The sequence below is a fragment of the Trujillonella endophytica genome (assembly GCF_900110555.1).
Taxonomy (GTDB): Bacteria; Actinomycetota; Actinomycetes; order Mycobacteriales; family Geodermatophilaceae; genus Trujillonella; species Trujillonella endophytica.
Genome location: NZ_FOEE01000002.1, coordinates 112429 through 343114, shown reverse-complemented (window position 1 = coordinate 343114; position 230686 = coordinate 112429). Strand labels below are relative to the sequence as shown.

The 230686-nt window shown below is 72.3% G+C and carries 209 protein-coding genes, 4 tRNA genes and 1 pseudogene (2 of these 214 running past the window's edge); 147 read left to right on the top strand and 67 right to left on the bottom strand.

The window, feature by feature from the left end:
- The 3 genes from BMY88_RS04540 to BMY88_RS04525 form a co-directional block, all read right to left on the bottom strand.
- Positions 1–1090: the 5' portion of a site-specific integrase gene (locus BMY88_RS04540; protein WP_170860964.1), read on the bottom strand. 29 nt of this gene lie to the left of the window's left edge; only the first 1090 of its 1119 coding nucleotides appear in the window; its start codon is at positions 1088–1090; its stop codon lies beyond the left edge, outside the window.
- Positions 1091–1129: 39 nt separating this feature from the next.
- Complete coding sequence (locus BMY88_RS04535; protein ID WP_244524439.1) at positions 1130–1393, bottom strand: excisionase family DNA-binding protein; 264 nt, start codon at positions 1391–1393, stop codon at positions 1130–1132.
- Between the two features lie 1150 nt (positions 1394–2543).
- Positions 2544–3779, bottom strand: a complete 1236-nt coding sequence (locus BMY88_RS04525) for an IS110 family RNA-guided transposase (protein WP_091940597.1) — start codon at positions 3777–3779, stop codon at positions 2544–2546.
- Between the two features lie 473 nt (positions 3780–4252).
- Between BMY88_RS04525 and BMY88_RS04520 the strand changes: the two genes are divergently transcribed.
- The 4 genes from BMY88_RS04520 to BMY88_RS23255 all read left to right on the top strand — a co-directional run bounded on the left by BMY88_RS04520 (position 4253) and on the right by BMY88_RS23255 (position 9989).
- Entirely contained in the window at positions 4253–5293 is a 1041-nt protein-coding gene (locus tag BMY88_RS04520; RefSeq protein WP_091940595.1) for an IS110 family RNA-guided transposase, read from the top strand.
- 917 nt (positions 5294–6210) lie between these two features.
- Positions 6211–7104, top strand: coding sequence for a phosphoribosyltransferase-like protein (locus tag BMY88_RS04515; RefSeq protein ID WP_139220400.1), 894 nt, complete (start codon positions 6211–6213; stop codon positions 7102–7104).
- A gap of 1 nt (position 7105) precedes the next feature.
- Positions 7106–9001 carry an ORC-CDC6 family AAA ATPase gene (locus BMY88_RS04510; protein WP_091940591.1) on the top strand — a complete coding sequence of 632 codons (1896 nt, stop codon included), beginning with the start codon at positions 7106–7108 and terminating at the stop codon, positions 8999–9001.
- Positions 8985–9989 (top strand): hypothetical protein, encoded by a 1005-nt coding sequence (locus tag BMY88_RS23255; protein ID WP_139220399.1) that lies wholly within the window; start codon positions 8985–8987, stop codon positions 9987–9989. Before BMY88_RS04510 ends, BMY88_RS23255 begins: the two co-directional genes overlap by 17 nt.
- Positions 9990–11980: 1991 nt before the next feature.
- Here BMY88_RS23255 and BMY88_RS04505 read toward each other — a convergent pair.
- From BMY88_RS04505 to BMY88_RS04495, 3 genes are all read right to left on the bottom strand, one after another.
- A tRNA-Gly gene (locus BMY88_RS04505) sits at positions 11981–12054 on the bottom strand.
- A 34-nt stretch (positions 12055–12088) separates the two neighbouring features.
- On the bottom strand, positions 12089–12733 hold the full coding sequence (locus BMY88_RS04500) for a class I SAM-dependent methyltransferase (protein ID WP_091940589.1): 645 nt from the start codon (positions 12731–12733) through the stop codon (positions 12089–12091).
- Positions 12730–16047 carry an ATP-binding protein gene (locus BMY88_RS04495; protein WP_091940587.1) on the bottom strand — a complete coding sequence of 1106 codons (3318 nt, stop codon included), beginning with the start codon at positions 16045–16047 and terminating at the stop codon, positions 12730–12732. Before BMY88_RS04495 ends, BMY88_RS04500 begins: the two co-directional genes overlap by 4 nt.
- Before the next feature lie 162 nt (positions 16048–16209).
- Here BMY88_RS04495 and BMY88_RS04490 point away from each other — a divergent pair, with 162 nt between their 5' ends.
- The 6 genes from BMY88_RS04490 to clpX all read left to right on the top strand — a co-directional run bounded on the left by BMY88_RS04490 (position 16210) and on the right by clpX (position 22441).
- Positions 16210–17493 (top strand): glycosyltransferase, encoded by a 1284-nt coding sequence (locus tag BMY88_RS04490; protein WP_091940585.1) that lies wholly within the window; start codon positions 16210–16212, stop codon positions 17491–17493.
- A 95-nt stretch (positions 17494–17588) separates the two neighbouring features.
- Positions 17589–17662: transfer RNA gene (locus tag BMY88_RS04485), tRNA-Pro, on the top strand.
- Positions 17663–17770: 108 nt separating this feature from the next.
- Entirely contained in the window at positions 17771–19240 is a 1470-nt protein-coding gene (gene tig, locus BMY88_RS04480) for a trigger factor (protein WP_091940583.1), read from the top strand.
- A gap of 327 nt (positions 19241–19567) precedes the next feature.
- Entirely contained in the window at positions 19568–20203 is a 636-nt protein-coding gene (locus BMY88_RS04475) for an ATP-dependent Clp protease proteolytic subunit (protein WP_428978305.1), read from the top strand.
- Between the two features lie 18 nt (positions 20204–20221).
- Complete coding sequence (locus BMY88_RS04470; RefSeq protein WP_091940581.1) at positions 20222–20857, top strand: ATP-dependent Clp protease proteolytic subunit; 636 nt, start codon at positions 20222–20224, stop codon at positions 20855–20857.
- A gap of 315 nt (positions 20858–21172) precedes the next feature.
- Entirely contained in the window at positions 21173–22441 is a 1269-nt protein-coding gene (gene clpX, locus BMY88_RS04465; RefSeq protein ID WP_091940579.1) for an ATP-dependent Clp protease ATP-binding subunit ClpX, read from the top strand.
- Positions 22442–22508: 67 nt separating this feature from the next.
- On the opposite strand, the gene BMY88_RS24105 is transcribed toward clpX, so the two are convergent.
- Entirely contained in the window at positions 22509–23432 is a 924-nt protein-coding gene (locus tag BMY88_RS24105) for a DUF559 domain-containing protein (protein ID WP_211435491.1), read from the bottom strand.
- Positions 23433–23646: 214 nt separating this feature from the next.
- Between BMY88_RS24105 and BMY88_RS24100 the strand changes: the two genes are divergently transcribed.
- Positions 23647–24576, top strand: coding sequence for an oxygenase MpaB family protein (locus BMY88_RS24100; protein WP_211435490.1), 930 nt, complete (start codon positions 23647–23649; stop codon positions 24574–24576).
- 103 nt (positions 24577–24679) lie between these two features.
- On the opposite strand, the gene valS is transcribed toward BMY88_RS24100, so the two are convergent.
- Positions 24680–27265: a valine--tRNA ligase gene (valS, locus tag BMY88_RS04450; RefSeq protein ID WP_091940575.1), complete on the bottom strand. Its 2586-nt coding sequence runs from the start codon at positions 27263–27265 to the stop codon at positions 24680–24682.
- Between the two features lie 42 nt (positions 27266–27307).
- On the opposite strand from valS, the gene BMY88_RS04445 reads away from it, so the two are divergent.
- Both BMY88_RS04445 and BMY88_RS04440 read left to right on the top strand, forming a co-directional pair.
- Entirely contained in the window at positions 27308–28684 is a 1377-nt protein-coding gene (locus tag BMY88_RS04445) for a bifunctional folylpolyglutamate synthase/dihydrofolate synthase (protein ID WP_091940573.1), read from the top strand.
- Entirely contained in the window at positions 28681–29085 is a 405-nt protein-coding gene (locus tag BMY88_RS04440; protein ID WP_091940571.1) for a DUF4233 domain-containing protein, read from the top strand. The genes BMY88_RS04445 and BMY88_RS04440 overlap by 4 nt, the downstream gene beginning before the upstream one ends.
- Before the next feature lie 15 nt (positions 29086–29100).
- Here the strand turns inward: BMY88_RS04440 and BMY88_RS04435 are convergent, their stop codons facing one another.
- A complete protein-coding gene (locus tag BMY88_RS04435) occupies positions 29101–29862 on the bottom strand; it encodes a sugar phosphate isomerase/epimerase family protein (protein ID WP_091940569.1) in 762 nt (253 codons plus the stop codon).
- On the bottom strand, positions 29859–31094 hold the full coding sequence (locus BMY88_RS04430; protein ID WP_211435489.1) for a CaiB/BaiF CoA transferase family protein: 1236 nt from the start codon (positions 31092–31094) through the stop codon (positions 29859–29861). The genes BMY88_RS04435 and BMY88_RS04430 overlap by 4 nt, the downstream gene beginning before the upstream one ends.
- Before the next feature lie 167 nt (positions 31095–31261).
- On the opposite strand from BMY88_RS04430, the gene BMY88_RS04425 reads away from it, so the two are divergent.
- Complete coding sequence (locus tag BMY88_RS04425; RefSeq protein ID WP_091940565.1) at positions 31262–32449, top strand: cytochrome P450; 1188 nt, start codon at positions 31262–31264, stop codon at positions 32447–32449.
- On the opposite strand, the gene BMY88_RS04420 is transcribed toward BMY88_RS04425, so the two are convergent.
- Together BMY88_RS04420 and BMY88_RS04415 are read right to left on the bottom strand one after the other, a co-directional pair.
- Positions 32450–33100, bottom strand: coding sequence for a TetR/AcrR family transcriptional regulator (locus BMY88_RS04420; protein WP_091940563.1), 651 nt, complete (start codon positions 33098–33100; stop codon positions 32450–32452).
- A gap of 46 nt (positions 33101–33146) precedes the next feature.
- Complete coding sequence (locus BMY88_RS04415) at positions 33147–33929, bottom strand: dienelactone hydrolase family protein (RefSeq protein WP_091940561.1); 783 nt, start codon at positions 33927–33929, stop codon at positions 33147–33149.
- Between the two features lie 93 nt (positions 33930–34022).
- Between BMY88_RS04415 and ndk the strand changes: the two genes are divergently transcribed.
- The 14 genes from ndk to BMY88_RS04345 all read left to right on the top strand — a co-directional run bounded on the left by ndk (position 34023) and on the right by BMY88_RS04345 (position 49921).
- The gene (ndk, locus tag BMY88_RS04410) at positions 34023–34433 is read left to right on the top strand and encodes a nucleoside-diphosphate kinase (RefSeq protein WP_091940559.1); all 411 of its coding nucleotides are present in this window, start codon (positions 34023–34025) and stop codon (positions 34431–34433) included.
- Positions 34434–34554: 121 nt separating this feature from the next.
- A complete protein-coding gene (locus BMY88_RS04405; RefSeq protein ID WP_091940557.1) occupies positions 34555–35592 on the top strand; it encodes an acyl-CoA dehydrogenase family protein in 1038 nt (345 codons plus the stop codon).
- A gap of 14 nt (positions 35593–35606) precedes the next feature.
- Positions 35607–36800: an acyl-CoA dehydrogenase family protein gene (locus BMY88_RS04400; RefSeq protein ID WP_091940555.1), complete on the top strand. Its 1194-nt coding sequence runs from the start codon at positions 35607–35609 to the stop codon at positions 36798–36800.
- Between the two features lies 1 nt (position 36801).
- Positions 36802–37995 (top strand): acyl-CoA dehydrogenase family protein, encoded by a 1194-nt coding sequence (locus BMY88_RS04395; protein WP_091940553.1) that lies wholly within the window; start codon positions 36802–36804, stop codon positions 37993–37995.
- Positions 37995–38849, top strand: a complete 855-nt coding sequence (locus BMY88_RS04390; protein WP_091940551.1) for a MaoC/PaaZ C-terminal domain-containing protein — start codon at positions 37995–37997, stop codon at positions 38847–38849. The genes BMY88_RS04395 and BMY88_RS04390 overlap by 1 nt, the downstream gene beginning before the upstream one ends.
- A 47-nt stretch (positions 38850–38896) precedes the next feature.
- The gene (locus BMY88_RS04385) at positions 38897–40831 is read left to right on the top strand and encodes a TIGR03960 family B12-binding radical SAM protein (protein WP_091940549.1); all 1935 of its coding nucleotides are present in this window, start codon (positions 38897–38899) and stop codon (positions 40829–40831) included.
- Between the two features lies 1 nt (position 40832).
- Positions 40833–41600, top strand: coding sequence for a TIGR03936 family radical SAM-associated protein (locus BMY88_RS04380; RefSeq protein ID WP_091940547.1), 768 nt, complete (start codon positions 40833–40835; stop codon positions 41598–41600).
- A 284-nt stretch (positions 41601–41884) separates the two neighbouring features.
- Positions 41885–45052: an Rne/Rng family ribonuclease gene (locus tag BMY88_RS04375; protein WP_211435488.1), complete on the top strand. Its 3168-nt coding sequence runs from the start codon at positions 41885–41887 to the stop codon at positions 45050–45052.
- A gap of 235 nt (positions 45053–45287) precedes the next feature.
- Positions 45288–45599, top strand: coding sequence for a 50S ribosomal protein L21 (gene rplU / locus BMY88_RS04370; protein WP_091940545.1), 312 nt, complete (start codon positions 45288–45290; stop codon positions 45597–45599).
- Between the two features lie 7 nt (positions 45600–45606).
- A complete protein-coding gene (gene rpmA / locus BMY88_RS04365; protein WP_091940543.1) occupies positions 45607–45864 on the top strand; it encodes a 50S ribosomal protein L27 in 258 nt (85 codons plus the stop codon).
- Positions 45865–46005: 141 nt separating this feature from the next.
- Positions 46006–47490, top strand: coding sequence for a GTPase ObgE (gene obgE, locus BMY88_RS04360; RefSeq protein ID WP_091940542.1), 1485 nt, complete (start codon positions 46006–46008; stop codon positions 47488–47490).
- On the top strand, positions 47487–48623 hold the full coding sequence (proB, locus tag BMY88_RS04355; RefSeq protein WP_091940541.1) for a glutamate 5-kinase: 1137 nt from the start codon (positions 47487–47489) through the stop codon (positions 48621–48623). Before obgE ends, proB begins: the two co-directional genes overlap by 4 nt.
- A 13-nt stretch (positions 48624–48636) precedes the next feature.
- The gene (gene def / locus BMY88_RS04350; protein WP_091940540.1) at positions 48637–49119 is read left to right on the top strand and encodes a peptide deformylase; all 483 of its coding nucleotides are present in this window, start codon (positions 48637–48639) and stop codon (positions 49117–49119) included.
- Between the two features lie 19 nt (positions 49120–49138).
- Positions 49139–49921 (top strand): isocitrate lyase/PEP mutase family protein, encoded by a 783-nt coding sequence (locus tag BMY88_RS04345; protein ID WP_091940539.1) that lies wholly within the window; start codon positions 49139–49141, stop codon positions 49919–49921.
- A 6-nt stretch (positions 49922–49927) separates the two neighbouring features.
- Here BMY88_RS04345 and BMY88_RS04340 read toward each other — a convergent pair whose 3' ends face one another.
- Together BMY88_RS04340 and BMY88_RS04335 are read right to left on the bottom strand one after the other, a co-directional pair.
- On the bottom strand, positions 49928–50233 hold the full coding sequence (locus BMY88_RS04340) for a hypothetical protein (RefSeq protein WP_139220396.1): 306 nt from the start codon (positions 50231–50233) through the stop codon (positions 49928–49930).
- Positions 50230–50889 carry a maleylpyruvate isomerase family mycothiol-dependent enzyme gene (locus BMY88_RS04335; protein WP_091940863.1) on the bottom strand — a complete coding sequence of 220 codons (660 nt, stop codon included), beginning with the start codon at positions 50887–50889 and terminating at the stop codon, positions 50230–50232. Before BMY88_RS04335 ends, BMY88_RS04340 begins: the two co-directional genes overlap by 4 nt.
- A gap of 74 nt (positions 50890–50963) precedes the next feature.
- Between BMY88_RS04335 and BMY88_RS04330 the strand changes: the two genes are divergently transcribed.
- From BMY88_RS04330 to holA, 11 genes are all read left to right on the top strand, one after another.
- Positions 50964–51398: a MarR family winged helix-turn-helix transcriptional regulator gene (locus BMY88_RS04330; protein ID WP_244524438.1), complete on the top strand. Its 435-nt coding sequence runs from the start codon at positions 50964–50966 to the stop codon at positions 51396–51398.
- Between the two features lie 39 nt (positions 51399–51437).
- Positions 51438–52691 carry a glutamate-5-semialdehyde dehydrogenase gene (locus BMY88_RS04325; protein WP_091940536.1) on the top strand — a complete coding sequence of 418 codons (1254 nt, stop codon included), beginning with the start codon at positions 51438–51440 and terminating at the stop codon, positions 52689–52691.
- A 26-nt stretch (positions 52692–52717) separates the two neighbouring features.
- Positions 52718–53605 (top strand): AAA family ATPase, encoded by an 888-nt coding sequence (locus BMY88_RS04320; RefSeq protein ID WP_091940535.1) that lies wholly within the window; start codon positions 52718–52720, stop codon positions 53603–53605.
- Positions 53605–55041 (top strand): vWA domain-containing protein, encoded by a 1437-nt coding sequence (locus tag BMY88_RS04315; RefSeq protein WP_091940534.1) that lies wholly within the window; start codon positions 53605–53607, stop codon positions 55039–55041. The genes BMY88_RS04320 and BMY88_RS04315 overlap by 1 nt, the downstream gene beginning before the upstream one ends.
- A gap of 544 nt (positions 55042–55585) precedes the next feature.
- Positions 55586–56296: a nicotinate-nucleotide adenylyltransferase gene (nadD, locus tag BMY88_RS04310; protein WP_091940533.1), complete on the top strand. Its 711-nt coding sequence runs from the start codon at positions 55586–55588 to the stop codon at positions 56294–56296.
- Positions 56293–56802 (top strand): ribosome silencing factor, encoded by a 510-nt coding sequence (gene rsfS / locus BMY88_RS04305; protein WP_091940531.1) that lies wholly within the window; start codon positions 56293–56295, stop codon positions 56800–56802. The genes nadD and rsfS overlap by 4 nt, the downstream gene beginning before the upstream one ends.
- Positions 56799–57542: a histidine phosphatase family protein gene (locus BMY88_RS04300; RefSeq protein WP_091940529.1), complete on the top strand. Its 744-nt coding sequence runs from the start codon at positions 56799–56801 to the stop codon at positions 57540–57542. The genes rsfS and BMY88_RS04300 overlap by 4 nt, the downstream gene beginning before the upstream one ends.
- Positions 57543–57622: 80 nt before the next feature.
- On the top strand, positions 57623–58588 hold the full coding sequence (locus BMY88_RS04295; protein ID WP_091940527.1) for a DegV family protein: 966 nt from the start codon (positions 57623–57625) through the stop codon (positions 58586–58588).
- A 135-nt stretch (positions 58589–58723) separates the two neighbouring features.
- Positions 58724–59608 carry a ComEA family DNA-binding protein gene (locus BMY88_RS04290; protein WP_091940525.1) on the top strand — a complete coding sequence of 295 codons (885 nt, stop codon included), beginning with the start codon at positions 58724–58726 and terminating at the stop codon, positions 59606–59608.
- On the top strand, positions 59605–62052 hold the full coding sequence (locus BMY88_RS04285; RefSeq protein ID WP_139220395.1) for a ComEC/Rec2 family competence protein: 2448 nt from the start codon (positions 59605–59607) through the stop codon (positions 62050–62052). Before BMY88_RS04290 ends, BMY88_RS04285 begins: the two co-directional genes overlap by 4 nt.
- A 12-nt stretch (positions 62053–62064) precedes the next feature.
- Entirely contained in the window at positions 62065–63048 is a 984-nt protein-coding gene (gene holA / locus BMY88_RS04280; RefSeq protein ID WP_091940521.1) for a DNA polymerase III subunit delta, read from the top strand.
- Positions 63049–63252: 204 nt separating this feature from the next.
- Here the strand turns inward: holA and rpsT are convergent, their stop codons facing one another.
- Positions 63253–63519, bottom strand: coding sequence for a 30S ribosomal protein S20 (gene rpsT / locus BMY88_RS04275; RefSeq protein WP_091940519.1), 267 nt, complete (start codon positions 63517–63519; stop codon positions 63253–63255).
- Positions 63520–63727: 208 nt separating this feature from the next.
- Between rpsT and lepA the strand changes: the two genes are divergently transcribed.
- Both lepA and BMY88_RS04265 read left to right on the top strand, forming a co-directional pair.
- Positions 63728–65557 (top strand): translation elongation factor 4, encoded by a 1830-nt coding sequence (gene lepA / locus BMY88_RS04270; RefSeq protein ID WP_091940517.1) that lies wholly within the window; start codon positions 63728–63730, stop codon positions 65555–65557.
- Positions 65554–66210 (top strand): MOSC domain-containing protein, encoded by a 657-nt coding sequence (locus BMY88_RS04265; RefSeq protein ID WP_091940515.1) that lies wholly within the window; start codon positions 65554–65556, stop codon positions 66208–66210. The genes lepA and BMY88_RS04265 overlap by 4 nt, the downstream gene beginning before the upstream one ends.
- A 19-nt stretch (positions 66211–66229) precedes the next feature.
- On the opposite strand, the gene BMY88_RS04260 is transcribed toward BMY88_RS04265, so the two are convergent.
- The 7 genes from BMY88_RS04260 to BMY88_RS04230 all read right to left on the bottom strand — a co-directional run bounded on the left by BMY88_RS04260 (position 66230) and on the right by BMY88_RS04230 (position 72839).
- Positions 66230–68695, bottom strand: a complete 2466-nt coding sequence (locus BMY88_RS04260) for a protein kinase domain-containing protein (RefSeq protein WP_091940513.1) — start codon at positions 68693–68695, stop codon at positions 66230–66232.
- A gap of 50 nt (positions 68696–68745) precedes the next feature.
- On the bottom strand, positions 68746–69276 hold the full coding sequence (locus tag BMY88_RS04255) for a Clp protease N-terminal domain-containing protein (RefSeq protein WP_091940511.1): 531 nt from the start codon (positions 69274–69276) through the stop codon (positions 68746–68748).
- Between the two features lie 2 nt (positions 69277–69278).
- Positions 69279–69512, bottom strand: coding sequence for a helix-turn-helix domain-containing protein (locus tag BMY88_RS04250; RefSeq protein WP_091940509.1), 234 nt, complete (start codon positions 69510–69512; stop codon positions 69279–69281).
- Between the two features lie 95 nt (positions 69513–69607).
- On the bottom strand, positions 69608–69916 hold the full coding sequence (locus BMY88_RS04245) for a hypothetical protein (RefSeq protein ID WP_170860963.1): 309 nt from the start codon (positions 69914–69916) through the stop codon (positions 69608–69610).
- A gap of 14 nt (positions 69917–69930) precedes the next feature.
- A complete protein-coding gene (locus tag BMY88_RS04240; protein ID WP_091940508.1) occupies positions 69931–70899 on the bottom strand; it encodes a zinc-binding dehydrogenase in 969 nt (322 codons plus the stop codon).
- A 214-nt stretch (positions 70900–71113) separates the two neighbouring features.
- Positions 71114–72121, bottom strand: coding sequence for a selenide, water dikinase SelD (selD, locus tag BMY88_RS04235; RefSeq protein ID WP_170860962.1), 1008 nt, complete (start codon positions 72119–72121; stop codon positions 71114–71116).
- A 100-nt stretch (positions 72122–72221) separates the two neighbouring features.
- Positions 72222–72839: a helix-turn-helix transcriptional regulator gene (locus tag BMY88_RS04230; RefSeq protein WP_170860961.1), complete on the bottom strand. Its 618-nt coding sequence runs from the start codon at positions 72837–72839 to the stop codon at positions 72222–72224.
- 120 nt (positions 72840–72959) lie between these two features.
- On the opposite strand from BMY88_RS04230, the gene BMY88_RS23705 reads away from it, so the two are divergent.
- The 3 genes from BMY88_RS23705 (at position 72960) to selB (ending at position 76173) form a co-directional block, all read left to right on the top strand.
- A tRNA-OTHER gene (locus BMY88_RS23705) sits at positions 72960–73055 on the top strand.
- A 51-nt stretch (positions 73056–73106) separates the two neighbouring features.
- Entirely contained in the window at positions 73107–74417 is a 1311-nt protein-coding gene (gene selA, locus BMY88_RS04225) for an L-seryl-tRNA(Sec) selenium transferase (protein WP_091940504.1), read from the top strand.
- Between the two features lie 10 nt (positions 74418–74427).
- Positions 74428–76173 (top strand): selenocysteine-specific translation elongation factor, encoded by a 1746-nt coding sequence (gene selB, locus BMY88_RS04220; protein WP_091940503.1) that lies wholly within the window; start codon positions 74428–74430, stop codon positions 76171–76173.
- Between the two features lie 3 nt (positions 76174–76176).
- Here the strand turns inward: selB and BMY88_RS23700 are convergent, their stop codons facing one another.
- A complete protein-coding gene (locus tag BMY88_RS23700) occupies positions 76177–76329 on the bottom strand; it encodes a hypothetical protein (protein ID WP_170860960.1) in 153 nt (50 codons plus the stop codon).
- A 47-nt stretch (positions 76330–76376) separates the two neighbouring features.
- Complete coding sequence (locus BMY88_RS04215) at positions 76377–76679, bottom strand: hypothetical protein (RefSeq protein ID WP_091940501.1); 303 nt, start codon at positions 76677–76679, stop codon at positions 76377–76379.
- Between the two features lie 59 nt (positions 76680–76738).
- Here BMY88_RS04215 and BMY88_RS04210 point away from each other — a divergent pair, with 59 nt between their 5' ends.
- Both BMY88_RS04210 and BMY88_RS04205 read left to right on the top strand, forming a co-directional pair.
- The gene (locus BMY88_RS04210) at positions 76739–77395 is read left to right on the top strand and encodes a TetR family transcriptional regulator (protein WP_091940857.1); all 657 of its coding nucleotides are present in this window, start codon (positions 76739–76741) and stop codon (positions 77393–77395) included.
- 95 nt (positions 77396–77490) lie between these two features.
- Positions 77491–78438: a polyphosphate kinase 2 family protein gene (locus tag BMY88_RS04205; protein WP_091940499.1), complete on the top strand. Its 948-nt coding sequence runs from the start codon at positions 77491–77493 to the stop codon at positions 78436–78438.
- Between the two features lie 7 nt (positions 78439–78445).
- Here BMY88_RS04205 and BMY88_RS04200 read toward each other — a convergent pair whose 3' ends face one another.
- A complete protein-coding gene (locus tag BMY88_RS04200) occupies positions 78446–79207 on the bottom strand; it encodes an enoyl-CoA hydratase-related protein (RefSeq protein ID WP_091940497.1) in 762 nt (253 codons plus the stop codon).
- A 49-nt stretch (positions 79208–79256) separates the two neighbouring features.
- On the opposite strand from BMY88_RS04200, the gene hemW reads away from it, so the two are divergent.
- From hemW to BMY88_RS04185, 3 genes are all read left to right on the top strand, one after another.
- Positions 79257–80480 (top strand): radical SAM family heme chaperone HemW, encoded by a 1224-nt coding sequence (gene hemW / locus BMY88_RS04195; RefSeq protein WP_091940495.1) that lies wholly within the window; start codon positions 79257–79259, stop codon positions 80478–80480.
- A gap of 117 nt (positions 80481–80597) precedes the next feature.
- Positions 80598–81434: a mycofactocin-coupled SDR family oxidoreductase gene (locus tag BMY88_RS04190; protein WP_091940493.1), complete on the top strand. Its 837-nt coding sequence runs from the start codon at positions 80598–80600 to the stop codon at positions 81432–81434.
- Between the two features lie 64 nt (positions 81435–81498).
- Positions 81499–83229, top strand: coding sequence for a SulP family inorganic anion transporter (locus BMY88_RS04185; protein ID WP_211435486.1), 1731 nt, complete (start codon positions 81499–81501; stop codon positions 83227–83229).
- 13 nt (positions 83230–83242) lie between these two features.
- Here BMY88_RS04185 and BMY88_RS04180 read toward each other — a convergent pair whose 3' ends face one another.
- Positions 83243–83653: a type II toxin-antitoxin system VapB family antitoxin gene (locus BMY88_RS04180; protein WP_428978304.1), complete on the bottom strand. Its 411-nt coding sequence runs from the start codon at positions 83651–83653 to the stop codon at positions 83243–83245.
- 227 nt (positions 83654–83880) lie between these two features.
- Between BMY88_RS04180 and hrcA the strand changes: the two genes are divergently transcribed.
- From hrcA to BMY88_RS04120, 12 genes are all read left to right on the top strand, one after another.
- On the top strand, positions 83881–84903 hold the full coding sequence (hrcA, locus tag BMY88_RS04175; RefSeq protein ID WP_091940491.1) for a heat-inducible transcriptional repressor HrcA: 1023 nt from the start codon (positions 83881–83883) through the stop codon (positions 84901–84903).
- Positions 84904–84919: 16 nt separating this feature from the next.
- Entirely contained in the window at positions 84920–86053 is a 1134-nt protein-coding gene (gene dnaJ / locus BMY88_RS04170) for a molecular chaperone DnaJ (RefSeq protein WP_091940489.1), read from the top strand.
- A 26-nt stretch (positions 86054–86079) separates the two neighbouring features.
- Entirely contained in the window at positions 86080–86838 is a 759-nt protein-coding gene (locus BMY88_RS04165; RefSeq protein WP_091940487.1) for a 16S rRNA (uracil(1498)-N(3))-methyltransferase, read from the top strand.
- A 96-nt stretch (positions 86839–86934) separates the two neighbouring features.
- The gene (locus BMY88_RS04160; RefSeq protein WP_211435485.1) at positions 86935–87294 is read left to right on the top strand and encodes a histidine triad nucleotide-binding protein; all 360 of its coding nucleotides are present in this window, start codon (positions 86935–86937) and stop codon (positions 87292–87294) included.
- A 92-nt stretch (positions 87295–87386) separates the two neighbouring features.
- A complete protein-coding gene (locus BMY88_RS04155) occupies positions 87387–88202 on the top strand; it encodes an enoyl-CoA hydratase/isomerase family protein (RefSeq protein WP_091940485.1) in 816 nt (271 codons plus the stop codon).
- A gap of 91 nt (positions 88203–88293) precedes the next feature.
- The gene (locus tag BMY88_RS24830) at positions 88294–90513 is read left to right on the top strand and encodes a PhoH family protein (protein ID WP_211435484.1); all 2220 of its coding nucleotides are present in this window, start codon (positions 88294–88296) and stop codon (positions 90511–90513) included.
- Between the two features lie 5 nt (positions 90514–90518).
- Complete coding sequence (ybeY, locus tag BMY88_RS04145) at positions 90519–91022, top strand: rRNA maturation RNase YbeY (protein WP_091940847.1); 504 nt, start codon at positions 90519–90521, stop codon at positions 91020–91022.
- A 10-nt stretch (positions 91023–91032) separates the two neighbouring features.
- Complete coding sequence (locus BMY88_RS04140; RefSeq protein ID WP_091940482.1) at positions 91033–92388, top strand: hemolysin family protein; 1356 nt, start codon at positions 91033–91035, stop codon at positions 92386–92388.
- A 71-nt stretch (positions 92389–92459) separates the two neighbouring features.
- Positions 92460–92813: a cytidine deaminase gene (locus tag BMY88_RS04135; RefSeq protein ID WP_091940480.1), complete on the top strand. Its 354-nt coding sequence runs from the start codon at positions 92460–92462 to the stop codon at positions 92811–92813.
- A gap of 196 nt (positions 92814–93009) precedes the next feature.
- Positions 93010–93924 (top strand): GTPase Era, encoded by a 915-nt coding sequence (gene era, locus BMY88_RS04130; RefSeq protein WP_091940478.1) that lies wholly within the window; start codon positions 93010–93012, stop codon positions 93922–93924.
- Positions 93921–94667 carry a DNA repair protein RecO gene (gene recO / locus BMY88_RS04125; protein ID WP_091940476.1) on the top strand — a complete coding sequence of 249 codons (747 nt, stop codon included), beginning with the start codon at positions 93921–93923 and terminating at the stop codon, positions 94665–94667. The genes era and recO overlap by 4 nt, the downstream gene beginning before the upstream one ends.
- A 70-nt stretch (positions 94668–94737) precedes the next feature.
- Positions 94738–95517 (top strand): isoprenyl transferase, encoded by a 780-nt coding sequence (locus tag BMY88_RS04120; RefSeq protein ID WP_244524436.1) that lies wholly within the window; start codon positions 94738–94740, stop codon positions 95515–95517.
- A gap of 27 nt (positions 95518–95544) precedes the next feature.
- Here the strand turns inward: BMY88_RS04120 and BMY88_RS04115 are convergent, their stop codons facing one another.
- Complete coding sequence (locus BMY88_RS04115; RefSeq protein ID WP_211435483.1) at positions 95545–97299, bottom strand: serine/threonine-protein kinase; 1755 nt, start codon at positions 97297–97299, stop codon at positions 95545–95547.
- A gap of 232 nt (positions 97300–97531) precedes the next feature.
- Between BMY88_RS04115 and BMY88_RS04110 the strand changes: the two genes are divergently transcribed.
- Genes BMY88_RS04110 through BMY88_RS04100 form a run of 3 tightly spaced genes read left to right on the top strand, consistent with a single transcriptional unit; the run spans position 97532 to position 101107 of the window.
- Entirely contained in the window at positions 97532–99073 is a 1542-nt protein-coding gene (locus BMY88_RS04110) for a hypothetical protein (protein WP_091940472.1), read from the top strand.
- A gap of 49 nt (positions 99074–99122) precedes the next feature.
- The gene (locus BMY88_RS04105) at positions 99123–99557 is read left to right on the top strand and encodes a hypothetical protein (protein ID WP_091940470.1); all 435 of its coding nucleotides are present in this window, start codon (positions 99123–99125) and stop codon (positions 99555–99557) included.
- On the top strand, positions 99557–101107 hold the full coding sequence (locus tag BMY88_RS04100; RefSeq protein WP_091940468.1) for an FHA domain-containing protein: 1551 nt from the start codon (positions 99557–99559) through the stop codon (positions 101105–101107). Before BMY88_RS04105 ends, BMY88_RS04100 begins: the two co-directional genes overlap by 1 nt.
- 208 nt (positions 101108–101315) lie before the next feature.
- Here BMY88_RS04100 and BMY88_RS04095 read toward each other — a convergent pair whose 3' ends face one another.
- Positions 101316–103403, bottom strand: a complete 2088-nt coding sequence (locus BMY88_RS04095) for a cation:proton antiporter (protein ID WP_211435482.1) — start codon at positions 103401–103403, stop codon at positions 101316–101318.
- Between the two features lie 279 nt (positions 103404–103682).
- Here BMY88_RS04095 and BMY88_RS04090 point away from each other — a divergent pair, with 279 nt between their 5' ends.
- Positions 103683–104528, top strand: coding sequence for a protein kinase domain-containing protein (locus tag BMY88_RS04090; protein ID WP_091940466.1), 846 nt, complete (start codon positions 103683–103685; stop codon positions 104526–104528).
- A 64-nt stretch (positions 104529–104592) separates the two neighbouring features.
- On the opposite strand, the gene BMY88_RS04085 is transcribed toward BMY88_RS04090, so the two are convergent.
- The gene (locus tag BMY88_RS04085; RefSeq protein WP_091940464.1) at positions 104593–105945 is read right to left on the bottom strand and encodes a serine/threonine-protein kinase; all 1353 of its coding nucleotides are present in this window, start codon (positions 105943–105945) and stop codon (positions 104593–104595) included.
- Between the two features lie 110 nt (positions 105946–106055).
- The gene (locus BMY88_RS24595; RefSeq protein WP_211435481.1) at positions 106056–108053 is read right to left on the bottom strand and encodes a serine/threonine-protein kinase; all 1998 of its coding nucleotides are present in this window, start codon (positions 108051–108053) and stop codon (positions 106056–106058) included.
- Between the two features lie 289 nt (positions 108054–108342).
- Here BMY88_RS24595 and BMY88_RS23245 point away from each other — a divergent pair, with 289 nt between their 5' ends.
- The 4 genes from BMY88_RS23245 (at position 108343) to BMY88_RS04055 (ending at position 111406) form a co-directional block, all read left to right on the top strand.
- Positions 108343–109143 (top strand): hypothetical protein, encoded by an 801-nt coding sequence (locus tag BMY88_RS23245; RefSeq protein ID WP_139220394.1) that lies wholly within the window; start codon positions 108343–108345, stop codon positions 109141–109143.
- Between the two features lie 127 nt (positions 109144–109270).
- On the top strand, positions 109271–109543 hold the full coding sequence (locus BMY88_RS04065; RefSeq protein ID WP_091940461.1) for an antibiotic biosynthesis monooxygenase: 273 nt from the start codon (positions 109271–109273) through the stop codon (positions 109541–109543).
- A gap of 25 nt (positions 109544–109568) precedes the next feature.
- A complete protein-coding gene (locus BMY88_RS04060; protein ID WP_244524435.1) occupies positions 109569–109931 on the top strand; it encodes an HNH endonuclease in 363 nt (120 codons plus the stop codon).
- Positions 109932–110005: 74 nt separating this feature from the next.
- Complete coding sequence (locus BMY88_RS04055) at positions 110006–111406, top strand: glycine--tRNA ligase (protein WP_091940459.1); 1401 nt, start codon at positions 110006–110008, stop codon at positions 111404–111406.
- A 56-nt stretch (positions 111407–111462) separates the two neighbouring features.
- On the opposite strand, the gene BMY88_RS04050 is transcribed toward BMY88_RS04055, so the two are convergent.
- Positions 111463–112290 carry an acyl-CoA thioesterase gene (locus BMY88_RS04050; RefSeq protein WP_139220393.1) on the bottom strand — a complete coding sequence of 276 codons (828 nt, stop codon included), beginning with the start codon at positions 112288–112290 and terminating at the stop codon, positions 111463–111465.
- 492 nt (positions 112291–112782) lie between these two features.
- On the opposite strand from BMY88_RS04050, the gene dusB reads away from it, so the two are divergent.
- From dusB to BMY88_RS04010, 8 genes are all read left to right on the top strand, one after another.
- Complete coding sequence (gene dusB / locus BMY88_RS04045) at positions 112783–113943, top strand: tRNA dihydrouridine synthase DusB (protein ID WP_091940455.1); 1161 nt, start codon at positions 112783–112785, stop codon at positions 113941–113943.
- A 46-nt stretch (positions 113944–113989) separates the two neighbouring features.
- Positions 113990–114445, top strand: a complete 456-nt coding sequence (locus tag BMY88_RS04040) for a hypothetical protein (protein ID WP_091940453.1) — start codon at positions 113990–113992, stop codon at positions 114443–114445.
- 227 nt (positions 114446–114672) lie between these two features.
- Positions 114673–115212 (top strand): Rv0361 family membrane protein, encoded by a 540-nt coding sequence (locus BMY88_RS04035; RefSeq protein WP_170860958.1) that lies wholly within the window; start codon positions 114673–114675, stop codon positions 115210–115212.
- 147 nt (positions 115213–115359) lie between these two features.
- A complete protein-coding gene (gene ppdK, locus BMY88_RS04030) occupies positions 115360–118071 on the top strand; it encodes a pyruvate, phosphate dikinase (RefSeq protein WP_091940449.1) in 2712 nt (903 codons plus the stop codon).
- A 55-nt stretch (positions 118072–118126) separates the two neighbouring features.
- Complete coding sequence (locus tag BMY88_RS04025; protein WP_091940447.1) at positions 118127–118759, top strand: YdcF family protein; 633 nt, start codon at positions 118127–118129, stop codon at positions 118757–118759.
- Between the two features lie 23 nt (positions 118760–118782).
- Positions 118783–119301 (top strand): hypothetical protein, encoded by a 519-nt coding sequence (locus tag BMY88_RS04020; RefSeq protein WP_091940841.1) that lies wholly within the window; start codon positions 118783–118785, stop codon positions 119299–119301.
- The gene (dnaG, locus tag BMY88_RS04015) at positions 119301–122129 is read left to right on the top strand and encodes a DNA primase (protein WP_091940445.1); all 2829 of its coding nucleotides are present in this window, start codon (positions 119301–119303) and stop codon (positions 122127–122129) included. Before BMY88_RS04020 ends, dnaG begins: the two co-directional genes overlap by 1 nt.
- Positions 122126–122707, top strand: coding sequence for a hypothetical protein (locus BMY88_RS04010; RefSeq protein ID WP_091940443.1), 582 nt, complete (start codon positions 122126–122128; stop codon positions 122705–122707). Before dnaG ends, BMY88_RS04010 begins: the two co-directional genes overlap by 4 nt.
- Positions 122708–122728: 21 nt before the next feature.
- On the opposite strand, the gene BMY88_RS04005 is transcribed toward BMY88_RS04010, so the two are convergent.
- Positions 122729–122938 carry a hypothetical protein gene (locus tag BMY88_RS04005; protein ID WP_091940441.1) on the bottom strand — a complete coding sequence of 70 codons (210 nt, stop codon included), beginning with the start codon at positions 122936–122938 and terminating at the stop codon, positions 122729–122731.
- Positions 122939–123069: 131 nt separating this feature from the next.
- Here BMY88_RS04005 and BMY88_RS04000 point away from each other — a divergent pair.
- A tRNA-Asn gene (locus tag BMY88_RS04000) sits at positions 123070–123142 on the top strand.
- 209 nt (positions 123143–123351) lie between these two features.
- Here BMY88_RS04000 and BMY88_RS03995 read toward each other — a convergent pair.
- Positions 123352–123573 carry an excisionase family DNA-binding protein gene (locus tag BMY88_RS03995; RefSeq protein WP_244524434.1) on the bottom strand — a complete coding sequence of 74 codons (222 nt, stop codon included), beginning with the start codon at positions 123571–123573 and terminating at the stop codon, positions 123352–123354.
- 1065 nt (positions 123574–124638) lie between these two features.
- Positions 124639–125019, bottom strand: coding sequence for a MerR family transcriptional regulator (locus tag BMY88_RS03990; protein WP_280138694.1), 381 nt, complete (start codon positions 125017–125019; stop codon positions 124639–124641).
- 77 nt (positions 125020–125096) lie between these two features.
- Here BMY88_RS03990 and BMY88_RS24085 point away from each other — a divergent pair, with 77 nt between their 5' ends.
- Together BMY88_RS24085 and BMY88_RS03980 are read left to right on the top strand one after the other, a co-directional pair.
- Positions 125097–125369, top strand: a complete 273-nt coding sequence (locus BMY88_RS24085; RefSeq protein ID WP_091940439.1) for a flavin reductase — start codon at positions 125097–125099, stop codon at positions 125367–125369.
- A gap of 215 nt (positions 125370–125584) precedes the next feature.
- Entirely contained in the window at positions 125585–126910 is a 1326-nt protein-coding gene (locus tag BMY88_RS03980; RefSeq protein ID WP_091940437.1) for an NtaA/DmoA family FMN-dependent monooxygenase, read from the top strand.
- A 27-nt stretch (positions 126911–126937) separates the two neighbouring features.
- Here the strand turns inward: BMY88_RS03980 and BMY88_RS24590 are convergent, their stop codons facing one another.
- The 3 genes from BMY88_RS24590 to BMY88_RS03965 are packed head-to-tail and all read right to left on the bottom strand — an operon-like array spanning position 126938 to position 129049.
- Complete coding sequence (locus BMY88_RS24590; protein WP_280138693.1) at positions 126938–127351, bottom strand: ArsR/SmtB family transcription factor; 414 nt, start codon at positions 127349–127351, stop codon at positions 126938–126940.
- The gene (locus BMY88_RS03970; protein WP_091940433.1) at positions 127344–128612 is read right to left on the bottom strand and encodes a bifunctional 3,4-dihydroxy-2-butanone-4-phosphate synthase/GTP cyclohydrolase II; all 1269 of its coding nucleotides are present in this window, start codon (positions 128610–128612) and stop codon (positions 127344–127346) included. The genes BMY88_RS24590 and BMY88_RS03970 overlap by 8 nt, the downstream gene beginning before the upstream one ends.
- Positions 128609–129049: a riboflavin kinase gene (locus BMY88_RS03965; protein WP_091940431.1), complete on the bottom strand. Its 441-nt coding sequence runs from the start codon at positions 129047–129049 to the stop codon at positions 128609–128611. Before BMY88_RS03965 ends, BMY88_RS03970 begins: the two co-directional genes overlap by 4 nt.
- A gap of 390 nt (positions 129050–129439) precedes the next feature.
- Between BMY88_RS03965 and BMY88_RS03960 the strand changes: the two genes are divergently transcribed.
- The 4 genes from BMY88_RS03960 (at position 129440) to BMY88_RS03945 (ending at position 132796) form a co-directional block, all read left to right on the top strand.
- The gene (locus BMY88_RS03960; RefSeq protein ID WP_091940429.1) at positions 129440–130336 is read left to right on the top strand and encodes an NAD(P)-dependent oxidoreductase; all 897 of its coding nucleotides are present in this window, start codon (positions 129440–129442) and stop codon (positions 130334–130336) included.
- 40 nt (positions 130337–130376) lie between these two features.
- Positions 130377–130790, top strand: a complete 414-nt coding sequence (locus BMY88_RS03955; protein WP_211435479.1) for a carboxymuconolactone decarboxylase family protein — start codon at positions 130377–130379, stop codon at positions 130788–130790.
- A gap of 132 nt (positions 130791–130922) precedes the next feature.
- Complete coding sequence (locus BMY88_RS03950; RefSeq protein ID WP_170860957.1) at positions 130923–131327, top strand: nuclear transport factor 2 family protein; 405 nt, start codon at positions 130923–130925, stop codon at positions 131325–131327.
- A 632-nt stretch (positions 131328–131959) separates the two neighbouring features.
- Complete coding sequence (locus BMY88_RS03945; RefSeq protein ID WP_091940425.1) at positions 131960–132796, top strand: mycofactocin-coupled SDR family oxidoreductase; 837 nt, start codon at positions 131960–131962, stop codon at positions 132794–132796.
- A gap of 360 nt (positions 132797–133156) precedes the next feature.
- Here the strand turns inward: BMY88_RS03945 and BMY88_RS03940 are convergent, their stop codons facing one another.
- Positions 133157–133549, bottom strand: coding sequence for a CBS domain-containing protein (locus tag BMY88_RS03940; protein ID WP_170860956.1), 393 nt, complete (start codon positions 133547–133549; stop codon positions 133157–133159).
- 352 nt (positions 133550–133901) lie between these two features.
- Positions 133902–135914, bottom strand: coding sequence for a molybdopterin-containing oxidoreductase family protein (locus BMY88_RS03935; protein ID WP_091940421.1), 2013 nt, complete (start codon positions 135912–135914; stop codon positions 133902–133904).
- Between the two features lie 425 nt (positions 135915–136339).
- Between BMY88_RS03935 and BMY88_RS03930 the strand changes: the two genes are divergently transcribed.
- The 10 genes from BMY88_RS03930 (at position 136340) to BMY88_RS03885 (ending at position 148961) form a co-directional block, all read left to right on the top strand.
- Positions 136340–137611, top strand: a complete 1272-nt coding sequence (locus BMY88_RS03930; RefSeq protein ID WP_170860955.1) for a cytochrome P450 — start codon at positions 136340–136342, stop codon at positions 137609–137611.
- Between the two features lie 230 nt (positions 137612–137841).
- Entirely contained in the window at positions 137842–139089 is a 1248-nt protein-coding gene (locus BMY88_RS03925) for a cytochrome P450 (protein ID WP_091940417.1), read from the top strand.
- An 86-nt stretch (positions 139090–139175) separates the two neighbouring features.
- A complete protein-coding gene (locus BMY88_RS03920; protein WP_091940415.1) occupies positions 139176–139502 on the top strand; it encodes a 2Fe-2S iron-sulfur cluster-binding protein in 327 nt (108 codons plus the stop codon).
- 4 nt (positions 139503–139506) lie between these two features.
- On the top strand, positions 139507–140805 hold the full coding sequence (locus BMY88_RS03915; protein WP_091940413.1) for an NAD(P)/FAD-dependent oxidoreductase: 1299 nt from the start codon (positions 139507–139509) through the stop codon (positions 140803–140805).
- A 95-nt stretch (positions 140806–140900) separates the two neighbouring features.
- Positions 140901–141788 carry an alpha/beta hydrolase gene (locus tag BMY88_RS03910; RefSeq protein ID WP_244524433.1) on the top strand — a complete coding sequence of 296 codons (888 nt, stop codon included), beginning with the start codon at positions 140901–140903 and terminating at the stop codon, positions 141786–141788.
- Between the two features lie 282 nt (positions 141789–142070).
- A complete protein-coding gene (locus BMY88_RS03905) occupies positions 142071–142919 on the top strand; it encodes an alpha/beta hydrolase (protein ID WP_170860954.1) in 849 nt (282 codons plus the stop codon).
- A 771-nt stretch (positions 142920–143690) separates the two neighbouring features.
- Positions 143691–144746: a sugar ABC transporter substrate-binding protein gene (locus BMY88_RS03900; protein WP_170860953.1), complete on the top strand. Its 1056-nt coding sequence runs from the start codon at positions 143691–143693 to the stop codon at positions 144744–144746.
- A 517-nt stretch (positions 144747–145263) separates the two neighbouring features.
- Complete coding sequence (locus BMY88_RS03895; RefSeq protein ID WP_091940405.1) at positions 145264–146799, top strand: sugar ABC transporter ATP-binding protein; 1536 nt, start codon at positions 145264–145266, stop codon at positions 146797–146799.
- A 76-nt stretch (positions 146800–146875) separates the two neighbouring features.
- Complete coding sequence (locus BMY88_RS03890) at positions 146876–147901, top strand: ABC transporter permease (RefSeq protein ID WP_170860952.1); 1026 nt, start codon at positions 146876–146878, stop codon at positions 147899–147901.
- A gap of 205 nt (positions 147902–148106) precedes the next feature.
- On the top strand, positions 148107–148961 hold the full coding sequence (locus BMY88_RS03885) for a mycofactocin-coupled SDR family oxidoreductase (protein ID WP_091940401.1): 855 nt from the start codon (positions 148107–148109) through the stop codon (positions 148959–148961).
- Positions 148962–149046: 85 nt separating this feature from the next.
- Here the strand turns inward: BMY88_RS03885 and BMY88_RS03880 are convergent, their stop codons facing one another.
- On the bottom strand, positions 149047–149862 hold the full coding sequence (locus BMY88_RS03880) for an enoyl-CoA hydratase-related protein (RefSeq protein WP_244524432.1): 816 nt from the start codon (positions 149860–149862) through the stop codon (positions 149047–149049).
- A 244-nt stretch (positions 149863–150106) separates the two neighbouring features.
- Between BMY88_RS03880 and BMY88_RS03875 the strand changes: the two genes are divergently transcribed.
- The 11 genes from BMY88_RS03875 to BMY88_RS03830 all read left to right on the top strand — a co-directional run bounded on the left by BMY88_RS03875 (position 150107) and on the right by BMY88_RS03830 (position 160751).
- Positions 150107–151264, top strand: a complete 1158-nt coding sequence (locus BMY88_RS03875; RefSeq protein WP_091940397.1) for a thiolase family protein — start codon at positions 150107–150109, stop codon at positions 151262–151264.
- 4 nt (positions 151265–151268) lie between these two features.
- On the top strand, positions 151269–151658 hold the full coding sequence (locus tag BMY88_RS03870) for a Zn-ribbon domain-containing OB-fold protein (RefSeq protein WP_091940395.1): 390 nt from the start codon (positions 151269–151271) through the stop codon (positions 151656–151658).
- 92 nt (positions 151659–151750) lie between these two features.
- Positions 151751–152188: a VOC family protein gene (locus tag BMY88_RS23235; RefSeq protein ID WP_139220391.1), complete on the top strand. Its 438-nt coding sequence runs from the start codon at positions 151751–151753 to the stop codon at positions 152186–152188.
- Between the two features lie 80 nt (positions 152189–152268).
- Positions 152269–152793, top strand: coding sequence for a nuclear transport factor 2 family protein (locus tag BMY88_RS23230; protein WP_139220390.1), 525 nt, complete (start codon positions 152269–152271; stop codon positions 152791–152793).
- Between the two features lie 61 nt (positions 152794–152854).
- Positions 152855–153868 (top strand): LLM class flavin-dependent oxidoreductase, encoded by a 1014-nt coding sequence (locus BMY88_RS03860; protein ID WP_091940393.1) that lies wholly within the window; start codon positions 152855–152857, stop codon positions 153866–153868.
- 86 nt (positions 153869–153954) lie between these two features.
- Positions 153955–154707, top strand: coding sequence for an SDR family NAD(P)-dependent oxidoreductase (locus tag BMY88_RS03855; RefSeq protein WP_091940391.1), 753 nt, complete (start codon positions 153955–153957; stop codon positions 154705–154707).
- A gap of 110 nt (positions 154708–154817) precedes the next feature.
- On the top strand, positions 154818–155660 hold the full coding sequence (locus BMY88_RS03850; protein ID WP_091940389.1) for a mycofactocin-coupled SDR family oxidoreductase: 843 nt from the start codon (positions 154818–154820) through the stop codon (positions 155658–155660).
- 185 nt (positions 155661–155845) lie between these two features.
- Positions 155846–156376, top strand: a complete 531-nt coding sequence (locus BMY88_RS03845; protein ID WP_091940387.1) for a nuclear transport factor 2 family protein — start codon at positions 155846–155848, stop codon at positions 156374–156376.
- A 186-nt stretch (positions 156377–156562) separates the two neighbouring features.
- Entirely contained in the window at positions 156563–158041 is a 1479-nt protein-coding gene (locus BMY88_RS03840; protein WP_091940384.1) for an aldehyde dehydrogenase, read from the top strand.
- A gap of 143 nt (positions 158042–158184) precedes the next feature.
- Complete coding sequence (locus BMY88_RS03835; protein ID WP_091940382.1) at positions 158185–158988, top strand: acetoacetate decarboxylase family protein; 804 nt, start codon at positions 158185–158187, stop codon at positions 158986–158988.
- Between the two features lie 95 nt (positions 158989–159083).
- Positions 159084–160751: a long-chain-fatty-acid--CoA ligase gene (locus tag BMY88_RS03830; protein ID WP_211435478.1), complete on the top strand. Its 1668-nt coding sequence runs from the start codon at positions 159084–159086 to the stop codon at positions 160749–160751.
- Between the two features lie 73 nt (positions 160752–160824).
- On the opposite strand, the gene BMY88_RS03825 is transcribed toward BMY88_RS03830, so the two are convergent.
- Positions 160825–161451 carry a TetR/AcrR family transcriptional regulator gene (locus tag BMY88_RS03825; RefSeq protein ID WP_091940380.1) on the bottom strand — a complete coding sequence of 209 codons (627 nt, stop codon included), beginning with the start codon at positions 161449–161451 and terminating at the stop codon, positions 160825–160827.
- Positions 161452–161824: 373 nt separating this feature from the next.
- Between BMY88_RS03825 and BMY88_RS03820 the strand changes: the two genes are divergently transcribed.
- Positions 161825–162583, top strand: a complete 759-nt coding sequence (locus BMY88_RS03820) for an enoyl-CoA hydratase/isomerase family protein (RefSeq protein WP_091940378.1) — start codon at positions 161825–161827, stop codon at positions 162581–162583.
- Here BMY88_RS03820 and BMY88_RS03815 read toward each other — a convergent pair.
- From BMY88_RS03815 to BMY88_RS03800, 4 genes are all read right to left on the bottom strand, one after another.
- Positions 162573–163490 carry an HpcH/HpaI aldolase/citrate lyase family protein gene (locus BMY88_RS03815; protein WP_211435477.1) on the bottom strand — a complete coding sequence of 306 codons (918 nt, stop codon included), beginning with the start codon at positions 163488–163490 and terminating at the stop codon, positions 162573–162575. The genes BMY88_RS03820 and BMY88_RS03815 overlap by 11 nt on opposite strands.
- Entirely contained in the window at positions 163487–164632 is a 1146-nt protein-coding gene (locus tag BMY88_RS03810; protein ID WP_091940376.1) for a CaiB/BaiF CoA transferase family protein, read from the bottom strand. Before BMY88_RS03810 ends, BMY88_RS03815 begins: the two co-directional genes overlap by 4 nt.
- 63 nt (positions 164633–164695) lie before the next feature.
- Entirely contained in the window at positions 164696–165847 is a 1152-nt protein-coding gene (locus tag BMY88_RS03805) for an acyl-CoA dehydrogenase family protein (RefSeq protein ID WP_091940374.1), read from the bottom strand.
- The gene (locus tag BMY88_RS03800; protein WP_211435476.1) at positions 165847–166707 is read right to left on the bottom strand and encodes an HTD2 family dehydratase; all 861 of its coding nucleotides are present in this window, start codon (positions 166705–166707) and stop codon (positions 165847–165849) included. Before BMY88_RS03800 ends, BMY88_RS03805 begins: the two co-directional genes overlap by 1 nt.
- A 112-nt stretch (positions 166708–166819) precedes the next feature.
- On the opposite strand from BMY88_RS03800, the gene BMY88_RS03795 reads away from it, so the two are divergent.
- From BMY88_RS03795 to BMY88_RS03775, 5 genes are all read left to right on the top strand, one after another.
- On the top strand, positions 166820–167806 hold the full coding sequence (locus BMY88_RS03795; RefSeq protein WP_091940371.1) for a LysR family transcriptional regulator: 987 nt from the start codon (positions 166820–166822) through the stop codon (positions 167804–167806).
- Positions 167807–168055: 249 nt separating this feature from the next.
- The gene (locus BMY88_RS03790) at positions 168056–168991 is read left to right on the top strand and encodes an LLM class F420-dependent oxidoreductase (RefSeq protein WP_091940368.1); all 936 of its coding nucleotides are present in this window, start codon (positions 168056–168058) and stop codon (positions 168989–168991) included.
- A 78-nt stretch (positions 168992–169069) separates the two neighbouring features.
- The gene (locus BMY88_RS03785; protein ID WP_211435475.1) at positions 169070–169837 is read left to right on the top strand and encodes an NADPH-dependent F420 reductase; all 768 of its coding nucleotides are present in this window, start codon (positions 169070–169072) and stop codon (positions 169835–169837) included.
- Between the two features lie 88 nt (positions 169838–169925).
- A complete protein-coding gene (locus tag BMY88_RS03780; protein ID WP_091940366.1) occupies positions 169926–170684 on the top strand; it encodes a 3-hydroxyacyl-CoA dehydrogenase in 759 nt (252 codons plus the stop codon).
- A gap of 44 nt (positions 170685–170728) precedes the next feature.
- Positions 170729–171553: a crotonase/enoyl-CoA hydratase family protein gene (locus BMY88_RS03775; RefSeq protein ID WP_091940364.1), complete on the top strand. Its 825-nt coding sequence runs from the start codon at positions 170729–170731 to the stop codon at positions 171551–171553.
- Positions 171554–171571: 18 nt separating this feature from the next.
- Here BMY88_RS03775 and BMY88_RS03770 read toward each other — a convergent pair whose 3' ends face one another.
- From BMY88_RS03770 to BMY88_RS03760, 3 genes are read right to left on the bottom strand one after another with little or no spacing between them, the layout of a single operon-like run.
- Positions 171572–172444, bottom strand: coding sequence for an LLM class F420-dependent oxidoreductase (locus tag BMY88_RS03770; protein WP_091940363.1), 873 nt, complete (start codon positions 172442–172444; stop codon positions 171572–171574).
- A gap of 35 nt (positions 172445–172479) precedes the next feature.
- On the bottom strand, positions 172480–173736 hold the full coding sequence (locus BMY88_RS03765) for an acyl-CoA dehydrogenase family protein (RefSeq protein WP_091940361.1): 1257 nt from the start codon (positions 173734–173736) through the stop codon (positions 172480–172482).
- Positions 173737–173767: 31 nt separating this feature from the next.
- A complete protein-coding gene (locus BMY88_RS03760) occupies positions 173768–174886 on the bottom strand; it encodes an acyl-CoA dehydrogenase family protein (protein WP_091940359.1) in 1119 nt (372 codons plus the stop codon).
- 232 nt (positions 174887–175118) lie between these two features.
- On the opposite strand from BMY88_RS03760, the gene BMY88_RS03755 reads away from it, so the two are divergent.
- From BMY88_RS03755 to BMY88_RS03740, 4 genes are all read left to right on the top strand, one after another.
- Positions 175119–177563 (top strand): CaiB/BaiF CoA-transferase family protein, encoded by a 2445-nt coding sequence (locus BMY88_RS03755; protein WP_091940356.1) that lies wholly within the window; start codon positions 175119–175121, stop codon positions 177561–177563.
- A 187-nt stretch (positions 177564–177750) separates the two neighbouring features.
- Positions 177751–178527, top strand: a complete 777-nt coding sequence (locus tag BMY88_RS03750) for an enoyl-CoA hydratase/isomerase family protein (RefSeq protein WP_091940828.1) — start codon at positions 177751–177753, stop codon at positions 178525–178527.
- Positions 178528–178590: 63 nt separating this feature from the next.
- On the top strand, positions 178591–179811 hold the full coding sequence (locus BMY88_RS03745; protein ID WP_091940354.1) for an acyl-CoA dehydrogenase family protein: 1221 nt from the start codon (positions 178591–178593) through the stop codon (positions 179809–179811).
- 141 nt (positions 179812–179952) lie between these two features.
- Positions 179953–181149 (top strand): flavin reductase, encoded by a 1197-nt coding sequence (locus BMY88_RS03740; RefSeq protein ID WP_091940352.1) that lies wholly within the window; start codon positions 179953–179955, stop codon positions 181147–181149.
- A gap of 259 nt (positions 181150–181408) precedes the next feature.
- Here the strand turns inward: BMY88_RS03740 and BMY88_RS24280 are convergent.
- The 4 genes and pseudogenes from BMY88_RS24280 to BMY88_RS03720 form a co-directional block, all read right to left on the bottom strand.
- Positions 181409–181722 (bottom strand): annotated as a pseudogene (locus BMY88_RS24280) (helix-turn-helix domain-containing protein); the annotation flags it as partial.
- 106 nt (positions 181723–181828) lie between these two features.
- The gene (locus BMY88_RS03730; RefSeq protein WP_244524431.1) at positions 181829–182686 is read right to left on the bottom strand and encodes an aldo/keto reductase; all 858 of its coding nucleotides are present in this window, start codon (positions 182684–182686) and stop codon (positions 181829–181831) included.
- A gap of 66 nt (positions 182687–182752) precedes the next feature.
- On the bottom strand, positions 182753–183751 hold the full coding sequence (locus tag BMY88_RS03725) for an aldo/keto reductase (RefSeq protein ID WP_091940348.1): 999 nt from the start codon (positions 183749–183751) through the stop codon (positions 182753–182755).
- Between the two features lie 74 nt (positions 183752–183825).
- Positions 183826–184590, bottom strand: a complete 765-nt coding sequence (locus BMY88_RS03720) for an SDR family NAD(P)-dependent oxidoreductase (protein WP_091940346.1) — start codon at positions 184588–184590, stop codon at positions 183826–183828.
- 137 nt (positions 184591–184727) lie between these two features.
- Between BMY88_RS03720 and BMY88_RS03715 the strand changes: the two genes are divergently transcribed.
- Positions 184728–185906 carry a thiolase family protein gene (locus BMY88_RS03715; RefSeq protein ID WP_091940344.1) on the top strand — a complete coding sequence of 393 codons (1179 nt, stop codon included), beginning with the start codon at positions 184728–184730 and terminating at the stop codon, positions 185904–185906.
- A gap of 119 nt (positions 185907–186025) precedes the next feature.
- On the opposite strand, the gene BMY88_RS03710 is transcribed toward BMY88_RS03715, so the two are convergent.
- Positions 186026–186583 carry a nuclear transport factor 2 family protein gene (locus tag BMY88_RS03710; protein ID WP_091940342.1) on the bottom strand — a complete coding sequence of 186 codons (558 nt, stop codon included), beginning with the start codon at positions 186581–186583 and terminating at the stop codon, positions 186026–186028.
- 148 nt (positions 186584–186731) lie between these two features.
- Here BMY88_RS03710 and BMY88_RS03705 point away from each other — a divergent pair, with 148 nt between their 5' ends.
- Entirely contained in the window at positions 186732–187964 is a 1233-nt protein-coding gene (locus BMY88_RS03705) for an acyl-CoA dehydrogenase family protein (RefSeq protein WP_091940340.1), read from the top strand.
- Positions 187964–189049, top strand: coding sequence for a phosphotransferase family protein (locus tag BMY88_RS03700; protein ID WP_170860951.1), 1086 nt, complete (start codon positions 187964–187966; stop codon positions 189047–189049). The genes BMY88_RS03705 and BMY88_RS03700 overlap by 1 nt, the downstream gene beginning before the upstream one ends.
- A gap of 88 nt (positions 189050–189137) precedes the next feature.
- On the opposite strand, the gene BMY88_RS03695 is transcribed toward BMY88_RS03700, so the two are convergent.
- The 3 genes from BMY88_RS03695 to BMY88_RS03685 all read right to left on the bottom strand — a co-directional run bounded on the left by BMY88_RS03695 (position 189138) and on the right by BMY88_RS03685 (position 193451).
- Complete coding sequence (locus BMY88_RS03695; protein ID WP_091940337.1) at positions 189138–190112, bottom strand: NADPH:quinone oxidoreductase family protein; 975 nt, start codon at positions 190110–190112, stop codon at positions 189138–189140.
- A 73-nt stretch (positions 190113–190185) separates the two neighbouring features.
- A complete protein-coding gene (gene cofC / locus BMY88_RS03690) occupies positions 190186–190854 on the bottom strand; it encodes a 2-phospho-L-lactate guanylyltransferase (protein WP_091940335.1) in 669 nt (222 codons plus the stop codon).
- Complete coding sequence (locus tag BMY88_RS03685; protein WP_091940332.1) at positions 190851–193451, bottom strand: bifunctional FO biosynthesis protein CofGH; 2601 nt, start codon at positions 193449–193451, stop codon at positions 190851–190853. The genes cofC and BMY88_RS03685 overlap by 4 nt, the downstream gene beginning before the upstream one ends.
- A gap of 107 nt (positions 193452–193558) precedes the next feature.
- On the opposite strand from BMY88_RS03685, the gene BMY88_RS03680 reads away from it, so the two are divergent.
- The 4 genes from BMY88_RS03680 to greA all read left to right on the top strand — a co-directional run bounded on the left by BMY88_RS03680 (position 193559) and on the right by greA (position 198490).
- Entirely contained in the window at positions 193559–196942 is a 3384-nt protein-coding gene (locus tag BMY88_RS03680; protein ID WP_091940330.1) for a pyruvate carboxylase, read from the top strand.
- Between the two features lie 104 nt (positions 196943–197046).
- Positions 197047–197256, top strand: a complete 210-nt coding sequence (locus BMY88_RS03675; RefSeq protein ID WP_091940328.1) for a dodecin — start codon at positions 197047–197049, stop codon at positions 197254–197256.
- A 117-nt stretch (positions 197257–197373) separates the two neighbouring features.
- Positions 197374–197700: a ferredoxin gene (fdxA, locus tag BMY88_RS03670; protein ID WP_091114765.1), complete on the top strand. Its 327-nt coding sequence runs from the start codon at positions 197374–197376 to the stop codon at positions 197698–197700.
- A gap of 277 nt (positions 197701–197977) precedes the next feature.
- A complete protein-coding gene (gene greA, locus BMY88_RS03665; protein WP_091940326.1) occupies positions 197978–198490 on the top strand; it encodes a transcription elongation factor GreA in 513 nt (170 codons plus the stop codon).
- Positions 198491–198782: 292 nt separating this feature from the next.
- Here the strand turns inward: greA and BMY88_RS03660 are convergent, their stop codons facing one another.
- Positions 198783–199127 (bottom strand): carboxymuconolactone decarboxylase family protein, encoded by a 345-nt coding sequence (locus BMY88_RS03660; RefSeq protein ID WP_091940324.1) that lies wholly within the window; start codon positions 199125–199127, stop codon positions 198783–198785.
- 213 nt (positions 199128–199340) lie between these two features.
- On the opposite strand from BMY88_RS03660, the gene moaA reads away from it, so the two are divergent.
- Positions 199341–200393 carry a GTP 3',8-cyclase MoaA gene (gene moaA, locus BMY88_RS03655; RefSeq protein WP_244524430.1) on the top strand — a complete coding sequence of 351 codons (1053 nt, stop codon included), beginning with the start codon at positions 199341–199343 and terminating at the stop codon, positions 200391–200393.
- A 5-nt stretch (positions 200394–200398) separates the two neighbouring features.
- Complete coding sequence (locus tag BMY88_RS03650; RefSeq protein ID WP_091940320.1) at positions 200399–200647, top strand: MoaD/ThiS family protein; 249 nt, start codon at positions 200399–200401, stop codon at positions 200645–200647.
- A gap of 248 nt (positions 200648–200895) precedes the next feature.
- On the opposite strand, the gene BMY88_RS03645 is transcribed toward BMY88_RS03650, so the two are convergent.
- Positions 200896–201306 (bottom strand): molybdenum cofactor biosynthesis protein MoaE, encoded by a 411-nt coding sequence (locus BMY88_RS03645; protein WP_091940318.1) that lies wholly within the window; start codon positions 201304–201306, stop codon positions 200896–200898.
- A 286-nt stretch (positions 201307–201592) separates the two neighbouring features.
- Between BMY88_RS03645 and BMY88_RS03640 the strand changes: the two genes are divergently transcribed.
- From BMY88_RS03640 to BMY88_RS24825, 10 genes are all read left to right on the top strand, one after another.
- Positions 201593–201922 carry a hypothetical protein gene (locus BMY88_RS03640; RefSeq protein WP_091940316.1) on the top strand — a complete coding sequence of 110 codons (330 nt, stop codon included), beginning with the start codon at positions 201593–201595 and terminating at the stop codon, positions 201920–201922.
- A 124-nt stretch (positions 201923–202046) separates the two neighbouring features.
- On the top strand, positions 202047–202997 hold the full coding sequence (locus BMY88_RS03635) for an alpha/beta fold hydrolase (RefSeq protein WP_211435474.1): 951 nt from the start codon (positions 202047–202049) through the stop codon (positions 202995–202997).
- 14 nt (positions 202998–203011) lie between these two features.
- Positions 203012–203569, top strand: coding sequence for a GNAT family N-acetyltransferase (locus BMY88_RS03630; protein ID WP_091940313.1), 558 nt, complete (start codon positions 203012–203014; stop codon positions 203567–203569).
- Positions 203566–205125: an AMP-binding protein gene (locus BMY88_RS03625; RefSeq protein ID WP_211435473.1), complete on the top strand. Its 1560-nt coding sequence runs from the start codon at positions 203566–203568 to the stop codon at positions 205123–205125. The genes BMY88_RS03630 and BMY88_RS03625 overlap by 4 nt, the downstream gene beginning before the upstream one ends.
- Positions 205122–206144, top strand: coding sequence for an alpha/beta fold hydrolase (locus tag BMY88_RS03620; protein ID WP_091940311.1), 1023 nt, complete (start codon positions 205122–205124; stop codon positions 206142–206144). Before BMY88_RS03625 ends, BMY88_RS03620 begins: the two co-directional genes overlap by 4 nt.
- Before the next feature lie 377 nt (positions 206145–206521).
- Positions 206522–208408, top strand: a complete 1887-nt coding sequence (locus BMY88_RS03615; protein ID WP_091940309.1) for a 2-oxoacid:acceptor oxidoreductase subunit alpha — start codon at positions 206522–206524, stop codon at positions 208406–208408.
- Positions 208405–209505, top strand: a complete 1101-nt coding sequence (locus BMY88_RS03610; RefSeq protein ID WP_091940307.1) for a 2-oxoacid:ferredoxin oxidoreductase subunit beta — start codon at positions 208405–208407, stop codon at positions 209503–209505. The genes BMY88_RS03615 and BMY88_RS03610 overlap by 4 nt, the downstream gene beginning before the upstream one ends.
- Entirely contained in the window at positions 209502–210221 is a 720-nt protein-coding gene (gene npdG, locus BMY88_RS03605) for an NADPH-dependent F420 reductase (RefSeq protein ID WP_091940305.1), read from the top strand. The genes BMY88_RS03610 and npdG overlap by 4 nt, the downstream gene beginning before the upstream one ends.
- A gap of 1144 nt (positions 210222–211365) precedes the next feature.
- Positions 211366–212166, top strand: a complete 801-nt coding sequence (locus tag BMY88_RS03600) for an endonuclease VII domain-containing protein (protein WP_170860949.1) — start codon at positions 211366–211368, stop codon at positions 212164–212166.
- A 103-nt stretch (positions 212167–212269) separates the two neighbouring features.
- Positions 212270–212455, top strand: a complete 186-nt coding sequence (locus tag BMY88_RS24825; RefSeq protein ID WP_428978303.1) for an Lsr2 family DNA-binding protein — start codon at positions 212270–212272, stop codon at positions 212453–212455.
- Between the two features lie 637 nt (positions 212456–213092).
- Here the strand turns inward: BMY88_RS24825 and BMY88_RS03590 are convergent.
- The gene (locus BMY88_RS03590; protein WP_091940299.1) at positions 213093–214235 is read right to left on the bottom strand and encodes a site-specific integrase; all 1143 of its coding nucleotides are present in this window, start codon (positions 214233–214235) and stop codon (positions 213093–213095) included.
- A gap of 359 nt (positions 214236–214594) precedes the next feature.
- Between BMY88_RS03590 and BMY88_RS24080 the strand changes: the two genes are divergently transcribed.
- The 7 genes from BMY88_RS24080 (at position 214595) to BMY88_RS03555 (ending at position 220503) form a co-directional block, all read left to right on the top strand.
- A complete protein-coding gene (locus BMY88_RS24080) occupies positions 214595–215188 on the top strand; it encodes a TetR family transcriptional regulator (RefSeq protein WP_211435472.1) in 594 nt (197 codons plus the stop codon).
- Between the two features lie 125 nt (positions 215189–215313).
- Entirely contained in the window at positions 215314–215787 is a 474-nt protein-coding gene (locus BMY88_RS03580; protein ID WP_091940297.1) for a VOC family protein, read from the top strand.
- Positions 215784–216662, top strand: a complete 879-nt coding sequence (locus BMY88_RS03575; protein WP_091940295.1) for an NAD(P)-dependent oxidoreductase — start codon at positions 215784–215786, stop codon at positions 216660–216662. Before BMY88_RS03580 ends, BMY88_RS03575 begins: the two co-directional genes overlap by 4 nt.
- A 34-nt stretch (positions 216663–216696) precedes the next feature.
- Positions 216697–217188: a nuclear transport factor 2 family protein gene (locus BMY88_RS03570; RefSeq protein ID WP_091940293.1), complete on the top strand. Its 492-nt coding sequence runs from the start codon at positions 216697–216699 to the stop codon at positions 217186–217188.
- Positions 217185–218057: an NAD(P)-dependent oxidoreductase gene (locus BMY88_RS03565; protein ID WP_091940291.1), complete on the top strand. Its 873-nt coding sequence runs from the start codon at positions 217185–217187 to the stop codon at positions 218055–218057. Before BMY88_RS03570 ends, BMY88_RS03565 begins: the two co-directional genes overlap by 4 nt.
- Before the next feature lie 102 nt (positions 218058–218159).
- Positions 218160–219404, top strand: coding sequence for an ABC transporter substrate-binding protein (locus BMY88_RS03560; RefSeq protein ID WP_091940289.1), 1245 nt, complete (start codon positions 218160–218162; stop codon positions 219402–219404).
- 91 nt (positions 219405–219495) lie between these two features.
- On the top strand, positions 219496–220503 hold the full coding sequence (locus BMY88_RS03555; RefSeq protein WP_091940287.1) for an aldo/keto reductase: 1008 nt from the start codon (positions 219496–219498) through the stop codon (positions 220501–220503).
- A gap of 88 nt (positions 220504–220591) precedes the next feature.
- Here BMY88_RS03555 and BMY88_RS23690 read toward each other — a convergent pair whose 3' ends face one another.
- A complete protein-coding gene (locus tag BMY88_RS23690) occupies positions 220592–220750 on the bottom strand; it encodes a hypothetical protein (RefSeq protein WP_170860948.1) in 159 nt (52 codons plus the stop codon).
- A 202-nt stretch (positions 220751–220952) separates the two neighbouring features.
- Here BMY88_RS23690 and BMY88_RS03550 point away from each other — a divergent pair, with 202 nt between their 5' ends.
- Positions 220953–221339: an SHOCT domain-containing protein gene (locus tag BMY88_RS03550; protein WP_091940285.1), complete on the top strand. Its 387-nt coding sequence runs from the start codon at positions 220953–220955 to the stop codon at positions 221337–221339.
- A gap of 45 nt (positions 221340–221384) precedes the next feature.
- Positions 221385–222743, top strand: a complete 1359-nt coding sequence (locus BMY88_RS03545; protein WP_091940284.1) for a hypothetical protein — start codon at positions 221385–221387, stop codon at positions 222741–222743.
- Here BMY88_RS03545 and BMY88_RS03540 read toward each other — a convergent pair.
- Together BMY88_RS03540 and BMY88_RS03535 are read right to left on the bottom strand one after the other, a co-directional pair.
- A complete protein-coding gene (locus BMY88_RS03540; protein ID WP_139220388.1) occupies positions 222740–223231 on the bottom strand; it encodes a hypothetical protein in 492 nt (163 codons plus the stop codon). The genes BMY88_RS03545 and BMY88_RS03540 overlap by 4 nt on opposite strands.
- A 68-nt stretch (positions 223232–223299) precedes the next feature.
- Positions 223300–223563, bottom strand: coding sequence for a lipopolysaccharide assembly protein LapA domain-containing protein (locus BMY88_RS03535; protein WP_170860947.1), 264 nt, complete (start codon positions 223561–223563; stop codon positions 223300–223302).
- 220 nt (positions 223564–223783) lie between these two features.
- Between BMY88_RS03535 and BMY88_RS03530 the strand changes: the two genes are divergently transcribed.
- Positions 223784–224347, top strand: coding sequence for an HdeD family acid-resistance protein (locus BMY88_RS03530; RefSeq protein WP_170860946.1), 564 nt, complete (start codon positions 223784–223786; stop codon positions 224345–224347).
- Positions 224348–224407: 60 nt separating this feature from the next.
- Here BMY88_RS03530 and BMY88_RS03525 read toward each other — a convergent pair whose 3' ends face one another.
- Together BMY88_RS03525 and BMY88_RS03520 are read right to left on the bottom strand one after the other, a co-directional pair.
- Entirely contained in the window at positions 224408–224830 is a 423-nt protein-coding gene (locus tag BMY88_RS03525) for a DUF7144 family membrane protein (RefSeq protein ID WP_244524429.1), read from the bottom strand.
- Between the two features lie 135 nt (positions 224831–224965).
- Positions 224966–225532 (bottom strand): potassium channel family protein, encoded by a 567-nt coding sequence (locus BMY88_RS03520; RefSeq protein ID WP_211435471.1) that lies wholly within the window; start codon positions 225530–225532, stop codon positions 224966–224968.
- Between the two features lie 176 nt (positions 225533–225708).
- Between BMY88_RS03520 and BMY88_RS03515 the strand changes: the two genes are divergently transcribed.
- Positions 225709–227538 carry a glycoside hydrolase family 15 protein gene (locus BMY88_RS03515; RefSeq protein ID WP_091940272.1) on the top strand — a complete coding sequence of 610 codons (1830 nt, stop codon included), beginning with the start codon at positions 225709–225711 and terminating at the stop codon, positions 227536–227538.
- A gap of 21 nt (positions 227539–227559) precedes the next feature.
- Positions 227560–227943 (top strand): DUF1622 domain-containing protein, encoded by a 384-nt coding sequence (locus tag BMY88_RS03510; RefSeq protein ID WP_091940270.1) that lies wholly within the window; start codon positions 227560–227562, stop codon positions 227941–227943.
- 13 nt (positions 227944–227956) lie between these two features.
- On the opposite strand, the gene BMY88_RS03505 is transcribed toward BMY88_RS03510, so the two are convergent.
- Together BMY88_RS03505 and BMY88_RS03500 are read right to left on the bottom strand one after the other, a co-directional pair.
- On the bottom strand, positions 227957–229429 hold the full coding sequence (locus BMY88_RS03505; protein WP_091940268.1) for an MFS transporter: 1473 nt from the start codon (positions 229427–229429) through the stop codon (positions 227957–227959).
- 7 nt (positions 229430–229436) lie between these two features.
- Positions 229437–229907, bottom strand: a complete 471-nt coding sequence (locus BMY88_RS03500; protein WP_091940266.1) for a hypothetical protein — start codon at positions 229905–229907, stop codon at positions 229437–229439.
- 161 nt (positions 229908–230068) lie between these two features.
- On the opposite strand from BMY88_RS03500, the gene BMY88_RS03495 reads away from it, so the two are divergent.
- Positions 230069–230566, top strand: coding sequence for an RDD family protein (locus BMY88_RS03495; RefSeq protein ID WP_170860945.1), 498 nt, complete (start codon positions 230069–230071; stop codon positions 230564–230566).
- 19 nt (positions 230567–230585) lie between these two features.
- Here BMY88_RS03495 and BMY88_RS03490 read toward each other — a convergent pair whose 3' ends face one another.
- A protein-coding gene (locus BMY88_RS03490; RefSeq protein ID WP_139220387.1) for a hypothetical protein crosses the window boundary here: on the bottom strand, positions 230586–230686 show its 3' portion. 844 nt of this gene lie beyond the right edge of the window; the window shows 101 of its 945 coding nt (coding positions 845–945); its start codon lies off the right edge, out of view; its stop codon occupies positions 230586–230588.

The following is a 230686-nucleotide window of genomic DNA, read 5'->3' as shown; positions in this document are numbered from 1 at the left end:
TGGCACCGAGCATGGCGTCGAGCGCGCGGGCGATGTCGGCGTCGCGGTCGTCCGCCGCGTGCTGGTACAGCAGGGCGGCCGCGGGGGAGGAGTGCCCCAGCCGACGCATCAACTCCTTCGTCGTGGCGCCGGTGCCAGCGGCGAGGGTGGCGCCGGTGTGGCGGAGTTCGTGGGGTCGGACCGCCGGTAGGCCGATGGCAGTCGCGGCGCGGCGGAAGGTGAAGTTCCAGTTGCTGCGAGCGAGGTAGCCGCCGGTACTGGTGGAGAACAGGAGGGCGTCGGGAGCCGAGGTGACGTGCTTCTCCAGGTGTTCCTCCAGTACCGCTGCGATGGCAGCGGGGAGCGTCACGGTGCGGTGTCCGGCGTCGGTCTTGGGCTCGCCGATTACCCAGCGGCCACTGACGCGGCGGACCGATCGCTCAACACGGAGTCGGCCGCCGGGCAGGACGTCAGACCGGCGGAGGGCGGTGGCCTCCCCGAACCTGAGCCCGCCGAAGGCCAGGACGAGCAGGAGTGCGCGGTAGCGCTCGGTTCTCCGGTCCCGCCCCAGTTGCTCGGCCAGTTGCAGAGCCTCGGCCGCGGTGAGCGCGCGGGAGGGACGGGACGCCTTCGGAGTGCCGGCGCCTCGGAGACGGCACGGATTGGACGGGATGGCCTCGTCGGCGACGGCCACGTTGAGAATGGCCCGCAACAGCCTGTACGACTGCGCCAGCGCCGTCGGACGCGTCGTCCCGCCGGCCTTCGCGTGCCAGGAGCGGACAGCGGCTGGGGTGATCTCGTCGACCGGGACGTGGGCCCATTCTTCGGCCAGATGATGGCGCCACAGGCCGGCGTAGAGCACACGGGTGCTCTCACGGAGGTCGTTGCGGGCGAGGTAGTCCTGGGCATACTCGCCGACTGTCCGAGCGCTGGCGTTCGGAGCTCGCCAACGCTTACGCAGGAGGTCGGTCTGCTCGCTCGCCAGCCAGGCCCAGGCGTCGGCCTTGACGCGGAAGATCTGGGTGTGGCGACGACCATCGGGGCCGAGATAGCGAGCGCGGAAGCGGCCGCTGGGGAGTCGGTCGACCGATCTGAATGTCCGCTTAGCCACGATGCGACCCTGACGCGATTCAGCGAGATGGTGCTGAAATCACCGCTGGCTGTGGACGCGGCCGGCGTCCACAAACGCGTCTAGCGTCGATCGCTCGAGGCGCACATACTTCCCGACTTTGACGTAGCCGATCCGACGCTCGGCGATCAGCCGGCGGACGAACCTTTCGCCAGTCGCGAGGTACTCACCAGCCTGCGCGACAGTCAGCAGCGGATCGCCGGAGAAGTGTCGTAGTTCCGTCGTCCGATGCGCCGTCATGGTTCGGAGCTTCGTCAGCAGCCTCCAGTTGTCCTCCAGGACCATCTGCCTCAGCGGCCAGGCTTCAGTTCAGCAACCCATCACAGTTCTCGATGGCATCCCTAAGCGGCTCACTTTGGGGCACGACGGGCGCGCCTGGGCCGGGGATGCGGCTTAAGAAGGTTGATCTAGCGGTTGCCACGAGCGTCAACAGTCCACGACTCACTACGGCAACGTCAGGAGCGTCCCCGTGAAGCTGAGCAACAGGCCAGCGGTGACTAGCAGGATCGCCCGACGCTGATCCGCACGAGCAGCCATGAGCAGGCGCAGCTCTCGCCCATCGAGTTCGATTCGGTGATGCGCTAGGCCTACGTCGCGCCGACGAAAGGCCGCCATGACTGGATTCTCATCGACGGGCTCGGCCAATCGGTCCAGGGCTTCCATCGCCTTCCGTTGGTCATCGATTAGGCGGCGGACGCCCGCTCCACCAGTGACAAGTCCGAGTACGGCACAAACGAGTGCGAGTGCGGCTGAGATCGACACGTCTGGAGTCTGCGGGTCAGACCTCGGCTCACAGTCGTCAGCGCGCCGAGGCAGCGGCACAGCTCGAGCTCGAGGGGCGACGCCGAGGTGGGTCCAAGGAGTTGACGGTGTGGCTCAGACGGGCCGACAGGAGGAGCGGACTCCGGCGGCTGCAGGACACATCGAAGCGAACCGTCTCGCCTCAGCGACGGGGGCGCCAGACCTCATACTGCCCCGCGCGGCTGCCAGTACCGGAAACACGTCACAACGAGTCCGAGACTCGGCATGCCCAGTGCCGACCCCATCCGCTGGCCCGCGCGTGGTGACCGCGCCGGTCCGGCGGTGCAAGAGGTGTGTCCTACTCGATCTTGTTCTCTCCGGTGCCAAGAGGACGTACGTAGGCGCCCTCCGGAACGGGCGCCGGTGAGACGTCGAGCTGGTTGCCGGGCGAGTCCCGGGGATGGTGGTGACCCTGAGGACGGTCTCCACAGAAGCCGACGGCACGGTCACAGGGTCACCCCGCACCTGCGCCCACGACGCCTACTGCAGCTGAGCAGCAGAGCAGCTGCCGGCGCCTCGGAGAGGACTGGAGACGTCCAAGATCACGAGGGACACAGACCCGTGAATAGGTGAGTTGCAGGCGCGCGTCAGCGCGGGGCGGGCGAAGCCCGTCCTCCAGTACTTGTCCAGTTGGTCAGGCGGCCGGCTGATCGAGGGTCACGGTGTGGCCGAGCCGCTCGAGTTGAGCCACCAGCCGGCGCGCGTGGGCCTCGTCGTTGTGCTTGGCCAACCAATCCGGCCCGAGGTCTCGGTAGGGCTCGTCGCGGGTGAGCATCCAGTAGGCCGAGACCAGGATCGAGTGCGCGACCGCCACCTGAGCCCGTCCCGCGCCTCGCCGGCCGCTGAGCCGCGCGTGCTGAGCCGAGAGGTAGTTGGCGCCCTTCATCCGCCCGACCGAGCCGGCGGCCTCGACCAGCATCGCGGTCAACCACTTGTTGCCGTGCGGCGGCGGGATCGCGTGGAACCTGCCCGCAGACTCGTGCATCCCCGGCGCCACTCCGGCCCAGGAGGCCAGGTGCTCCGGGCTGGGGAACCGGGCCATGTCTGCGCCGGTCTCGGCGATGATCACTTGCGCGACCTTCTCCCCCACTCCGGGAATGGTCTGCAACAGCTCCAGCTGGTGCGACCACGGTTCGAACGCGGCGGCGATGACCGCGTTGAGCTCGGTCAGGGCGGCCTCCACCGCCGCGATCCGGGCCAGCATGGAGCGGGCCAGCTGCGCGTGGCCGGCGTCGAAGTGCCCGGTGAGAGCTTCGGTCAGGGCCGGGATCTTGCGGCGCATCTTGCCTTTGGCCAGATCGGCCAGCACCCGCGGATCACTCTCTCCGCCGATCAGCGCACCCACCATCGCCCGCGCCGAGACGCTGGTCAGGCTCGCCGCGACCGAGGAGAGCTTGACCGAGGCGTCCTCGAGCATCAGCTCCAGCCGGGTGATCTCCCGCGTCCGGTCGCCCATCAGCTGCACCCGATACCGGGTGAGCATCCGCAGCCGGCGAATGTCCGGCGGTGGCACGAATGACGGCCGCAGCAGCCCGACCTCCAGCAGCTGGGCGATCCATTCCGCGTCGCGGACGTCGCTCTTGCGCCGGTCGAAGGCCTTGATGTGCGCGGCGTTGATCAGCCAGACCTCCATCGCTTCCTCGAGGCAGTAGAAGGCGCCCTTCCAATAGGTCGAGGTCGACTCCATCGCCGCCACCGTCACGCCCTCGGCCAGCAGCCAATCGCGCATCACCTGTAGCGAACGGGTCATCGTGGAGAACGTCCGCGTCTCCGCTCGCCGGCGGCCCCGCGAGCCGGGCGTGCGGACGCAGGCGGTCAGCGTCGCCTTGCCGATGTCGAGCCCGGCGACCCGCTCGTACTGGAGTTCCATCTCCGATCCCTCCTCCGGTCGACGACCGATCGGGCGTCGTCCGGAGGGCCCTCTGCAAGGACACAGACCCACGCGCTCTACGGCAGCAATCAGGAGCTCCCGAAGGCCCCGCGCCATACACCTCTACGGGCTCAGCCGCACCAGTGACACACGACGTCGCCGGACGACCCCTCCATTCTCATCGGCAGGGGCTGCGGATCAAGATCGCAGACCTTTACACCTCTTGCATCTGCGGTAATAGGCGCGCTCCGTCACCGACGGCGGAGTGCTCGCGGGCGTCACCGGCGAGGCTCGACGTCTTGCTGCCCGTCGCGATCCTGAGTGGCTTTCGCAATGAGTGCCCGCTGGTGACGTCTGTCGGGGTTCGGGTGGTTGACGCCTAATAGGAGCCTCGGGCTGCGGCAGCCCGCAGATGCATGCGCTCCGCCCGGACACCGGCTTTCGCGAGCTCTTCGAACGCTGGAAGGAGTCGCGTGCTCGCCGGAATCGACACCCACAAGGACACCCTCGCGGTGGCCGTCATCGACCTCGCCGGCCGCCCGGTGCTCGTCACCGAGCTGGCCAACACCGAGGCCGGCTTCGACGCCCTCGAGGAACTGGTCAAGGAGCACTCGGTGACCCGGGTCGGCATCGAGGGTTCGGGCAACTACGGCCGCGGCGCCGCGATCCGTCTGGTGCTCATGGGCGGACTGGAGGTCGTCGAGGTTCCGCCAAACCTGACCGCGCGGGAACGCTCGGGCCGGCCCGGTGCCGGCAAGACCGACCCGGGGGACGCGGTCGCCATCGCCCGGCTCACCGCCCGCGAGAGCGGCCTGCCACCGGTCCGCCTGGCCGTCGGGCAAGCCGCTGACCTGCGGGCTCTGGCCGACTACCGCGCTCAATTGGTCGCCGAACGCACCGCGCTGGCCAGCCGCACCCACGCCGAGCTGCACGGCCTGTTGCCCGGCTACCAGGACCGGGTGCCGCGACTGACCGCTCCGACGTTCATCACCGCCGCCACCGATCTGCTCGCCGACGACACCAGCGTCCGCGCGACCCTGACCCGCCGCCGCTTGGTCCGGCTGGCGGAGCTGACTGCAGAAATCCAGGAGGTCCACGGCCTCATCAGCGACGCGGTCCAGCAGGTGAAAACCGGGCTGACCGACCTCTACGGCCTGGGCCCGGTCAGCGCCGCGACGATCCTCGGCGAGGTCGCCGACATCCGCCGCTACCGCTCCCGGCACGCCTTCGCCGCCGCCAACGGCACCGCCCCGATCCCGGCCTCCTCCGGCCGCACCAGCCGGCACCGGCTCAACCGCTCGGGTAACCGACAGCTCAACCGGGTGCTCTACACCATGGCGATCACCCAGATCCGCGCCGATACCGAAGGACGCGCCTACTACCTGCGCAAACGCGCCGAGGGCAAGACCGGGCGCGAAGCCCTGCGCTGCCTGAAACGACGCCTCTCCGACGTCGTCTACCGAACCCTGCACGAAGACCTGGCGACCACCGCCCAGCCGGTGATGACCGGCTGAGGACGGTGAGTGCGGCAGCGACAAAACGGACGCGTCTCTACGGCCGAAGCCAGCTGCGCGACAGGCTCGCAGTCCCAGACCTGCTCTTCGCTGCGGTCAGTCCACCGCACCCACCGCCGACCCGGACGCTACGCCCGAGCCGCCTTGACACATAGGAGCTCATCTCAGGTCGGCCAACTCGTTGTGACGACTTCGGCGAGCCCGGCCGAGCCCCGAGCCTGCCGTCCATCGAGGGTCCGAGGCCCCTCAAGGTCCGAGCCGCCAATATTGGCGACGGGAGCCAAGACTCGGCCGGCAGGGTGCATCCGGCCGCTTCAAGGCACGGCACCCGCGGCTGACTTCGACGCTGGCGGATTGCTCCGGCCCGCATGGGCGCCATCTACCCCGCCCGCCCCGCCTTCCGCAGGCCGTGGCCTCGGCCAGTCCTAGGTCGCCCTGGCCGGATCGAGCCCGGCTCCGGTCTACTGGATGCTCTCCGGCGACGAGCATGATCGAGAGACCTTGGCGTGGACGCGCTGGCCCGCCAGCGATAGGGCTGACACGCACGACGGGGTTGCTCAACACGAGCGGCTCAGGGCACCCTCCCCCTCGACCAGCCGGCTCTACATCACTGGCGACGGCATCGCCAGACTGGAGACAAACGCGCTGCCCATGATCAAGGCGTTGGCACCGGTATCAGTCGTCGGCGCAGGGTGCGTGCCCTGGGAACCTGCCGCCCAACTCCGACCCAGCTAGAACGCTCGACAGCGATGTGCACACCTGGGCCGCTCGGAGCCCGCCCGGTCGCAGACCGCCCACTGAGCAGCCTCGGCCAAACGCAGCAACTGACACGAGCCCTCGGAAACTCCATACGGCCCCAGGTTTGCCCCATGGCCATGGCAAGATCCTCCGGTCCTGACGTCGCTACGGGGGAGACCATGCACGAGGCCGAGGTCCTTGACGAACGGGACTACTTCAGCAGCATTCGCCTCTGGGGGCCAGTGCCCGCGAGTATCAAGACAAGGGCGTGGCTTGAAAACTTCAAACCAAAGGAACGTCAGCACGCCGTCGCCCTCCTTAACTCTTTCGTATACCTGAATTCTGAAGTTACTGACAAGCTCTTCGTCTCGGCATTTTCTGGGCTCGCGCAGATGGTGTCCAAGGACGCTGGAACCTATGCTGACAAAAAGCTTGAATGGAACGAGTTCCGACGCGGCGTCCTTATCACGCATCCAACTGGCGAGACGCCCAACGCGACGGACTCGGGCTTCCTGTTCGATCGAAAAGCTCGGCAACTTCTCGATATAAACGAAGACCATATTATGCTGCCCGAAGAGGTCCTCACGACGCTGCTCCTGCGGGGTCCCCGACCAGTGGTCTTCGTCGACGACTTCGCAGGCTCGGGCGACCAATTCACGAAAACCTGGAATCGGTCGTACTCGCTCTCGACCGGTGATGTGGTGAGCTTCTCTCAGCTTTCGGCGGCGGGGCAATTGGGCTCGACCTACTATGCGCCCTCAATTTGCACGAGCTACGCCGCAGAACGCATACGTGAATGCGCGCCGCGCTTGATTCTTCAGGCGGCACACATTCTCTCGCCCCGGTATGGGGCAAGCGACGAGCACACTCTGCTTTTCCCGCCGCACCTTCGCGCCGACGCCCTCCAGGTCATCAGCGATGCAAGTCGCAGGGCCGGAATTATGGCTCATCAGATACTTGGCTATCACGACCTTGGCCTCGCCCTCGCGTTTGAGCATTCTGTGCCAGATGCGGCGTTGCCAATCTTCTGGATGTCTACCGCAAACTGGACCCCCTTGCTCAGGAGGCGTTGACGTGACGACTCTGCCCCGGGAGGGCCTGCTCCTCGAATTGGCTGCCACAATGGGCGGCTTCCGCGCGGAGCAGTTCAGTGGGGAACTGTATGATTTGTTCACCACTCCCACCTACTGGCCAGCACTGCTAACAAGTCGTCCGTGTCTGCTGGTCGGCGGTAGAGGCACTGGCAAGACGACTGTGCTCCGAGGTCTGTCGTACGAGGGCCAAGCTCGATTAGCGGGGACAAGCGTCGAAGAGTGGCCGCTGATTGGCCTGTATTGGCGCATCGACACCACGGTGGTTACTGCTTTTCGAGGCGCGGGGCTCTCCGAAGAGGCGTGGGTCCCCATCTTCTCGCATTATGTCAACCTCACACTGACTCGACTGCTATGCGAGTTCGCATCATGGCAGAGCGAGGCGCGGGAAGTATATCTCGACGCTTCAGTCGAGATGGCCAGAGCCTGCCGCTCTCTCCATCTTCCGCCAGCTCATTCGTTCTCGCATGCACTCGAGTTGCTAGACGATGAGCTCGCTAGCTTCGAGGCGTACATTAACAATGTCCGCGGTGCAAACACCGTAGAGCTGTCGATGTTGGGTCGGCCCGTAGAGCTGCTGGTCACCGCTCTGCGTGCCACTCTTGGCATTGGCGACAAGCAGTTCGCCTTCCTTGTCGACGAATACGAAAACCTCGAGGACTACCAACAGAGGGTTATCAACACCCTCATCAAGCACTCTGGAGAGGCGAGGTACACATTCAAAGTCGGTATGCGCGAGACGGGTCACCGGGAGCGGCGAACTCTCAATGTAAACGAATCCCTGTCTGAGCCTGCGGACTATGCGTACATTGACATCTCCCGCCGACTTAAAGAGTCCGACTTCGCCGACTTTGCCGAGCAGGTGTGCAACGACCGCCTTGGCAGGGTCCGTTCTCAACGGAGGTCGGTCGCCGACATCAAGTCTCTTCTTCCAGCCCTCTCCGAGGCCGACGAGGCTCAGCGCTTAGGAATCTCGGCGCGACTTGTTGAAGCTAAGCGGCGACTCGGGCGAGAAGGCGCACCGCAAGAAGTAGTCTCTGCCTTCTCTGCACTAGACCCACTGGCGGCCTACCTGACGGTCTTCTGGAATGAGGGGCGTACCGAGACCCTTGCCGAAACGGTCGCCGATGCGCTAGCAAATCCCCGAGAATGGTCCACGCGACTAACGAACTACCAGCATGCCATGTTGTTCACAATCCGGCGTGGGATGCGTGGGCATCGCAAGTACTACGCGGGGTGGGACACGTACGTACAGCTTGCGGATGGAAACATTCGCTACCTTCTCCAACTGGTCAATGAGGCGCTCGAGCGCCACGTACTCGAGGAAAGACTCCTTGACGAGCCAGTCTCTGTCGACGTGCAGACCAACGCGGCACAGGAGGTTGGCCGACGTATCGTTCAGCAATTGCCGGGCGTTGGGGCCCGAGGGGCCCAGGTCACCAAACTCATTCTTGGCTTCGGTCGCATCTTTCAGGTCATGGCTGTGCAGCCGGAGGGCCATACGCCTGAGGTCACTCAACTTCGGGTGGGGTGGCTCGGCGCCGACGCCCGAACTGTCGAGGAGGTTGAGGATCTCCTAGCCGCCTGCGTCATGCACCTGGCAATGTTGCGTTTCCCTGGCGATAAGATGGCCGCGGTTTCTGGGGAAACGCGAAGCTTCGACTACCAGCTGCATCCCATCTTCGCCCCCTTCTTTGGCTTCAGCTACCGCCGCAAGCGCAGAATCTCTGTTGATGTGGCGGATATCTTACAGCTCGCTACATCCGATTCCTCTCGGACTATCCGAAAGATTCTCCAGCGCAGCAATCGCGATTCCGACTTAGAGCTGCCAGAGCAGCTCGCTCTGTTTAGAGGGTATTACCATGACTCTCCTGAATGAGCCTCTGTTGACCCTTGAGCTGACGCGAGGCGAATTCTGCCCGCCGTCGGGCGCCGCCTATGTGTACGGCGCGGAGACGGAGGAACGAGCGAGCCTCGATGAAGAATGGTGCAGCCGTGCGGTCGCTTCCGGCGTTGGCCTTGTCTCTATCGCGGCACAACTACCCGACGATATGGTCTTGTCATCCCATGCTTATGGCTTTGAGGATGAAGTCATCAACGCATGGGATGCTGGTGCTCTCGAGGAAATGCTGCTGCGTCTCGGCTCCCCCCTGTACCTGGACATTACAGGCCTCATGTACCGGTCGTGGGCCCCCATCCTCCGGGCTGCCGTTCGACTGGAGATCGAAACATATGTGGTCTACGTAGAGCCGAATGAGTATCGCCGAAACCCTGACCCGGCTCAAGGCTTGATATTCGATCTCTCGGCTCGGATTCAAGGTGTGGCTCCTCTGCCAGGTTTCGTAACGCTGAGGCGACCTCGCCACCCGGAGGACAGTTGCTTCATTGCGCTGCTCGGCTTCGAAGGTGCTCGTTTCGGATACATTCTTGATGAGCTAGAAGCTGTCCCTACAAAGACGGTGCCCATTGTCGGCGTGCCAGGCTTCAGGGCGGACTACCCGTTCTTCGCCTACAGCGGGAATCGGGTGCAACTGGAAAGTGACTTTCTGGCATCGCGAGTTCGGTTCGCTAAGGCGAACTGCCCTTTCGACGCTTTTCATATGTTGCATGAAATAGCCAACGATTACCAGGGTGACTTTCTACGCGTAGCGCCTATCGGAACTAAGCCTCATGGATTGGGGGCTGTACTATTCGCGATGGCTCGGAGCGGACGGGTGGAACTCGTCTATGACCACCCAATACGAAGCGAAAAGAATACGCGCGGTGAGGCGCGATTATGCGTCTATGACGTTCATCGTTTCGTGTCCTCTGACTTGTATCGCGAAGTAGGTGCATACTCACCTGCCAGACGGGCCCCAGCATCATGAGAGTGGACCCGTTTTATACGCCAAGCTGGCTGGCGGCGGAGATGGCGGCGGAGCTCGACCTGCGGACTGGAAGTCTCGTAGCGGACTTCACTGCGGGCGGAGGGGCCCTTCTTGATGCCGCGGAACAGCGGTTCGGATCGGCCTTTTCGTACTTGGCAGCAGACTGCGACCGGCGAGCGGTCGCGCGCCTCAGGTCTGAGCACCCGCGCTGGCTCGTTGGCCGGGCTGACCTTCTGAATGAGCGCTCGCTTCGTCAAAGTCCGGTGTGGGCTCGTAGGTCAGCGGTCTCGGGCGTCCTGGTCAATCCACCCTTCTCCTACAGAGGGGGAGCCGGCATGCGGTCGCCGAACGGGTCCGCCGTTGTTTCGCCTGCTGCCGCGTGTCTAGAAACGATCCTGTCGGGGATGAGTCCGGGTTCGAGTGTCGTCGCTCTGATGCCTCGTGGCTCCCGAAAGTCCGAGAAAGACCGCAAGTTGTGGCAGTCGTGGGAGCGGAGACACGCTCTAGAGGTCTTGCGCGCGTACTCTCGAGGCGCCTTCCCTGGGGCTTACGCCCGCACGGAAATGCTGCGGTTCACCGTGGAAAAAGGTCCAGGAGTCGCAGCTCCGTCGCGTCCCGGAGTTAATAGGATCATCGCTGGCTGCACATGCATTGACATCATCAGAGGTCGCGTGCCCGTGCACCGGCGCTCGCAGCGCGAGAGTGGTCCGCTCGCCGCGTTCGTTCACACAACTTCGCTGCAGGAAGGCGAGGTGGAACTGCGCGAAGAGATGTGCGGATGGAGGTGGGCCACGCCCGGCCCTTTGGTGCTTCTGCCGCGTGTGGGTAGATTCACGCCAGGCAAGATTGCCGTCTGGAGCGAGAGTGCTTCGGTCGTGTTGAGCGATTGCATGCTGGCAATGCGTCCATTGGCGACACCTGTCGACGTGCTCGTTTCAAGTCTGATGTCAAGCTTCGGGGTCCTGGCCGAGCGTTACGGCGGCTCATGCGCCCCGTATCTGACAGTGGCCGCGCTGGAGGCGCATGTAGCTGAATTGGGCTACAGCCCACGTCGCGCGCAGGCGGGTGGGCCATCGGAGTTGTGCAGCTGTGGCGGTGGTTCGGCGGTCATGGACGTCAACCAGGGTTCGCCCCTGCAGGGTGCGCTGATATCGGAATCGGCGAGACGGTAGGGGACCTTGGAGACAGCCCCAGACCGAGCCGGGGGGTGGTATGGCGTGTCGCCGCTGGGTAATCATTCCGCCGTCGGAGGGCGCACCCGTCGGCTGAGACCGTTGGGCCGCGCGAATCGGCTCCGGGCCAATGGGGGTGCCGGCTGCCCAGCCTGCTTCGGACCCGTCCTGGCCAAGGACGACAACGTCGCAGTCTCCCGGGCTGATTGGGCTGCTTAGTGGCATTCGAGCCGCAATGGCCCTACACCGGAGAGCGTGCCCCGGCAGCTCTGCCCGAGTGCGGTGGCAATGGTCGGTCCATCTCGGCGACGAGTGGCGCGCTCAGCGCCGCCTGCAGCGCGCCGGCAAGCTCCCGCTGACTCGGGTCGATCTAGACACCGGCTTGCATGGCTGGTCTGGGACCGGAGAGCCGACTAGTGGAAGCATTGTCAGACCGCGCTCCGCAGCGACATGGCCCGAGAACGAACGGCTCGCGTGCCTCAAGTCCACATCGATGACGGTTTCCTGCTGGGACGGAAGCTCGCGAGACTGCGGCCAGCACCGGCGCGGACACTCGGACCACAGTGCACCGAGCAATTTGAGTCGCCTTATGGCTGGACTTGAGCCATCCGCTGGAGCTCCCGGGTTGGCAGCTGGCCCGCAGCAGTGTCTGGCGGTGTCGGCGAATTGCCGCTCGGCTCGCCTCAAGCTCACCGCGTGACCAGAACATGACCAACGGACCGGAAAACAAGGGTCAAAAGGGGCTATATCGGGCCTTCCGGAGGGTCCTCCGGACCTCCTCCAGTTCCGCTGACACGCGCCCTTCCCTGCGGTTATGCGTGGAGCGGGTGACCGGGATCGAACCGGCATGGCCAGCTTGGAAGGCTGGGGCTCTACCATTGAGCTACACCCGCAGAGGTGCCCGGCCAGCGTAACCGGTCCCCGCGGTCACGCCCGGACCGCCATCCCGAGCACCTGCGGGCTTGCCGGGTTGAGGTTCACCCGGAGGTCCGGCAGGTCGAAGCGGTCGAGCCGCTCGATGGTGAAACCGGCCGCCTCGATCGCCGCCGCGGTGTCCCGGCCGGTGTGGCACCCGCCGGCGAAGAACGGCCACACCGTCGCGTCGAGCACCCGCTGCGCCCGCACCAGCCCGGCCTTCTCACCGCGGACGTGCTCCCAGAACAGCAGCCGGCCCCCGGGGCGCAGCACCCGCCGCAACTCGGCCAGCGCCCGGCCCTGGTCCGGCACGCTGCACAACACCAGCGACGCGACCGCCACATCGAAGGCGCCGTCCTCCGCCGGGAGCGCGTCGGCGTCCCCGTCCACGATGGTCACGGGCACCGGCGCCGAGAGAGCGGCCGACGCCGCGAGCGCCCGCAGCCGCGGCTCCGGCTCGACCGCCACGACCTCGGTCACCGCGGACGGATAGTGGCCGAAGTTCGTGCCGCTGCCCGCCCCGAGCTCGAGCACCCGCCCCGCGGCGCCGGCCAGCAACCGGTCGCGAAGCTCAGCCGTCCCCTGCCGCTCGCCCGCCGCCGCCAGGTGCGGCCACAGCCGCGCGAACACCGGATGCGACACCGTCGTCCCCCTCATCGTGGGTCCAGCCGCCGTACCTCGTCGGCCACCCGCACCATCCCGACCTCCTCGGCCAGGGCCAGGGCCGCGCGCGCTTCCGCGGACACGCCCGCGACGTCCCCGCGACGGGCCAGCAGCGACGCCAGAGCCAGCCGCGCCCGTGCCTCTGACGGCCGCAGCCCGGACCGGGCGCTGACCGCCACCGCCTGACGGAGGTGCCGCTCGGCGTCGTCCAGCCGCCCGGCCGCCGCCTCCGCCCGCCCCAGCAGCAGCGCCACCGGGCCCTGCGCCCCGATCCCGCCCTGCACCGCCAGGTGGTCGGCGAAGGGGAGCAGCCGGTCGGCGATCGCGGCCGGCACCGCCGGGTCGATGCCCACGGGGGTCGCCGCGAGCTCCGCCGCCGCGTACGCCTGCCAGCACGTCAGCGCCAGCCAGTCCCACTGCATCGGGAACGGCGCCCACCCGTCGACGCGCGCCATCTCCGCCGCGGCCTCCGCCGCCATCCCGGCCTCCAGCAGCGCGATCGCCGTCAGCAGCGTGCCGCTCCCCGCCCCGCCGGACGTGTCCACGCCCGCCGCCGCCTCGGGCAGCCGCTGCGCCAGGCACCCGCGGTCGATCCAGATGAACGACCGCATCACCAGGTCCTGCCACGACTGCGTGTACAGCTGCGTCCGCTGCACCAGCGCGAACGTCCGGTCGACCAGCTCCTCCGCCGTCTCCAGGTCGCCGAACAGCATCGCCCGCGCCGCCTGCATGCTCACCAGCTGCGCGTGCACCAGCGGCAGGTCGTGCCGGCGGGCCAGCTCCCACGCGGCGGCCAGGTCCGCGGCGTCGCCGTCCACGTCGCCCAGCCCCATCCGCGCCACCGCCCGCCGCACCAGCGCCAGCATCGCCACCTCCGGCAGCTCCTCGGCCGGCGTCACCTCCAGCAGCTCGGTGGCATTGGCGATCAGCCGGTCCTCGTGCCCCGGCAGCCAGCACGCCCCCAGCCGCGCGACCAGCGCCGTCCGCAGCAGGTCCACCCGGCCTGTGCGCCGCGCCGCCGCGACCGCCTCCTCGGCCGCGCGCAGCCCGCGCGACCGGTCCGGCCCGTAGTGGACGACGACGGCGAGCGCCGCGAGCGTCCGAACCCGCGCCGGCCCGTCCACCTCGCCCACCGCGGCCAGCAGCGCCTCCAGCCGCCCCACCAGCTCCGCCGGGTAGACGCCGTAGGTGACCGGGAACCACAGCCCGCCGATGCCCTGCAGCTGGTCCGCGGCCGTCGCCGCGGTCCCGGTGTCCCCGCGGGCCAGCGCCGCGTCGATCACCCCGGACAGCAGCCGCTGCGCCTCCGCCCACGACCCCGCCCGCGCCATCGTCGTCCCGGCCCGCAGCAGCAGCTCCGACCGCAGCTCCGGCCGGTCGCCTTCGGCGTCCAGCACCTCCAGCGCCCGCTCCCACCAGCGCGCCGCGCTCTCGTGCGCGTGGTCGTGCGCCGCCCGCTCGGCCGCCGCGGAGCACGCCGCCACCGTCGCCTCGGCGTCGGTGAACGGCCGCCCCGCTACCAGGTGGTGCGCCCGCTCGAACGGCGCCGCCCCCGCCGGCAGCGCCGCGGCCAGCCGCGCGTGCAGCCGGGCGCGCCGCAGCGGGGGAGTGCCCTCCAGGAGCGTCTCCCGCACCAGCGCGTGCGCGAACGCCAGCTCGCCCGGGCCGGCGGGCCGCACGAGGTCGGCCGACTCCGCGGCGTCCAGCGCGTCGGCCAGGTCGTCGGGCGCCGCGGCGCCGTCCGCCCGCTGCAGCAGCGACACCGCGAACCGCTGCCCGGCGACGGCGGCCAGCGTCAGCACCTCCCGCGCCGGCTCCGGCAGCCCCGCCAGCCGCCGCTCGACCACGTCCCGGACGCCGGGCGGCACGGGCCCGGAGCCGTCCCCGCTGAGCACCCGCGCCAGCTCCGTCGCGAAGAACGGGTTGCCGCCCGAGCGCTCGTGCACCTCCCCGGCGGCGTCCGAGCCGACGACGCCGGCCACCAGCGCGGCGGTCGCGGCCGGCTCCAGCGGACCGAGGGTGAGCTGGGTGAACCCCGGCGTCCGGGCCAGCGCGGCGCGCACCCGCGCCAGCCCCGGATCCCGGACGCCGGTGCGGCAGGTCCCCAGGACGGCGACCGGCCCGTGCTGGAGCTCCACCGCGAGGAACCCCAGCAGCCGCAGGGACGCCGGATCGGCCCAGTGCAGGTCGTCGACCACGACCACCACCGGCGCCCTCGACGACGCCGCGACCAGCGTCGACAGCACCGCCTCGAAGGCCGCGAAGGCGCCACCCGCGGCGCCGCCCTCGGCTCCCGCCCCGCCGCCGAGCGCGCCGGTGACCTGCAGGAACGGCCACAGTGCCGGGGCGTCGTCGTCCTCGTGGCAGCGCCCGACCGCCACCCGCGCACCGGACGCCCGCGCGGCCGCCGCCACCTCCGCCAGCAGCCGGGTCTTGCCGATGCCCGGCTCGCCGTCGACCAGCGCGAACCGCGGACCGGTGCGCGGCAGCCCGGCGACCAGGTCGCGCAGCAGACCGAACTCGCGGTCCCGGCCGACGAGGGCCGGCGGGGGAGACGGCGCCGCGGCGACCGCCACCGGCCCCCGCAACGCCCGCGCCTGGGCCGCCTCCAGCGCCGGCCCCGGCGCCAGCCCCAGCTCCTCGTCGAGCAGCCGGCGGGCCTGCGCGTAGCGGGCCAGCGCGTCGGCGGTGCGGCCGGCCGCGGCCAGCGCGTCCACGAGCAGCACCCACGGCCGCTCCGCCAGCGGGGAGGAGGCCACCAGCGCCTCCGCCTCGGGCACCGCCTCGGCCGCGCGGCCCAGGGCCAGCAGCGCCGCCGTCCGGTCCTCCCGGCAGGTGCGTTGCAGCTCCTCCAGCCGGTCCCGCGCGGCGGCGGCGAACGGCCGGTCCCCGGCGTCCTCCAGGGCGACCGGTCCCCGCCACAACGACAGTGCCTCGTCGGCGTCGGCGAGCGCGCCGGCAGCATCCCCGCCCGCCAGCCGCCGCCCCGCCGAGGCGGCCGACGCGGAGAAGCGCCCCGCATCGACGTCGCCGGCCTCGGCCACCAGCCGGTAGCCCGCCGGCGTCCGCTCGACCACCCGGCCGAGCACCCGCCGCAGCCGCGACACGTAGGTCTGCACCGAGGCGTCCGGATCCGCGGGCGGGGCGTCGGCCCACAGCGCGTCGACGATCCGGTCCAGCGACACCGACCGACCCGGCTCGGTGAGCAGCAGCCCGAGCAGCACCCGCTGCAGCGGGCTGCCGAGGTCCAGCGGGGGCGCGTCCGCGGACAGGCGTGCCTCCACGGCGCCCAGCACGCCGTAGACCATCACGTCCGACCTCCCGATCGCGGCCTGACCTGCGCGTTCAGCAGTCGTCGAGCGAGCGCGCGGCCAGCGTGGTCCGGCGTCGACCGCGCGTCAAGCGGGTCGGGCCACGGTTCCCGGCATCGGTTCCACCCCTGAGACCCACCCCGACCCGAGGAGCCCCCGATGGCCCGCATCCTGTTCACCACCATGCCGTTCGCCGGCCACCTGCGGCCCGGCCTGCCCATCGTCCGCGAGCTCGTCGCCGCCGGCCACGAGGTCGTCTGGTACAGCGGCGCGAAGTACCGGCACCAGGTCGAGCGCGCCGGCGCCCGCGCCTATCCGATGAGCGCCGGGCTCGACATCGACGACGCCGAACTGGAGGGCAACGGGACCGGCAGCCTGCGCGGCCTGAGGCAGTCGATCCTCGACGTCTTCATCCACCCCATCCCGGCCTGGGTCCAGGAGATCGACGCGGTCCTCGACGACTTCGCGCCCGACGTCGTCGTCGCCGAGCAGGGCTTCATGGCCGGCCCCCTGGCCGGACGCCGGCGCGGCATCCCCGCCGTCGTCTTCTCCGTCTCGCCGCTCGGCCTCACCAGCGCCGACGCCCCGCCCTTCGGCACCGGCCTGCTCCCCGGCCCGCGGTGGCGCGACCGCACCCTCAACTGGGCCATGCGCAACGTCGTGTTCGCCGCTCCGCAGCGCGCCGCCGAGCAGGTGCTCGCCCGCCTCGGGCTGCCGCCGATCGACGCCTACTTCATGGACTGGGGCGCGGCGATCGCCGACCGCTACCTCGTGCCCAGCGTCCCCGAGTTCGAGTACCCGCGGCGCGACCTGCCCGCGACCGTGGAGTTCGTCGGCCCGTTCCTGCCCGCGGGCATCGACGAGTTCACCCCGCCGCCGTGGTGGGACGACGTCCTGACCGCGCACGCCGGCGGCCGCCCCGTCGTCCTCGTCACCCAGGGCACGCTCGCGACCGACCCCGCGAACCTCGTGCTCCCCGCCGTCGCCGGGCTGGCCGGCACCGGGCCGCTCGTGATCGCCACGACCGTCGGCCACGACCCCGACGTCCTCCTGCCGCCGGCGCTGCGACCGGCCGACGTCCGGCTCACCCCGTACGTGCCGTTCGACCGGATCCTCCCGATGACCGACGTCTACGTGACCAACGGCGGCTACGGCGGCCTGCAGCAGGCGCTGGCCGCGGGCGTCCCGGTCGTGGTCGCCGGCACCACCGAGGACAAGGCGGAGGTCTCGGCGCGGGTGACCTGGTCCGGCGCAGGCCTCGCGCTGGGCACCGACACCCCCACCCCCGACCAGGTCGCGGACGCCGTCGCCACGGTCCTCACCCGGCCCGACCACCGCGCCCGGGCCCGGGAACTGCAGGCCGCCTACGCCCGCTACCGCGGGGAGCGCCGGGCCGCGGAGGCCGTGCTGGAGGTGGCGGCCAGCAGGAACCCCGTCGGATGAGCAGGCGCGGTGGCGCGGCCCTCCTGCAGGGGCCCACCGCGAGCGTGCGAGCGGTTGGGGGGCAGGAGGGTCCTTCTCCTATGCTCGGTCCGCCACGGGGTGTGGCGCAGCTTGGTAGCGCACCTGCTTTGGGAGCAGGGGGCCGCAGGTTCAAATCCTGTCACCCCGACCGCCAGACCGGCTCCGTCCCCCACGTCTCTAGACTCGTGGGTCGACCGGCGTCGTCCGTTCCGCCCGACGCCCACCCCTGACTGCGACACCCGAGGAGCACTGCGCTGTGAAGAGCACCATCGAGGAACTCGGCCCCACGCGGGTCCGGATGGCGATCGAGGTGTCGTGGGGGGACCTGGACCACGCCTTCGGCGAGGTCTACAAGGAGCTCCGCAACCAGGTGCGCATCCCCGGGTTCCGCCCCGGCAAGGTGCCCAACCGCATCATCGACCAGCGCGTCGGCCGCCCGGCCGTCCTCGAGCAGGTGGTCAACCACGCGCTGCCGGAGGTGTACTCCGAGGTCGTCCGCGAGAACCAGGTGCGGGTGATCGGCCAGCCCGAGATCGAGGTCACCAAGCTCGAGGACAACCAGACCCTGGAGTTCACCGCCGAGGTCGACGTCGCCCCCAAGCTGGAGCTGCCCGACCTCGACGCGCTCGCCGTGACCGTCGACGACGTCGAGGTCACCGACGAGGAGATCGACCAGCAGGTCTCCGTCATGCGCGAGCGGTTCGCCATGCTCAACGCCGTCGAGCGCGCGGCGCAGGACGGCGACTTCGTCTCCATCGACCTCGAGGCCACCCTCGACGGCGAGAAGCTCGAGGACGGCTCGACCAGCGGCATGTCCTACGAGGTCGGCTCCGGCTCGCTCATGGAGGGCCTGGACGACGCCGTCCGCGGGCTGTCCGTCGACGAGTCGAAGACCTTCGAGACGGCGCTGCTCAACGGCCCCGACGCCGGGAAGTCGGCCGAGGTGACCGTCACGGTCCGCTCGGTCAAGGAGAAGGAGCTCCCCGAGCTCGACGACGAGTTCGCCTCCACCGCGAGCGAGTTCGACACCCTCGAGGAGCTGCGGGGTGACGTCCGCACCCGCCTGTCGCGCACCAAGGTGCTGCAGCAGGGCGCGCAGGCCCGCGACAAGCTGGTCGAGCAGCTGCTCGAGACCGTCGAGGTCCCGCTCCCGGAGAACCTCGTCGAGCGCGAGGTCGAGTGGCGCAACAACGCCATGACCCAGGAGCTGCAGAACGCGGGCATGGACTGGGACGGCTACCTGCAGATGGCCGGCGTCGACGACAAGGACGCCTACGACGCCGACCTGCGCAAGAACGTCGAGGAGGCCGTCAAGACGCAGTTCGTCCTCGACGCCGTCGCCGACGCCCGCGAGGTCACCGTCGACAACGACGACCTGTCGGCGCAGATCATGGCCCAGGCGCAGCGCAACCGGGTCAGCCCGGAGCAGTACGCGCAGCAGCTGCAGCAGGGCGGCAACATCGCCGAGTTCGTCGCCGACGTCCGCCGCACCAAGACCCTGGCGCAGCTGCTCGAGCAGACGACGATCACCGACGCCTCCGGCAACGTCGTCGACCTGGAGGCCATCCGGCCGAAGACGGTCCAGGCCCCCGCGGCCGACGCCGAGGACGCCGACGCCTCGCCCGCCGACCTCGAGTCCGCGGACAGCGCCGACAGCTCGGAGAGCGCCGACAGCTCCGAGAGCGCGGCCAGCCCCGAGGCCGCCGACGAGGAGGCCAAGGCCTGAGCGAGGACCCTGTCCTGCTCCCGCCACGCACCGCGCGGCGCGAGCCTCCGGACAGGGTTGCGTGCCGACGCCGTCCCACCCCGCGAGCCGGGGCGGGGCGGCGTCGTCCGTTCGCGGGGCGTCGCGCGGGCCGCCCCGCCCGCTGCGCCCACGGCGAACACCCCGCCGGGCGGGACTCCTCCCCGCAGGTCGCGCGTTAGGGTCGACAGGACTCAGGCGAGCACCGGGGGAGAACCCCCCGGGCGGCGCGCCCCCGGGCCCCGCACCACCGAAGAACCATCCACTCCAGACCGACTGCCCGACCGTCCTACGGAGGTCACCACACCCGTGAGCACCCACCCGAACTCGGCGAGCGCCCCGCAGCTGCGCGGCTCCGCCGGGGGGATGAACCTCAACGACTCGGTCTACGAGCGGCTCCTGCGCGAGCGCATCATCTTCCTGGGCACCCAGGTCGACGACGTCATCGCCAACCAGCTGGCGGCGCAGATGCTGCTGCTGTCGGCCGAGGACCCCAAGAGCGACATCCACCTGTACATCAACTCGCCCGGCGGCTCGGTCAGCGCCGGCATGGCCATCTACGACACGATGCAGTTCATCGACTGCGACGTCGCGACCTACGGGATGGGCCTGGCCGCGTCGATGGGCCAGTTCCTGCTCACCGCCGGCACCAAGGGCAAGCGCTACGCCCTGCCCCACGCGCGGATCATGATGCACCAGCCCTCGGCGGGCGTCGGCGGTACCGCGGCCGACATCGCGATCCAGGCCGACCTCTTCCGCCGCACCAAGCGCGAGCTCAACGAGCTGCAGTCGCAGCACACCGGGCAGACCGTCGAGCAGATCGAGAAGGACTCCGACCGCGACCGGTGGTTCACCGCGGCCGAGGCCCTCGAGTACGGCTTCGTCGACCACGTCGTCAGCAAGGCCGCCATGACCGACAGCGCCAACCCGGTCACCGACAACTGAGCAGCGAGGACTGACGACATGAGCGGTTTCCAGCTGCCCTCCAGCCGCTACATCCTCCCCTCCTTCGTGGAGCGGACGAGCTACGGCATGAAGGAGAGCAACCCGTACAACAAGCTCTTCGAGGAGCGGATCATCTTCCTCGGGGTGCAGATCGACGATGCGTCGGCCAACGACGTGATGGCCCAGCTCATCACGCTCGAGTCCACGGACCCCGACCGCGACATCACGATCTACATCAACTCGCCCGGTGGCTCGTTCACGTCGCTGATGGCCATCTACGACACGATGATGTTCGTCCGCCCGGACATCCAGACCGTGTGCATGGGCCAGGCCGCCTCGGCCGCCGCGGTGCTGCTCGCCGCCGGCACGCCCGGCAAGCGGCTGGCGCTGCCGTACTCCCGGGTCCTGATCCACCAGCCCTCCGGCGAGGCCGGCGGTCAGGTGTCGGACCTGGAGATCCACGCCGCGGAGATCGAGCGGGTGCGCAAGCAGATGGAGGAGATCCTCGCGCGGCACACCGGCCGGACGGCCGAGCAGGTCCGCTCCGACATCGACCGCGACAAGATCCTCACGGCCCAGGAGGCCAAGGACTACGGCATCGTCGACCAGGTGATCCAGAGCCGGAAGCTCAACGCGATGCCCGCGAGCAGCTGATCGTGTTCCCGGCCGGTACGGGCCGAGGCGTCGCGTCAGGCGCCCTCGGCCCGTACCGTCTGGGGGGCGGAGTGCACAGGGGGTCGCCAGTGTCGAGTGCGACGACACGACCCGCCGGGCTCCGGCCGAGGGGGTGCGTCACGTCCCCCCGGGCGTCGGGGTCGGCAGGTACCGTCGACGAGCGCCCGATCCCCGGCCGGCAGCGCCGGGAGGAGCACCTCGCGGAACGTCGTCAGCGGGGTCGAGCACGGGCAGTCCAGCACCACATCGGGTCCGCGGACCGACGGACCTTTCCCCCGATCTGGAGGTCAGCAGGTGGCACGAATCGGTGAGAGCGGTGACCTGCTCAAGTGCTCGTTCTGCGGGAAGAGCCAGAAGCAGGTCAAGAAGCTCATCGCTGGCCCCGGGGTCTACATCTGCGACGAGTGCATCGACCTCTGCAACGAGATCATCGAGGAAGAGCTCTCCGAGTCCTCGGACCTGAAGTTCGACGAGCTGCCCAAGCCCAAGGAGATCCACGACTTCCTGGGCCAGTACGTCATCGGCCAGGAGACCGCCAAGCGCGCGCTCGCCGTCGCCGTCTACAACCACTACAAGCGGGTGCAGGCCGGTGGCGGCACCCGTGACGAGGCCGTCGAGCTGGCCAAGTCCAACATCCTTCTGATGGGTCCGACCGGGTGCGGCAAGACGCACCTGGCCCAGACCCTCGCGCGGATGCTGAACGTCCCCTTCGCCATCGCCGACGCCACGGCGCTGACCGAGGCCGGCTACGTCGGCGAGGACGTCGAGAACATCCTGCTCAAGCTCATCCAGGCCGCCGACTACGACGTGAAGCGCGCCGAGACCGGCATCATCTACATCGACGAGGTCGACAAGATCGCCCGCAAGAGCGAGAACCCGTCGATCACCCGCGACGTCTCCGGTGAGGGCGTGCAGCAGGCGCTGCTGAAGATCCTCGAGGGCACGACCGCCTCGGTGCCGCCGCAGGGCGGGCGCAAGCACCCCCACCAGGAGTTCATCCAGATCGACACGACGAACGTGCTGTTCATCGTGGGTGGGGCCTTCGCCGGCCTGGAGAAGGTGATCGAGCAGCGGGTCGGCAAGCAGGGCATCGGCTTCGGCTCCGAGATCACGAGCAAGCGCGAGCTCGACGAGTCGAACATGTTCAACGAGGTCATGCCCGAGGACCTGCTGAAGTTCGGGATGATCCCCGAGTTCATCGGCCGGCTCCCGGTCATCACCGCCGTCCAGAAGCTGGACCGCGAGGCGCTGATCAACATCCTCACCGAGCCGAAGAACGCCCTGGTGCGCCAGTACCGGCGGCTGTTCGAGCTCGACGGGGTGGAGCTGGAGTTCAGCGACGACGCCCTCGAGGCGATCGCCGACCAGGCCATCCTCCGTGGCACCGGCGCCCGCGGGCTCCGCGCGATCATGGAGGAGGTGCTGCAGTCGGTGATGTACGAGGTCCCCAGCCGGGACGACGTCGCCTCCGTCGTGATCACCAAGGAGGTCGTGCTGGAGCACGTCAACCCGACGATCGTGCCCCGCAAGCCGACCCGCACCCCCCGCGAGAAGTCGGCGTAGCACCCGCCGCTCCCGCTCCGCTGTACATCGGTGGCCCAGAACCCCTGCGGTTCTGGGCCACCGGCGTTCAACGGTCGGCCAGCCGGCGGCGGACGACCGCGGCGATCTCCCGCCGGCAGCCCTCCGGGTCGGTCGTCAGCCTGCGGTAGCTGAAGCGCAGCACCACCCACCCGAGCGCCGCCAGCGCCGTGTCCCGGCGCAGGTCCCGCTCCCGCTGCTCCCGGCTGCCGTGGAACGCGGCGCCGTCCAGTTCCACCGCCACCCGCGCGCCGGGCCAGGCGGCGTCGAGGTCGATCCGCCGTCCGTCCGGGAGGACGACGCGGTGCTGCTGGACCGCTGCCGGCAGCCCCGGCAGGCCCAGCACGTGGGTGACGCCCCAGATCTCCAGCTCGCTCTGGCAACCGTCCGCGACGAGGGCCAGCAGGTGCTCCAGCGAGGTGCACCCGGCGTGGCGCGGCTGGCGGGCGGACTCGGCGATCACGCCCTCGACGTCGACGGCGCGGGTCCGCGCGGCCTCGATGACCGCCTGCCGCACCACCGGCATCTCGCGGAGGGCGAGCTCGTTGCGTCGAGGACTGGACGCCCGGACCCAGGCGTCGACGAGGCTCCGGGCCGGGTCGAGCACCGGGAGGCCGCGGACCCGACTCATGGGCAGGCGCTGCGTGGTGCGGTGGACCACGACGCCCTCGGATCCGCGCGGCCACCGATCGGCGGGCACGGTCACGTGCAGCGGCCCAGCGGGCGTGGCGGGAACGAGCTCGTGCAGCGCCAGGGCCGAGAGGTGGCTGAGCGCCCCGCGGGACCAGAGGACGGCGGCGCGCGCCCGGACCGTCCAGTCGTGGGCCCGGTCGGCGAGCGCCACGACGCCGGGATGGACCAGGACCAGCGCGCCGCCGTCCAGCCATCGGCTGACACTGCTCGAGCTGGTGGCCCGGGTGACCCGGTCGCGGCGACCGGCGCCGTGGGGCAGCAGGGAGGCGAGTTCGTGCACCGGGGGATCGTGGCCCGGACCGGGCGCCGGTGCGGTCAGCCCTGTGGACAGCTCGACCGTTGGACCCGAGCGACCCGTTCCCACCGCGGAAACGGGCCGCCGAGGTCCATCGGTCGCCGGGGAAGCCCGCACCGGCAGCCGGGGAAGCCCGCACCGGCAGCCGGGGAAGCCCGCACCGGTAGCGGGGTGGCGCGCGCGTGGCACATTCGGAGAGGTGCGCCCCCTCGCCTCCCTGTCCGAGCAGGCGCGGGAGGCCTTCCGGGCCCGCGTCTCCGGTGACCCGACCGGAGCGCCGGAGTGGGTGCGCGACATCGCCCGCGTCGGCACCGGCCCCGGCTGGTTCGAGCCGGACGGCGTCGTCTGGCGGGTGCACGGCGACCTCTCCACGCTCGTCGGCGGGGTGGCGGCGCTGCTCGGCCAGGGCGCGCACCCGCTGGCGCTGGCCGGCGTCCAGCGGCACTCGGCCTACCGCGAGGACCCCTGGAAGCGGCTGGCCGGCACCGCCCGCTGGCTGGTGGTGAGCACGTTCGGTTCGGCGGAGCTGGCCGAGCGCGAGGCGGCGCGCGTGCGCGGCATGCACGCGAGCGTCCGCGGCAGCGTGCGCGGCCGGCCCTACTCCGCCTCCGACCCGACCCTCCTGCGCTGGGTGCACCTGGCCTTCACCGACGCGTTCCTCGCCGCCCAGCAGGGGGTGGGCAGCGATCTGGCGCCGCGCTTCGGCCGCGGCTGGCCCGACGCCTACGTGGGGGAGTGGTCCCGGGCGGCCCGCGAGCTCGGCGCGACCGACCTGCCGACGACGGCGGCCGAGCTGGCCGACGCCCTGGCGGCGTTCCGGCCCGAGCTGGAGCCCGTCCCGACGTCGTTGCGGTCGTTCCTCGCGGCGCCGCCCGGCCTCAGCCCGCCCGAGCGGCTCGTCTACCGCGGCCTCTCCGGCGCGGCGGCCTACCTCGTCTCGCCGTCGATCGCGGACTCCGCCGGGGTGCCCGGTCGCGGTGCGGGCGGCGCCGCGCAGCTCGCCGTCACCCGGGCGCAGCTGCGGCTGCTGCGCCGCACGCTCGGCCGGCACAGCCCCTCGGAGGAGGCGGCCCGCTGGCGGCTCGGCATGGGCCCGGCGCCGGCGTGGGCGCGCGACGACGCCGCCTGACGCCCGCTGAACCGACCGTCGTACCCGGAGAGCCCGGAATCGCCGCCGGAGTGGGCCACCCGGGTACGACGGTCGAGGCGCCAGAGCGGTGGAGCCGCAGCCGTCAGGCCTCCGGCACCGGCGCCAGGACGACGTCCACGCGCAGCGGGCCCGCGCCGGGGACCACCGACAGCGACGCGATCCGCCCGGCCGAGGCGAGATCGGCCCGGCCGGCCTCCACCAGCGCCACCTGGTCGGCCGGCGCGGTCACGACCGCGGACTCGACGTCGGCCCGCATCGACTGCTTGGCCTCCGACTTCGCCTTGCGCACCGCCGCCAGGGCCTCGGCGACCACCGTCCCGACGGCCGGGTCCCCGTCGGCGGGGAGCTCCGCGGCGACCGGCCACGGCGCGCGGTGCACCGACCCGGCCTGCCACCAGGACCAGACCTCCTCGGTGACGAACGGCAGCACCGGCGCGAACAGCCGCAGCTGCACCGACAGCGCCACCGCCAGCGCCGCCTGCGCGGACTCGGCGGCCGCGTCGTCGCCGTAGGCCCGGGACTTCACCAGCTCGACGTAGTCGTCGCAGAATGACCAGAAGAACGTCTCGGCGACCTCGAGCGCGCGGGTGTAGTTGTAGGCCTCCAGCGCGGCGGTGGCCTCGTCGACGACCGCCGCCAGGCCGGCCAGCAGCCCGCGGTCGATCGGCTCGGTCACCTGCTCGACGGCCAGCCCCGCCGAGGCGCCCAGCCCGAGCACGAAGCGGCCGACGTTGAGGATCTTCATGGCCAGCCGGCGGCCGACCTTCATCTGCGCCTCGTCGAACGGCGAGTCCGCCCCCGGCCGTGCGCCGGCGGCCCGCCAGCGGACGGCGTCGGTGCCGTAGCGCTCCAGCACGTCGATCGGCGTCACGACGTTGCCCTTGGACTTGGACATCTTCTTGCGGTCGGGGTCGACGACGAACCCGGAGATCGTCGCGTGCGACCACGGCACCGCGCCGAACTCGTAGTGCGAGCGGACCACGGTGGAGAACAGCCAGGTGCGGATGATGTCGTGCGCCTGCGGCCGCAGGTCCATCGGGAAGACCGCGGCGAACAGCTCGGGGTCGGTGTCCCAGCCCGAGGCCACCTGCGGCGACAGCGACGACGTCGCCCAGGTGTCCATGACGTCGGGGTCGGCCGCGAACCCGCCCGGCACCCCGCGCTGGGACTCGTCGAAGCCCGGGGGCACGTCGGACGACGGATCGACCGGCAGCGACTCCTCGGGGGCGACCAGCGGCTCGTCGTGGATCGGGAGACCCTCGGCGTCCAGCCGGTACCAGACCGGGAACGGCACCCCGAAGAAGCGCTGCCGGCTGATCAGCCAGTCGCCGTTGAGGCCCTCGACCCAGTTCTCGTAGCGGTGCCGCATGTGCTCGGGCACCCACTGGATCTCCCGGCCGCGGGCCACCAGCGCCTCGCGCAGGTCGGCGTCCCGGCCGCCGTTGCGGATGTACCACTGGCGCGTGGTGACGATCTCCAGCGGGCGGTCGCCCTTCTCGAAGAACTTCACCGGGTGGGTGATCGGCCGCGGCTCGCCCTCCAGGTCGCCGGACTCGGTGAGCAGCTCCACGATCCGCTGCTGCGCGCTGAACGAGGTCTTCCCCGCCAGCTCGGCGTAGACCTCCGCCGGGACGCCCGCCGGAGCCTCGGCCACGAACCGGCCGTCCCAGCCGATCACCGCCCGGGTCGGCAGCTGGAGCTCGCGCCACCAGGTGACGTCGTTGAGGTCGCCGAAGGTGCAGATCATCGCGATGCCCGAGCCCTTGTCCGGCTCGGCCAGCCGGTGGGCGACCACGGGCACCTCGACGTCGAACAGCGGCGTGCGCACCGTCTGCCCGAACAGCGGCCGGTAGCGCTCGTCGTCGGGGTGGGCGACCAGCGCCACGCACGCCGGCAGCAGCTCGGGCCGGGTCGTCTCGATGTGCACGGGGCCGGACGGGCCGGCGAACGCCACCCGGTGGTAGGCGCCGGGCCGCTCCCGGTCCTCCAGCTCGGCCTGGGCGACGGCGGTGCGGAAGGTGACGTCCCAGAGGGTCGGCGCCTCCTGCGCGTACGCCTCGCCGCGGGCCAGGTTGTGCAGGAACATCCGCTGCGCCGTGGCCCGCGAGGACGCCGAGATCGTGCGGTAGACGACGTTCCAGTCGACCGACAGGCCCACCCGCCGCCACAGCTGCTCGAAGGCCTTCTCGTCCTCCTCCGTCAGCCGCTCGCACAGCTCCACGAAGTTGCGCCGCGAGACCGGGATCTGGTCCTTGCCCGGCTTCTCCGGGGGCTCGAACGACTCGTCGTAGTGCAGCGACGGGTCGCAGCGCACGCCGTAGTAGTTCTGCACCCGGCGCTCGGTCGGCAGGCCGTTGTCGTCCCAGCCCATCGGGTAGAAGACGTGCCTGCCGCGCATCCGCTGGTAGCGGGCCACGATGTCGGTGTGGGTGTAGCTGAACACGTGCCCGACGTGCAGCGACCCGCTCGCGGTCGGCGGCGGTGTGTCGATGGAGAAGATTCGCTCGCGGGGGGCGCTCAGCGCGGCCGCCCGGTCGAAGGCGTAGGTGTCCTCGGTCGCCCAGCGGGCGGTCCACTTCTCCTCGAGGCCGTCGAGGGTGGGCTTCTCCGGTACGCCGACGTCGGCTCCCGGGGCAGTCGTGTCCGGGGTCGCAGTGTCGGGAGCCATGGGGCCCAGTCTAGGAACCACCCGGCTGGCATCCTGGGACGGATGACCAGCACCGGCCCCGGCGGGCGTCCCGCAGCAGCAGCCGGGCTCGCCCGCGTCGAGGAGGCACTGCTCGCGCGGTGGCCCGAGACCCGCCTCGAGCCCTCCCTCACCCGCATCTCCGCGCTGGTCGACCTGCTGGGCGCGCCGCACCGCGCGTTCCCGGTGATCCAGGTGGCCGGCACCAACGGCAAGACGACGACGGCGCGGATGGTCGACGAGCTGCTCCGCGGCTTCGGCCTGCGCGTGGGCCGTTTCACCAGCCCGCACCTGCAGTCGATGCGCGAGCGGATCGTCCTGGACGGCAAGCCGGTGACCCCGGAGCGCTTCGTGGAGACCTACGAGGACATCGCGCCGTACGTGCAGATGGTCGACGACGGCGGCGAGCACCCGATGTCGTTCTTCGAGGTCATGGTGGGCCTGGCGTTCGCGCTGTTCGCCGAGACCCCGATCGACGTCGCCGTCGTCGAGGTCGGCATGGGCGGGCGCTGGGACGCGACGAACGTGGCCGACGCGCGGGTCGCCGTCGTCACCCCCGTCGCCCTGGACCACGCCGAGTACCTCGGGCCCGACGTCGCGACCATCGCGGGGGAGAAGGCCGGGATCATCAAGGCCGACGCCGTCGCCGTGCTCGCCACGCAGCAGCCCGGGGCCCTGGACGCGCTGGTCCGCCGCGCGGTCGAGGTCGACGCCGTGGTGGCCCGGGAGGGCACCGAGTTCGGGGTGCTGGACCGGACCGTCGCCGTCGGCGGGCAGCAGCTGCGGCTGCAGGGGCTCGGCGGCGAGTACCCCGACCTCTACCTGCCGCTGTTCGGCGCGCACCAGGCGCAGAACGCCGCCACCGCGCTGGCCGCCGTCGAGGCGTTCCTGGGCGCGGGCGCCGCGACCGGCCCGATCGACGTCGAGACGGTGCGCGCCGCGTTCGCCGCCGTCCGCTCCCCGGGCCGGCTGGAGCGGGTGCGCACCTCGCCGTCCGTGCTGGTGGACGCCGCGCACAACCCGGCCGGCATGGCGGCCACGGTGGCCGCGGTCCGCGAGTCCTTCGACTTCACCCGGGTGGTCGGCGTCGTCGGCTGCGTCCGCGGCAAGGACGTCTCCGGGATGCTGGCCGAGCTCGAGCCCCTGTGCGCCGAGCTGGTGGTGACCCAGCACGACTCGCCGCGGGCCATGCCGGCCGACGAGCTGGGGGCGCTGGCCGTCGACGTCTTCGGCGCCGACCGGGTGAGCGTCTCGCCGCGGCTGCGCGACGCGCTGACCGAGGCGATGGAGCTCGCCGAGGCCGGGCCCGACGACGCCCTCGGCGGGTCCGGCGTCCTCGTCACCGGCAGCGTGATCACCGCAGGCCAGGCGCGGGCCCTGCTCGGCGGGAAGACGCGGTGACGGCGGCCGACCCGGTCCGGGCGGCGAAGGCGATGCGCGGATCGGCCGCCGCCGTCCTGCTGCTGGAGGGGATCGCCGTCCTGTTCGTGCCGCGCGCCATCGCGTGGAGCGGCGACGGGCTGACCGGCGGCCGGCTCACCACCCTGCTGGTGCTCGCCGTCGTGCTCGTGCTCGCCAGCGGGGTGCAGCGGCGGCCGTGGGGCCTGATGGCCGGCACGGTCCTGCAGGTGCCGCTGCTGCTGACCGGGCTGATCACCAGCTCGATGTGGTTCGTCGGCGGGATCTTCGTGCTGATCTGGCTCTACCTGCTGCAGGTGCGCAAGGAGCTGCTGGGCTCGCCGTTCGGCGAGCCGGCGGTGCCGGCCCCCGGCGACGACGACGGGGCACCCACCGCCGGCTGACGGGACCGCGGGCGGTCAGCTCCAGAAGCGGGCGGTGGTGTCGTGGGCGGCGCGCGCGAACTCGGCCACGGGGAGCCGGACCAGCTCGGCGTTGAGCACCTCGACGCTCACCGTGCCCGCCCAGCCGCGGTCCAGCAGCGTGCCGGCGAAGCGCGCCAGCTCGAACGTGCCCTCCCCGGGCCAGAGCCGGCGGTCCATCGTCTCGGTGAAGCCGTCGTCGCCCAGGGGCTCGGGCGCGTCGGAGAACTGCAGGTAGGCGATCTCCTCGAGGGGGATCCCGGCCAGCTGCTCCCACGTGCTGTCGCCGCGGGAGAAGTGCCAGGTGTCGATCATGACCGCGGCCCGGCCGGGGTCGGCCGCGGCGACGAGCTCCCGGGCCGCGGCGATCGAGGTGACGACCCCGAGCGGGCTGAACTCGATCGCCAGCCGGGCGCCGGCCTCGGCGACGACGTCCGCGCAGCGGCCCAGCAGGGCGGCGGTCTCCGCCGACGGCGGCGCGGCGGGGACGGTCAGCACCCAGGGCGCTCCCACCGCCGCGGCCGCCGCGGCCAGCTGCCGGGCGGCGGCCAGGGTGCGCTCCTCGTTGCGCGACACCATGAGCGCCATCAGCTCCGAGCAGCGCACGCCGGCGCCGGCCAGGGTGGCCGCGGCGCCGGGGGCCGACGCGCGGTCGACGCCGAGGCCGATCCCGGCGAAGCCCGCGGCGCCCGCGGCGGTCGCGAGCTCGTCGGTGCCGGCGGTCCACCGGCCGTCGGAGGTCAGCGCGAAGTCGATCACGTGACGGCGCCCTCGATCTTCAGCGCGATGAGCTCGTCGTCGTCGATGCCGAGCTCGCGGAGGATCTCGTCGGTGTGCTCGGCGTGCTGCGGCGCGCGCCGGACGTCGGGCGGCGTCTCGTCGAACTGCACCGGCGCCAGCACCAGTTCGCGCTCGATCCCGTCGACGTCGGTGACGGTGCCGATGTAGCCGTTGGCGCGGGCCTGCGGGTCCAGCCCCGCCTCGTGGTAGTTCTGCACGAGGGCCCACTGTCCCTGGGCGCCTTTCATCGCGGCGCGGAACTCCTCGAGGGTGTGCGCGCCGATCATCTCGGCCACGTGGACGGCGGCCTCCGCGGCGTTGGCGATGACCTTGTCGCCGGTGTCGAACCGCTCGTCGGTGACCAGCTCCGGGCGGCCCAGCCGCGCGCAGATCTCCGGCCAGTAGCGGCCCGGCTGCAGCATGCCCAGCTGGATCCAGCGGCCGTCGGCGCTGCGGTAGGCGCCGCCGGACAGCGGGTTCCGCGGCGAGCCGTGCTTCATCGGCGCCATCCTCGGCAGCGGGCCGCCGGCCAGCAGCGAGGCGTTCACCCCGAACGACGACGTCCACAGGCCGACGCCGAGCAGGGAGACGTCGATGACCGACGGCTCGCCGGTCGCGGCGCGCCGGTACAGGGCGGCGGCGATGCCGCCGGCGATGGTCATGCCCCCGATGTTGTCCCCGTAGGCGCCGGTCGGCATCGGCAGCAGCGCGTCGAGCTCGACCGGGGTGATCGCGTCGGCGTGGCCGGAGCGCGCCCAGAACGCCGTCTGGTCGTAGCCGCCGTTCGGGCCCTCGTCGCCCTTGGGACCCATCCCGGTGCCGCGCATGTAGATCACGTCCGGGTTGATCGCCCGGACGTCGTCGACGTCGACGCCCAGCTTCTTCCGTGTCGGCTCGCGGAAGTTCGTGACGAAGACGTCGGCGCCGCGGATCAGCTCCTCGAACACGCGCCGGCCACCGGCGGTCTCCAGGTCCAGGCCGATGCTGCGCTTGCCCCGGTTGGGGCCCTCCATGATCGGGAAGAAGGTCGACGACGCCACGCCCTGGTCCAGGCCCAGGATGCTGACCAGGCCGCGCTGCGCGTCGCCGGTCTCGGCGTGTTCGATCTTGATGACGTCCGCGCCCCAGTCCGCCAGCACGGCGCCGGACGCCGGCACGAACGTGAACTGGGCGAGTTCGACGATCCGCACGCCCTCCATCGGTCGGCTCACGGCGGTCCTCCTGGTGTCGGGGCGGAAAAATCTGAACGGTGGTTCGGAATCTGGATCCATGGTTCAGTGCTGAACGTATCGGAGTGGCGCACGTCACGACAAGGCCTTGACGGCGATGCCCGCGCGGGTCTTGTCTGCGCCCACCGCGACCGAAGGGGAAGCGACCCATGACCCAGACCATGTCGGCCGACGACGTCGTCCAGACGCTGCTCACCAACCAGTACGGGATCGTCTGGGACGACGACGCCCCGCAGGTCTGGCACGACCTGTCGTCGCAGCCGCCGCGGCGGGTCGGCGCGGAGGTGGTGGTGACCGCCTCGGCGGACGTCGACCGGGTCCTGCACGAGCCGGGGGTGTTCTCCTCCGGCCCCGAGGGCAGCTTCCTCGGGTCGGAGTCGGGGCTCATCCCGCTGCAGATCGACCCGCCCGAGCACGCCCGCTACCGCCGGATCCTCGACCCCATGTTCTCGCCGAAGCGCGTCGCGCCGCTGGAGCCGGGGCTGCGGGCGCTGATGCACGAGTGCATCGACGCGTTCGCCGGCCGGGGCCGCTGCGACTTCGGCCGGGAGGTCGCCGTCCCGTACCCGGTGGGGACCTTCCTCGACCTGCTCGGCCTGCCCCAGTCGGGGCTGCCGGAGTTCGTCCGGCTCAAGGACGACATCATCCGCGGGGGCGTCGGCGGCACCCTCGAGCAGTCGATGGCGGTCCGCCGCCACGCGGGAGCGGAGATCTCGGCGCTGTTCCAGGAGGCGCTCACCGAGCGCGAGGGCGCCCCCCGCGACGACCTGCTGACGGCCCTCGTCGAGCGGGAACGCGCCGGCGACCTCAGCCGGGAGAACTCGATCAACATCTGCCACCAGCTGCTCATCGCCGGCCTGGACACCGTCACCGGAACCCTGGAGTGCGCGTTCGGGCTCCTCGCCCGGCGTCCGGACCTGCAGCCCGCCCTCGCCGACCCCGCCGCCGTCCCGTTCGCGGTCGAGGAGCTGCTGCGCTGGGCCGCCACCAGCCCGTCCCAGACGCGGCGCGCGGTGCAGGACGCGGACGTCGGCGGCGTCCACATCCCCGCCGGGACGCACGTCAGCGTCGTCCAGGGCACCTGGAACTTCGACCCGGACAAGTTCCCCGACCCGCTCACCGTCGACCTGGCCCGCCCCGCCAACCGGCACGCGACGTTCGGCCTCGGCCGGCACCGCTGCCTGGGCTCCAACCTCGCCCGGCTGGAGCTGCGGATCGCGCTGGAGGTGTGGCACCAGCGCATCCCCGCGTACCGGCTGGCCGAGGGCTACGAGCCGGTGTACTCGCCGGTGCTGCGCGGCATCCCGGACCTGCAGCTGGAGTTCGACCCGCGCTGATCAGGCGGGTCGGACGACGAACGTCGCGCGCAGCAGGTCGAGGAACTCCTCCAGCGTCAGGGCGGCGCCGGCCTGCTCGTCGATGACGTGGTGCGCGCTGACCATCGCGGAGAACATCCGGGCCAGGGCGCCGGGGTCGCCGGTGCGCAGCAGCCCGTCGCGCTGCCCGGCGGCGATGACCCCCGCCTGGAGCTCCATCGCCCAGCGGTAGCCCCCCTCGTAGTTGCGGGCGATCTCACCCCCGGGCAGGTCGGCGCGGGCGCCGGGGGAGACGAACGCCGTGGTGATCCGGGCCCAGTTCGGGTGCTCCCGGAACCAGCGGACCTGCAGCTCGGCCAGGCGCAGCAGGCGGACGTCGGCCGGGGCGTCGTCCCGGGCGAGTTCCGTCATCCGCGGGGTCAGCCCCTCGCCGGAGCGCGCCAGGACGGCGGCGAACAGCGCGTCCTTGCCGTCGAACACCGAGTACAGCGAGCCGACCGAGACCTCGCACCGCGCGGCGATCGCCTTCAGGTTGGTGCCGTGGTAGCCGAGCTCGGCGAACATCTCCTCGGCGGCGTCGAGCACCTGCGACCGGAACAGGTCGACGCGCTGCTGCCGCCGCTCCTCCCGCGGGGACGCGGCGGGGGCGCCCTCGGCGGCGTCCGCTGTCATCGACGCCCCTCCGTCCGTCCTGCGGCGTGGGGCACCACGGTAGCCGTCACGCGTCCGCGCCCGGTCCGGTCCCGCCGACGCCGGAGGAACCGCTCAGGTGCGCGCGCAGGAAGGCGGTGGCGTCGGCCCAGGAGGCGCGGTCGGCGGCGTCGTCGCGCAGCGGCGCCACCGGAGCGCAGAACGCGTGCCCGGCGTCCGGGGACACGAGCAGCCGGTGCCCGCCGGTGGTCCCCGCCAGCCGGTCGCGGAGGTCCTCGAGCCGCTCGGGCGGCAGCACGGGATCGCGGTCGCCGTACAGGAACAGCGCCGGGCACCGCAGCGCCCAGAGCAGGTCGACGGGGTGGACCGGTGTGCGCGGGGTCAACTCGGCGAACCACGGCTGGCTCGGGAAGAAGAGGACCGCGGCGGCGATCCGGTCGCTGAGCTCCGCGGCCAGCAGGGCGAGGGTGCCGCCGGTGCAGTAGCCCCAGACGGCGATCCGGTCGGGGTCGACGTCGTCGCAGCCGGCGGCGTAGGCCACCGCGGTCAGCAGGTCGCGCGTCCCGCGGCGGAAGTCCAGCGCGTCGATGAACCGCATCACCTCGGTGAAGTCGGTGTAGGCCTCGGGGTCGCCCGGTCCGGCCCCGCGGTAGTAGTCCGGCACGACGACCACGTGGCCGGCCTCGGCGAGCCGGGTGGCGACCTCGGTGGCGAAGCGGTTGGGCCCGTAGGCCTCCACGCCGAGGATCACGGCGGGGTGCGGCCCGGGTGTCGGCGGCCGGACCACCAGGGTGGGGACCGAGCCACCGTCCGCGGCGGGCAGGTCGTGGACCGAGTGGTGGGTGTCCATGCCGGAGCAGTACCGCAGTGCGGTGCCCGCCGTCGAGCCCCCGCCCGCGACCGACCGGGGCTCGGGGTGGCGGGGTCGTTAGGCTCCCGCACCGTGACGGAACGCACGCTTGTCCTGGTCAAGCCCGACGGAGTGGCCCGCGGCCTGGTCGGCGAGGTGATCTCCCGGTTGGAGGCCAAGGGCCTGCGCCTGGTCGCCGCCGAGCTGCGCACCCTGCCCCGGGAGGTCGCGGAGCAGCACTACGGCGAGCACCGCGACAAGCCCTTCTTCCCCTCGCTGGTCGAGTTCATCACCGGCGGCCCGCTGGTCGCCCTCGTCGTCGAGGGCCCCCGGGCCATCGAGGCGTTCCGGGCGCTGGCCGGCGCCACCGATCCGGTGAAGGCCGGCCCCGGCACGATCCGCGGCGACCTCGCCCTCGAGGTGCAGCGCAACATCGTGCACGGCTCGGACTCCCCGGAGTCGGCCGCGCGCGAGATCGGCCTGTTCTTCCCCGCCCTGACATAGCCCTCGGCGGCCGCGCCCGACCCGCGTCCCGCCGTCCGGCGGGGCGGCGGGGACCGTCCTGTGCGCGACCCGCCGAGGGGCCACTTGTCGGCTGCGGCGGCGGTGTGATGCATTTACAGGCATGGAACGATTCGAGCTGCGACTCCAGGACTTCAGCCTGGACGACGACCAGCAGGCGGTGCGCGAGGGGTTCGGCGACTTCTTCACCAAGGAGGTCCCCTCCTCGCGGGTGCGCGACGCGGAGCCGCTCGGCTTCGACGCCGACCTCTGGCAGCGCCTGGTGGCCATGGGCGCGACGTCGATGGCGCTGCCCGAGGCGGCCGGCGGTGACGACGCGACCCTGGTAGACCTCGTGCTCGTGGCCGAGGAGCTCGGCAAGGTCGTCGCCCCGGTGCCGCTGGTCTCGCACGTCGTGGCCTCGCGGCTTCTGGCCCGCGCCGGAGGTGCCGCCGAGCTGCTGACCGCTGCGGCGGGCGGCGAGCGGATCGTCACGCTCGCCCTGCAGCCCGTCGTCGGGAGCAACCGGCAGCTCGTGCCCGACGCCGCGGTCTCCCGAGACGTGCTCGCCTGGTCGGCCGACGGCCTCGCGCTGCACACGCTCGCCGAGCCGGCCGCGCACGTGCCCAACCAGGGCTCGACCCCGCTGGCCTGGTTCGACCCGGCCGCGGGGGAGCGGACGGTCCTCGCGAGCGGTCCCGAGGCGGAGGCGTTGTTCCGCGCCGCCGTCGCCGAGTGGAAGCTGCTGACGGCCGCCGCGCTGGTGGGCCTCGCCGACTCCGCCCTGAACCTGGGCGTCGAGTTCGCGAAGAGCCGCCGCACCCTGGGCGTCTCCATCGGCTCCCTCCAGGGAGTCGCGTTCCCGCTGGCCGACGTCGTCACCGAGATCGCCGGCGCGCGCAACCTGACCTACAAGGCCGCCTGGTACGCCTCGCACGAGCCCGGGGCGCGGCCCGACCTGCCCCTGGCGGCCTTCGTCCAGGCCGCGCACGCCGCCACGGAGTCCGCGTGGGTGTCCGCGCACACCCAGGGCGGGCTCGGCTTCACCGTCGAGGCCGACATCAGCCTGTTCTTCCTGCGCGCCAAGGGCTGGAGCGTCCTCGGGGGCGACCCCGGCGCCGACCGCCGCCAGGTCGCCGCCGCGCTGCTGGCCTCGGTCTGAGGGGGGACGACGACATGGACTTCGGCACCGTCGACCTGACCCCCGAGCAGGAGGCCTTCCAGCGGGAGGTCCGGGCCGTCCTCGGCGAGATCATGACCGAGGAGGTGCACGAGCACGAGCGCCGCACCGGCGACGGCTTCAACGAGGGCGTGCACCTGGCCCTGGGCAGCCGCGGGTGGCTGTTCCCCGCCTGGCCGGTCGAGGACGGCGGCGCCGGCCTGGACCGCGTCTGCCAGCGCATCCTCGCCCTGGAGATCGCCCGCCACCAGGTCCCCACGATCACCATGGGCACCACCAACCTGGTCTGGGCCGCGGTCGAGCTGTCCTGCGACCCGGAGCTGACCGCCGAGCTCAAGCCGGAGGTCGCCGCGGGCCGGGTGCGCTTCTGCCTGGGCTACAGCGACCCGGAGGGCGGCTCGGACATCGCCGGGGCCACCCTGCGCGCCGTCCGGGACGGCGACGAGTGGGTGCTCAACGGCTCGAAGCTGTGGACCACCGGTGCGCACAACTGCCAGTACACGTTCCTGCTCACCCGGACCGACCCCGAGGCCCCGAAGCACAAGGGCCTGACCATGTTCCTGGTGCCGCTGGACGCCCCGGGCGTGGAGATCCAGGCGATCCGCACCTACGGCGGCGAGCGCACCAACGCCGTCTACTACACCGACGTGCACGTGGCCGACCGGTACCGGATGGGCGAGGTCAACGGCGGCTGGGCGACCCTGCAGGGCCCGCTGTCGGCCGAGCACGGCGCGGGCCGGCCGGACGACGGCCTGTCCGACATCGCCATGTTCATGGGCACCCGGGAGTTCGAGCGGGCCATCGACGCGGCGGCCCGCTGGGCCAAGCGGACGTCCCGGCCGGACGGCACGCTGGTCGCCGACGACCCGGCCTTCCTCGACCGGCTGGGCCGGCTCGCCGTCTCCACCGAGGCCAGCTGGGTCACCCCCGCCGCGATGGGGCGGACCAAGAGCTCGCTGTCCTTCATCGCCGGCATCGCGGAGCTGATGGACATGGTCGGACCCGAGGCGGTGCTCGCCCACGGCGCCGAGGGCGCCATCGAGGGCGGCGAGATCGACTTCGCCCACCGCTTCGCCCAGGGGACCGCCACCTACGGCGGCACCACCGAGGTCTTCAAGGGCATGATCGCCCAGCACGTCCTGGGCCTCCCGCGGCTCAACCTGCCCGGCAGCAAGCAGTGGGTGCGCTGACATGGACTTCGCCCCTGTCGAGCTGACCCCCGAGCAGCAGGCCTTCCAGCGGGAGGTCCGCGCCTTCCTCGACGAGATCGTCACCGAGGAGGTGCACGAGCACGAGCGGCGCACCGGCGACGGTTTCGACGAGCGCGTGCACCTGGCGCTGGGCAGCCGGGGCTGGCTGTTCCCCACCTGGCCGGTCGAGCACGGCGGCGCGGGTCTGGACGACGTCTGCGCACGCATCCTCGCGCTCGAGCTCGCCCGCCGGCGCGTCCCGTACGTCACCTCCGGCACGACCGGCGGCGTCTGGCCCGCCGTCGAGCGGTACGGCGCCCCCGACCTCGTCGCCGAACTGCGGCCCCAGGTGGCCACCGGCCGGGTGCGCTTCTGCCTGGGCTACAGCGACCCGGAGAGCGGCTCGGACATCGCCGCCTCGCACACCCGCGCCGTCCGGGACGGTGACGAGTGGGTGATCAACGGGTCGAAGATGTGGACCACCGGTGCGCACAACTGCCAGTACACGTTCCTGATCACGCGCACCGACCCCGAGGCCCCGAAGCACAAGGGCCTGACGATGATCCTCGTGCCGCTGGACTCACCGGGCGTGGAGATCCAGGCGATCCACACCTACGGCGGTGAGCGCACCAACGCCGTCTACTACTCCGACGTGCACGTCGCCGACCGCTACCGCCTCGGCGAGGTGAACGGCGGCTGGGCGGTGCTGCGCGGCCCGCTGGACGAGGAGCACGGGGACGGCCGCGGCAACGGCCTGGACGACCTCTCCATCGGCGTCGGCTACACGCGGGAGTTCCAGCGGGCCATCGACGCCGCCGCCCGCTGGGCCAAGCGGACCAGCCGGCCCGACGGCACGCTCGTCGCCGACGACCCGGTCTTCCTCGACCGGCTCGGCCGGCTCGTCGTGGAGACCGAGGCGGCGGACGCGACCCCCGGCCCGATGGGGCGCAACAAGGCCTCGCTGTCGTTCATCGCCGGCATCGCCGAGCTGGTCGACCTGGTCGGCCCGGAGGCACTGATCGCGCACGGCGGCGAGGGCGCCGTCGACGGGGGTGCGATCGACTACGCGCACCGGTTCGCGCAGGGGACGGCGACCTACGGCGGCACGACCGACGTCTTCAAGAACATCATCGCCCAGCACGTCCTCGGCCTGCCGCGCCTGCGGCTGCCCGGGGACAAGCAGCTGGTCCGCTGATGGACACGACGAAGGTCCCGCTGGGGCGGACGAGCGCACCGTTCGAGACCACCTGCGACCCCGGCGAGATCGCCGCGTTCGCCCTCGCGGTCAACGACGACAGCCCGCTGTACGCCGACGGCCGCGCTGTGCCCCCGACCTACGCCGCCGTCCCCGGGCTGCAGCCGTTCCTGGCGTCGGTGGCCCTCCCGGCCGAGGCGACCGAGAGCGGGTTCGGCGCCGGGCACGGCGAGCACGACCTGCACATCCACAAGGTGCCCCGCCCGGGCACGGTGTTGACCACGACGTCGGAGGTCTGCTCCGTCTCGGTCAACAAGGCCGGGATGAACGTGTTCAACCGGGTGGCCAGCGTCGACGAGGCCGGGGAGCTGGTCTACGAGCAGTTCTGGTCGGTGATGTACGTCGGCCCGACGACGGGCGGCGACCAGGGCCGCGAGCTCGCCGACCACTCGTTCCCGGACGAGGCCCGCTCCCGGCCGGTCGGCACGATGGTGCTCGGCACCACGGCGGACCAGACCTTCCGCTACGCCGGTGCCTCCGGCGACCGCGCGATCATCCACGTCGACGACCGCGCGGCGAAGCGGGCCACCGGCAGCGACCGCGGCAAGTTCCTGCAGGGCCTGTGCACGCTCGGCATCGGCACCCGGGCACTCGTGGCCCTGGCCGCCGGCGGCGACCCGAACCGGATCCGGCGCGTCGCCGTCCGGTTCAGCCGCTACGCCTACCCCGGCGACGAGGTCGCCGTCTCGGTGTACGACGCCGGGACGACGACCGGTGGGCGCCGGGCGTTCGCCTTCGAGGCCACCTCCGGGGGACAGACGGTGCTGCGCAACGGGTGGGTCGAGGTCGAGTAGGCGACCGCCCGGGCGCGGGCGGGGCACCCGTCTACCCTGGACGGGTCATGAACGGACAGACGTTGTACCCCCGCCTCGAGCCCCTCTTCGCGCAGGTCCAGAAGCCGATCCAGTACGTCGGCGGCGAGCTGAACTCCCAGGTGAAGCCCTGGGACGACGTCGCCGTCCACTGGGCGCTGATGTACCCCGACGCCTACGAGGTGGGGCTGCCCAACCAGGGTCTGATGATCCTGTACGAGGTGCTCAACGAGCGCCCCGACGCCCTCGCCGAGCGGACCTACGCCGTCTGGCCCGACCTGGCCGGCCTCATGCGCGAGGCCGGCGTCGGGCAGTTCACCGTCGACAGCCACCGCGCCGTCGCCGACTTCGACGTCCTCGGCGTCAGCTTCGCCACCGAGCTCGGCTACACCAACCTGCTCGAGGCCCTCGACCTCGCCGGCATCCCGCTGCACGCGGTCGACCGGGACGAGGACTCCCCGGTCGTGGTCGCCGGCGGGCACGCCGCGTTCAACCCCGAGCCGGTCGCCGACTTCGTCGACTGCGCCGTCCTGGGCGACGGCGAGCAGGCCGTCGGCGACATCACCGACGTCGTCAAGGCGTGGAAGCAGCAGGGGCGGCCCGGCGGCCGCGTCGAGCTGCTGGCCCGCCTGGCCCGCGTCGACGGCGTGTACGTGCCCCGCTTCTACGCCGTCTCCTACGGCCCCGACGGCGCGATCACGGGCGTGACCCGCACGCGGGACGACGTCCCGGCGACGGTCGGCAAGCGCACCGTCATGGACCTCGACGAGTGGCCCTACCCGAAGACCCCGCTGGTTCCGCTGGCCGAGAGCGTGCACGAGCGGATGAGCGTGGAGATCTTCCGCGGCTGCACCCGCGGCTGCCGCTTCTGCCAGGCCGGCATGATCACCCGCCCGGTGCGCGAGCGGACGATCACCGGTATCGGCTCGATGATCGACCAGGGGCTGCGGGCCACCGGCTACCAGGAGGTCGGGCTGCTGTCGCTGTCGAGCGCCGACCACTCCGAGATCGGCCAGCTGGCCACCGAGCTGGCCGACCGCTACGAGGGCACCAACACCGGCCTGTCGCTGCCGAGCACCCGCGTCGACGCCTTCAACGTGACCCTCGCCAACGAGCTGTCCCGCAACGGCCGCCGCTCCGGGCTGACCTTTGCCCCCGAGGGCGGCAGCGAGCGGATCCGCCGGGTGATCAACAAGACGGTGTCCAAGGAGGACCTGATCCGGACGGTCAGCACCGCGTACGCCAACGGCTGGACGCAGGTGAAGCTCTACTTCATGTGCGGGCTCCCGACGGAGACCGACGAGGACGTGCTGGAGATCGCCGAGCTCGCCACGGAGGTCATCCGCGCCGGCCGGGAGGCCAGCGGCCGCAAGGACATCCGCTGCACCGTCTCGATCGGCGGGTTCGTGCCCAAGCCCCACACGCCGTTCCAGTGGGCCGCCCAGGCCAGCGCCGAGACCATCGACCACCGGTTGAGGGCGCTGCGCGCGGCGATCAACGCCGACCGGAAGATCGGCCGGTCCATCGGCATGCGCTACCACGACGGCAAGCCCGGCGTGATCGAGGGACTGCTCTCCCGCGGCGACCGCCGCGTCGGCCGGGTGATCGAGCGCGTGTGGCGCGAGGGCGGCCGGTTCGACGGTTGGAGCGAGCACTTCTCGTTCGAGCGGTGGACGGCGGCCGCCGCCGCGGAGCTCGCGCCGCTGGGCGTCGACCTCGACTGGTTCACCACCCGCGAGCGCGAGGAGCACGAGGTCCTGCCCTGGGACCACCTGGACTCGGGGCTGGACAAGGAGTGGCTCTGGGAGGACTGGCAGGAGGCGCTGGCGGGGGAGGAGGTCAGCGACTGCCGCTGGACCCCCTGCTACGACTGCGGGGTCTGCCCGACCAACGGCACCGAGATCCAGATCGGGCCCACCGGGCGCAGCCTGCTGCCCCTGACCCCCGTCGGTCCGGGCGCCTGACGTGGCCCGCCAGCCCGACGGGCCGCCCCCGCCGCCGACCGTCCAGAAACTGCGGCTGCGCTACACCAAGCGCGGGCCGCTCCGCTTCGCCTCCCACCGCGACCTCGCCCGCGCCCTGGAGCGCGCCCTGCGGCGGGCGCAGGTGCCCATGGCCTTCTCCGCCGGCTTCAGCCCGCACCCGAAGATCAGCTACGTCGGGGCGGCGCCGACGGGCGCGGCCAGCGAGGCCGAGTACCTGGAGATCGGGGTGACCCGGCCCTGCGATCCCGAGGCCGTGCGGGTCGCCCTGGACGCCGCGCTGCCGGCGGGCATCGACGTCGTCGAGTGCGTGGAGGCGGGGCAGGGGACGGGCTCGCTGGCCGACCGGATCGACGCCTCGGTGTGGCGCCTGGAGCTCGCCGGGGTCGAGCCGGCGGAGCTCGGTTCGGCGGTGGCCGCGTTCCTCGCCCGCGAGGAGGTGACCGTCGCGAAGCGCGGCAAGAACGGCCCGGTCGACGTCGACGCCCGCGCCGCCGTGGCCGCGGCGACCGTGGCCGGGGACCCCGGCTGTGCCATACTGACCGTGGTCGTCCGGCAGGTGACGCCCGCCGTTCGACCAGACGACGTGGTGGCCGCCCTGGCTGCCGTCGCCGACCTGCGCCCGCCGTCGCCCACCCGGGCCGTGCGTGAGGCGCAGGGCCGGCTCGACGACACCGGGAGGGTGGCCGATCCGCTCGGGCCCGACCGGCTCGCGCGCACCCACTGCCAGGGGGAGCGCGCAACGGTCTGAGCCGCAGAGCGCCCGCGACGTCGCGCGGCACGGCTGCCAGGCGTGACGCACCGAGAGCCAGCACCACTCAGCGCCACCGGGGTACCAGCAGGACCGGGTACCCCGCACGACCCGCATCACCGGCCCCCGGCCGCGGCAACCGTCGCGGCCGAGCCGTACACAGACTTCGCAGGACGGGCGATCCGCGTCAGATCCGTGGGGCGCCCGACCCGCCCAACCCGTGCCCCTGCGCGGCCGCCGTAGCGATCGGCGCCCGGGGGCACCACACAGGAGGCGAGCCCTTCGTGGCCGACCAGGACGACGACACCACCTCGACGACCGAGGACACCGCGGCGGCCCCCGCCGGCGAGCACGGGGAGAGCGCCCCGGCCCCCGCGACCGGCCTGGCCGGCCAGGCCGCCGAGCCGGAGGCCGTGGCAGGCGACGAGGACGACGCCCTCGCGGCGGTCGCTCCCGGCGCCGCCGACCTGCCCGCCGAGGATCCCGAGCCCGACCTCGACGCCGAGCCGGTCTCCCGGTTCGGGGCCCAGTTCAGCTCTCCGGAGCCCACCGCGGTGATCGCCCGCCCCCGCCGCCGCGCCACCCGCCCGGCCGCACCGGCCGATCCGGACTCCGTCGAGCCGGCGCCGGCGGCCCCGCCGGCGGTCCCGGCCTTCATCAGCTTCGTGGCGCCGGCCGAGGCCGAGGCCCCGGTGTCCCGCCGGCGCAGCCGCCGGCCGCTGGCCGAGTCCCCCGAGGAGCCGGAGGACGTCGACGTCGCGCCCATGGACGACGAGGACGAGCCCCCCGCGCCTCGCTCCCGGCGCGGCCGCTCGCGGCGCCGGGGCGCCACCGGTGATGCCGGTGCCGACGCCGCCGTCGACAGCCCGGCCGACACCGACTCCGACATCGACGCCGACACCGACGACTCCGACGACGAGGGCGCCGAGGACCGCGACGAGGGCGGCGCCGGCAGCCGCCGCCGCCGGCGAGGGCGCCGGGGCCGCGGCCGCGGTCGCACCGGCGAGGACGGCGACGACGCCGCCGACGAGACCGGAGACGACGCCGAGGCCGACGAGCAGCGCCGCGACGACGCCGACGAGGACTCCGACGAGGCCGAGGACGTCGACGAGACCGGCGACGACGACGGCGACTCCGACGGCGACGAGGGCGAGGCCGGCTCCAGCACCCGCCGCCGGCGCCGCCGCCGCCGGCGTGGCAGCTCGGACACCGGCGGGGACACCGCCGCGTCCGACGACGCCGACCGCCCCGAGCGGGCCGGCCGCAACGGCCGCACCACCAGCGACGACGACGTCAAGGGCGTCGCCGGCTCCACCCGCCTCGAGGCCAAGCGGCAGCGGCGCCGGGACGGGCGGGACACCGGCCGCCGGCGGGCGCCGATCCTCACCGAGGCCGAGTTCCTCGCCCGGCGCGAGGCCGTGGACCGCGCGATGGTCATCCGCCAGCGCGGCGAGCGGACCCAGATCGCCGTCCTCGAGGACGACGTCCTCGTCGAGCACTACGTCACCCAGGCGTCGGCCACCTCGTTCGCCGGGAACGTCTACCTGGGCCGCGTGCAGAACGTGCTGCCCAGCATGGAGGCGGCGTTCGTCGACATCGGCAAGGGGCGCAACGCCGTCCTCTACGCCGGTGAGGTGAACTGGGACGCCGCGGGCCTGTCGGGCAAGCAGCGGTCCATCGAGACGGCGATGAAGTCCGGCGACAAGGTGCTGGTGCAGGTCACCAAGGACCCGATCGGGCACAAGGGCGCGCGGCTGACCCAGCAGATCAACCTGCCCGGGCGCTTCCTGGTCTACGTGCCGGGCGGGTCGATGACGGGGATCAGCCGCAAGCTGCCCGACACCGAGCGGCAGCGGCTCAAGGACATCCTCAAGAAGATCGTCCCCGCCGACGCCGGCGTGATCATCCGCACCGCGGCGGAGGGCGCCTCGGAGGAGGAGCTCACCCGCGACGTGGCCCGGCTGCAGGCCCAGTGGGACGTCATCCAGAAGAAGTCCGAGTCCTCCTCCAACGCGCCGTCGCTGCTCTACGGCGAGCCCGACCTCGCCATCCGCGTCATCCGCGACGTGTTCAACGAGGACTTCACCTCGCTCGTGGTCCAGGGCGACGACGCCTGGGACACCGTCGAGGCCTACGTCGCGCACGTCTCCCCGGAGCTGGTCGGCCGGCTGTCCCGCTACACCGGCGAGGGCGACGTCTTCCACGACCTGCGCATCGACGAGCAGCTGGCGAAGGCCCTGGACCGCAAGGTCTGGCTGCCCTCGGGCGGTTCGCTGGTCATCGACCGCACCGAGGCGATGACGGTCGTCGACGTCAACACCGGCAAGTTCGTCGGCTCGGGCGGCAACCTCGAGCAGACGGTGACGCGCAACAACATGGAGGCGGCGGAGGAGATCGTCCGCCAGCTCCGGCTGCGCGACATCGGCGGGATCATCGTCATCGACTTCATCGACATGGTCCTGGAGAGCAACCGCGACCTCGTGCTGCGCCGGCTGACCGAGTGCCTGGGCCGGGACCGGACCAAGCACCAGGTCGCCGAGGTGACCTCGCTGGGGCTGGTGCAGATGACCCGCAAGCGGGTGGGTCAGGGCCTGCTCGAGGTGTTCAGCGAGCCCTGCGAGCACTGCCGCGGGCGCGGGATCGTCGTGCACACCGACCCGGTCGACGAGAAGCGCCGCGGGGGTGGCGCCTCCGGCGGCTCGGGGGGTGCCGGCGGCTCGGCCGGCTCCGGCGGCAACGGCCCGGGCGGCGGGCGGCGGGACCAGAACCGGTCCGAGACCCGCGAGTCGGGCAGGGCCGAGACCCGCGACCAGAACCGGTCCGAGCGTGCCGAGGCCCCCGCCGAGGCTGCCGAGGCGACCGCCGACGAGCCGCCCGCCGAGGGCGGCGAGCCGCGCTCCGGTGGGCGGCGCAACCGAGGCCGGCGCAACCGCGGCCAGTCCGGGGAGGAGCGCGCGGCCGAGGACGCCGCCGTGCTCGCCGCCGTCGGGAGCGACACCGCCGAGGCTGCTGCCGAGGGGGACGCTGCCGACGGGGACGCCGCTGACGCGCCCGCCGACGCGGCTGCCCGCGAGACCGCCCCGGCGGCCGAGGAGACTTCCGCGCCCGGCGTCCCGACGGACGGAAGCCCGGCGGACGGGAGCCCGGCCGGTGCCCCGGGCTTCGCGCCCGAGGTGCTCGCGGAGGTCCTGGACGTCCCCGTGGGCGCCCCGTCGCCGGACGCCACACCGGAGCTGCCGCACGAGGCGGCCGAGGCCGCCGTGGTCCCGCCCGTGGAGGCCCCCGTGGCCCCGGAGGCGCCGCCCGCGCCGCCGGAGGAGGAGGCAGCCGACGAGGACGACGTCCCCGCCGGTGCCGGCCCCGACGAGCCGGCCGCTCGCGCGGTGCTCGCGGGCGGGCGGCCGCGCCGTCGTCGGGCGGCCAGCCGGCCGGCCGGACCGCCGGCCTCCTGAGGCCCGTCCCGGCCCCCGCAGGGGCCCGCCGCGAGCGGGCGACCGGTGGAGGACGGGGGGTCCTTCCCCCGTTCGACCGGGATCCGGCGCCTCGGGTACGCTGGTCGGGTTGCATCGCCACGGGCAGCGCACCGAAGCCGGTGCCGCCCAGAGGGCGCGCAGCCCGTCCCGCACCCCGCGTCCCCCGCGGGTGTGCGCCCAGGACAGACACGAGCAGGCGATCGAGGAGTCAGTGGTGTACGCAGTCGTCAAGGCCGGAGGCCGGCAGCACAAGGTGGCCGTGGGTGACCGGTTCACGGTCAACCGCCTGGCCGGCGAGGCGGGCGACACCGTCGCGCTCCCCGCGATCCTGCTCGTCGACGGTGACACCGTCACCACCGACGCGGCCACGCTGGCCGGGGTCACGGTGACCGGCGAGATCGTCGAGCACGGCAAGGGCCCGAAGATCCGCATCCACAAGTTCAAGAACAAGACCGGCTACCACAAGCGGCAGGGGCACCGTCAGCCCCTCACCGACGTGGTCGTCCGCGACATCACGAAGGGCTGACGACGACATGGCACACAAGAAGGGCGCCTCGTCCTCCCGCAACGGCCGCGACTCGAACGCCCAGCGCCTCGGCGTGAAGCGGTTCGGTGGCCAGGTCGTCAAGGCCGGCGAGATCATCGTCCGCCAGCGTGGCACGCACTTCCACCCGGGCCTGGGCGTCGGCCGCGGCGGCGACGACACGCTGTTCGCGCTCGAGCCCGGCTCGGTGACCTTCGGCATGCGCCGCGGTCGCAAGACCATCTCGATCACGGCCGTCGAGGCCTGATCACGGACCCCCTCGCCCCCGCCGCCGGCAAGCCGGCGGCGGGACCCTGCGAGGGGGCCATCGAGTACGTGCGGACCAGCGCACGGGCCGCCGGCCCGTGCGCTGGTTTCGCTTGATGCAGGAGTAGGAGGCGGCACGGTCATGGCCGCTTTCGTCGACCGCGTGATCGTCCACGTCACCGCCGGCAACGGCGGGCACGGCGTGGCCTCGATCCACCGCGAGAAGTTCAAGCCGCTCGGCGGGCCCGACGGCGGCAACGGAGGCAACGGGGGCGACGTCGTCCTCGAGGTCGATCCCAGCGTGCACACGCTGCTGGACTTCCACCACCGCCCGCACCACAAGGCCGGCAACGGCCGCCCCGGCGAGGGCAGCAACCGGCACGGCGCCCGCGGGGAGGAGCGCGTGCTGCGCGTGCCCCCGGGCAGCGTGGTCAGCACCACCGACGGCGAGGTGCTGGCCGACCTCGTCGGCGCGGGCACCCGCGTCGTCCTCGCCCACGGCGGCAAGGGCGGCCTCGGCAACGCGGCCCTCGCCAACACCCGGCGCAAGGCGCCCGGGTTCGCGCTGCTCGGCGAGCCGGGGGAGACCCTCGACGTCGTCATCGAGCTCAAGAGCATCGCCGACGTCGGGCTGGTCGGGTTCCCGTCGGCCGGGAAGTCCTCGCTGGTCGCGGCCATGTCGGCGGCGCGCCCGAAGATCGCCGACTACCCGTTCACCACGCTGGTGCCCAACCTCGGCGTGGTCCGGTCGGGCGACACCGTCTACACGATGGCCGACGTCCCCGGGCTGATCCCGGGCGCCTCGATCGGCAAGGGCCTCGGCCTGGAGTTCCTGCGCCACATCGAGCGCTGCGCCGTCCTGGTGCACGTCGTCGACATGGCCACCATGGAGCCCGGCCGCGACCCGGAGACCGACATCGAGGCGCTCGAGCACGAGCTGGCCGAGTACAGCGGCGAGGAGCTCGACCTCGTGGGCCGGCTGCGGATCGCCGTCCTCAACAAGATCGACGTCCCGGAGGCCCGGGAGCTGGTCGACCTGGTCCGCGCGACCCTCGAGGAGCGCGGCCTGCAGGTGTTCGCGATCAGCGCCGTCACGGGGGAGGGGCTGGCCGAGCTCGGCTACGCCCTGGCCGCCGCGGTGGAGCAGCACCGCGCCGCGCTGCCCGCGCCCGAGCCGGTGCGCATCACGCTCACCCCCCGCGCGGTCGACGACACCGGCTTCACCGTCACCGGAGGCCCGGAGGACGAGGCCGGCTTCGTCGTCCACGGCGTCAAGCCGCAGCGGTGGGTGCGCCAGACCGACTTCACCAACGACGAGGCCGTCGGCTTCCTCGCCGACCGCCTCAACAGGCTCGGCGTGGAGGACGCGCTGGAGAAGGCCGGGGCGCGGGAGGGCGACGCGGTCACCATCGGCGACGTCACCTTCGACTTCGTGCCGACCCTGCCCGCCGGCACCCTCACGATCGAGGAGACCGCCGGGCTCGGCGGCCGCGGCACGGACTCGCGCATCGACGCCCCGCACCGCGTGCGGGCCGCCGAGCGGCTGGCCGCCAAGAAGGCCCGCCGGGTGCCCTACGAGCTCACCGAGACCTGGACCGACGAGGAGCTTCCCGAGGAGCAGCCGTGACGGCCCGTGCCGGGATCGCCGGTGCCCGCCGGGTCGTGGTCAAGGTCGGCTCCTCGTCGCTGACCACGCTGCCCGGCGGCCTCGACGTCACCCGGCTGACGGCCCTGGTCGACGTGCTCGGTGCCGCCCGCGCCTCCGGCCGGGAGGTCGTGCTGGTGTCGTCGGGGGCCATCGCCGCCGGGCTGGCGCCGCTGGGCGTGGAGGGCCGGCCGCGGGACCTCGCGACCGCGCAGGCCGCCGCGAGCGTCGGGCAGCTGCGGCTGGTGCAGACCTACGCCGACGCCTTCGCCCGGCACGGCGTCACCGTCGGCCAGGTGCTGCTGACTGCCGACGACCTGACCCGGCGCAGCCACTACCGCAACGCCCACCGCACCGTGGACCGGCTGCTGACCCTGGGCGTGCTGCCGGTCGTCAACGAGAACGACACGGTCGCCACGGAGGAGATCCGCTTCGGGGACAACGACCGGCTCGCCGCGCTGGTCGCGCACGTCGCGCAGGCCGACGCCCTGCTGCTGCTCTCCGACGTCGACGGCGTCTACGACGGTGACCCCCGCACCGGCCCGGCCCAGCTGATCGACACGGTCACCGGCCCGGCCGATCTCGCCGCGGTCACCCTCGGCTCGGCCTCGCGCAACGGCGTCGGCACCGGCGGGATGGCCACCAAGGTCGAGGCGGCCCTGATCGCCGCCCGGGCCGGCGTCCCCGTCGTCGTCACCTCGACCCTGCAGGCGGCGGCCGCGCTGGCGGGCGAGCGGGTGGGCACGCTGTTCGAGCCGTTCGGACGGCGTCCCTCGGCCCGCCAGTTCTGGCTGCGCTACGCCAGCCGGCCCCGCGGCCGGCTGATCCTGGACGACGGCGCGGTGCGGGCCGTCCGCGAGCGCGGTGCCTCCCTGCTGGCCGCCGGGATCACCGGCGCCACGGGGGACTTCCTGGCCGACGACCCGGTCGAGCTGGTCGGCCCGGACGGCGCGGTCGTAGCACGCGGACTGGTCGCCTACGACGCCCGCGAGCTGCCGGCGCTGTTCGGCCGCAAGACCGGCGAGCTCGACCCCGAGTACCGCCGCGAGGTCGTGCACCGCGACGAGATGGTGCTCGTCGGGCACCGGGCCCCGAGGCCGGTCACGCCCGCCTGAGAGACTGCGCCGCGTGACGATCCGCCCGATCCGCGAGCTCGGCGACCCGGTGCTGCGCACCCCGGCCGACCCCGTCCGCGCCTTCGACCGCGAGCTCGCCGCCCTGGTCCGCGACCTCGAGGAGACCGTCGACCACCCCGGCCGCGCCGGGCTGGCGGCGCCGCAGATCGGGGTGAGCGCCCGCGCCTTCAGCTACAACATCGACGGCGTCATCGGCTCCGTGGTGAACCCGCGGCTGGTGGAGGTGTCGGAGGAGACGCAGGACGGCGACGAGGGCTGCCTGTCGGTCCCCGGCATCTGGGCGCCGACCGTGCGCGGACTGCACGCCGTCGTCGAGGGGTTCGACGTGCACGGGGAGCCGGTGCGGCTGGCCGGCAGCGGCCTCATGGCCCGGTGCCTGCAGCACGAGGTCGACCACCTCGACGGCAAGGTCTTCCTCGACCGGCTCACCGGGGACGCCCGCAAGGCGGCCCTCCGCGCGCTCAACTCCCGGTAGCGGCGCTACGGTCCCAGGGGTGACCGACCTCGCCACGCGCGCCCGCACGCTCCTGGACCTGCACACCGCGCCGGAGATCCTCGTCCTGGCCAACGTCTGGGACGTGGTGTCCGCCGGGGTGGTGGCCGCGACCGACGGCGTGCGCGCCCTGGCCACCGCGAGCCACAGCATCGCCGCCACCTTCGGCTACGAGGACGGCGAGAACATCCCGCTCGACCTGCACCTGGACATGGTCGCCCGGATCGCCGCCGCGGTCGACCTGCCGGTCAGCATGGACATGGAGGCCGGCTACTCCGACGCCGGCGAGACCGCCCGCCGGGCGATCGCCGCCGGCGTCGTCGGCGGGAACCTCGAGGACGGGATGAGGCCGCTCGACGAGGCGGTCGCCGCCGTCGAGGCGGTGCTGCGGGCCGGCCGGGACGCCGGCATCGACTTCGTGCTCAACGCCCGCACCGACGCCTACGTGCGCGCCGCCGAGGGTGCCGACCGCGGCGAGCTGGTCGCCGAGACCATCCGCCGCGGGCGGGCCTTCCTCGAGGCGGGGGCGCCCGTGGTGTTCGTCCCGCGGCTGGTGGACCGGGAGGAGATCGCCGCGGTCGTCGAGGGCCTCGGCCGAGGCCGGCTGACGCTCATCAGCGTGCCCGGCGTCTCGCTCCCGGCCCGCGAGCTGCAGGAGCTGGGGGTGGCCCGCGTGTCCACGGGGCCGTTCACCCAGCGGGCGGCCCTGACCGCCCTGCAGGACGCCACCGCCGGGATGGTGGCGGGCGGCACGCTGCCCCCGGGAACGCGGCCCCTGAACTGAGGGTCGTCAGACGACGACGCCCGCCCGGGGCAGCACCAGGCCGCGGACCTCGAACTCGGCCGGTGCCTCCGGCGGCTGCGGCGCCCCCCGCGTGACCTCGGCCAGCACCGGCCCGACGATCTCGCGGCTGTAACGCTCGCACTGGTCCCGCGACTCCCACACCTCGATCACCTGGAAGCCGCCCTCGGTCGCCCGGGCGAGGTGGACCAGCAGGCCGTCGGCGGTCCCGCCGCTGCGGGCCAGCACCTCCCGGTGCACCGCGTCGTACACCTCGACGGGTGCGGGCACGTCCATGGTCATAGCGTAGGTCATGGCGTCTCCCTCGTCCTGCCGCCGCGGAGGCCTCGTGCCGCCGCGAAGTGCTCGGTGCCCTCGCCGGTGAGCCGGTCCAGCGCCGCGGTGCGCCCCGTGAGGAGCAGCAGGAGCGCCGCCACGGGCCCCTCGACGGGTGCGCCCGAGCCGGCGGTCCAGTCGACGTCGGTCGCCGTCAGCCGCAGGCCGGCGAGCCGCCGCCGGGCACGGAAGGGGAAGCCCATCTCCCAGACCCGCTGGGCCGCGGCTGCCGCGGCGGCCTCGGGCACCGGCCGGATCCGCCCCAGCGGCAGGGTCATGTCCTGTCCGTGGACCAGGACGTCGATCAGCGGCTCCAGCGGGGTGAGGAACGGCGCCGTCCGCCGGGAGCCGACCATCGCGCGGAGGCGTCGGGCGTGCTCCGCCGGCGGCCGGCCGGTGGCGCGCACTGCGGAGTCGCGCAACATCCGGTCGAAGCTGCCGCGGGCACGGACGGCGGCCAGCGCGGCGTCCCGGTAGCCCATGTGGGCCTGGGTCAGGTGGGCCGCGACGTCGCCCACCCGCCACGCGTCGCACAGGGACGCCGCCTGCCACTCGGCGGGGGAGAGGTCCTCCACCAGGTCGGCCAGGCTCGCGCGCTCGGTGTCGATCGTGCGCCAGACGGCGTCCACGTCCACGGCGACTCCCGCGTCCACTAGTAAGCTTGCCTGACAGTCTCGTCAGATAAGCTGACCATCGTCAAGGGGTGTGCGTGTCCGTCCAGCCGAACCTGGGCCTGCTCTGCTTCTTCCCGTACCGGGCGCTGGAGGGGCGGGTGCTGGCCGCGCTCGCCGAGGCCGGCTTCGACGACATGACGCTGGCGCAGGGCCGCATCGCGGCCCGGATCGGCGAGCGCGGCACCCGCCTGACCGAGCTGGCCGAGCAGGCGCAGGTGACCAAGCAGACCGCCGGGTTCCTCGTGGACCAGCTGGAGCGCGCCGGGTACGTGCGCCGGCTGCCCGACCCCACCGACGGTCGCGCCCGGCTGGTCTGCTTCGCCGAGCGCGGCCGGGCCGCCGTCGCCGTGGCGCGTCGGGTGGAGGCCGCCGTCGAGGCGGAGTGGACGGCCCACCTGGGCGAGGAGTCGGCGCGGGCCCTGCGGGAGTCGCTCACCCGGCTGCGCGAGGTCACCGACCCCTGGCGCTGAGCGGCCGGGAGCCCGCGATCTGCGCGCTACCCTCGCGGGGTGTCCGACGTCGCCTCCCTGCCGCTGATCGGGGCCGCCGCGCTGCGTGCCCGCGCCGCCTCCCGGGTGCTGCGCACGCTGCCGACCGACGTCAAGGACGCCGCGCTCGCCGCGATGGCCGACGCCCTGGTCGAGCGGACCGACGAGATCCTGGCCGCCAACACCGCCGACGTCGACGCGGCGGCCGCCGAGGGCACGCCGGAGTCGGTGCTCGACCGGCTGCGGCTGGACCCGGCCCGGGTCGCCGGCGTGGCCGCGGCCCTGCGCGAACTCGTCGCGCTGCCCGACCCGGTCGGCGACGTCGTCCGCGGATCGCGGCTGCCCAACGGGCTGCAGCTGCGCCAGGTGCGGGTGCCCTTCGGGGTGGTGGGCATCGTCTACGAGGCGCGGCCCAACGTGACCGTGGACGCGGCAGGGCTGTGCCTCAAGAGCGGCAACGCGGCGCTGCTGCGCGGTTCGGCGTCGGCCTTCCGCACCAACACGGCCCTGGTCGCCGTTCTCACCGAGGCGGCGGAGAAGGCCGGGCTGCCGGCCGGGTCGATCGAGCTGCTGCCGGCCGACCGCGCATCGGTCGGGGAGCTGCTGGGCGCGCGCGGGTTCGTCGACGTGGTCATCCCGCGGGGCGGGGCCTCGCTGATCGAGCGGGTGGTGACCGAGGCGAAGGTGCCGGTGATCGAGACCGGCGTCGGCAACGTGCACGTCTACGTCGACGCCTCCGCCGATGCGGCGATGGCCGAGGCGATCGTGCTCAACTCCAAGACCCACCGGGTCAGCGTCTGCAACTCGGCCGAGACGCTGCTGGTGCACCGGGACGTGCCGTTCCTTCCGCGGCTGCTGGGGGCGCTCGCCGACGCCGGCGTGACGCTGCACGGGGACGACGCGGCCCGCGCCGCCCACCCCGCCGTCGTGGCCGCCACCGACGAGGACTGGGCCACCGAGTACCTCTCGATGGACATGGCCGTGCGCGTCGTCGACGACCTGCCCGCGGCGCTGGAGCACATCGCGCGGTGGGGGAGCGGGCACACCGAGGCGATCGTGGCCGACTCCGCCCGCGCCATCGCCGACTTCACCGCCGGGGTCGACTCGGCCGCGGTCATGGTCAACGCCTCGACGCGGTTCACCGACGGTGGCGAGTTCGGCTTCGGCGCCGAGATCGGCATCTCCACCCAGAAGCTGCACGCCCGGGGGCCGCTGGGCCTGCCGGAGCTCACCTCGACCACCTACGTCGTCACCGGAGCCGGTCACACCCGCTGACGCTCCGCCCTCCCGTCTGGAGTTCCATGCCCCGCCCCCCGACGCAGCTCCCGCAGTTCTCCTCGGTCTCCGACGTCGCCAAGCGGCTGTCGGCGGCGGGGTACCTGACGGACAAGCAGATCGCCACGACCGTCTTCCTCGCCGACCGGCTGGGCAAGCCGCTGCTGGTGGAGGGTCCGGCCGGCACCGGCAAGACCGAGCTGGCGAAGGCGCTGGCGGCCGCGACGGACGCCGAGCTGATCCGCCTGCAGTGCTACGAGGGCCTGGACGAGGCCCGCGCGCTCTACGAGTGGAACTACAAGAAGCAGCTGCTGCGCATCCAGGCCTCGCAGGCCGAGGGCGGCGCGAACTGGGACAGCGTCCACGACGACATCTTCGGCGAGGAGTTCCTGCTCTCCCGGCCGCTGCTCACCGCGATCCGGCGGACCGAGCCGACCGTGCTGCTCATCGACGAGACCGACAAGGCCGACGTCGAGGTGGAGGGCCTGCTGCTGGAGGTCCTCAGCGACTTCCAGGTCACCATCCCCGAGCTCGGCACGGTCGTGGCCACCCGCCGCCCGACCGTCGTCCTCACCTCGAACGCCACCCGTGAGCTGTCCGAGGCGCTCAAGCGGCGCTGCCTGTACCTGGCGCTGGACTACCCCAGCGCCGAGCGGGAGCGGGAGATCGTGCTGTCGCGGGTGCCCGACCTGGCCCCGGGGCTGGCCGACCAGCTGGTGCGCACCATCCGGGCGCTGCGCGCGCTGGAGCTCAAGAAGTCGCCGTCGATCTCGGAGACCCTGGACTGGGCGCAGACCCTGCTGGAGCTCGGGCTGGACACCCTCGACGAGGGCGCGATCGGTGACACGCTCGGCGTGGTGCTCAAGCACGCCAGCGACCAGGAGCGTGCGGCCGCCGAGCTGCGGCTGAACTGATGAGCGGGGCCGTGGTGTCGTCGGCGGGGGCGCCCGGCGGGCTGGGCGGTCACCTCGACGGGTTCGTGCGCGCGGTCCGCGAGGCCGGCATCCCGGTCGGGATCAGCCAGGCCGTGGACGCCGCGGAGATCCTGACGGTGGTCGACCTGCTCGACCGCGAGCAGCTGCGGCACGGGCTGGCGGCGGTGCTGTTGCAGCGGGGGAACCAGCGCGCCATCTACGACACCCTGTTCGACCTGTGGTGGCCCCTGGGCGACAGGCCGGTCGCGGTCGCGGACGACGGGGAGCCGGACGGCGACGGCGAGGCGGTGACCCTCGACGCGCCGGATGCCGGTGGCGAGCTGGACCCCTCGGCCCGGCTGCGCGAGGAGCTGGCGCGGTTGCTGGCCGAGGGCGACGAGGCGGAGCTGGCGCGGTTCGCCCGCCGCGCGGTGGCGTTGCTGGGGCAGACCTCGCCCTCGCCGTCGGGCCAGTCGTGGTTCAGCTACCGGGTGATGCGGGCGCTGTCGCCGGACTCGCTGGTCACCCAGCTGCTCGAGGGGCTGCTGGGCGGCGGCGGGCGCGGCGGGATGGCCGAGCAGGTCGCCCGGGGCGAGATCCGGGAGCGGCTGGCGACGTTCAAGGCCGCCGTCGACACCGAGGTCCGCCGCCGACAGGCCGAGGAGCGCGGCCGGGACCGGATCGCCAAGAGCGCGGTGAAGCCGCTGGCCGACCAGATCGACTTCCTCCGGGCCCAGCAGGGGGACCTCGCGGAGCTGCGGCGGATGGTGGCGCCCCTGGCGCGGCGGCTGGCGGTGCGGCTGTCCGCGCGGCGCCGGATGGGCCGCCAGGGTCGGCTGGACTTCCGCAAGACGGTGCGCGCCTCGCTCGGCACCGGCGGCGTGCCCGTGGTGACCCATCACCGGCCGCGGAAGATCCACAAGCCCGAGCTCGTCGTGCTGTGCGACATCAGCGGCTCGGTGGCCGGCTTCAGCCACTTCACGCTCATGCTCACCCAGGCGCTGCGCGAGCACTTCTCCGGTGTTCGGGCGTTCGCGTTCGTCGACTCCACCGACGAGGTGACGCGGTTCTTCACTCCCGGGGCCGACGTCGCCGACGCGATCCGCCGCATCGGCCGGGAGGCCGACGTGGTCGCGTTCGAGGGGCACAGCGACTACGGCAACGCCCTGGAGGTGTTCGCCGACCGCTGGCCCACGGTCGTGGGCCCGAAGAGCTCGCTGCTCGTCCTCGGCGACGGGCGGACCAACTACCGGCCGCCGGGTCTGCCGGTGCTGGCCGACCTCGTGAACAGGTCCCGGTCGGCGCACTGGCTCAACCCGGAGCCGCGCCGGTTGTGGGGCAGCGGCGACTCCGCGGCGCTCAAGTACGCCGAGGTGGTCGACATGGTCGAGTGCCGCAACGCCGCCCAGCTGGCGGACTTCGTCACGACCCTCTGAGGGCCGCCGCGCCGGCCGGTCGGGGGTGCCGTCCCCGCGGCCGGTCGAGATGTCGGCACCGCGACTCGTCGGGATGTCGATATCGCGACCCGTCGACCTGTCGATCCCGCGGGGCCGTCGTCGTCGGCGCGCCATGCCCGCTGGGGTGCCTGCCGGCTGGGGGCCATCGCCGCCATCGCCGCCATCGCCGGTGGGCGCCGGGAGCGGCGGGGTGCCGGGAGTGGGCCGCGTCGTCCGCCGACACGCCGGGGACCCGTATCCGGACGCCGTCGCCGGCGTTGGAGCAGGACGGGTGCCGGGGTCGACCCGGTGCCGGTCCGGCGGGCCCTGGCCGGTGGACGGGGAACGACCGGCGGCACGGGGGAGCCGGTCGTGCGGAGCACCCGTCCCCGGCCGGGGACGTCCGGAGCCACGGTCCTGGCCGGTCCTGCGGCGGGCAGGCCCCGGACGCGGGGCCGCGGCGGGCGCCGTCTCATCCCGGGAGGGACGACGGGTGGCGGCGCCCGGATAGGCTCGATCGGTGGCGGGTGGTCGGGTCGGTGTCATGGGTGGGACGTTCGATCCCATCCACCACGGTCACCTCGTGGCCGCGAGCGAGGTCGCGGGCCTGTTCGGCCTCGACGAGGTCGTGTTCGTGCCGACGGGCCAGCCGTGGCAGAAGAGCGAGCGCGACGTCAGCCCGGCGGAGGACCGCTACCTCATGACGGTCATCGCGACGGCCTCCAACCCGCGGTTCTCGGTCAGCCGGGTCGACCTCGACCGAGGCGGCCCCACGTACACGATCGACACGCTCACCGACCTGCGGGCCCAGCGACCCGACGCCGAGCTGTTCTTCATCACCGGCGCCGACGCGCTGTCGCAGATCCTCAGCTGGCGCGACAGCGAGCGCTTCCTGGCGCTGGCCCACTTCATCGGCGTCACCCGGCCCGGGTACCAGCTCGCCGACGGGCATCTCCCGCAGGGCACCGTGAGCCTGGTCGAGGTCCCGGCGCTGGCGATCAGCTCCACCGACTGCCGTGACCGCGTGGAGCGGGGCATGCCCGTCTGGTACCTCGTGCCCGACGGCGTCGTGCAGTACATCGAGAAGCGCGGGCTGTACCGGACGACCCCGCGGGCGCGCCCCGCCGGGCCCACCCGAGGTCCACATGCATCCGGGGCCCGGTCGACCCACGACCGACCCCCACCCGGCGGCACCCCTGCCGCCGACCCTGCCGGCGGAACGCCGGCCACCGATCACCAGGAGGTACCCCGATGACCGCATCGGTCGAGGCGCGGGAGACCGCACAGTGGGCTGCACAGGCCGCGGCGGACAAGCTCGCCACCGATGTGTCCATCGTCGACGTGAGCGACCGGCTGGCGATCACCGACGCCTTCGTCCTCGCGTCCGCGCCCAGCGAGCGGCAGGTGCAGGCCATCGTCGACGAGGTGGAGGAGCGGCTGCGCGAGCACGGGATCAAGCCCGTGCGCCGGGAGGGCCTGACCGAGGGCCGCTGGGTGCTGCTGGACTTCATCGACGTCGTCGTCCACGTCCAGCACGCCGAGGAGCGGGCGTACTACGCCCTCGAGCGGCTGTGGAAGGACTGCCCGACCATCCCCTTCGTCGACCGCGCCGCCCCGGCGGCACCCGACGCGTCGCCAGCAGGGGAGCCTGCCGAGTCGTCGGCAGTGGAGCCGGCCACCGACGGGGCCGACGACGGGGAGCCGGCGCCGGACGGGGCGGACGACGCGGGGCCGGCCGCGGACGCGGCTCCCGAGCGGTGAGCGCCGCGCCCGAGTCGCCCGCCGGGGTGTCCCGCCTCGTCCTGTGGCGGCACGGGCGCACCGAGTGGAACGCCACGGGACGCTTCCAGGGGCAGCAGGACCCGCCGCTGGATGGTGAGGGCCGCCGACAGGCGACCGTCGCGGCCGCGCACCTGGTGTCCCTGCTGGGCCTGGCGACCGAGGACACCGTCGTCGTCTCCAGCGACCTGGACCGCGCGGTGCAGACCGCCGCCGCGCTGACCGACCTGCTCGGGCTGCCCCTGGCGGTCGACGCCCGGCTGCGCGAGCACGGCCTGGGGGTCTGGGAGGGCCTCACGCGCGACGAGGTGGCCGCCCGGCACCCCGAGCAGTTCGCCGACTGGCAGGCCGGCCGACCCGTTCCGGGCCGGGGCGGCGAGGACCCCGCGGCGGTCGCCGCACGCGCGCTGTCACTCGTCGACGACCTGCCGCCGGCCCGCGTCGCCGTCCTGGTCACCCACGGCGGCACCAGCGGCCGCCTGCTGGAGGCCCTGCTGGAGCTGGGCCCGGAGCACCGGCGCGTGTTCGGGCCGCTGGGCAACTGCGCCTGGAGCGAGCTGGTGCCGCAGGGCCCGCGCTGGCGCGTGCTGCGGCACAACTGGTCGGCGCCCTCGGTCGACTCCTCCGCGCAGCGGGACGGCGTGCCCCGCCGGGCACGGCCCGGCGGGGCTCCGCCCGAGGACGCGGCGCCCCCGGCGCAGGACGCGGACGCGGTCGCCTGACAGGGACGGGGTCGAGACGGTCCCCGGCGGGGTCGCCACGGTCGCGAAGCCACGCCGATCGGCCCGGCTAACCTCGCGGAATGTCCGTCGCCGTGGTCACCGACTCCACGGCCTATCTGCCCGCCGACCTCGTCGAGCGTCACGGGATCGAGGTCGTCCCGCTCTACGTCGTCCTGGCCGGGCGCTCGGGTCGGGAAGGCACCGAGATCTCCCCGCAGGACGTGGCCCGCGCGATGGGGGTACGGGGTCAGCAGGTCTCGACCTCGCGACCGACCACCGGCGACTTCGTCACCGCCTACCGCCGGTGCCTGGACGCCGGCGCCGAGCGGGTCGTGTCGATCCATCTGTCCGCCGAGCTCTCGGGGACGTGGGACGCCGCCCGACTGGCCGCGGCCCAGGTCGGCGAGCACCTCGTCACCGTGATCGACTCCCGCTCGGCCGCCATGGGCTGCGGCTTCGCCGTGCTCGCCGCGGCCCGCGTCGCACAGGCGGGCGGGGACGCCGCGGCCGTCGCCGACGCTGCGCGCACCACGGCGGGCAGCACACGGACGCTGTTCGTGGTCGACACCCTCGAGCACCTGCGCCGGGGCGGCCGGATCGGCTCGGCGGCCTCGCTGTTCGGCACCGCGCTCGCGGTGAAGCCCCTCCTCCACGTGGCCGACGGGCGGGTCGTGCCGCTGGAGAAGGTCCGCACCTCCGCGCGGGCGCTCGCCCGCCTGGTGCAGCGGGCCGTCGAGGCGGCGGCCGGAAGGCCGGTGGACCTGGCCGTGCACTACCTCGCCGCGCCGGAGCGGGCACAGCGGCTGGCGGGCGAGCTGCGCCAGGCACTCCCGGAGGCCGGGGAGCCACTGGTGAGCGAGCTGGGTGCCGCGATCGGCGCGCACGTCGGGCCCGGGGCGCTGGGGGTCGTCGTCTCGCCCAGGGCGGCCCCGGACGACGCGGACGCCGACGCGGACGACGGCGCGGACGACGGTGCGGACGGCAGCGGGGACGACGGCTCCCCGGGCGACCATGGTGCGGCCGGCACGGAGGGCGCGGCGCACTGAGCGGGTGATCGGCACGGGCGGCACCCTGCCCGCACGGGCCGACGGGACCCGGTCGGCCGTCCACAGGCAGCTCGCCCGTCCACAGCCCGGAGCGCACCGGCATTCGCAGCGGCACGGCTGCCTAGCGTCCGCCGGGTGCGCCTCTCCTCCCGCCGTGTCGACGACGCCGACCTGATCCGGGCCCGGTTGCGCGTCCTGCTCGACGAGGGGCGTCGCACCGGGGGCTGGCTGCCCGACGAGTTGCCGGGGGTCGACGACTGCGCGCTGCCCGCTACGCGTCCGCCACCGGCCGCGGCGGGGCGGCCCGAGGCGCGCGTCGACGAGGAGCCGGTCGACGAGGAGTCGGCGCGGGAGGCCCTGCCCGCGGGTCTCGGCCGCCACCGGGCCCCGGGTCCGGCGGTGCGCATCGCGCCCGGTCGGCGGAGCGTCCGGGGGCTGCTGCTGGCCGCGCTGCTCGGCGCGGTCCTGCTGGTCGCGTGGACGTGGCTGGACCGGCCACGGGCGGAGCCGGTGGGCGACCGGTTCGGCGCGGCGGCGACGGCGGAGCCGGCCGCGGCACCGGCCGCGGCGGCGCCCTCGGTCGGTACGGCCGCCGAGACCGCGCCCACCGTCACGGTGGCCGTCGTGGGTCAGGTCGTGCGCCCCGGCCTGGTCGAGCTGCCCCAGGGGTCGCGGGTGGCCGACGCCGTGGCCGCGGCCGGCGGCCTGTTGCCGGGGGCCGATCCGGCCGTCGTCAACCTCGCTGCGGTCCTCGCCGACGGGCAGCAGATCGCGGTCGGGGTCCCCGGCGCCGCCGCTGCCCCCGGGGCGGCCCCACCGGCGGCGGCCGGCCGGGTTCCGCTCAACAGCGCCACCGCCGCCCAGCTGGACGCGCTGCCGGGGATCGGGCCCGTGCTGGCGCAGCGCATCGTGGACCACCGCGACGAGCACGGGCCGTTCACCGCCGTCGAGCAGCTCGAGGACGTTCCGGGCATCGGGCCGGCCACCTTCGACGACCTGGCCGGCCTGGTGGCGGTGTGAGCGGCGTACCGGTGGCGGCGGATCGCCGGTGGATGTGGACCGACCTGCGGCTGGTCCCTGCCGCGGCCGGCGCCTGGGCACTCACCCTGGCCGCGCCGTCGGTGTCCTGGCAGGTCCTGGCGGTGCTCGCCGGCGCGGCGGCCGCGGCAGCAGGCGCCCTGACCCGTGGACGGCCGGCGGGCGCGGCGCTGGTGGTGTCGGCCGTCCTGGCGGTGCTGTCCCTGACCGCGGCGGGCGCGGCCGCGCGCTCGTGGGATCGCGCAGGGTCGCCCCTGCCGGGGGCCGGCGGCACGGTGATGCTCGAGCTGGAGACCGACTCGGACCCGCGCCGGGTGGCTGGGGTCGGGCCGCCGAGGGTCGTCGTCGAGGCGACGGTGACGCGGCTCTCGGACGGCGCGGACGCCGTCGTCCTCGACGACCGGGTGGTCGTCTTCGCCCCGGCGGAGGGTTGGGCCGGGCTCCTCCCCGGGCAGGCCCTGCGCACGCGCGCCGCGGTCGGGCCGGCCGATCCGGCCGACGGCGTGGCGGCCCGGGTGTCGGCGCGGGGCCTTCCCGAACTGCTCGGCCGGCCGCCGTGGGTGCAGCGCGCGGCAGGGGACCTCCGGGCGGCGCTCGCCTCCTCGGCGGCCCGGACCTTGGACCAGCCCGCGGCCGGCCTGCTGCCCGGGCTCGTCGTGGGGGACACCACGGAGCTGGACCCGGTCCTGGCGGAGGAGTTCCGGCGCGCCGGGCTCTCGCACCTGACGGCCGTCTCGGGGGCCAATGTCGCGATCGTGCTCGCCGGCGTGCTGGCCCCGCTGCGCCGCCGGGCCGTCGACCGCCGTGCGCAGGCGGTGGTGGCCGGCCTGGCCCTGGCCGGGTTCGTGCTGCTGGCCCGGCCGACGGCCAGCGTGCTCCGGGCAGCGGCGATGGGCGCCGTCTCGCTGCTGGCCCTGGCCTCGGGGCGGTCCCGCGTCGCGGTGCCGGCCCTGAGCGCGACCGTGGTCGTCCTGCTGCTGGTCGACCCTCGGCTGGCGCGTGACGCGGGCTTCGCCCTGTCCGTGGCGGCGACCGCCGCCATCGTGCTCCTGGCCCCGGGCTGGTCCCGGAGGCTGCGGACCCATGGCTGGCCCCGCCTGCTCGCGGACGCGGTCGCGGTGAGCTCCGCGGCCGGCCTGGCCACCGCGCCCCTGATCGCCGGGCTGTCCGGCGAGGTCAGCCTCGTCTCCCTGCCCGCCAACCTGCTCGCCGCCCCGGCGGTGCCGCCCGCCACCGTGCTCGGCCTGCTGGCGGCCGGAGCCGGTCCGCTGGCGGCTCCGCTCGCAGACTGCCTCACCTGGCTGGCGGGTTGGCCGGTCCGCTGGCTGGTCCTCGTCGCCCGGACCGCCGCCGGCCTGCCCGACGCGGCGACCGGATGGCCGGCCGGCAGCACCGGCGCCCTCGTGCTGACCGGCCTGCTGGCGATCGGGGCGCTGGCCCTCTGGCGGTGGCCGCGGCTGCGGGCGCTCGCCCTGGCGCTGGTCGTGGGTGCGGTGCTCCTGGGCTGGCCGCTGCGCCAGGTGACCCGAGGCTGGCCGCCGGCAGGGGCGGTGCTGGTGGCCTGTGACGTCGGCCAGGGCGACGCCCTGGTCGTCCCGACGGGTCCGGGCGAGGCGGTGCTGGTCGACGCCGGTCCGGAGGTGGCCCCGATCGACCGCTGCCTGGACCGGCTGGGCATCGACCGGTTGCCGGTCGTGCTGCTCTCGCACCTGGACGCCGACCACGTGGGTGGCCTGGCCGGGGCGCTCGCGGGGCGGGAGGTGGGCGTGGTGGCGACCGGGATGCTCTCGCCCGCCGACGACCGCGGCGCCGCGCTCTCCCGGGCCGCGCGCGAGGCGGGGGCGCGGCAGGAGGTGCTCGTCCCCGGGGAGCGTCGCCGGATCGGGCCGGCCACGGTCGAGGTGCTCGCGCCGGCGCCGGAGATCGCGACCGCGAGCGCCGATCCCAACGATCTCTCCCTCGTCCTCCGGGTGACCGTGCGCGGCCTGCGCGTCCTGCTCACCGGGGACCTGAGCGCGCAGGCGGAGCAGCGACTGATGCGCCGCGGCGTCGACCTGCGGGCCGACGTGCTGAAGGTGCCTCACCACGGCAGCGCGGACAACGACCCGGACTTCCTCGCCGCCAGCGGTGCCCGTGTCGCGCTCGTCAGCGTCGGGGCGGACAACACCTACGGCCACCCGACCCGGCGCCTGCTGGGCTGGCTGTCCCGCGCCGGCATGCGGGTGTACCGCACAGACCGCTCCGGGGACGTCGCCGTGGCCGGGACGGCGGGGGAGTGGGCCGTCGTCCCGCGCGGCGCGGACGGCAGCACCGCCGCCCCCAGCGCTGAGGCATCGGAGCCCTCGTCCCAGCCGCTGCCGGCGCCGATGCCCGCCCGCCCCGGCGCGGGCCCGTGGCGGCGGCCCGGGACCGTCGGCGGCTCGTGACACCATGCCGGGGTGGCCGCTGCACCCCCCGCCCCGACGTCGCACCTGCGGGTCGTCGTGGGGGAGGAGGAGCTGCTGCGCAGCCGCGCAGTGTCCGCCGTCCGCGCCGCCGCGCTCGCCCGCCACCCCGACCTCGAGCAGCACGACCTGACCGCAGCAGGCCTGCCCCTCGGCGACCTGGCCGACGTGCTGGCGCCCTCGCTGTTCGGCGGGCACCGGCTCGTCGTCGTCCTCGGCGTGCACGAGGCCGCCGGTGCGTTGTGCGACGCGCTCACCGGCTACGCCAAGGTTCCGGACCCCGACCTGACGCTCGTCGTGGTGCACCACGGCGGAAAGCGCAACGAGGCCCTGCTCAAGGCATTCAAGGCCGCCGGGGCGGCCGTCGACGAGTGCCCCAAGATCTGGCCGAACGAGCTCGGCGGCTTCGTTCGCAACGAGGTGCGGCTGGCCGGCGGCCGGATCACCGCCGACGCCGTCCTCGCCCTCGTGGAGGCCGTGGGGCACGACCTGCGGGAACTGTCGTCGGCCGCGAGCCAGCTGGTCTCCGACTTCGGCGGCACGATCGACGTGGACGCTGTCGCGCACTTCCACCGCGGCCAGGCCGAGGCCAACGGCTTCGCGGTGGCCGACAAGGTCATGATGGGCGACGGCGCCGGCTCCCTCGAGGTGCTCCGCTGGGCGCTCAACGGCGGGGTGCCGCACGTGCTCATCGCCGACGCACTGGCCGAGGGGGTGCGCACCGCGGCCCGCGCGAAGGGGGTCGACGTCCGCTCCTACGGCGAGCTGATGCGGACCTTCAAGTGGCCCAAGCGGAAGGCCGAGAACGGCCTCAAGCACGCCCGGGGCTGGAGCATCGACGGTCTCTCGCAGGCCGTCGCGGTGACCGCCGAGCTCAACGCCGACGTCAAGGGTGCCGCCGCGAGCGCCGACTACGCACTGGAGCGCGCGGTCCGACGGCTTCTCGCGATCCGCGCCACCACCGGCGGCCGCCGCTGAGATCCCGCGCCCGGCCGGGCCGGCCGCCGTTGAGATCCGGCGCACCGCCGGGCCGGCCGCCGTCGAGATCCGTCCTACCGCCGGGCCGGCCGCCCGACCGGGGTCCGCCCGGGCAGTCCGCCCGCACCGGAGTCCGGCCGGGGCCCGACATGCGTCGAGCCCCCCTCCCGCGCGGCGGGAGGGGGGCTCGTCGAAGAGCTGAGGTCAGCCCTGGAGGCCTGCGACCTGCTTGGCCAGCCCCGACTTGCGGTTGGCGGCCTGGTTCTTGTGGATGACGCCCTTGCTGGCGGCCTTGTCGAGCTGCTTCGCGGCGACCTGGAAGGCGGTGGCCGCGGCGGCGGCGTCCCCGGCCTCGGCGGCGGAGCGGACGCGCCGGACGGCCGTCTTCAGCGCGGACTTGACCGCGACGTTGCGCTGACGCGCCTTCTCGTTGGTCTTGATCCGCTTGATCTGGGACTTGATGTTCGCCACGCGTGAGCCTCGGTGTCTCGCTGGAGGGAGTCTGACAATGCGTCCGGACGCGCGGGCTCGAGGCCTGCGATCACGGACCGGCCACCCAAGATACCAGCGCCGCGGCGATCGCCCCACATCGCCCACGGGCACCGGAAAGCACCCGGCCACGCCGCGCTGCCGGGAAGGCGCTCCCGCTCCGGAGGCGGCATGGGACGATGGGCCCACTGTGACGACTCCCGCTGCCACCGACCCGGACCTGATCCGGAACTTCTGCATCATCGCCCACATCGACCACGGCAAGTCGACGCTGGCCGACCGGATGCTGGAAGTGACCGGCCTGGTCGAGGGGCGCAACATGCGCGCCCAGTACCTCGACCGCATGGACATCGAGCGTGAGCGCGGCATCACGATCAAGGCGCAGAACGTGCGCCTGCCGTGGAGCGCCGGCGGCACCGAGTACGTGCTCGACATGATCGACACCCCCGGCCACGTCGACTTCACCTACGAGGTGTCCCGGTCGCTGGCCGCCTGCGAGGGCGCCGTGCTCCTCGTCGACGCCGCCCAGGGCATCGAGGCGCAGACACTGGCCAACCTGTACCTGGCGTTGGAGAACGACCTCGCGATCATCCCGGTGCTCAACAAGATCGACCTGCCGGCCGCCCAGCCCGAGCGGTACGCCGAGGAGATCGCGCACATCATCGGCTGCGAGCCCGACGACGTGATGCGGGTCAGCGGCAAGACCGGCGTCGGCGTGCCGGAGCTCCTCGACCGCATCGTCGCCGAGATCCCGGCGCCCACGGGTGCCGACGACGGGCCCGCGCGCGCGATGATCTTCGACTCCGTCTACGACATCTACCGCGGTGTCATCACCTACGTGCGGGTGGTCGACGGCCGGATCTCCGCCCGCGACAAGATCAAGATGATGTCGACCGGCGCCACCCACGAGCTGCTCGAGATCGGTGTCATCTCGCCCGAGCCCAAGCCCGTGACCTCCCTCGGCGTGGGCGAGGTCGGCTACTTCATCACCGGAGTGAAGGACGTCCGGCAGTCCCGCGTCGGCGACACCGTGACGCTGCAGCACAAGCCGGCCACCGAGTCGATCGGCGGCTACCGCGACCCCAAGCCGATGGTCTACTCCGGCCTCTATCCCATCGACGGCAGCGACTACCCGCTGCTGCGCGAGGCGCTGGACAAGCTGCTGCTCAACGACGCCGCCCTGACCTACGAGCCGGAGACCTCCGCGGCGCTCGGGTTCGGCTTCCGCGTCGGCTTCCTCGGCCTGCTGCACCTGGAGATCGTCCGCGAGCGGCTGGAGCGCGAGGCCGGCATCAGCCTCATCTCCACCGCGCCCAACGTCGTCTACCGCGTGGTCATGGAGGACGGCAGCGAGATCACCGTGACCAACCCGAGCGACTGGCCCGAGGGCAAGATCGACAAGGTCTACGAGCCGATCGTCAACGCCACGGTCATCGCCCCCAGTGACTACACCGGCGCGATCATGGAGCTCTGCCAGGGCCGCCGCGGCCAGCTGGGGGGCATGGACTATCTGAGCGAGTCCCGCGTCGAGCTGCGCTACACGCTGCCGCTCGGCGAGATCATCTTCGACTTCTTCGACGCGCTGAAGTCCAAGACCCGCGGCTACGCCTCCCTCGACTACTCCGAGGCCGGCGAGCAGGAGTCCTCGCTGGTCAAGGTCGACATCCTGCTGCAGGGCGAGGCCGTCGACGCCTTCAGCGCGATCGTGCACAAGGACAAGGCCTATAGCTACGGCGTGATGATGGCCGGCAAGCTGCGCGAGCTCATCCCGCGGCAGCAGTTCGAGGTGCCCATCCAGGCCGCCGTCGGCTCCCGGGTGATCGCCCGCGAGACCGTCCGCGCCATCCGCAAGGACGTCCTCGCCAAGTGCTACGGCGGTGACATCACCCGCAAGCGGAAGCTGCTGGAGAAGCAGAAGGAGGGCAAGAAGCGGATGAAGATGGTCGGCCGCGTCGAGGTCCCCCAGGAGGCCTTCGTGGCCGCGCTCTCCACCAACGAGTCCACCGCCTCCAAGAAGTGAGCGGCCGGCTCGAGGCCGTCTGCGTCTCGGGTACGGACCTCCCGTCCGTCCCCGAGCGCAAGCCGCAGCGCACCGGCATCGACAAGCGGCCGGTGCCCGGCCGGGTCGCCGTCCACCCGCTCGGTCTGGACGGCGACGTCCAGGTCAACCGCCGCTACCACGGCGGCGAGGGCCAGGCGCTCTACGCCTACGCCCAGGAGGACGCCGACTGGTGGGCCGCGGAGCTCGACCGGGAGCTGCCGCCGGGGCGCTTCGGCGAGAACCTCCGCACCGCCGGGCTCCACCTCACCGGCGCCGTCCTCGGCGAGCGCTGGCGGGTCGGCACCGCGCTGCTGCAGGTCACCGACTGCCGCATCCCGTGCGCCAACTTCGAGCGCTTCTGGGGCGTGCCGCAGCTGGTCAGGCGATTCACCGTGCACGGGGCCCCCGGCGCCTACCTGCGGGTGCTCGAGACCGGCGAGATCGGCGCGGGGGACGACGTCGAGGTGATCGACCGGCCCGCGCACGGCGTCACCGTCGGGACGGCGTTCCGCGCCTACACGACGCAGAAGCAGCGGCTGCCCGAGCTGGCGCCCGCCGTCCCCGTGCTCCCCGAGCGGACCCGCGAGAGGATCGCCGGCCGCATCGCTGCCCGGGTCGCCCACGCCGGCTGAGGTACCCGCCGGCCGAGCCTCAGCGCCGCCCCCACGCCGGCGCGTAGCCGTCGGCCTCGGCGTCGTCGGTGGCGAGCTGGGTGAGGTCCTCGCCGTCGGCGGTCATCACCCACAGGTGGTCGGTTCCCTCTCCCTGCGGGCCGGTGCGGTTGCTCTTGAAGGCGATCTGCGTGCCGTCGGGCGACCAGATCGGGTCCTGCTCGAACCAGCCCTCGGTCAGGCGCGTCAGGCTGCCGTCGTCCACGGCCAGGACATAGATCTCCCGGCTCCCGTCCTCGGCCTCGCGGCGGAACGCGATCCGGGTCCCGTCGGGCGAGACCGAGGGGTCGGCGTCGATGCCCGGGCCGGACTCGGTCAGCTGCTCGGCGGGACCCGAGCCGTCGATCGGCAGTGCGAAAAGCTCGCCGCCGTCCCGGCCGGGGGTGTCGGTGCCCCAGTACACGACCCGCGTGCCGTCCGCGCCGAACGCGAGGTCGCCGATGTACGCCCGGCCGGGGTCGAGCTCCTGCACCGTGCCGTCCAGGCCCGCGAGCAGCAGGGTCGTCGTGTTCCCGGCGGTGCAGGTGAGGGCCAGCAGGTGCGGGTCCGCCGGGTTCCAGGCCGGGCGGCCCGGCTCCGGGCAGTTCTCCAGCGGCGGGTCGAACAGCGGCCGGTCCCCGGTCCCGTCGCTCGCGACGGCGCGCAGTTCCGAGCCGCCGTTGGTCTCGTGCCGGTAGACCACGGTGCGCCGGTCCGGCGAGACCACCGGATCGACGTCGGGCCCGGCCGCCGTCGTCAGGAAGTTCGCCGTCTCCCCGGTGGCCGAGTCCACCGAGTGCAGGTCCACCTCCCCGCCGACGTCCCGGGGCTGCACGAGGAGGTCGTCGGCCAGGGGGGCGCCGGTGGGGAGGACGGGCTCCGCCGTCCCGGAGGCGGAGGTGCTCGCGCCGGCACCGTTCCCGGTGGCCGCCGGGTCGCCCGGGTCGTCGCCGTCCAGCAGGAGCACCGCCCCGCCGGCGCCGGCGAGGGCGACGACGGCCACCGCCGCGACGATCCACCGGTTCCGGCGGGACGGACGCGCGGACGGGAGGGCGGCCGGGGGTCGGGCAGCCGGTGGAGCTGCTGGGACGTACGTCGGAGGGGCCGCCGGAGGGGGAGTGGCCGCCGGCGGAGGAGTGGGCGCCGGCCGGGGGAGGTAGGCGGCCCCCGACACCGGCGGCGGGGGCGGCAGGGGGCCGGTGCGGTGCACGGCGGACTCCCGGCCGGTCGGCGCGCCGACCACGGTCACCGCGGCCGGTGGATGGACCGTGGTCGCAGGCGGCGGCCCCCCGGCCGTGCGCCGGGCGGCCGACTCGACGAGGGCGACGAGTTCGTCGAGGTCCGGGGGGCGGCGCGGGTCGGCCAGGTCGGCGCTCACCCGGTGCACCCCCGCGCCCGTGGCGATCTCCAGCGTCACCGGCCGGGCGGGAATCGTCGACCGGGTCGTCTCGCCGGAGGGGTCGACCGGCAGGCTGGCCGGCAGCCCGAAGAAGCGGGTCCGGCGGACGAGCGCGACCAGGCGGTCGGTCTCGGCGGCCGACAGCCCGTCGGTCCGGACCGGACCGGTGGTGACTCCGCCCGTGGACACGGCCACCCGGTAGGGCGGCGCGGGCGCGGGGGGGAGGTCGTCCAGCGCGGCGACGGCGGCGACTGCCAGGGCCCGGCAGGTGGGGAACCGGTCGGCCGGGTCCTTCGCCATGGCGCGGACGACGACGTCGTCCAGGCCGGGGGGCAGCCACGGGGCCATCGCGGTCGGCCGCGGCGGGGGCAGGGCGAGGTGGCCGTGCAGCGCCGCGGCCACCGAGTGCCCGGGGAAGGGGACGCTCCCGGCGATCAGCCGGTACAGCAGGCAGCCCAGCGAGTAGACGTCGGAGCGGGGGTCCAGCGGCTTGGCCTCGAACTGCTCGGGGGAGGCGTACTCGAAGGTCGCGACGACGATGCCGGTGCGGGTCAGCGAGGTTCCGCCGTCGAGCGCTTTGGCGATCCCGAAGTCGGTGAGGAACACCTGCTCGGGCTCGTCGTCGTCGCCCGGGGCCAGCAGCACGTTCGCCGGCTTCACGTCGCGGTGCACGAGCGAGTGGCGGTGGGCGGCGTCGAGCGCCGCCGCCACGCCGGTGACGATGCGCACGGCCCGCTCCGGCGGCAGCAGCCCGCCGGCCTCGGCGAGTGCCTGCTCGGCGTCCATCCCCTCGACGTAGCGCATGGACAGCCACAGCTGCCCGGCATGCTCGCCGCGGTCGAGCACGGGGACGACGTTGCGGTGCGCCAGGCGTGCCACCAGGTCCGCCTCCCGCTCGAAGCGGCGAGCGAAGTCCGGATCGGCGGAGTGCTCGGGCCGCAGCACCTTGAGCGCGTCGGTGCGGGGCAACCGTGGGTGGCGGGCCAGGTACACCGCGCCCATCCCGCCGGTGCCCAGGGGTCGGATGATGGTGTAACCGGCGAAGACGTCCCCCGGCGCGAGTGGCACACCCGCAGCCTTCCGCACCGGAGTGATCCGGGGAAGGACGCCCGCCGTGGTCAGGTCAGCAGCGCGGTCCTGATCTCCCGGGCCAGTTGCGCGCGGTCGACGTCGCCGTCGGCGATCACCGCCGTCGCGAGCCCCTGGCCCTCCCGGATCAGGCCGAGGGCGATGTGCCCGTCGGTGATCGTCTTCTGCCGCATCGCGAGGGTCTCCCGCAGCGAGAGCTCCAGGACCTTCTTGGCCTGCCGGTCGAAGGGCAGGTGCCCGCCGGCGGAGCTGTCGCCCGGGCGCCGGTCGAGCGCGCCGCGGCCGAAGGTGGCCTCCACCCGGTCCCGCACGGCGTCGAGGTCGATGCCGAAGGTGCCCAGCGCCTGCGCGTCCAGGTCGCCGCCCAGCCGGGTCACCGCCGCGGTGACGGCCTCCCGGGTGAGCCCGTGCCGGGCGAGCACGGCGGAGGTGGGGGTGGGCCGGTCGAGGAGGGCGAGGAGCAGGTGCTCGGTGCCGATGCGCTCGCTGTGCAGGCGGTGGGCCTCCGTCCGGGCCCCGACCACCGCCGCGCGTGCTTCCTGGCTGAATCGCTCGAACATGCTCAGTCCTTCCGCCGGAGCGGCCCGCGACCGCTCGCGTGCTTCTTGTGCACGGCCTGGCGGCTCACGCCCAACAGGTGGGCGATCTGCTCCCAGGTCCAGCCCCGACTCCGGGCCTGTGCGACCTGCAGGGCCTCCAGCCGCTCCACCAGCACCCGGAGCGACCGGACGGCACGCAGGCCCACGGCCGGGTCGTCGTCGGCGGCTGCTGCCGCCACCGCCACCGTGTCCGCCATGGCTGTCAACCTAGGTTGCGTCGGTCGGCCGTGTCAATGCACGTTGACACGAAGGGGGGTGCCGTCCGACAGCGGGCGCGGGGGAGGGTGCCCGGTCAGGCGGGCTCGTGGACCTCGTAGTGGTTGACGGTGACCTCGCGGTCGACCAGGTAGCGCTCGTCCTCGGGATAGAAGACGGCGCGGGAGATGTCGGCGCCGGCGAAGCCCGCGATCACGTCCAGCGAGTCCCAGAGGCTGAACGTCAGGACCTCGGTCCGGCCGTCGCCGAGGTCACGGGTGAGCAGGTGCGCGCCGCGGTTGCCCGGGGTCCGGCGGTAGTGCGCCATCCCGGTCTCCTCGACGTAGGCCACGTAGGCGTCGCGATCGTCGGTGCGGACCCAGCCGCGCCACGTCCGTGCGATCACGACGCCTCCGTCGGTCAGAGGGTGAAGACGATCTTCCCGTTCGTGCGGCCCTCGAGCATGCGCGCGAACCCCTCGCGGGCCTCGCCGAGCGGGAGCTCGACGTCGATCTGCGGCCGGACACCGGTCGTCCGGCACATCGCGATGAGGTCGGCCAGCTCGTCGCGGGTGCCCATCGTGGAGCCGATCACCGACAGCTGGGTGAAGAAGACGCGGTTGAGCTCGGCGCCCGGGTTGAAGCCGGTCGTCGCGCCCGAGGTGACGATGACGCCGCCGGGCTTGAGCGACTTGACGCTGTGCGACCAGGTCGCCTCGCCGACGGTCTCCATGACGCCGTCCACCCGCTCGGGCAGCCGCGCACCGGACTCGAAGGCCTGGTCGGCGCCGAGCGCCAGCGCGGCGCTGCGCTTGTCCTCGCTGCGGCCGGTGACCCACACCCGCAGCCCGGCGGCCCGCCCGAGCACCACCAGCGCGGTCGCGACGCCGCCGCTGGCGCCCTGCACCAGCACGGTCTGCCCCGGGCGGAGACCGGACTTCACGAACAGCATCCGGTAGGCGGTCAGCCACGCGGTCGGCAGGCAGGCGGCCTCGCCGAACGTCAGCTCCGCCGGCTTGGGCAGCAGGTTGCGGCGAGGCACGACCACCCGCTCGGCCATGGTGCCCTGGTGCAGCTCGGAGAAGAGCGTGCGCTTGGGGTCGAGGGTCTCGTCGCCGGTCCAGCCCGGGGTGCCGACGACGACGCCGGACACGACCACCTCGTTGCCGTCCTCGTCCACGCCCGCCGCGTCGGTGCCCAGGATCATCGGCATCCGCTCCTGCGGCAGCCCCACGCCGCGCAGGCTGAACAGGTCGTGGTGGTTGAGCGAGACGGCCTTGACCTGCACCGTCGTCCAGCCCTCGCGGGGCTCGGGATCGGGGCGGTCGCCGATCTCCAGGACCGAGAGCGGGTCCTCCGGGGACGGGGTCGAGACGAAGGCAGCCAGCATGCTCGCGACGCTAGCCGAGGCCCCGACCAGCAGCGACGCGGGTCCTCGCCCCCCGACCGAGCAGAAGCGCGAAATTGCCCCGGGGCGGAAGCGCGAAGTTGCACGGGGCAGAAGCGCGAAATTGCCCCGGGGCGGAAGCGCAAAATTGCCCCGGGGCGAGGTGCGAAGTTGCCCCGGGGCAGTAGCGCGAAATTGCCCGGGAATCTCGCGGCTGTCAGCGGACGACGACGACGTGCTCCCCGCGGGGCACGAACTCGCCGATCACCGGCGCCCCCGCCACTTCGCCGCCCAGCAGCAGGCCGCCCGAGGTCTGCGCGTCCGCGAGCAGCAGCGCCTCGCCCTCGCCCACCGCCGACAGGTCGGTGTGCGGGCGCACCCAGTCCAGGTTGCGCCGGGTGCCGCCGGACACGTGGCCCGCGGCGAGCGCCTCCCGCGCACCGGCCAGGTAGGGGACGGCGGCCGCGTCGACCACCGCGGTCACCCCGCTGGCCCGGGCCATCTTGTAGAGGTGGCCGAGCAGGCCGAAGCCCGTGACGTCGGTGCCGGCCCGGATGCCGGCGGCCACCGCGGCCCGGCCGGCGTCGCGGTTGAGCGCGGTCATCGACGCGACGGCCTCCTCCGACACCTCGCCGGTGGCCTTCATCCGGCTGTTCAGCACGCCGACGCCCAGCGGCTTGGTGAGCGACAGCGGGGTGCCGGCCACGGCCGCGGAGTTGGTGATGATCCGGTCGACGTCGACCACCCCGGTGACCGCCATCCCGTACTTGGGTTCCGGGTCGTCGATCGAGTGGCCGCCGCCCACGTGGCAGCCGGCCTCGTGGGCCACCTCGAGGCCGCCGCGGAGCACCTCGGCGGCGAGCTCGGCCGGGAGCACGTCGCGGGGCCAGCCGAGCAGGTTCACGGCCACCACCGGGGTGCCGCCCATCGCGTACACGTCGGAGAGCGCGTTGGCGGCGGCGATGCGGCCGAAGGTGAACGCGTCGTCGACGACCGGGGTGAAGAAGTCGGTCGTCAGCACGATGCCCTGGCCGCCGGCGAGGCGCACCACCGCGGCGTCGTCACCGTCGTCGAGGCCGACCACCAGCTCCGCGGCCGGTGAGGCGGGGCCGCCCAGGCCGAGCCCGGCGACCACCTGCTCCAGCTCGCCGGGCGGGATCTTGCAGGCGCAGCCGCCGCCGTGCGCGTACTGGGTGAGCCGGATGCGGGCGGGCGCGCTGGTCACCAGCTGAATCTATGTGGCCGTGGTGTCCGACGGCCTGCCGCAGGCCCCGTCCAGAGGCTCGTCCCGAGAGTGCGAGGGATGAGGAGGACGGGGCCCGTCATCAGCCCTCCCGGCCGCCCTGCAGCACGCGCAGCCGCGGGGGCAGCGTCTCGGCCACCGGCTCCCGCGCGGCGGGCACGCGTGCGGTGGCGCCGCGGCCGAGCGCCCGGCCGGCGGGGTGGGTGGTGGACGGGGCGCCGAAGATGCCCGGGTCGCGGCGCGGCGCCGCCTCGCCGGTCAGCTCGACCGACTCGATCCGGTCCTCCCGGAACCAGCGCGGCGCCTGCCGCTCGCGGCACCAGGCCACGAGGTACCAGTGGTCGCTGCTGCGGGTGAGCAGCTGCGGCTCGACCTCCCGCCGGCCGGCCCGGCCCTTGCCGTCGCGGTAGTGCAGGACGACCACCCGGCGCTGGGTCACGGCCCGCTCGACGGTCGCCCGCAGCTCGGCGGAGCGGCCCGCCTCGGCGCTCACCCACAGGCTGGTGGCCAGCAGCTGCGCGCGGCGCTGCGGATCGGGCTCCAGCACGGCGAGCACCTTCTCGAGTGCGCCGCGACCGGCGTCGGCATAGGGGCCGTCGGGCCCGGCTGCGAGGGCGACGGCGACGGCGGCGGCCTCCTCGGGGGTCAGGGCGACCGGAGGCAGCGTCGCGGAGTGGCGGGGCTCGGTGCGGCGGCTCACATCGGGGATGCTGGCACCGGCCACCGACAGTTCTGGTGGTGCGACGCCGAGTGGCGAACCGTGTTCCTGCGACACGCCGGGCGACACGCCGAGAACGCGTTGGCAAGTACTGTCGTGGCCGGAGGCGTCAGGGCGCCTGGTGGCCCCCGCGGCCTCTAAAGCCGACGTGGCCGAGCACCTCGGTCAGGCGGGTTCGATTCCCGTCCGCCTCCGCCAGCCGGCCGGCGCCGGGCCGCCCCCCGGCCCGGCGCCTACGCTCCGCAGTCGATGAGTGCCGACCCGCGCCGGCAGGTGCCGCGCACCGACACGCTGCTCGCGGACGGGCAGATCGTGCCCGCCGTCGAGCGCCTCGGTCGCGATCTGGTGAGAGAGGCGGTACGCACCGTGCAGGCCCGGATCCGGGCCGGTGGGCTGGCCCCCGCCGACGCCGTCGCCGAGGTCCTCGCCGCCCTGCCCGACACCGCCGCGAGCCTGCGGCCCGTCCTCAACGCCACCGGCGTCCTCGTGCACACCAACCTGGGCCGGGCCCCGCTGTCCCTGTCGGCGGTCGCGGCGCTCACCGCGGCGGCCGGCACCACCGACGTCGAGCTGGACCTGCGCACCGGCCGCCGGGGTCCCCGGGGCGAGGCCGCGCTCGCCGCGCTGCGCGCCGCCGTCCCCGCCGCCGGCGCCGCGCTCGTGGTCAACAACTGCGCCGCCGCGCTCGCCCTGGCCGCCACGGCCCTCGGCCAGGGCCGCGAGCTGGTGATCGCGCGGGGCGAGCTGGTCGAGATCGGGGACGGCTTCCGGATCCCCGAGCTCCTCGAGTCCACCGGCGCCAGGCTCCGCGAGGTGGGGACGACGAACCGGGTGACCGCGGAGGACTACACCCGTGCGCTCGGGCCCGACACCGGCGCGGTGCTCAAGGTGCACCCGTCGAACTTCGTCGTCCGCGGCTTCACCCGGGCCGTGCCCGTCGCCGAACTGGCCGCGGCGCTGGCCGGGTCCGGCGTGCCGCTGGTCGCCGACGTCGGGTCGGGCCTGCCGGCGCCGGAGCCCGCGCTGCCCGACGAGCCGGACCTGCAGACCACCCTGGCCGACGGCGCCGACCTCGTCCTGGCCAGCGGCGACAAGCTGCTCGGCGGCCCGCAGGCCGGGCTCGTGCTCGGCCGGGCGGACCTGATCCAGCGGCTGCGCCGGCACCCCCTCTACCGCGCGCTGCGCGTGGACAAGACCACCCTCGCGGCGCTGGAGGCGACGCTGCGGGGACCGCTGCCGCCGGTGCGCCGGATGCTCGCCGCCGACCTCGCCGGGCTCCGCGCCCGGGCCGCGGCACTGGCCGCGCGGCTGGCGGCCGCCGGGGTCGACGCCGCGGCGGTCGACAGCGAGGCCCGGGTCGGCGGGGGAGGGGCGCCGGAGCATCCGCTGCCCTCCGCCGCGGTCTCCCTCCCGGCGGATCTGGCGGGGCCGCTGCGGGCGGGCGCGCCGCCCGTCGTCGGCTACGTCGAGGGCGGCCGCACGCTGCTGGACCTGCGCAGCGTGCCGCCGGAGGACGACGAGGCGCTCGCGACCGCCGTGCTGGCGGCGGCCGGGCGGTGACGAGGCGCGCATGGACGTGATCGCCACCGCCGGGCACGTCGACCACGGCAAGTCCACGCTCGTCCGCGCGCTCACCGGGATGGAGCCCGACCGGTGGGAGGAGGAGCGCCGCCGCGGGCTGACCATCGACCTCGGCTTCGCCTGGACGACGCTGCCGTCGGGGCGGCGGGTGGCGGTGGTCGACGTCCCCGGGCACGAGCGGTTCGTCGGGAACATGCTCGCGGGTGTCGGCCCGGTGCCCGCGGCGCTCGTGGTCGTCGCCGCCGACGACGGCTGGTCGGCACAGACGGCCGAGCACGTCGCGGTCCTCGACGCGCTCGGCGTCCGCCACGCCCTGCTGGCGGTGACCAAGGCCGACCTGGCCGATCCCGCTCCGGTGCTCGCCGATGCGACCGAGCGGCTCGCCGGGACGTCGATGGGCGCGGTGCCGGGCGTCGTGGTCAGCGGCGTCACCGGCGCCGGGGTCCCCGAGCTGGCCGCCGCCCTGGAGGCCCTGCTGGCCGGCCTCCCCGCACCGGATGCCGCCGCGCCGGTCCGGCTCTGGATCGACCGGGCGTTCCCGATCTCCGGGGCGGGCACGGTCGTGACCGGCACCCTCGGCGCGGGCACCGTCGCCGCCGGGGACCGGCTGGCCCTCGGTGCGCGCGAGGTCGGGGTGCGCGGCGTGCACGCGCTGGGCGAGCCCGTGCCGCGGGCCGCCGCCACCGCCCGCGTGGCGCTCAACCTGCGCGGGGTCGCGGTCGAGGAGCTCTCCCGGGGGGACGCGCTGCTGACCCCGGGGGCCTTCCGCTCCACCGGCCTCGTCGACGTCACCCTGACCGGCGCGCCGGAGGGGCGGCTGCCGGCCGAGCTGGTGGTGCACGTCGGGTCGGCGGCCGTCGCGGCCCGTGTTCGTCCCCTGGGGGGGACGGCGGTGCGGCTGCAGCTGTCCGCGCCGCTGCCGCTGCGGATCGGCGACCGCCTGCTGCTGCGCGATCCCGGCGCCCGCCGCGTGCTCGGTGCCGACGTCCGCGACGTCGCCCCGCCGGAGCTGCGCCGCCGCGGCGCCGCCCGGCAGCGGGGCGCCGAGCTGGCCACCGCCCCGGCCGGATCCGCGGGGGCCGCGGCCGACCTGGCCCGCCGCCGGGTCGTGCGGGCGGCCGACTTCGCCGCGATGGGGTGGCCGGTGCCGCCGGGCGCCGACCGGGTCGGGCCGTGGCTGGCGGCCCCGGGCCTGCTCGACGAGCTGGCCGCGGCGCTGCCGTCGGTGGTGGCCGCCCACCGGTCCGCGCGTCCGCTCGAGGCCGGGCCGCCGGTCGCCGTCGTCCGCCGCGAGCTCGACCTGCCCGACGACGAGCTGGTCCGCGCCGTCGTCCGCCCGCCGCTGGTGCTGCGCGAGGGCCGCGTCGCCGCGCCGGCGGCGGGCCTGCCGCCGGCGGTGCAGCGCGCGGTCGACGCGATCCGGGCCCGGCTGGCCGACGATCCGTTCGCGGCGCCGGACGCCGAGCAGCTGGCCTCCGCCGGCCTGGGGCCGCGCGAGCTCGCCGCCGCCGTCCGGGACGGTCAGCTGGTGCGCATCGCCGACGGCGTGCACCTCGCGCCGGGCATCGAGCGGGTGGCCCGCGACCGGCTCGCGCGGCTGCCCGCCCCGTTCTCCCTCGGCCAGGCCCGCACGGCCTGGGGCACCAGCCGCCGGGTCGCCGTCCCGCTGATGGAGTGGCTGGACGGGCGCGGGGTCACCGAGCGGCTGCCGGACGCGACCCGCCGGCTGCGCTGAGCTCTATCCGCCGACGTGCCGGAGCAGCTGGTCGCGGTCGTCCCCCTCGTCGGGCACCGGCAGGGTCGACGTGTCCAGCGACTCCACCGTGTCCTCGGGGCGCACCGGCTCGGGCAGCGAGCGGAAGCGGGTGCGGGCGTCCTCCGGTGCGGTCATCCCCGCAGGGTCCGCGCCCGCACGCGGACGGGCAAGGGTGGCGGCGGTCAGGTCCGCACCCCGATGGCCGCGCCCCGGACGTCGACGACGTCGAGGCGGGTGACGGTGGGCTCGCCCGGCGGCCGGTGCCCACCGAAGGCCGCGTCGACGGCCGGGTGGATGCGCTCGTCGAACGCGCGGGCGCAGTGCCCCTCGGACTCCCACACGTCGATGTAGCGCAGCCCGCCCTCGGGTCGCCGCACGCACAGGTGCAGCAGCTGCCCCTCCATCGGCTCCTCGCCGAGGTGCTCGAGGATCCGGCCGTACAGCTCGGCGTCGATGGGGACGTCCTGGATGTAGGCGTAGGTCATGGCGGCCCTCCAGATTCGGTCCGAACCACCTTCGGACGAATACCGGTACCGTGCCCCTCGTGAGCGACGCCGTCAAGGGACCCCCGGCCCGTCGCCGGTACACGTCCCCGGCCCGGACCGAGCAGGCGGCGGCGACCCGGCGGGCCGTCCTGCGGGCGGCCCGCGAGCTGTTCGGCGAGCGGGGGTTCGCGGCGACCACGGTGGCGGCCGTCGCCGAGGCGGCGGGGGTCGCCGTCGACACCGTCTACGCGGCGGTGGGGCGCAAGCCGCAGCTGCTTCGCGAGGTGCTGGAGACGGCGCTGTCGGGCACCGACGAGGTGGTGCCGGCGGCGGAGCGGGACTACGTCCGCCGGGTCCGGGCGGCCGGTACGGGCCGGGAGAAGATCGGGATCTACGCCGCCGCGGTCGCCGAGATCGGCGTCCGGATGGCCCCCGTGCACCGGGCGCTCGCCGAGGCGGCGCGCACCGACGCCGGGTGCGCCGCCCTGCGGGCGGAGATCAACGCCCGACGGGCGGCCAACATGCGGCTGTTCGCCGCCGACCTGCGGGCCACCGGCGAGCTGCGCGCCGACCTGACCGACGACGAGGTCGCCGACGTCGTCTGGAGCATGAACTCCGCCGAGTACCGGGCGCTGCTCGTCGACGACCGCGGGTGGCCCGCGGACCGCTACGCCGCCTGGCTGGCCGATGCGTGGGTGCGGCTGCTGCTCGCCTGAGCCCTCGGGCATCGGGCGCGCGCCGAGCGGGTACGGGAGCACTCCACCCGGCAGCGGCCGGGACGAGGCGGGGCCGGGGCGTCAGGGAGGGCGGCATGGCCGACGGGAGCAGGAGCAAGCGGGCGGCCGCAGCCGCGTCGCAGCGGACGCGGAAGGCGGCCGCGGACGCCACCGCGAAGGAGGCGCGGGTGACCCGGCCGGAGCGGCTCGGTGTGACCGGATCGCCCCCCGAGCCGGACTACCCGCGGTACCGGGTCGAGCCCGGGGAGGGCGTGCGACTGGCCGACGTCGACCCGGACGAGTCCGAGCACTACGCGAAGCAGAAGGACGTCCTCCCGGAACTGGAGAGCACGCGCGACCGGATCGCGGAACTCCAGTCGCGCCTGTACGCCGAGAACCGGCGCAGCCTGCTGCTCGTGCTCCAGGCCCTGGACACCGGCGGGAAGGACGGCACGATCAAGCACGTCTTCCAGGGGGTGAACCCGCAGGGCTGCCAGGTCTGGTCGTTCAAGGCGCCCAGCGCCGAGGAGATCGCGCACGACTTCCTCTGGCGCTACCACCAGCGCGTCCCGTCCCGCGGCCTCATCGGCATCTTCAACCGCTCGCACTACGAGGACGTGCTCGTGGTGCGGGTGAAGGGGCTGGTCCCCGAGGACGTCTGGCGGCCGCGGTACGCGGTGATCAACCAGTTCGAGCAGTCGCTCACCCTCAGCGGCGTCACGGTGCTGAAGTTCTACCTGCACATCTCCAAGGACGAGCAGAAGCGGCGGCTGGAGAGCCGGCTCGCCGACCCCGACAAGCGGTGGAAGTTCTCCGCCAACGACCTGCGGGAGCGCCGGCACTGGGACGCGTACATGACGGCGTTCGAGGAGGCGATCGCCACCACGTCGACCGAGTACGCGCCGTGGTACGTCGTCCCGGCGAACAACAAGTGGTATCGCAACCTCGTGATCGCCCGGACCATCGCCGACACCCTCGAGGCGATGGATCCGCGGTACCCCGAACCCGAGGAGGGACTGGACGCCGCCGTGGTGGACGACTGACCCGGCGTCAGGGCACCCAGCGGGCCGGGCGCTTCTGCCGGAAGGCCGCGATGCCCTCCTGACCCTCCTCGCTCGCGAAGAACCGGGCGGAGATCTCCGACAGGTCGTCGAACGACCCGCGCAGGCCGCCGGCACGCAGCAGCCGCTTGGTCTCGGCGAGCGCGGCGGGCGCCCCGGCCGCGAGCGCGGCGACCTGCGCCGCCACCACGGCGTCGACCTCGCCGTCGGGGGCCACCAGGTCGACCAGGCCCGCCCGCTCCGCGAGGTCGGGGCCGAACACCTCGCCGGTGAGCGCCAGCCGGTGCAGCAGGTGCGGGGTCATCCGCGGCGCGAGCACCGCGGAGATGACGGCGGGCACCAGCCCGACGCGCACCTCGCTGATCCCGAACGTCGCCGAGGCCCCGGCGACGACGACGTCGCAGGCGGCCATCAGCCCGATGCCCCCCGCCCGGGCCGGGCCCCGGACCGCGGCCAGCACCGGCTTGGGGGAGTGCCACAGGGCGGTGAGCAGGTCGGGGAAGGCGTGCACCCCCTGGTCGCCGCTGCCGGTGCCGGCGGCCTCGGCGAGGTCCATCCCGGAGCAGAAGACCCGCCCGGTGTGGTCGAGGACGAGCACCCGCACCGCGTCGTCGGCCACGGCGTCGTCGATCGCGCTCCGCAGCCCGGCGAGCAGCGCGCGCGACAGCGCGTTGCGGTTGGCGGGGGAGTCGAGGGTCAGCCGCGCCACGCCCCCCTCGACGGAGACCTGGAGCACGCGGTCGGGAGTCACAGGCCGATCCTGCCGGGCGCCGCCGCGCGGCGCGGCACACTGGTCGCAGATGGACACCGCCCTGCCCCTGCTGCCCGCCCCGCCGGCGGCACCCTTCTCGCTGCCCGGGTCGGCGCGCGAGGGGCTGTCGAGCACCCCGTTCGGGCTGTACGTGCACGTGCCGTTCTGCGCGACCCGGTGCGGCTACTGCGACTTCAACACCTACACCTCCGACGAGCTGGGCCCGGGCGCGAACCGGTCCGAGTACGCCGGCACCGTGGTCGCGGAGCTGCGCCGCGCCGCCGAAGAGCTCGGCCCCGACCGGCCGGAGGTGTCGACGGTCTTCGTGGGCGGCGGCACCCCGACCCTGCTGCCGGCCGAGGACCTGGTCGCCGTCCTGGCCGCCGTCCGCGAGCTGTTCCCGGTGGCCGCCGACGTCGAGGTGACCACCGAGGCCAACCCCGAGTCGGTCACGCCGGCGTCGCTGGCCCGGCTCCGCGCGGGCGGCTTCACCCGGATCAGTCTCGGGATGCAGTCGGCCGCCGAGCACGTGCTCGCGGTCCTGGACCGCCGGCACACCCCGGGCCGGGCCGCCGAGGCCGCCGCCGAGGCGCGGGCCGCGGGCTTCGAACACGTCAACCTCGACCTGATCTACGGCACGCCGGGGGAGACCGACGCCGACTGGGCCGCCTCCCTCGACGTCGTCCTCTCCTCGCCCGTCGACCATGTCAGCGCCTACGCGCTCATCGTCGAGCAGGGCACCCGGCTGGCCCGGCGGATCGCCCGAGGCGAGCTGCCGATGCCCGACGACGACGTGCTGGCCGACCGCTACGAGCAGGCCGACGCCACCCTGCGCCGGGGCGGTCTCGACTGGTACGAGGTCTCCAACTGGGCGACCGGCCCGGCGGCCCGCTGCCGGCACAACGAGCTGTACTGGGCCAACGCCAACTGGTGGGGCGTCGGTCCCGGCGCCCACAGCCACGTCGGCGGCCTGCGCTGGTGGAACGTCAAGCACCCGGCCGCGCACGCGGCGCGGGTGGCGGCGGGGGAGAGCCCGGCCGCCGGTTCCGAGCTGCTGGACGACGACGACCGCGCGCTCGAGGCCGTGATGCTCGGCCTGCGGCTGCGCGACGGGCTGCGGCTGACGCGGCTGTCCCCCGCGGGTCGGCTGCGGGCCGCCGACGCCGTCGTCCGGGGGCTGCTGGACGGCGCGGCGCACGCCGCCGGCCGCGCCGTCCTCACCGACCGGGGCCGGCTGCTCGCCGACGCCGTCGTCCGGGAGCTCACCGACTAATAGCGGGAACGTCGTTCTGGACCGAACCGACCGGAGCCGTGTTAGGTGCGGCACAGGACGGGCCGACCGTCCGGCGGGGCCGAGGGTCCCGCGGGTGCACCAGGAGAGGACTCCGACATGGCAGGACGGGTCGAGGGCAAGGTCGCGTTCATCACCGGAGCCGCGCACGGGCAGGGGCGCAGCCACGCGATCCGCCTCGCGCAGGAGGGCGCCGACATCGTCGCCGTCGACCTCTGCCAGGACTACGACACGGTCGGCTATCCCATGGGCACCCAGGAGGAGCTCGACCAGACCGTCAAGGCGGTCGAGGCCCTCGACCGCCGCGCCGTGAAGATCGTGGCCGACGTCCGCGACCCCAACGCCATGGCCGCGGCGTTCGAGACCGGGATCGCCGAACTGGGCAAGGTCGACGTCATCTGCGCCAACGCCGGCATCGCCTCGTACGCGGCCGAGCAGACCCGCCAGCACTACATCGACGTGCTCAACGTGAACCTGGTGGGCGTGATCAACACCGTGCTGGCCGGGCTGCCGCACCTGCCGCGCGGCGGATCGGTGATCGTCACCGGCTCGCTGGCGGCCCTGCTCAAGGGCGGGATCGGCGAGAGCGGCAGCGCCTACACCCTCGCCAAGCGGTCGCTGGTGCCGTTCGTCCAGGCGACGGCGGCCGCCGTGGCCAAGGAGTTCATCCGCGTCAACGGCGTCCACCCGACCAACTGCAACACCGACCTGCTGCAGAACGACGGGCTCTACCGGATCTTCCGGCCCGACCTGGAGAACCCGACCAGGGAGGACGCCGCCCCGGCGATGGCGACCCTGCAGCAGATGCCGGTGCCCTGGATCGAGCCCGAGGACGTCAGCGAGCTCGTGCTGTTCCTGGCCTCCGACGCCTCGAAGTACCTGACCGGCCAGTTCATCAACTGCGACGCCGGCGGCCACCTCAAGACCCTCGACTGAACGGAGCGCGCCGCGAGCCCAGGGACCGACCCGCCGGGCGCCGGCCACGGCAGGATGACCGCCCGTGACCCACGCCCGCCCCGCGGTGGCGCCGGGGGCCTGGCGGTTCGTCCCCGGGCTGCACCGGCTGCGCCACTACGAGCGCGGCTGGCTGCGGCCGGACGTGGTGGCCGGCGTGGGCGTGGCCGCCTACCTGGTCCCGCAGGTGATGGCCTACGCCGCCGTCGCCGGTTTGCCGCCGCTGTCCGGTCTGTGGGCGATCGGCGTGGCGCTGCTGCTCTACGCCGTGTTCGGGTCCTCCCGGCAGATGTCCGTCGGCCCGGAGTCGACGACGGCGCTGATGACCGCCGTCGTCGTCGCCCCGCTCGCCGGAGGGGACCCGGCCCGCTACGCGGCGCTGGCGGCGGCCCTCGCGATCGTGGTGGGCGTGGTGTGCCTGCTGGCCCGGGCCGCCCGCATCGGCTTCCTGTCCGACCTGCTGTCCAAGCCGGTGCTGGTCGGCTACATGGCCGGGATCGCCGTGCTCATGATCGTCAGCCAGCTCGAGCGGGTGACCGGCGTGCCGGTCTCCGGGGACGGCGTGGTGGAGGAGCTGCGGTCCTTCCTCGGCGGCCTGGACCGGTTGCACGGGCCGACGGCGCTGCTCGGCGCGAGCGTCCTGGTCCTGCTGCTGGTCCTGCACCGGTGGCTGCCCCGGGTGCCCGCGCCGCTGGTGGGCATCGTCGCCGCCTCGGCGGCGGTGGCCGCCTTCTCGCTGACCGAGCACGGCGTCCGGCGGGTGGGGGAGATCTCGGCCGGCCTCCCGACGCCGGGCTGGCCCCCCGTCGCGATCGACGACCTCACCGCCCTGGTGCTGCCCGCGCTGGGGGTGGCGATGGTCGGGTTCTCCGACAACGTGCTCACCTCGCGCGCCTTCGCCGACCGCAACCACTACCGCGTCGACGCCAACCAGGAGCTGCTCGCCCTCGGGGTGGTCAACCTCGGCACCGGACTCGCCCAGGGGTTCCCGGTGAGCAGCAGCGGCAGCCGGACCGTGATCGGCGACGCCCTGGGGAGCCGGAGCCAGCTGCACTCCCTCGTCGCGCTGGCCACGGTCGTCCTGGCGGTGACGTTCCTCGGCCCGGCGCTGGGCACGTTCCCGACCGCCGCGCTGGGGGCCATCGTGGTCTTCGCCGCGCTGTCGCTCGTCGACCTCGGCGAGTTCCGCCGCTTCGCCTCCTTCCGCCGCAGCGAGCTGCTGCTGGCCCTGGCCACGACGGTCGGCGTGGTCGTGCTCGGCGTCCTGCCCGGCGTCCTCGTCGCGGTCGGGCTGTCGGTCGCGGAGCTGCTGCGCCGGGTGGCCCGCCCGCACGACGGGGTGCTCGGCTTCGTCGACGGGCTCGCCGGGATGCACGACGTCGACGACCATCCCGACGCCCGGCTCCTGCCCGGCCTGGTGGTCTACCGCTACGACTCGCCGCTGTTCTTCGCCAATGCCGAGGACTTCCGGGCCCGGGCGCTGGCGGCCGTCGACGACGCAGCGACGCCCACGGAGTGGTTCGTGCTCAACGCCGAGTCCAACGTCGAGGTGGACCTGACCGCGCTCGACGCGCTGGAGGAGCTCCGCCAGGAGCTGGCGCGCCGGGGCGTCGTCCTCGCGATGGCCCGGGTCAAGGAGGACCTGCGGGTGTGGCTGGAGGCCGCCGGGCTGGTCGACCGGATCGGCGCCGACCGGGTCTTCCCCACCCTGCCCACCGCGGTCGCGGGCTACCGCGACTGGTACGCGGCGCGGCACGGCCGGCCTCCGGAGGGCTGAGCGGCGGGCGGCCTCAGCGGGCGGGTTCGGCCGGCATCAGCGCGTCGAGGTCGAGCACCCGCACGTGGATGACGGTGCGCTGCTGCAGCGCGGCCCGCAGCGCCCGGTGCAGGCCGTCCTCGAGGTACATCTCGCCGTGCCACAGGACGGCGTGCGGGAACAGGTCGCCGTAGAAGGTGGAGTCGTCGGCGAGGAGGGCGTCGAGGGCGAGCTCGCGCTTGGTCGTGACCAGGGTGTCCAGCCGGATCTGCCGCGGCGGGATCATCGCCCAGTCCTTGGTCGACATGCCGTGCTCGGGATACGGGCGGCCCTCGCGCACCGCTTTGAAGATCAGGGAACCGACCTCCGTCCGGACCGTCCCGCGACTGTCGCGACCGCAGGCCAGCCTATCGACCGCCGTCCGGGCCCGCCGCCGCCGGTCCACGGTCGGCTCGTCGGTCGGCTCGTCCGTCCGCGCCGCCCTTCCCTCCGCTCCGCCGGACCGTGCTGCGGGGCTCCGCGCGAGCCGCGCGACGGACGGGGCCCGCGGTCGTATGCTGGTTTGGCACTCCGCCCGTGCGAGTGCCAGCCCAGCCGATGGTGCGACGAAGCTCGCCGAGCGGGTGCTGCGGCCTCCTCGCACGGGCGTCGACCGGTCCGGGGAGGTGTTCCATGGCGCACGACGAACGGCGCCTGCAGGTGCTGCGGGCGATCGTCCAGGACTTCGTCTCCACCAACGACCCCGTGGGCAGCAAAGCCCTCGCCGAGCGGCACGATCTCGGCGTCTCGCCCGCCACCATCCGCAACGACATGGCGGTGCTCGAGGAGCAGGGCTACATCGCGCAGCCGCACACCAGCGCCGGGCGGGTGCCCACCGACAAGGGGTACCGGTTGTTCGTCGACCGGCTCTCCGCGGTCAAGCCGCTGTCGGGCGCCGAGCGCAAGGCCATCGAGAAGTTCCTCGACGGCGCGGTCGACCTGCACGACGTGCTGGGCCGCACGGTCCGGCTGCTGGCGCAGCTGACCCGGCAGGTCGCCGTCGTCCAGTACCCGACGCTGTCGCGCAGCGCCGTGCGCCACCTGGAGGTCGTCCAGGTCGCCGGTTCGCGGCTGCTGCTGGTGCTGATCACCGACACCGGCCGCGTCGAGCAGCGGGTCGTCGAGTGCCCCGTGGACGTCGACGCCGAGTGCGTCGCCGAACTGCGGGCGCTGCTGAACTCCGCCTTCACCGGCGCCAAGCTGGCCGACGCCGGGGGCAAGGTGCCCGACCTGGTCGACACCGCTCCACTGCACCTGCGCCCGCTCGTGGCCGCCGTCAGCGCCGCCCTGGTCGAGACGCTGGTCGAGCCGGGGGAGGACCGCCTGGTCGTCGGCGGGACGGCGAACCTGACCCGGACCGCCCTGGACCTCCCCGGCACCGTGCGCCCCATCCTCGAGGCCCTCGAGGAGCAGGTCGTCGTGCTGAAGCTGATCAGCGAGGTGGACACCGGCGGCACCGTCGTCGTCCGCATCGGCGAGGAGAACGCGCACGAGGCGCTCACCGGCGCCTCCGTCGTCTCCGTGGGGTACGGGTCGCCCGACCGGGCGCTCGGTGGCCTGGGCATCGTCGGCCCCACCCGCATGGACTATCCAACGAACATGGCCGCGGTCCGAGCCGTGGCCCGCTACGTCGGCCAGTTGCTGGCCGAGAGCTGAGGCTGAGACCCCTCCCATGGCAACCGACTACTACGGCGTCCTCGGCCTGACCCGCGGCGCGTCCGACAGCGACATCAAGAAGGCCTACCGCCGGCTCGCGCGCGACCTGCACCCCGACGTCAACCCCGACCCCGGGGCCAAGGAGCGCTTCCAGGAGGTCAGCAAGGCCTACCAGGCGCTGACCGACCCGGAGAAGCGCCGCATCGTCGACCTGGGCGGAGACCCGTTCGACAACGGCGGCGGGGGCGGCGGCGGCAGCCCGTTCGGCAACGCCGGCTTCGGCGGGCTGGGCGACATCATGGACGCCTTCTTCGGCGGCGGCATGGGTGCGCGCGGCCCGCGCAGCCGCACCCGGGCCGGCGGCGACGCCCTCATCCGGCTGGGGCTGGACCTCGACGAGTCGGTGTTCGGCACCACCAAGGACATCACCGTCGACACCGCCGTCCTGTGCGAGGGCTGCGCCGGCGCCGGCACCGCGCCGGGCACCCACCCCACGACCTGCACCACCTGCGCGGGCCGGGGCGAGGTGCAGAGCGTGCAGCGCTCCTTCCTCGGCCAGGTGGTCTCCAGCCGGGTGTGCCCGACCTGCGAGGGCACCGGCCAGGTCATCCCCGAGCCCTGCTTCACGTGTGGCGGCGACGGGCGCGTCCGGGCCCGCCGGACCATCACCGTGAAGGTGCCGGCCGGCGTCGAGGACGGCATGCGGATCCGGCTGACCGGCCAGGGCGAGGTCGGCCCCGGTGGCGGTCCGGCCGGTGACCTGTACGTCGAGATCGACGAGCGCCCGCACCCGGTGTTCACCCGCGACGGGGAGGACCTGCACTGCCGGGTCACCCTGCCGATGACCGCGGCCGCGCTGGGCACGACGCTCTCGCTGACCACGCTGGACGGCGAGGAGGACGTCGACATCCGCCCCGGCACGCAGTCGGGCACCGTGCTGACCCTCCGCGGTCGCGGCGCGCCGCGGCTGCGGGCCACCGGCCGGGGCAACCTGATGGTGCACGTCGAGGTGGAGACCCCGACGCGCCTGGACGCCGAGCAGGAGAAGCTGCTGCGCGAGCTCGCCGTGCTGCGCGGGGAGGACCGCCCCGGGTCCACCTCGGAGGGGCAGGGCGGTCTGTTCTCCCGGCTGCGGGACGTGCTGAAGTAGGTCATGAGCACCGAGGCACCGAAGGCATGAGCACCGAAGCGCGCCTGCCGGAGCTCGACGGCGCCCCCCTGTTCCTGCTCGACGAGCTGCCCGAGGGCGCTGAGCTGCTGGTCGGCGGCCCGGAGGGTCGGCACGCCGTCGACGTCCTGCGGCTGACCCCGGGCGAGCGCGTGCGGGTGGGCGACGGGCGCGGCACGATCGCCGAGGGCGAGGTCGCCGCCGCCGGCCCGGACGGGCTGCGGGTCCGGGTGGAGACCCGGCTCGAGGTGCCGCGGCCCGAGCCCCGGCTGGTGCTGGTGCAGGCGCTGCCCAAGGGCGACCGGGGCCCGCTGGCGGTGGAGCTGGCCACCGAGCTCGGCGTCGACCGGATCGTGCCGTGGGCGGCGTCGCGCTGCGTCACGCGCTGGCGCGAGGACCGGATCGCCAAGGGCGTCGCCAAGTGGCGGTCGGCCGCGCACGCGGCCAGCAAGCAGTCCCGCCGGGCGCGGGTGCCCGAGGTCGCCGACCTGGCCAGCACCCGCGACGTCTGCGGCGAGCTGGCCGAGGCCGACCTGGGGATCGTGCTGCACGAGCAGGCCCGCGCGCGGATCTCCACCGTCGAGGTGCCGGGGCGGGGCACCGTCGTCATCGTCGTCGGCCCCGAGGGAGGCCTCACCGACGGTGAGGTGCTGGCGTTCCGCGCGGCCGGTGCCGAGCCCGCGCGCCTGGGCCCGGAGGTGCTGCGCACCTCGACGGCCGGCGCCGCCGCGCTCGCCGCGGTCAGCCTGCGCACCCGCTGGGCCTGACGTCCGGAGCGCCCCGTGATCATCGGCAGACGGCTACCGCCCCCTGCGTGTCGGGCAGCCACTCGCCGATGATCAACCCGACCTAGGGTGGTCGTCGTGACCGACTGCCTGTTCTGCCGCATGGTCGCGGGCGACATCCCGGCCGACGTCGTCCACGAGACCGACCGCACGCTCGCCTTCCGGGACATCAACCCGCAGGCGCCCACGCACGTGCTCGTGATCCCCAAGGCCCACCACCGCAACCTCGGCGCGCTGGCCGCGGCCGACCCCGACCTGCTGGGCGCGGTGGTGCGCGCCGCCGCGGACGTGGCGCGGCAGGAGGACCTGGTCACCGACGGGGGCATCGAGCCCGGCTACCGCGTGGTCACGAACACCGGCCCGCAGTCCGGCCAGTCGGTCGACCACCTGCACCTGCACGTCCTCGGCGGCCGCGACCTCCGCTGGCCGCCCGGCTGAGCCGGGCGAGTGCCGCGCTGTCGCGGCCGGCGCCGCGGTGCACCGCGGCACCGGCCGCTGCGGCACGGCACCGGGGGTGTCAGGGTGGCCGGATGAGCGAGAGCCCCGTGCGCGTCGAGCGGGACGGCGACGTCGCCGTCGTCGTCCTGGACGCACCGCCGCTGAACCTGTTCGACGAGAGCGTCTTCGCCGGCTTCGAGCGGGCCGTCGCCGAGCTCGAGGAGCTCACCGCGCCCGGGCGACCCGACCGCGCCCGCGCCGTGCTGCTGGAGGCCCGTGGCCGGGTGGTCTCGGGCGGGGTCGACGTCCACGCCTTCCGGGCGATCGCCGAGGGCCCCGACCCCGTCGGCCAGGGGACGGCGTTGTGGGCCCGGCTGCTGCGGGTCGCGCAGACGCTCGAGGAGCTGCCGGTGCCGACGGTGTTCGCCGCGCACGGCCTGACCCTGACCGCCGCGTTCGAGCTGGCGCTGGCCTGCGACCTCCTGCTGGCCGCCGAGCGGGCCTCCTTCGGGCTGGTCGAGATCGTCGTCGGGCTGACGCCGTCGATGGGCGGGCCGCAGCGCCTCGCCGAGCGGGCGGGCCCGGCGCGGGCCCGGGAGCTCGTCTACACCGGCGAGCGCTACCCGGCCGCGGAGCTCGAGCGGTGGGGCGTGGTCAACCGGGTGCTGCCCGACGAGGGGTTCGCCGACGCGGCCCGCGCGTTCACCGCGCGGCTCGCCGCCGGACCGACGGTGGCGCACGCGGCGACCAAGCGCCTGGTGGGGACGGCGGCGCGCGACGGCGTCCGCGCGGCCGACGCGATCACGCCCCAGGTGTCGGGCCCGCTGTTCGGCACCGCCGACCTGCGCGGGGCGGTGGCCTCGTTCCTCACCGACGGGCCGGGGCAGGCCACGTACGAGGGCCGCTGACCCGTTCGGGCGAGCCGGGTTCCGGGGGTCGTTCCGCGGGTATCCTGGCCCGGTCCGCACCGCCTCAGCAGGAAGGCAGGGTCGAGGGTTCTTGCCCGACTCCTCCCCGAACGTCCCCGTACCCGGAGCCCCCACGTCCCGTGAGGCCTCCGCCCAGGCCGCCGCGATCGACGGCGGCCCGGAGGGCACGTCGGCACTGGCGGGCACCACGCCCGCACCCGTCCGCACCACGATCACCGTCCCCGAGAGCGTCTCCATGGTGGGGCTGCTCGGCTCGGGCGACGAACTGCTCCGCCTCGTCGAGGCCGACGTGGCCGCCGACGTGCACGTGCGCGGCAACGAGATCTCCGTGACCGGTCAGCCGGCCGACAACGCCTTCGCCGTCGCGGTCTTCGACGAGCTCATCGCCCTGCTGGGCACCGGCCAGGCACTGCGCCCGGACTCGGTGCGCCGGGTCATCGGCATGCTGCGCAGCGGCGGCTCCGAGCGGCCCGCCGACGTGCTCAGCCTCGACATCATCAGCCGCCGGGGCCGCACGATCCGGCCCAAGACGCTGAACCAGAAGCGGTACGTCGACGCGATCGACGCGCACACCGTCGTCTTCGGCATCGGGCCGGCCGGTACCGGCAAGACCTACCTGGCGATGGCCAAGGCCGTACAGGCGCTGCAGATGAAGCAGGTCAACCGGATCATCCTGACCCGCCCCGCGGTCGAGGCCGGCGAGCGGCTGGGCTACCTGCCAGGGTCGCTGTCGGAGAAGATCGACCCCTACCTGCGGCCGCTGTACGACGCGCTGCACGACATGGTCGACCCGGAATCGATTCCCCGGTTGATGGCGTCCGGAACAATTGAAGTCGCGCCATTGGCATACATGCGTGGCCGTGCGCAGCCCTACGACGCGCAGGTCCTCACCCCGCAGGGCTTCCTCCCCATCGGCACCCTCCGGGTCGGCGACCTGGTCATCGGTTCGGACGGCCTGCCGACCCCGGTGCTCGGGGTCTATCCCCAGGGGCGCAGGGAGGTCTACCGCGTGGCGACGCAGGACGGCGCACGGACGCTGGCGTGCGGCGAGCACCTGTGGACGGTGACCACGGCGTCCGATCGTCGTCGCGGGAAGACGCGCACGCTGGAGACCCGGCAGATGATCGGAAAGCTGCGGGCGGCGCGGGCCCGCCGGTACGAGCTCCCCGTCGTCGCCCCGGTGGAGTTCGAGCCCCGCGAGGTGCCGCTCGACCCCTACGCGCTCGGACTGCTGCTCGGTGACGGCTGCCTGACGACCACCACGACGCCGGCCTTCGCGACGGCCGATCCGGAGTTGGCCGTCGCGCTCGAGGCGGCGCTCGAGGGCATCGAGGTGCGACACAAGGGCGGCTACGACTACGTGCTCCGCCACGTGGGCGGCGGACGCGGAGGCCTGAGGGTCGCCAACCCGGTGACCGCCGTCCTGCGCCGGCTCGACCTCGCAGGCACGACGTCGGCCACGAAGTTCGTGCCCGAGGACTACCTGCGCAACTCGAGCGCGGTCCGCCTGGCGCTCCTGCAGGGGCTGTTGGACTCCGACGGCGGGCCCGTGACGCAGCGGGGCCGCACGTGCCGGATCCAGTACGCGACGACGTCGCCGTCCCTGAAGGACGACGTGACGTTCCTCGTGCGGTCGCTCGGCGGCGTCGTGTACACGCGCCTGAGGGAGGCGGCCGGGCGACCCCCGGGCCTCGCCGCGGGCCGCCCCGTGGAGTACCGCGAGGACGCCTACGTCCTCGACATCCGCCTCCCGTCCGGCGTGCAGCCGTTCCGCCTGGAGCGCAAGCGCCGGGTGTACGAGAAGTCCGGCGGCGGTCGGCCGATGCGGTTCATCGACAGCATCGAGCCCGTGGGCGAGCAGGAGACGCTGTGCATCCAGGTGGCTGCCCAGGACTCCCTGTACGTGACCGACGACTTCCTCGTCACCCACAACACCCTCAACGACGCGTTCGTGATCCTGGACGAAGCGCAGAACACCACCGCGGAACAGATGAAGATGTTCCTCACCCGCCTCGGTTTCGGCTCGAAGATCGTCGTCACCGGCGACGTCACCCAGGTCGACCTCCCCGGGGGCGCGCAGAGCGGGCTGCGGGTGGTGCGCGACATCCTCGACGGCATCGACGACGTCCACTTCGCGAACCTGACCAGCTCCGACGTCGTCCGGCACCGGCTGGTCGGTGACATCGTGGACGCCTACGAGCGGTGGGACGCGTCCCAGCAGCAGCCCTCCGCCCGCTCGACCGGTCCGGCGCCGGCGCGCGGTCCCCGCCCGCGCCGACAGGGGAGCTGACCGCCGTGCCCGTCGAGGTCGCCAACGAGTCCGAGATCGCCGTCGACGAGGCGGAGCTGGCCGGGATCTGCCGGTTCGTCCTCGCCGAGATGGGCGTGAACGCGATGGCCGAGCTGTCGGTGCTGTGCGTGGACACCGAGTACATGGCCACGCTGCACGAGCGGTGGATGGGCGAGAAGGGCCCCACCGACGTGCTCGCCTTCCCCATGGACGAGCTGGACACGTCCCGCCCCGACGACCCCGATCCCGGCCCGGCGCTGCTCGGCGACGTCGTCCTCTGCCCGTCGGTCGCCGTCCGCCAGGCCCGGGCCGCCGGGCACACGATGGACGACGAACTGGTCCTGCTGGCCACCCACGGCGTGCTGCACATCCTCGGCTACGACCACATGGAGCCCGAGGACGAGAAGGAGATGTTCGCCCTGCAGGGCAAGCTCCTCGACGCGTGGCGGTCCGCCCCCCGCCAACCGGTCACGGGCGAGCCCGTCGACCGGCAGCCCCCGGCTCGGTGACGGGACCCCCATGACGTCGGCGCAGACCACCCTCCTGGTGATCGCCGTGCTGCTCGTCCCGCTCGCCGGCCTGTTCGGCGCGATGGACGCCGCCCTGCAGCGGGTCTCGGCCGCGCGGGTGCAGGAGATGCGCCGGGAGGGCGCCGCGCGGGCCGGCGCGCTCGCCGAGGTCCTCGCCGAGCGCGCCCGGCACGTGTCGCTGCTCCTGCTGCTGCGGATCGTCTGCGAGATGGTCGCCGCGGTGCTGGTGACCGTCGTCCTCTACGAGTTGTGGGGCGGCGGCTGGGCCGCGGTGCTGACGGCCGCGGGCGTGATGACGGTGGTCAGCTACGTGCTGATCGGCGTCGGCCCGCGGACGCTGGGCCAGCAGCACGCCTACGGCCTCGCGCTGGCCACCGCGGGCGTGGTCCGGCTGCTCGGGCGGGTGCTCGGCCCGGTCGCCACGCTGCTCATCCTCGTCGGCAACGCGATCACCCCGGGCCGCGGCTTCCGCGACGGCCCGTTCTCCTCCGAGGTCGAGCTCCGCGAGCTCGTCGACATGGCCGAGGAGCGCGGCGTCGTGGAGTCGGGCGAGCGCAACATGATCCACTCGGTCTTCGAGCTGGGCGACACCATCGCCCGCGAGGTCATGGTCCCGCGCACCGAGGTCGTGCACATCGAGCGGACCAAGACGGTGCGCCAGGCGCTGGCGCTGGCGCTGCGCAGCGGGTTCAGCCGCATCCCCGTCATCGGCGAGAACGTCGACGACGTCGTCGGGGTCGTCTATCTCAAGGACCTGGTGCGCCGCTCGCAGAACCTCGGCGACGGGCGCGGCCCGCGGATCGAGGAGCTGATGCGGACGCCGACCTTCGTGCCGGAGTCCAAGCCGGTCGACGAACTGCTGCGCGACATGCAGGCCCAGCGCATCCACATCGCGATCGTGGTCGACGAGTACGGCGGCTTCGCCGGGCTGCTGACCATCGAGGACATCCTCGAGGAGATCGTCGGCGAGATCGCCGACGAGCACGACGGCTTCCAGCGGCCGCCGGTGGAGGACCTGGGCAACGGGTCGATGCGGGTCACCGCCCGGCTGCCGGTGGAGGACCTGGCCGAGCTGTTCTCGGTCGAGCTGCCGGCCGACGAGGGCGTGGAGACCGTGGGCGGGCTGCTCGCCCGCGAGCTGGGCATGGTCCCGATCGAGGGGTCGGCGACGGACGTCGGCGGCCTCCGGCTGGTCGCGGAGAGCACCGGCGGACGGCGGAACCGGATCGACACGCTGCTGGTCTCCCGGGTCCCCGAGCCCGGCGCCGACGAGGACACCGGGGACGACGCCGCGACGCCAGAGCAGGCCCGCGCCGAGCAGCCGGCCGGCGTGCTGGAAAGCTGAGGAAGGACCCTCCTGCCCCCCGCCACCCGCAGGCTCGCGGCGGGCCCCTGCGGGAGGGCCGGACCGAGACGATGAGCGAGGATGCCCTGGTGCCCGATCTGCAGCCCGAGGACGCCAAGCTCGTCACCCTCGCCCGCTCCGCCCTGGGCCGCACGGGTGCCCCCGAGGGGGCGGCCGTCCGCGACACCGACGGGCGCACCTACCTGGCGGCCACCGTGGACCTGCCGTCGCTGAAGCTGTCGGCCCTGCAGGCCGCCGTCGCCGCGGCCGTCTCCAGCGGGGTCACCGGGCTGGAGGCCGCGGCGATCGTCTCCGCCGCCGGTGACGCGGTCGAGGCCGACGGGCTGGCCGCGGTGCGCGACCTCACGCCGGCCGCGCCGGTGTTCCTCGCCGGCCCCGACGGGACCGTGCGCGCCCAGGCCTGATCCGCGCGGGGCCGTCACCCGCTCCGGCCCGGCGGCCCCCATTGCGGGTGTTCCTCGCGCTTCAAGCGTGCTGCAGGACCCGCAACCCACGAAGAGCACCCGCAGTGCTCCGGCCCGGAGCGGCGGACGCCGGATTGCCGGCCGGGCGCGGATCGGCTGCGGGAGAACCGTCCGCCCGTAGTGGGAGACTGAGCGGGTGAGCACGCCGGACCAGCCGTACCGCAGCGGCTTCGTCGCGCTCGTCGGTCGCCCGAACGCGGGGAAGACCACGCTGACCAACGCCCTCGTCGGCGAGAAGGTCGGCATCGTCAGCAACCGCCCGCAGACCACGAGGCACGCCATCCGCGGCGTCGTCCACCGGCCGGCGGGGCAACTCGTGCTCGTCGACACCCCCGGCCTGCACAAGCCCAAGAGCCTGCTGGGTCAGCGCCTGAACGACGTCGTCCGGGACACGCTCTCCGACGTCGACGTGATCGTGTTCTGCATCCCCGCCGATCAGCCCGTCGGCGCCGGTGACGCCTACATCGCGCGCCAGCTGAAGAACGTGACCACGCCGGTCGTCCTCGTCGTCACCAAGACCGACGTCGCGAGCAAGAAGGCGATCACCGCCCAGCTGGTCGCCGCCAGCCAGCTGGTGGAGGCCCGCGAGGTCGTGCCGGTGAGCGCCGTGGCCGGCGACCAGGTGGAGCTGCTGGCCGAGCTGCTGGTCGGCATGCTGCCCGAGGGCCCGCCGCTGTACCCGCAGGAGCAGACCACCGACGAGGACGTGGAGCGGCAGCTCGCGGAACTGGTGCGCGAGGCGGCCCTGGAGAAGGTCCGCCAGGAGGTGCCGCACTCCCTGGCCGTCAGCATCGAGGAGATCGTCCGCAAGCCCGACCCGCGCGACGCCGAGGCCGTCTTCACCGAGGTGCACGCGCTGCTGCACGTCGAGCGGGCGAGCCAGAAGCCGATGCTGCTGGGCAAGGGCGGGCAGACGATCAAGGCCATCGGCAGCGAGGCGCGGGCCGGCATGGAGGTCCTGCTCGGTGGCCGGGTGCACCTGGACCTGCACGTCACCGTCCTCGGCGAGTGGCAGGACGATCCGAAGAAGCTGAACAGGCTGGGGTATTGAGCACCACACCGCAGTCGCTCTACCGCGACGAGGGCGTCGTCCTGCGCACCCAGAAGCTGGGGGAGGCCGACCGCATCATCACGGTCCTCACCCGCCGGCACGGCAAGGTGCGGGCCGTCGCCAAGGGCGTGCGCCGGACCAAGAGCAAGTTCGGCGCCCGCCTGGAGCCGTTCAGCCACGTGGACCTGCAGCTGTACACCGGCCGCAACCTCGACGTGGTCAGCCAGGCCGAGTCCATCCGCTCCTACGGCCAGGCGGTGGTGTCGGACTACCCCTGCTACACCGCGGGCACCGCCGTCCTCGAGACCGCCGACCGGCTCACCGCCGAGGAGAAGGAGCCGTCGCTGCGGATGTTCCTGCTGGTCATCGGCGCGCTGCGGGCGCTGGCCGAGCGCAGCCACCCCGCGCCGCTGGTGCTCGACGCCTTCCTGCTCCGGGCCATGTCCGTCGCCGGCTGGGAGCCGGCGCTCACCGCCTGCGCGCGCTGCGGGGAGGACGGTCCGCACCGGCACTTCTCCGTGCCCGCCGGGGGCTCGGTCTGCCGCGAGTGCCGGCCGGCCGGCTCCGGCATGCCCAGCCAGGTCACCCTCGAGCTGCTCGAGGCGCTGCTGGCCGGGGACTGGGCCCGCGCCGAGGCCAGCGAGGCGGCACAGCGGCGGGAGGGCAGCGGCCTGGTCGCCGCGCTGCTGCAGTGGCACCTCGAGCGCGGGCTGCGCTCGCTGGCCCTCGTCGACCGCTCGTGAGCGGACAGGGGCGCGAGCATCGCAGCGAGCGCCGGCGAGCGAGGAGCGGAACGCCCCGCGGGAGCGAATGGTGAGGAGGTCCGCCCGGCGGCGCGAGGTGAAGGCGCCGACCCCGCACCCCACCGGTGCCCGGCCCCCGGAGATCCCGGCGGACAAGGTGCCCGGTCACGTCGCCGTCGTCATGGACGGCAACGGCCGCTGGGCCAAGCAGCGCGGCCTGCCCCGGACGGCGGGGCACGAGGCGGGGGAGTCCTCCCTGTTCGACTGCGTCGAGGGCGCCATCGAGCTGGGGATCGGCGCTCTGTCCGCGTACGCCTTCTCGACCGAGAACTGGCGGCGCAGCCCCGACGAGGTCCGCTTCCTCATGGGCTTCAACCGCGACGTCATCCGCCGCCGCCGCGACGAGATGCACGATCTCGGGGTCCGGGTCCGGTGGGCCGGACGCCGCCCGCGGCTGTGGCGCAGCGTCATCCGGGAGCTCGAGATCGCCGAGGAGCTCACGAAGGACAACGACGTCCTCACGCTGACCATGTGCGTCAACTACGGGGGCCGCGCCGAGATCGCCGACGCCGCGGCCGCCATCGCCCGGGAGGTGGCTGCCGGCCGGCTGGACCCCGGCAAGGTCACCGAGGACACCGTCGCCCGCTACCTCGACGAGCCGGACATGCCCGACGTCGACCTGTTCGTCCGCAGCTCCGGCGAGAACCGGACCAGCAACTTCCTGCTCTGGCAGTCGGCGTACGCCGAGTTCGTCTTCCTCGACACCCTGTGGCCGGACTTCGACCGCCGGCACCTGTGGGCCGCCTGCGAGGAGTACGCCTCGCGCCAGCGCCGCTTCGGCTCCGCGTAGGAGGCGCGGGGGAGGGGACGGGGTCGGTCACTCCCCGAAGACGGCGACCTCGGTGTCGCGCCACCACTCGGTGAGCGCGGTCAGCCCCTCGGTGCCGCCGCCGCGGATGTGCACCACGGCCTCGACGGCGTCCTCGGCCTCGGTCCAGATCAGGACGGCGTCGTTGTCCCGGTTCACGTAGCAGGCGACCCGGCCCGAGCCCACGCCCTCGTCCTCCCACGTGCCGTGGCCCTGCGTCGCCGGGCAGGAGGTGCCGGATGGCTGCTCCTCCAGCTCCACGCGCGCGACGTCGTCGAGGAAGGCAGCCTCGGCGGTGTCGGCGTCGGGGTAGAGGAAGAAGCGGGAGAGGACCGGCCCGGGCCGGCTCGCGCTCGCGCCGCAGTCGACGGCCGCCACCTCGCCGTCGTCGGCCGCCGGGGCCGGGCGGCAGTCCGCCGCGTCGTAGTCCGGCGGCAGGATCGCCAGCAGGTCCTCGTGCTGCGGTCCCGCGACGGGTGGCTCCGGCCGGTCCAGCGGCTGCTCCCCGCCGTCCAGCAGCACCAGGACGCCGACCAGCGCGGCCACCAGCAGCGCCGCCGCCCAGACGAGCACCGTCGCCGTCCGGCGTCGCCCACCTCGCCCGCCGCGACCGCCGGTCGCCGGTGCGGGCTCGCTCGCCGCGGGCGTGGGCACGGGGTCGAACGACAGGACCAGCGGCTGCGGCCGGCCGGGTGCGCCGGCGCCCGGAACCCCGCCGGCCGGGGCGGCCGCCCCGGCCGCGTCTCCGCCGCCGGTCGTCGCGCCAACCCTTCCGCCGCCGGTCGTCGCGCCAACCCCTCCGCCGCCGACCGCCGCGCCGCCGGTTCCGCCGTCCGGCCGGGCCCCGGTAGACCCCGGGGACAGGTCGGTGACCGGCGGGGTCGGCGGCGCCACGGACGGGAGTCGGGCGGTCGACGTCAGCACCCGGCGGGCGGCCGCGGCCAGCGCGCCGGCACTGGGCCACCGCCCCCCAGGGTCCTTGGCCAGGCCGCGGGCGACGACCTCGTCGAGCCCGCGGGGCAGGTCCGGCTGCAGCGCGGAGACGAGCGGGGCCGCCTCGTTGACGTGCGCCCACATGAGCGGCGCCAGCCCCGCGACCGGGAAGGGCCGGCGCCCGGTGAGGCACTCGAAGAGCACGCACGCCAGGGAGTAGACGTCGGCGCGCGCGTCGGCGGGCTGCTCGAGGAAGCGCTCCGGGGCCATGTAGTCGAAGCTGCCGACCGCGGAGCCGACCTTGGTCAGGTTGGGCTGGCCGGGCTCGGGCATGAGCATGCGCGCGATGCCGAAGTCGACGAGGTAGACGAACTCCTCCTCGTCGTCGTCGGCATCGGGCGCCGGCGAGCTCACCAGCACGTTGGACGGCTTGACGTCCCGGTGCACCAGGCCGTCGGCGTGCGCCGAGTCCAGCGCGTGCGCCACCTGCGACACGATCCCGACCGCCTGCCGCGGAGGCAGCGGGCCCCGCTCGGCGAGCACCGCCGACAGGTCCTTGCCGCGGACCAGTCGCATGTCGAGGAACAGCCGGCCGTCGATGTCGCCGTAGCGGTGGATCGGGACGATGTGCGGGTCGCTCAGTCGCGCCGCGGCGTAGGCCTCGCGCCGGAACCGCTCCCGGTAGGCGGCGTCGGAGGCGAGGTCCTCGGCCAGCACCTTGAGTGCCACCCGGCGCCGGTGCTCGGTGTCGAAGGCCTCGTAGACGACGCCCATGCCGCCCCGGCCGAGCAGGCTCTCGAGCCGGTAGGGACCGAACTCACCGAACTCCACCGACGACCTCCCGCAGACCTGCGTATCCCCCGCCGTCCCGCGGCATCACCGACGTCGCGAGTCTAGGGCCAGCGGCCCTGCTCACGGGCCGGGACGGGCGCCCGTCGGGACCCGGCCACGGCGGCGACGGCACGACCGGGGCACGGTTGCGATCATCGCGGCGGATCCCGTTGACACGGACGGCGGCAGCGCCCGACAGTGGCGGCTCCCCGAGCAAGGACGGACCACCCCCGTGAGCGAGAGCACGATCGCGCCCCAGCACGCCCAGCCGCCGTCGGGGCCACCTCAGCCCGGTGACCTCAACGACCACCTGATCGCCAACGACTTCTGGACCGACCAGATGCTCGCCGAGGCGGGCATCCCGATCATCGACGTCCCGTTCGTCACCTTCGGGGGTGGCATCGGGTCCTTCGTGACGGTGGACTACCTGCGCATCTGCGGCGTCCCGACCAGCGCGATCCGCGTCCTCACGCCCCTGAAGACGCCGTGGGAGAGCTACGAGTACCTGACCACGGTCTCCCAGGTGCCGCGCACCGAGCGCCTGCGGTCGGACTCGGCGTCCACCCCGGACAACATCTGGGGCTTCCCGAGCTACGCGTTCCGCGAGGGCCCCAAGCAGTGGTGGAACGTCTTCCTCGAGCCCATCTTCACCCGCTACTACACGCCGAAGGCCGGGCACGCGTTCATCTCCATGGAGAAGGAGATGCACCGGATCCGGTACCCGGAGATGGTCGTGCACGGCCAGGTCCGCATGGTCCGGCGCCGCGTGGGCGGGGGCTACTTCACGATCCTCACCCCGCCCGAGGGCGCCGCAGCCACGCGACGCATCGCCTACCGCAGCCAGTGGGTGCACGTCGCCGTGGGCTACCCCGGCCTGAAGTTCCTGCCCGACCTGCAGAAGTACCGGCAGGAGTACAACGACTTCGCCAAGGTCGTGAACGCCTACGAGCCGCACGAGCACCTGTACGAGACCGCGTACAAGCGCCCCGTGACCATCCTCATCCGCGGCGGCGGCATCGTCGCCTCGCGGGTGCTGCAGCGGATCATCGACGACCGCGACCAGCGGGGGCTGCAGACGCAGATCGTGCACCTGTTCCGCGGCTACGTGGACAAGGCCCACGGCCCGAGCATCTTCAAGCGCCGCCGCGGCGCCGACGGCTGGGCCTACCAGGGGTTCAACTACCCCAAGTCCGTGTGGGGCGGCCAGCTCAAGCAGCAGGTCCGCAAGAGCCACGGCGAGGAGCGCGCGAAGCTCTACAAGGAGATGGGCGGCACCAACACCCCGCTGCGCAACGACTGGCTGGAGCAGCTCGACCGGGGCCGCCGCGAGGGCTGGTACCGCGTGATGATCGGCCAGATCGACAACATGCGGCCGGTCGGCAACCTGGTGGAGGTCGCGGTGAGCAGCGACCAGGGTCCGCAGCTGGGCACGTTCGACTTCGTGCTCGACTGCACCGGCCTCGAGGCCGACATCCGCGAGCACCGCGTGCTCGCCGACCTGCTCGACCACTCCGGAGCCGGCCGCAACCCCGTCGGCCGCCTCGACATCGGCACGAACTTCGAGCTCCTGGGCACCCAGAACGGCGGGAAGATCTACGCCTCCGGCAGCGCCACGCTCGGCGGTCCGTTCCCCGGCGTGGACACCTTCTTCGGCCTGCAGATCGCCGCGCAGGAGATCGCCGACGACCTGATCAAGCAGGGTTTCGCGAAGAAGCTGGGCCCGGGCCGCTCGACCGGCCAGTGGTGGAAGTGGGTCCGCAACAGGCAGATCTGACGCCGCCCGCGACCCGACCGCCCGACCTCACGACCCGAGAGAGACCACCGTGCTCCCCACCCTGAACGGCCGCATCCAGACCAGGATCTTCCTGCTGGTCGTGGTCGGCGGCCTGTGGCTGCTGATCATCACGCCGATCCTGCCGACCGGTGTCGGCATCGGTGCCTCCTACGGCGCCACCTTCTCCGTCCTGCTCGTCACCACCGTGCTCGGGGTGCTGTGGGAGTTGCTCTACCACGCCATCCAGCAGTTCCGGTGGGAGAAGGACTGGCCCACGCTCTTCGGCTTCCTGACCGGCATCAACGAGGGCCTGCTGGTGTGGTTCCTGTTCGCCGGCGGGGTCATCCCGTGGAGCGACGGCATCACGGGCCCAGCGTTCGTCATCGCGTTCGCGACGACGTGGATCCTCGTCTGGCTGGTCGCCAACGGCCCGATGCGCGTGCCCTTCGTGCACTGGCGCATCAACGGCGGGAGGCTCGTCTGATGTCGACTCCCGTCGTTCCGCCCGCCCCCGCCGCGTCGCCCGCTGCGGCGGTCGGCGTCCCGCCGTTCGACCAGGTCGGCGTCGCCGTCACGCCGGGCGAGGACCTCGTCGTCCGGCTGCCCGGGATCGTGCTCGTGGTCGCCGTCGAGGCGACGACGACACCGCCGGCTCCGGCGGCCAGCAGCGGCCTCGGCGGCTGGGGTGTTGCCCCGGCGACCCCCGCCGCCGCCAGCCCCGCCGGTGACCGCTTCCTCGGGGAGCTGGTCGGCCTGTGCCGCCGGGTCTCCGCCGCCGGTCGCCGGGCACCGGGGCGCCGGCTGCACGAGGAACTGCGGGCGTGGCTGCCGACCGCGACCGGCGTGCCGTCGTTCGCGGTGGCGAGCGCCACCGAGGAGGGGCTGGCGCTCGCGCTGCTCGGCGACGGCGTGGCCGAGGTGCCCGAGCTCGGCCTGCGGCTCACCAGCGCGCAGGGGGAGGACCCGCTGCCCGACGGGCGCACGTACCTGGACCGGCTGGTCGACTGGCCCCCGGCGGCCCTGCGGCTGTCCGTCGGCGCGCCCGACGACATGGCTTCCCACCCGCTCGCCGACCTGGAGGCCGGTGTCGTGCCGGGCGCCGCGGCGGTGCTCTCGCCGGCCCCGGTGCCGGCCACCCCTGTCGTGCCGGCCCCGCCGGCGCCGGGCGGCACGGTCATCGCGCAGCTGCCGCCCATCCCTGTGGGTGGGCGGGTCACCACCCCGCCGGTCCCGCCGCCGGTTCCCGCGCCGCCGCCTCCGCCCGCGCCGCCCGCGCATGCGCCGGCTCCGGCGGGGGGCGCGCCCGACGGCCACGCCCACGACCACGCGGGGCACGACCACGACCACGACGGCCACGACCACGCCGCGCACGCGGTGCCGGAGCCGCCGGCCCCGGTCGTCCCGCCGCCGCCCGTGGAACTGCCCGCCCCGGCCAAGTCGGTGTCGTTCCTGCAGCCGCCGCCCGCCGACGAGGTGGAGCCCCCGCGGGAGCCGCTGCCGGTGGTCTCCGAGGAGCAGCCGCCGGCTGCGCTGGCCGCCCAGGAGGAGGGCGACACCCGCCCGAAGGTCAAGGGCATCCTCTGCAAGAACGGCCACCTCAACGACCCGCGGGTGCTGTTCTGCGCGCAGTGCGGCATCCGCACCACGCAGCAGACCGCGGTGTTCGTCGAGGGCGTGCGACCCCCGCTGGGCCTGCTGGTCTTCGACAACGGCGCCACGGTGAGCCTGGACGCGGACTACCTGCTCGGCCGCGAGCCCGAGACCGACGACCGCGTCCGCACCGGCAACCACCGGCCCCTGCTGGTCGTCGACCAGACGGGCGGCGTCAGCCGGCACCACGCCGAGATCCGGCTGGAGGGGTGGGACGTCGTCCTGACCGACATCGGGTCGGCCAACGGCACCCTGTTCGCCCGCCGCGGCGAGCTGGCCTGGACCTCGCTGATCCCCGGCCAGCCGGTGCAGCTGACCCCGGGGATGACGGTGCGCATGGGCGGGCGGCAGTTCGCCTTCGAGTCCCCGCACGGCGGCTACTGAGCCGACGGCAACGGCGCCCGCACCTCCCGGTCCCGGGGGGCGCGGGCGCCGTCGTCGTGTCGGTCCTCCCTCACCGCAGCGCGTCCTCCCACACGGTCCACGGCCGGGGAGGACGCTCGACGATCAGGTGACCTGAGCGTCGCCGCCCCCCGACGACGACGGCGCCCGTCCCCGGTGGGGGGACAGGCGCCGTCGCGTGCGCCGGGCGTCAGGCCTGCGCGGACCCGCCGATGCTGGCCAGCGTCTCGTCCATGTCGCGGTCACGGTCGGCGTTGCTGGCGTGCACCACGAGGACGGGGGTCAGCTCGTCGGAGGGCGGGACGGGCACCCCGGCCGGCGTGACGACCAGCGAGGGGATGGCCGTCTGCTCGTCGTCGGCGACCAGCACCCCTGCCCGGCGCAGCGACTCGCCGACGCCCGCCGCGCGCCGCTCCGCGCGACGTCCGTCCCCGGCCTGCAGCTGCAGCGGCACGGCCCGGCCGATCGAGGCCTGGGCCGCCAGTCGCAGGGCGGCGCGGCCGTTGGCCTCCTCGTCCTGCACCACGGCCACCGGGCCGTGGGGTGCGAGCCCGGGTTCGCCGAGCTCGCCGCTGACCACGACGACGGTGCCGTTGAGCGCGGCCGGCCACGGCGTGGCCTCCTTCGACCCCTCCCGGACGCCCCAGCCGCTGCGGACGACGACGACGTCGGAGGCGGAACTGGCGGCGAGGTCGGCCACCTCCGCCCACGGGTCGTCGCTGAAGCGGGACGTGATCGACGCCTTGAGCCCGCGGGCCTCGATCTGGCGGGCCAGCTGCCGCAGCTCCTCGCTGGCGGTGGCCATGAGGAGCAGGTCGGCACCGAGGCCGCTGGCGACCTCGGGCTTGGGCTGGGTGCGCCGCATCACCCGGGTCAGCACGACCTGCGCCGGCGTCTCGCGGCCGACGAGGTCGCAGGCGAGCGAGACCAGGCCGGCGTCCCGCTCCGGGTCGTCCACGACCACCTGGACGGTGTAGGCGTCCACCAGGCCCATCTCCGCGCGCTCGGCCGCGGCGATGTCGCGGTCCAGGATCCGCTGCGGGTAGATGACGTTGAGCAGCGGCGCCGCCATGATCGTGGTGACGACGGCCATGATCACCATGAGCGTGAACATGCTGCCGTCCAGGACACCGAGCATCAGGCCGGCGTTGAGGATGACCAGCTCGGTGAGGCCGCGGGTGTTCATCAGCGCCCCGAGCGCGGTCGCCTGCCGCTTCGGCACGCGCTGGGCGCGGGCGGCGAAGTAGGCGCCGACGAACTTCCCCGAGATCGCGACGAGCAGGATCAGCGCCAGCTCGCCGAGGCCGGTCAGGGTGATGGCGCCGACGTCGACGTTGGACCCGGTGATCACGAAGAACACCGGGAGCAGCAGCAGGACGCTGACCTGTTCCAGTCGCTCGGTGACCTCGTGGGTCAGCTTCGCCGCGTTGTGCCGCGGCATGATCACGCCGAAGAGGAACGCCCCGAAGATGAAGTGGATGCCGATCTCCTCGGCGATCCACGCGCTGAGCAGGATCCCGACCAGCACCCCCGCCAGCATGTCCGGCGTCAACCGACCGAACCGCTCGTGCCACGTCACGAGCATCCGCAGCATCGGCTTGACGACCAGGAACATGACCAGCGCGAAGACGATCGACCACCCCAGGATCGCGATGACGCCGCCGAACGAGCTGGCCGCCACGATCGCGACGACGACGGCCAGCAGGGACCAGGCCAGGACGTCGTCCACGGCCGCGCAGGCCAGCGCGAGCGCCCCGATCGGGATCCGGTGCATGTTCCGCTCGGTGAGGATGCGCGCCAGCACCGGGAACGCGGTGATGGACATGGCCACGCCGATGAACAGGGCGAAGCCCAGGCGGTCCACCTCCTCGCCGCCGACCACGTTGTGGTCGTTCCAGAGGTAGAGGGCCAGCACGATGCCGAGGGAGAACGGCAGCAGGATCGACGCGATCGACACCGAGGCGGCCACCCGCTCGCGGCCCTTGATGAACGACAGGTCGACCTCGAGGCCGACGAGGAACATGAACAGCACCAGGCCGAGCTGGGCGAGCACGTTCAGGAACGGCTTGATGTCGGGCGGGAACAGCTTGGCGTCGAGGTCTCCCGGTAGGGCGCCCAGCAGGGTGGGGCCGAGCATGATGCCGGCGATGATCTCGCCGACCACGGCCGGCTGGCCGAGCTTCACGGCGAGTCGGCCCATGAGGCGGGCCAGCACGATGATCACGGCCAGGTCGACGAAGACGTACGCGATGACTTCGGCGATCTCACGGTGTTCCACGGTCGCTCCGGAGGGACGGGTGGATCCGTGCTGCCGGATCCGCGAAGTGCAGAGGAACGACGGGCGCAGCCGCCGACGGTCGCCGCAGCAGGCGCCGTGCGGGCGCGGATGCTAGTCGGGCTGTCGGCCCCGTGGCCGATTCCGCCGCACGGGCGCTCCGACCAATCCCACCGGGAGCGATCGCCTTCCCGCGCAGGCCGGGCGGGGGCACACTGACGCGCTGCCGCGCCTGCGGCGGCCCGGCCGGACCGGGTGCACCACAGTTCCAGGAGGTAAACGATGGATGCCGTCGGCCTGGCAGGCGCGGCGCCTGCCACGATCGCGGACTACCAGGTGATCCGGGTCCTCGGTGAGGGCAACAACGGACGCTTCTACCTGGCCCGCCCGCCGGCGCGCCTCGGCCTGCCCGACGAGTACGTGGCGGTCAAGGTCTTCACCGGCAGCCACAGCGAGCAGGCCTACCAGCGCGGTGTGCGCGAGCTGCGCGCCTTCGCCCAGGTCAACTCCCCGTACCTGGTCCGGGTCTACGACGCGGTGCTGCAGGACAGCTTCCTGTACGCCATGGAGTACTGCCCGCTCGGTTCTCTCGCCGCGCCCGCGCGGCCGCTGAGCCGGGGAGAGGTGCTGCGGGCGGTCGGCCACGCGGCCCACGCGCTGCACGCCCTGCACGAGGCCGGCCTGACCCACGGGGACCTGAAGCCGGCGAACATCCTCCTCACCGACGAGGGGGGCAAGCTCTCCGACCTGGGCCTGGCGCGCTTCCTCACCCCGGGCGTCACCCTGACCGGCATGGCCAGCGCGGCCTCGGTGGAGTTCCTGGACCCGGCGCTGCTGCGCGGCGACCGGCCCTCCCGCGCGACCGAGGTCTTCGCGCTCGGCGCCACGCTGCACCGGGCGCTGACCGGGAACGGCCTCTACGGCGAGCTGCCCGACAGCGAGCCGCTGCTGGCGATCCGGCGGGTCATGAGCGCCGAGCCGGCGCTGGCCCCCGGGCTCACCAACGAGGAGGCGGCGCTCGTCAGCGACTGCCTGGCGCCCATCGGGCAGCGCCCGGCCACCGCCGAGCAGGTCGCGCAGCGGCTCGACGCGCTGGCCGCCGCCGCGCTGGGGGCGGCTCCCGCCTGAGGCGCTCCGTGCGCGACGGGCCCCTCCTCCCGACCGGGAGGAGGGGCCCGTCGCGTGCGCGGGCTCAGTGGGGCACGAACTCGCTGAGCTCCTGGGCGTTCCACCAGGTGTTGAGGACGTCGAGACCGAACGTGCCGCCGTCCACGATGACGACGAGGCCCTCCACGGGGAGGTCGTCCTGGGTCCAGGCCCAGATCGCGTTGTTGTCCTCGTCGATCCAGCACGCGAACCGGCCGCCCCGCTCGCCGTCGTCGAGCGTGTAGACGCCGTGGCCCTGCGTCCCGGGGCACTGCGCGCCCTCCGGCAGCGGAGCCAGGCCGTTGCGCTCCATGTCGGCGAGGAAGGCCGCGTCGGCGGTCGCCTGGTCGGTGTAGAGGAAGAACATCGAGTCCTCGGGGCCGGGCTGGTTCTGCGCCGATCCGCAGCCCAGGACGGCGACCGCGCCGTCGGGCGTGGGCTCACCGGTGTCGCACTCCACGTTGGTGAAGTTCAGCGGGATGACCCGGCGCAGCGCCTCCTCGGCGAGGTCCTCCGGCGGCGTCGACGGGGTGCGGGTCACCGGCGCCGTCGTCGTCGGCCCCTCGGTGCCGGCCTCGTCGTCGTCCCCGCCGCCAAGGAGGAGTACCAGGACCACGGCGAGCACCGCGACGACGGCGAGGGCGCCGAGCACCAGCGGCAACCACCCCGCCCTGCCCGGCCCGGGGGCGGCGTCGCGCAGGGCGTCCTCCGCCGCGGCGGCGAGCTCGCCGCAGGTGGCGAAGCCCTCGCCGGGATCGTCGGACAGCCCGCGGCGCACGACCTCCTCGAGCCCCGGGGGCAGGTCGGCGGGGGCGGCGGCCGGCCCGGCCGCGGCGGCGTCGGCCGAACGGCCGGTCAGGCACGCGACCAGCAGGCCGGCGAGCGCGCGGACGTGCCCGCGCCCGTCGGCCGGGCGCCCCGGCTCGGCGGGGAGACCGAGGCCGGTGAGGTGGACAAACTCGTCGTCGCCGGAGCCGGAGAGCACGACGTCGGAGGGCAGCGGGCCGGGATGGACGACGCCGCCGGCGGACGCGGCGTCCAGCGCGCGGGCGGTCTGGCCGACCAGGGCGACCGCGCGGGCGGGGTCCATCGGGCCCTCCTCGGCGAGGACGGCGGCCAGGTCGCGGCCGGCGACCAGCCGGGTGTCGAGGAACAGCCGGCCCTCGATCTCCCCGGAGCGGTGGACGGGGACGACGTGCGGCTCGTCGAGCGCGGCCGCGAGCGCGGCCGCGGAGTGCAGCCGCTCGCGGTAGCCGGCGTCGGCGGTCAGGGCCTGGGGGAGGAGTCGGAGCGCGACGACCCGGTCGTGCTCGGTGTCGAGCGCGCGGTAGACCTCGCCCGCGCCACCGCGGCCGAGCGGAGCCTCGATGCGATACGGGCCGAACCGATCCGACTGCACGTGCTGACGTCCCCCTCTGGTGCTCCTGCGACGTCGCGGACGGCGACTGTCCGGCGCGGCACGAGGCGCGGGCCTCCCGCCCGAGGGCAGGGGACCCGCGCCGTCGACGGTCAGTTCTCGACGAAGTCGCTGTTGTCCGGGTCCTGCCACCAGGTCCAGAGGGTCTGGAGAGCCTCCGGGCCGCCGCCCTCGATCACGATGATGCCCTCGACGCCGTACTCGTCCTGGGTCCAGTACATGTTCGCGTCGTTGTCGGCGTCGACCCAGCACGCCACGCGGCCGGCCGTCTCGCCGTCGGCGTTGCGCCAGTAGCCGTAGCCCTGCTGGGCCGGGCAGGACTCGCCGCCGCTGACGTCGAGTTCGCGGACGCTCTGGCGACCCATGTCGGTGAGGAACACCTCGTCGACCGCGTCGCCGTCCTCGTAGAGGAAGAAGTTCGAGATCTGCGGGCCGGGTTGCGTGTTGGCCGGGCCGCACTCCAGCGCCGCCAGGTCGCCGTCGCCGGCCGGCGGCTTGGTGACGCAGACGTCGGCGTCGTAGTCCGCGGGCAGGATCGCCCGGAGGGTGTCCTCCGGGTCCTCCGGCGGGGTCGAGGTGGTGGTGGTCGGCGTCGTCGTGGTCGGCGTGGTGCTGACGGGCGTCGTGGGGGGATCGTCGGCGGTGTTGTCACCGTCGCCGCCGGCCAGCGCGATCACGAGGACCACGGCCAGCACGACCAGCAGGGCGATGCCCCCGAGGATCAGCGGCAGCTTGGTGGACTTCCGCCCGGCACCGGACGCCGAGGAGCCGAAGCCGCCGGGGCCACCCGGACCGCCGGGGCCGCCCGGGCCGCCGGGGCCGCCCGGGCCGCCCGGGCCGAAGCCGGACGTGCCGGGACCGACGAGGCCGTAGCCGGTACCGCCGCCGGGCCCCTGCGGGGGCAGCCCGGGCGGGCCGGGGTGGGACTGCGGGCCGTACCCGCCCGTGGGGGACGGGCGCCCCGTGCCGCCGGCCGGCGCGTAGCCGCCGGTACCGGGCTGCGACGGCGGGCCGTAGCCGCCGGTGGGCGGCGAGGGGTGTCCCGTGCCGGCGGCGGGGGCGTAGCCACCGGTCCCGGGGTGCGACGGCGGGCCGTAGCCACCGGGGGAGGACGGCGGACCGTAGCCACCGGGGGAGGACGGCGGACCGTAGCCACCGGGCGGGCCGGGCTCGGAGAAGCCGACCGTCTGCGGCGGCGGGGGCAGCGGCGTGACCGAGGTGGGCGGGGCGGCGGGGATGATCGCCTCGGCGACGCCGGAGTCGCGGAGCGCGGCGCGGGCGGCGGCAGCGAGCTCACCGCAGCTGGCGTAGCGCTCGTCGGGGTCCTTGGCCAGGCCCTTGCGGACGACCTCGTCGAGCTTCCTCGGCAGCCCGGGGCGGACGGCGGAGGGGGCCTGGGCCTCGGTGTTCAGGTGGGCGTACATGAGGGTGGCCAGCCCGTCACCGGTGAAGGGACGGCGGCCGGTGAGGCACTCGAACAGCACGCAGGCGAGCGCGTAGACGTCGACGCGCTTGTCGATCGGCTTCTCCAGGAACCGCTCGGGTGCCATGTAGTCGAACGAGCCGAGCGCGGCGCCGGTCTGGGTCAGCGCGGGCCCGGCGGCGTCGGTGGTGGACCGCGCGATGCCGAAGTCGACGAGGTAGACGAACTCGTCGTCGCCGGAGCCGGTGACCAGCACGTTGGACGGCTTGACGTCGCGGTGGACGAGCCCGTCGGCGTGCGCGGAGTCCAGCGCGCGGGCGGTCTGGCTGACGATGGACACCGCCCGGGCCGGGTCCATCGGACCCTCCTCGGCGAGCACCGCGGCGACGTCGCGGCCGGGGACCAGGCGCATGTCGAGGAAGAGGCGGCCCTCGATCTCGCCGTAGCGGTGGATCGGCACGATGTGCGGCTCGTTCAGCCGGGCGGCGAGGTGGGCCTCGCGGCGGAACCGCTCGCGGTATCCGGTGTCGCTGGCCAGGGCCTGGGAGAGCACCTTGAGCGCGACCACCCGGTCGTGCTCGGTGTCGAAGGCCCGGTAGACCTCACCCATCCCGCCGCGGCCGAGCATGGCCTCGATGCGGTACGGGCCGAACTGTTCCAGATCCACGTGCTGACGTCCCTCCGTGTGCCGCTCCCCGGCCGCGCGTCCGCGCCGGCGCCGGGAGGCGGTCGTCGGCGGAGTGTAGGGACGGAGCCGGGTGCCGACCAGCGACCTGGCCGCGGACAGCTTCCTCCCAGCCTGCGACGTCCCGTCCCCCAGGTGAGGGAAGCAGAACGGTTCGTGACGCACCTGTGACAACCTGCGCGCGCGAACCGGTATGCGCCGGCCCGGTGCGTGGCTACCTTGCTCTCCGCTCCGGGGTCGCCTCCCCGGCCACCGAGACGAGAGAAGCACCATGAGCCAACCTCCAGGTCAGTACGGCGGCCAGTACGGCCAGCCGGGTCAGTACGGCCCGCCCGGTCAGTACGGCCAGCCCGCTCCCGGCCAGTACGGGCAGCCGGGTGGCTACGGGCAGCCGGGTGGCTACGGCCCCCCCGGCGGCCCCGGCTTCGGGCCCGGTGGCTACGGCCAGCCCCCGCAGAAGAAGAGCGTGCTGCCGTGGGTGATCACGGCGGCCGTCGTCGTCCTCGCCGGCGTGGGCGTCCTGCTGTTCTTCCTTCTCAAGGACGACGACGACGGCGGCAGCTCGACCGCCTCCTCCTCCACGTCCGCCTCCACCTCCGTCGCCGCCCAGGACATGGGCTCGGAGATGGGGGAGGACGACGACCCGCCGCCGTCGGACCTGCCCACCGGCGCCGAGGTGCCGATGGACGTCGACGACCCGCCCAGCGGCGGGGAGAGCGGCGAGGAGACCTACACCGGGTCGATCGAACTGGCCGCGGAGTGGCTGGGCGCCGTCGCCGGGGCCGACACCTCCACGGCGTGGGCGCTGACCGACCCCAGCCTCCAGGCCGCGGCGAGCGAGGCGGCCACCGAGGCCGGTGCGGACCCCCAGGAGTACCTGGTCTCCTACGTCTACGCGAACGTCTTCGAGGGTGAGGCGCCGACGGACGCCTCGCTCGTGACGGTGGAGTTCGACGAGGAGACGCAGTGCGACGTCATCGTCATCGAGGTGATCCTCGAGGGCGGCGGCAGCGTCCAGGCGGCGGTGTTCGTGAACGAGGACCTGCTCGTCTCGGACTTCGGCACGCTCTGACGTCCGCTCCTCCCGACGGCCGGTCCCCGCACCCGCGGGGGCCGGCCGTCGGCCGTTCCGGGCTGCTGCGCGCGGGTCTGCGACGATGCCGCGGGCGCGCGTCCGCGGGCCGGGAGGGAGGCCGTCGGTGTTCGCCGTGACCCGGCTGCGGGTGCCCGCGGGCAGCGAGGACTTCGCGGCGCACGTGGCCGCGCTCCTGGCCGCCCTCGCCGCCCGGCCCGGGTTCCGCGACGGGCACGCCGGTGAGGCGGCCGAGGAGCCGGGGCTGTGGGCGCTGGTCACCCTGTGGGACGGCGTCGGGGCCTACCGGCGGGCCCTGTCGGCGGCCGAGGTGAAGATCGCCGGGGCCCCGGTCTGGGTGCACGCCGTCGACGAACCGGGTGTCTACCTCCTCGACTGAGGCCGCCGGCGCCTACGGTCGGCCGGTGGTCAGCCGCACCCGCACCGCCCGGTACGCCCGCCGCCGCAAGCGCCGGATGGACGCCGTCGAGCACGACCTCTCCCCGTACGAGTGGGCCGCCCTGCAGCACGAATGGGGTGGCTGCGCGTACTGCGGCGCCACCGGGAGCGCGCTCCAGCGCGACTGCGTGCTGCCGATCTCCCGCGGCGGGCGGTACACGCTGGACAACGTCGTCCCGGCGTGCGGTCGCTGCAACGCCAGCAAGTGCAACGACGAGGTGACCGGCTGGCTGCGGCGCAAGCGGCTGGACGAGCGGGCGTTCCTGGTGCGGCAGGCGGAGATCCGGATCGCCCTGACCGCCGCTGCGCCCGGGTCGATCACCGACTGACGGGGGCTCCCCGGCCGCCGACTACCGTGGGCAGGTCAACCGCCGACCGCCAGCCGGATGGAGCCTGAGAGCCCGTGGCCGAGAGCCCCAAGAACGACCCCGCCCGCCTCGACAAGGTGGTCAACCTCTGCAAGCGCCGGGGATTCGTCTTCCCCTCGGGGGAGATCTACGGCGGCACCCGCTCCGCGTGGGACTACGGGCCGCTGGGCGTCGAGCTCAAGGAGAACATCAAGAAGCAGTGGTGGCGGACCGTCGTCCAGAGCCGTGACGACATCGTCGGCCTCGACTCCTCGGTGATCCTGCCGCGCCAGACCTGGGTCGCCTCCGGCCACGTCGGCGTCTTCACCGACCCGCTGACGGAGTGCCAGAGCTGCCACAAGCGGTTCCGGGCCGACCACCTCGAAGAGGACTTCGAGGCCCGCAAGGGCCGCGCGCCGGAGAACGGCCTGGCCGACATCGCCTGCCCGAACTGCGGCACGAAGGGCGCGTGGACCGAGCCCCGCGACTTCAACATGATGCTCAAGACCCACCTGGGCCCGGTCGAGGACGAGTCGGGGCTGCACTACCTGCGCCCGGAGACCGCGCAGGGCATCTTCGTGAACTTCGCCAACGTCATGGGCGCCGCGCGCAAGAAGCCGCCGTTCGGCATCGGCCAGATCGGCAAGTCGTTCCGCAACGAGATCACCCCCGGCAACTTCATCTTCCGGACCCGCGAGTTCGAGCAGATGGAGATGGAGTTCTTCGTCGAGCCCGGTACCGACGAGACCTGGCACCAGTACTGGATCGACCAGCGCACCGAGTGGTACGTGGATCTCGGCATCGACCGGGACAACCTGCGCCTGTTCGAGCACCCGCAGGAGAAGCTGTCGCACTACTCCAAGCGCACCGTCGACATCGAGTACCGCTTCGGCTTCCAGGGCTCGGAGTGGGGGGAGCTCGAGGGCATCGCCAACCGCACCGACTTCGACCTGAAGACCCACACCGAGCACTCGGGCACCGACCTGTCGTACTTCGACCAGGCCACCAACACCCGCTGGACGCCGTACGTCATCGAGCCGGCCGCCGGCCTGACCCGGTCGCTCATGGCCTTCCTGGTCGAGGCCTACACCGAGGACGAGGCCCCCAACGCCAAGGGCGGCGTCGACACCCGCACGGTGCTGCGGCTGGACCCGCGGCTGGCGCCGGTCAAGGCCGCCGTCCTCCCGCTGTCGCGCAACGCCGACCTCTCGCCCAAGGCCCGCGACCTGGCCGCGGCGCTGCGGCGGAACTGGAACGTCGACTTCGACGACGCCGGCGCGATCGGCCGCCGGTACCGGCGCCAGGACGAGGTCGGGACGCCGTTCTGCCTCACCGTGGACTTCGACACCCTGGAGGACCAGGCGGTCACCGTGCGCGAGCGGGACTCGATGAGCCAGGAGCGCGTGGGCCTCGACCAGGTCGAGTCCTACCTCGCAGCCCGCCTCCCCGGCTGCTGAGCCCCGGGCAATATGGCGGTTCTGCACCGTGCAGAACCGCCATATTGCCCGTCCTGCTACATCGCGGTGCGCGGGTCCAGCGCGGCGGGGGAGGCCTTCGCCATGGCGTCCTGGTGGAACGCCGCCACGAGCTCGCCGTCGGCGGTGAACACCGAGCCCTGCCCGTACACGCGGCCGGTCGCCGCCTTGGTGGCCTCCTGGGTGATCAGCAGCGGCCGGTCGACGTCGAACCGGTCCAGGAAGTGCAGCGTGTGGCCGATGACGCCGGTGTTCAGCGTCCGGTGCGCCTGACGGACGTCGACGGCGTGCGGGCGCATGGCCAGCCCGATGAGCTGCCCGCAGGTGGCCCAGGAGAGCACGGCCCGGTTCGCGGCGGGCGACCCCAGGGACCGGTCGAAGCGGTGCCAGGCCGACTCGACCGGCACGTCCCCGGTCATCGGTGCGCCGGGCACGGGGCGGATCTCGGCGCCGGGGAAGGCCTGACCGGTCGCGGGGGCGAGCTCGTCGAACCCGGGGACGACGGGCATCGCCGGCCCGTGCCGCATCAGGTCCTCGTCGACGACGGTGAGGAGCACGGTCGCGCGGGCGAGCAGCTTGCCGTTCTGCCGGGCCGTGACCGTGTCGCTGGCCCACGTGCGCCCGGCCTGCAGCGACTCGACCTCGACCTCGATGGGCGCCAGGTAGGACCCGGCGCGGGCGAAGACGGCGTGCACCGAGCGGATGTCCTTGCCGCCGGCGTGCAGGTCCGAGGCCATCATCATCTGGCCGAGCAGCTGGCCGCTGAAGACGACGTCGCGGCCCTCGGCGGCCTCGGCCGGCTGGAACACGTGGTAGCGGCGCTCGCCCACCTCGGTCAGCTGCAGCAGGTCGGGCAGGTCGCTCATGGAGGTCTCCTCGGCGGTCGGCGGTGCCGGCTGCGGCACCGGCGCGCTGCAGCATGCCGGGTCGACCCGGTCCGTCGACCGTAAAGCCGGTCGCGGCACCTCCTTCTCGGTCACCCCCCGCGCGGTCAGGTCGGTCGTGGTGAGGACGCCGCGCCCTCCCGAAGTTGATCATCGGTAGATGGCTGGTCGACGCGCCGCGAGCGGCAGCCAGTCGCCGATGATCAACTTCGCGCGGCCAGGTCGGTCGTGGTGAAGACGCCGAGCCGCCCCCGGGCGGGTTCGGCGAGGAGGAGCGGCACCGCGAGGCTGGTCACCGTGCGACCGTCCCGGGACGAGTCCGAGAACCGGCGGGCCGACCTCGATCTGTGGACGGGGGCCCGGCTGGGGACGGGGATCGGCCCGTGCCGCCCCGCCGACCGTCGAGCCGTGCCGTGACCCGGCTCAACGGTCCGTCGACCGGGGTGACCTGCGTCGCCGCCTACGCTGGGGACCGTGACCGCCACGCTCGAGCCGACGACGGCGCTACCGCCGTTGTGGCTCGGCCCGCTGGCGGTCGACCCCGCGGTCGTGCTGGCGCCGATGGCCGGCATCACCAACCCCGCGTTCCGCACCCTGTGCCGGGAGTTCGGGGCGGGCCTGTACGTCTGCGAGATGATCACCACGCGCGCCCTGGTGGAGCGCAACGCCAAGACGCTGCAGATGGTCCGCGCGACCCCCGAGGAGGCCGCCGCCGGCTTCTCGGTGCAGCTGTACGGCGTCGACCCCGCGACCGTGGGCCGCGCCGTCGAGATGTTGGTCGACGAGGAGGTCGCCGGCACGCGCCCGGCGCACATCGACCTCAACTTCGGCTGCCCGGTGCCCAAGGTGACCCGAAAGGGCGGCGGCTCGGCCCTGCCGTGGCGCCGGCGGCTGCTCGCCGACATCGTGCGCTCCGCGGTGGCTGCGGCACGGGACGTGCCGGTGACCATCAAGACGCGCATCGGCATCGACGCCGAGCACGTCACCTACCTCGACGCCGGCCGCATCGCCCAGGACGAGGGCGCGGCCGGCATCACGCTGCACGGCCGGACCGCCGACCAGCTCTACAGCGGCACCGCCGACTGGGCGCCCATCGCCCGCCTGGTCGAGGCCGTCGACATCCCCGTGCTCGGCAACGGCGACGTCTGGGAGGCCGACGACGCGCTCCGGCTGGTCGCCGAGACCGGCTGCGCGGGCGTCGTCATCGGGCGCGGCTGCCTGGGCCGGCCCTGGCTGTTCGGGGACCTCGCCGCGGCCTTCGCCGGCTCGCCGCGGCGCGAGCTGCCCACGCTGCGCGAGGTGGCCGCGGTCATGCTCCGGCACGCCGAGCTGCTGTCCGCCGAGGAGGGCGAGCTGCACGGCTGCACCGACTTCCGCAAGCACGTCGCCTGGTACCTCAAGGGGTTCGCCGTCGGCTCCGACGTCCGCCGGGCGCTGGCGATGGTGTCCTCGCTGGACGAGCTCGCCGGCCTGCTCGCGCAGATCGCCGACCAGCCCTATCCGACCGTCGTCCTGGGCGGGCCGCGCGGGCGGACCAGCCAGCCGCGGCCGGTCGCGCTGCCCGAGGGCTGGCTGGCCGACCGTGACGATCCTCGGCCGCCGGCCGGGGCGGAACTGCTGGTGGGGGGCGGATGACCGCGAGGACGACGGGCGAAGCGCGGACCGAGATCGGAGTCGAGCCGTGAGCGCAGCGACCGAGGGCCCGTTCCTGTACGACGACGGGCCGACCAGCCCGCACACCGGGACGCCGCGCAACCGCAACGGGCTGCTGCTGGGGATCATGCTGGGCACGATCGTGGTCGGCGTCGCGATGGTGCTGCTCATGCCGCTGGTGAAGGGCTCGCCGGAGGAGCGGTCCGTCGCGGCCGTCCAGGTCTTCTACGACTCGCTGGGCGACGGCGACCTCGGCACGGCGACCCAGATGCTGTGCAGCGCCGAGCGGAGCCGGCTGGGCGAGACGGAGCCGGGCGAGGACTACCTGCTCGGCACCGATCCGGAGGTGGGCGACGACGCTCCCGAGGCCGAGCAGGACGGCGACACCGTCCGGCACGTGACCGTGCGCTGGGCCGACGGCAGCACCGCGACCGTCACGGTGGTGGCCGAGGACGGCCCGCGCGTCTGCGGGATCAACGGCTAGACGAACACCGCGCCGGACGGCGACCGATTGCCTTCTCACCGGGCTCGGTGGCTGGGAGCATGGCGCCGCCCGCGGGACGGTTCGAGTCCCCGGGTGCCCGCGCGAGAGGAAGACCGTTGTCCCAGCCGCCGTTCCCGCCACCGCCGCCTGCCGCACCCGGCGGGGGGAGCCAGCCCCCCGCAGCACCCGGCGGCGGAAGCCAGCCGCCCGCAGCACCGACCCAGGTCGTGTTCCCGGGTCAGGTCCAGCTCGCGCCCCAGCCGCAGTACGCCCCGACGCCGCAGCAGGCGCAGGGCCTGCAGGGTGGGCCGCTCGCCTCCGGGTTCCCCAACTACCGCTCGCCGCGGCCGTCGCCGCCGTGGCTGACCGGCAAGATCGTCGGGGCCGTCGTCGTCGTCCTCACCATCGCCTTCGCGGTGATCGGTTTCCTCATCGTCGGCGGCCGCGGCGCCAACAGTCCCGAGGGCGCCGTCGAGGGCTTCTACTCGTCGATCGTCGACGGCGACACCGAGCGGGCGCACGACCTGCTCTGTGACCAGTTGGCCTCGCAGATCACCGAGGGCGACCTCGAGGCCAGCCTCTCCGGTGACAGCGGGGAGCGCGGGGCGTCGGTCGAGGTCGGCGAGGCCTCGGACACGACCTTCGAGGGTCAGGAGGCCGCGACAGTGCCGGTCACCCTGACCAGCAACCTGGGCAACCAGGCCACCGGCACCGTCACCGTCGTGGAGGACAAGGGGTGGCGGGTGTGCGAGATCAACGTCAGCTGAGCCGCTGACCCCCACCCGCTCAGCGCCGCACCCCACGTGTCGTGGAGTGCGGCGCTGCGGGGTGATCGACCATGCGGCACGATCGGCGGCCAGCCCGTGCGCGGGGGTTCCCGGCTCCCGCCAGCCAGAACTCGGAGGTGGCCAGCCGTGTCGACGACCGGGACGCCCGCGAAGTGGGTCTACGACTTCCGCGAGGGCAGCAGGGAACAGAAGGACCTGCTCGGCGGCAAGGGGGCCAATCTCGCCGAGATGACCAACCTGGGGCTGCCGGTCCCGCCGGGCTTCACGATCACCACCGACGCCTGCCGCTTCTACCTGGAGCACGGCAGCCCGCCGCCCGACCTCACCGCCGAGGTCGACGCGCACCTGGCGGCGCTCGAGCAGGCGATGGTCAAGAGGCTCGGCGACCCGGGCGACCCGCTGCTGGTCTCCGTGCGCTCCGGGGCGTCGGCGTCGATGCCCGGGATGATGGAGACCGTCCTGAACGTCGGGCTCAACGACGAGTCGGTGAAGGGGCTGGCCGCGCAGTCGGGCAACGAGCGGTTCGCCTGGGACTCCTACCGGCGGTTGATCCAGATGTTCGGCAAGACGGTGCTGGACATCGACGGCGAGCTGTTCGACGAGGCGCTCGACGAGGTCAAGGCGGCGCAGGGCACCGAGTCCGACCTGGACCTGGACGCCGGGCACCTGCGCGAGGTCGTCGACCGGTTCAAGGAGATCGTCCGCGCGCACACCGACCGCGACTTCCCGCAGGACCCGCGCGAGCAGATGGACCTGGCGATCAACGCGGTCTTCGGCTCGTGGAACTCCGACCGGGCGGTCATCTACCGCCGCCGGGAGCGGATCCCCCCGGACGCCGGCACCGCGGTCAACGTCTGCGCGATGGTGTTCGGCAACCTCGGCATGGACTCCGGGACCGGCGTCGCCTTCACCCGCGACCCGGGCAGCGGCGCGCAGGGTGTCTACGGCGACTACCTGCAGAACGCGCAGGGGGAGGACGTCGTCGCCGGCATCCGCAACACCGTGCCGCTGGTGGACCTGGGGGAGATCGACCGCGGGGCCTACGACGAGCTGATGGGCATCATGTCCCGGCTCGAGTCGCACTACCGGGACCTGTGCGACATCGAGTTCACCGTCGAGCGCAACAAGCTCTGGATGCTGCAGACCCGGGTCGGCAAGCGCACCGCGGCCGCGGCCTTCGTGATCGCCACGCAGCTGGTCGACGAGGGCCTCGTCGACATGGACGAGGCCGTCCGGCGGGTGACCGGCGACCAGCTGGCCCAGCTGATGTTCCCGCGGTTCGTCTCCGGCGGGGACGCCACCCAGCTCACCCAGGGCATGAACGCCTCGCCCGGAGCCGCGGTGGGCCGCGCGGTGTTCTCCTCCGAGGTCGCCGTCGAGTGGGCGCAGCGGGGGGAGGCCGTCGTCCTGGTCCGGCGGGAGACCAACCCCGACGACCTCGCCGGGATGATCGCCGCGCAGGGGGTGCTCACCAGCCGCGGCGGCAAGACCTCGCACGCGGCCGTCGTCGCCCGCGGCATGGGCAAGACCTGCGTGTGCGGCGCCGAGGAGCTCCAGGTCGACACGAAGGCACGGACGATCACCGCTCCCGACGGAACCGTGGTCGGGGAGGGCGACGTCCTCAGCATCGACGGGTCCACCGGCCGGGTGTGGCTCGGGGAGGTGCCGGTCGAGCCGTCGTCCGTCGTCCGCTACTTCGAGGGCGAGCTGGACCCCGACGCCGACGACGCCGACGAGCTGGTCCGCAGCGTGCACCGGATCCTGACCCACGCCGACGCCGTCCGGCGGCTGGAGGTGCGCACCAACGCCGACACCCCGGAGGACTCGGCGCGGGCCCGCCGCTTCGGCGCCCGCGGCATCGGGCTGTGCCGGACCGAGCACATGTTCCTCGGCGACCGGCGGCGGCTGGTGGAGAAGCTCATCCTGGCCGAGGGCGACGAGGACCGGCAGGCGGCGCTGGACGCGCTGGAGCCGCTGCAGAAGCAGGACTTCGTGGAGATCCTCGAGGCCATGGACGGGCAGCCGGTGACCGTCCGGCTGCTGGACCCGCCGCTGCACGAGTTCCTGCCCGACCTCACCGAGCTGTCCGTCCGGGTCGCCGTCGCCGAGGCCGAGGGGCACCACGACGAGGGGCAGCTGCGGCTGCTGGCCGCGGTGCGCCGCATGCACGAGGAGAACCCCATGCTGGGCCTGCGCGGGGTGCGGCTCGGGCTGGTCGTGCCGGGGCTGTTCGCCATGCAGGTGCGGGCGATCGTCGAGGCGGCCTGCGAGCGGGTGGCCTCCGGCGGCGACCCCCGGCCGGAGATCATGATCCCGCTCGTGGGCGCGGTGCAGGAGCTGGAGGCGATCCGCGAGGAGTCCGAGCGGGTCATCGACGACGTGTGCCGGGCGCGCGGGATCGAGGTGCGGCCGCTCATCGGCACGATGATCGAGGTGCCTCGGGCGGCGCTGACCGCCGACGAGATCGCCTCGTCGGCGGAGTTCTTCTCCTTCGGCACCAACGACCTCACGCAGATGACCTGGGGCTTCTCCCGCGACGACGTCGAGGCGGCCTTCTTCCACGCCTACCTGGACAAGGGCATCTTCGGCGTCTCACCGTTCGAGACGCTGGACCGGCCGGGCGTCGGCCGGCTGGTGGAGCTCGGTGTCGAGCGGGGGCGGGCCACGCGGCCGGAGCTGAAGCTGGGGGTGTGCGGCGAGCACGGCGGTGATCCGGACTCGGTGCACTTCTTCCACGAGGTGGGCCTGGACTACGTCTCGTGCTCGCCGTTCCGCGTCCCGGTGGCGCGGCTGGAGGCCGGCCGCGCGGCGCTGGGCGGGCAGCCGGCCGGCGGCTGACGCGGGCCGGTGCAGGGTGCGTCGCCGAGTCGGTGCCGCGTGGTACCCATGACCCGTGCGGGTGCGGATCGGGAGCCTGGTCGCGCGGCTGGTCGGGGCCGCGGTGGTGGCGTCGCTGCTGCTGTTCGTCTCCACGGCCGCGGCGATCTGGTGGACGGCCCGGCAGGACTCCCGGCCGGTGTCGGACGCGATCGTGGTGCTGGGCTCGGCGCAGTACAACGGTGAGCCGTCGTCGATCTTCGAGGCCCGGCTCGACCACGCGCGCAAGCTCTACGAGGAGGGCGTCGCCCCGGTCATCGTCACCGTCGGGGGCGGAGCGGACGGCGACGTGACCACCGAGGCCGAGGCCGGGGTCGAGTACCTGGCCGGCGAGGGGGGCGTGCCGCGCGGCGATCTGCTGGCGGTCCCGGAGGGTTCGGACACCCTGGAGAGCGTGCGGGCGGTGGCCCGGGTCTTCGACGAGCGCGGATGGGGGAGTGCGGTGCTCGTGACCGACCCCTGGCACGCCATGCGCTCGGAGCGGATGGCCGAGGACGCGGGCATCGACGCGGAGAGCTCGCCCACCCGGCAGGGCCCGGCGGTGCAGACCCGGACCACCCAGTTCTGGTACATCCTGCGCGAGACGCCGGCGTACCTGGTGTACCGCGCGACGGGCGAGAGCGTCTCGGGCGCGCCGGGGATCGGCTGAGGCCGGGCATGGTGGAGCCGGGCATGCTGGAGCTGGGCAAGGCGGGTTCGTCCGGGGTCGCGAAGGGCGTGCTCCCGGTGCTGCGGGACGGCGTCGTCGTCGCGCAATTGCGGGCCTCGAACTGGAAGGAGGCCGCCACGGCGGTCGTCGGCGAGCGCGAGTGGGTGTTCGCGAAGCAGAAGCGGGAGCTGACCGGCCGCTGGTCGGCCGATCCCGAGGGCAGCGCGCGGCTGCGCGCCCGCCAGGTGTCGCTGTGGAAGGGCACCTGGGAGGCGGACCTGGAGGGCACGCCCGTCGCGGTGGCGAGCCTGTCGGTCTGGAAGGGGACGCACCGCTTCACCAGCGGTGGGAAGACGGTCGGGGAGAGCGGCTCGACCGGCGGCTGGTCGCCGCGCCCGACGTTGACCTGTGCCGGGACCGTGCCGCTGGAGCACCAGGTCTTCCTGCTGTGGCTGGAGGTGGTCATCGGCCGGCGCAACCAGGCCGCGATCACCGGGGCGACGGTGGCCGCCACCGGCGGTGCCACGGCGGGGGGCAGCTGATGGCCGGCCGCGGGCGGATCCGGGCCGCCGACATCGCCGCAGTCCGCGAGCGCAGCCGCATCGACGAGGTCGTCGGCGAGCACCTGCAGCTGAAGCGGGCCGGCGGCGGCAGCCTGAAGGGGCTGTGCCCGTTCCACGACGAGAAGTCGCCGTCGTTCCACGTCACCCCCTCGCGCGGGCTCTACCACTGCCTCGCCGGCGAGACCGGCGTCCTCACCGAGGACGGCGTCGTGCCCATCCGCGAGCTCGCCGGCCGTACCGTGCGGGTCCTGAACGGAGACGCCGGTTGGGTCGAGGCGCCGTTCCGCTCCTACGGCGTGCAGCCGCTGATGCGGGTGACGCTGACCCGCAACGGCCGCGTCAAGGAGCTGTACGCGACCGACGAGCACCGCTGGTTCGTCCCGTCCGGTGCCCTCCGGCAGAACCGTCGCGAGAAGCTGACCAAGGACCTCGTGCCGGGGGACCGGTTGTCGCACAGCTTTCCGGCGACCCGAGTGCTGCATCCCGCGACCCGGCCGTCGCCGTTCGGCATCCCGCGGGGAGTGGTCTACGGGGACGGCACGAGGGCGGGCGCCGGCTCGATCGCGGTCCTGTACGGAGAGAAGGACGCCGAACTGGCGGGCTGGTTCGCAGGTTGCCGGAGCAGTACGGACGAGAGAGGCACCCGCTTCTACGGGCTGCCGGCCTACTTCACGGACAAGCTCCCCGACCTCGATGACGACCCGGCCTACCTCCTGGGGTGGCTGGCCGGCTACTTCGCTGCCGACGGCTGCGTCGCGGAGGACGGTGACGCGGTCCTCAACTCGGCGCGGCCCGAGGACCTCGAGTTCGTCCGCCGCCTCTGCACCCGTCTGAGCATCGGCACGTTCGGAGTCGCGAGGCAGAACCGCGTCGGAATCGACGGCGTGGCCAGCGACATCTACAACGTCCGGTTCATGACCAAGGGCCTGCCCGAGTCCTTCTTCCTGCTGCGCCGGCATCGAGAGCGGATCGCGGGGGACCCGAAGAAGTACGAGCGCAAGAACTGGGTCGTGCAGTCGGTCGAGTGGAGCGAGCGAGTCGAGGAGGTCTACTGCGCCGAGGTGCCCGGCACCCACGCCTTCACCCTCGAGGACAACATCCTCACCGGGAACTGCTTCGGGTGTGGGGAAGGCGGCGACGTCATCTCCTTCATCCAGAAGGTCGACCACCTCACCTTCAGCGAGGCCGTCGAGCGGCTGGCCGGGCAGACCGGGATCCAGCTGCACTACGAGGACGACGGCGGCCGGCCCACCGGGGCCCCCGACCGGCGCGACGCCGGGCAGCGCGCCCGCCTCGTCGGCGCCAACACCGCGGCCGCCGATTTCTACGCCGAGCAGCTGCGCACGCCGGAGGCCGCTCCCGCCCGGCAGTTCCTCGCCGACCGCGGCTTCGACCGGCAGGTGGCGCTGGACTACGGCTGTGGCTACGCCCCCGGCGGCTGGGACACCCTTACCCGGCACCTGCGCGCGAAGGGCTACAGCCAGGACGAGCTCGTCACCGCCGGCCTGGCCAAGGAGTCCAGCCGCGGCACGCTGATCGACCGCTTCCACCGCCGGCTGGTGTGGCCGATCCGCGACATCACCGGCGACGTGATCGGCTTCGGCGCCCGCAAGCTGATGGACGACGACCCGGGGCCCAAGTACCTGAACACCCCCGAGTCGCCGCTGTACAAGAAGAGCACCGTCCTCTACGGCCTGGACCGGGCCAAGCGGGACATCGCCCGGCGGCACCAGGCGGTCGTCGTCGAGGGGTACACCGACGTGATGGCCTGCCACCTCGCCGGCGTGACGACGGCGGTCGCCTCCTGCGGCACCGCGTTCGGCGCGGAGCACATCAGCGTGCTGCGCCGGCTGCTCATGGACCAGGACGAGTTCCGCGGCGAGGTCGTCTACACCTTCGACGGCGACGCCGCGGGCCAGGCGGCGGCCATGAAGACCTTCAAGGAGGACCAGCGGTTCGTCGCGCAGACGTTCGTCGCCGTCGAGCCCGACGGCCGCGACCCCTGCGAGCTGCGCCAGGCCCACGGCGACGCCGCCGTCCGCGACCTCGTCGCCCGGCGCACCCCGCTGATCGAGTTCGTGCTGCGCACGCTGCTGGCCGAGTACGACCTGGAGACCGTCGAGGGGCGGCTCGCCGCCCTGGACCGGACGGCGCCGCTGCTGGCCCAGGTCAAGGACCACGCGCTGCGTCCCGCCTACGCCCGGCGGCTGGCCGCGATGATCGGCGACACCGACGAGGCCGAGGTCATGTCCCGGGTGCGCCGCCTCATGGGCGGTGGCGACGAGCAGTCCCGCGGCCGGCCGCGGACGCCGCAGCGCACCGCGGACGACGCCGCGCTCCAGGTCGAGCGGGAGGCGGTCAAGGCGGCGCTGCAGGTGCCGGAGCTGGCCGGCCCGTCGTTCGACGCCGTCGCGCCCGAGGCCTACACCGACGCCGACTACGCGGCGGTGGCCGCCGCCGTGGCCGCGGCCGGGGGAGCGGCCGCCGCGCAGGTGTCGGGGCCCGCGTGGCTCGACGAGGTGGCCGAGCACTGCCCCCGCGAGACCGCCCGCGCCATGCTCACCGCGCTGGCGGTCGAGCCGCTGCGGTCGGTCGGCGAGGCCGACGCCCACTACGTGCTCGCCGTCCTCGCGCGGCTGCAGGAGATGGCGATCGTGCGCCAGGTGGCCACGCTCAAGGGCCGGCTGCAGCGGATGAACCCCGTCGAGCAGGCAGAGGAGTACACCAAGGTGTTCGGCCGGCTCCTCGCGCTGGAGCAGCAGGCCCGGTCGCTGCGCGAGCGCGCGATGGGCGGGCTCACCCCGTGACCCTGTCGGAGTGGCTGCGCCGGCGGCTCGCCCGGCCGCCCGAGATCGTGCGCGCCGTCGTCCTGGCCTCGCCCGACCCCGACGAGCGGGTGCTGGCCTGGGGCGAGCTGGTCCGCGCCGAGGGCTGGCTGGTCGCGACCTCCCGCGGGCTGCGCCGGGTGCCGGCGGAGCTCGCGCTGGACGCGGCCGCGGAGGTCGCGGTGCTGCCGTGGCACGAGGTGGGCTCGGCGCGATGGACGGCCACGGCCGACGGTGGGGGCAGCTTCGCCGTCGTCCCGCTGACCGAGGTGGAGCCGGGGGTGCAGGCCCGCCGGCCCGCCGAGCGGCACGTGCTGGCCGATGCCGGTGAGCTGCCCGCCGTGGTGCGCCGGCGGGTCGACCAGACCGTGCTGGACAGCCGTCGATCCCCGCTGCCCAGCGGGGGAGCGGTGCTTCTGGTGGCACGCCGGGTGCCGGGTCAGGCCGGGCGCGAGTGGACCGTCGTCTTCGACGACGACGCCGACCGCGACGACCCGACCTCGCGGGAGATCGCGCGGCAGAAGCTGGCCGACGTGGTCGCCGCGGAGCTCCCCGACTGAGCAGCGGCGCGGCCGCCGGACTCAGTTCGGGGCTTCGCTCCCCATGCGCGCCTTCACGGAGTTGACGACCGAGTCGGCGTGCGCCTGGGCCATGCCCGCGACCTCCTGCAGACGCGGGTCCTCCTTGGCCTGGGACCAGGCGCGCCGGATCTGGTCGTAGCGCTCGCGCCCGGCGCGGGCGCCGAGGACGTAGCCGGCACCGAAGCCGACGAGGAGGGACAGCTTCGCCACGGTGGACCTCCGGATGGTCAGGGGTTGGTGATCACCGTAAGGCCGCGGCGGCCGCACCGCGACGGGGGTGCCTGCACGGGGGCGGCGGGGCGGTGAGGTAGTCTCGTCGAGCGCGCGGGTCGCCCCGCCGATCCCCCGTAGCTCAATTGGCAGAGCATGCGACTGTTAATCGCAGGGTTACTGGTTCGAGTCCAGTCGGGGGAGCAAAACGCCAGGTCAGCGTCGTGAGCATCCCTTCCGCCTGACCCGGGGCCACGCTTTACCCACACCTTTGCCCTACCGCGCGGACCTGCGGCGCGGGTCTGGCGGTCGCCTCGGTCTGCCACATGGGTACTCCTCGAGTCGCCCGCTCCTGTAGACCCGAGAACGCCCCCTCACCGAGCGGTAGCGCTGGGACCATTCCCCGAGATCGCTCAGGCGCTGGGCACACGACCCGCGTTGATGAATGCATCGAGCGCGGACCTCTGGAGGCGGACGTACTTGCCCAGCTTGACGTAGGCAATCCGCCGTTCGGCGATCAGTCGTCGGACGAAGCGCTCCCCCGTTGCCAAGTACTTCCCAGCTTGCTCGATCGTCAGCAGCTCATCGTGTGGGCTGGATTCGACAGCGCCCAGTCTCTCGCCGGACTTCGTCACGTGGCAGGCACCTCCCGGTCCGGTCGGTAGCAGGGTGGGCCGACCGCGACAGGGATGCGCTGATCTCGGTCAGAGACGGGGAGGAAGGCGCCGTGACGGCTGGTGCTCGACGCCGGCTGGCAGCGACGGGGGCGCACCAGAGTGGTCGCGTAGCTCATGCCTTGAGCGTCTCGTCAGACCCTCCGGCGAACCGCCAGGCATCGCCGACTGGACTTCGGAAAGCCAGCAGATCCTCCAGTCCTTCTCCAGTCCTTCTGTCTGAGGGCACGGCTCCCTCCGCGCCAGCCGCGGGGCATCGGTTCGAGTGAGTGCCGATTCCCCAACGCTCAATTTATGAAGCGACATCACGCCTGCGGAAGCTAGGAACCAGACCTCCAGTTTCTCCGGCGACTTCCTCCCTGACCCGGAAGCAGACGGGCGGTTGACCCCGACGTCCATGCAGAGTTCAAGCACTGCGGAGCCCTCAGGCTGGAGCGTGATCAAACATGCAGATGGAGCACGTGAAGGATGGCTTAGCGCAGGAGGTCTCGAGGTTCCGACGGTGCGTCCACGCCGATTAGTTCAGGGCGAAAGCCCAGGTCCGGCGGTGCAAGAGGTGTGAAGGTCTTGATCTTGATCGATCCCTCTGCCGACGAGGATCCCGTGAGCGTCTCGGCCCGGGCGATGCTGGCTGCGCTGATCAAGGGAGCGAGAGCCTCGAATGCTGGTCGAGCTAGCCGAGTAGGTGGCAATTCTGGGTGCACCTCCTCGAGGCGTTCCCCGGCGACTTCACTGACCAGCACGCTCAGCTGGCGTGGACCATGCTGCGCCGGCTGGAGCTGATCGACGACGCTCTCGGTGAGCTCGACGCGGTCCTCGGCGATCGCCTGCCGGCCATAGAGGCCCAACCGGAATCGGCTGCGGGATCCCAGGGGTGGGCCGAGAGGGGGCGCAGGTGGTCGTCACCGAAACCGCCGCTGACTCTTCAGGGTCTCCCAAGCCCGGCGTTGTGCCGAGGGCAGGCCACCAGTGCAGGATCCGAGGTGACGACACCGCCGACCACGGAGACGACCGTGAGTGAGTGCATCACCTCGGCCCGTTCACGGCGTCTCCCGCTCCATCCATGGCCGCGATGTACCGGGTAAGCGCGTCGTGGTTCGCCTCGAGGAACGCGATGCGCTCGGCCATCTTGGTGCGCTGCTCGAGGAGCATCGCCCGGAGTTCTGGATCGGGGTCCGTGACCACGATCTCCTGCCCGAGACAGGGGAGGATGTTGCCGATGATCCGGGTCGGGATACCCGAGTCCAGCAGGCCGCGGATCTTCTGCACCCGCTTGACCAGGTGGTCGTCGTACTCGCGATATCCATTGTCGAGGCGTCGGGGCGCGATCAGTCCCTGCTCCTCGTAGTAGCGCAGCATGCGATGGGGCACTCCGGTCCTCCGGGCCAGCTCACCGATGCGCACCATTCGCTCCTCAACGGTGTGGAAGGTCTCAGCCGAGCTGCTTGACCTTCTCACCCATGTGAAGGTTAGAGCATCGGTGCATGACCTGCTCCATCCCGCCGCAGGAGATGCGACACGCACTGCCGTTCGCTATCCGCCTGTCGGTCGTGGCGGCTGAGATCGACGGGCGGATCGCCGGGATGCCGGCGAACTCGCTGGTCTCCATGTCTCTGGATCCGCCGCTCGTCTCGCTCTCATTCGCGCGCACGTCGACGACATGGCCCGTTCTGCGCACCGCCAGGACGCTGGGGCATCAGCGTGCTCGGTCGGGCCGGCGCCGCGGTCCTCCGGGCGTTTCGCCGTCCAACTCCTGAGCGCTTCGACGGTGTCGAGATGGAACGACGAGGGGGCCGCTTCCGTGTGAGGGGCCCTCGCGACGACCAGGGTCACGCCGCGACGGGCCATCGAAGCGGGCGATCACACCCTGGTGCTGCTCGATGTCGAGCCTCTCGCCCGCGACAGGACCAGCGCCCGCTGGTGTTCTTCGGCAGCGCCACCCACACCCTCCCTGTCTGACGAGGAGAAACGCATGACCGACAAGAAGCTCGTCCTCGGGATGGGGATGATCGATGGCTATGGCGGCCTGCACGGCGCCTGGCGTGCCCCGCACGTGAACCCCGGCACCTACGCCGACGTCGACGCCACGGTGCGCCACGCGCGAGCCGCCGAGCGCGGCAAGTTCGCGTTCCTCTTCACGCCCGACTTCCCCGCCGTGCGTGGCGACGTCGAACACTCGACGATAAGCAACCTCATGGACCCGCTGATCCAGTTGACCGCCGTCGCCCGCGAGACGACGAACATCGGGTTCGTCGCGACCGGGTCGACGACCTTCCAGGAGCCGTTCAACACGGCACGCCAGTTCAAGGCCCTGGACGTCCTGAGCCATGGCCGTGCCGGCTGGAACGCGGTCACGACCAGCGATCCCGCGGTCGCCGCCAACTACGGACGGCCCGTCGCCGACCGCGCCGAGCGGTACCAGCGCGCGCACGAGGCGATCCAGATCGTCCAGGCGCTGTGGGGCAGCTGGCAGCAGGACGCCTGGATCAAGGACCAGGCGGCGAACCGCTTCATCGACCCGACGAAGCTGCAGCCGGTCAACCTGCAGGGGCAGTACGTCGCGTCCCGCGGGCCCCTGGCGATCCCACCGTCGGAACAGGGCCAGCCCGTCGTCTTCACGTCCGGCGGCCCCAGCCCGCACCTCCTGTCGATCGCGGGCCGATACGCGAGCGGCTTCATCGCCGAGGTGTGGACGATCGAGGAGGCGCGCGCCCAGCGCGAGCTCGTGCGGGAGGCGGCACGGGAGGCCGGCCGCGACCCCGACGAGATCAAGTACATCGCCGGCCTCATGACCACCGTCGCGCCGACCGTGCGCGAGGGGCTCGACCGGCGTCTGCGATACGCCGGCGAGGTCCTCGAGGCCCGGCTTCCGCACCTCGGGGCGATGCTCGGCATCCGGATCGACCCGGCTCGCATCGACGAGCCGTTGACCCCGGAGCAGCTGGCCTCGGCCCGTGCCGCACCGACGGATCCGCGCTCCTCGATCGCCCTCGAGGTGGCGCGCCAGGGGTGGTCCGCGCGCGACGTCCTCGCCCACGGCGTCATCGACTTCCACCCCACGGTCGTCGGCCCGGGAAAGCTGCACGCCGACCACCTGCAGGAGTGGTTCGAGGCCGGGGCTGCCGACGGGTTCTGGGTGACACCCGACATCTACGAGGACGGCATCGACGCGTTCGTCGACGAGGTCGTGCCGATCCTGCAGGAACGCGGCATCTACCCGACCGAGTACCCGGGCACGACCTTGCGCGCCAACCTCGGCGTCCCCCGCCAGTACGGACCGGACCCGCGCGTCACGTGAGACGCGCAGAGTTCGACCACCGATGCATCAGCAGGTGGGTGGTGAGTCCAAGCCGTGGAGCGCGGGCAGGAGTGTCCCCAATTCGCCGACGAGGTCGCGCAGCACCGCTCGTCGGAGGGAATACACGACGGTGCGGCCCGGCGTGCGCGACGTGATCAGGCCGGCCTGGACGAGGATCTTGGTGTGGTAGGAGATCGTGGGTCCCGAGATCGGCAGTGTCGCCTCGAGGTCGCTGGACGTCAGCTCTGGGTGCCCACTCAGTCGCTCCAGCATGTGCCGACGGATGGGGTCGGCGAGTGCGCGCAGGACCTCCGGGGTGACCGAGGTTCGCCGACCGATGGACGCGACCGACGGCAACGTCCGGTGAGCGGGCTCTGGTCCGGTCCGCTCCCGCCGCCGATGCCCCGCCGTTGGTCGTCGTCGGGCAGGTGTGTCAGTCACGGCTGAGGATCCGGGGTCCGGCCGCCACCGCCAGGGCGTGGCCCATCCGTTCCTGTTTGGTCAGGAGGTACTCCACGTTGTGGGGGTTCGTGGTCACGGGCAGCGCCACCCGCTCCACGATGTGCAGTCCGTACCCCTCCAGCTCGTCGTACTTGGACGGGTTGTTGGTGATGAGCCGCAGCCGGCGGATGCCCAGCTCGGCCAGTATCTGAGCACCCACGGCATAGTTCCGGGAGTCGACAGGCAGCCCTTGGGCGATGTTGGCGTCGACGGTGTCGAGGCCGGTCTCCTGCAGGGAGTAGGCCCGGATCTTGTGGCCGAGCCCGATGCCCCGTCCCTCGTGCCCGCGGAGGTACACGACGGCGCCGCATCCCTCGGCAGCGATAGCCGACAGTGACTGCCGGAGCTGGGTGCCGCAGTCGCACCGTGCAGATCCCAGGATGTCGCCGGTGAGGCATTCGCTGTGCACCCGGACGAGGGCTCCGGCATCGCTGGCGCCCGCGGCCGCGACGTCGCCCATGACGAGGGCGAGGTGCTCGGTACCGTCGAGCGTCGAGCGGAAGGCGACGGCCCGGAACGCACCGAAGTCCGTGGGCATGGCCGCGCTGGCGACGTGCTCGACCAGCTGCTCGGTGGTCTGCCGGAAGCGGACGAGGTCGGCGATGGCCAACACCGGCAGGTCGTGCTCGAACGAGAACCGGTGCAGCGCCTCGCCGCGGAGCATGACGCCGTCGTCGCCGACGAGCTCCCCGATCAGCGCAACCGGCTCGTGGCCGGCTAGCTGCAGCAGGTCGATGGCGGCCTCGGTGTGGCCGGGCCGAACGAGGACCCCACCGGACCGGGCGCGTAGGGGGAACACGTGGCCGGGGCGACGGAGGTCCTGGGCGCGCGTCTGGGGATCGGCCAGGGCGCGGAAGGTCCGCGCACGGTCGGCCGCCGACACGCCGGTGCCGCAGCGGGCGTCGTCGACCGAGACGGTGAAGGCCGTGCCGTGCGGATCAGTGCTGTCGGAGACCATCTGCGGCAGCCGGAGCGCGTCGACCCGCGCGCCCGTCATCGGGGCGCAGAGGATGCCCGTGCTGTGGCGGACCACGAAGGCCACCTGCTCGTCGGTGGCCGTCGCCGCGGCGAGGACCAGATCGCCCTCGTCCTCCCGGTCGGCGTCGTCGACCACGATCACCATCTCTCCGGCACAGAGGGCGGAGACGGCCCGGAACACGGCGTCGGCGAACGGCGGCTCTCCCCGCCCGTCGGTGGTCATGGGCGCCAGCGGCGGGTGGCGTCGACGTCGGCGGTGATCTCACGGACGAGCTCGGCGACGGAGTCGAATCGTCGGGTGCCCCGAAGGTGTTCGAGTACCTGGACGCTCATCTGCCGTCCGTACAGGTCGCCGTCGAAGTCCAGCAGGTGTGCCTCGACACGGAGTTCGGTGCCGTCGAAGGTGGGGTTGGTGCCGACGGACAGTGCGGCCCGTCGGGTGAGCGTGGTGCCAGCGACCCAGTCCGCCACCTCGACGCGAGCGACCCAGACGCCGTCTGCAGGGAACGCACTGTCGTCGTCGAGTTCCAAGTTCGCCGTCGGGAAGCCGATCAGTCGACCTCGGGCATCGCCGTGGACGACGGTTCCACGGAACCGGAGTCCGGCGCCGACCGTCGATCGACGGGCCAGGTCGACGACACGAACGGATGGAGTGGACATCCTCAGAACCTCCGGGCTGCCGAGTCGATCCCCAGCGGGACTCCCGGCTGGGGCTGGTGTACTCAATGCGTCAGCAAGCTCCCTGGATCTCGCACCCACGACACTGCGTCGAGGCCGGGATCGTGAGGAGCGTGTTCATGCTAGCGCTCGCTAGATATCGTGTGCAAGGCATCGACCGGGCCGAGAGTGGCCTGGGCCTCAGCTTGACGGAGCCGCGCCGCGAGCTGCACGCTGCCCGCAGCTAGCGATCGCTAAAGCCCCGGAACGGCACGCTCGGACGACCGCTGATCGCAAGAGTCGAGCACACGAGGCCGCACGTGCCGCTGGCACGGATGTCTCCGGGCCTGCCGCCGGACAGCTACTCAGGATCCGTCGGAAGGTGAACTCGTCATGGCCACCCTGTTCGTGGGACTGGGGCGCATGGGTGCGCCCATGGTGCGCCGCTATGCGGGCACGACCGCCACGGTGCTCTTCGACGTCGACACCGCCATTGCCCGGGCGCTCGCCGATGACATTGCTGCTCGGCCACTCGACTCGCTGGCCGAGCTCCCGGACGACGTCGACACCGTGATCCTCATGCTGCCCAACAGTCGGATCGTCGAATCGGTCCTCGAAGCCGATGGCCTCCTCGATCGCCTGCCCGGCGGAGCACTCGTGATCGACATGGGGTCCTCGGAGCCGACCAGCACCCGGCGTCTGGCCGAGGCGGCGCGGGAGCGCGGCATCGGCTACGTCGACGCGCCGGTCTCCGGCGGGGTCGCCAAGGCAGTCACCGGCCAGCTGTCGATCATGGTCGGCGGGGAGGTGGCCGACGCCAGCCGCGCCCGTCCGCACCTCGCGCCCATGGGGGCCACGATCCTGGACGTCGGCCCCTCCGGCGCCGGCCATGCCGCCAAGGCTCTGAACAACCTGCTTTCGGCGACGAACATCGCGGCCGCGGCGGAGGTGCTGGCGGTAGCCAGCTCCTTCGGCATCGATCCCGGCGTGATGGTCGCCGTGCTCAACGCCTCGACGGGGCGTTCGCAGGCCACCGAGGTCAAGTACCCGAAGTACGTCGTGACCGGCTGCTACGACTCGGGCTTCGCGATGGACCTGATGCTCAAGGACGTCGCCATCGCACAGTCGCTGGCCCGAGGAGAGGGTCTGCAGACCCCGGTGACGGACGCCGCAGCCGAGGCGGCCGGGAACGCCCGCGCGACCCTCGCCCGGGACGACCTCGACCACACCGAGCTCGCCCGCTACTACGAGTACATCAACCAGGTGTCGTTCCGCGCGACAGGCGCCTGACCCCAGACCGCCACGACAGATCGACGATCGGGAGAGACGTGTGAGCACCGACCCGCAGCAGTACATCGACGACATGGCGCACAGTCGGGGCTACGTCCTCGACTACCACAAGGTGATGGCCAAGCACGACTTCGCCGTCCTGCAGGCGGCCAACGGCATGGTCTCCGCCGCGTACCTCGAGCAGCGCACGCTGGACCGCACGACCAAGGAGCTGATCTTCATCGTCAGTCTCACGGTGATGCGGGCCCCGAAGAGTCACATCCAGAGCCACATCCGCGTCGCGCTCGACCTCGGCGTCTCCTCCCAGGAGATCCTCGAGGCCATCGAGATCTCCCTGCCGGAGGCCGGGGTCGTCGCCTTCCAGGGCGGCGTCGAGGCGTGGCGCGAGGTCGTCGGCGCCGACGGACTCGAGCCCACCGTCTCCGTCCATGAGGGCGGCAACGGCACGCCTTGAGCCCTGGAGAGTCGGCGTCCCCTCCTCGACGGCCGCTGGGCGCCGGCGCGGGCTCCGGTTCTCCGGCACAACCTCGTCACCACATTCATGTTCCACCAACTCGAACACCGGCAGAGCGAGTGGGAAGACAGGATGACCGGAGACGCTCGGCAGCGTTTCGTCGACCCCCAGATGCAGTGGTCGGAGGAGCAGTACGACTACATCCATCCGGACTGCGTCATCAGCCATCCGCCCGTTCTGCAATACGGCGGGACCAAGAACGGCCCAGCCGGGATGAAGAGCATCATCGACGGCCTGGCGGCGAACTTCGAGCTCCACGTGGAGAAGGTCGAGACGCAACTGTTCGGCGACGACCTGGTCGTGCAGCGCTTCCTGGGGGCCACCTTCGTCAACAGGAAGTCCGGTCGGCGGGCCACGATGAACGTGGTCGAGATCTACCGATTCGACGACGGACTGTGTGTCGAGCAGGACAACTTCTACAAGTCTCCGGAGATCGTCGCCGAGATGATCGCCGAGGCGGGGTACGTGGCGCCGTAGTCGGTTGTCCCGGACGGTCGGCGGGGCCATGCCCGTATCCGCCACGGCGCGTGATCCCTTCCTGGGTCGGACCGGCACCCGGCTCCGGGGCATCTCCATCCTCGGGAGCCAGCTCCGGGACCTGGGGCCTGCGCCACCCCTTGACTGCGGTGACGCCCAGGCCCGCGGGCGCAGCCAGTCGACCGACCTGCGCCCGGGCTCACTCTGTCGGCCGCAGGCGCGGAACGGGTGGACGGGGACGGCGGGGGAGTCTGCGGCCCCGACGTCCTCGCGCTGTCGACGGCCCTGCATCCGCATGTTGCGCCGCCTTGTTCGGCATCGGCTCGGCGGACTCGTCGCAGGTCGGGGCCGCGTACGAGGGCGCAGCTCATCCCCTTGACGACGGTGGCTGTGAGCGGGCTAACATCCCCCTAGCGATCGTTCGACAACGTGAGTGGACCGGCTCTGTCGCGTCGGAACGGTGATCTTCGACCGCGGCGGGGAGACCTCCGTCGCCAGGTGTCGGCCCCTCCTGATCAACGAGTAGCCGTACGTGCAGTCACACATCAACGAGGCAGGCAGTCAGTTCCCGAGCGTCCCCACCGGGTGTTCGCAAGCTGACTCCGGCCATCCCTCAACGACTGGAGACATCCATGCCCGGACGTGTTGAAGGCAAGGTCGCATTCATCACCGGCGCGGCTCGCGGCCAGGGTCGCTCGCACGCGGTGCGACTGGCAGAGGAGGGCGCGGACATCATCGCCATCGACATCTGCGAACCCGTGCGCAACGTGAACTACGACTTCCCCACCGAGGCCGACCTGGCGGAGACGGCGCGCCTGGTGGAGCAGCTGGATCGGCGGATCGTCACGCACAAGGTCGACATCCGGGACTCCGCCGGGCTCAAGGCCGCTGTGGACGACGGCGTGGCGCAGCTGGGACGGCTGGACATCGTCTCCGCCAACGCGGCCATCGGCGTCAACCAGTTCCCGTCCTGGGAGATCCCGGACGAGGAGTGGCAGGACATGGTCGACATCAACCTGACCGGCCAGTGGCGCACCTGCAAGGCGGCCATCCCGCACATGATCGAAGGTGGCCGGGGCGGATCCATCGCGCTGACGAGTTCCATGGCCGCCCTGCGCACCTACCAGTTCATCGGCCACTACAGCGCGGCCAAGCACGGCGTGGTCGGCCTCATGGCGACCATGGCCGTGGAGCTGGGGAAGTACAACATCCGGGTGAACTCCCTGCTGCCGACGCAGGTCGCCACTCCGATGATCCACAACGAGGCCATGTATCGGAACTTCCGCCCCGACCTGGAGAACCCGACCCAGGAGGACATGGCCGAGCCGTCCAAGCTCGCACATGCTCTCGACCTGCCGTGGGTGGAGGCCATCGACGTCAGCAATGCGTTGCTCTACCTCGCCTCCGATGAGGCGCGGTACATCACCGGCGTCACTTTCCCCGTCGCCGCGGGTGCCAACGTCACCTGAGTAGCTGATCGGCGCCGGGTCACGGGGAGCGCTCCGGCAGCCGATCGACCACGACGGTCCCCACGGTCCGGCCGGCATTCAGCGCACGTGCTGGAGGCCGGCCGGATCTCTTCGTCCGTGATCGACGGACGGACAGGCCAGGTGGCGCGGCAGGGTCCGCCGCTGACCGTCACTGACGAAACCTGACGGCACGGGTCACGAGGTCGGACACCACGTCGCCACTCTCGGCGTCGGACCGCGCCCCGCTATGCCGTGGCTCGTACAGCCGTGTGCGCCATCCGCCTTCAGCAACCGTCCGGAGGCCGGTCCATCGGGTCGTCCGTGAAAGAGCGCGCGGGCGCTGCTCGGTCAGCCGTCGCCTCAGGATGCGGATGTGGTGGCCCGGGACTCACGAGCCCGTGCAGCAACGCCGTCGTCCGAGCAGTAGCCGGTCCGGCTCCGCTTGAGGCAGAGCAGACCGAGCAGTCTCCCGTGGTCGTCGGTGACGGCCAGGCGACGTTCCCCGCTTCGGCCCAGCCTCGCGGTGATGTCGGTGATCGGGGTGGATGGCCGCGTCGTGCGCCCGTCCAGCCGCCCGACCTCGATCGCCCGCATGGAGTTCGGGACCGCTGACGGGAGGTCCGAGGAGGTGATCGTGGTCAACAGCCGCTGCTGGTCGTCCACGACGAGGACCATGTGGACGTGGTCGTCGTACAGTTCGCGACGAACGGCGCCCACGTCCGACTCATAGCCGAGCGTCTTGGGGATCGTCACCATCACGTCCGCAGCGGTGAGTCGCCGGCTGACGTCCGCCGGAGTCGACCGGGGCTGGTCACTGAGCGGCGGGGGGCTGGGCTCGTCGGACGGCCCGTGCTCCCGAGAGTCGCGCGACATCGAGTTCCCCACGTTCCTCGCTCGGTCTGGGAGGCCTCTGGCCGGTGCCCGATGGGTGCACTGCGCGCGCTCGAGGGTCGACCTGCGTGGTGCGTGCAGGCGTTGCCGACCACCCCGATCCCGGCTCGACGCGCACCGCGGGTGTTCGTCGATGCGGCGGAGGAGGTTGCCGCATCGACGAACACCGGCCGTCGTGCCCGGGCAAGCATCGGTTGGTCCGGGGGAGGGGCCCCTACTGGGCGTCGACGCGTTCGAGCTGCACGGAGATGCCCGTGAAGACCGGCTGCAGCGTCAACCGGTCGGGCATCCGGTCGATGATCCGGTTCACGTTCTGCTCCAGCCAGCCGTGGTTGATGTAGACGGCTGCATCACCGAGGGCGGCATCGACCTCGACGAGGCCCTCGACAGCACCGGAGGCCGTGCTGACCCGCACCCGGTCCCCGTTGCTGATCGCGTGGTCACGCGCGGCCGCGGCGCTGATCACGATGGGCGGCGTCCCGTCCTCAAGGGCGTAGACCCTGCTGTTGAGGCTGTTCATCCGCCGGCCCGCGACGAGCCGCAGGCCGCCGCTCTCCTGGTCGAGCGCGGCCGTCAGGCGGTCGAGGAGCACGCGCGGCGCCAGGCGCCAACGCCCACCGGGCAGCATCTTCTCGTGCACCCAGCCGATCCCCGTCGGGACGGCAGCGCCGTGGGAACCTCCCGCGAACACCTCCTCGGCGAAGTCCGCGCGCGCCCGGGCGAGATGCCGGACCACCGTGTCGTCGTCGGAGGTGTCCGGGTCCAGTCCGTCGAGAACGTCCTTCCCGAGTCGGCGTGCCAGCTGCGCGATGATCCACCAGGACTGCTGCCGCTCCCCGCCGGGCGGAACGACGGGGGGGCTTAGGTACGAGCGGTCGAGGCCCTGCAGGGGCTCGTGGATGAAACTGGTCCGTTCGGTCACCCACGCGCACGGCATGGCATGGGTGGCCATCTTCGTGATCTCGACGTCGAAGGGGTCGATGACCACCAGCACGTCCAGCTTCGCCAGGGCGGCGCGCATCCTGTCCGGATCGGGAACCGAGGTCAACGGGTTGCCCCCGAAGACGAGGAGCGCCCGAACCTGTCCGGATTCGATCTCGTCCGGCAGCGTCACAGCGGGGAACTGTCCCAGCAGGCCGTCGAGGTCGGGACGGCTGGCCGGCCCCGGGGAGGCGCTGCCGTCCTCGGGCGCGTGGTAGGCGAAGGCCGGCCCGTCGATCATCCCGTGGCCGGCGGAGAGGTACTTCAGCCCGCCCTCGACGTCGAGCGACCCCGTGATGATCATGACTGCCAGCGCGAGCCACTCGGCCACGACACCCTCGGGCTGGAACCCGAGGCAGGTGCCGCCCAGGAGGACGACCTTGCCGTGCCGCCTGATCGCCGCCAGGAGCTCGATGAGGTCGTCGGCCGCGAGGTCGGTCCGTTCCGCGACCACCTCGAGGGTGAAGGGCGCCACGGCGGCGCGCAGACGCTCGACATCGGCCGGGTCGCACGCCGAGGCGACCTCGTGCGCGTCGTGTCCCTTGTCGAGGAGTTCGCGCGCGAGCCAGGCCAGCAGGAAGTGGTCGGTGCCGGGGCGCGGGGCGAGGTGGCGATCGGCCCGCTTCGCGGAGGACGACCGTCGCGGATCCACCACCCACAGCTCGCCGCCGCGTGCCCGGAAGCCACGGAGTCGCTGCGGCATGTTGGCGCGGGCGGACCCGATCCAACCGCCCGAGGTGGTCGGGTTGGTGCCGAGCATCACGCACAGCGTGGGTCCCTCCTCCGGGAACCAGCTCGGGTGCAGGAAGGGGATGCCGGTGACCAGTTCGGCGGCGCGGAGCCTCGGGGCGACGTCCAGGGTCATGGGGGAGTACACCTGGTTCGATCCCAGCTGGGCCAAGAGGTCGAGCATGGGGTAGGCGCCGCCGCTGAAGGCCTGACCGGTCGCGTAGTAGCCCGCGACACTGTTCGGTCCACCCTCGGCGATGAGCCTCTGGATCTCCCCGGTGGCGTCGTCGAGGAGGGTGTCCCAGCTGACCCGCTCGCCACGCAGTCGTGGGAAGTCCAGTCGCCCGTCCCCGTGGTGTCGCTCGGGCAGCGCACGACCCTTGGCGCACGTGTAGCCGGCTGACGTCGGGTGGTCACGATCGCCCTTGACGTCCACGAGTCGACCGTCCTCGACGGTCGCGATCATGCCGCACATGGCCATACAGAGCTCGCAGTTGAAGCGCACCGTCTCGACCACAGGGGCCCCACCTTTTCCGTAGACATCTGCCCGGAGATAAGCCGTCCAGCTCCAAGGCTAACGCTCGATATACTGCCTCGGTGTGACCCACGCCGCAAGCCCCGTGTTGCCGCGATTTGGTCCTGGACGCCCTCGCGCGACGGTCCGGCGTCGCCGATGAGGCGTCATCCCGCTCTCCCGTGTCGGTTGACGCGACCGCTCGCGCTTACGCCTACCTATCGAGCGTTAGAGCTTGACAGTGGCGGCGGTCACTCAGAGACTGAGCACAGTGACACCCGCTCGCGCTCGCGTCCGTGCCACCTCGGGAACGCAGGACGGGGGTCACGCCCCGCGTGACATCCCCGGGCCCGCCGCTGGGTGGTGAGTGCGGACCAGGCCGGTTCTCGGTCGGGTGCCCGCGTTCGATGACGAGAGGAAGCAGAGACGTGAGCTTGGAGATCGCCCCGGACGCGGATGGTCGGCTGGTCTGCCCCTTCGATCACCACTCGCCGGAGTACGCGCAGCAGAACCGTGAGATGTTCAAGGACCTGCGTGACGCGGGACCGGTCGTGTGGAGCGAGGCCTACGGCGGGTTCTGGGTCGCGACCGACTACGTGCACATCCGCGAGGTGCTGAACGACTCCGAGACGTTCACGGTCGAGACGATCGATGGCGCTCGCGAGGGTGGCACCCTGCTCCCGGCGCCTCGGGGCGCCGCGTTCCTGAAGCCCGACACGACTCTCTTCAACTTCTTCGACGGAGAGCGCCATGACAGGGTGCGCGCCGCCCTGAACCCGCACTTCAGCCGGCGGCGGGTCGCCCAGTTGGCCCCCCTGATCGAGGCGACGGTGAGCCGTGTCCTCGATCGGGTCGTGGAGCAGCGTGAGTTCGACATCGTCTATGACCTGGCGGCCCCCATCACCGCGGGGATCGTCAACGAGCACATGGGCTTCGGCCTCGAGGACCCGGCGCCGTTCTTCCGAGCCGTGTTCTCCCTGAAGCGGGCCGAGGAGGTGGCGGACCCCGCGAGCAAGGACCCTGTGGTCACGACCTACAAGGAGGGCTGGGCCTACCTCGGTGAGGTCGCGCGGGCGCGCCGGGAGGAGCCGCGGGACGACGTCATCTCGGCCCTGGTGCAGGCCGACGACGGGGCTTTCACCGACGAGGACATCCAGGGCATGTGCATGAACGTGATCTTCGGCGCCGCAGACACCACAGCAGCCTTCACGGCGCACTCGCTCACGTTCCTCGCCGAGCGGCCCGACCTGCAGGCCGAGCTCCGCGCCGACCCGAAGAAGATCCCGGCCTTCATCCGCGAGGGGCTGCGCTACTTCAACGTGGCGATGGGGGTGGCACGAACCGCGACGCGAGACGTCGAGCTCGGCGGGATGCAGATCCGCAGGGGGGACCGCGTCTTCGCGCTGCAGCCCTCGGGCAACCTCGATCCCGCCCTGTACGAGGAGCCCGAGGCCTTCGACATGGCGCGACCCGCGCAGCAGCACCTGGGGTTCGGGGGCGGCATCCACTCCTGCTTGGGTGCGTCGCTGGCGCAGGCCATCGTGGCGGCGGACATCCGCGGCGTGCTGGAGCGCGTCGAGGCGTACTCGATCGATCCCGGGAAACTCGTCCGGAACTCGGACCTCTCCTTCATCAGTCTCTTCGAGGAGGCGCCCATGCGTGTCGACGTGGTGGCGGACCGCCAGGCGACGGTCCCGTGAGCGCCGGCCGGCAGCCGTCGATCGACAGCGACCCGCTCGGTGACGACGTGACGACGTGATCCGGCCGCAGGCTGCGGCATGAAGGTGGCCACTGCGATCGTCCCGGTTGCGGCGGCCACGGACGCTCTCCCGTACCTGGACCGCCGACCAGGAGGCTCAGGACGGCGAACGGCTCTCGTGACGAGGGGCCAACAGACCCGCACCGCTCGCATGAACAGAAGGGAAGTCCCATGACCGTCACGACCGAGCTGAACGACGTACCGGATCTCGCCGACCCGGAGACGTTCAAGGCGGGCGTCCCGTACGAGGCGTTCGCGAGGATGCGTGCGCTTCCCGGACTCGTGTGGCAGCCCGCCGACTACGGAACCCTGACCGGCGGCTTCTGGCTGGCCACCCGGTACGACGACGTCGCCGAGGTGCTGCAGGACTCGGATCGGTTCACGTCGCGGTTCGGCAACGTGTACCCGTTGCTGAACCCGACGGGTGACGGTCCGATGATGAAGCAGATCAACCACCAGGACCCCCCGGCGCACGGCCGGGTGCGTCGAGCAGCAGCCAAGTCCTTCGGTCCCCGCGTGGTGGCCAACTTCGAATCGTGGATCCGCGAGGTGGTCGACGAGACGCTCGACGACGCGCTGCGACAGGAGCGCTTCGACTGGATCCTCCAGGTCGCGCGGTACATCCCCTCCCGGGTCATCGCCCAGGTCCTCGGTGTTCCCCTCGATCGCCGCGAGTACATCGCCGACGCGACCATCGAGATCTTCAAGAGCCTGTCCGTGGAGGACGGCGGCGAGACCTTCGGGAGGCTCGCCGGTCAGGTCGGCGAGTACCTGACCCAGCTGGGCGAGGAGAAGCTGCTGAATCCGGCAGACGACATGACGACGGTCCTCGCGCAGTCGCTCCAGAACGGGGAGCTCGACCCCGTCGAGTTCCAGCTGTACGCGGTGACGCTGCTCATCGCCGGTTTCGAGACGTCGCATACGACCATCGCACACATCGGACACCTCCTAGCGACGGATCCGGCGATCCGAGCTGCCACGGCCCGCGCGCTGGACGAGGGCAGGTCGGCTGAACTGGTCGACGAGTTCCTGCGATACATCACGCCGGCCATCAGGTTCGCGCGCGTCGCCACCCGCGACACCGAGATCGCCGGCCAGGCCATCAAGAAGGACGACGTGGTCACGGTCGTGCTCTCGGCCGCGAACCGTGATCCCGAGGTGTTCCCGCGTCCGGACGAGTTCGATCCGTTCCGGGAGAGCCCCAAGCCGGCTGTCGGTACCGGGGGCGCGGGGATGGTGTTCGGTGCCGGTCCGCACCGGTGCGTCGGACACATGCTCGCCAAGCTCGAGATCCGCATCCTGCTCGAGGAGCTGCACGCGCGCAAGGTCGTCCTCAGCATGGACGGCGAAGCGGAGCGCGGGGCCCATCACGTGGTCAACACGCTGGTCAAGCTCCCGGTGTCCGCGACGGTCGGTTGACCCCTCGGTGGTCGGCGACCGCCGACCACCGACCACCAACTGGCCGGACATCCGTCCAGTCCGCACGATCACCCTGGGAAGAAATAGTGAGCGATAAGTCGAAGGTCGTCTTCGTCAACGGCGCGAACCGGACCGAGGTGGAGGTGCTGGTCGGTACGTCCGCGATGCATGCGGCCACCGACAACCTGGTGGGCGGCATCATCGGGGAGTGCGGCGGCGACCTGTCCTGTGCCACGTGCCACGTGTTCGTCGATCCGGAGTGGTTCGACCGGCTGGACGCACCCGGTGTCGACGAGCGGGACATGCTCGAGGCCACCTCCGAGGAGCCCACCGAGTTCAGCCGGCTGAGCTGCCAGATCCCGTGCACCGCTGAGACGGACGGGATCGTGCTGCACATCCCCGAGAGCCAGTGACGACATGGTCGTCGTCGACCGGCCCGAGGGCGCGCTGACCGAGGACGCCGTCGACCACGTCGTGATCGTGGGTGCCGGCCAGGCGGGCGGTGATCTGGCGGCGAGCCTGCGTGAGATGTCCTTCGCGGGCCGCATCACGATGATCGGCGGCGAGGACTCCTATCCGTACTCGCGCCATCCGTTGTCGAAGACCTTCCTCCGGGAGAAGAAGCCGCGGTCCGAGCTGCTCCTCCGACCGGAGGAGACCTACGAACGTTTCGACATCGACGTGCAGCGCGGTGTCCGGGTCGTGTCCATCGAGCGCGAGAACAAGCGGGTGCTCCTCGACGACGGCCGGATCGTGGACTACGACGCCCTCGTGCTGGCGACCGGCGGCTCGCCGCGGACCTATCCGGACGATTCGCTGGCCGATGCCTCGAACGTGTTCTACCTGCGGGCCGCCGAGCATGCCGACGGGTTGCGCGGACACCTCACGCCAGGTGCGCGGCTGACCGTCATCGGGGGCGGGTACATCGGGCTCGAGGTGGCCGCGGTGGCGAGGGGCCTCGGTCTCGAGGTGACGGTCGTCGAACGCGAGGAGCGACTGCTGGCGCGCGTGACCTCACCGGTCACCTCGGCCTTCTTCGCTCAGGTTCACGACGAGGAGGGCGTCGTCCTCCGCACGGGTCGGTCGGTCAGCAGCTTCCGCGTCGGCCCGGACCGGAGGCTGACGGCGGTCGTGCTCGACGACGACACGACGATCGAGACCGACGTCTGCCTCATCGGCATCGGCCTCCGACCGGACACCGAACTGGCTCAGGCCGCAGGACTCGAGGTCAGCGACGGCGTGCTCGTCGACTCCACCCTGCGCACCAGCGACCCCGCGATCTTCGCGATCGGCGACGTCGCGCGCTTCCCGTCCCGCGACTCCGGGGAGACCCGACGGCTGGAGTCCATCCCCAACTGCACGGAGCAGGCACGCGCCCTGGCGCGGACGCTTACCGGCGGGACAGAACCGTTCGACGCGGTGCCGTGGTTCTGGTCCGATCAGTACGACATGAAACTCCAGGTCGTCGGCCTGGCGAATCCGAGTGACGTCGTGATCGTCCGCCGGGATCCCGACCGGAAGCGCGGTTTCGCCGTCTTCTACCTCCGCTACGACGAGGTCTGTGCAGCCGAGATCGTGTCCAGTCCCCGAGACTTCGCGATCGCGAAGAAGCTGGTCCACCAGAGAGCCATCGTCGATCCCGGGAAACTGGCCGACCCCGCCGTCCCGCTCAAGGACCTGCTCTCCAAGGCGACCTCGACGCCGGCGGTCTCGTGATGCGGACGATCCCGTCGTCGGCAGGGCCGCCGCCTCCGTTCGACCCCGAGTGCGGGGCCGTTCTGGCCGAGCTCGGGGAGCTCCTCGCGCCGTCGGTGACCCTGGATGAGATCCCCGCACTGCGCGCGAACCTGGCCGCGGTGACGCCACCCATCCCCGAGGAACTGACCAGTGCCTTCACCGTGGAGGAGCGATCGGTACCGGGAGCGGAGGGCTCGCCGGAAGTCTCACTGCTCATCTGCCGGCCGACGTCGGCGACTGGGCCGGTTGCGGCCCTGTACTGGATGCACAGCGGCGGCATGATCGTGGCGGACAACCGGGATGGCCTCGACGAGGTGCTCGTCTACGCGAAGGACCTAGAGCTGGCGGTCGTGTCCGTCGAGTACCGGCTGGCGCCGGAGCATCCGCACCCCGCCCCGTTCGACGACTGTTACGCCGGGCTGCTGTGGACCGCGGAGCACGCGCGGGAGCTGGGCATCGACCCGGACCGGCTCGTGGTCGCCGGCCTCAGTGCCGGCGGCGGCCTGGCCGCGGCGGTGGCGCTCGCCGCGCGGGACCGGAGTGGTCCGGCGCTGGCGGGGCAGTTCCTCCTCTGCCCGATGCTCGACGACCGGAACGACACGGTGTCCGTCCAGCAGATGGCCGGACTCGGCGTGTGGGACCGAACGGCGAACGAGACCGGTTGGACGGCCCTGCTGGGGGAGGCGTGCGGCGGCGCGGACGTCTCCCCGTACGCCGCTCCGGCGCGCGCGACCGACCTCTCCGGACTGCCGCCGGCCTTCATCGACGTCGGCTCCGCGGAGACGTTCCGCGACGAGGACGTGGCCTTCGCCCTGCGCATCTGGGAGGTCGGCGGGATCGCCGAACTGCACGTCTGGCCCGGCGGCTTTCACGGATACGCGCGGATGGCTCCGGCCACGCAGATCTCCCGGGCGACCCGCGCCGTGCGGCTGGAGTGGCTACGCCGGCTGCTGGCCGCCTGACCGCGGAGGCGGGTGCCCGCTCGCCCTGTCCATCCGGTGATTGCACCGCCGCTGTTGACGCCTCCAGGAGTGACCCGACTAACATGTCTCCCTAGCGCTCGCTCGATATCGGGTAGCCAGTCGGCATGACGGCGGACCGATCATCAGGGCGTGTCCGCTGTCCGGTTTGTGACGACTGGGGGCGCCTCCCGGGGCCAGTCCCGACGGTGAAGAGGAGAGTCAGAGATGGCGAGTGCGGCGGCAGAGAAGCTGGACGCAGAACTGAGGGCGTGGACGGCGTCCATGACCGATCAGGAGCCGACCCTTGAGGGTCTCCGGGCCGGCGGAGAGGCGATGGGCACCTTTGGTGCCGAGCGCACCGACGTGAAGGTCGAAGAGATCGACATGGGTGGGCGCCGGGCGCTGGTCCACACCCCCGAGCAGGTCGGCAGCGGCGTGATCCTGCACCTGCACGGCGGCGGCCTGACCCTGGGGTCGCCGGAGTCGCACACCCGACTCGCGGCGCATCTGGCGGCCCGTAGCCGGATGAAGGTCTACAACCTCGACTACCGGCTGGCGCCCGAGAACCCGTTCCCCGCTGGCGCGGACGACACCGCAGCCGCAGTCCGGTGGCTCCTGGATCAGGGCGTGCCAGCCGAGCAGATCATCCTGAGCGGCGACAGCGGCGGCGCCGCGCTGGCGCTCACGACGCTGATCGACCAGACCCGGGACGGGGTGCGGCTCGCCGGAGGCATCTTCATGTCGCCGTGGGCGGACTTCCGGCTCACCTCGGCGACGTACGAGACGAACGCGGCAACCGACGTGATGTGCTCACACCCCATGATGGTCCCGCTCCGGCAGAACTACGTCCCGACCGGCGACTACGAGAACCCGCGGGTGTCGCCGGCGTTCGCGGGGGCGCTCGCGGGGCTCCCGCCGCTGATCATCCAGGCCAGTGCAGCAGAGGTCCTCGTCGGTGACGCCAGGCTCATCGCCTCTCGTGCGGAGGAAGCCGGCGTCGACGTCACCTATCAGGAGTTCGACGTCGTCCCGCACGTGTTCCAGTTGTTCGCCGGGAACCTCCCGGAGGCCGACGACGCCCTGCAGTCGGTCGCCGAGTGGGCGGCGCGAGTGGTGGCCGCCGGCGCCTGATCCGCTCTCGTCCATTGCTCGACGGCCCGTTCCGGAGGAACGGGCCGTCGAGCTGTTCGTGTCTGATGGTCGAGGCGGGCGCCCGGCGCCCTTCTCCCGCCGTCGAGGGCGATGGTGGCGATGCGACCTGCTGGTGGCTCGGCGGTCCGAGTGCCGCACCGGGGCCGGATCATCGCGTGATCGCCCCGACGAACGACCGGTTGTGGCGGAGCCTCCCGAGAGCCGCGCCTCCCGCTTGGCGCGTTCATCAGCGAGCACCCATCGAGGTCCCGCCGCCCGGCAGTGCTGCGCCCCCCTCGCACGCTTCGTGAGGCGCCGGCGACCGGGCCCTTCTCGGGTCGGCCGTGACAGCTGAGTGCGCAGGTCGGTCGATGTCCACCGCCCGTGGGGCGCGGGCGGGGAGCGCCTGCCGACGCTGACGTGGACGAGTTCACGTCACGTGCTCCTCCGAGGTGTGGCGGCGGGCCAGGTCAGTCGGTGCCGGTGGGCCGAGGCGCGGGCTACCCGGCCGCTTGCACGGGTGCCGGCCGGTCCTGGCATGGCGGCGTCCGCAGGTGCCCCGGCTCGAGACGGCCCGATGCGCGCCGTTACAGGCCCCGTCGCAGGTGGCGGTGGAGTGAGTCCAAGTTGTTACTTGCCTCGCATCCCTATCGAACGCTAGCGTGGCACGTCGCTGTGACCCCCCTCACTCCACTCACTTATCGGAGACAATCCATGTTGAAGCCGACCCGACGCGGGCTCGCGGTCATCGCGTGCACGATGACCGTCGCCTTGCTGGGCACCGCCTGTGGTTCCGACGACGACGAGTCGTCCGGGGATTCCTCGTCCGGGAATTCGTCGTCCGAGGGCAACGCGGTCATCGATGAGGCGACCGCCAACGTCGAAACACTCGCGAACCCCGAGGACTTCACGGTCGAGCCGCTCTCGGGTCCGGTCCCGCCGGGCAAGGTGGTGGCGCAGGTGAACTGCACGATCCCGCAGTGCACGCCCGGCGCGATGCAGGAGCCGGTCGAGGCCCTCGGCTGGACGCTCGAGAGCTTCGACTACGACATCACCAAGGGCACGCCGGACTATCTGCGTGCCGTCGATGCGGCGCTCGCCTCCAAGCCGGACTATCTGGCGATCAACGTCACGGGCAGCCCGGACCTAATCTCGAGGCAGCTCGAGCAGGCGCAGGCCGAGGGGATCCCGGTCATCGCTTCGGGTGCGGAGACCGCGCCGGGGATCGCGCTCATGGTGAACGGCCCGAACGCCTTCATCGATGCGGGGACGAACCTGGCGGACGTCGTCCTGGCCGACGCAGGTGAGCCCGTCGACGTCGCGATGCCGTTCGATCCCGTCTACGGCGTCTTCGTGGGCATGTCCCAGGGAATGGAGGACCGTCTGGGAGAGGCCGATGCGGGCTTCGAGCGGATCGATGTCAGCCTGGCCCAGCCGGCAGCGACGAACGTCTCGGCGATCGTCAACTACCTCAAGGCCAACCCCGACACGAAGTACCTCGCGTTCGCGGGGACCGCGTTCTACCCCGGTATCGACCAGGGCCTGCGAGCCGCCGGCCTCTCGGACTCGGTGAAGCTGGTCATGGGCTTCCCGTTCCCGACGGACCTGGAGTCGATCCAGGACGGTGCGTGGGTCGGCGTGGTCGCAGGTGAGACCACCCACCAGTGGCGGCAGGTCGACGGAATGGCTCGCCTGGCCGTCGGCGACCCCATCGCGGACCCGGAGCCGTCGAACGCGTTCCAGCTCGTGACGCAGGAGAACGCGTCGGAGGAGCGGTTCGACCCGCCGAACTACGCCGATGCCTTCCAGGAGGCCTGGGGCGTCTGATCGGACTGGCCCGCGCGGTCGCGCTCTGTGCGCCGCGCGGGTGACCGACGTTCGCTCCGGAAGGTCATCATGGTGGCCCGGCCCGATCGGGCCGGGCCACCTCGGGCGTCATCGCCTACCGGCGGGCGCACGGCAGCAGGTCGCACGCGGGGACCCCATCGCGGACCCGTCGCCGACGAACGAGTTCCGGACCCTGACGCCGGAGAGCGCGTCGGAGGAGGCGTTCGACCCGCCGAACTACGTGCACGCCTTCACGGAGGCGTGGGGGGTCCGACCGGAGCGTCCCCGGGCCCGGCGTCTGCACACCGCCGACGCCGGGCCCGGGGAAGTCCCTCCTGCACGACCCCGGTGGGGCCCGGAGGCTGGTCCTGAGCCACTCGACGCATCGCCGACCCGCACATCTCTCCCGGCCGGCCAGACCTCGGCGGCCGGGCCAACGGTCCATTGCCAAAGCCACTAGCGAGCGCTAGCGTCACACCACCGTTGTGACGGGCTTCACGAAGACCCAGGAGAACTTATGTCGACCACGGTCGCCGACAGACCAGCGGCGCTGAGTGTCCGAGGACTCTCGAAGACGTTCCAGGGCCAGCAGGCGCTACGGCAGGTCGCCCTGGACCTCCAGCCCGGCGAGATCCACTGCCTCTTGGGCCAGAACGGCTCCGGCAAGTCCACTCTCATCAAGATCCTCGCCGGCTACCACACCCCGGACCCCGGCTCCGAGGCCTCGGTCTTCGGTACCGAGGTCGAGGTGGGGCCGCACATGGCCGAGAAGAGTGGACTGCGGTTCATCCACCAGGACCTCGGGATGATCGACAGTCTCTCGGTCGCCGACAACATGTCGTTGGGTGGCTCCTTCCCGGGGCGCTTCTGGCTGTCGGACAGACAGCACGTCCGCCACTCGCAGGCGATCCTGGACTCGTACGGGGTGAAGGTGGATGCGGCGGCCACGATCGGGGAACTGAGCCTGGCGGCGCGCACGTTGGTGGCAGTCGTCCGCGCCCTGCACTTCGGCCCGGCGAAGGACGCGATCCTCGTCCTGGACGAGCCGACGGCGGCGCTCGCCGAGGCGGACAAGCAACTCCTCTTCACGCTGCTCCGCGAGGTGCAGGCCCGCGGGCAGACCATCCTCTACGTCACCCACCTCCTCCAGGAGGTGTTCGAGCTTGGTGACCGGGTGACGATCCTCCGGAACGGGAGTGTCGTCGCCACCCGTCCGCTGGCGGGACTGGACCACGACTCCCTCATCGAGCTGATCCTCGGGAGGAAGTTGGAAGCCCTCTATCCCGATCACGAGGAGTCGGCGGGTGTGGCGGTGTTGCAGGCCGAGCACCTCGCCGGTGGCAACGTCAAGGACCTGTCCCTCTCCGTCCGGGCCGGCGAGATCGTCGGGGTCGTCGGGTTGATGGGCAGTGGTGCCGAAGACGTCCCCCACCTCCTGTTCGGTTCCCGGCCCCGAGCGGCAGGCGTCGTTCGGGTGGACGGCCGGGACGTCCCGCCGGATGCCCCTGCCGCCTCCATCAGAGCCGGGATCGCCTTCAGCCCTGGTGAGCGGAAGCGGTTGGCGGTGCTGGGGGAGTGGTCGGTTCGCGAAAACATCACGCTGCCGCGGCTCAAGGGCCTGGGCCGGCTCAGGTGGATGTCCCGCCGTGCCGAGGGGCGCGACGTGGCGCCCTATGTCGCCAAGTACGGCGTGCACCCGAGGGATCCCGAGATGCGCCTGGCGTCCCTGAGCGGCGGCAATCAGCAGAAGGTGGTCATCGCCCGGTGGATGCGCAGCGGTGCGCACGTGTTTCTGCTCGAAGAGCCGACGGCCGGTGTCGACGTGGGGGCCAAGCGCGCGATCTACGACGCGATCCTCCAGGCCGCTGCCGGCGGTTCCGCCATCCTCCTCATGACGTCGGACTTCGACGAAGCCGCGTCGATGTGTGATCGCGTCCTGGTCCTCCGGGACGGCGTCCTGGGTGCCTCCGTGCCGCGCGCCGAGGCTACGACCGATCGTCTCCTCGGGGAATCCATCTCCCGTTCTCGCAGTAAGGACAGCCTCCATGTCTAGCTTGGAAACACAGGAAGCGCCGGCCAGGGAGACTCTCCAGGACGACGCTGCGACGTCTCCGCGCCGGCCGACGGGCGTGGCACGTCTGCTCGCCGGGGCGCAGCTGAACAAGTTCAGCGGACTGCTGATCCTCGCCGCGCTGATCATCGTCTTCGGGCTCCTGCGGCCGGAGACGTTCCTGACATTGGCGAATGCGCGGTCCATCCTCGCCACGCAGGCAATCGTGGCCGTGTTGGCGATCGGCCTGCTCTTCCCGCTCGCCGCAGGGGCCTTCGACCTGTCCGCTGCCCAGAACCTCGGGTTCAGTGCGGTCTTGTGCGGTGTCCTGCTCACGAAGCAGGACCTGCCGGTACCGCTGGCGATTCTCGTCACTCTCGTCGTCGGTGGCGTGATCGGGGCGTTCAACGGCTTCCTCGTGGCGGTCATCGGCATCGACAGCTTCATCGCGACCCTGGGCACCACGTCGCTGTTGCTGGCGGGATCGCAGATCCTCGCCGAGGGGGCGTTCATCGGTCCCCTGGACGACTCCTTCCTGGCCATCACGGACCAGAAGGTCTTCACGCTGCCCATCATCGTGCTCTACGTAGCCGTTCTGGCTCTGCTCGCCTGGTACGTGATCGAGCACTCCCCGCTGGGCCGCCGCATCTACGCGACGGGCGCGAATCCGGAAGCCGCCCACCTGTCGGGTGTGGCGACGAAGCGGCTGGTCTTCTTCTCGCTCGTCACCTCGGCCGTCGTCGCGTCCGCGGCAGGCGTGCTGCTCGCCTCGACCCTGGGTTCGGTGAGCGAGTCCATCGGGCCGGAGTACCTGCTGCCCGCCTTCGCAGCCGTCTTCCTCGGCACGACCCAGCTCAAGCCGGGTCGGTTCAACGTGGGAGGGACGCTGATCGCCATCCTCCTGCTGGGAACCGGTGTTGCCGGCCTGCAGCTGTTGGGCGCGCCGATCTGGGTCACGGCCCTGTTCAACGGCATCGCGCTGATCGTTGCTGTCGGAGCGGTGCTGATGGTCAAGCGGGTCCAGGAGCGTCGTGCCGTGCGCAGGGCCGCGCAGGCCGCGCGTCAGGTCGCGGCGTCGACGCCCGTCGCCAGCACGACCGCCTAGAGGGCCGAGGGTGGCACTCGACGGCTCCCCCGGGGTCATGACGATCTGACCCCGGGGGAGCTCACTGCCGCCTACGGCGGGTCGGCAGACGGCGCAGCGGCCGAGCTGCGCCGCCGCAGAGGGCCGGGAAGCACGACGAAGAGACCTCACCCCCCACGCGGACACGCCGCGCGGCACAGAGACCCCGGAACACGAGGAGATCGCAGTGGGACGACTCGAGGGCAAGGTCGCCTTCATCACCGGCGCGGCACGCGGCCAGGGGCGGTCGCACGCCGTCCGGCTGGCCCAGGAGGGCGCCGACATCATCGGGATCGACCTCTGTCGAGACCTGGAGACCGCGGCCTACAGCGGGCCCGACGAGGCTGACCTCGCGGAGACCGTGCGGCAGGTGGAGGCTCTCGACCGGCGGATGGTCGCCCGGGTGGCCGACGTCCGCGACCTGTCGGCGCTGGAGGCAGTCGTCGACGAGGGCCTCTCCCAGCTGGGGCACATCGACATCGTCCTCGCCAACGCCGGCATCTCGACGCTCGTGCCCGGGCACCTGATGAGCGAAGAGGTCTGGGACGAGACGATCGGCATCAACCTCACGGGCGTGTGGAAGACGATGCGCGCCACCATCCCCGGGATGCTGGAGCGGGGACAGGGTGGCTCCATCGTCCTGACCAGCTCGACCGCGGGGATCTCGGGCATCGGGAACACCGCCCACTACAGCGCCGCCAAGGCCGGGCTCGTCGGGCTGATGGAAGCGTTCGCGATCGAGCTGGCGCCGCACATGATCCGCGTCAACACGGTCCACCCGTCGACCACGGACACCCTCATGATGCGGAACCAGGCGACCTTCGACCTGTTCGCCGGCCATGCGGGCGCCACCGAGGAGGAGGTGCTGCCGACGGTGCGTGCGATGAACGCGCTGCCGATCGCGTACCTCGACCCGATCGACATCAGCAACGCCGTCCTGTTCCTCGCCTCGGACGAGGCGCGGTACATCACGGGGACGAAGCTGAAAGTCGACGCCGGCGGCACCCTGGTCTACAAGATGGCCCATCCGCCGCAGGCCTGACCGGTCGCCGGGTCCGGTCGGCGGACCGACGAGTGCGGGCCGGGACTCCGAGAGGACTCCCGGCCCGCGCCGTCGTGCGTGCGACCTAGCGGCCCTTCCACTCGGGCCGGCGCTTCTCGGCGAAGGCGCGGGGCCCCTCGCGGTAGTCCTCGGTCTTGCGGAGCTCCGCGAACTCGCGCGCGGATCGCTCCCAGCTCGCCGCGTCCGTCGGAATCTCGTCGCCGTCGATGCCCATGGCGAGCCGCTTCGTCGCCTGGACCGCCAGCGGGGAGTTCAGGGCGATGCGATCGCCGAGCTCGACCGCGGCATCGATCAGCTGCTCGCGGGGCACCACGCGGTTGACCAGGCCCAGTTCGAGGGCCCGCTGCGCGCTGAGCGCATCACCGGTGAAGAGCAGCTCCATGGCGATCTTCCTGGGGAGGTGCTGCGGCAGGCGGAACGCGCCTCCGGCCCCGGCCATGAGTCCCCGCGTGACCTCAGGCAGCCCGAACGTGGCCGAGTCGGCGGCCACCACGAGGTCGCTGGCCAGGGCCATCTCCGTGCCTCCGCCGAGCGCGAACCCGTTGACCGCCGCGATGATCGGCTTGCTGATCACGTGCTTGACGAAGCCACCGAAATGCCACTTGTCGAACTCCTCCTGCGACGCGTGGGTCGACTCCCCACGTGCCGCGGCCTTGAGGTCGACGCCGGCGCAGAACGCTCGGTCTCCCGCGCCCGTGACGATGACCACCCGGACCCCCGGATCGTGTGCAGCTCGCTCGAGGGCGGCGCCGAGCGCGCCCGAGAGTGCCGCGTTCATGGCGTTGAGCGCCCGGGGCCGGTTCAACGTGAGGATCACGTTGCCTCCCCGACGCTCTTCGATCAGCACCGGCTCGACGTCGGACTCCGTCTGAGGGTTCAACTCTGGTCCTTTCGGGAGAAGTCCTGCCGGCAGCACGGGCGCTGGGACGCGATCGCCGTCTTGACCGACGACTAGCGATCGTACGCTATTGCGGTGACCTACGTTACTCATTACGGTCGGGTGATCGCCTCGGAGGCGGTCCAGGACAGGTGAGTGCTCGCGCGACGAGACGTGCGGAGCTGCTCGGGTCGTCGTGCTGCGAGAGGGGCTGAGCGGTGTCCACGATGGTGAAGGGCTGCGCCGGATGAGCGCGTTCGGTGCGATCGCCGGCCTGGGGATGACGGCCATGGGCAAGGTCTACGGGAGGTCGGCCGAGGACTTCGCCGACGAGGCCGTGACCAGTGCGTGCGAGGACGCCGGGCTCGCCCTCTCCGACCTCGATGGCCTGCTCGTGAACGCCGGTGCGATGAAGGGGGTCAACCTCCGGCTGTCCAAGCGGCTGGGACTGCGTGACCTTCGACTGGCAGCCGACGTGCAGTCCTTCGGATCCTCGGCGGGCGTCATGGTGCAGACGGCCTGTCTCGCGATCGCCGCCGGCATGGCCACCACGGTGGCGTGCGTCTTCGCCGACGACCCGCTCAGCGAGGGAGTCGCGACCGGTGCGAGGTACGCGGGAAAGGCCGATCAGCTGTCGGGTCTCGGCGCCCTCCCGGTCGCGGTCGGGCTGCGGGGAGCCGTGGCCGGGTACGCCATGGCCGCTCGCCGGCACATGACCGTCTACGGGACGACGAGCCTGGACTTCGCCGAGGTGGCGGTGTCCGCGCGGTCGTGGGCGGTGATGAACCCGCATGCGCAGATGCGCAAGCCGCTGACGGTCGACGACCACCAGCAGGCGCGCATGATCGCCGAGCCGTTCCGGCTGTTCGACTGCTGCCTGGTCTCCAACGGAGCCGTTGCCGTCATCGTCACGTCGGCCGACCGGGCGCGGGACCTCGCCCAGCCGCTCGTCACGATCACGGGCATGGGGCAGTCGCACCCCGACTACCCGATGGACGGCCGGAGCAGGTTCGGCCTGACGACCGGCGCCGTGGAGTCAGGCAGGCAGGCGTACGAGATGGCCGGTGTCACCGCCGAGGACATCGCGTTCGCCGAGCTCTACGACTGCTTCACGTTCACGACCCTGGTGAGCGCCGAGGACTACGGCTTCTGCGCGAAGGGTGAGGGTGGCGAGTTCTTCCGCTCCGGGGCCGCGAGCCCGGGAGGCCGGTTGCCGATCAACACCGGTGGAGGGCAGCTGTCGGGGTACTACATGTGGGGGATGACGTCGCTGTCCGAGGCCGTGATGCAGGTCCGCGGCCAGGCCGGCGAGCGACAGGTGTCCCGCCACGATCTCGCTCTGGTCAGTGGCAACGGCGGCACGTTCGACGACCACTCGACTCTCATCCTCGCGAACGCGGAGTGACGGCATGAGCCTGTTGGCCCTACAGCGGGACGCCTGGTCGGCCCCGTTCTTCGACGCCGCAGGGGAGGGGCGGCTGCTGATCCTCCAGTGCGGAAACTGTCAGCGGTTCTCGGCGCCGCAGGCCCGACACTGCGGTTTCTGCTCGTCCACGCAACTCGCCTGGGTCGAGTCGGGAGGCAGGGGCGAGGTCATCACCTGGACGACCCCGCATCGCCGGGAGAACGGGACCACGGCAGCGGCCTACGTCGTGGCGATCGTGCAGCTGGACGAGGGGCCGTGGATGTACGTCCACGGAGCCCCGGATGTCGCGCTCGTCGCGGGACAGCGGGCGTCGATCACCTTCACGGCGGTCGCCGACGGCGAGCCGCTCCCGGTTCTGGGGGTCGACTCCTAGCGATCAGCCCCGGGGGAGGGGCTCGGCGGACCGGAGCTCGAGTTCGCCCGAGAGCGGCGGCGATCATCCGACAGCGATCAGAGGAGAGCGTGATGGACATGAAGCGCATGGAGTACATCGGTGTCGTGGTCGACAACCTCGAAGAGGGGGTGCAGCGATTCTCCGAGGTCTTCGGCTACGAGTTCGACATCGTCGACACCACGACGATCGACATCCAGGTCACCGAAGGGGACCTCCCCGATGCGAAGGCTCCTCAGGGGGGCATGCGGCTGGCCCTCGACAAGTCGGGTGTCTTCGAGCTCGTCGAGGTGGCCGGGGCGGAGGAGGGCTTCCGCAACATCCACTTCCGAGTCGACGACATGGACGAGGCGATCGCCGAGTTGTCGAGCAAGGGACTGCGTCTCCTGCGCCGATTCGTGGTCGGGGGCATGAAGGAGGCGATCTTCAACGCCGACGACATGTACGGGATCCGCGTCTGCCTCCTGGAGTACGAGGGGCCGAGCGTCGCGGCCGCGATGCTCAACGGCTGAGTGCCCTGAGTGCCCTGAGCGGCGGGTGGCGGCCTGCCGGTCAGCACGGAGACCGATCCGTTGTGACGGAAGGGACGAGTATGGCCGACCACGACGCAGATCTCGCGGCACTTCGCCGACGGGTCGAGCGGCTCGAGGACGAACTTGAGATCCGCGAACTCCTGTCGACCTACGGATACCACGCGGACTCCGGCCGGGACGAGGACTACCTCCACCTCTGGACCGAGGACGGGAGGATGAACCTCTCGACCGCGGACCAGCGGGGCCCTGCCTATCGGGGCATCGTGGAGTGGGTCGGGAAGGACGAGCTCCGCGCCTTCATCGAAGACGAGCAGGGGCACCACATGGAGGGCTTCTACGGGCACAGCCTCCACGTCCAGGGCAACAACGTCTCCATTCGCGTCGACGGTGACGAAGCCGTCGCCTTGACCTACTCCCTCCTCCTGCACCAGGTCGGGGCGGAGGTGCGCACCCTGGGCGCCGGCGTCAACCGGTGGCTGTTCCGCCGCGTCGACGGACGGTGGCGCATCCACGAACGACGGCGTCGTGAGGTGGGGCATCCGGAGACCGCGGATGTCCTCTCGTGGCCTGACGGCGGCAGCTGACCGGGTACATCGCCCAGCCGCTCCTCGCAGGATCGGCCTCCACTACCTCGAGGAGTCGTCCGTGAAGGTCGGCCTGCAGTTCGACATGCGCAATCCGGCTCGGTGGAGGCGGGATCCCGTCCGCTTGCACGCGTTCACCCTCGAACTCATCGAGGAGGCGGAGCGGCTCGGCATCGACTCGATCTGGGTGTCCGAGCACCATCGGTTCCCCGACGACCACGTCGCCTCACCCATGACCTTCCTCGCGGCCGCAGCCGCTCGGACGACGCGGGTGCGGCTCGGTACGGCCGTCGTCGTCGCCCCGCTGCATCATGCGGCGGAGCTCGCGGAGCAGAGCGTCATGATCGATCTGCTCTCGAACGGGAGGTTCGATCTGGGCCTGGGCGCCGGCACGAAGTACCGCATGCCCGAGTACGAGCTCTACGGGGCCGATCCCGAACGGCGGAACACCCAGACGGACGAGCGGGCGAGGCAGGTGCGTGAGCTCCTCAGCACCGGCGGCGTCACCCCCGGGCCGGTGCAGGACCGACTGCCGATCTGGATGGGCTATCTGGGTCCGCAAGGTGCACGACGGGCGGGTCTGCTCGGCGAGCGGTTGCTCTCCGGCGACGCCCGCAACTGGGAGCCGTACCGCGAGGGACTGCTCGAGGCCGGCCACGACCCGGCGCAGGGCCTGATGGCCGGATCCGTGAACGCGTGGGTCACGGATGATCCCGAGAAGGACTGGCAGACGGTCCGGTCGCATCTGGCGTACCAGCTGGACACCTACAACGAACAGATGGTGGTGGGGACCGACCGGCCGCTCCCGCGGCCGGTGGACCCGGAACGATTCCGGGCGGGACCGCCCGTCCTGTTGAAGTACTTCTGGTGCGAGATGCCCGAGACCATCGCCTCGAACATCCGCACGTACACCGGTGGCGCACCGGTGGACACCATGTTCATCTGGGCCTCCCTGCCCGGGATGTCCGAGGACATGGGGCTGCGTCATGTGCAGACGATCTGCACGGAGCTGGCGCCACGTCTGGCTGACCATCGGCCGGAGAACGAGCCGCTGACGGCCCCTCCGATCAGCTGAGCCGCTCGACCGAGGGTCGGTCATCTCTCGGCCAGAGGCCCATTGCCCTCACGGATCGGCCGACGCTCCTAGAGAAGGTCTGGAAGATGAACGAGCGCGAACTGGAAGGCAAGTGCGCCCTCGTGACGGGCGGGTCGCGCGGCATCGGCCGAGCGCTGGTCCTCGCGCTGGCCGAACACGGCGCAGACGTGGCATTCACGTATCACTCGTCCGCAGCCGAGGCGCACGCCGTGGCCGACGAGGTCGAACGGCAGGGCGCGCGCGCCAAGGCCTACCGGTCCGATCAGGGCGATCCGGCTGCGGCGAAGCCTCTCGTGGCTGCCGTCATGGACGACTTCGGTCGGTTGGACATCCTGATCAACAATGCCGGCGTGGCCGTCACGCAACGCCTGGGCGACGGCGATGACTATGCCGCGCTCGACCGGATGTGGGCGATCAACACCATGGGCGTGATCGCGAGCATCCGGGCGGCGGCGCATGTCATGTCCGACGACGGGCGCATCATCACGATCGGATCGCTGAGCGGCACTCGCGCGAGTTCGGCGGGGGCGGCGGACTACTGCGGCAGCAAGGCCGCCGTCGCGGGCTACACCCGTGGCGCGGCACATGATCTCGCTCCGCGCAGGATCACCGTCAACATCATCGAATCAGGGATGATGAGCACGGACATGGCGCACAACATGCGCGAAGCGGCGAAGGCCAAGATCAGCGCGGCGATCCCGCTGCGCCGCTTCGGCGATCTCAGCGAGATGAGCGCTCTCGTCACCTTCCTGGCCAGCTCGGCGGCGGCGTACATCACCGGGGCGACGCTGTCGATCGACGGCGGCCTGTCGGCCTGAGCCTGCGGAACCAGCCGTCCGCCGGCGGCGGTCAGCCGGCCGGACGTCGTCCGGTCCCGCACCGAGCCGGTGCCGGGTGACCGACCCGCGTGTCTACGAGAGGAGTGGCCATGGCCGGACGTGTGGAGGGGAAGGTCGCCTTCATCACCGGCGCCGCCCGGGGCCAGGGGCGTAGCCACGCCATCCGGCTGGCTCAGGAGGGCGCCGACATCGTCGCCGTCGACATCTGCGAGCCGATCGACGGCGTGCCGTATCCGCTCGCCACGGAGGAGGACCTCCGGGAGACCGTGCGCTCGGTGGAGGCCCTCGACCGCAGGATCGTGGCCCGCAAGGCGGACGTCCGCGACCTGGGGCAGCTGCAGGCAGCGGTGAGCGAGGGGGTCGACCAGTTCGGCCGGCTCGACATCGTCTGCGCCAACGCGGGGATCAGCGGCCGACTGGACGGTTCCCGGGACCCCGAGCTCCGTGTGCGGCGGTTCGACGAGGTCGTCGCGGTCAACCTGTCCGGCGTCTTCCGGACGATCGAGGCGACCAAGCGGGCCGTCATCGACACCGGTGAGGGTGGGTCCATCATCATCACCAGTTCGCTCGCCGCCCTGCGGACCCTCGGCGGTCCGGCGGGTTACGTCGAGGCCAAGCACGGCGTCGTCGGGATGATGCGTGGCTACGCCACGCAGCTCGCCCGGCATCGGATCCGGGTGAACAGCGTCCATCCGACCAACGTGCCGACCCCGATGCTGCTGCACGACGAGTTGTACCGCGTCTTCCGCCCGGACCTGGAGAACCCCACGCAGGCGGACGCCGAGGTGGCCATGGCAGGGATGCACCTCTGGCCACTTCCCTATGTGGAGGCGGTCGACATCAGCAACGCCGTGCTCTTCCTGGCCTCGGACGAGGGTCGGTACATCACCGGGGTCGCTCTGCCGGTCGACCTGGGGGCGGCCATCAAGTAGGCCGCAGTAGGCCCTCTACGACGACGTGGGGTGAACGCCTTCGCGCGGCCACGGTGTAGCGCAGGTCACCGATGATGGCTATGCTAGCCAGCGCTAACTAGGCATCGTCGGCCCGGTGTGGTCTTGCTGCTCGGGGTCCGTCCACCGGGTCTCGAGCTGCACGCCGAGGCGGAAAGCGAGCGAGGATGACCGGCCCCACCCACGGCAAGTTCTCCGCCGACGATCTCGCGGCGATCGAGGAGATCAAGCAGCTGAAGGCGGCCTACGCCTACTGCGTCGACAACAAGGACTGGAAGCGGTGGGCGTCTCTGTTCACGACGGACGCGCGAGTCGACGAGAGCGAGTCCGGTGTCGCACGGGACCCCTTCACCGGCGAGCGCGTTCCCGTACCGGGCTTCTCGCTCGAGTACCTCGATCAGCTGTTCGCCTTCGACTGGCCGCTGGTCGGACGAGAGGCCATCCAGTCGTTCGGCGAGACGATCGCGGTGAACAACCGCACCGTGCACCACCTGTTCGTGCCGGAGATCGAGCGGACGTCGAGCACCTCCGCGAAGGCGATCTGGCCGATGGAGGACTACGCCTGGTGGCCGGAGGGCTCTCCCGTTCGGTTCATGCACGGCATGGGGTACTACCACGAGACCTACGAGCGGCTGGACGACCAGCGGTGGTACATCAAGACCATCGACTTCGCCCGCTCGTGGATCGAATGGCGCTGACGACGCGTCGAGGAACGCCCCGCTCGGCGGACTGCGGGCGGCCGTGACGGCGGAGGTCGGTGACCGTCCCAGCAGCTGCTCCCAGCCGGGCGGCAGCGGCGATCCGCGCCGGCCGGTCGGTCCGGTCGCGAGACCAGTGGCGAGGACGACCGAACAGTGGCTCGGCCTCGGCGTGAAGGAGGAGTGATGCAGAGATTTCCCATGCACGTCGACGGTGGAGACCGGCTGCCCGCCTCGGGGGAGTGGTTCGAGACGGAGGACCCCTACCAGGGCAGTGCCTGGGCCGAGGTCGCGCGCGGCGGAGGGTCGGATGTCGACGCCGCCGTGACGGCGGCGCACCAGGCCCTGACTCGGGGTCCCTGGTCGACGCTCACCCATACGGCCCGGGGGCTCGTCCTGAACAGGGTCGCGGACGGCATCGCTGCGAACATCGATCGCCTCGCCGAGCTCGAGGTGCGCGACAACGGCAAGCTGCTGGCCGAGATGCGGGGACAGGTCGCGTACCTGCCCGAGTGGTTCCGCTACTACGGCGGGCTGTCGGACAAGATCGAGGGCACCGTCATCCCGATGGACAAGCCCGGCTACTTCACGTTCACGCGGCGCGAGCCGCTCGGCGTCGTCGCCATCATCACGCCGTGGAACTCCCCCCTGATGCTCCTGGCCTGGAAGCTCGCACCGGCGCTGGCCGCCGGGTGCACCGTCGTCATCAAGCCGTCGGAGTTCACGAGTGCCTCGACGATCGAGCTCGTCCGCGTCATGGAGGCGGCGGGGCTCCCGGCAGGGGTCGTCAACGTCGTGACCGGCTTCGGTGCCGAGGTGGGTGCGCCGCTCATCGAGCACCCCCTGGTGCGGAAGGTCGGGTTCACCGGCTCGGACACCACGGGTCGCCACATCGGTGCACAGGCGGCCCGCAACCTCAAGCGCTTCACCCTCGAGCTGGGTGGGAAGTCCCCGAACATCGTCTTCGGTGACGCCGACCTGGACGCCGCGGTGAACGGTGTGGTGTCGGGGATCTTCGCCGCCACCGGCCAGAGCTGCATCGCCGGATCCCGCCTCCTCGTCCAGTCCTCGGTGCACGACGAGGTGGTCGAGCGGGTCGTCGCCATGAGCCGGACGGCCCGCATGGGCAACCCGATGGACGCCGAGACCCAGGTCGGGCCGGTCACCACCCGTCCGCAGTACCAGAAGGTCCTCGACTACATCGGCGTCGCGCAGGCCGAGGGCGCCACGCTGGCTCTGGGTGGCCGTCCCGCGGACAGACCCGAGTGCGGGAACGGGTGGTTCGTCGAGCCCACGATCTTCACCGGCGTCGACAACGGCATGCGGATCGCGCAGGAGGAGGTCTTCGGGCCGGTGCTCGCCGTCATCCCGTTCGACGACGAGGACGACGCCGTCCGCATCGCCAACGACTCGCTCTACGGCCTGGGCGCCGGCGTGTGGACCTCGGACATCGGGCGGGCATTCCGGATGAGCGAGCGGATCCAGGCCGGCACCGTCTGGGTCAACACCTATCGGGCGGTAAGCTTCATGGCACCGTTCGGTGGCGTGAAGGACTCGGGCATCGGCCGCGAGAACGGCATCTCCGCCGTGGACGAGTACCTCGAGACCAAGACGGTCTGGATGAACACCGGAGCGCCGGCCGGGAGTCCCTTTGTCATGCGGTGACGGCCGCGGGCGGTCGCTTGACGGCATCCTGCGGTTGCGAGAGCATCGGCTCACATCGCCGCTCTAACGAGCGTTCGACATGCCTGCCTTCGCGAAGGGGCACGCGCCGGTCCGTGAGGTCGCAGCAGAGAGAGGACTCATCGATGAGTTTCCGCCAGTCCGCCGAGAGCATCGCCAGGATCAACGCCACGCTGGCCAACAAGCGCCTGAGCGGTGAGCGTATCGAGGTCGCCTTCCGGAGCGACCCGGACGTCATCGCGTCGGTGCTCCCGGCGCCGCTCGTGCCGAGTGGCAATGACCGGGTGACCGTCCGCGTCACGCGCTGGGTGACGAACTACTGCGGCGCCTTCACGATGGCCGGGCTGTACGTCGACGCTGCTCACGACGGTCTGGATGGCGAGTACATCCTCTCGATGTTCATCGACACCTACGACGCCGCCCTGTTGATCGGACGCGAGGGCTTCGGCGAGCCCAAGAAGATGGCGTCGATCGACCTCTTCCGGAGTGGGAACGGCTTCGTCGGCACGGTCGACCGCATGGGCACCCGCTTGATGAGCTTGAACGTCGCGACCGGTGAGGACGAAGGTCCCAGCGAGGGGAGTGGGGCTCTCTACTCCATCAAGGCGACGCTCGCTCTCGGGGGCGGACTGGTGGATGACGCGCTGCTCATGGGTCAGGAAGTTCACGTGAAGAGTTCGGAGAACCGTCGCGGTCCGGGTTCGGTGAAGCTCGGCGGGACGCCCCACGATCCGCTGGACGAATTCCCGGTGCTCGAGGTCCTCGGCGCGTCGTATGCGGTGTCGGACATGGGGGAGACGCGTCCTCTGCGCGGAAAGCACGTCCAGGCCGTCATCCCGGCCGAGGAATTCCTCCCCTTCCACTACGGCCGCCTGGACGACTGGAGCGCGCACGACCTCCTCGGCCCGCTGGAGAGCGGCAAGGCCTGACCTCCCGACGACCGGTGGGCGGCCGGCGCGGTCGTCGGGCCCCGGAGTCGACCGGACCTCGCGCGTCGGCAGCACCCCTTCTGGAGATGGTGACCATGGCAGTAGAGACGTTCGAGCCCGCCCAGGCGCGACCGGTTCCGCAGGCGGGCCTGATGATGGACTTCCCGCTGACCGTCCACCACGTCCTCCGGCGGATGCAGACGATCCACGGCGCCAGCAAGGTCGTCACCCTGGTGGATCCGGAGACGGGTGCGGTCACCGAGCGCGAATTCCGCGACGTGGTCGCGCGCGCCGGCCGGCTGGCGCACGCGCTGGAACGTCTCGGGGTCCGCCCGGGGGACCGGGTCGCGAGCCTCGCGTGGAACAACGCCCAGCATCTCGAGGTGTACCTGGCCGTGATGTGCATGGGGGCGGTGCTGCACACCATGAACCTCCGCCTGCACGGGGACCAGCTGGCCTACACCGTCGAGCACGCCGGGGACGGCGTGGTGATCGTCGAGAGCTCGCTGGGCGGACAGTTGGCCGAGGTCCTGCCGCAGCTGCCCGGCGTCCGGCACGTCGTCGTCATCGCCGAGCCCGGCGAGGAGTGCCCGGAACTGCCCGACGCGCTCGACCTCGAGGCCCTCCTGGCGCAGGAGAGCTCGCACTTCCCGTGGCCGGAGATCGACGAGCGCTCGGCTGCAGCGCTCTGCTACACCTCGGGCACGACGGGTGACCCCAAGGGGGTCATGTACTCTCACCGGTCGATCGTCCTGCACGCGCTCGCGATGGCGGGTGCCGACGTGTATGGCATCACCAGCCGGGACCGGGTGCTGGCGCTGGTGCCGCTCTTCCACGCGATGGGCTGGGGCCTGCCCTTCGTGTGCGGTCTCGTCGGGAGCGACATCGTGATGCCGGGTAGGCACCTCAAGCCGGCTCCGCTGGCCCGGCTGATCGAGGCGCAGCGGACGACCTGGTCGGCCGGGGTCCCGACGCTGTGGCTCGACCTCCTCCACCACCTCGACAGCCTCCCGCAGGGCGAGACTCCCGACCTGTCGTCCCTGCAGACGATCCTCTGCGGCGGGACCGCCGTCCCCGAGACCCTCGTCCGGGAATACGACAGCCGGTTCGGCGCCGAGATGATCGAGGGGTGGGGGATGACCGAGATCTTCCCCGGCGCCACCGTCGAGCGGGCCGATCCGGACGACTCCGCGGTCGAGACCGGCGCGCGCCGCAGGAGTGCCGGCCGGATCTCGCCGCTGTACGAGCTCCGCCTCGTCGGCGACGAGGGCACCGTTCTCCCTCACGACGGTGTCGCCGTGGGGAACGTCGAGGTCCGCGGTCCGTCCGTGGCGAGCGGCTACTACCGCGCGCCCGCGGCCACCGCTGCCGCCGTCCACGACGGCTGGCTCCGCACGGGTGACGTCGGGACGATCGACGGCTCCGGCCACCTGCGCATCACCGACCGCGCGAAGGACGTCATCAAGTCCGGTGGTGAGTGGATCTCCTCGCAGGACCTCGAGGGCGAACTCATCGCCCACCCGGCGGTACGCGAGGCTGCCGTCATCGGCGTCGCCGACCCGCGGTGGGGTGAGCGGCCGCTCGCCTTCGTCGTGCTCGCTGCGCCGGTCACCGAGACGGAACTGAAGGAGTTCCTCTCCAGCCGGGTGGCGCGATGGTGGGTGCCCGAGCACTTCCGGATCGTCGAGCAGATCGCTCGGACCACGACGGGCAAGTACGACAAGAAGATCCTGCGTTCACTGGTCGACGACGACCAAGGGTGACCCGGTCGTCGCCCGACCGACCAGCCCCGTGAGGCTCCGAACGCCGTGACCTCAGCCCGCGGGCGCCGTGACCTCAGGCTGCGGCGGGCTTCGAGACGATCCGCACGGCGTAACGGGTGTACCTGTTGGCGATGTCGGCAGCCGACAGCGGGCCCTTGTCGCGGTACCAGTCCAGGATGCCCCCGAGCATGCCGAGGAGGGCCAGCGACGTGAGGTGGCTGTCGTCGACGTCGAAGACGCCTTCGGCGACCCCGTCCTTGATCAGGCCCTCCAGCACCTCGTTCACCATGTTCCGCCGCTCCAGGTACTTCACGCGGAAGTCGGGGCCGAGGAACCGCGACTCGTCGTGCAGCATCGCCAGGTCGCGGCGATGGGTGTAGTGCAGGGCGACCGAGCTGATGAAGTTCTCGAACCTCTTCTGGACGTCGGTGCCGGCTTCCTCGAGGCATGCGTGGCCATGGGCCCAGAAGTCGTCCATGGCGATGTCGAGGAGGGCGAAGAGGAGGCCCTCCTTGTTGCCGTAGTGGTAGTAGAGGGTCGGCATCGTGAGCCCCACTTCGGCCGCGATCTTGCGGACCGTGGTCCCGTGGTAGCCGTCCTGCTGGAAGTGGGTCAGCGCCGCGGCGAGGATCGGAGCGATGGGCGGGTCGGGGTACGTCCGCCAGTCGAAGTCGGTCGGCACTGCGTCTACGGCGGTCATGTCGGCTCCATCGCGTCTGTCCCTCGACGCAGTGGCCGCTTAACGAGCGGTCACTACATGAATGGCCCACTGTAACGGCTCAGAAGAGTGTTCGGCGACAGGGAGTGTCACATCCCTCCGACGGGTGGGGTCGGCGCAGAGACCGAACCGCTGGAGTCCGGCCCCCTGTCGTCAGAACCGGAGAGGTCGGCCGCGCACCGGCCTGGACCCAGCGCGAAGCTGCCGGCGGCGCTCGGGCCTGCTTGACGGGCTGCGTCTGTCATGACACGTTAACTAGCGCTAGGTACCGGCACGGCCGTCGGGCGAAGTCGGGACTCCTCGGGACCCGTCGAGCCAAGGTTCGGTCCCCGCGACCAAGAGCAGAGGGACGTGGATGAGCGACTTCGTACTGAGCAGAGTCGAGGGACACGTCGGCTGGCTCACGCTGAACGACCCGGATCGACTGAACCCGGTGACGTTCGCCAGGATCGCGGAGATCACCGCGGCCGCCGAGGCCATGTCGCTTCGCGACGACGTCCATGTCGTGGTCGTCACCGGGGCCGGCCGCGCCTTCTGCGCGGGCGCGGACCTGTCGGGGAACGACACCTTCCTCACGCAGGACAGTCCGCCGGCGAGCGGGTCGGTGGCCGAGGGCTCCGGGCTGTGGACGCTCACCGCGATGCGCCAGCCCGTGATCGCCATGCTGAACGGCGCGGCGGTGGGCTACGGGCTCGAGCTGGCGGTGCAGGCCGACGTGCGGATCGCGGCCGCGAGTGCCCGGCTCGGGCACCCGGCGGTCAAGTTCGGGACCATCACGGACACGGGTGCCGCGACGTGGCTGCTCCCTCGCCTCGTCGGCTGGGGTGTGGCGGCGGAGGTGCTCTACTCGGGCTCGCTGTACGGGGCCGCGGACGCGCTCGCCATGGGCCTGGTCAACCACGTCGTGCCCGACGACGAACTGCACGAGTTCACCACGCGGATGGCTGTGACGATGGCGGCGAACTCGCCCTGGGCGCTGCGGACGACGAAGGAACTGCTCTTCCAGGGCCTGCAGGAGTCGGCGCGCGCGAACATCCTCCAGCAGTCGATCAAGGTGAACGAGGGCGATCCCACCTACGACCCCTCGCCGCACCTGGCACGCTTCAGGAAGTGAGCCGCCCGCCGGCCTTGGCGAGGACCGATCGGGCCCGGACGGCCACCGCCTCGTCGAGCATCTGACCGTCCAGGGCGACGGCCCCAGCGCCGTCCGCGACCGACGCGTCGAGGGCCCCGAGCACTCGTCGGGCCCACGCGACCTCGTCGGCGGAGGGGCTGAAGATCCGGGTCGCCTCGGCGACCTGAGCCGGGTGGATCACCCAGGTGCCGTCGAGCCCGAAGGCCCGGGCGCGCTCCCGGTCCCGGAGGAACGGGGCGTCTGCCGCGGTCGAGAGCCAGGGACCGTCCAGTCCCACACGTCCGGCGGCGCGTACGGCCGTCACGACCTGGTGCCGCACGGCGTCCCACAGCGTCGGGTCCCCCCCGGCGTCTCGTCCGAGGTCGGCACCGAGGTCGGCGTATCCGACCACCACGGCCCGCACGAGCGGGCTCGCGGTGACGACGGCGTCGAGATCCCGGAGCGCTGCCGCGGTCTCCACGAGGACGTCCAGGGACACCTCAGGCAGACTCGTGGACCGATCGGCCAGGGCTCCACGGACCAACCGGTCGATGAACCCGACGTCCGCTGCGGACTCGACCTTGGGGACCACCAGGGTGAGCCGTCCCGGAGCGGCGGCGACCATCTCGAGTACGTCGTGGTGGCACCAGCGCGTCCCGATCTGGTTGATCCGCACCGCCACCGCTCTGCCCGGGCCGGCCCGTAGGACCTCTGCCGCGCTCGCTCGGGCCGCGTCCTTGGCCGAAGGAGCGACGGCGTCCTCGAGGTCGAGGACGACCTCGTCCGCCGCGGTTCCCAGCGCCTTCTCCACCTTGCGGGAGTCGGAGGCCGGGACCACGAGGCACGAGCGAGGGATGCGGTGCGTCTCGCCGAGCTCGGACGTCGTCGTCGGCATGGCGTGGTTCATGACGGCTTCGGCGCGAACTCGGCGCGGAGGGCGGCGTTGTCTGCCCCCAGCGCGGGCACCGGACCCATCGCCGGCTCGCGGCCGGCCACGGTGACGGGTGGGAGGAGGGCCTGGATGGGACCGCCCGCGGTGTCGACGTTCCGCCAGCGGTCGCGGGCCTGGAGCTGTGGGTGCTCGAAGAACTCCGCGGGCGTGCGCAGCCGGGCACAGGCGATCCCGACATCGTCGAGCTTCTCGACGGCCTCGTCGGCTGTCCGTCCGCTCCATGCGGCCTCGATCAGCGGGGTGATCTGGTCGTTGTTCTCCACCCGCTCGGTGTTGTGGGCGAAGCGGGGGTCGTCGACGAGATCGGGACGGCCGAGCACCTCGCGGCACACGAGGGCCCACTCGCGGTCGTTCTGGACGCCCAGGAACACCGCCGAGCCGTCACCGGTCCGGTAGGGGCCGTACGGGGCGATCGAGCTGTGTCGTGCCCCGGTCCGCTGCGTGGGTCGGCCCCCGTACACGGAGTAGTACGCCGGCTGCATCATCCATTCCCCCAGGGCGTCCAGCATGGCGACCTCGATGGTGCTGCCCAGACCGGTGCGGGTCCGCTCGTAGAGGGCCGTGAGGACGCCGGTGTAGGCGTACATGCCCGTGGCGATGTCCGCGATCGAGATCCCGACCTTGGCCGGCTCGTCGGGGCTCCCGGTGGCGGAGACGATCCCGGCCTCGCACTGGACGAGCAGGTCGTAGGCCTTCTTGCTGCGATAGGGGCCCGACGACCCGTAGCCGGAGATGGAGCAGTGGATCAGCTCGGGGCGCCGGGACCTGAGCGTCTCCGCGTCGAGCCCCAGGCGGGCCACGGCCCCCGGGATCAGGTTCTGCAGGAGGACGTCGGCCTCGTCCAGCATGGCGTCGAGGACCGCGCGGTCCTCGGGTGCCTTGAGGTCGAGCTCGATGCTCTCCTTGCCCCGGTTCAGCCAGACGAAGTAGCTCGCCTCACCGTTGACCGATCGGTCGTAGTCGCGGGCGAAGTCGCCCGCACCCGGCCGCTCGACCTTGATGACCCGCGCGCCGAGGTCGGCGAGCTGGCGCGTCGCGAACGGGGCGGCGACGGCCTGCTCGAGCGAGACGACGGTGATTCCGTGGAGGGGCAGCACAGTGGAGTCCTCAAGGGGAGGCGGGGGAGGGGGTCGTGGCGGCCGCCGGAGCCGGGGCCGGCATCAGATGGGCGCGCTCTCGACCACCTGACGGGCGATGACGCCCCGGAGGATCTCGTTCGTCCCCTCACCGACGATCATCAGCGGTGCGTCGCGGAAGTACCGCTCGACGTCGAACTCCGTCGAGTAGCCGTACCCACCGTGGATCCGGACGGCGCTGAGCGCGATCTTCATCGCGGTCTCCGACGCGAAGAGCTTCGCCATGCTGGCTTCCTTGTCCGCGCGGGCGCTGGACTCGTACCGCCTCGCCGCGTACTGGGTCAGCTGCCGTGCCGCCTCGAGCTCGGTGGCCATGTCGGCGAGGTAGTTGCCGATCGACTGGTGCTGCCAGATCGGCTTGCCGAAGGACTGGCGCTCCTGCGCGTACCGGACCGAGTCGTCGAGTGCGGCCTGCGCGACCCCCAGTGCCCGCGACGCGACCTGGATCCGCCCCATCTCGAGCCCGCGCATCATCTGGGCGAACCCGCGCCCCTCCTCGGTCCCCAGGAGGGACGAGCGGGGGACCCGGAAGTCGGAGAACGCGAGCTCGCACGACTCGACGCCCTTGTAGCCGAGCTTGGGAAGGTCGCGCGAGACCTCGAAGCCGGGCCCCTTCTCGACGAGGAGGATGCTGATCCCCTTGTGGGCAGGACGCGCGTCGGCGTCCGTACGGCACAGCAGCGCGATGAGCTGGGACCTCCGTGCGTTGGAGATCCACGTCTTGGAGCCGTTGATGACGTAGTCGTCGCCGTCCGTGCGCGCGACCGTGCGCATCGCCTGGAGGTCGGACCCGCCGCCGGGCTCGGTGAGGGCCATGGTCGCCCGGACGTCGCCGGTCGCCATGCGGGGCAGGTACGTGGCCTTCTGCTCGTCCGTGCCGTAGGCCAGCAGGAGCTTGGCGACGACGGTGTGCCCGCCCATGGCGCCGGCGAGGCTCATCCACCCGCGGGCGAGCTCCGCCGTCACCGCCGCGTAGCAGGGCGCGCTGACGGCGACCTCGCCCCAGGGCTCCGGGATGGCGAGGCCGAAGATGCCCATCGCCTTCATCTGCTCGATGAGGTCTTCGGGATAGGTGTTGGCGTGCTCGAGTTCCTGGACGACCGGCTTGACCTCACGGTCGACCCAGGTACGCACCAGCTCGATGACGGACAGCTCGTCGTCGGTGAAGTCGTTCATCACTGCGCCTCCTGGCGGTACGTGGCTGTTGCTTCCATGGCGAGGGAACCGCTGCCCGAGGTGGCCCACAGGGTCGCCGCAGTGCCGGCACGGCGGCCGTTGACCGTGAAGGCGTCGGGGCTGAACAGGGGCGACCGCGCCCGGTAGTCGAGCGCGGCGAGCCGGTCGCCCTGGCTCTCGGCGAGATCGGCGAGGAGCGTCGCCAGGAGCGGTCCGTGCACGACGAGTCCGGGGTAGCCCTCGACGTCACGGGCGTACTCGACGTCGTAGTGGATCCGGTGGCTGTTGAAGGTCAGCGCGGAGTAGCGGAACAACGCGGTGCTGGCGAACTGCCAGGTCCGCGAGAACTCCGGGTCCACCGGCGCAGGCGCGGCGGCGCCGCCGGTCTCTGCGGTCAGCTCGCGGTAGACGATCTTCTGCGTCTCCGCGACGGCCAGGCGGTCCCCGACGCGGAGCTCGTGCTCGACGGTGACGAAGTAGAGGGGGCCGCTGCGGCCGCTCTTCGCCGTGATGTCGCTGATGGTGCTCACCCGCGTGGCGGTCTCACCGAGGCGCAGCGGCTCGTGGAACCGCAGGTCCCCGGCGGCCCACATGCGGCGCTCGAGCGGCACCGGCGGCATCACGATGCCGCGGGCGGGATGGCCGTCAGGCCCGAGCCTGGAGCTCTCGACGAAGTCGTGGAAGTACAGCCAGTGCCACGCGGGCGGCAGAGCCTGTCCCGCGACGAACGTCGGAGGGCGGTCGAGGGTCACGGCCATGCGGTTGGCCTGGTCCGGGTGGAGGTGGGCCGTCGACGTGGACGACCGGCCCGTCCACGTCGTCCAGTCGGCCGCAGCCGCGTCGTCGTCGTGGTCGGACACGAGCGCCCCCTTCGGTTGGCTTCGCTCTAGCATGATGAGGAATGCACGGCCCCGTCGAATACCGTCTGTGCATGACTTCATCCGGCCGGCGCATGGGAGCGGAGGAGGATCGGTGGATCTCAGGCAGCTCCGCGCGGTGGTGACGGCGGCCGAGACCGGCAGCGTGACGAAGGCCGCGCAGCTCCTCTACCTGGCGCAGCCCGCCGTCTCACGTCAGATCTCCAGCCTGGAGGAGGAGCTGGGGGTCCAGCTCTTCGATCGCACCAGTTCCGGGATGCGACCGACCGCCGCCGGGCTCGCCTTCGTCACCCGTGCGCGGCGCGTCCTGAGCGAGCTCGAGCGTGCGAGGGCCGAGGTGGCGCCCACCCGCGAGGCGGTCACCGGGATCGCGACCATCGGGATCCTCGGTTCTGTTGAACATCTCCTGGCGGGGCCACTCGTCGAGGTGATCGGTCGCAAGCACCCCGGGATCGAGCTGCACCTGGCCACGGCCTACTCAGGCCACCTGCAGCAGTGGCTCGACGACGGAGACCTCGACCTCGCGCTGCTGTACAACCTGACCACCACGCAGTCGGTCCGGGTCCTGCCGCTGCTGCGGGACAAGCTCTGGGCCGTGGCGCCCCGGGAGGCCGGGCTGAGGGCGGACCAGCCCGTCGATCTCGCCACCGTGCTGTCCCACCCGTTCATCATGCCGATCGCCGGTCAGCACGGGATCAGGCTGCTCCTGGACGAGGCCCGCCTGCACTGCGACGTGCAGCCGCGAGTGGTCGCGCAGGCGAACTCCATCGCGCTGCAGACACTCTTGGTCGAAGCCGGTCACGGGTGGACCGTCCTGCCGGGTGCCGGGGTGTCGCACCATGCGCTCGAGGGACGTCTCAGCGCCGCGCCGCTGAGAGCGCCGGAGATCGTCCGTACGGTCGGCCTCGGGCTCCCGCGCGCGGGGAAGACGCCACCAGCGGTCGAGGTCGTGGCGACGGAGCTGCTGACGCTCGTGCGCGCCGCGGTGCGCTCGGGTCGCTGGGCGTCCGCCGAGCTCATCACGAACGCCGTGCCCTCCGAGCTGCCGGCTGTCCGTGACGGAGCAGCGGGCACTGCCTAGCTAGCGCATGCTATTGACGCTGCGGAGTGGTCGCCGTAGCGTCCCGCTATGGCTGGGGTCACACACTGCTCGCAGGGGGCGGCCACCGTCATGTCGGGGGCAGCCGACGGTGCGACTGCCCCTACGCCCCGCCGGAGCCGTCGTCGTGCCGCGAGCCGGCACGGGGCTCCGGCGTGATGCGTCGGGGCCTCGGGCGCCTGCCGAACGGCATGTCGTGATCAAGGATGACAACACGAAGGAGAAGGTGTCGTGAAGACAGGCGTGCTCTCGATGAACACGGACGAGGATCCGATCCCCCCGCTGGAGCTCGCTCGGCTGCTCGAGGACAGCGGCATCGAGTCGATCTTCGTCCCGGACCACTCGCACGTGCCCGTCGGGGCAGACGTGCCCGAGGAGATGAAGGTCGTGTACGGCGGCGAGGAGGAGAAGCGCGATGCGCGCTTCAAGGCCTCCCATGGCGGCCTCCAGCGCGAGTACTACCACAACTACGACCAGCTCACGACGCTGACCGCGATGGCCGCCGTGACGACGACCCTCAAGGTGGGCACCGGCATCTGCCTGGTCGTCCAGCGGGACCCGTTCTTCCTGGCCAAGCAGATCGCGACGCTCGACCATTTCAGCGGCGGTCGGTTGATCTTCGGGGTCGGCGCCGGGGCCGGCTGGAACGCGGAGGAGCTCGAGAACCACGGGGTCGTGCTCAAGACGCGGTGGGCCCTCATGCTCGAGCGCGTCGAGGCGATGAAGGCGATCTGGACCACCGAGAAGGCCGAATACCACGGGGATCACGTCGACTTCAAGCCCCTGTTCAGCTGGCCCAAGCCCATCACGCAGCCGCATCCGCCGGTCCTCATGGGGGGCATGGGGCCGACCGTCGTCGACCGCGCCCTGAGCCACGCGGACGGCTGGCTCCCCGGGCACACCGACGACACCTTCGACGGCCTCGGTGACCGGATCACCGAGTTGCGCGAGCGCGCTGCAGCGGAGGGCAGGACGGTCGACGTCACCCTCAACTTCGGCCGTCTCGACTTCGTCGACCAGTACCACGCCCTCGGCGTCGACCGGGTCCTCTACTCGCTGCCCACCCCGACCACGGCCACCGAGAGCGAGATCCGGCAGTTCATCAAGGACCTGAGCAAGATCGCGCAGGAGGCGGACGAGACCTCGCCGGCACCTGCGGGGGCCTGAGTCCCGGGCGGAACACCCACAGCCCCGGCCCGGCGAGGACGTCGGGCCGGGGCTCGGCTCCTTACGAGCCGATCGACCATGGAGGCGAGTCACATCAAGATCGGGATCCTCGGCGCCGGATTCATCGGCGCCACTCTCACCCGCCGCCTGAGCGAGGCCGGCCACCAGGTCAAGGTGGCGAACTCCCGGGGGCCGGAGACCATCGACCCGGGCATGCTGGTCGCAGGTGCCGTGGCCGTGACCGCCGACGACGTGGTCGTCGACGTCGACGTGCTCATCACCTCGATCCCGTTCAACCGGATGCCGGGGATCGCGCCCTTGGTGGCGCGCACCTCGCCCGACACCACGATCATCGACACCTCGAACTACTACCCGCACCGGGACGGCCACATCCCCGCGATCGACGACGGCCAGGTCGAGAGCGTCTGGGTGTCCGAGCAGCTGGGGCGCCCGATCGCCAAGGCGTGGAACGCGATCCCCGCGGAGTCGTTCGCCGGCAAGGCGAGCAGCCCGGGATCGCCGGGGCGGATCGCCATCCCGATCGCGGCGGACCGCGACGGAGATCGCTCCGTCGCGATGCGGCTCGTCGAGGAGACCGGATTCGACGCCGTCGACGCGGGCGAGATCGCCGACTCGTGGCGGCAGCATCCAGGCGCTCCCACCTACTGCACCGATCTTACCCGTGACGAACTGCGAGCGGCTCTCGCATCGGCGGAGAAGGACCGGATCCCGCGACGGCGGGACCTCAGCATGGCCGTCGTCGGCGAGCGCGTCTCCGGCGACGGAGGCAAGGGCGACGGCTTCGGGGACTGGCTGGTGCAGCTCAACCGGGCGATCTACCTGTAAGCGGGCATCCGGTCGGGGGCGTGATCGCTCGACCGAGCCGTCCCGCTACTCTAGCGATCGCTAAGCAACGTCGAACGGTGGAGGCAGCGTGGAGATCGAGGGCAAGAGCGCACTGGTGACCGGAGGCGCCTCGGGCCTCGGGCTCGCGACCGTACGGCGGCTGGCCGACGCCGGCGCCGACGTCGTCGCGGTGGACCTGCCTCAGGCCGACCGGACCGCGCTGGATGCGCTGGGGGATCGGGTCCGGTTCGCGCCGGCCGATGTCACCGACGAGGAGGGCGTGGCCACGGCGGTCCGACTGGCCAACGAGGACGGTCGCCTGGCCGTCGCCGTCAACTGCGCGGGCATCGGCGTCGCCATCAAGACCGTGGGCAAGAAGGGCGCCTTCCCACTCGCGGACTTCGAGCGTGTGGTGCGGGTGAACCTGATCGGCACGTTCAACGTCATCCGGCTGGCGGCCGAGGCCATGGCGGACAACGAGCCCATCGACGCCGAGCGCGGCGTCATCGTCAACACCGCGTCCGTGGCGGCGTTCGAGGGGCAGGTCGGGCAGGCCGCCTACTCCGCCTCGAAGGGCGGCATCGTCGGGCTGACCCTCCCGGTGGCACGTGACCTCGCGCCGCTCAAGATCAGGGTCGTGACCATCGCGCCGGGCCTCTTCGAGACCCCGCTGCTCGGCGCCCTGCCGGAGGAGGTGCGCGAGGCCCTGGGAGCCCAGGTCCCCCACCCGAGCCGGCTGGGCGACCCGGCCGAGTACGCCCACCTGGTCAGTTCCATCGTCGCGAACCCCATGCTCAACGGCGAGACCATCCGGCTCGACGGCGCGATCCGGATGGCGCCGCGCTGAGTCGCCGGCCCGACGTCCGCCCCGCTATCCCCGTGGAGTCCCCGATGACCTCTCCCGCAACCGCCGAGCCCAGCGAGGAGGCCGCGCTCTACGAGCGATCCGGCCACGTCGCCGTCATCACCCTCAACCGGCCCAGGGCGTTGAACGCCGTGAACGCCGCGCTGTCGACCGCCGTCGGTCACGGTCTGGAGCGTGCAGCCGACGACCCGGACGTCCGGGTGGTCGTCGTGACCGGTGCGGGCCGGGCCTTCTGCGCCGGTGCGGATCTCAAGGAGCTGGCGGCGGGTCGGGACGTGCACGCACCGGATCATCCGGAGTGGGGCTTCGCCGGCCTGGTCCGGCACTGGATCGACAAGCCGGTGGTCGCGGCCGTCAACGGCTTCGCCATGGGCGGCGGCACCGAGATCGCGCTCGCCTGCGACCTCGTCGTCGCCGCCGAGGACGCCACCTTCGGCCTCCCGGAGGTCAAGCGCGGTCTGCTGGCCGCTGCCGGTGGCGTGGTGCGGCTGCAGCGTCAACTGCCGTTCAAGCGGGCGCTCGAGCTGGCCCTGACCGGCGACGGCATCACCGCGCGGCAGGCAGAGCACTGGGGACTGGTCAACATCCTGGCCGAGCCGGGGAAGGCGCTTGCCGACGCCCTGGACCTCGCGGCGCGGATCGCCGAGAACGCGCCCCTGTCGGTGCAGCACACCAAGCGGATCATGCACCGGACCGCCGCGGCGGGATCGGACTGGGACCCCGAGTGGTCACACGGGGAGGTGTGGGCGCTGAACGAGCAGGCGAAGGACGTCGTCTTCGCCACCTGTGACGCCCAGGAGGGCGCCACCGCGTTCGCCGAGAAGAGGCCGCCTGTGTGGCAAGGACGCTGACCTCAGCGGGGGAGTGCGCTACCCCTGCACCCGGTCGGGTGGGCCGGAGTCGGGCCGCAGATCCAGGACTGCGGCCAGTTCACGGAACTCCTCGAGGGGGTCCCGTCCGGGGTGCATGAGCAGTTGCACGGCGACGTGGTCGGCGCCGTGCTCGACGTGGGCCTCCAGGCGAGCCCGCACGGTGTCCGGTTCCCCGTGCACGACGAGGTCGTCGATCAGCGAGTCGCTGCCGCCATGGTCCATCTGCGCGTCGGTGTAGCCGAGCGTCCGCAGGCTGTTCCGGTAGTTGGCGAGCCGCAGATAGGGCTCGGCGACCACCGGACGACCGATGGAGCGCGCGGTGACGGGGTCCCGGTCCAGGACGACCTTCTGCTCGGGTGCCAGGTAGACGGCCGGCCCCAGGAGCTCCCGGGCGTGTGCCGTGTGTGCGGGCGTCACGAGGTAGGGGTGTGCCCCACGGCTCCGGGCGGCAGCGAGCCCGACCATACGGTCGCCCAGGGCGGCGAGGATCCTGCGCTCGGGTGGCACGTCGTGTGCGTCGAGCCGGTCCAGGTACCGCGAGACGGCCGTGTACGGCCTGGTGTACGTGTCCTGGAAGGCCTCGCGGTGGCCGCTGCCGACACCCAGCAGGAACCGCCCCGGGAAGCGCTCGTCGAGGCGGTGGAACGACCGGGCGACCGCGTCCGCGTCGGTGCTCCAGACGTTGAGGATGCCGGTGGCGACGGTCAGGTACCGCGTTGCCGCCAGCAGGAGTTCCGCGGTCCGGAGGGCGTTGTCCCGCGAACCGCCGATCCACAACGTGTCGAAGCCGAGGGCCTCCAGTTCGGCGGCCGACTCCGGCGTCCAGTCCCGCTCGACGCGCCAGATGCCCCAGCTCCGCACGGTGCTCATCTCCCTGTCGTCGTCGGCGGCGCCGGACGTCGGGCTCAGCCTGAGATGTTCCGCTGGGTCGTGCCCTTCCTGATGTCGCGGAAGGGCACGCCACGGTCGGGGGTGTGTGCCCTCGGCATGCCGAGCAGGCGCTCACTGATGATGTTGCGCTGGATCTGGTCCGTGCCGCCGCCCACCGAGTTCGTGAAGGCGTTCATCATCTCGCGGTTGACGTCGTCGCCGGTGCGGTTCTCCGGGCCGTACAGCATCGCCTCCGGACCCAGCATCTGGGCCTTGAACCGGCCCACGGAGTGCAGGATCCGGGAACTGGCGAGCTTGCCGAGGGCCGCCGCCGCGACCTGGCTCTGGGCACTGTCGCTCGCCGAAGACAGTCGCTCGGTCGTCCACTCGTGCACCAACCGCCACGTGTGCAGCTGGACGATGGTCTGGCGGATGGCGGAGTCGTCGGCCCGGCCGGCGCGACGTGCCGCCCGGACGAGGTCTGCCGCGCCGTCGGCGATGGGCGCGAGGGCGCTCCGGTGGTCCCCGGCGGTCTCCTCGGTCCGGCCGATGGACTCCAAGTACTCGCCCAGCCACTCGCGCTCGGCGCCGAGCGCGACCTGCAGGATCGCCCAGCCGTCGTTGATCTCGCCGACCACGTTCTCGACGGGCACGCGCACGTCCGTCAGGAAGACCTCGTTGAACTCGGAGTCCCCCGTGATCTGCTTGATCGGCCGGACCTCGACGCCCGGCTGCTGCAGATCCACGATGAAGAAGCTGATGCCCTGGTGCTTCGGCACGTCCTCGTCGGTCCGCGCGAGCAACGCCCCCCAGGTGGAGTCGAGTGGGCCCGAGGACCAGACCTTCTGGCCGTTGACGATCCAGTGGTCCCCGTCGAGCACGGCCCGGGTCTGGAGGCCGGCCAGGTCCGAGCCCGCATTCGGCTCGCTGTACAGCGCCAGTCCGCCGTCGGCGTCTCCGACGAGAAGATCCCGGACGAACTGCTCCCGCAGCGCCGGGAGGCCGTGGAGAGCGACCACCAGGCCGATCATCCTGACCCACCCGTCGACCACGCCGGGGCCGAGGTCCTGACAGGCCCGGGGCGCGCCGACCGCGGTGAACTCCGCGCCGACGACCTGCGCCAGGCTCTTGCTGAGGCCGAGGCCGTAGGCGTTCTCCGGGAACGTCGGCGCCGCCCAGCCGGCGAGGACCACCTTCTCTCGCCACTCGCGGTCGTCGACTCCCCGCCAGTTCTCGGCGAGCCAGTCGCGCACCTGTTCAGCGAGCCGGTCGGGGGCGATGTCGTTGTCCATGCTGAAGACTCCTCTTCGTGGTCGGGCCGGCTCAGAGGCCGAGGTGGCCGGCCAGCCGCTCACGGTGCTGGGTCGAGTCCCCGAGGAACACGGCCATGGACTTGGCCCGCTTGAAGTAGAGATGGGCCGGCACCTCCCAGGTGAAGCCCATCCCGCCGTGGACCTGGATGTTCTGGTGCGATGCGAGCTCGAAGGCGTCGGAGCAGTAGGCCTTCACCAGGGGCGCGACGGCGGAGAGCTCCGCGCCCTCGTGCCCGCTGGCCGCCGCGAGCCCCACGTGCATGGCCGACCGCGCGGACTCCACCTCGAGCATGACGTCAGCGAGCATGTGCTTCAGCGCCTGGAATGCGCCGATCGGCTGGCCGAACTGGATCCGGATCTTGGAGTACTCCACCGCCATGTCGAGCGCCGCCTGCGCGCCACCCACCTGCTCGGCAGCCAGGGCGACGACGGCGAGGTCCAGGACCTTGCTCAAGGTCGTCCAGCCCGCGCCTTCCACTCCGAGCAGCCGCGCAGGCGTGTTCTCGAAGGTGACGACAGCGACCTTGCGCGTCTGGTCGAGCGTCTCCGTCAGCCGCGTGGTCAGCCCAGGAGCGCCCTTGTCGACGGTGAACAGCGAGACGGAGCTACCGGTGCGGGCCGCCACGACGACGAGGTCGGCGACGTGGCCGTCGAGCACGAAGAGCTTCTCGCCGGTGAGGCGGTACGAGTCGCCGTCCGCCGTCGCCGCCATCTCGATCCCGGCTTCGTCCCAGCGACCCGAGGCCTCGACGAACGCGAGCGCGCCCACGACGTCGCCCGAGGCGATGCCCTCGAGGTACTCCTTCTGCGCGGCCGTGTCTCCGCTCTCCAAGAGGCAGGAGGTGGCCAGGACCACGGTGGAGAAGTAGGGCGCGCAGAACAGCGCCCGGCCCATCTCCTCCAGGACGACGCCGAGTTCGACCCAGGTGTACCCGGAGCCGCCGTGCTCCTCCGGGACGATCAAGCCCTGGAGACCCAGCTCCGACGCGATCTGCCGCCAGACGTCGCGGTCGTACCCCTCGTCGGTGGCCATGAGGCGGCGTACCTCGGACTCCGGTGACCGGTTCGCGAAGAAGGCCCGCAGGGAAGACCGAAGGCTCTCGTGCTCCTCGGTGAAGACCGACACCATGATTCCTCCTGAGGCGCTCCTCCGGGAGCGCGACCGTCGAGCCCAAGGATGGAACGTCTTCGGAGGGTATGTGCGCCCCTGAAAGCGGTCAAGCGAGCGATCGCTAGGGACGGATCTATCGCTCGTTACGCTGCTCGGCTAGGGTGACCCGCAGCACGTTCGGATCGTCCCGCCAATCGCGTGGGATCGCCGGCGGCGCCGCGCAGTCCCGTCTCGTGGATGGAGTCCCCGCATGGCCAGCACGTCCGATCGCCTCCCCCTGGCGGGTGTCCGCGTCGTCGAGATGACCGACGGGTTCCTGGACATGGCGGGTCGGCTCCTGGCCGACTTCGGGGCCGACGTCATTAAGGTGGAGACCGCCGGCAGCCGCGAGCGCGAGGCCGCCGGCAACCCCGAGCGCACACCGGACGTCGACGACACGGACGTCCGTCACCTCATCGAGAACTTCAACAAGTCAGGCGTCGCCCTGGATCCGTCCGATGCGACCGGCGCCGGGCAGCTGTGGCGCCTGCTCGAGTCGGCTGACATCGTCATCCTCGCGAACCAGAGCGCCCGGGTGGAGGCGCTGGACCCGGAAGAGGTCCACTCCCGCCTCCCGCACCTCGTCGTCCTCGCGGTGAGCGACTTCGGGCGAACCGGCCCGTACAAGGACTTCGTGGGCACGGACGCCGTACACCTGGCCCTGGGCTCGCAGCTGAGCCGGTCGGGCTTCTGGCCGCGCGAGCCCGCCCTGGTCCCGTTCGACCTGGCCTACCACTCGAGTGCCGCCCAGGCCGCGTGGGCCGCCCTGGTCGCCTACTTCGAGCGACTGCAGTCAGGGCGCGGCGACCTCATCGACTTCTCCGTCTTCGAGGCGACCATCGAGGTGGTGGATCCGCCCTTCGGTACGGCGGGCACGGCGACGGCCGGCACCAAGCAGACCCAGGCGCCGACGGATCCCTACAGCTCCGAGTGGACCAGGCCCCGGTCCAAGCCCTATCCGATCTATCCGTGCGCCGACGGCTACGTGCGGTGCCTCGTCCTGGCTCCCGGCCAGTGGCGGGCCATGTACGGCTGGCTCGGTGAGCCAGACGAGTTCGCCGACCCCAAGTACCAGACCATCCTGGGCCGGGACCGGGAGCAGGCGGCTCTGGAGCGGGCCTACGTGGAGCTCTTCCGGGACAAGACGAAGGCCGAACTGGCCGTGGAGGGCCAGAAGCGGGGCGTGCCGATCGCCCCGGTCCTGAGCCCGACGGAAGTCGCCGTGCAGGAGCACTTCGAGCAGCGCGGCGCCTTCGTGGACGCCGAGATCTCTCCCGGGCTCCGTGCGGTGATCCCGTCGGGGTTCCTCGAGATCGACGGGGAGCGAATCGGCTACCGGCGGCGGGCCCCCGAGCCGGGGGAGCACAACGCCCTGCTCTCCGACCTCCCGGCCTCGTCGGCGGCGCGGCCGGCAGCGTCCGACCCGGCGGACGGCTCGTCCAGCGCGGCGCCGTCGTTGCCGCTGTCCGGCCTCCGTGTCATCGACTTCGGGAGCATCGTCTTCGGTGCCGAGGCCGGTCGCCTCTTCGCCGACCTGGGTGCGGACGTCATCAAGATCGAGAACGCTGCCTTCCCCGACAAGTATCGCGGTGGCAGCGAACCGGGCTCCCTGATCGCGAAGAACTTCGCGCTGGGCAACCGCGGCCGCCGTAGCTTCGGCGTCGACACCCGGACCGAGGCGGGCCGCGACCTGGTGAAGGGTCTCGTGGCCACGGCCGACGTCGTCGTCTCCAACTTCAAGCCCGGCACGCTCGAGCGTCTGGGCCTGGGGTACGACGAGCTGTCCGCCGTCAACCCGAAGATCGTCTGGATGTCGTCCAGCGGCTTCGGTGACACCGGGGCCTGGGCGTCCTGGCTGGCCTACGGGCCGGCTGTCCGGAGTGCCTCCGGGCTGACCCACCTGTGGCGCTATCCGGACGACCCGGGTGGCTTCGGCGACACCACGACCGTGTACCCCGACCACCAGGCCGCCCGGATGGCCGGCCTGGCCGTCCTCTCCGCGGTGATCCGCAGCCGGGCCACCGGGAAGGGGGCGAACATCCGGGTGTCGCAGGCAGAGGTCGTGCTCAACCACCTGTCCGAGGAGTTCGCCCGGGACGCCCTGGGGCTGTCGTCGCCCGAGGCGAAGGGCGCCCCCTGGGGTGTCTACGAGTGCGCAGGTGACGACGAGTGGTGCGCGATCTGTGTCCGGGACGACGCCGACTGGGCGAACTTCCGCTCGGCGCTGGGGAACCCCTCGTGGGCCGGGGCCGAGGAGTTCGCCGACGCGCATGCACGCCGCGACCACCACGAGGCGCTGGACGGTCACGTCCGAGACTGGGCCGCGAGCCACACGGCCGACTCGGTCATGACACTCCTCCAGTCCCACGGGGTGCCGGCCGGCGCCATGAAGCGGCCGCCCGAGCTGCTCGACGACCCGCAACTCCTCGCACGGGACTACCTGGCGCTCCAGGACCAGCCCGGCTTCGCCGAGCCGCTGAACACGGTGCGGCGCCCGTTCCTCGCCCGTCGGATCCAGAGCTCACCGGTGCGGCCGTCCCCGGAGATGGGGCAGGACACCGTCGCGATCTGTTCCGAGCTCCTCGGCATGAGCGCGGCCGAGATCGATCGACTCACGGGCGACGGCGTGCTGCAGACGGCGGATGGTTCGCGGTAGGCGGCCGAGCGACCGTGCATTCCCGCCGATCGTCAGCCTCGGCGCGACCTTGACGGGAGCAACTGTGACGGGCACCATGAATTATCGATCGATCGCTATACAGATGTTGCCCGCTGCGGTGAACCCGCTCGTGTCCGGCACAGGAAGGAAGGCTCTGTAGATGGACTACGGAGATGCCCTGGAGACGATGCGGATCACCCGCGAGGCGACGGTCGTGACGATCACCTTCACCCGCCCCGACCTGATGAACCGGTTCGACGTCCCGCAGGAGACGGAGTTCATCGAGGCGCTCAAGTTCCTCCGGCACACCGACGACGATGTGCGTGCCGTGATCCTTGCCGCGGAGGGCAAGGCGTTCTCCGCCGGCGGAGACGTGAACACGGTCTTGGCGATGGCCTCTGACTTCGGCGCCCGAAAGCGGGCGGTGGCCGCGGGGCTCGAACTCATGACCGAACTGCTGTCGTTCCCGATCCCGATCGTCACCGCCATCCAGGGCGCCGCGATGGGTCTGGGTGCCAACGTCGCGTTCGCCACGGACGTCGTCGTCGCGTGGCGGGGAGCCCGGCTGGCTGATCCGCACGTGCGGATCGGCGTCGTCGCGGGGGACGGGGGCGCGGTCGTGTGGCCCCTGTCGGCCGGCATCCTGCGCGCCAAGCGGCACCTGCTGACCGGCGATCCGATCACGGCGGAGGAGGGCTACGCCTTCGGCCTGGTCACCGATCTGGTTGACGCTCCCGAGGACGTCCTGCCCTGCGCGCGTGCGCTCGCCGACAAGATCGCGTCCCTGCCGCCCCTGGCCGTCCAGGGGACCAAGCAGGCCCTCAATCGGCTCCTCGGGCAGCGTGCCGGGGAGGTCCTGGAACTGAGTCTCCAGCTCGAGGCCATGACCATGGCCACCGATGACGTCGTCGAGGCGACGACGGCATTCCTGGAGAAACGCCCTGGCGTCTTCAGGGGCCAGTGAGCCCCAGGACGCTCGCACCGATCCGTTCGACCACCATCCCAACCAACGGAGGTCACACCCATCATGACGTCTCTGATCGACGCCCCGGAGAAGAGCACGAAGCAGGCGACGTCCGACGTCGCGCAGAAGTGGGTCGAGGTGGCCCGGTCCCTCGCCCCCCTCGTCGAGGCCGAGCGCCCGCAGGGCGACGAGGACACCGTCGTCACGGCGAAGCTCGTCGAGGCGTGGCGGGACGCCGGCCTGTACCGGCTGCTCCAGCCGAGCCACCACGGCGGTGAAGGTCTGGACGTCGTGAGCTACCTCAAGGTGGTGGAGGAGGTCTCTCGCCAGGACGCCTCTGCAGGATGGGTGTTCGCCCTCCACTCGATCGGCACGATCTTCCCGGGGATCGTCCTCCCCGCCGACAGCTACCGCGAGCTGGTCGGGCCGAACGGCAGTAACACCGCCTGCGGTTTCGCGTTCGGCAAGGTCCCGGGAACCGCCAAGCCCGTCGACGGTGGGTACCTCGTGGAGTCCGAGCCGATGCCGTTCGGCTCCGGCACGCAGCGTGTCGACCGGGTGGCGAGCGCGCTGTACCTGCTGGACGAGAACGGCGACAAGGTGCTCGGTGAGGACGGGAACCCGGTCGTGGTAAACGCCTACATGGACCCCGAGAACATCGAGTGGTTGAACAACTGGCACGCCACCGGCCTGAAGGCGTCCGGCTCCGGTCACTACCGGGTCAAGGAGCACGTCCTCGAGGCCAAGTGGCTCTCGAACGCCCCCGGTGAGCGGTCCTCGGGGACGATCTTCGGCATCGGCTTTCTCGCCACCGCGCACCTGCACCACACCGGCGTCGGGCTCGGGGTGGCGAAGCACGCCATCGAGGAGATCGCCAAGATCGTGAAGGGGAAGCGTCGCGGGGACATCGCGGCCGTCGACGAGCACCCGCTCTTCCAGTACGACTTCGTGCGCATCGACGGCGAGTACCGGGCTGCACGTGCTTTCGTCCTCGGCGCATACCAGGATCTCTGGGATGCCTCTGCCGAGGGGCGCGTGACCGAGCTGCTCGGGGCGCGGGTCGAGCAGGCGGACCTGCACCTGAACCGCGTGCTCCGGGACATCGTGTCCACCGTGTCGGTGTGGGCCGGTTCCGAGGCCATCCCGGCGGACGGCGTCATCGCACGGATCAACGCCGACACCTCCGTCGCGCTGAACCACCTCCTGCTCAGCCCCCACCAGGCCGGCAAGCTCGCGCCGGTGTTGCTCGAAGCAGCCCGGGCCGAATCGGCGATCGGGTCCTGACCTCCTGACATCCGCCTCCGCCGGGCCCGTGGCGGCGGCGGACGTCACCGCGTAGGCCGGGTGCTGACCTGGGGAGTCAGCACCCGGCCAACGCGTTCGGCGAACGGGACCGGGTCCCGACGACAGAACGGCGGAAGTGCCATGACCCACGAGTTCACCGCGCAGCAGTTCCGCCAGGTGCTCGGCCAGTACCCGACCGGCGTCGTCGTCGTGACGGCCACGATCCCGGGAGCACCGCCTGCGGCCCTCACGATCGGATCGTTCTCCTCGGTCTCGCTGGACCCCCCGCTCGTCGCGTTCTACCCGGGCAAGGACTCCAGCACCTGGCCGAAGATCCAGGCGCAGGGCCGCTTCTGCATCAACGTCCTGGGAGCGGACCAGGAGGCGCTGTGCCGGGCGTTCGCCACGAAGGGCGCGGACAAGTTCGCCGGCGTCGCCTGGCACCCGGCGCCGAGCGGCGCGCCGATCATCAATGGTGCGGTCGCCTGGATCGACTGCGAGATGGAGGACGTCCTGACCCTGGGGGACCACTACCTGGTCGTCGGCCACGTCACCGCTCTCGAGACCGAGTCCCAGGACCTACCGCTGCTGTTCTTCCGCGGTGGGTACGGCCGGTTCCTGCCGTCGTCGCTCGCGGCGTCCGAGTCCAGCCTTGCGGAGTTCCTGCCGGTCGTCGAGGCGGTGCGCGCCGAACTGGAGAGCGTCGCCCGCGACTGCGGTTCGGAGTGCAACCTGGCCGCGCAGATCCGCGACGAGTTCGTCGTCCTCGCCGGCGCCGGCGCACAGGCGTCGCCGCGTGGCAAGCGGCCGACCCGCGTCGGCCGCCGCCTTCCCTACCTCGCGCCGATCGGGGCCCCGTTGGCCGCCTGGGGTGACCCGGCAGACCTCGACCGCTGGGTCTCGCCCGTGAGCGACGCGAGTGTGGACGGACTCGAGAGGTGGCAGGACACGCTGGACGTGATCCGCCGGCGTGGCTACGTGATCGGTCGGGGCGACACGCCCTACGCCGCGATGGAGAACGCCATCGACGAGCGGACGGGCCGGGGAGCCGACCCCGCGCTGCTCTCGGCACTGGTCGAGGTCCGGAAGACCATGCTCGACCAGCCGTCGATCGGGAGCTCCGACGACAAGTACGACGTCCGGTCGCTGACCGTCCCGATCTTCCTGCCCGCGGGACGGGTGGTCCAGATGGGCCTGTACGGGCTGCAGGCCGACATGTCCAGCGACACCCTCCGCCGATGCGTCCGCCGCCTGCTCCAGGCGAGCTGGCGCTGTACGGAGTCCCTCGGCGGTGAGATGCCGGCCGGCTTCCCGCTCCCGGGCACCGACCAGCACTGACCGCGGTGCTCGCTCCGAGGCGCTGTCGAGAACCCGTGCCCAGGCTGTGTCGGGTCGAGCTCCGTGGTGTGCTCGGATGGCACGGTGGTCGCGGGTCTCTCCGGTCACCATGACCTGACAGGCTGCGGCGCAGCCCACGAGCCGGAGGCGCCGCACCCGCTCGGACTCGTCGTGGACGTCTCCGTCGTCCTCAGGCGGTCTAGCTGTAGTGCCCAGCAGCGTTGCCGACGGTGATGCGGCTGATCCCGTGGCAGACCCGGACCCGGGAGACCGTCCGGGCCGGCACGCCCAGCTCGGCGCCGAGCCAAAGCGCCCCGGCTCTCCCGGCGACGCAGCTCGACGATGCGGTTCTCCACCTCGACCGGAGTCCGCCGCGGGCTGCTGTGTGGTCGGCTGGACCGGTCGACAAGCCCAGCCTCGCCCTCGGCCTCGGCCTCGGCCTCGAAGCGTCCGCACGCGCGTGCAGGAGATCCCCATCGCCGCGGCGACATGCGCCTGCCGCCACCCGGCTCGCCGGCGGGAAACGATCAACAGCCGGTCATGAACAGTCGTGCGGGCATCACCGTGAGACAGGAGAACCTCCGAGCAGGTGCTGGGCCTTCGACAAGCCACACCCCATGCAGAGGTTCTCCTTCGTTCGAGCCCCGACGACTGTCACCAACGTCCTGGCCCGGTACATCTAGCCCAGAGGGGCGGGGCTGAGGGCGTCCAGGGCCTGCATCTGCTCTGCCGTGAGGTCGAGGTCTCGTGCAGTCATGTTCTCCTCCAGGTGGGAGACGCTGGAGGTGCCGGGGATCAAGAGGATGTTGTCGGCGTGGTGCAGCAGCCATGCGAGGGCGACCTGGCGGATGCCGGCGCCATGAGCGGCCGAGACGTCGGACAGGGCGTCGTGCCCGCCCATGTCGCCACCCCCGATGGGGAACCACGGGATGAACGCGATCCCCTGAGCGCGGCAGTACTCCAGGACGGGCTCGGCTGCCCGGTCACCGATGCTGTAGCGGTTCTGGACGGAGGTGACGTCGAAGAACTCCTGCGCCTTCTCGATCTCCTCGACGGTGACCTCGGAGAGGCCGAGGTGGCGGACCTTGCCCTCGTCCTGGGCCTGGCGCAGGAACGTGAACGTCGCTTCGACGGGTATGTCGGGGTCGATGCGGTGCAGCTGGTAGAGGTCGATCCGTTCGGTCTTGAGCCGGCGCAGACTCCCCTCGAGGGCCTCGCGCAGGTGCTGCGGGGTGGCGTCGTTCTTCAGGGCGGGGTTGGGCCCGTAGCGGACGAGGCCGCCCTTGGTGGCGACGATGACGTCGTCGCTTCGCGGGTGGAGTGCGTCGGCGACGATCTGCTCGGAGGTGAAGGGGCCGTACTGGTCGGCGGTGTCGATGAAGTCGACGCCGAGCTCGACGGCTCGCTGGACGACCTTCTTGGCCGCTTCGGGGTCGGCGGGCATCCCGTAGGTGTCGGGGCCGGTGAGGCGCATCGCGCCGAAGCCCACGCGGTGGACGGTGAGGTCGCCGCCGATGGTGAAGGTGTCCGTGGTCACGTGATCGATGCTCTTCTCGGGGCGGTGATGGGTGGCCGGCTCGGTCTCGGTGGCGTGCGAGCGGAGCTACTGGGTGAGCAGGTCCATGCCGCCACCGGCGTAGCGGTCGCCGACCGCGGCGCCGACCGGCGCGGCCGCGTCGAGGGCGGCGAGCTCGTCGTCGGTGAAGGTGATGTCGGCCGCGGCGGCGTTCTGCTCCAGGTACTTCACGCGCTTGGTGCCGGGGATCGGGACACCACCCTGAGCGATGGTCCAGGCCAGGGCGAGCTGGGACGGGAGGACGTTCTTGCGCGCAGCGAGCTGCCCGACAGCGTCGACGATGCGCAGGTTCGCCGTCAGGTTGTCGCCCTGGAAGCGGGGGTCGGTGTGCCGGAAGTCGGACTCGTCCAGCTGGTCGATCTTGACCTGCCCGGTCAGGAAGCCGCGCCCGAGAGGCGAGTACGGCACCAGGGCGATGCCGAGGTCGGTCAGGGTCTCCACGACGCCGTTGGTCTCGATGCCCCGCTCGAACAGGGAGTACTCGGTCTGGACGGCCGCGATGGGGTGGACGGCGTGGGCGCGGCGGATGGTCGCCGGGGAGGCCTCGGAGAGTCCGATGTGCCCGATCTTGCCGGCCGTGACGAGTTCTGCGAGGGCACCGACGGTGTCCTCGATCGGAACGCTGGTGTCGATGCGGTGCAGGTAGAGGACGTCGATGTGATCGACGTCCAGGCTCCGCAGCGACCCCTCGGCTGCAGCCACAACGCTCTCGGGGCGGCCGTCGACGACACGCTTGCCGACGTTGTCACCCTGCCGGTCAGGAGCGGTCGCGAACCCGACCTTCGTCGCGATGACGACGTCGTCCCGGAACGGAGCGAGGGCGCGGCCCACCAGCTTCTCGTTGTGGCGATCGGCGCCGTAGATCTCCGCGGTGTCGAAGAAGGTGACGCCGAGCTCGACGGCCCGGTGGAGCGTCGTGACGCTCTCGTCGTCGTCCGCCGCGCCGTAGATGGGGCTCATGCCCATGCAGCCCAGTCCCTCTATGGACACGGTCGGACCGGTCGAACCCAGCCGGGTTGTCCTCATGCTCGCCTCCCTAGTGTGGATGTTGCTCGAGGTCGCGACCGCAGCCCCTCCGCGGCTCGCGCCTGCCCGGCCGATCACACGACGCTGTAGCCGCCGTCGACGACCAGGGAGCCGCCGGTCATGTACGAGGAGGCGTCGGTCGCCAGGAAGATCAGCGCGGAGTCCATCTCGTCCTGTCGGCCCAGGCGACCGAGGATGCTGTTCTGCTCGACCATCGCGGAGAGGGCGTCGATCCCCCCGCTGGTCATCTCCGTCTCGACATAACCCGGGCACAGGGCGTTGACCCGGATGCCGCGTCGTGTCGACCACTGGCTCGCGAGGTCGCGGGTGAGGCCGAGCACGCCGGCCTTGCTCGCCGAGTAGGCCGCCTGCGGGAACCGCGAGGCCGTCACGCCGTGGAGGCTGGCGATGTTGACGATGACCGACCCGGGGCGCATCACCGGGGCTGCGGCCTGGGCCATCCAGTACGTGCCCATCAGGTTCACGTCGACGACGGCGCGGAAGTGCTCCGGCGGTTCCTTGTGGCTGGGCACGGTCCCGCCGAGCCCGGCGTTGTTCACGAGGATGTCGAGCGAGCCGAACCGGTCGACGGCGGCCGCGGCCAGGGCCGTGCACTGCTCGGGATCCGTCACGTCCATGACCACGGGGTGAGCGGTGATCCCGTCCGAGCGCAGGGCCGCGCACAGCTCGTCGAGGCGGTCCCCGCGCCTCGCTGCGACGACGACCGACGCACCAACCAAGCCGATGGCCCGGGCGAAGCCCAGTCCGAGGCCGGAGCTGGCTCCGGTGACGACGGCGACCTTGCCGTCCGCGCGGAAGCGCTCCAGGTACTCGCTCATCCGGTCCTACCTCCGATGGCACGAAGACGGGCGGCACGGCCCGTTCGTCCGTCCGCAGAGGTGTTAACCTATCACTCTAGCGAGCGATCGATACCACGCCCATGTGGTGGATCCACGTCCGGCCCGTAGGAGAACTCGTGACCCGAGCAGTCATCGTCGACGCCGTCCGCACCGCATCTGGCCGTGGCAAGCCCGGTGGCGCCCTGAGCGGCGTCCACCCGGCGGCGCTGCTGGCGCAGACCATCCAGCAGTTGCTCTCCCGGTCCGACCTCGATCCCGCGCTCGTCGATGACGTCCTCGCCGGCTGCGTCGTCCAGGTGGGGGACCAGGCCCTCAACATCGGGCGCACGGCGGCCCTCGCGGCCGGGCTGCCCGAGGAGGTGCCGGCGGTGACGATCGACCGCCAGTGCGGGTCGAGTCAGCAGGCAGCGCACTTCGCGGCCCAGGGGGTGATCGCGGGCGTCTACGACATCGTGATCGCCTGCGGCGTGGAGTCGATGAGCCGGGTGCCGATGGGGTCCAACATCTTGACCGGCGACGCGTTCGCCCCCCTCGCCGAGCGCTATCCGGAGGGCATGCCGCACCAGGGGATCGGCGCCGAGCTGATGGCCGCGCGCTGGGGCCTCGATCGTGCGGATCTCGACGCGTTCGCCGCCGAGTCCCACCGTCGCGCCGCCGGCGCCGCGGCGGGGGGAGCGTTCAAGGACGAGATCGTCCCGGTCGTCCTGCCGGACGGTGGGGAGCACTGGGTGGACGAGACCGTCCGCGCGGGCACGACGGTCGACGGGCTCGCCGGTCTCCGGTCGGTCTTCACCGACGAGGCCTTCGCGGCGCGGTTCCCCGAGATCGACTGGCGGATCACCGCGGGGAATTCGTCCCCGTTCACCGACGGCGCGTCCGCCGTCCTCATCATGAGCGAGGAGCGGGCGTCGGAGCTCGGGCTGACGCCGCGGGCGCGGTTCCACGGCTTCGCCGTCACCGGGTCGGACCCGACGGTCATGCTCAGCGGGGTCATCCCGGCGACCCGCCGTGCGCTCGAGCGCGCCGGGCTCGGCATCGACGACATCGACGCCTTCGAGGTCAACGAGGCCTTCGCGTCGGTGCCCCTGGCGTGGGCCCGCGAGCTCGACGTCGACCTGGCGAAGGTCAACAAGCGCGGTGGGGCGATCGCCCTCGGCCACCCGCTCGGTGCGTCCGGCACCCGGCTGCTCACCACCATGGTGAACGAGCTGGAGTCGACCGGCGGGCGCTTCGGTCTGCAGACCATGTGCGAGGGCGGCGGGATGGCGAACGCCACCATCATCGAGCGCGTCTGACCCTCCCGACCGACGCCCCTGCCCCCTCCGCCGACGACGGAGGGTGCAGGGGAGTCGGTCGTGTGGGGGGTGCGCCCGGGGGAGCCTGGAGCGTCAGCCCGCGTCGCCTGCCGATCGCGTCACCACTCGGACTCATAGGTGGCGTCGCGAGGCTCGACGGCCCCGCGGTTGATCCCGAGCGGGATGTTGAAGAAGTCGAACGCCGGGTCGTAGGGCTGTGCCAGGACGACGTCGTACACGGTCACGCGGTGGAGGACCTTCCACTCGCCGTCCCGCTTCTCGAAAAGGTCGCGGTACCGGCCCCAGTTGAAGCCGACCGTGGCCTCCTTGACGTCTCCCAGGTTGTCATTGGCGCCGGCTCCGTAGACCCCGGTGAAGATGAAGTACGTCTCGACCCGGGTCTGGTCGCCCTCCCGCGAGAGGATGCGCGGGACGCCGATGAGGTGGTGGCGGGCTCGCTCCGTGTCCCCGCGCGCGGCGCGGGCTCGGTCGAAGAACCCGGCCGCATCGCCCTCGTACATGCCGTGGTTGTCCGTGCCCTCCGGCCAGAAGATGGAGTCCATCAGGTCGGAGTCGGCTCGGTCGACGGCCCGCGCGTAACGGAGCATGACCTCGTGGATGGCCTGGACCTCGAGCAGTCGGCGGAGGTCGGCGATCTCGGCGTCAGACAGAGTCATGTGACGTACCGTACAAGCGGTGCCGATCGTACGCTAGCTAGTGTCTGGGCCGAGGCGCGTGGCCGCCGGGCGAGCGCTCCCGCCGCCACGCCTCGATCTCCGGCCTCCCTGACGCGGGGGCTCGGCCCTGCCCTATCGAGGAGCTGTCGTGAACCAGCCGTACGGTCTGCCCGCCGAGGTGGAGGACCTCCGTCAGCGCGTGCGGGCCTTCGTCCGCGACGTCGTGATCGACGCCGAGCCGGTGCCGGGCGACCGCCTCGCGGCCGAGACCCGCGCCGAGTTGCAGGCCGCGGCCAAGGCCGCCGGGGTGTTCGCGCCGCACGCGCCTCGTGAGTACGGCGGCCAGGGACTCGCCATCGAGCACTGGTCGCCGGTCTTCCAGGAGGCCGGCTACTCGCCGATCGGTCCCAGCGTCCTGAACTGCATGGCGCCCGACGAGGGCAACATGCACATGCTCGAGCTCATCGCGACCGATGAGCAGAAGAGCCGCTATTTGGAGCCTCTTGTCCAGGGGCGGGAACGGTCGTGCTTTGGCATGACCGAACCGCACCCGGGAGCGGGGTCGGACCCCGAGGCGCTGCTCACGACCGCGCGGCGCGTCCCGGGCGGCTGGGTGATCGACGGCGAGAAGCGGTTCATCAGCGGCGCCGTCGGTGCCGCCTTCTGCATCGTCATGGCTCGGACGGAAGACGACGGCGAGTCCCCCGCGGGGGCGACGATGTTCCTCGTCGACATGGACAACCCGGGCGTGCGGATCGGTCGGCACATCCACACCGTCGACCGGTACATCGACGGCGGCCACCCGCACGTCCACTTCGACGGGTGCCGGGTCGACGACGCCGCCGTCCTGGGCGGGGCCGGCCTCGGCTTCCGCTACGCGCAGGTCCGCCTCGGGCCCGCCCGGCTCACCCACTGCATGCGGTGGCTGGGTCTGGCCCGCCGGGCGACGGACATCGCCCTGGACCGCGCGCAGACACGGGAGATCTTCGGCTCCCCGCTGCACGAGCTCGGACTGGCGCAGAACCTCATCGCCGAGTCCGTCATCGACATCGAGACCGCGGACGCCGTCATCACCAAGACGGCGTTGCTCCTCGCGTCCGACCCCAGGGCCGGGTCGGCTCTGTCCTCGGTGGCGAAGGTGCACTGCTCGGACGCCGTCTTCCGGATCATCGACCGGGCCATCCAGCTCTGCGGCGGAGACGGCGTCTCCGACGGCCTGCCGCTGGCCCAGTACCTGAACGAGGTCCGTCCCTTCCGGATCTACGACGGCTCCAACGAGACGCACAAGTGGGCGATCGCCCGCCGAGCGTCGTCGGCGCGGCGGAAGGCCGTAGCCTCGGGCGAGCCCTTCCAGGGCGTGGCCGTCGAGCGGATCGACTGATGCAGACGCAGGCCGACGGGGTCGAGGTCGTCGCCACCGCGGGGGAGGTCCGGCCGGACCGGCCTCAGCCCCTGCTCGTGCTCGATGCGGTCACGGCCTTCTTCGACGCGCACGGGCTGGGCGGGGGAGCGGTCGCCTGGGAGCGCACCGGCGACGGCCAGTCCAACATCACCTACCTGATCCGGCGCGGTGCCGACGCCTTCGTGCTGCGGCGCGGGCCGCGTCCGCCGCTGCCCAGGTCCACGCACGACATGGTGCGTGAGGCGCGCATCCAGCAGCTCCTGCACGGTTCCGGTGTGCCGGTCCCCAGGATCCTGGCGGTCTGCGAGGACGAGACGCTGCTCGGGGTGCCGTTCTACGCCATGGAGTGGCTCGACGGAGCCGTCATCACCGACACCGTGCCGGAGGCGCTGGACAGCGAGGAGCAGCGGCGGGCCACCAGCGCAGCGCTCGTGGGCGCCCTGGCCGAGCTGCACTCCGTCGACGTGAGCACCGGACCGCTCGCGGCCTTCGGTCGGCCGGAGGGCTACCTCGAGCGGCAGGTCTCCCGCTTCGCCGGCCTGTGGGACACGAACACGACGCGCGTCCTCCCGGAGGTGGACCGCCTGGCCGGCTGGCTCCGTGACAACCTCCCCTCCAGCGAGGCAGCCGCGGTGGTCCACGGCGACTACCGGCTGGGGAACGTGATGTTCCGCCGCTCGGCCCCCGCCACCCCGCTGGCGATCCTGGACTGGGAGATGGCCACCCTCGGCGACCCGCTCGCCGACCTCGGCTACCTCACGGCCACCTACAGCGACCCCGGCGCGATCCCGAACCCGCTCCACCTCAGTCCCGTGACGGCTCGTCCGGGATACCTGAGCAGTGCCGACCTCGCCGGCGACTACGCGGCCCGCACCGGTGCGGACCTGCGGGCGCTGCCCTGGTACCAGGCGCTCGCGCTGTGGAAGGCCGCGATCTTCTCCGAGGCCATCTACACCCGCTGGTTGGACGGTCAGCGCCCGGACGACACGACGTTCGCTCCGATGCTGGAGGCGGGCGTCCCCGCTCTGCTGCACGCAGCCTCGGAGCGCGCACACCTCACCTGACCGCGCGAGGGGTCCGAGGCGTCGGGCGGGGCCGTGACGGTGGTCCGCACACTCCATTGCCCGGGCGGGGAGCCCTCGGACCGGTGCGTCACCGCACCGGTTCCCCGACCCGGATGAGGACCCTGCCCGCCGCGCGGCGCTGGTCCAGCTCCCGGAGCGCGGAGGGCACCTCGTCCAGTCCGAACACCGAACCGATCGGTGGATCGATCGCCTTGGACTGCATCAGCGGCACGAGGTCGCGCCACTGGTCAGCCGCGTGACCCGGCTCGGACTGCCAGACCTCGGCGGCCCCCGCGCCCATCACGGTGGTGTTCGTCAACAGCAGCCGGTTGACCTTGAGGGTGGGGATCTCGCGACCGGTGAAGCCGAGGACGACGAGCCGGCCGTGGCGGGTCAGGGAGCGCAGGGAGTCGAGGAAGCGGTCCCCGCCCACGGGATCGATGACGACATCCACACCCCGCCCGTCGGTGATCCGGCGGACCGCTTCGCGGAAGCCGTCGACCGCCACGACCTCGTGCGCTCCGGCGGCGCGGGCGACCGCGGCCTTGTCCGGGGTGGACGCGACGGCGATCACCCGCGCCCCGTAGGCGGCTGCGAGCTGACAGGCAGCGCTTCCGACTCCTCCGGCCGCGCCGTGCACCAGCACGGTCTCACCCGCCGCAAGCCGCGCTCGGAGGGCGAGCGCGAAGTGCACGGTCAGGTAGTTCAGCGGCAGCGCGGCGCCCTTGTCCAACGGCACGTCTGCGGGCAGCGGGAAGACCATGGCGGCGTCGACGGCGACGGTCTCCGCGAATCCGCCGATGATCGGCATGGCGGCCACGCGGTCGCCGGCGCTGAAGCCAGCGGCGTCCTCGCGCACCACCCCGGCGACTTCCCATCCCGGGGTGAAAGGCAGCACGGGGCGCAACTGGTACTCCCCGCGGGTCTGGAGCACGTCCGGGAAGACGACGCCGGCGTATGCCACGTCGATCAGCACCTGCCCCGGATGCGGCACCGGGTCGGCGATGTCACGGACCTCGACCGAGTCGGGACCTGTCAGCGACGAGATGACTGCTGCGCGCACGGGTTCCTCCAGAAGCTGTGGGGGGAGTAGCCGGAGCAACTCGAGCAACCCCGACCGGGGGTCCGCGTGGACGTCACGGGAGTGTTTGAGTGATGGGCAGTTGGAGGTCTCCCGTGACTTCTTCGAGGAGCGCCGTCGTGTGAGCGCCGAGGCCGAGCGCCCGTGCCCGCTCGATGTCGGCGGGGGTGTCGACGTCCTGGCGGAGCCCGCCGAGCCTTGGCAGGAGGATCTCGTGGGCCCCCTCGAGGACGTGCCGGGCTCGAGAGTTGCAGCCGTAGTGCGGAGCGAACGGCACACCGGCCCGCGCGGCGAAGAGGGTCGTCCCCTTACCGGAGGCATCCGGGACGAAGGACGTCTCCCAGGTCCGTGCGCAATCCAGGGCCCGCTGCAGTTCTCCTGGGCGGAGTGCCGGTACGTCACCGGTCAGTGCGGCGACACAGGCCCCGGGACGCTTGGCGAGGCACGCGCTCGCGCCCCGTCGGAGTGCGTCGTTGAGTGAGTCCGCGGGATCGTCTGCAAGGAAGTCGCAGCCCGGCGGGTCCAGATGCGCGAGCCATCGTCGGTCCCGGGTGAGGACGAGGACGTGCCGTACTTCATCGCATGTGAGGACCGCGTCCAGGACGTCGCGTGCCATGGCGATGGTGAGTTCGCGGCGCAGCGGAACCGGGAGTCGCAACCGGGACTTGGCTTGGTCCAGCGGTTTGAGGGGAATGACGACGGACCAACCGGGCGCACGGCTCACGGGGGCGCGAGGGAGAGGGTGAGGTTGCGGCGGCCCTCGTCGGAGCGGGCGGTGGCGAGGCGTTCGGCGGACGGGGTGCCGTACTCGGTGGTGCGCTGGCGGGCGGGGCGGCCGATGGAGGCGGCGATGGCTTCGAGTTCGGCGATGGTCTTCAGCGAGCCGTTCTCGCTGCCGGCCATCCGGCTGATCGTCTCCTCCATGAGGGTGCCGCCGAGGTCGTTGACGCCGCCCTGGAGCACGGCTTTGGTGCCGGTCTCGGCGAGCTTCACCCACGAGGTCTGGATGTTGGGGATCCGGCCGTGCAGCAGCAGCCGGGCGACGGCGTGGATCGCCCGGTTCTCCCGCACCGTGGGCCCGGGGCGGGCGACGCCGGCGAGGTAGATCGGCGCGTTGTGGTGCACGAACGGCAGCAGCACGAACTCGGTGAACCCACCGGTGGTGTCCTGGATCCCGGCGAGCGTGCGCAGGTGCGCGACCCAGTGGGCCGGGGTGTCGACGTGGCCGTACATCATCGTCGACGTCGTGGGGATCCCGACGCGGTGCGCGGTCGAGATGATCTCGACCCATGTCGCGGCGGGCAGCTTGCCCTTGGTGAGCACCCAGCGGACGTCGTCGTCGAGGATCTCCGCCGCCGTCCCCGGCACCGAGTCCAGCCCGGCCTCCTTCGCCGCGGTGAGGAACTCGGTGAACGACAGCCCGGTCCGCGCCGACCCGTTCACGATCTCCATGGGGGAGAAGGCGTGCAGGTGGATGCCGGGCTGCCGGCGCTTCACCTCGCGGGCCAGGTCGAGGTAGGCGGTGCCGGGCAGGTCGGGGTGGATCCCGCCCTGCATGCAGATCTCGGTCGCGCCCGCGGCCCACGCCCGGTCGACCCGCTCGCCGACCTCGGCCAGGGACAGGGTGTAGGCGTCGGCGTCGGTGCGCCGCTGGGCGAACGCGCAGAACCGGCAGCCGGTGTAGCAGACGTTGGTGAAGTTGATGTTCCGGTTCACGACGTAGGTGACGTCGTCACCGTTGACGTCGCGGCGGACCGAATCGGCCAGCGCCGCGAGTGCTTCCAGGTCCGGCCCGTCGGCCCCGAGCAGCGCCAGGTACTCGGCGTCCGACAGCCCGGCCGGGTCGCGCTCGGCGTGCGCCAAAGCGGCCCGCACCTCCGGGTCGCCGGCGGCGAGGGCCGTGGTGTGCCCGTCGCGGGCGCTCACCGTGCGGTCGCGGAGCTCGGACCAGTCGCCGTAGACGGCGTCGAAGTCGCTGCGCCGGTCGTCGGTGCGCCCGACGGTGTCGACCTCGACGTGCAGGTCGACCCGGCCGGACGACGTCCACGCCTCGTCCGGTTCCTGCCACGGCAGCCCGGCCGGGATGCGGCCGGTGACGGCGAGCCCGTCCGGCCCGGCCAGCGCGGCGACGTGCGGGCGCACCCGCGGGTCCAGCCACGGCTCGGGCGCCAGCACGTACGGCGGCTGCGCGGCGAGGCGCTCGCGCAGGGTGAACCCGGCCTGTTCGGACAGCTTGGCCAGTTCCACCAGGTTGGGCCAGGGCCGCTCGGGGTTCACGTGGTCCGGCGTCAGCGGGGAGACCCCGCCCCAGTCGTCCACGCCGGCGCGCAGCAGCAGGCCGAGCTCGGCGGAGTCCGACAGGTTCGGTGGTGCCTGCACCCGCGCCTTGGGGCCGAGCAGCAGCCGGGTGACGGCGACCGCGGCGACGTACTCCTGCAGTTCCAGGTCGTCGGTGGCGGCCATCGCGGTCCGCGGCTTGGCCCGGAAGTTCTGCACGATCGTCTCCTGCACGTGCCCGTGCCGCTGGTGCGTGGCGCGGATCTGCAGGATCGCGTCGATCCGCTCGGCCGGCGTCTCGCCGATCCCCAGCAGCACGCCGGTGGTGAACGGGACGGCGGAGCGGCCGGCGTCCTCCAGCACCCGCAGCCGGACCGCGGGCTCCTTGTCCGGGCTGCCGTAGTGCGGGCCGCCGGGCTCGGACCACAACCTCGTGGCGGTCGTCTCCAGCATCATCCCCATCGACGCCGCGACGGGCTTGAGCCGCTGGATCTCCTCCCACGACAGGACGCCCGGGTTGAGGTGGGGGAGCAGCCCGGTCTCCTCCAGCACCCGGATCGCCATCGCCCGCAGGTAGCCCAGCGTCGAGTCGAAGCCGTGCGCCTCCAGCCACTCCGCGGCCACCGGCCAGCGCGCCTCGGGGCGGTCGCCGAGGGTGAACAGCGCCTCCTTGCACCCCAGCGCCGCCCCCGCGCGGGCGACGTCGAGCACCTCGTCGGGGGACAGGAACGGCGCCTTGCCCTGGGCCCGCAGCTGGCCCGGCGTGGTCACGAACGTGCAGTAGTGGCAGCGGTCCCGGCACAGGTGCGTCAGCGGGATGAACACCTTGCGGCTGTAGGTCACGATCCCCGGCCGGCCGGCCGACGCCAGCCCGGCATCCCGGACGCGGGTCGCCGCAGTCAGCAGCCGGTCCAGCGGTTCACCTACGCCCAGACCGCGGGCGGAGAGCAGCGCCTCGGCCTCCGCGGCATCGAGCGCGACCCCGCGCTCGGCCCGGGCGAGGGCACGGCGGAGAGCATGGCCGGAGTGGGACGGCTCAGCCATCGGTCTCCTTCGGAAATGCGGTGACGTAGGTCTTACTCTATCGAGCTAACGCTCGTAAGGTGCCATCGGCAATGGCTTGCTGAGCGCATGACGCCCGAGGAGTGCCGGTGTTCCGCAGAGTCCTGGTCGCCAACCGTGGAGAGATCGCCATCCGGGCGTTCCGCGCCGCCTACGAGCTCGGGACCGCCACCATCGCCGTCTTCCCGTGGGAGGACCGCAACTCGGTCCACCGGCTCAAGGCGGACGAGAGCCACCAGATCGGCGAGGTCGGACATCCCGTCCGGGCGTACCTGTCGGTGGACGCGATCGTGGACGCAGCGAGGCGAGCCGACGCTGACGCCGTCTATCCCGGGTACGGGTTCCTCTCGGAGAACCCCGAGCTGGCGGAGGCCTGCGCAGCGGCAGGCATCACCTTCGTCGGGCCGCCGGCGGCGGTACTGGAGCTGACCGGCAACAAGGCGGCCGCCATCGCCGCGGCCAGGAGAGCCGGCTTGCCGGTGCTGGCTTCGAGCGCCCCCAGTTCCGACGTGGAGGAGCTGAGCGCCGCCGCCCGCGAGATGCAGTTCCCGGTCTTCGTCAAGGCCGTCGCCGGCGGTGGCGGTCGCGGGATGCGCCGCGTGGCGGAGCCGGAGGACCTCGTCGGGGCGATCCGAGCGGCGATGCGGGAAGCGGAGTCGGCCTTCGGCGATCCGACCGTCTTCCTCGAGCAGGCCGTCATCGATCCTCGGCACATCGAGGTGCAGATCCTCGCCGACGCCGCGGGCAACGTCGTCCACCTGTTCGAGCGCGACTGTTCCGTGCAGCGACGTCACCAGAAGGTGGTCGAGCTGGCGCCGGCACCCGACCTGGACCCGGCCCTGCGTGAGCGGATCTGCGCCGACGCCGTCCGGTTCGCCGAACAGATCGGCTACGTCAACGCCGGAACGGTGGAGTTCCTGGTCGACGCGGCCGGACGGCACGTGTTCATCGAGATGAACCCACGGATCCAGGTCGAGCACACGGTCACCGAAGAGGTCACCGACGTCGACCTCGTGTCCGCGCAGCTCCGGATCGCGGCCGGGGAGACGCTCGAGGACCTCGGACTGTCCCAGCAGACCATCCGGGTGCGCGGGGCGGCGCTGCAGTGCCGGATCACCACCGAGGACCCGACGAACGGTTTCCGGCCGGACACCGGCCGGATCACCACGTACCGGTCGCCCGGCGGCGCCGGCATCCGGTTGGACGGCGGCGCGTCCCTGGGTGGTCAGGTGGAGGCGCACTTCGACTCCCTGCTGGTGAAGCTCACCTGCCGGGGCCGGGATCTCGAGACCGCGGTCGCGAGGGCGCGGCGGGCGGTGGCGGAGTTCCGCATCCGCGGGGTGGCGACCAACATCCCGTTCCTCGCCGCGGTGCTGGACGACCCGGACTTCCGCGCCGGCCGGGTGACCACGTCCTTCATCGAGAGCAGGCCACACCTGCTCACCGCACGCAGCTCGGCGGACCGGGGGACCAAGCTGCTGACGTATCTGGCCGACGTGACGGTGAACCGGCCTCACGGCGACCGCCCGCACGTCGTCGACCCGGTGGAGAAGCTCCCGCCGGCGGACCTGCGGAGTCCGGCGCCCGACGGCTCGCGGCAGCGTCTGCTCGCGCTGGGGCCGGAGGGATTCGCCGCGGGGCTCCGGGCGCAGACGGAGCTCGCGGTCACCGATACCACCTTCCGGGACGCCCACCAGTCCCTGCTCGCCACGCGCGTGCGGACCAAGGACCTCCTCGGCGTCGCCGGCCACGTGGCCCGCACGACGCCGCAGCTGCTGTCCCTGGAGTGCTGGGGCGGAGCGACCTACGACGTGGCGCTGCGATTCCTCCACGAGGACCCGTGGGAACGGCTGGCGGCGCTGCGATCGGCCGTGCCCAACATCTGCCTGCAGATGCTGCTGCGCGGCCGCAACACCGTCGGCTACACGCCCTACCCGGAGGCGGTGACCGACGCCTTCGTCGCCGAGGCCGCCAGGACCGGCGTCGATGTGTTCCGGATCTTCGACGCGCTCAACGACGTCGCCCAGATGCGGCCGGCGATCGAGGCGGTCCGGTCCTCCGGCACGACGGTCGCGGAGGTGGCGCTGTGCTACACCGGCAACCTCTCCGATCCGGGCGAGCGGCTGTACACGCTGGACTACTACCTGCGGCTGGCCGAGCAGATCGTCGATGCCGGCGCGCACGTGCTGGCGATCAAGGACATGGCCGGACTGCTGCGCCCACCGGCCGCCGCGACCCTGGTGACCGCCCTGCGGCAGCGGTTCGAGCTGCCGGTGCACCTGCACACGCACGACACCGCGGGTGGCCAGCTGGCCACCCTGCTGGCCGCCTGGCAAGCGGGCGTGGACGCCGTCGACGGGGCAGTGGCTTCGATGGCCGGCACGACGAGTCAGCCACCGCTGTCGGCGATCGTGGCGGCCACCGACGCCACCGCGCGGGCCACCGGTCTCTCCCTGGCGGCGGTCAACGACCTGGAGCCCTACTGGGAGGCGGTCCGCCGGCTCTACGCCCCGTTCGAGTCCGGGCTCCCGGCACCGACCGGGCGCGTCTACACGCACGAGATCCCGGGGGGGCAGCTGTCCAACCTGCGCCAGCAGGCGATCGCCCTCGGTCTCGGCCAGCGCTTCGAGGAGGTCGAGGAGGCCTACGCGGGGGCCGATGCGCTCCTCGGCAGGCTGGTCAAGGTCACGCCGAGTTCGAAGGTCGTCGGTGATCTGGCGCTGCAACTGGTCGGGGCGGGTGTCGACCTCGAGGACTTCGGCTCCGACCCGGCCAGGCACGACCTGCCCGACTCGGTGATCGCCTTCCTCCGCGGTGAGCTCGGTGACCCCCCTGGCGGCTGGCCCGAGCCCTTCCGGACGCGGGCGCTCGAGGGTCGGCGCCCGTCCAGGCCGACAGCGGAACTGACCGCGGCCGACGAGGAGGGACTGGCTCAGGAGCCCAGGGCGACACTCAACCGGCTGCTGTTCCCGGGGCCCACCCGTGAGTACGAGGCTCACCGTGGCACCTTCGGCGACACCTCGGTGCTCCCGACGAAGGAGTTCCTCTACGGCCTGCGTCCGGGTGTCGAGCACGCCGTCGACATCGAGCCCGGCGTCACCCTCCTCATGAACATCGAGGCCATCGCGGATCCGGACGAGCGGGGCGTGCGCACCGTCATGTGCACCCTCAACGGTCAGCTGCGGCCCGTGGCGGTCCGCGACCACTCCGTCGACGCGCGGGTGAAGGCGGTCGAGAAGGCCGACCGAAGTCGACCTGGGCAGATCGGCGCTCCGTTCGCCGGCGCAGTCACGCTCAAGGTCGCGGAGGGCGAGTCTGTCGAGGTGGGCCAGCCAGTGGCCACCATCGAGGCGATGAAGATGGAGGCCACCATCAGCGCCCCGGTCGCCGGGACCGTCAGTCGCCTGGCGATCAACCCGGTGCAGCAGGTCGAGGGCGGAGACCTCCTCGTCGTGGTCGAGCTCAGAACCTGACCGTCGCCGTACGTACACGCGGACGCACGAACTCCGCCGGGATCACTCGGCGGCCACGATGAACCGGGGCGCAGTACCTGCGTCGCCAGGGAGGAGAAGGGCCCGTGACCAACCACGTGTACCGCTTGACCGAGATCGTCGGCAGCAGTCCGACCAGCGTCGACGACGCCATCCGCACCGGCGTGCGGAAGGCGGCGGAGACCGTCCGCAACATCGAGTGGTTCGAGGTCCAGGAAATCCGAGGACAGGTCGCCGACGGTGAGGTCGCGCATGTCCAGGTCGCCATGAAGGTGGGATTCCGCGTGGAGGACTGAGCGCTGCCTTCGCCGGGTTCGACTGCCCGGCTGCCCTCCCCCCATCCATGGGTCCTCGGGCATGCCTCGGAGGGCCGCCCACCCGTGAGGTGGGTTCTTCAAGCGAAAGGAAGGTCGATGACCTACGTCATCACCCAAGCCTGTGTCGATGTCCTCGACAAGGCGTGCATCGACGAGTGTCCGGTGGACTGCATCTACGAGGGCGACCGGATGCTCTACATCCACCCCGACGAGTGCGTCGACTGTGGTGCGTGCGAGCCGGTCTGCCCGGTGGAGGCCATCTACTACGAGGACGACGTCCCGGACAAGTGGAAGGACTTCTACAACGCCAACGTGGAGTTCTTCTCCGACCTGGGCAGCCCCGGCGGCGCCGCCAAGACCGGCAAGATCGCCAAGGACCACCCGCTGGTCGCGGCCCTGCCGCCCCAGGGCGAAGGGCACTGATCGCTCACCAAGCGGTCCTCGGCGATCCGGCGCCGCGGTTGGTCGGGACGGGACCTGGTGTCGGGGATTTCTCGTCTGATCCGGCCGAGTTGACCGCCGCCGACGTGGAGGGACTGGCTCAGGAGCCCTGGGCGAGCTCAACCGACTGCTGTGAGTCGGCGGTGCGCCACGTGTGCGCGCTCGATCGTCGTCGCAGCGGTGCCATAGCGAGTGATGATGGAGATGCTCACTGGCCGTCCGACCGGACGGCTACCCCGAGGTGCAGGAGAACCCCCTCGTGACCGTTCCCTCTGAGTACGAGCTGGGATTCGAGCAGGGCATCTGGCTGACCCAGGAGGCCCACGACCGGCTGAAGGCCGAGCTCGACCAGCTGGTGGCGAACCGCCCGGCCATGGCCGCCGAGATCAACGCCCGCCGTGAGGAGGGCGATCTCGAGAAGAACAGCGGCTACCACGCCGCCAAGGACGAGCAGGGCACGCAGGAGGGCCGCATCCGGCAGCTCTCCCACATCCTGCACTGGGCGAACGTCGGCGACGCCCCCACCGAGGCCACCCACGCGGCGACCGGGACGGTCATCACGATCCGCCTCCAGGGCGATGACAACACCGAGAAGTTCCTCCTCGGCTCCCGAGAGTTCGCCGGCATCACCGACCTCACCGTGCACTCGCCGACGTCTGCGTTGGGTGCGGCCGTCCTCGGCTCGGCACCAGGCGCGACGGTGACGTACCAGGTCCCCAACGGCCGGGACATCACAGTCGACGTCGTCGCTGTCGAGCGGTTCGCCCCCTGACGGGGGCGCACACCGAACCTGCGCCATGGCGCGCTTGCGGCGGGCGGAGAACACGAGCTTCCCGCACCTTGGTCCCGGGCTCCATACCCTCGACCCGGTTCACGAGGGCTGACTGCCGAAGGCTGAGTCGGAGCGCCCTTGCTGGCGGGGCGCGGAGCGCCCCCGACGCTCACCGGGAACAGGGACTGGGTCTGCGCCGAGTCCCGAGGAGTGAGCTGCTCGACGCGAGACGACACGTCGAGCCGCTGCACCCCTGAGCCCTCGCCCCCCGAGGAGGTCCGGTTCTCAGCCGCTACGGGGCGGCGTCACCGCGGGGTGCATCACCCGCAGAGACCACCTCGTCGATCCAGCGCAGGGCGGCGACTGCGGTGGGAAAACCGCACGTCGTGATGGCCGCCAGGGCGACGGCCTGGATCTCGTCGACGGTGGCGCCGTGTTCCAGTGCCTTGCGGACATTGGAGCGCACAGCTCCCTCGGCTTGGGCTCCCACGGCGAGAGCCAATGTGATCAGTCGATCGGTCTTGTGGTCGAAGGGGCAGCGGTCGCGGACCGTGCGAGCCAGCGCGCCCTGGGCCTCCGCAACATCGGGAAATTGCTCGGTGAAGTCGACGTAGATGCGTGGCAGGTACTCGGACACGGGCCCTCCTACTGCGACGGCGGACAGGCTCTGCCGAACCTAGCGAGGTCAGACGGCCGCAGCACATCCAGCACTGTTGCGTTGTCGGCACCGGTGCTGCCCCGACATTGAGCGGTGGACGCTGACGGGTTCGTCCTGCCCCCGGAACAGGCCCGCCCTCCGGGGGGGTCTCGACCCGGCACGATGTCCCCGCGCGGCACTACATTCGGGCTCGTGACCTCGTCGAGCCCGCTCCCGGACCCGGTGCTCCGCCGCGCCGACCCGGCGCCGGGCACCGGCGGGCTGGTCGACCGCTACGGCCGGACCGCCACCGATCTGCGGGTCTCGCTGACCGACCGGTGCAACCTGCGCTGCACGTACTGCATGCCGCCCGAGGGGCTGGACTGGCTGCCCAAGGTCGAGGTGCTGACCGACGAGGAGATCGTCCGGCTGGTGCGCATCGGCGTGGAGCGCCTCGGTGTCCGCGAGGTCCGCTTCACCGGCGGCGAGCCGCTGCTGCGCCCGGGCCTGCCCGGCATCGTCGCGGCCGCCACCGCCCTGCGGCCCCGCCCCGAGGTCAGCCTCACCACGAACGCGATCGGCCTGGCCCGGGTCGCCCCCGCACTGGCCGAGGCCGGGCTGGACCGGATCAACGTCAGCCTCGACACCCTGGACCCGGTCCGGTTCAAGCAGCTGACCATGCGCGACCGGCTCGGCGACGTCCTCGCCGGGATGGCCGCCGCTCAGGACGCCGGGCTGACGCCGGTCAAGGTCAACGCCGTCCTGCTGCACGGGATCAACGACGTCGACGCCGTCCCGCTGCTGGACTACTGCCTGGAGCACGGCTACCAGCTGCGGTTCATCGAGCAGATGCCGCTGGACGCCCACCACGCCTGGACCCGCGGCCGGATGGTCACCGCCGAGGACATCCTCGAGCGCCTCTCCGTCGCCCACACGCTCACGCCGGACACCGAGGCACGCGGCTCGGCCCCCGCGGAGCGCTGGCTGGTCGACGGCGGACCGTCCACGGTCGGGATCATCGCCTCGGTCACCCGGTCGTTCTGCGGCACCTGCGACCGCACCCGGCTGACCGCCGACGGCCAGATCCGCAACTGCCTCTTCGCCCGCGAGGAGTCCGACCTGCGGGCGGCGCTGCGGTCGGGTGCCACCGACGACGAGATCGCCGACCGCTGGCGGATCGCCACCCTGAGCAAGCTGCCCGGTCACGGGATCGACGACCCGAGCTTCCTGCAGCCCACCCGGCCCATGTCGGCGATCGGCGGCTGAGTCCCGTGAGCTCGGCTGTCACCGTCCGCTACTTCGCCGGCGCCCGCGCCGCGGCCGGCGTGGAGACCGAGGACCGGACGGCAGCCACGCTCGCCGACCTGGTCCGCCAGATCGCCGACGCGCACGGCCCCCGGCTGGAGAAGGTGCTCACCGCCTGCTCGTTCCTGGTCGACGGCCAGCAGGCACGCGACCCCGGCCTGGCACTGGCCCCGGGCACCGTCGTCGACGTGCTGCCACCCTTTGCCGGCGGATGACCGACGACCGACCTGCGGGCGGATGAACGGGTTCGGGGGAGGTGGAAGGCCCCCAAGCCGCCGCGCCGCGCAGGTCTTCGGGCAATGCGGGGGGACGCAGCGGACACGGTCGCGGCGCTGAGCAGGCGGCGTACGACGTCGAGGGCACCGTCCGGTCCTACCGGTGCGGTGGAGAGAGGGCGGCCCCGGATGCACAGCAGTCCGCTCGCACCGGGGATGGACCCGTCGCCGGGCCCTCCGCTGACGCGTCAGGGGCAGGCCACCCATTGCTCTTCGCCGTCGGCGAATACCTGCCGCTTCCAGATGGGCAGCCGCTTCTTCACCTCGTCGACGAGCTCAGCGCAGGCGGTGAAGGCCGCGTCCCGGTGAGCGGCGCTGACCGCGCAGGCCAGGGCGACGTCGCCGATGCCGAGCAGGCCGATCCGGTGCGAGACCGCGACCGCCTGCACCCCGGGCCGGGCAGCGAACTCCTCAGCGAGTCCCCGGATGACGTCGGCGGCGGTGGGGTGGCCGACGTACTCGAGCTCGGTCACCGACCGACCGCCGTCGTGGTCACGGACCACACCGGCGAAGCAGACGACGGCGCCGGCGGCTTCGTCGGCGACTGCATCCTCGTGCTGGGCGACTGACAGCGGCTCGTCGACGACCCGGGCGATCACGGTGTCGAAGGTACCGGGACCGGCGGTCCGTCGAGATCGGCCGGATCGTCCGGGCCGGGCAGTCGACCTCCAGACTCTCCCGGCGGCGGGTGCCCGGCCAGGGGGCGGCGGCGCCCTCGTCCGAGGTCGCCGTCCCGGGCGGTCCAGCGGCGCTCGTTCGGGCCGCATGCGCCTCGGGGTTGCATGACGTTGTGCGGCCGCCTACATTAGCGCTCGCTATACATCGGCAGCCGGAGAGGTCGTCCGCGGACCACTTCCAGAGCGGTGGCAAGGAGGCTCTGGACGAATGACGACCAGCAAGCCCCTGTGGCGCCGTGGGGTGGAAGCAGCCGACCGGGTAGCCGCGCCGGTCCTGGAAGGGGTCTCGCAGCACGAGGCCCTCGCCATCGCGCTGGGCCTGTTCCAGCAGACCCGGAAGGCGATCCGCCGGAGGACGGAGCGGACGTCGCGGCGGTTCCTGCACGCGTTGAACCTGCCGACGGCCAGCGACGTCAATCGACTGCTCAGTGTGATCGCCGCGGTGGAGAACCGCGTTCGCAGCCTCGATGACCAGGTGAAGGAGCGACTCCCGGTCGAGACCGATCTCGAGCCGCCGGCGCCCCGGAGCGAGGGGTGACCCGCTGACGCCGGCGAGTTCTCCTGACCTGCTGTCGCGGGTCACCCGGGAACTGCAGCGCATCCAGGTGCGGACGCGCAACGGACTGCGACACGTCGGCGGCCTGGCCACGGGACCGCTGGCGGTGACACCCAGTTCCGAGGTGTGGCGCCGTGACAACGTGGTGCTCTACCGATATCACGGCGAGGAGCGGGCGGGGATGGTCCCGATCGTGCTCGTCATGAGCCTCGTGACGAAGCCGTACGTCTTCGACCTCCGCCCCGGCAGCAGCCTGGTGCAGGACCTGCTGGACGCCGGGCACGACGTCTTCCTGCTCGACTGGGGGATCCCGGAGCCGGTCGACGCGCACAACGGGATCGACCGCTACACCGACCACTACCTCCCTCGCGCCGTGGAGGCGGCAGCATGTGTCGCCCAGTCGGCTGACGTCACCCTCTTCGGGTACTGCATGGGGGCCCTGCTGGCCCTGTTGTCGACGGCAGGCAACCCGCAGATGCCGGTGCGCAACATCGTCGCGCTGGCCACCCCGGTGAAGCTCCGGGACCTCAGCCCCATGACGACGATGCTGGCGGAGGGGCGACTCCGACCGGACGACCTGGTCGACGAGACCGGGAACGTCCCTGCGTCGTTGGTCATGGAGAGCCTGCGCATCGTCAAGCCGACAGCTCCGCTCGCCACCTACTCGAACCTCTGGCAGAGCCTGGCCGACGACGAGGCGTTGTCCGCCCACAACGCCCTGGTGGGTTGGTCGAACGACCACATCCCCTTCCCCGGCACCGCGTTCCGTCAGCTCGCGACCGACTACATCGCCGGAGGCGCCCCACTCGGCGGCACGGCTCCCGTCGGCGACCGGATCGTCAGTCTCGGCGACGTCCGGTGCCCGGTCCTGAGCGTCGTGGGTGCCAAGGACCACCTGGTTCCGCCAGAGGCGAGCGCACCCCTCGCAGAGCTGCTCTCCAACGCCGATCTCACCACTCTCGTCCTGCCGGCCGGTCACGCAGGACTCTTCATCGGCCGCCAGGCGCGCACCAAGTGCGTGCCCTCGATCATCGAGTGGCTGGCCGGACTCACGTGAGGAGAACCTCTCGCATGGCAGACCCCACCCCGGCCGACGTCCGGATCGAAGAACTCGGCCCGGACGGTGATCCGGCGGTCCAGTCCTTCCTCGAGAAGGTTCCTCGAGGGGAGTACTCCTTCCTCAAGGGCGATCTCGGCGACCCAGCCGTGATGGCGATCTGGAGGTCCCGGCACGGCGCGCAGACCTTCCTCGCCTACCTCGACGGCGAGCTCGCGGGCCTCCTCGCCGTCATCCCGGGCCTTGGCTGGTCACGGCACGTCGGCGAGTTCCGCATGGTGGTCGACCCGGCCAAGCGTGGCCGGGGCGTCGGAGCAGCGCTGGCACGGCGCGGGTTGATGGCGGCGGTGACGGCGGGCTTGGAGAAGATCACCGTCGAGGTGCTGGCTGAGCAGGAAGGGGTCGCGGCGGTCTTCCGGCAGCTCGCTTTCATCCCCGAGGCTCTCCTGACCGATCAGGTCCGGGACGACGACGGTCACCTCCACGACCTCCTGATCCTCGCCCATTCGGTGCAGCAGGCGTGGTCCGCGCTCGCCACCATCGGCATGGTGGAGAGCGGAGCCGAGGCGTGAAGGTGGTCGACAAGGCGCGGAACTCGTTGCCGTTCCTCCGCGCCAACGCGACGATCATCGAGCGGCCGGACCGGTTGGTGCGGGCGACGGTCGCGGCATTGCCGTACGGCAACGGGCTATTGGCCGGGGTGGCGGCCTCGGTCGCGCGGTACCCCCACGCACCGGCCGTCGTCGCGGCCGGCGAGCAGGTCACCTACCGCGAACTCTGGCGGGGTTCGACCGCGCTGGCGAGCGAACTCGCGAAGCGAGAGCTGACCTCCGAGAGCCGGATCGGGGTGCTCTGCCGGAACTCGCCGTGGTTCGTCCACGCCCTCCTCGGTGGCGCCCTCCTCGGCGCCGACATCGTGCTGCTCAACACCAGCTTCGGCCCGGCTCAACTGCAGGACACGATCGACGCCGAGGGCATCGACCTAGTGCTGCACGACGACGAGTTCGCGCAGGCCCTGGGCGGGACGCCGGCCATCTCCGTCTCCCGGATCCGCAAGATCGCCACGCAGGGATCGGGGCGCGCCACGCTGCCCCGTCCCCAGCGCCACAGCCGCCTGGTCGTTCTCACGTCCGGTACGACCGGCCGGCCCAAGGGGGCGAGCCGCCCGTCCGACGGCGCGGCGGCGGACGGAGTCGGCGCCCTGCTCGGATCGATCCCCCTGCGGGCACGCGACACAATCGTCGTGCCCGCGCCCTTCTTCCATGCCTGGGGCCTGGCCAGCCTGCTGATCGGGTTGGGTCTGTCCGAGACGATCGTCACCGCACCGCACTTCGATCCCGCGGGCGTCCTCGGGCTCGTCGACACCCATCGCGCCGATGCGTTGATCCTCGTCCCGACGATGCTGCAGCGCATCTGTTCCCTGCCGCCGCGTGAGCTGGCCCGGTTCCGGACCTGGTCGCTCAGGGTCATCGCCGCGAGCGGGTCCGCCATACCCGGGCCGTTGGTGACCGAGGTCCTCGACCGGTTCGGTCCGATCCTCTACAACGTCTACGGCTCGACCGAGGTCGCCGCCGCGACGATCGCAGGGCCGCGCGACCTCCGGGCTGCGCCGACCACCGCAGGACGCCGCGCGACCGGGGTACGGGTGGCCGTCCTCGACCCGGCCGGCTCACCGGCCGGTGCGGGTGAGACCGGACGCGTCTTCGTCGGCAACGCGGCCCGCTTCGACGGTTATACCGGTGGCGGTGGGAAGGAGTCGGTCGACGGCCTGCTCTCCACCGGCGACCTCGGCCACTTCGACGGGCGCGGGCTGCTGTTCGTCGACGGTCGCGAGGACGACATGATCGTCTCGGGGGGAGAGAACGTCTATCCGACCGAGGTGGAACACCTGCTCAACGACCACCCGGACATCGAGGAAGCAGTGGTCATCGGGGTGGAGGACCCCACCTTCGGGCGCGCACTGAAGGCCGTCGTGGTCGCCAAGGACGGGCGTTCGCTGGATCCCGAGGACCTCAAGGCCTACGTCGCCGAGCGTCTGGCCCGGTACAAGGTTCCGCGCCAGTTCGCCTTCCTCGACGAACTGCCACGGACAGCGACCGGCAAGGTCTTGAGGAGACAACTGGCATGAACGCGGATCCAGCGAGCGCCGACCTCCGGAACGACTCCCTCCAGCTCCGGGTGGCGCGGGCACTCCAGCCGCTCGCCTCGAGCCCGCACTTCGCACGCACCGTGGCGATGGGCATCCGCACCGAAGCGGCCTGGCGAACCCTGATCGAGTCGGAACTGCGACTCGTCGGCCTGCGTACCGCCAACCAGCGCCGCCGCCGTCAAGAACGACGGGAGTCCCCGGCCGGGCTCGCCTCCCGGCGCGGGCGGCGCCTGGTCGTGAACTGGCACGAGGGTGGCGCCGGTCCCGCTCTGCTCCTGCTGAACGGATGGACGGCGAGCGGGCTGGTGTGGCCCGAGGAATGGGTTCGGGACCTCGAAGAGCGCTTCCGGGTGATCAGGGTCGACAACCGAGGAACGGGGTGGTCCCGGTCCGCGCCGGCCCCGTACACCATGGCCGATCTCGCCGACGACGCGGCCGAGGTGCTGCGTGCGTGCGACATCGAGGACGCCACGGTGCTCGGCGTCTCCATGGGCGGGATGGTCGCCCAGGAGCTGACCCTCCGTCATCCGGACCGGGTGAACCGGCTGGTCCTCGTCTGCACGGCCCCACCGGTCCCCGCCCAGATCGTCCCCGATCCCGCTCCCTTCCTGGCCTCCCTCGGTCGTCCCCTGCCCGGGGTGGACCTGCACCAGCACATGCAGGGCCTGTGGAGCAGCTACGCGGCCCCGTCCTTCGCCCAGGACCATCCCGAGGTCTTCGACGACATCGCGTCGCAGATCCTCCGCCGTGTGACACCTCGGCCGCGGGTGCTCGACCAACTCCGGGCCGCCCGTTCCTGGCACGGTTCCGACCGGCTCCGCCGCATCGACGTCCCGACCACGGTCGTCCACGGTGATCGAGACCCGCTGATGCCCCTCGGCAACGGGATGCGCCTGGCGCAGCTCATCCCCGGGGCTGACTACGTCGAGCTGGAAGGCGTCGGGCACCTACCACCGCACGAAGCGGGCGCCGACCTCCTCGAGATCCTCCGCGGCTGACCGACGGCGGCGCACGCCTGGACCACCTGGATCGTCGGGTGGCCCGCCGGCGCAGACACGTGCGCGCCTCGGCGGAGTGCGTGGTCGAGCGAGTTCCTGCGATCGTCCGACACGAAGCCGACGCGCGGCATCCGCGAGCGTGGCCGATCTCGGTCGGAGGGGTTCCCCTATCGAGCGATAGCTCATACCCTTCGGAGGACAGGAGGAGAGTCACGTCACTGCTGGGTCGACCGGGGAGTCGGAAGCCCCGTCACTGACCGGTGGGGGACCGCCTCCTCACCGCCGCATCACTCCCGTCGGCCGGCACCGCCGGCACCGGGCTGGGCTGCCGCGAGTGGCGAGGCGTGCGGCAGGCCGTATCCAGTGCAGGAGGTCCGATGAACAGTGCTGTTGATGTCGTGACGGACGAGGTGCGCAAGCGGCACCGCGTCGTCATCCGTTTCGCCGGGGACTCGGGCGACGGCATGCAGTTGACAGGTGACCGGTTCACCGCAGAGGCGGCCGCGTTCGGCAACGACCTCTCGACGTTGCCGAACTACCCGGCGGAGATCCGCGCCCCTCACGGCACGTTGGCCGGGGTGTCGAGTTTCCAGCTGCACTTCGCCGACTACGACATCCTCACGCCCGGCGACCGGCCCGACGTGCTGGTCGCCATGAACCCCGCGGCGCTGAAGGCGAACGCGGCGGACCTCCCGGCCGGTGGCGTCCTCATCGTGGACACCGATGAGTTCACCCCACGGAACCTGGCGAAGGTCGGCTACGCGACCGACCCGCTGGAGGACGGCTCGCTCGCGCCGTACACCGTGCACCGGGTCGCGATGACCACCCTCACCACGTCGGCGCTGGCGCCGTTGGGCATCGGCAAGAAGGAGGCGGAGCGCAGCAAGAACATGTTCGCCCTCGGCCTGCTCTCCTGGATGTACTCACGGCCGACCGAGGGGACCGAGCGCTGGCTGCGCGAGAAGTTCGCCCGCCGGCCGGAGATCGCCGAGGCCAACGTCGTCGCCTTCCGCACCGGGCACGCCTACGGCGAGACCACCGAGGCGTTCGCGGTGCGCACCGAGGTGTCTCCGGCGGTGCTGCCCGACGGGACCTACCGGCAGGTCACCGGAAACACCGCGCTGGCCTACGGGATCGTGGCCGCCGGACAGCGGTTCGGCCTGCCGGTGTTCCTCGGCTCGTACCCGATCACTCCGGCATCGGACATCCTGCACGAGCTGTCCCGGCTCAAGCGGTTCGAGGTGACGACCTTCCAGGCCGAGGACGAGATCGCCGGGATCGGCGCGGCCATCGGCGCCGCCTATGGCGGGGCGCTGGGAGTGACCACGACGTCCGGGCCCGGTCTGTCACTGAAGAGCGAGGCCCTGGGGCTGGCCGTGATGATCGAGCTGCCGCTGCTGGTGGTCGACGTCCAGCGCGGTGGCCCCTCCACGGGGCTGCCGACGAAGACCGAGCAGTCGGACCTGCTGCAAGCGGTGTTCGGCCGCAACGGCGAGTCCCCGGTGCCCGTGGTCGCGCCGTCATCGCCGGCCGACGCGTTCGACGCCGCAGTGGACGCGGTCCGCATCGCGGTCACGTACCGGACGCCGGTGCTGCTCCTGTCCGACGGCGCCATCGCCAACGGGTCCGAGCCGTGGCGGCTGCCCGACGCCGGCGAGCTGGTGGCGACGCCGGTGGCCTTCCAGTCCGAACCCAACGGTCCCGACGGGCAGTTCCTGCCCTATGCGCGGGACACCGAGACCCTGGCGCGGCCGTGGACGGTGCCCGGCACGCCCGGGATGGAGCACCGGGTGGGAGGGCTTGAGAAGGCCGACGGCACCGGCAACATCTCCTACGACGGGGACAACCACGAGCGGATGGTGCGGCTGCGCCAGGCCAAGGTCGACGGGATCAGCGTTCCTGACCTCGAGGTCGACGACCCGACCGGGGACGCGCAGGTGCTCGTGCTCGGCTGGGGCTCCACCTTCGGCCCGATAGGCGCGGCGGTGCGCCGGCTGCGCGCGGCGGGGCACGCAGTGGCGCGCGCGCACGTGCGCCACCTCAACCCGCTACCGGCCAACACGGAGGCCGTGCTGCGCAGCTACCGGCGCGTGGTGGTCCCGGAGATGAACCTGGGCCAGTTGGCCTTCCTGCTGCAGGGGCGGTTCGCGCTGCCCGTCGTCTCGGTCACGAAGGTCGCGGGCCTGCCGTTCGGCGCCGCGGAGCTCGAGGACCGGCTGCAGCCCCATCTGACCGACGACGAGAGGATCGAGGTGCCGGCGTGACCGCCATCGACCTGGGGATGCCGCAGCTCGGCGGCCTGGACCTGGTTCCCACCGCCGACGACGTGCAGAAGGCCAAGGACTACACCAGCGACCAGGAGGTGCGCTGGTGCCCCGGCTGCGGGGACTACGCCGTGCTGGCCGCCGTCCGCTCGTTCCTGCCGACACTGTCGATCCGGCGGGAGAACACCGTCTTCGTCTCCGGCATCGGCTGCTCGTCCCGGTTCCCTTACTACCTGGACACCTATGGCATGCACTCCATCCACGGCCGCGCTCCGGCGATCGCGACCGGCCTGGCGATCTCCCGACCGGACCTGTCGGTCTTCGTCGTCACGGGAGACGGCGACGCGCTGTCCATCGGCGGCAACCACCTGATCCACGCGCTGCGCCGCAACGTCAACGTCACGATCCTGCTGTTCAACAACCGGATCTACGGGCTCACCAAGGGGCAGTACTCGCCGACCTCGGAGGTCGGAAAGGTCACCAAGTCCACCCCGATGGGCTCGCTGGACCACCCGTTCAACCCCGTGTCCCTCGCGCTCGGCGCGGAGGCGACGTTCGTCGGCCGGGCCATGGACTCCGACCGCAAGGGGCTCACCGCCGTGCTCGAGGCGGCCGCACGGCACCGGGGCGCCTCGCTGGTGGAGATCTACCAGGACTGCCCCATCTTCAACGACGGGTCCTTCGACGTACTGCGCCGACCCGACGACTCGGAGTCCCGAGTCATTCCCGTGGTCGCCGGGCAACCGATCACCTTCGGGAACGAAGGCCGGTGGGCGGTGGTGCGGCGCGGCTTCGGCCTGAGGGTGGCGCCCACCGCCGAGGTCGCGCCCGAGGACGTGGTCGTGCACGACCCGGCCGATCTCGAACTGTCCTTCGCGCTGTCCCGGCTGTCCGACCAGGAGCTCGACCACGCCGTGTTCGGTGTGCTGCGTCAGGTGGACCGGCCCACCTACGACGACGCAACCCGGGCGCAGGTACAACAGGCCGTCGACGGTGGCGGGGACGACCTGATCGGGCTGCTGCATGGCCGCGACACCTGGACGGTCCGCGACGGCGCGGTCCTGCCGCACACGACGACTGGAGACAGCGCTCGATGAGCGACACCATCGCCGTCCTCGGCGGAACCGGCGCGCTGGGCCGCGCCCTCGCCCTGCGGCTGGCCCGAGCCGGGCACCTCGTCGTCCTCGGCTCCCGGGACGCCGAGCGGGCCCGGGCCTCGGCCGCCGAGCTTCGCGAGACGCTGTCAGCGACCGGCGTGGACGCCCGGGTGGACGGAGAGGCGAACGCCGGAGCAGCCTCGGCCGGCGAGATCGTGCTGCTGGCCACCCCGTGGGACGAGTGCGGCGCGTCGATCACTGCGCTGACCGGCGAGCTGGCCGGCCGGCTGGTCGTGTCGTGCATCAACCCGCTGGGGTTCGACGCAAAGGGCCCGCACGGCATCGCTGTCGCCGAGGGCAGCGCCGCCGAGCAGGTGGCCGCGCTGCTGCCGGCCTCGACCGTCACCGCCGCGTTCCACCATCTGTCGGCGCCCAGCGTCGCCGACCTGGACAACGACCTGTCCGGCGAGGACGTGCTCGTCTGCGGGGACGACGCAGCCGCCCGCGCCCGGGTGGTGCAGCTGGCCGCCGACGTGACCGGCCGGCCGGGGGTGGAGGTCGGCGCGCTGCGTCAGGCGCGGGTGCTGGAGCCCTTCACCGCCGTGATCATCGCGGTGAACAAGCGCTATCGGACCCGTGCCGGCGTGCTGATGACCCACGTCGACCCGGCCCGCCCGGCCCCGGCCCCGAAGGCCGCTGCGCAGGCGCACGCATGAGCGGCGTCTCGTCGACCACACCCGCGCCCCACAATTGGCGGCGGTCATCCCATCTGACGGTTCAGGAGGTTTCCGGGCGCTACGCCACGTTCTCGCCGACGCGGAACGGGTTGCCCCAGAAGGCGGGACGAGCCACCACCACGGCGCCGGCGGGCTTGCACCAGCCCCAGATTCGGCTGAGCCGAATGCGAGCTTCCCGCTTCGCCGGTGCAGGTCCGCGGCCTCGAGGTCCCCGGCGAACTCGGCTGGCTTTCGGCGCAGCGGGTGGGGAGGGGCGGTTGCTCGGGCGGCAGTCGGCTGCTCGGCGTCGATGGGCATGTGCGCTGCTCCAAGGACCCCTGAGCCCGTGAGCTTCGAGAGACCTCGAACGGACGTCCGCAAGTCCGAGATCGAGACGCTTGACAGCGGCGGCCCGCCTGCGCGGGAATCCTTGATCAGGCGCCAAATGTCACGTTGGTGGGCGCACCGACGACTTAAACGAGGGCGATGCAGGTGGTGTTCTCGCGTGCTGCGTGATGACGGGCATGCCTTCTGTTCCGACCAGTGCCTCGCCGACTGGACTGCATGTCGGTTGCTCAGCCTGCGCAACCCGTGAACGGGAGGTTGTCCGAGCGCAACCGGCGCGAGCTTTCGCGCGGGTGCCGACTGCTTCACAGCGAACTGGAGGAGCCGCGTGAGGACGTCGCCACTGCAGTGCAGACCTGCGCGTCCTTCATGTCGACTTCGAGGGGCCGCGACGCACTTACGACGATTAATCAACCGTAATTTCCACTTCCCAGTCGACGTTGGTTAACTCGCGACACGCGAAGCGAACTGCGCTCCCATCGCCGGCCAATTCCGCCCAACACGGACAAAGGGGCCCGGCGCGTTCTCGCAGGGTCTCTGGTTTCGGGCGGCCGGCCCGCAGTGACGCTCGGCGTCACGGGTACTAAGCGCCAATGAGTCCGAGCATTGTGGTCTGCTATTCCACATGACAGATTCCGACAGCGGGCACACACGGCTGCCTCGGGACCGGTCACCGGATGGCCCAGCCCGACCTGCGCCGGTCAAGCGGTGCGCTCGCTGCCGTGAGTCGAAGCCGCTCGATGCGTTCGCAGTGAGGGACCGCGGCGGTCAGGGGCGAACAGGAACGTGCCTGCAGTGCATGGCCGAGCGGCGCCAGCTCGAGACCTTCGGCTGCACGCGCTGTTCCCGGGTGCTGCCCGGAACTGCCTTCCACGCCGGCAACGGCGTGCAGGCGGTAAGTCAGCCATGTAAGGAGTGCAAGTCAACGATCAAAACGGCGGCGACTCGGGAGCGACGGGTGTCGGGTGGACGAGCGCCGTACCACCTGCTCAGCGAGGTAGACCCCGAAGCGCGAAAGGCGGTCTGCAGGGAGTGCGGGCCGGTCCACATCTACGCGACCGGGACAAAGGCCGGGCGTGGTTGGCGCTGCGGCGCCCGGTCAGACGAGATCAGCGACGAGAACTACGCGGCTCGCGAAGACATCGCTGACAAGTTCGCTTCCAAGAAGTGGCACCGCATCCGCAACGTTGACGGCGCAGCCATGCGCGGTGAGTGCAGCCAGTGCGGCGACGTGCCGGTGGGGTGGAACCAGTCGGGGCAGTACTTCGTCTGCAAGAGCCCGGCACGCAAGCGCCGGCACGCGGACGCCGAGCGGCGACGCCGACGTCTGCTGCAGTACGGGTTGACTCCCGAGGAGTACGAGGAGATGAAGGAGGCCCAAGGTGGCGTCTGTGCCATCTGTGGCGGCACCAGTGCCCGGGCGGACGGTGATGGCGCGCTAGTCATCGACCACGACCACGGGACCGGACGAGTCCGCGCCTTGCTCTGCAACCTCTGCAACGCGGGCATCGGCCATCTTCGGGATGACCCGAAAATCATGCTGGCAGCGATCGAGTACGTGACCTTTCACGCTGCTCGGTTGACTCAGGAGGATTCCTGAGTCGCTGCGACGGTCGCTATATCGATCACCAGGGCTGTGTGAGGCCCACGCCGCGGAGCGACGCAAATGCTTCGCGAAGTACGTCGACGGGCTCGCGAGGTCGGTGTCTCGAAACGAGGCCCGCTCCTCCACCAAGGGTCGGGTGCACCGCACTGTGACCGACACGAATCTCGCGACGATCCGCGCCTGGGCAGCATCGAACGGGATGACGGTGAGCCCGCGGGGCCGAACAAAAGCCGAGATGCTCGAGGCGTTCCGCGCGGCCGACAGTCTCCCTGTCCGAGGCTAAGCGCGCAGCGCTGTTTCCAGCAGTTCAGCGATGCGCTCCTGGGGTACCGAACACTCGCGCACGCAGTCGAGTTCGACCGGTTGCTCGCGGTCCCACCCGACAGCCGCAGTGTCCCCGCAGTGCGGACACCGCTCCCACGTAATCAGCTCGCTCACGACTTCCCCCAGGCTTTGGCTGTCCGGCGATGGTTCCCGTCGCAGCGCCCGACGAACCGGGTCAGAAGTCCTCGGTGACGCACGTCGCAATGCGCCGGAGTCCGGCTCACGCATCGAGGCAAACGCCACTGCCGCCAGCTGTGCTCAATTGCACGGCAGTGCTGGATTGTCCGAGACTCCTCGCTCGATGTGGACCCCTCGATCGGCGGACGATGACGCAAGTGCCGGCTCACATCCGCGTCTTCGAGGAACGCCGCCGCGTCGACGTGCCCCGCGACGTCCAGTTGAGGCAAACGAAGGGGCACTTGGGAGGTCCTTGGGGGCCGAGGCTCTGTTTTCTTGTCACCAGCTGCGCCGGAGTGCGTGGAGACGTACGCGCGCTGCTGGGGGCACCGCCGTGCTGCTGCTTGCGCCTCAACAGCTTGATCGGTGAGGACTGTTGCTTCTGCGTGAGAGCCGACGTCCATGGGCGTCTTCTCAGGTCAGGAGCTCAACGCCTCTAGAACTGCGGCGGCGCCGGTGGTGGCGACCTTCCGGCCGAAGTAGACGTCGGTGGTCATCGACGTGTTGGCGTGGCCCAGCTGGTCGGCGGCCGCCCTGGAGGAAAGCCCGGCTTGGTCCATGAGGGTTGCCACGGTCTTGCGGAAGGCGTGCGAGGTGACCCAGTCGAAGCCGGCGGTGGCAAAAGCTTCCCGCAGGTCGGCCTGGGTGTTGGAGGGGTCCCGCCAGCCGCCCAGCGGAGCCGGGAAGACCGGTCGGCTCCCGCTGTCGGCGCCGGTGGCGTGCAGGCGTTCGGCTCGGTCACGCAGCATCGCGGTGCACCAGCGCGGCAGCACCAGGGTGCGGTGCCCGGCGTCGGTCTTGGTCGACTTGACCACCAGCCCCTGGCCGCGGACGCGGACGGCGGCGGCCCGCACGTGGATGGTGCCGACCTCGAGGTCGACGGCGTCCCAGGCCAGACCGCAGGCCTCGCCGATGCGCAGCCCGGTGGCCATGAGGAAGGCGACCAGGTCAGGCACATCCCGGGCGATGGCCCGGTCGTCGTAGGTCAGGGCGGCGCGCAGCTGGCGCAGCTGCGGCACGGTCAGCGCCCGCGGCGCCTTCTTGGCTCTGCTGTTCACCGGACCGAGGGCTCGCACCGGATTCTGAGCAAGAGCGTCGTGACGGGCAGCCAGCGTGCACATGCCCGACAGCACCGATCGACACATCCGAGCTGTCGCTACTCCATGCTGGTCGGTGATGCCTCTCAGATGCCGGTCGAGGTTGCCGACGCTCAGCTCCCGCACCCTCAGCTGTCCCAGCCTGGGCAGGATCTGTCGGTCCAGCCGGGCCCGGTAGGCCTGCATGGTGACGGGGGAGAGGTCGGTCAACGCGGCGTACCAGGCCTCGGCCAGTGTCGACACCCGGGAGCTGGCGGTGATGTCACCGTTCGCGTGGTCACCGGCGCGGTCCCGTAGCGCCGCCTTGAGCGCTCGCTCGGCCGCCGCCTTGGTCTTGCCGTGCCGTTCCACAGCCCGCGTCCGGCCGTCGTAGTCGCGTGCCGTTGTGCAGGCTCGGTAGCCGGTGTCGGTGTTGTAGAAGCGGATGGTGCCGTAGGTGCCCAGCTCAAGCGGTGGTCGCCCCATGGGCCCGCAGCTTACCCACACTTTACCCGCATGAAATGAGGGTCAACAGGAGAGCGCAAAGGTCCACAACGGCTTGGATGGCTCGACATATGCAGTGGTCAGAGGCTAGTCATGGGACGATGCGGTGCGTACCGGACAGGTGCGACCGGACAATCGCAGGGTTACTGGTTCGAGTCCAGTCGGGGGAGCATCTCCGCAGGTCAGACGCTCGAGCGCCGCTCGGCCGAGGCCCCGTACGACGAACGAGCGACGCAGATTCTGCCGGGCTCGGCACCGTCGAGGCCAGGTGACCAGCGCTCGGGGCTGCCGTCGACGCATTCGCTGCGGACGAGGGCGCGGCGGCACGGGATGATGCCCCGGTGAGCGCGCCTGAGCCGGTCGTCCCCGTCCGCGAGCGGATGCGCCGGGAGACCTGGCTGGCCATCCGCGAGGCGGCGTACCGGCTGATCGCCGAGCGCGGCTTCGACGCGGTGAGCGTCGAGGACATCGCCGCCGCGGCGGGCGTCTCCCGCGCGACGTTCTTCAACTACTTCGCGAGCAAGCTGGCCGTGATCCAGGACCCCGCGCCGGGGGATCGGGAGGCCTGGTCGGGGCTGTTCGACCGGCCGGCGGACGAGGAGCTGTGGGACTCCCTCGTCGCGATCCTGGTCGACTTCGCCGCGCTCTCCGCGGACCAGGCGCTCAAGGTGCGGGCGCTGTACGACCGGTCACCCGAGCTGCACGCCCACTCGGCCGGTCACACGCACCCGTTCTACGTCGACCTGCGGGAATTCGTCGGACGGCGGACCGCCCCGGGAGCCGAGCGCGACGCGGCGCTGCTGCTGAACGTCGCACTGATCGTGTCCGACACCGCGCACGTGCAGTGGACGCCGAGCCCGGCCCGCCCCTTCGCGGTCGAGCTCGCCGACACGTTCGACCGCCTGTCGGTACAGCTGTCGCCGGCGACGGGGTAGCGGTGGGACCCGTCGGGAAACCTTGACGCTCTCGTTAGACCCGATCTACGGTCTGGACCCAGTCCATCCAGCCGTGTCGATCGGGTCCGACCCGTCGTACCGGTGTCCCGACCGGAGGAGTTCCCGTGCTCGACGAGGTCAGGAATGTGCTCAACGGGGAGCCGTACCACGTGGGGATCGTGGTCGAGGACGTCGGCGCCGCGATGGAGGAGTACGGCGCCCTCTTCGGCGTCCAGTGGGGTCAGCGCCGGAAGGCCGAGTTCCCGGTGGAGCTGCGGGGGACGCGGCGGACGCTGAGGTTCGACTCGGTCTTCGCCACCAGCGGCCCGGTGCGGGTGGAGCTGACGGTGCAGAAGCCGGACACGTTCTGGCGCGCCGGGGGCGGGATGCATCACCTCGGGTTCTGGTCCGACGACCCGATGGCGGACTCCCGGCGGCTCACCGCGGCCGGCTACGAGGAGGAGGCCCGGCTCTTCCCGTTCCCCGACGACCCGGTCGCCTCGGTCGCCTTCCACCGCGGGCCGCAGGGCATCTTCGTGGAGCTCGTCTCCTCCACGATGCGGGCGGGCAGTGAAGCGGGCTGGTCGGCACCGGCATGAGGATCGGGTTCGTCGGGGCCGGCCGGATGGGCCGGCCGATCGTCGACCGCCTCGTCGCCGCCGGCCACGCCGTCACCGTGCTGGCCCGGCGTCCGGAGGCGCGCGCGGCCGCCGAGGCCGACGGCCTGACGTGCGCCGGCACCGTGGCCGAGACCGTCCGCGCAGCGGAGGTCGTGTTCTGCGTCGTGCTCGACGACGCGCAGGTGCGGGCCGCGTTCCTGGGGGAGGGCGACGGGCTGGCGGCGATGCCGGAGGGCGCGGTCCTCGTCCAGCACACCACCTGCGACCCGGGCACCCTGCAGGTGCTGGCCGAGGCCGGTGCCGCCCGGGGCGCCCGGGTCCTGGACGCGGCGCTGTCCGGTGGCCCGCACGACATCGCCGAGGGCCGGCTCACCCTGTGGGTGGGCGGAGACGACCGGGTCCTGGCCGAGGTCCGGCCGCTGCTGGAGACCTACGCGTCGCCGGTCATGCCGGTGGGCGGGCTCGGGAACGGCCAGCGGGTGAAGCTGGTCAACAACGCCCTGTTCGTGTCGCAGGTCGGCCTCGCGATCGACGCCGTGCGCGTCGCGCGGCAGCTCGGCATCGACGAGGCCGCCATCCTCGCCGCGGTCCAGCACGGCAGCGGCGCGAGCCGGGCGCTCGGCATCGTCGCGGGGATGGGCGTGACCGCGGTCGGCGACCACCTGGCCGAGCTGATGCTCAAGGACGTCCTCGTAGTGCGCGAGATCGCCGAGCGCACCGGCGTCGACCTGGGCGCGATCGGCGGGGTGCTGTCCTCGGCCGCGGTCGAGCAGGGCGTCCTGCGCGGGGGAGCCCCACCCGGCCGGAGCGCCGTTGCCGCCCGTCCGGCGCAGACGGCGATGAAGGACCACTGAGCACCACTCACGCAGCGCAGGAGAGGACCCCACCATGTCGCAGTCCGCGGACGGCGATCGCTCGACGGCCCAGCTCGTGCAGGAGCTGTGGGACATCGAGCAGATCAAGCAGCTCAAGGCCCGCTACTTCCGGCTCATCGACCTCAAGGACTGGGAGGCCTGGCGGGACCTGTTCACCGAGGACTGCCTGCACCACCTCCCGCAGGAGGCGAACCGCCCGCCGACGAGCAACGCCGACTACCTCGAGCAGGTCCCGCAGTTCCTGGCCGACGCGATGACCGTCCACCACGGGCACATGCCGGAGATCACGATCCTCAGCGACACCGAGGCGGAGGGCATCTGGTCGATGTTCGACTACGTGCTCATGCCCGGGAAGCCCGAGGGCATCAAGGGCTACGGCCACTACGAGGAGACCTACCGCAAGGGCGCCGACGGCCGGTGGCGGATCAGCTCCAAGCGCAACACCCGGATCCGGCTCGATCAGGTCCCGAACACGCTCCCGACCGCGACGGCCGGGTCGGCGTGACGGACCGGGGGAACGGGCCGACGACCGCGCTGACGATCGGTTTCGTCGGACTGGGCGCCATGGGAGGCCGGCTCGCGGCCCGGCTGGCCGGCGTCGGCGACCTGACGGTGTACGACGCGTCGGCCGAGGTCCTGGAGCGTTTCCGCGGCCGGGCGACGCTGGGCTCGGGCGTCGCGGACGCCGGGAAGGGCGCCGACGTCGTCGGCATCTGCGTCCGCACCGCCCAACAGGTCGACGAGTGCGTGGACGCGCTGCTGCCGGTCCTGGCGCCGGGGAGCCTGCTCATGGTGCACAGCACCGTGGCCCCGGAGGTCGTCCGGGCGGCCGCGGACCGGTGCCGGGTCCGGGGCGTCGACCTCGTGGACGCCGCGGTGACGGTGACCCGGTACGACGGCGCCGACGCCCCGTTCGTCCTCGCGATGGTCGGGGGCGAGGAGGTGGTCGTCGAGCGCGCGCGCCCGCTCCTCGACGCCTACGCCACCGACACGATCCGCGTCGGACCGCTGGGCTCGGGGATGTCGATGAAGATCATCAACAACCTCACGTCGCTCATGCAGATCCTCGTCGCCGAGGAGGCGCTCCGGCTCGCGGCCCTCACCTCCGTGCCGGCCGACGTCGTCCGGGCCGTGATGGAGCGCAACGGCGTCTGGACGCCGCTCATGACGGCCATCGGGATGCGTGCCGGCCGTGCCCCCGCCGACCGCGCAGAGCTCTCCCAGCGACAGGTCCAGGCGGCCAACGGGGTCAAGGACCTCGCACTGGCCGAGGCCCTGGCCAGGAGCGTGGACACCCCCAGCGCGGCGGCCACCTTCGGCAAGGGCCAGTACTGGTGGGCCTTCATGGCCGACCTGCCCGAGACCCGGGTGTAGCCGCCCGGAGCGGGGCCCCGGGCCCCATCGCACGACCGCTCACCGCACACCGCACACCGCACACCCCATCACGCTCGCTCGACGACGAGGAGACGACGGACCATGCGAACGAGGAACCTGAAGGCGATCGGCGCGACGTGCGCCGTGCTGCTCGCCATGGCCGCCTGCGGCGGCGACGACGAGTCCGACGGCGGGGACAGCGGCGGGGGCGGGGCCGGTGGCACCCCGGACAGCATCACGATCGGTGTGGTGACCTCGCTGACCGGGCCGACCGCCGCGACGTACGGCGACGCGGCGCAACGTGGCGTCGACGCCCGCCTGGCCGCGTACGCCGACGAGGGCGGCGCGTGCTCGGACGTGGACTTCGAGGTGGTCGTCGCCGACGACGCGTCCAGCCCGGCGGGGGCGCTGTCGGCCTACCAGAAGCTGATCCAGCAGGACGAGGTCTACGCGGTGCTGTCCGCGAGTGCCTTCACCTTCGGCGCGGCCCAGTACCTGACCACCCAGGCCCAGGACGTCCCCGTCCTCGGTGACGCCTCGGACCAGAACCCGGTGTGGGTGCAGACCGACAACAACCTGTTCCCGGCCACGCCCATCCAGAACCCGGGCGCGGTGTACGAGACCATCGGCAAGTACCTGGACACCGTCGGGGCGACGAGGATCGGCGGGGCCGCGTTCGGGGTCAGCGAGAGCTCGCAGAACGCCCTCCAGGCGGCCGTGGACTCCGCGGCGGCGGTCGGGATCGACGAGGGCTACGTGAACAAGGACGTGCCCTTCGGCAGCAGTGACGTCGGCGCGATCGTCCTCGGCATCCGGGACTCCGGCGCCGACGCGCTGTACCTGCCGATCACCCTCGACACCACCCTGGCCATCGCGACGGGGCTGAGGCAGGCCGACATCGAGATGGCGGCCATCCTCGCCGCCACCGGCTACGGCAACGACCTGCTCCAATCGGCACCGGCGGTCGAGGCGGCCCAGGGGGTCAGCTTCTCGATCGCCTACGCCCCGGTCGAGCTGGAGACCGAGGCGACCCGGCAGCTGCAGAGCGCGCTGCAGGACCAGGGCTCCGCGACCGGCATCCCCACCTACACCGAGATCGCCGGCTGGAACGACACCGACCTCCTGCTCCACGGCCTGGAGGGGGCCGGCTGCGACGCGTCGGGAGCGGAGTTCATCTCCTTCCTCCAGGGTGACGCGACCTGGGACAGCAACGGCCTCTTCCCCCAGACCGTGGACTTCACGACCGACAGCGTGGACGAGCTGTGCCAGTACTTCGTCACGCTCGAGGGGGAGGAGTTCGTGCCCGTCGAAGGCGCGTCCCCGCTGTGCGGTGCCCTGATCGAGTAGAGATGCCGCACGCCGACCTGCCGGCCCCGGCGCGAGGGCTCCTCGCGCCGGGGCCGGCGACCGCCGCCCGTCCCCCCGACAGGAGCAGCACATGAGACGACGACAGATCGGCGAGCTCGAGGTCTCGGTCCTCGGCATCGGCGGCAACAACTTCGGCACGAACTTCTTCGGCCGCGGCTGCGACGCCGGGGAGGTGGACCGCATCCTGCGGACCGGGCTCGACGCAGGGGTGAACCTGGTCGACACCGCCGAGGAGTACAGCATCACCTCGTTCCTCGGCGAGGGGCACTCGGAGGAGCTGATCGGCGCGGCCCTCGGGGCGCGGCGGGACGAGGCCGTCCTGTCGACGAAGTTCCTCAACTCCGACGCCGGGAACCCCGGCGAGCGGGGAGCGGCCCGGATCATCGCCGCCGTCGAGGCGAGCCTCGGCCGGCTGCGCACCGACCGCATCGACCTCTACCAGCAGCACTTCCCCGACCCGGACACCCCCGTCGACGAGGTGCTCGAGGCGCTGTCGCGGCTCGTCGCCGACGGCAAGGTCCGCGAGATCGGCTGGTGCAACGCCGCGCCCGAGCAGGTCCACGACGCCGCCGCGGCCGTGCAGCGCTCGGGCAGCCGCCCGTTCCGCTCCTGCCAGCTGCAGTACAGCCTGCTCGAGCGCCCGGCCGACGAGCTGCTCGCCGCGCTCACCCGGACCGGCACCGTCGTGCTCGCCTACTTCCCCCTGGCCAGCGGGCTGCTGTCGGGCAAGTACCACCGCGGGCAGCCCCCGCCGGCGGACTCCCGGCTGGCCTCCGACGCCCTCGTGGCGACGATCCTCCGGGACGGCGTCATGTCCAAGCAGCCGCTGCTGTCCGACGCGCGGCTGACCACCGTGGACGAGCTCGCCGCGTTCGCGGCCGACTCCGGCCACTCGCTGCTGGAACTGGCCCTGTCCTGGGTGGCCGCCCAGCCGTCCGTGGCCTCGGTCCTCACCGGCGTCACGAGCCCGGGACAGGTCACCGCCAACGCAGCCGCGCTGGACTGGCTGCTGACCCCCGACGAGTGCGCCGCCGTGGACGCCATCGTCGCCCGCGAAGCCGACGGAGCCGAGTCCTGACCGGTCGCGTCCAGGGCGAGGTCGCCTTCATCACCGGTGCCGCGCGCGGCCGGTGCAGGGTCGGTCCGGCGTCACCCGAGAGCCGCGATCACCGGCCCGGTCCGTGCCCGGCGAGCGTCGCGCCCCGCTGCCAGCGGCGGTGCATCCGGTGCCAGCCGAGCGCGAGCCGGTTCCTGGGGGACCGCCCCCGGACGACGGCCACGACGCACACCCAGGCCGCGGCTGCAGCGAACGCCAGCGCGCTCATGGGACCGACCCTCGGGCGTCGTCCATCCGCTGAGGGTCCCACCCACCCGGCCGGGCGTCGTCGTTCCGAGCGCGCGGGCCGGGCCCGGCGGGGCGGGCTCACCCAGGTGAGGTGAGGCGGACGCCCCCGGCTGCGCCCAGGCTGCCACCGGATCCGTCGGGGCCGTGACGGCATCCGTCCGGCCTGTCGAGAGGTGCGTCAGATGTCGTTCTGGGACGTGGTGTGGTTCATCATCATCGGCTACGCGTTCGTCGCCTACCTGATCCTGCTCTTCTCGATCATCCACGACCTGTTCCGGGATCGGGACGTCTCGGGGTTCGCGAAGGCCGTGTGGGTGCTCGGACTGATCCTGCTGCCACTGCTCACCGCCCTCGTCTACGTGATCGTCCGCGGGCAGGGGATGGCGCGACGGGCGGTGGCGCGCGCGGAGGAGCAGGAGCGCCAGCGGGACGAGTACATCCGCCAGGTCGCCGGCCGCCCCGCCCCGGCCAGCCCCACGGACCAGATCGCGCAGGCGCGGGCGCTGTTCGACGCCGGCGCGATCTCCCAGTCGGAGTACGAGGCGCTGAAGAGCAAGGCGCTCGTCTGACCGCTGCGCCCTCTCGGGCACCCGCACGCGACGGAGGAACCGGCCATGACCCAGCTGGACCGTCCCGTGGCCCCCTCCCGCCCGGATCCTCCGCTGACCGTCGACGAGCGCGCCGAGCTCGACCGGCTGCGCCGCGAGGTGCAGGCCCTGCACGTGGGTCCGCGGCCGCGGACGGGGTTCCGGTGGCGCTCCCTGGTGGCGGTCGTGCTGATCGTGCTCGGCTGCGTGCTGGCCCCGGTCGCCGGCCTCGCCGTGTGGACGAACAACCAGCTGTCGGACACCGATCGCTTCGTGCGGAGCGTGGGCCCCCTGGTCGACGACCCGGACGTGCAGTCGGCGCTCACCGGCCGGCTCACCGAGACGGTCTTCACCTACGTCGACGTGCAGACGCTCGCCGACGACGCCGTCGACGCGCTGGAGGGCGTCGGCGTGCCGCCGCTCCTGGTGGACCGGCTCGGGACGTTCACCCCGACGATCACGTCCGCCGTGGAGAACTTCGTCCGCGAGCGCATCGCCCAGCTGGTGGCCGGTCCCGCGTTCGAGGCGGTCTGGGACCGGGCGATCGCGACCGCGCACGACCGGCTGGACGCGGTGCTGTCCGGCGACAGTGACGGCGTCGTGGTCCAGGACGGCGCGGTGTACCTGCAGCTCGGCCCGTTCGTCGACCTCGTCAAGGAGCGGCTGAGCGACGCGGGGCTGACCGCGGTCTCGCTGATCCCGGACGTCAATCCGACCGTGGAGCTGGCCCAGGCCGACACCCTGGTGCGCGCGCAGACGGCCTACGACACCCTGAACACGGTCGCCGGCGTGCTGCCCTGGGTCGTGCTGCTCCTGTTCGTCGCGGGCATCTACCTGGCCCGCAACCGGCTCCGCGCCCTGGTCGGTACCGGCCTGGGGCTGGCCCTGTCGATGGTGGTCCTCGCCGCGGGTCTCCTGGTCGCCCGCAGCCTGCTGGTCGACGCGGTGCCGGCCGCCGCGGCGCCGGCCGCGGGATCGGGCTTCGACATCGTGGTCACCTACCTGCGGTACGGCCTCCGTGCGCTGCTCGTGCTCGGGCTGGTGCTCGCGCTCGCCGGCTTCCTCGCCGGCCGGTCGGAGACCGCGGTGGGCATCCGGAGCTGGACGAAGGAACGTCTGCACTCCATCCGCGGCGGACCGTCGCCCGACGGGCGGGTCGGCACCTGGGCGCGCCGGCACGTGCGGGGCCTGCGGATCGCCGCGGTGGCGCTCGCCGTCCTGGTGTTCGTGTTCCTGACCGAGCCCACGGGCGCGGCGATCCTGGTCATCGCCGCGTTGCTCCTGGTGGTGCTGGCCGTGATCGAGTTCCTGGCCCGGCCGGCGACCGCGCCGGCCGACCGGGTGGAGGCCTCGCGGGAGGCGCCGCCGCCGGGTCCGGCGCGTTAGTGCAGGAAGGCCTTGAGCGCGATGAGGCCGACACCGACGAGGGCGATCCCGGCCCCCTGGAGCAGCGCGCGCGGCACCCGGGAACCCGAGAACCGGGCCGCCCAGTAGCCGTAGAAGCCGATGAGCGCCAGCCCGCTCCACTTGGCGACGGTGAGGGCGGTGTCGAGCTCGATGACGCTCAGGGCCGCCAGCACGAAGAAGACGTCGGGGAACGCGACGCCGAACGCGACCGCGAGGGCGTCGTCGAGCATCTCCCGCACCTCGGCCCGGGCCACGCGGCGCCGCTCCCGCGTCTCGAAGCCGATGATCTCGCTGTAGAGCTCGGCCAGCGCGACCGCGGCCGCACTGCCGAGGAACCAGCCGATCACCACCCCGGTGGGCGGGGGATGGCTCTCGACGACCACGACCAGGGCGAGCCCGATGATCGATCCGTAGACCACGCGCGCGACCTGGCGCGAGCCGAGGTGCGTCGCGAGGGTCGGGCGCATGCCCGCCAGGGTCACCGGCGTCGTCGGGGCGCCGCACCGCCTGTCCGGGGTGAGGCTCCGCCGCGGGGTCAGCCGGCCCGGTCCTCCCGCCGGTCCTCCCGCCGGGCCACCCGCCGACGGTGCCGGCGCAGCACCCCCAGCCCGATCCACAGGACCGCGCCGACGGCGGCGGAGACGAGGGTGAACAGCCACAGCGGCCAGGTGAAGCCCCAGAGGAGGAAGTCGAACCGCACGTCGTTGCGGTTCTGCACCACGAAGACGACGAGCAGGCCGGCCCCGACGAGCGTGGCTATCACCCCACCGCCCAGCCGGGCGCGTCCGGGTGCGTCCACGGGGCCGGTGGTGCCTCCCGGCCGGGAACCCGCCTGGGCCATGACCGCCTCCTCCGTCGGCACGACGGCGCGCAGCCGCCTCGTCCGTCGGAACGACGGTGGCGCCGGCGCCGGCGCCGCGCCTCATCCGCCGCGGATGAGGTGCGGCGGCCGGCACCCGGCGACCCTCGGGCCGGGACGCGGTCGGCGTGTCCACGGACGCACGGGAAGAGGAGCGACCATGAGCGCTGAGGTGTCGAGCGCATCCCCGGGTGCCCCGCCCGTGCGGCACTCACGGGCCGGCCGGATCGCCCTGGCGGTCCTCGGCGCAGCGGCGGTCGTCGTCGGGGGAGTGCTGCTGGCCAACCCCGTCGCCGCCGCCCGGACCCTGGCCCTGCTCCTCGGCCTCGCCCTCGTCGTCACCGGATTCCTGGAGATCGCGGTGGGATGGGACACCGACCGGCGCGGCACGACGACGGTGCTGGGCGCCGTCCTGGTCGTCGGGGGGCTCCTCGCGGCCTTCTGGCCCGACGTCACGCTGTGGACGCTGGCCGTGCTCACCGGGGTGTCGCTGCTGCTGCACGGCATCGGCCGGGTCGCCGTCGCCCTGCTGGAGCGGGCGGAGATCCCCGGCTGGGGATGGCTCGCCCTGGCGGGGGCCGTCAACGTCGTCGTCGGTGTGCTGGTCCTGACCTGGCCCGAGGCCACCGTGCTGGTCCTGTCGCTGCTGCTCGGCGCCCAGATCCTGGTGTTCGGCCTGATCGTCCTGACGGCGGCGTTCCTCACCCCGCGGTCCGGCATCTAGCGCGCGGCCGGGGCGCGGGGAGCCGGGTCGTGCGACCGGTCCCCGCGCCCACGGCAGGAGTCAGGTGTCGCGGAGCTCGCGTCCGTGCACGGTCAGGGCGTAGATCACCAGCACGTCGACGGTGATGATGATGACGCTCCACACGGGGTAGGCCTCGATGAACGTGAGGTTGACGAGCGCGCTGAGCCCGGCCAGGCCGACGCCGACGATGCGGGCCAGCATGTTGCCCCCCAGCACGCCGATCCCGGCCGCGAAGATCGTGATCCCCAGGAGCAGGTGCACCCAGCCCCAGACGGTGTAGTCGACGTCGATCACGAGGCCGCTCTCGGTCACGTGGTAGAAGCCGTCGTCGAAGATCGCGACCAGGCCCTGGATGGCCTGGAAGAACCCCAGCATGATCATGATGACGCCGGCGAACACGACCCAGCCGGTCCAGCCGGTCGGTGGTGAGCCGTTGTTGTAGGCGACGCGGGTGGTGTCCACTTCCGGACGGGACGAGCCAACGGCGGCCATCGGGGACTCCTCGGGTGCGACGGACCGGGTCCGAACGCCCGGCTGGCGCCCAACGTCCCGCCCGCCCGCGGTCGGGACGTCATGCGTTGTGGGTGAAGCCGGACGTCACGAGCGGTCGGGGAGCTCCTCGGCGGCCGGGACGTCCTCGGCCTCGCGCCGGGCGACGGCGGTGTGGACGGCGCCGAGGACGACCTTGGCCAGCACGCCCACGGTCACGAGGCCGACGAGCATCTGGACGGTGACCAGGACCCGCGCCAGCTGGGATACCGGCGCGATGTCGCCGAACCCGACGGTCGCGAACACCGTGATCGTGAAGTACAGGCCGTCGGTCCGGTTCAGCGGCTCGGTGAAGGCCCCGGACTGCTCCGCTGCGACGACCCAGTAGGCGGAGGCGAACACCACCCACAGCGTCGGCAGGGTCACCGCCACCGCGCGGATCGCCCGGAGCCTCGGCTGCCGGGAGCGGAGGATCCCGCGGAGCTGGACCGCGACGACCACGCCGACCAGGCCCAGGGCGACCAGGAAGAGCAGGCCGGTGGCGCCGTCGAGCGGCCGGTCCAGTGGGGCGTCGTAGTACAGGACGAGCAGCACCGCCGTCGTCGCGGCCGAGCGCAGCAGCGACCCGGCGATCGTCCGCCCCGCGGGCGGCGGGGTAGCGCGTCCATCGGCCACCGCGGACCTCCCTCGCGTCGCCGGAACGGTCGGCGCTCGCCCCTGGCGCCGCATCGCCCGGGCCGGGGGATTCGTCCGGGGCGGGTGGTGCCGGCCGGGGACCGGCGGCGGCAGCCTGCGGGCTCCGGGCGGGCCGATCGGCGGCGCGCTCCCGGGCGGACCCCACGGAGACGGCCATGACCGAGACCGCGATCGCCGACCACGGCCTGATCGGCGACCTGCAGACCTCCGCGCTCGTCGGCACGGACGGGGCGATCGACTGGTTCTGCTGCCCCCGGTTCGACTCGCCGAGCGTGTTCGGCGCGCTGCTGGACGGCGAGCGCGGCGGCCGCTTCCGGATCCGCCCGGCGGGAACCGGGTACACGACCAGGCAGATGTACCTGGCCGACACCGCCGTGCTGGTCACCCGCTTCTTCACCGCATCGGGCCTGGGCCAGGTCGTGGACTTCATGCCGCCGGCCGGGAGCACCGCGACCGACACGCACCGGATCGTGCGGATGGTGCAGTGCGTCCGTGGCGAGATGAGATTCGAGATCGAGGTGGCCCCGCGGTTCGACTACGGCCGGCACCCCCACCGCGCCGAGGTCGGCGACCAGGGCGCCGTCTTCACGGCCAACGGGACGGCGCTGACCCTGCACGTCGTCCGCGAGCCCGAGGACGAGCGGAAGGCCCGGGTGTCGATGCGCGACCAGGATCTGCACGCGACCCTCGACCTGGTCGCGGGGGACACCCGGGGCGTCGTGCTGGAGTCGGCCGCGACGGGGCCGGCGCGGGCGATCCGCGTGGCCGAGATCCAGGAGCTGTTCGACCGGACGGTGGACTTCTGGCGCACCTGGCTGTCCCGGTCCCGCTACACCGGCCGGTGGCGGGAGTCGATCCAGCGGTCGGCGATCACCCTGAAGCTGATGACCTACGCGCCCACCGGCGGCCTGGTCGCCGCCCCCACGGCGGCGCTGCCCGAGCAGCTGGGTGGCGAGCGCAACTGGGACTACCGCTACACCTGGGTGCGCGACGCGTCGTTCTCCGTGCACGCGCTGCTCCGCCTGGGCATGGTCGACGAGGCCGCCCGCTTCGGGGGCTGGCTCGGCGACCGGATCCGTGAGCGGGCCGGCAGCGACAGCGGACCGCTCAACATCATGTACCGCATCGACGGGTCCTCCGACCTCAAGGAGGACGTGCTCGACCACTGGTCCGGCTACCGGAACTCGGCACCCGTCCGGGTCGGCAACGGCGCCGCCGAGCAACTGCAGCTCGACATCTACGGCGAGGCACTGGACGCCCTGTACGCCGCCGGCCGGGCCGGCGTCGAGGTCCCGCACCGCGGCTGGGCGACGATCAGCGGCGTCCTGGACTGGCTGGCCGACAACTGGGACCAGCCGGAGGAGGGCATCTGGGAGACCCGCGGCGGCCGGCAGGCGTTCACCTACGGGCGCGTGATGTGCTGGGTCGCCTTCGACCGGGGCATCCGGATGGCCGTCGAGCACGGCCGCCCGGCCGCGCTCGAGCGGTGGACCGCGGAGCGGGACCGGATCTACCGGCAGGTGATGGACCAGGGGTTCTCGCCCCGGCGGCGGGCGTTCGTCCAGCACTACGAGACCGACGTGCTGGACTCCTCGCTGCTGCGGATGCCGACGGTCGGCTTCGTCGCCGGCACCGACCCGCTGTGGCTGAGCACGCTCGAGGCGATGGACCACGAACTGGTCACCGACAGCCTGGTCTACCGCTACGACCCCGAGGCCTCGCCGGACGGGCTGCAGGGGTCGGAGGGCACCTTCTCGCTGTGCTCGTTCGCCTACGTCGACGCCCTCACCCGCGCCGGCCGTGTCCAGGACGCCCGGAACGCGTTCGAGAAGATGCTGACCTACGCCAACCACGTCGGGCTCTACTCCGAGGAGATCGCCCTGACCGGTGAGCAGATCGGCAACTTCCCGCAGGCCTTCACCCACCTAGCCCTCATCGACGCGGCCGTCACCCTCGACGCCGCGATGGACCGCGCGGGCGGCTGACCCGCACCGGGGACCGCGGCGGTGACCTTCGAGGAGGCCATGGACCGGGTGGCCCAGGCCTTCGAGGGGATCGCCGCCGTCGTCCTCGGGGTGGGGCTCGTCGTGTCGGTGGTGCTCGGCGTCCGGGCCCGGGGCCGCACGCCGGGCCCGCACCCGGCGTACCGCGTGCTGCGGCAGTCCTTCGGCGGCGCCATCCTGCTGGCCCTGGAGCTGCTCGTCGCCGCCGACCTCCTCCGGACCGTTGCCGTGGAGGCGACGCTGGAGAGCGTCCTGGTCCTGGCGGGGATCGTGGCGATCCGGACCGTGCTGAGCTTCTCGCTCGAGACGGAGATCGAGGGGGTCGTGCCCTGGCGCCGACGGGCCCAGGAGGGCGGGTCCGCCGACCCGCGCCCGCCGGATCCCTGACCGGGGCGCCCCCTCAGGGGGTGGCGGATCGGCGGTCCTTCGCGGCGCGGGGGATGAGGAGGGCCACCACGAAGCCGATGACGGCGAAGCCGCCGACGACGACCAGCGCCGTCGCGAACGGCGTCCCGCCCGGGGTCGCCGCTCCGACCAGCACCGATCCGGCGATCGCCACGCCGAGCGACGAGCCCAGGTTGGACACGCTCCGCGAGACGCCGGAGATGTCGCCCTGCACCTCTTCCGGCGAGCTGGACTGCACCAGGTTCACCGAGGCGGTGAGCATGATCCCGACCCCGGCGCCCATCAGGAACAGGCCGGGTGCGAACGTCCAGACCGCGGAGGTCTCGCGGGCCAGCGCCAGCAGTACGCCGAGGCCGATCACCGTGAGGCCGAAGCCGCCGCGGATCAGCCGGCGCGGGGAGTGCCGCTTGGCCATCCGCCCCGCGATCGCCGACGTGGCGAGGACGCCGACCGTGGCGGGGAGCAGCATGAGCCCGGTCTCGATGGCGGAGTAGCCGCGGACCTGCTGGAGGAACACCGAGATCACGAAGAACGAGCCCTGGAGCACCAGCCACTGCAGGGTCTGGGTGGTCAGGCCGAGGTTGGACGTGCGGTTGCGGAACAGGCCCAGCGACACCAGCGGTGCCCGGCCCGCCGCCTCCCGTCGCCGCAGGTGCCAGACGAACCAGCCGAGGAAGACGACGCCGATGGCGGCCAGGATCCACACCGGGGAGATGCCGCCGGCGGGGATCAGGACGACGTCGCCGATGGTGAAGTCCTCCCGCGAGCTGCCCCAGCCGTAGGTCCCGGACTGGAGGACGCCGAACACCACGAAGAACAGGCCCAGCGCGGACAGCACGGCACCGAGCAGGTCGAAGTGCGGCCGCTCGGCGGGCAGCGGCGGGTCGACGATCCGCCGGGCCAGCAGGGCGATGGCCGCCACGACCAGGACCTGGAGCACGAAGGCGGCCCGCCAGCTGATGGCGCTGGTCACCAGGCCGCCGATCAGCGGCCCCGCGGCGGAGCCGATGCCGGCCGCGCCGCTCACCACCCCGAAGTACTTGGCGCGGGTGCTGAGGTCCGGGAACAGCACGGTCACGAGGATGTAGATCGGGGGGATGAGCAGCGCGGACCCGATCCCCTGGAGCACCGAGTAGCCGACGATCAGCAGCCCGATGCCCTGGGCGAACGTGGCGATCAGGGCGCCGGCGCCGTAGACGAGCAGACCGGCGATGAAGCAGAACTTGCGGCCCCAGATGTCGGTGAGCTTGCTCCCGGGGATCATCAGCGCGGCCATCGTGAGCGTGAACAGCGTGATCGACGTCTGGATGCTCGACACCGGGGTGTCGAGGTCGTCGGCGATCGTGGTGATGGCGACGTTCATGTTGGACCCGGCGAAGCTGCAGATGAACTGCGCCAGGGCGAGCGGCAGGACGACCGCACCGGCGACCGATGCGACGCCGGGCCCGGGGGCTGCGGTCTTCGTCATGGCGGCGTCAGCAGGTCGAGCCGACGGCGTCGACGAGCGAGCCGACGTCGTCCACGAGGGTGGTGACCGCCGTGCCGACGGCCTGGAGGGTGGCCGCCGACGGGTTCGCGGCGGCGTCGCTCACCGCGCTCCCGACGGCCGAGGCGCTGGTGCTCAGCGCGTCGGCCTCAGAGCGGTACTGGCCCCGGGCGTCGTCGACGACCTGCTCCACGTCGTCCTGCACGGCCGCCAACGCGTCCTGCACCGCGGAGATGCCGCCGTCGCGCACCGGCACGTCGGCCAGGGCGCCCACGGAGGTCCGCAGGTCGGTGAGGGAGGAGCACAGCGCCGCCGTGCCGGTGGCGGCGGACGCCGAGGCCGATCCGGTCGGGGAGGCGCTCGTCGACTCCGCACCCGGCGAGGGGTCGTCGTCGGAGCAGCCCCCCACGAGGGCGCCGGTGAGCAGCACGAGAAGGAGGCCCGCGGGCGGCAGTCGCATGCGTGCAGGGTCGCGGCGGGGAACGCGGCGGGGATCGCCCGCCGCGGATGAGCGGCCGCCGGGGGACGGCCATCCGGTCGGCGGTTCATCCGGGGGAGGGGAGGCGGGCCACCGGGTCGGGGGGCACGCTGCGCCGGACCGGCGGCGGAGAGGTGGCGCAGATGGGTCCTCCTGGCTCGGAGCACCCGCCCCGGCGGGCCCACGCCGGCGTCGTCACGCGGCTGCTGGCCGCCTGCGTGGACGCGCTCGTCGTCGTCCTCCTGGCGGTCGCCGCCGACCTGGCCGCGGCGGGGATCCGTTTCGTGTGGTCCCCCCGCGACTTCCGGTGGCCACAGATCTCCCTCCTGGCGACGACGACGGCGCTGACGGCACTCGCGGTGGTCTACCTGGCGGTGGCCTGGGCCGTGGCGGGCCGGACCTACGGCGCCCGCCTCCTGGGGCTGCGGGTCCTGTCGGAGGGACACGGGCTGCTGGGCTGGGCGCGCTCGGGACTGCGCGCGCTGGCCTGCGTGGTCTTCCCCGCCGGCCTGCTCTGGTGCGCGATCAGCCCCGGCCGCCGCTCGCTGCAGGACCTGCTGGTCCGGTCGGTCGTCGTCTACGACGTGCACCCCTTCGTGGCCGCTGCCGCCGACGGCAGCCCGGCGGTCACCTCCGCGTGAACTCGGCGCCGCCCCGGCGTCACGACGGTGCGGGATGGGGACGGCGCAGGAGCCGGTCGACCCAGCGGGACACCGCCTCGTCGGCCTGCATCCCCTCGGTGCGCACGACCCGCGCCGCCT

Coding starts and splice junctions, on each gene's coding strand:
- BMY88_RS04535 (WP_244524439.1), bottom strand. CDS start 1,393: ATGGTCCTGGAGGACAACTGGAGGCTGCTGACGAAGCTCCGAACCATG.
- BMY88_RS04525 (WP_091940597.1), bottom strand. CDS start 3,779: ATGGAACTCCAGTACGAGCGGGTCGCCGGGCTCGACATCGGCAAGGCG.
- BMY88_RS04515 (WP_139220400.1), top strand. CDS start 6,211: ATGCACGAGGCCGAGGTCCTTGACGAACGGGACTACTTCAGCAGCATT.
- BMY88_RS23255 (WP_139220399.1), top strand. CDS start 8,985: ATGACTCTCCTGAATGAGCCTCTGTTGACCCTTGAGCTGACGCGAGGC.
- BMY88_RS04500 (WP_091940589.1), bottom strand. CDS start 12,733: ATGAGGGGGACGACGGTGTCGCATCCGGTGTTCGCGCGGCTGTGGCCG.
- BMY88_RS04495 (WP_091940587.1), bottom strand. CDS start 16,047: ATGGTCTACGGCGTGCTGGGCGCCGTGGAGGCACGCCTGTCCGCGGAC.
- BMY88_RS04490 (WP_091940585.1), top strand. CDS start 16,210: ATGGCCCGCATCCTGTTCACCACCATGCCGTTCGCCGGCCACCTGCGG.
- BMY88_RS04470 (WP_091940581.1), top strand. CDS start 20,222: ATGAGCGGTTTCCAGCTGCCCTCCAGCCGCTACATCCTCCCCTCCTTC.
- valS (WP_091940575.1), bottom strand. CDS start 27,265: ATGGCTCCCGACACTGCGACCCCGGACACGACTGCCCCGGGAGCCGAC.
- BMY88_RS04445 (WP_091940573.1), top strand. CDS start 27,308: ATGACCAGCACCGGCCCCGGCGGGCGTCCCGCAGCAGCAGCCGGGCTC.
- BMY88_RS04425 (WP_091940565.1), top strand. CDS start 31,262: ATGACCCAGACCATGTCGGCCGACGACGTCGTCCAGACGCTGCTCACC.
- BMY88_RS04420 (WP_091940563.1), bottom strand. CDS start 33,100: ATGACAGCGGACGCCGCCGAGGGCGCCCCCGCCGCGTCCCCGCGGGAG.
- BMY88_RS04415 (WP_091940561.1), bottom strand. CDS start 33,929: ATGGACACCCACCACTCGGTCCACGACCTGCCCGCCGCGGACGGTGGC.
- BMY88_RS04405 (WP_091940557.1), top strand. CDS start 34,555: ATGGAACGATTCGAGCTGCGACTCCAGGACTTCAGCCTGGACGACGAC.
- BMY88_RS04400 (WP_091940555.1), top strand. CDS start 35,607: ATGGACTTCGGCACCGTCGACCTGACCCCCGAGCAGGAGGCCTTCCAG.
- BMY88_RS04395 (WP_091940553.1), top strand. CDS start 36,802: ATGGACTTCGCCCCTGTCGAGCTGACCCCCGAGCAGCAGGCCTTCCAG.
- BMY88_RS04390 (WP_091940551.1), top strand. CDS start 37,995: ATGGACACGACGAAGGTCCCGCTGGGGCGGACGAGCGCACCGTTCGAG.
- BMY88_RS04385 (WP_091940549.1), top strand. CDS start 38,897: ATGAACGGACAGACGTTGTACCCCCGCCTCGAGCCCCTCTTCGCGCAG.
- rpmA (WP_091940543.1), top strand. CDS start 45,607: ATGGCACACAAGAAGGGCGCCTCGTCCTCCCGCAACGGCCGCGACTCG.
- obgE (WP_091940542.1), top strand. CDS start 46,006: ATGGCCGCTTTCGTCGACCGCGTGATCGTCCACGTCACCGCCGGCAAC.
- BMY88_RS04340 (WP_139220396.1), bottom strand. CDS start 50,233: ATGACCTACGCTATGACCATGGACGTGCCCGCACCCGTCGAGGTGTAC.
- BMY88_RS04320 (WP_091940535.1), top strand. CDS start 52,718: ATGCCCCGCCCCCCGACGCAGCTCCCGCAGTTCTCCTCGGTCTCCGAC.
- BMY88_RS04315 (WP_091940534.1), top strand. CDS start 53,605: ATGAGCGGGGCCGTGGTGTCGTCGGCGGGGGCGCCCGGCGGGCTGGGC.
- nadD (WP_091940533.1), top strand. CDS start 55,586: ATGGGTGGGACGTTCGATCCCATCCACCACGGTCACCTCGTGGCCGCG.
- rsfS (WP_091940531.1), top strand. CDS start 56,293: ATGACCGCATCGGTCGAGGCGCGGGAGACCGCACAGTGGGCTGCACAG.
- BMY88_RS04295 (WP_091940527.1), top strand. CDS start 57,623: ATGTCCGTCGCCGTGGTCACCGACTCCACGGCCTATCTGCCCGCCGAC.
- BMY88_RS04255 (WP_091940511.1), bottom strand. CDS start 69,276: ATGTTCGAGCGATTCAGCCAGGAAGCACGCGCGGCGGTGGTCGGGGCC.
- BMY88_RS04250 (WP_091940509.1), bottom strand. CDS start 69,512: ATGGCGGACACGGTGGCGGTGGCGGCAGCAGCCGCCGACGACGACCCG.
- BMY88_RS04240 (WP_091940508.1), bottom strand. CDS start 70,899: ATGCTGGCTGCCTTCGTCTCGACCCCGTCCCCGGAGGACCCGCTCTCG.
- selA (WP_091940504.1), top strand. CDS start 73,107: ATGAGTGCCGACCCGCGCCGGCAGGTGCCGCGCACCGACACGCTGCTC.
- selB (WP_091940503.1), top strand. CDS start 74,428: ATGGACGTGATCGCCACCGCCGGGCACGTCGACCACGGCAAGTCCACG.
- BMY88_RS23700 (WP_170860960.1), bottom strand. CDS start 76,329: ATGACCGCACCGGAGGACGCCCGCACCCGCTTCCGCTCGCTGCCCGAG.
- BMY88_RS04215 (WP_091940501.1), bottom strand. CDS start 76,679: ATGACCTACGCCTACATCCAGGACGTCCCCATCGACGCCGAGCTGTAC.
- BMY88_RS04205 (WP_091940499.1), top strand. CDS start 77,491: ATGGCCGACGGGAGCAGGAGCAAGCGGGCGGCCGCAGCCGCGTCGCAG.
- hemW (WP_091940495.1), top strand. CDS start 79,257: ATGGACACCGCCCTGCCCCTGCTGCCCGCCCCGCCGGCGGCACCCTTC.
- BMY88_RS04190 (WP_091940493.1), top strand. CDS start 80,598: ATGGCAGGACGGGTCGAGGGCAAGGTCGCGTTCATCACCGGAGCCGCG.
- hrcA (WP_091940491.1), top strand. CDS start 83,881: ATGGCGCACGACGAACGGCGCCTGCAGGTGCTGCGGGCGATCGTCCAG.
- dnaJ (WP_091940489.1), top strand. CDS start 84,920: ATGGCAACCGACTACTACGGCGTCCTCGGCCTGACCCGCGGCGCGTCC.
- BMY88_RS04165 (WP_091940487.1), top strand. CDS start 86,080: ATGAGCACCGAAGCGCGCCTGCCGGAGCTCGACGGCGCCCCCCTGTTC.
- BMY88_RS04155 (WP_091940485.1), top strand. CDS start 87,387: ATGAGCGAGAGCCCCGTGCGCGTCGAGCGGGACGGCGACGTCGCCGTC.
- BMY88_RS04140 (WP_091940482.1), top strand. CDS start 91,033: ATGACGTCGGCGCAGACCACCCTCCTGGTGATCGCCGTGCTGCTCGTC.
- BMY88_RS04135 (WP_091940480.1), top strand. CDS start 92,460: ATGAGCGAGGATGCCCTGGTGCCCGATCTGCAGCCCGAGGACGCCAAG.
- BMY88_RS04100 (WP_091940468.1), top strand. CDS start 99,557: ATGTCGACTCCCGTCGTTCCGCCCGCCCCCGCCGCGTCGCCCGCTGCG.
- BMY88_RS04090 (WP_091940466.1), top strand. CDS start 103,683: ATGGATGCCGTCGGCCTGGCAGGCGCGGCGCCTGCCACGATCGCGGAC.
- BMY88_RS23245 (WP_139220394.1), top strand. CDS start 108,343: ATGAGCCAACCTCCAGGTCAGTACGGCGGCCAGTACGGCCAGCCGGGT.
- BMY88_RS04050 (WP_139220393.1), bottom strand. CDS start 112,290: ATGAGCGACCTGCCCGACCTGCTGCAGCTGACCGAGGTGGGCGAGCGC.
- BMY88_RS04020 (WP_091940841.1), top strand. CDS start 118,783: ATGCTGGAGCTGGGCAAGGCGGGTTCGTCCGGGGTCGCGAAGGGCGTG.
- dnaG (WP_091940445.1), top strand. CDS start 119,301: ATGGCCGGCCGCGGGCGGATCCGGGCCGCCGACATCGCCGCAGTCCGC.
- BMY88_RS03990 (WP_280138694.1), bottom strand. CDS start 125,019: ATGGTGCGCATCGGTGAGCTGGCCCGGAGGACCGGAGTGCCCCATCGC.
- BMY88_RS24085 (WP_091940439.1), top strand. CDS start 125,097: ATGACCTGCTCCATCCCGCCGCAGGAGATGCGACACGCACTGCCGTTC.
- BMY88_RS03980 (WP_091940437.1), top strand. CDS start 125,585: ATGACCGACAAGAAGCTCGTCCTCGGGATGGGGATGATCGATGGCTAT.
- BMY88_RS03970 (WP_091940433.1), bottom strand. CDS start 128,612: ATGACCACCGACGGGCGGGGAGAGCCGCCGTTCGCCGACGCCGTGTTC.
- BMY88_RS03965 (WP_091940431.1), bottom strand. CDS start 129,049: ATGTCCACTCCATCCGTTCGTGTCGTCGACCTGGCCCGTCGATCGACG.
- BMY88_RS03960 (WP_091940429.1), top strand. CDS start 129,440: ATGGCCACCCTGTTCGTGGGACTGGGGCGCATGGGTGCGCCCATGGTG.
- BMY88_RS03950 (WP_170860957.1), top strand. CDS start 130,923: ATGACCGGAGACGCTCGGCAGCGTTTCGTCGACCCCCAGATGCAGTGG.
- BMY88_RS03945 (WP_091940425.1), top strand. CDS start 131,960: ATGCCCGGACGTGTTGAAGGCAAGGTCGCATTCATCACCGGCGCGGCT.
- BMY88_RS03925 (WP_091940417.1), top strand. CDS start 137,842: ATGACCGTCACGACCGAGCTGAACGACGTACCGGATCTCGCCGACCCG.
- BMY88_RS03915 (WP_091940413.1), top strand. CDS start 139,507: ATGGTCGTCGTCGACCGGCCCGAGGGCGCGCTGACCGAGGACGCCGTC.
- BMY88_RS03905 (WP_170860954.1), top strand. CDS start 142,071: ATGACCGATCAGGAGCCGACCCTTGAGGGTCTCCGGGCCGGCGGAGAG.
- BMY88_RS03895 (WP_091940405.1), top strand. CDS start 145,264: ATGTCGACCACGGTCGCCGACAGACCAGCGGCGCTGAGTGTCCGAGGA.
- BMY88_RS03875 (WP_091940397.1), top strand. CDS start 150,107: ATGAGCGCGTTCGGTGCGATCGCCGGCCTGGGGATGACGGCCATGGGC.
- BMY88_RS03870 (WP_091940395.1), top strand. CDS start 151,269: ATGAGCCTGTTGGCCCTACAGCGGGACGCCTGGTCGGCCCCGTTCTTC.
- BMY88_RS23235 (WP_139220391.1), top strand. CDS start 151,751: ATGGACATGAAGCGCATGGAGTACATCGGTGTCGTGGTCGACAACCTC.
- BMY88_RS23230 (WP_139220390.1), top strand. CDS start 152,269: ATGGCCGACCACGACGCAGATCTCGCGGCACTTCGCCGACGGGTCGAG.
- BMY88_RS03855 (WP_091940391.1), top strand. CDS start 153,955: ATGAACGAGCGCGAACTGGAAGGCAAGTGCGCCCTCGTGACGGGCGGG.
- BMY88_RS03850 (WP_091940389.1), top strand. CDS start 154,818: ATGGCCGGACGTGTGGAGGGGAAGGTCGCCTTCATCACCGGCGCCGCC.
- BMY88_RS03845 (WP_091940387.1), top strand. CDS start 155,846: ATGACCGGCCCCACCCACGGCAAGTTCTCCGCCGACGATCTCGCGGCG.
- BMY88_RS03840 (WP_091940384.1), top strand. CDS start 156,563: ATGCAGAGATTTCCCATGCACGTCGACGGTGGAGACCGGCTGCCCGCC.
- BMY88_RS03835 (WP_091940382.1), top strand. CDS start 158,185: ATGAGTTTCCGCCAGTCCGCCGAGAGCATCGCCAGGATCAACGCCACG.
- BMY88_RS03830 (WP_211435478.1), top strand. CDS start 159,084: ATGGCAGTAGAGACGTTCGAGCCCGCCCAGGCGCGACCGGTTCCGCAG.
- BMY88_RS03825 (WP_091940380.1), bottom strand. CDS start 161,451: ATGACCGCCGTAGACGCAGTGCCGACCGACTTCGACTGGCGGACGTAC.
- BMY88_RS03820 (WP_091940378.1), top strand. CDS start 161,825: ATGAGCGACTTCGTACTGAGCAGAGTCGAGGGACACGTCGGCTGGCTC.
- BMY88_RS03815 (WP_211435477.1), bottom strand. CDS start 163,490: ATGAACCACGCCATGCCGACGACGACGTCCGAGCTCGGCGAGACGCAC.
- BMY88_RS03805 (WP_091940374.1), bottom strand. CDS start 165,847: ATGAACGACTTCACCGACGACGAGCTGTCCGTCATCGAGCTGGTGCGT.
- BMY88_RS03785 (WP_211435475.1), top strand. CDS start 169,070: ATGGAGGCGAGTCACATCAAGATCGGGATCCTCGGCGCCGGATTCATC.
- BMY88_RS03775 (WP_091940364.1), top strand. CDS start 170,729: ATGACCTCTCCCGCAACCGCCGAGCCCAGCGAGGAGGCCGCGCTCTAC.
- BMY88_RS03770 (WP_091940363.1), bottom strand. CDS start 172,444: ATGAGCACCGTGCGGAGCTGGGGCATCTGGCGCGTCGAGCGGGACTGG.
- BMY88_RS03765 (WP_091940361.1), bottom strand. CDS start 173,736: ATGGACAACGACATCGCCCCCGACCGGCTCGCTGAACAGGTGCGCGAC.
- BMY88_RS03760 (WP_091940359.1), bottom strand. CDS start 174,886: ATGGTGTCGGTCTTCACCGAGGAGCACGAGAGCCTTCGGTCTTCCCTG.
- BMY88_RS03755 (WP_091940356.1), top strand. CDS start 175,119: ATGGCCAGCACGTCCGATCGCCTCCCCCTGGCGGGTGTCCGCGTCGTC.
- BMY88_RS03750 (WP_091940828.1), top strand. CDS start 177,751: ATGCGGATCACCCGCGAGGCGACGGTCGTGACGATCACCTTCACCCGC.
- BMY88_RS03745 (WP_091940354.1), top strand. CDS start 178,591: ATGACGTCTCTGATCGACGCCCCGGAGAAGAGCACGAAGCAGGCGACG.
- BMY88_RS03740 (WP_091940352.1), top strand. CDS start 179,953: ATGACCCACGAGTTCACCGCGCAGCAGTTCCGCCAGGTGCTCGGCCAG.
- BMY88_RS03725 (WP_091940348.1), bottom strand. CDS start 183,751: ATGAGGACAACCCGGCTGGGTTCGACCGGTCCGACCGTGTCCATAGAG.
- BMY88_RS03720 (WP_091940346.1), bottom strand. CDS start 184,590: ATGAGCGAGTACCTGGAGCGCTTCCGCGCGGACGGCAAGGTCGCCGTC.
- BMY88_RS03710 (WP_091940342.1), bottom strand. CDS start 186,583: ATGACTCTGTCTGACGCCGAGATCGCCGACCTCCGCCGACTGCTCGAG.
- BMY88_RS03700 (WP_170860951.1), top strand. CDS start 187,964: ATGCAGACGCAGGCCGACGGGGTCGAGGTCGTCGCCACCGCGGGGGAG.
- BMY88_RS03685 (WP_091940332.1), bottom strand. CDS start 193,451: ATGGCTGAGCCGTCCCACTCCGGCCATGCTCTCCGCCGTGCCCTCGCC.
- fdxA (WP_091114765.1), top strand. CDS start 197,374: ATGACCTACGTCATCACCCAAGCCTGTGTCGATGTCCTCGACAAGGCG.
- BMY88_RS03640 (WP_091940316.1), top strand. CDS start 201,593: ATGACGACCAGCAAGCCCCTGTGGCGCCGTGGGGTGGAAGCAGCCGAC.
- BMY88_RS03630 (WP_091940313.1), top strand. CDS start 203,012: ATGGCAGACCCCACCCCGGCCGACGTCCGGATCGAAGAACTCGGCCCG.
- BMY88_RS03620 (WP_091940311.1), top strand. CDS start 205,122: ATGAACGCGGATCCAGCGAGCGCCGACCTCCGGAACGACTCCCTCCAG.
- BMY88_RS03615 (WP_091940309.1), top strand. CDS start 206,522: ATGAACAGTGCTGTTGATGTCGTGACGGACGAGGTGCGCAAGCGGCAC.
- npdG (WP_091940305.1), top strand. CDS start 209,502: ATGAGCGACACCATCGCCGTCCTCGGCGGAACCGGCGCGCTGGGCCGC.
- BMY88_RS03600 (WP_170860949.1), top strand. CDS start 211,366: ATGGCCGAGCGGCGCCAGCTCGAGACCTTCGGCTGCACGCGCTGTTCC.
- BMY88_RS03590 (WP_091940299.1), bottom strand. CDS start 214,235: ATGGGGCGACCACCGCTTGAGCTGGGCACCTACGGCACCATCCGCTTC.
- BMY88_RS03575 (WP_091940295.1), top strand. CDS start 215,784: ATGAGGATCGGGTTCGTCGGGGCCGGCCGGATGGGCCGGCCGATCGTC.
- BMY88_RS03570 (WP_091940293.1), top strand. CDS start 216,697: ATGTCGCAGTCCGCGGACGGCGATCGCTCGACGGCCCAGCTCGTGCAG.
- BMY88_RS03560 (WP_091940289.1), top strand. CDS start 218,160: ATGCGAACGAGGAACCTGAAGGCGATCGGCGCGACGTGCGCCGTGCTG.
- BMY88_RS03555 (WP_091940287.1), top strand. CDS start 219,496: ATGAGACGACGACAGATCGGCGAGCTCGAGGTCTCGGTCCTCGGCATC.
- BMY88_RS23690 (WP_170860948.1), bottom strand. CDS start 220,750: ATGAGCGCGCTGGCGTTCGCTGCAGCCGCGGCCTGGGTGTGCGTCGTG.
- BMY88_RS03550 (WP_091940285.1), top strand. CDS start 220,953: ATGTCGTTCTGGGACGTGGTGTGGTTCATCATCATCGGCTACGCGTTC.
- BMY88_RS03545 (WP_091940284.1), top strand. CDS start 221,385: ATGACCCAGCTGGACCGTCCCGTGGCCCCCTCCCGCCCGGATCCTCCG.
- BMY88_RS03540 (WP_139220388.1), bottom strand. CDS start 223,231: ATGCGCCCGACCCTCGCGACGCACCTCGGCTCGCGCCAGGTCGCGCGC.
- BMY88_RS03530 (WP_170860946.1), top strand. CDS start 223,784: ATGAGCGCTGAGGTGTCGAGCGCATCCCCGGGTGCCCCGCCCGTGCGG.
- BMY88_RS03515 (WP_091940272.1), top strand. CDS start 225,709: ATGACCGAGACCGCGATCGCCGACCACGGCCTGATCGGCGACCTGCAG.
- BMY88_RS03505 (WP_091940268.1), bottom strand. CDS start 229,429: ATGACGAAGACCGCAGCCCCCGGGCCCGGCGTCGCATCGGTCGCCGGT.
- BMY88_RS03500 (WP_091940266.1), bottom strand. CDS start 229,907: ATGCGACTGCCGCCCGCGGGCCTCCTTCTCGTGCTGCTCACCGGCGCC.
- BMY88_RS03495 (WP_170860945.1), top strand. CDS start 230,069: ATGGGTCCTCCTGGCTCGGAGCACCCGCCCCGGCGGGCCCACGCCGGC.